Annotated in this window: 219 protein-coding genes and 2 pseudogenes (1 of these 221 cut by a window edge); 140 read left to right on the top strand and 81 right to left on the bottom strand. The window is 75.0% G+C overall.

The window, feature by feature from the left end; all coding sequences use genetic code 11:
- The 22 genes from rpsQ to truA form a co-directional block, all read left to right on the top strand.
- A protein-coding gene (gene rpsQ, locus KPL60_RS27455) for a 30S ribosomal protein S17 (RefSeq protein WP_062397834.1) crosses the window boundary here: on the top strand, window positions 1-20 show its 3' portion. 256 nt of this gene lie to the left of the window's left edge; 20 of the gene's 276 nt are visible here — the last part of the coding sequence; its start codon lies off the left edge, out of view; the stop codon is at window positions 18-20.
- An 8-nt stretch (window positions 21-28) separates the two neighbouring features.
- Window positions 29-397: a 50S ribosomal protein L14 gene (rplN, locus tag KPL60_RS27450; protein ID WP_010228481.1), complete on the top strand. Its 369-nt coding sequence runs from the start codon at window positions 29-31 to the stop codon at window positions 395-397.
- Between the two features lie 13 nt (window positions 398-410).
- On the top strand, window positions 411-737 hold the full coding sequence (gene rplX, locus KPL60_RS27445) for a 50S ribosomal protein L24 (protein WP_062403788.1): 327 nt from the start codon (window positions 411-413) through the stop codon (window positions 735-737).
- Window position 738: 1 nt separating this feature from the next.
- Window positions 739-1,302 (top strand): 50S ribosomal protein L5, encoded by a 564-nt coding sequence (gene rplE / locus KPL60_RS27440; RefSeq protein WP_226353827.1) that lies wholly within the window; start codon window positions 739-741, stop codon window positions 1,300-1,302.
- Between the two features lie 4 nt (window positions 1,303-1,306).
- Window positions 1,307-1,492: a type Z 30S ribosomal protein S14 gene (locus KPL60_RS27435; protein WP_020622927.1), complete on the top strand. Its 186-nt coding sequence runs from the start codon at window positions 1,307-1,309 to the stop codon at window positions 1,490-1,492.
- A gap of 121 nt (window positions 1,493-1,613) precedes the next feature.
- Window positions 1,614-2,012, top strand: a complete 399-nt coding sequence (rpsH, locus tag KPL60_RS27430) for a 30S ribosomal protein S8 (RefSeq protein ID WP_062397829.1) — start codon at window positions 1,614-1,616, stop codon at window positions 2,010-2,012.
- 17 nt (window positions 2,013-2,029) lie between these two features.
- Window positions 2,030-2,569 carry a 50S ribosomal protein L6 gene (rplF, locus tag KPL60_RS27425; RefSeq protein WP_226367633.1) on the top strand — a complete coding sequence of 180 codons (540 nt, stop codon included), beginning with the start codon at window positions 2,030-2,032 and terminating at the stop codon, window positions 2,567-2,569.
- Entirely contained in the window at window positions 2,569-2,982 is a 414-nt protein-coding gene (rplR, locus tag KPL60_RS27420; protein ID WP_280118285.1) for a 50S ribosomal protein L18, read from the top strand. The genes rplF and rplR overlap by 1 nt, the downstream gene beginning before the upstream one ends.
- A 34-nt stretch (window positions 2,983-3,016) precedes the next feature.
- Window positions 3,017-3,652 (top strand): 30S ribosomal protein S5, encoded by a 636-nt coding sequence (gene rpsE / locus KPL60_RS27415; RefSeq protein WP_062397823.1) that lies wholly within the window; start codon window positions 3,017-3,019, stop codon window positions 3,650-3,652.
- 5 nt (window positions 3,653-3,657) lie between these two features.
- Window positions 3,658-3,843, top strand: coding sequence for a 50S ribosomal protein L30 (gene rpmD / locus KPL60_RS27410; protein ID WP_062403786.1), 186 nt, complete (start codon window positions 3,658-3,660; stop codon window positions 3,841-3,843).
- Window positions 3,840-4,301: a 50S ribosomal protein L15 gene (gene rplO, locus KPL60_RS27405; RefSeq protein ID WP_226353824.1), complete on the top strand. Its 462-nt coding sequence runs from the start codon at window positions 3,840-3,842 to the stop codon at window positions 4,299-4,301. Before rpmD ends, rplO begins: the two co-directional genes overlap by 4 nt.
- A gap of 281 nt (window positions 4,302-4,582) precedes the next feature.
- Entirely contained in the window at window positions 4,583-5,893 is a 1,311-nt protein-coding gene (gene secY / locus KPL60_RS27400; RefSeq protein WP_073576464.1) for a preprotein translocase subunit SecY, read from the top strand.
- A gap of 130 nt (window positions 5,894-6,023) precedes the next feature.
- Window positions 6,024-6,578: an adenylate kinase gene (locus KPL60_RS27395; RefSeq protein ID WP_226367632.1), complete on the top strand. Its 555-nt coding sequence runs from the start codon at window positions 6,024-6,026 to the stop codon at window positions 6,576-6,578.
- A 56-nt stretch (window positions 6,579-6,634) separates the two neighbouring features.
- On the top strand, window positions 6,635-7,480 hold the full coding sequence (gene map, locus KPL60_RS27390) for a type I methionyl aminopeptidase (protein ID WP_226367631.1): 846 nt from the start codon (window positions 6,635-6,637) through the stop codon (window positions 7,478-7,480).
- Window positions 7,481-7,766: 286 nt separating this feature from the next.
- A complete protein-coding gene (infA, locus tag KPL60_RS27385; RefSeq protein WP_010228514.1) occupies window positions 7,767-7,988 on the top strand; it encodes a translation initiation factor IF-1 in 222 nt (73 codons plus the stop codon).
- 61 nt (window positions 7,989-8,049) lie between these two features.
- Window positions 8,050-8,163, top strand: a complete 114-nt coding sequence (gene rpmJ / locus KPL60_RS27380) for a 50S ribosomal protein L36 (protein WP_020622917.1) — start codon at window positions 8,050-8,052, stop codon at window positions 8,161-8,163.
- 174 nt (window positions 8,164-8,337) lie between these two features.
- Window positions 8,338-8,718 carry a 30S ribosomal protein S13 gene (gene rpsM / locus KPL60_RS27375; RefSeq protein ID WP_020622916.1) on the top strand — a complete coding sequence of 127 codons (381 nt, stop codon included), beginning with the start codon at window positions 8,338-8,340 and terminating at the stop codon, window positions 8,716-8,718.
- Window positions 8,718-9,125, top strand: a complete 408-nt coding sequence (gene rpsK / locus KPL60_RS27370; RefSeq protein ID WP_020622915.1) for a 30S ribosomal protein S11 — start codon at window positions 8,718-8,720, stop codon at window positions 9,123-9,125. The genes rpsM and rpsK overlap by 1 nt, the downstream gene beginning before the upstream one ends.
- A 17-nt stretch (window positions 9,126-9,142) precedes the next feature.
- The gene (rpsD, locus tag KPL60_RS27365) at window positions 9,143-9,748 is read left to right on the top strand and encodes a 30S ribosomal protein S4 (RefSeq protein ID WP_060710555.1); all 606 of its coding nucleotides are present in this window, start codon (window positions 9,143-9,145) and stop codon (window positions 9,746-9,748) included.
- A gap of 91 nt (window positions 9,749-9,839) precedes the next feature.
- Window positions 9,840-10,892, top strand: coding sequence for a DNA-directed RNA polymerase subunit alpha (locus tag KPL60_RS27360; protein WP_062397812.1), 1,053 nt, complete (start codon window positions 9,840-9,842; stop codon window positions 10,890-10,892).
- Between the two features lie 2 nt (window positions 10,893-10,894).
- Entirely contained in the window at window positions 10,895-11,563 is a 669-nt protein-coding gene (gene rplQ / locus KPL60_RS27355; protein ID WP_226367630.1) for a 50S ribosomal protein L17, read from the top strand.
- Window positions 11,564-11,655: 92 nt separating this feature from the next.
- Window positions 11,656-12,462, top strand: coding sequence for a tRNA pseudouridine(38-40) synthase TruA (gene truA, locus KPL60_RS27350; protein WP_226368249.1), 807 nt, complete (start codon window positions 11,656-11,658; stop codon window positions 12,460-12,462).
- 195 nt (window positions 12,463-12,657) lie between these two features.
- Here the strand turns inward: truA and KPL60_RS27345 are convergent, their stop codons facing one another.
- Entirely contained in the window at window positions 12,658-13,128 is a 471-nt protein-coding gene (locus KPL60_RS27345) for a hypothetical protein (protein WP_226353821.1), read from the bottom strand.
- A gap of 127 nt (window positions 13,129-13,255) precedes the next feature.
- On the opposite strand from KPL60_RS27345, the gene KPL60_RS27340 reads away from it, so the two are divergent.
- Genes KPL60_RS27340 through KPL60_RS27330 form a run of 3 tightly spaced genes read left to right on the top strand, consistent with a single transcriptional unit; the run spans window position 13,256 to window position 16,045 of the window.
- Window positions 13,256-14,665, top strand: a complete 1,410-nt coding sequence (locus KPL60_RS27340; protein WP_226367629.1) for a cytosine permease — start codon at window positions 13,256-13,258, stop codon at window positions 14,663-14,665.
- Window positions 14,662-15,591: an isopenicillin N synthase family oxygenase gene (locus KPL60_RS34915; protein ID WP_226367628.1), complete on the top strand. Its 930-nt coding sequence runs from the start codon at window positions 14,662-14,664 to the stop codon at window positions 15,589-15,591. The genes KPL60_RS27340 and KPL60_RS34915 overlap by 4 nt, the downstream gene beginning before the upstream one ends.
- Before the next feature lie 10 nt (window positions 15,592-15,601).
- Window positions 15,602-16,045 carry a nucleoside deaminase gene (locus tag KPL60_RS27330; protein WP_060710562.1) on the top strand — a complete coding sequence of 148 codons (444 nt, stop codon included), beginning with the start codon at window positions 15,602-15,604 and terminating at the stop codon, window positions 16,043-16,045.
- Window positions 16,046-16,048: 3 nt separating this feature from the next.
- On the opposite strand, the gene KPL60_RS27325 is transcribed toward KPL60_RS27330, so the two are convergent.
- Complete coding sequence (locus tag KPL60_RS27325; RefSeq protein WP_226353818.1) at window positions 16,049-16,702, bottom strand: TetR/AcrR family transcriptional regulator; 654 nt, start codon at window positions 16,700-16,702, stop codon at window positions 16,049-16,051.
- A 134-nt stretch (window positions 16,703-16,836) separates the two neighbouring features.
- On the opposite strand from KPL60_RS27325, the gene KPL60_RS27320 reads away from it, so the two are divergent.
- The gene (locus KPL60_RS27320) at window positions 16,837-17,739 is read left to right on the top strand and encodes a metal-dependent hydrolase (RefSeq protein ID WP_226367627.1); all 903 of its coding nucleotides are present in this window, start codon (window positions 16,837-16,839) and stop codon (window positions 17,737-17,739) included.
- A gap of 1 nt (window position 17,740) precedes the next feature.
- Here the strand turns inward: KPL60_RS27320 and KPL60_RS27315 are convergent, their stop codons facing one another.
- Genes KPL60_RS27315 through KPL60_RS27295 form a run of 5 tightly spaced genes read right to left on the bottom strand, consistent with a single transcriptional unit; the run spans window position 17,741 to window position 22,874 of the window.
- Window positions 17,741-18,388 (bottom strand): ABC transporter ATP-binding protein, encoded by a 648-nt coding sequence (locus KPL60_RS27315; RefSeq protein WP_226367626.1) that lies wholly within the window; start codon window positions 18,386-18,388, stop codon window positions 17,741-17,743.
- Window positions 18,385-19,389, bottom strand: coding sequence for an ABC transporter ATP-binding protein (locus tag KPL60_RS27310; protein ID WP_226367625.1), 1,005 nt, complete (start codon window positions 19,387-19,389; stop codon window positions 18,385-18,387). The genes KPL60_RS27315 and KPL60_RS27310 overlap by 4 nt, the downstream gene beginning before the upstream one ends.
- On the bottom strand, window positions 19,386-20,288 hold the full coding sequence (locus KPL60_RS27305; RefSeq protein ID WP_226367624.1) for an ABC transporter permease: 903 nt from the start codon (window positions 20,286-20,288) through the stop codon (window positions 19,386-19,388). The genes KPL60_RS27310 and KPL60_RS27305 overlap by 4 nt, the downstream gene beginning before the upstream one ends.
- A complete protein-coding gene (locus tag KPL60_RS27300; RefSeq protein ID WP_062397797.1) occupies window positions 20,281-21,282 on the bottom strand; it encodes an ABC transporter permease in 1,002 nt (333 codons plus the stop codon). Before KPL60_RS27300 ends, KPL60_RS27305 begins: the two co-directional genes overlap by 8 nt.
- Window positions 21,279-22,874, bottom strand: a complete 1,596-nt coding sequence (locus tag KPL60_RS27295; protein WP_226367623.1) for an ABC transporter substrate-binding protein — start codon at window positions 22,872-22,874, stop codon at window positions 21,279-21,281. The genes KPL60_RS27300 and KPL60_RS27295 overlap by 4 nt, the downstream gene beginning before the upstream one ends.
- Window positions 22,875-23,002: 128 nt before the next feature.
- On the opposite strand from KPL60_RS27295, the gene eccB reads away from it, so the two are divergent.
- A complete protein-coding gene (gene eccB, locus KPL60_RS27290; RefSeq protein WP_226367622.1) occupies window positions 23,003-24,424 on the top strand; it encodes a type VII secretion protein EccB in 1,422 nt (473 codons plus the stop codon).
- Between the two features lie 8 nt (window positions 24,425-24,432).
- Here eccB and mycP read toward each other — a convergent pair whose 3' ends face one another.
- Together mycP and eccD are read right to left on the bottom strand one after the other, a co-directional pair.
- A complete protein-coding gene (mycP, locus tag KPL60_RS27285; RefSeq protein WP_226367621.1) occupies window positions 24,433-25,620 on the bottom strand; it encodes a type VII secretion-associated serine protease mycosin in 1,188 nt (395 codons plus the stop codon).
- A gap of 260 nt (window positions 25,621-25,880) precedes the next feature.
- Window positions 25,881-27,275, bottom strand: coding sequence for a type VII secretion integral membrane protein EccD (eccD, locus tag KPL60_RS27280; RefSeq protein WP_226367620.1), 1,395 nt, complete (start codon window positions 27,273-27,275; stop codon window positions 25,881-25,883).
- A gap of 121 nt (window positions 27,276-27,396) precedes the next feature.
- Here eccD and eccCa point away from each other — a divergent pair, with 121 nt between their 5' ends.
- The 9 genes from eccCa to KPL60_RS27235 all read left to right on the top strand — a co-directional run bounded on the left by eccCa (window position 27,397) and on the right by KPL60_RS27235 (window position 36,850).
- Window positions 27,397-31,263 carry a type VII secretion protein EccCa gene (gene eccCa / locus KPL60_RS27275; RefSeq protein WP_226367619.1) on the top strand — a complete coding sequence of 1,289 codons (3,867 nt, stop codon included), beginning with the start codon at window positions 27,397-27,399 and terminating at the stop codon, window positions 31,261-31,263.
- Window positions 31,260-32,552 carry a type VII secretion-associated protein gene (locus KPL60_RS34910; protein WP_226367618.1) on the top strand — a complete coding sequence of 431 codons (1,293 nt, stop codon included), beginning with the start codon at window positions 31,260-31,262 and terminating at the stop codon, window positions 32,550-32,552. Before eccCa ends, KPL60_RS34910 begins: the two co-directional genes overlap by 4 nt.
- Window positions 32,553-32,709: 157 nt before the next feature.
- Complete coding sequence (locus tag KPL60_RS27265) at window positions 32,710-33,012, top strand: WXG100 family type VII secretion target (protein WP_226353807.1); 303 nt, start codon at window positions 32,710-32,712, stop codon at window positions 33,010-33,012.
- Between the two features lie 14 nt (window positions 33,013-33,026).
- On the top strand, window positions 33,027-33,317 hold the full coding sequence (locus KPL60_RS27260) for a WXG100 family type VII secretion target (protein ID WP_062397784.1): 291 nt from the start codon (window positions 33,027-33,029) through the stop codon (window positions 33,315-33,317).
- Between the two features lie 234 nt (window positions 33,318-33,551).
- Complete coding sequence (gene rplM, locus KPL60_RS27255; RefSeq protein WP_062397782.1) at window positions 33,552-33,995, top strand: 50S ribosomal protein L13; 444 nt, start codon at window positions 33,552-33,554, stop codon at window positions 33,993-33,995.
- Window positions 33,992-34,591, top strand: coding sequence for a 30S ribosomal protein S9 (gene rpsI, locus KPL60_RS27250; protein ID WP_369804852.1), 600 nt, complete (start codon window positions 33,992-33,994; stop codon window positions 34,589-34,591). Before rplM ends, rpsI begins: the two co-directional genes overlap by 4 nt.
- Before the next feature lie 11 nt (window positions 34,592-34,602).
- Window positions 34,603-35,940, top strand: a complete 1,338-nt coding sequence (gene glmM, locus KPL60_RS27245; protein ID WP_226367617.1) for a phosphoglucosamine mutase — start codon at window positions 34,603-34,605, stop codon at window positions 35,938-35,940.
- 194 nt (window positions 35,941-36,134) lie between these two features.
- Entirely contained in the window at window positions 36,135-36,419 is a 285-nt protein-coding gene (locus KPL60_RS27240; protein ID WP_226353805.1) for a hypothetical protein, read from the top strand.
- A complete protein-coding gene (locus tag KPL60_RS27235; protein WP_226367616.1) occupies window positions 36,413-36,850 on the top strand; it encodes a hypothetical protein in 438 nt (145 codons plus the stop codon). The genes KPL60_RS27240 and KPL60_RS27235 overlap by 7 nt, the downstream gene beginning before the upstream one ends.
- 371 nt (window positions 36,851-37,221) lie before the next feature.
- Here the strand turns inward: KPL60_RS27235 and KPL60_RS27230 are convergent, their stop codons facing one another.
- The gene (locus KPL60_RS27230) at window positions 37,222-38,115 is read right to left on the bottom strand and encodes a dienelactone hydrolase family protein (RefSeq protein ID WP_226367615.1); all 894 of its coding nucleotides are present in this window, start codon (window positions 38,113-38,115) and stop codon (window positions 37,222-37,224) included.
- 118 nt (window positions 38,116-38,233) lie between these two features.
- On the opposite strand from KPL60_RS27230, the gene glmS reads away from it, so the two are divergent.
- From glmS to rimI, 8 genes and pseudogenes are all read left to right on the top strand, one after another.
- Window positions 38,234-40,093 (top strand): glutamine--fructose-6-phosphate transaminase (isomerizing), encoded by a 1,860-nt coding sequence (gene glmS / locus KPL60_RS27225; RefSeq protein ID WP_226353802.1) that lies wholly within the window; start codon window positions 38,234-38,236, stop codon window positions 40,091-40,093.
- An 87-nt stretch (window positions 40,094-40,180) separates the two neighbouring features.
- Complete coding sequence (locus KPL60_RS27220; protein ID WP_226367614.1) at window positions 40,181-41,821, top strand: NAD(P)H-hydrate dehydratase; 1,641 nt, start codon at window positions 40,181-40,183, stop codon at window positions 41,819-41,821.
- Between the two features lie 58 nt (window positions 41,822-41,879).
- Window positions 41,880-43,152: pseudogene (argG, locus tag KPL60_RS27215) on the top strand (argininosuccinate synthase); the annotation flags it as partial.
- Between the two features lie 190 nt (window positions 43,153-43,342).
- A complete protein-coding gene (alr, locus tag KPL60_RS27210; RefSeq protein ID WP_374228761.1) occupies window positions 43,343-44,551 on the top strand; it encodes an alanine racemase in 1,209 nt (402 codons plus the stop codon).
- Window positions 44,548-45,801 (top strand): alpha/beta fold hydrolase, encoded by a 1,254-nt coding sequence (locus KPL60_RS27205; protein WP_226353798.1) that lies wholly within the window; start codon window positions 44,548-44,550, stop codon window positions 45,799-45,801. The genes alr and KPL60_RS27205 overlap by 4 nt, the downstream gene beginning before the upstream one ends.
- The gene (gene tsaE / locus KPL60_RS27200; protein ID WP_226353797.1) at window positions 45,798-46,274 is read left to right on the top strand and encodes a tRNA (adenosine(37)-N6)-threonylcarbamoyltransferase complex ATPase subunit type 1 TsaE; all 477 of its coding nucleotides are present in this window, start codon (window positions 45,798-45,800) and stop codon (window positions 46,272-46,274) included. The genes KPL60_RS27205 and tsaE overlap by 4 nt, the downstream gene beginning before the upstream one ends.
- Window positions 46,275-46,284: 10 nt before the next feature.
- Window positions 46,285-46,974, top strand: a complete 690-nt coding sequence (gene tsaB / locus KPL60_RS27195) for a tRNA (adenosine(37)-N6)-threonylcarbamoyltransferase complex dimerization subunit type 1 TsaB (RefSeq protein WP_226367611.1) — start codon at window positions 46,285-46,287, stop codon at window positions 46,972-46,974.
- Window positions 46,971-47,456: a ribosomal protein S18-alanine N-acetyltransferase gene (gene rimI / locus KPL60_RS27190; RefSeq protein WP_226367610.1), complete on the top strand. Its 486-nt coding sequence runs from the start codon at window positions 46,971-46,973 to the stop codon at window positions 47,454-47,456. The genes tsaB and rimI overlap by 4 nt, the downstream gene beginning before the upstream one ends.
- Here rimI and KPL60_RS27185 read toward each other — a convergent pair.
- Both KPL60_RS27185 and KPL60_RS27180 read right to left on the bottom strand, forming a co-directional pair.
- Window positions 47,435-48,346: an aldo/keto reductase gene (locus tag KPL60_RS27185; RefSeq protein ID WP_226353794.1), complete on the bottom strand. Its 912-nt coding sequence runs from the start codon at window positions 48,344-48,346 to the stop codon at window positions 47,435-47,437. The two genes, rimI and KPL60_RS27185, sit on opposite strands and share 22 nt — an antisense overlap.
- Before the next feature lie 18 nt (window positions 48,347-48,364).
- On the bottom strand, window positions 48,365-49,957 hold the full coding sequence (locus tag KPL60_RS27180) for an alkaline phosphatase (protein ID WP_226367609.1): 1,593 nt from the start codon (window positions 49,955-49,957) through the stop codon (window positions 48,365-48,367).
- Window positions 49,958-50,236: 279 nt separating this feature from the next.
- Between KPL60_RS27180 and groES the strand changes: the two genes are divergently transcribed.
- Both groES and groL read left to right on the top strand, forming a co-directional pair.
- Window positions 50,237-50,527, top strand: coding sequence for a co-chaperone GroES (gene groES, locus KPL60_RS27175; protein ID WP_020623960.1), 291 nt, complete (start codon window positions 50,237-50,239; stop codon window positions 50,525-50,527).
- Window positions 50,528-50,647: 120 nt separating this feature from the next.
- Window positions 50,648-52,270: a chaperonin GroEL gene (groL, locus tag KPL60_RS27170; protein WP_226353792.1), complete on the top strand. Its 1,623-nt coding sequence runs from the start codon at window positions 50,648-50,650 to the stop codon at window positions 52,268-52,270.
- A 117-nt stretch (window positions 52,271-52,387) separates the two neighbouring features.
- Here groL and KPL60_RS27165 read toward each other — a convergent pair whose 3' ends face one another.
- Window positions 52,388-52,723 (bottom strand): WhiB family transcriptional regulator, encoded by a 336-nt coding sequence (locus KPL60_RS27165; RefSeq protein ID WP_062403765.1) that lies wholly within the window; start codon window positions 52,721-52,723, stop codon window positions 52,388-52,390.
- Between the two features lie 84 nt (window positions 52,724-52,807).
- On the opposite strand from KPL60_RS27165, the gene KPL60_RS27160 reads away from it, so the two are divergent.
- From KPL60_RS27160 to KPL60_RS27145, 4 genes are all read left to right on the top strand, one after another.
- Window positions 52,808-53,863 carry a hypothetical protein gene (locus tag KPL60_RS27160; protein WP_226353791.1) on the top strand — a complete coding sequence of 352 codons (1,056 nt, stop codon included), beginning with the start codon at window positions 52,808-52,810 and terminating at the stop codon, window positions 53,861-53,863.
- Between the two features lie 202 nt (window positions 53,864-54,065).
- On the top strand, window positions 54,066-54,662 hold the full coding sequence (locus KPL60_RS27155; RefSeq protein ID WP_010225624.1) for a response regulator transcription factor: 597 nt from the start codon (window positions 54,066-54,068) through the stop codon (window positions 54,660-54,662).
- Window positions 54,663-55,462: 800 nt separating this feature from the next.
- Window positions 55,463-56,038, top strand: coding sequence for a sigma-70 family RNA polymerase sigma factor (locus KPL60_RS27150; RefSeq protein WP_226367608.1), 576 nt, complete (start codon window positions 55,463-55,465; stop codon window positions 56,036-56,038).
- Window positions 56,031-57,233, top strand: a complete 1,203-nt coding sequence (locus KPL60_RS27145) for an anti-sigma-D factor RsdA (RefSeq protein WP_226367607.1) — start codon at window positions 56,031-56,033, stop codon at window positions 57,231-57,233. Before KPL60_RS27150 ends, KPL60_RS27145 begins: the two co-directional genes overlap by 8 nt.
- Window positions 57,234-57,312: 79 nt before the next feature.
- Here the strand turns inward: KPL60_RS27145 and KPL60_RS27140 are convergent, their stop codons facing one another.
- Entirely contained in the window at window positions 57,313-57,720 is a 408-nt protein-coding gene (locus KPL60_RS27140) for a DUF5319 domain-containing protein (RefSeq protein WP_226353789.1), read from the bottom strand.
- Window positions 57,721-57,870: 150 nt separating this feature from the next.
- Between KPL60_RS27140 and guaB the strand changes: the two genes are divergently transcribed.
- Together guaB and KPL60_RS27130 are read left to right on the top strand one after the other, a co-directional pair.
- Window positions 57,871-59,382, top strand: coding sequence for an IMP dehydrogenase (gene guaB, locus KPL60_RS27135; protein WP_226367606.1), 1,512 nt, complete (start codon window positions 57,871-57,873; stop codon window positions 59,380-59,382).
- Between the two features lie 50 nt (window positions 59,383-59,432).
- Entirely contained in the window at window positions 59,433-60,557 is a 1,125-nt protein-coding gene (locus KPL60_RS27130; RefSeq protein ID WP_208823117.1) for a GuaB3 family IMP dehydrogenase-related protein, read from the top strand.
- Between the two features lies 1 nt (window position 60,558).
- Here the strand turns inward: KPL60_RS27130 and KPL60_RS27125 are convergent, their stop codons facing one another.
- The gene (locus tag KPL60_RS27125) at window positions 60,559-61,053 is read right to left on the bottom strand and encodes an FBP domain-containing protein (protein ID WP_226353745.1); all 495 of its coding nucleotides are present in this window, start codon (window positions 61,051-61,053) and stop codon (window positions 60,559-60,561) included.
- 98 nt (window positions 61,054-61,151) lie between these two features.
- Between KPL60_RS27125 and KPL60_RS27120 the strand changes: the two genes are divergently transcribed.
- Entirely contained in the window at window positions 61,152-61,586 is a 435-nt protein-coding gene (locus KPL60_RS27120; RefSeq protein ID WP_226353744.1) for a hypothetical protein, read from the top strand.
- 3 nt (window positions 61,587-61,589) lie between these two features.
- On the opposite strand, the gene KPL60_RS27115 is transcribed toward KPL60_RS27120, so the two are convergent.
- Window positions 61,590-62,531 carry a hypothetical protein gene (locus tag KPL60_RS27115; RefSeq protein WP_226353743.1) on the bottom strand — a complete coding sequence of 314 codons (942 nt, stop codon included), beginning with the start codon at window positions 62,529-62,531 and terminating at the stop codon, window positions 61,590-61,592.
- Window positions 62,532-62,686: 155 nt separating this feature from the next.
- Here KPL60_RS27115 and guaA point away from each other — a divergent pair, with 155 nt between their 5' ends.
- Window positions 62,687-64,237, top strand: a complete 1,551-nt coding sequence (gene guaA / locus KPL60_RS27110) for a glutamine-hydrolyzing GMP synthase (protein WP_226353742.1) — start codon at window positions 62,687-62,689, stop codon at window positions 64,235-64,237.
- Window positions 64,238-64,392: 155 nt separating this feature from the next.
- Here the strand turns inward: guaA and KPL60_RS27105 are convergent, their stop codons facing one another.
- Together KPL60_RS27105 and KPL60_RS27100 are read right to left on the bottom strand one after the other, a co-directional pair.
- A complete protein-coding gene (locus KPL60_RS27105; RefSeq protein ID WP_073576424.1) occupies window positions 64,393-64,599 on the bottom strand; it encodes a hypothetical protein in 207 nt (68 codons plus the stop codon).
- Window positions 64,592-65,833 carry a PspC domain-containing protein gene (locus KPL60_RS27100; protein WP_226367605.1) on the bottom strand — a complete coding sequence of 414 codons (1,242 nt, stop codon included), beginning with the start codon at window positions 65,831-65,833 and terminating at the stop codon, window positions 64,592-64,594. Before KPL60_RS27100 ends, KPL60_RS27105 begins: the two co-directional genes overlap by 8 nt.
- 331 nt (window positions 65,834-66,164) lie before the next feature.
- On the opposite strand from KPL60_RS27100, the gene KPL60_RS27095 reads away from it, so the two are divergent.
- Complete coding sequence (locus KPL60_RS27095) at window positions 66,165-67,478, top strand: PspC domain-containing protein (RefSeq protein ID WP_374228792.1); 1,314 nt, start codon at window positions 66,165-66,167, stop codon at window positions 67,476-67,478.
- Window positions 67,475-68,179, top strand: coding sequence for a response regulator transcription factor (locus tag KPL60_RS27090; protein WP_226367603.1), 705 nt, complete (start codon window positions 67,475-67,477; stop codon window positions 68,177-68,179). Before KPL60_RS27095 ends, KPL60_RS27090 begins: the two co-directional genes overlap by 4 nt.
- A gap of 95 nt (window positions 68,180-68,274) precedes the next feature.
- On the opposite strand, the gene KPL60_RS27085 is transcribed toward KPL60_RS27090, so the two are convergent.
- Window positions 68,275-69,684 carry a hypothetical protein gene (locus KPL60_RS27085; RefSeq protein ID WP_226353738.1) on the bottom strand — a complete coding sequence of 470 codons (1,410 nt, stop codon included), beginning with the start codon at window positions 69,682-69,684 and terminating at the stop codon, window positions 68,275-68,277.
- 302 nt (window positions 69,685-69,986) lie between these two features.
- Window positions 69,987-70,301 (bottom strand): chorismate mutase, encoded by a 315-nt coding sequence (locus tag KPL60_RS27080; RefSeq protein ID WP_226353737.1) that lies wholly within the window; start codon window positions 70,299-70,301, stop codon window positions 69,987-69,989.
- Between the two features lie 262 nt (window positions 70,302-70,563).
- Between KPL60_RS27080 and KPL60_RS27075 the strand changes: the two genes are divergently transcribed.
- Window positions 70,564-72,999: a UvrD-helicase domain-containing protein gene (locus KPL60_RS27075; protein ID WP_226353736.1), complete on the top strand. Its 2,436-nt coding sequence runs from the start codon at window positions 70,564-70,566 to the stop codon at window positions 72,997-72,999.
- A gap of 3 nt (window positions 73,000-73,002) precedes the next feature.
- Here the strand turns inward: KPL60_RS27075 and KPL60_RS27070 are convergent, their stop codons facing one another.
- From KPL60_RS27070 to KPL60_RS27060, 3 genes are all read right to left on the bottom strand, one after another.
- Window positions 73,003-73,635 (bottom strand): DUF1707 domain-containing protein, encoded by a 633-nt coding sequence (locus KPL60_RS27070; RefSeq protein ID WP_226367602.1) that lies wholly within the window; start codon window positions 73,633-73,635, stop codon window positions 73,003-73,005.
- 49 nt (window positions 73,636-73,684) lie between these two features.
- The gene (locus KPL60_RS27065) at window positions 73,685-74,473 is read right to left on the bottom strand and encodes a M23 family metallopeptidase (protein ID WP_226353734.1); all 789 of its coding nucleotides are present in this window, start codon (window positions 74,471-74,473) and stop codon (window positions 73,685-73,687) included.
- A 421-nt stretch (window positions 74,474-74,894) separates the two neighbouring features.
- The gene (locus tag KPL60_RS27060; RefSeq protein WP_226353733.1) at window positions 74,895-75,869 is read right to left on the bottom strand and encodes a triacylglycerol lipase; all 975 of its coding nucleotides are present in this window, start codon (window positions 75,867-75,869) and stop codon (window positions 74,895-74,897) included.
- A 261-nt stretch (window positions 75,870-76,130) separates the two neighbouring features.
- Here KPL60_RS27060 and sucC point away from each other — a divergent pair, with 261 nt between their 5' ends.
- From sucC to KPL60_RS27020, 8 genes are all read left to right on the top strand, one after another.
- Window positions 76,131-77,321 carry an ADP-forming succinate--CoA ligase subunit beta gene (gene sucC / locus KPL60_RS27055; protein ID WP_301549002.1) on the top strand — a complete coding sequence of 397 codons (1,191 nt, stop codon included), beginning with the start codon at window positions 76,131-76,133 and terminating at the stop codon, window positions 77,319-77,321.
- Window positions 77,322-77,324: 3 nt separating this feature from the next.
- A complete protein-coding gene (gene sucD, locus KPL60_RS27050; protein WP_226367601.1) occupies window positions 77,325-78,209 on the top strand; it encodes a succinate--CoA ligase subunit alpha in 885 nt (294 codons plus the stop codon).
- 159 nt (window positions 78,210-78,368) lie between these two features.
- The gene (locus tag KPL60_RS27045; RefSeq protein ID WP_226367600.1) at window positions 78,369-79,643 is read left to right on the top strand and encodes a DUF5336 domain-containing protein; all 1,275 of its coding nucleotides are present in this window, start codon (window positions 78,369-78,371) and stop codon (window positions 79,641-79,643) included.
- A 77-nt stretch (window positions 79,644-79,720) separates the two neighbouring features.
- Complete coding sequence (locus tag KPL60_RS27040) at window positions 79,721-81,424, top strand: DUF6350 family protein (RefSeq protein WP_226367599.1); 1,704 nt, start codon at window positions 79,721-79,723, stop codon at window positions 81,422-81,424.
- Between the two features lie 128 nt (window positions 81,425-81,552).
- Window positions 81,553-82,161: a phosphoribosylglycinamide formyltransferase gene (purN, locus tag KPL60_RS27035; RefSeq protein WP_073576416.1), complete on the top strand. Its 609-nt coding sequence runs from the start codon at window positions 81,553-81,555 to the stop codon at window positions 82,159-82,161.
- On the top strand, window positions 82,154-83,713 hold the full coding sequence (gene purH, locus KPL60_RS27030; RefSeq protein ID WP_226349885.1) for a bifunctional phosphoribosylaminoimidazolecarboxamide formyltransferase/IMP cyclohydrolase: 1,560 nt from the start codon (window positions 82,154-82,156) through the stop codon (window positions 83,711-83,713). Before purN ends, purH begins: the two co-directional genes overlap by 8 nt.
- A gap of 271 nt (window positions 83,714-83,984) precedes the next feature.
- A complete protein-coding gene (locus KPL60_RS27025) occupies window positions 83,985-85,079 on the top strand; it encodes a hypothetical protein (RefSeq protein WP_226367598.1) in 1,095 nt (364 codons plus the stop codon).
- Window positions 85,076-86,947: a DNA polymerase Y family protein gene (locus tag KPL60_RS27020; protein WP_255656566.1), complete on the top strand. Its 1,872-nt coding sequence runs from the start codon at window positions 85,076-85,078 to the stop codon at window positions 86,945-86,947. Before KPL60_RS27025 ends, KPL60_RS27020 begins: the two co-directional genes overlap by 4 nt.
- A 22-nt stretch (window positions 86,948-86,969) precedes the next feature.
- Here KPL60_RS27020 and KPL60_RS27015 read toward each other — a convergent pair whose 3' ends face one another.
- Window positions 86,970-88,481 carry a M28 family metallopeptidase gene (locus tag KPL60_RS27015; protein WP_226367597.1) on the bottom strand — a complete coding sequence of 504 codons (1,512 nt, stop codon included), beginning with the start codon at window positions 88,479-88,481 and terminating at the stop codon, window positions 86,970-86,972.
- Window positions 88,482-88,967: 486 nt separating this feature from the next.
- Here KPL60_RS27015 and KPL60_RS27010 point away from each other — a divergent pair, with 486 nt between their 5' ends.
- Window positions 88,968-92,309: an error-prone DNA polymerase gene (locus tag KPL60_RS27010; RefSeq protein ID WP_226367596.1), complete on the top strand. Its 3,342-nt coding sequence runs from the start codon at window positions 88,968-88,970 to the stop codon at window positions 92,307-92,309.
- A 154-nt stretch (window positions 92,310-92,463) separates the two neighbouring features.
- Here KPL60_RS27010 and KPL60_RS27005 read toward each other — a convergent pair whose 3' ends face one another.
- Window positions 92,464-93,132, bottom strand: coding sequence for a GPR1/FUN34/YaaH family transporter (locus tag KPL60_RS27005; protein WP_226367595.1), 669 nt, complete (start codon window positions 93,130-93,132; stop codon window positions 92,464-92,466).
- 244 nt (window positions 93,133-93,376) lie between these two features.
- Between KPL60_RS27005 and KPL60_RS27000 the strand changes: the two genes are divergently transcribed.
- From KPL60_RS27000 to KPL60_RS26990, 3 genes are all read left to right on the top strand, one after another.
- On the top strand, window positions 93,377-94,216 hold the full coding sequence (locus KPL60_RS27000) for a bifunctional methylenetetrahydrofolate dehydrogenase/methenyltetrahydrofolate cyclohydrolase (protein WP_255656803.1): 840 nt from the start codon (window positions 93,377-93,379) through the stop codon (window positions 94,214-94,216).
- Window positions 94,217-94,238: 22 nt separating this feature from the next.
- Entirely contained in the window at window positions 94,239-94,547 is a 309-nt protein-coding gene (locus tag KPL60_RS26995; protein ID WP_226349891.1) for a DUF3017 domain-containing protein, read from the top strand.
- Window positions 94,548-94,928: 381 nt separating this feature from the next.
- Entirely contained in the window at window positions 94,929-96,242 is a 1,314-nt protein-coding gene (locus KPL60_RS26990) for a DUF2252 domain-containing protein (RefSeq protein WP_226367593.1), read from the top strand.
- A gap of 54 nt (window positions 96,243-96,296) precedes the next feature.
- Here KPL60_RS26990 and KPL60_RS26985 read toward each other — a convergent pair whose 3' ends face one another.
- Window positions 96,297-98,525 (bottom strand): NADP-dependent isocitrate dehydrogenase, encoded by a 2,229-nt coding sequence (locus tag KPL60_RS26985; protein ID WP_226349893.1) that lies wholly within the window; start codon window positions 98,523-98,525, stop codon window positions 96,297-96,299.
- Between the two features lie 257 nt (window positions 98,526-98,782).
- Here KPL60_RS26985 and KPL60_RS26980 point away from each other — a divergent pair, with 257 nt between their 5' ends.
- From KPL60_RS26980 to yhjD, 9 genes are all read left to right on the top strand, one after another.
- Window positions 98,783-99,112: a hypothetical protein gene (locus KPL60_RS26980; protein ID WP_062397696.1), complete on the top strand. Its 330-nt coding sequence runs from the start codon at window positions 98,783-98,785 to the stop codon at window positions 99,110-99,112.
- Between the two features lie 43 nt (window positions 99,113-99,155).
- On the top strand, window positions 99,156-99,968 hold the full coding sequence (locus KPL60_RS26975; RefSeq protein WP_226349894.1) for an exodeoxyribonuclease III: 813 nt from the start codon (window positions 99,156-99,158) through the stop codon (window positions 99,966-99,968).
- A complete protein-coding gene (locus tag KPL60_RS26970) occupies window positions 99,965-100,777 on the top strand; it encodes a protein kinase (RefSeq protein WP_226349895.1) in 813 nt (270 codons plus the stop codon). Before KPL60_RS26975 ends, KPL60_RS26970 begins: the two co-directional genes overlap by 4 nt.
- Window positions 100,778-100,837: 60 nt before the next feature.
- Entirely contained in the window at window positions 100,838-101,341 is a 504-nt protein-coding gene (locus tag KPL60_RS26965) for a YbaK/EbsC family protein (RefSeq protein ID WP_373324028.1), read from the top strand.
- A gap of 82 nt (window positions 101,342-101,423) precedes the next feature.
- Window positions 101,424-104,063, top strand: a complete 2,640-nt coding sequence (locus KPL60_RS26960) for a bifunctional FO biosynthesis protein CofGH (RefSeq protein ID WP_226367592.1) — start codon at window positions 101,424-101,426, stop codon at window positions 104,061-104,063.
- Window positions 104,064-104,135: 72 nt separating this feature from the next.
- Window positions 104,136-104,318 (top strand): hypothetical protein, encoded by a 183-nt coding sequence (locus KPL60_RS26955; protein WP_226367591.1) that lies wholly within the window; start codon window positions 104,136-104,138, stop codon window positions 104,316-104,318.
- A gap of 195 nt (window positions 104,319-104,513) precedes the next feature.
- A complete protein-coding gene (locus KPL60_RS26950; RefSeq protein ID WP_226367590.1) occupies window positions 104,514-105,416 on the top strand; it encodes a helix-turn-helix domain-containing protein in 903 nt (300 codons plus the stop codon).
- A gap of 25 nt (window positions 105,417-105,441) precedes the next feature.
- Window positions 105,442-106,455, top strand: a complete 1,014-nt coding sequence (trpS, locus tag KPL60_RS26945; RefSeq protein WP_226367589.1) for a tryptophan--tRNA ligase — start codon at window positions 105,442-105,444, stop codon at window positions 106,453-106,455.
- Between the two features lie 43 nt (window positions 106,456-106,498).
- Window positions 106,499-107,563, top strand: a complete 1,065-nt coding sequence (yhjD, locus tag KPL60_RS26940) for an inner membrane protein YhjD (protein ID WP_226367588.1) — start codon at window positions 106,499-106,501, stop codon at window positions 107,561-107,563.
- Between the two features lie 499 nt (window positions 107,564-108,062).
- Here yhjD and KPL60_RS26935 read toward each other — a convergent pair whose 3' ends face one another.
- A complete protein-coding gene (locus KPL60_RS26935; protein ID WP_308016837.1) occupies window positions 108,063-109,382 on the bottom strand; it encodes a serine hydrolase in 1,320 nt (439 codons plus the stop codon).
- Window positions 109,383-109,455: 73 nt separating this feature from the next.
- Window positions 109,456-109,905 (bottom strand): SRPBCC family protein, encoded by a 450-nt coding sequence (locus KPL60_RS26930; protein WP_226367587.1) that lies wholly within the window; start codon window positions 109,903-109,905, stop codon window positions 109,456-109,458.
- Between the two features lie 194 nt (window positions 109,906-110,099).
- Here KPL60_RS26930 and KPL60_RS26925 point away from each other — a divergent pair, with 194 nt between their 5' ends.
- The 9 genes and pseudogenes from KPL60_RS26925 to murJ all read left to right on the top strand — a co-directional run bounded on the left by KPL60_RS26925 (window position 110,100) and on the right by murJ (window position 121,494).
- Window positions 110,100-111,248: a BMP family protein gene (locus KPL60_RS26925; protein ID WP_226367586.1), complete on the top strand. Its 1,149-nt coding sequence runs from the start codon at window positions 110,100-110,102 to the stop codon at window positions 111,246-111,248.
- Window positions 111,245-112,756, top strand: a complete 1,512-nt coding sequence (locus KPL60_RS26920) for an ABC transporter ATP-binding protein (protein ID WP_226367585.1) — start codon at window positions 111,245-111,247, stop codon at window positions 112,754-112,756. The genes KPL60_RS26925 and KPL60_RS26920 overlap by 4 nt, the downstream gene beginning before the upstream one ends.
- Window positions 112,753-113,832, top strand: a complete 1,080-nt coding sequence (locus tag KPL60_RS26915; RefSeq protein ID WP_062397669.1) for an ABC transporter permease — start codon at window positions 112,753-112,755, stop codon at window positions 113,830-113,832. Before KPL60_RS26920 ends, KPL60_RS26915 begins: the two co-directional genes overlap by 4 nt.
- On the top strand, window positions 113,829-115,064 hold the full coding sequence (locus tag KPL60_RS26910) for an ABC transporter permease (protein ID WP_226367584.1): 1,236 nt from the start codon (window positions 113,829-113,831) through the stop codon (window positions 115,062-115,064). Before KPL60_RS26915 ends, KPL60_RS26910 begins: the two co-directional genes overlap by 4 nt.
- Window positions 115,065-115,103: 39 nt before the next feature.
- A complete protein-coding gene (locus KPL60_RS26905) occupies window positions 115,104-115,505 on the top strand; it encodes a cytidine deaminase (protein WP_226368246.1) in 402 nt (133 codons plus the stop codon).
- Window positions 115,502-116,788 (top strand): thymidine phosphorylase, encoded by a 1,287-nt coding sequence (locus KPL60_RS26900; protein ID WP_226349903.1) that lies wholly within the window; start codon window positions 115,502-115,504, stop codon window positions 116,786-116,788. The genes KPL60_RS26905 and KPL60_RS26900 overlap by 4 nt, the downstream gene beginning before the upstream one ends.
- Window positions 116,789-116,967: 179 nt before the next feature.
- Window positions 116,968-117,309, top strand: a complete 342-nt coding sequence (locus tag KPL60_RS26895; protein WP_226367583.1) for a DUF485 domain-containing protein — start codon at window positions 116,968-116,970, stop codon at window positions 117,307-117,309.
- Window positions 117,306-118,910: pseudogene (locus KPL60_RS26890) on the top strand (cation acetate symporter); the annotation flags it as partial. The gene KPL60_RS26895 and the pseudogene KPL60_RS26890, both read left to right, overlap by 4 nt.
- A 748-nt stretch (window positions 118,911-119,658) precedes the next feature.
- Window positions 119,659-121,494 carry a murein biosynthesis integral membrane protein MurJ gene (gene murJ / locus KPL60_RS26885; RefSeq protein WP_226367582.1) on the top strand — a complete coding sequence of 612 codons (1,836 nt, stop codon included), beginning with the start codon at window positions 119,659-119,661 and terminating at the stop codon, window positions 121,492-121,494.
- A 7-nt stretch (window positions 121,495-121,501) separates the two neighbouring features.
- On the opposite strand, the gene KPL60_RS26880 is transcribed toward murJ, so the two are convergent.
- Both KPL60_RS26880 and KPL60_RS26875 read right to left on the bottom strand, forming a co-directional pair.
- Window positions 121,502-122,017, bottom strand: a complete 516-nt coding sequence (locus KPL60_RS26880) for a hypothetical protein (protein ID WP_226367581.1) — start codon at window positions 122,015-122,017, stop codon at window positions 121,502-121,504.
- Window positions 122,018-122,169: 152 nt separating this feature from the next.
- Complete coding sequence (locus tag KPL60_RS26875; protein ID WP_226367580.1) at window positions 122,170-123,495, bottom strand: PA containing protein; 1,326 nt, start codon at window positions 123,493-123,495, stop codon at window positions 122,170-122,172.
- A gap of 184 nt (window positions 123,496-123,679) precedes the next feature.
- Between KPL60_RS26875 and KPL60_RS26870 the strand changes: the two genes are divergently transcribed.
- Complete coding sequence (locus KPL60_RS26870) at window positions 123,680-124,780, top strand: adenosine deaminase (RefSeq protein WP_226367579.1); 1,101 nt, start codon at window positions 123,680-123,682, stop codon at window positions 124,778-124,780.
- Here KPL60_RS26870 and KPL60_RS26865 read toward each other — a convergent pair.
- On the bottom strand, window positions 124,777-126,039 hold the full coding sequence (locus KPL60_RS26865; protein WP_226367578.1) for a primosomal protein: 1,263 nt from the start codon (window positions 126,037-126,039) through the stop codon (window positions 124,777-124,779). The two genes, KPL60_RS26870 and KPL60_RS26865, sit on opposite strands and share 4 nt — an antisense overlap.
- Window positions 126,040-126,124: 85 nt before the next feature.
- On the bottom strand, window positions 126,125-126,361 hold the full coding sequence (locus KPL60_RS26860) for a hypothetical protein (RefSeq protein WP_010230125.1): 237 nt from the start codon (window positions 126,359-126,361) through the stop codon (window positions 126,125-126,127).
- A gap of 524 nt (window positions 126,362-126,885) precedes the next feature.
- On the opposite strand from KPL60_RS26860, the gene upp reads away from it, so the two are divergent.
- Window positions 126,886-127,509, top strand: coding sequence for a uracil phosphoribosyltransferase (gene upp / locus KPL60_RS26855; protein ID WP_226349910.1), 624 nt, complete (start codon window positions 126,886-126,888; stop codon window positions 127,507-127,509).
- Between the two features lie 7 nt (window positions 127,510-127,516).
- The gene (locus tag KPL60_RS26850) at window positions 127,517-128,266 is read left to right on the top strand and encodes an SGNH/GDSL hydrolase family protein (protein WP_226349911.1); all 750 of its coding nucleotides are present in this window, start codon (window positions 127,517-127,519) and stop codon (window positions 128,264-128,266) included.
- Between the two features lies 1 nt (window position 128,267).
- Here the strand turns inward: KPL60_RS26850 and KPL60_RS26845 are convergent, their stop codons facing one another.
- Genes KPL60_RS26845 through KPL60_RS26830 form a run of 4 tightly spaced genes read right to left on the bottom strand, consistent with a single transcriptional unit; the run spans window position 128,268 to window position 132,874 of the window.
- Entirely contained in the window at window positions 128,268-128,729 is a 462-nt protein-coding gene (locus KPL60_RS26845) for a flavodoxin family protein (protein WP_226367577.1), read from the bottom strand.
- Entirely contained in the window at window positions 128,726-130,345 is a 1,620-nt protein-coding gene (locus KPL60_RS26840) for a phospho-sugar mutase (RefSeq protein WP_226367576.1), read from the bottom strand. Before KPL60_RS26840 ends, KPL60_RS26845 begins: the two co-directional genes overlap by 4 nt.
- Window positions 130,345-131,148: a purine-nucleoside phosphorylase gene (locus KPL60_RS26835; RefSeq protein WP_226367575.1), complete on the bottom strand. Its 804-nt coding sequence runs from the start codon at window positions 131,146-131,148 to the stop codon at window positions 130,345-130,347. The genes KPL60_RS26840 and KPL60_RS26835 overlap by 1 nt, the downstream gene beginning before the upstream one ends.
- Before the next feature lie 37 nt (window positions 131,149-131,185).
- Entirely contained in the window at window positions 131,186-132,874 is a 1,689-nt protein-coding gene (locus tag KPL60_RS26830) for a serine/threonine-protein kinase (protein ID WP_226367574.1), read from the bottom strand.
- Window positions 132,875-133,314: 440 nt separating this feature from the next.
- On the opposite strand from KPL60_RS26830, the gene KPL60_RS26825 reads away from it, so the two are divergent.
- Window positions 133,315-134,604: an amidohydrolase gene (locus tag KPL60_RS26825; protein ID WP_226368245.1), complete on the top strand. Its 1,290-nt coding sequence runs from the start codon at window positions 133,315-133,317 to the stop codon at window positions 134,602-134,604.
- A gap of 80 nt (window positions 134,605-134,684) precedes the next feature.
- Here the strand turns inward: KPL60_RS26825 and KPL60_RS26820 are convergent, their stop codons facing one another.
- A complete protein-coding gene (locus KPL60_RS26820; protein ID WP_062397641.1) occupies window positions 134,685-135,149 on the bottom strand; it encodes a gamma-glutamylcyclotransferase in 465 nt (154 codons plus the stop codon).
- Window positions 135,150-135,292: 143 nt separating this feature from the next.
- Between KPL60_RS26820 and KPL60_RS26815 the strand changes: the two genes are divergently transcribed.
- Entirely contained in the window at window positions 135,293-136,696 is a 1,404-nt protein-coding gene (locus tag KPL60_RS26815) for an NAD(P)H-quinone dehydrogenase (protein ID WP_226349916.1), read from the top strand.
- On the opposite strand, the gene KPL60_RS26810 is transcribed toward KPL60_RS26815, so the two are convergent.
- From KPL60_RS26810 to KPL60_RS26745, 14 genes are all read right to left on the bottom strand, one after another.
- The gene (locus KPL60_RS26810) at window positions 136,671-137,444 is read right to left on the bottom strand and encodes an ESX secretion-associated protein EspG (RefSeq protein WP_226349917.1); all 774 of its coding nucleotides are present in this window, start codon (window positions 137,442-137,444) and stop codon (window positions 136,671-136,673) included. The two genes, KPL60_RS26815 and KPL60_RS26810, sit on opposite strands and share 26 nt — an antisense overlap.
- Complete coding sequence (locus KPL60_RS26805) at window positions 137,437-137,670, bottom strand: hypothetical protein (protein WP_226367573.1); 234 nt, start codon at window positions 137,668-137,670, stop codon at window positions 137,437-137,439. Before KPL60_RS26805 ends, KPL60_RS26810 begins: the two co-directional genes overlap by 8 nt.
- Window positions 137,671-138,306: 636 nt before the next feature.
- Window positions 138,307-139,524 (bottom strand): hypothetical protein, encoded by a 1,218-nt coding sequence (locus KPL60_RS26800; protein WP_226367572.1) that lies wholly within the window; start codon window positions 139,522-139,524, stop codon window positions 138,307-138,309.
- Complete coding sequence (locus KPL60_RS26795; protein WP_226367571.1) at window positions 139,521-139,886, bottom strand: hypothetical protein; 366 nt, start codon at window positions 139,884-139,886, stop codon at window positions 139,521-139,523. The genes KPL60_RS26800 and KPL60_RS26795 overlap by 4 nt, the downstream gene beginning before the upstream one ends.
- A gap of 138 nt (window positions 139,887-140,024) precedes the next feature.
- The gene (locus KPL60_RS26790) at window positions 140,025-140,531 is read right to left on the bottom strand and encodes a hypothetical protein (RefSeq protein ID WP_226367570.1); all 507 of its coding nucleotides are present in this window, start codon (window positions 140,529-140,531) and stop codon (window positions 140,025-140,027) included.
- Between the two features lie 648 nt (window positions 140,532-141,179).
- Window positions 141,180-141,752, bottom strand: coding sequence for a GNAT family N-acetyltransferase (locus tag KPL60_RS26785; RefSeq protein ID WP_226349921.1), 573 nt, complete (start codon window positions 141,750-141,752; stop codon window positions 141,180-141,182).
- Between the two features lie 5 nt (window positions 141,753-141,757).
- Complete coding sequence (locus tag KPL60_RS26780) at window positions 141,758-143,536, bottom strand: acetyl/propionyl/methylcrotonyl-CoA carboxylase subunit alpha (RefSeq protein ID WP_226367569.1); 1,779 nt, start codon at window positions 143,534-143,536, stop codon at window positions 141,758-141,760.
- A gap of 114 nt (window positions 143,537-143,650) precedes the next feature.
- Window positions 143,651-144,085, bottom strand: coding sequence for a hypothetical protein (locus KPL60_RS26775; RefSeq protein ID WP_226367568.1), 435 nt, complete (start codon window positions 144,083-144,085; stop codon window positions 143,651-143,653).
- Entirely contained in the window at window positions 144,082-144,963 is an 882-nt protein-coding gene (locus tag KPL60_RS26770; protein ID WP_226367567.1) for a DUF692 family multinuclear iron-containing protein, read from the bottom strand. The genes KPL60_RS26775 and KPL60_RS26770 overlap by 4 nt, the downstream gene beginning before the upstream one ends.
- Window positions 144,964-145,055: 92 nt before the next feature.
- The gene (locus KPL60_RS26765; protein WP_226367566.1) at window positions 145,056-145,997 is read right to left on the bottom strand and encodes a TIGR04222 domain-containing membrane protein; all 942 of its coding nucleotides are present in this window, start codon (window positions 145,995-145,997) and stop codon (window positions 145,056-145,058) included.
- A gap of 166 nt (window positions 145,998-146,163) precedes the next feature.
- A complete protein-coding gene (locus KPL60_RS26760; protein WP_226349926.1) occupies window positions 146,164-146,616 on the bottom strand; it encodes a SufE family protein in 453 nt (150 codons plus the stop codon).
- Window positions 146,613-147,503: a sulfurtransferase gene (locus KPL60_RS26755; protein ID WP_226349927.1), complete on the bottom strand. Its 891-nt coding sequence runs from the start codon at window positions 147,501-147,503 to the stop codon at window positions 146,613-146,615. The genes KPL60_RS26760 and KPL60_RS26755 overlap by 4 nt, the downstream gene beginning before the upstream one ends.
- Before the next feature lie 40 nt (window positions 147,504-147,543).
- A complete protein-coding gene (locus KPL60_RS26750) occupies window positions 147,544-148,161 on the bottom strand; it encodes a nucleoside triphosphate pyrophosphatase (protein ID WP_226367565.1) in 618 nt (205 codons plus the stop codon).
- 11 nt (window positions 148,162-148,172) lie between these two features.
- Entirely contained in the window at window positions 148,173-149,984 is a 1,812-nt protein-coding gene (locus tag KPL60_RS26745; RefSeq protein ID WP_226367564.1) for a helix-turn-helix domain-containing protein, read from the bottom strand.
- A 137-nt stretch (window positions 149,985-150,121) separates the two neighbouring features.
- Between KPL60_RS26745 and KPL60_RS26740 the strand changes: the two genes are divergently transcribed.
- The 3 genes from KPL60_RS26740 to KPL60_RS26730 are packed head-to-tail and all read left to right on the top strand — an operon-like array spanning window position 150,122 to window position 152,765.
- Window positions 150,122-150,934 carry an N-acyl homoserine lactonase family protein gene (locus tag KPL60_RS26740; RefSeq protein ID WP_073576374.1) on the top strand — a complete coding sequence of 271 codons (813 nt, stop codon included), beginning with the start codon at window positions 150,122-150,124 and terminating at the stop codon, window positions 150,932-150,934.
- Window positions 150,934-152,229 carry a hydroxyacid-oxoacid transhydrogenase gene (locus KPL60_RS26735; protein WP_226349930.1) on the top strand — a complete coding sequence of 432 codons (1,296 nt, stop codon included), beginning with the start codon at window positions 150,934-150,936 and terminating at the stop codon, window positions 152,227-152,229. Before KPL60_RS26740 ends, KPL60_RS26735 begins: the two co-directional genes overlap by 1 nt.
- A gap of 59 nt (window positions 152,230-152,288) precedes the next feature.
- Window positions 152,289-152,765 carry a zinc ribbon domain-containing protein gene (locus KPL60_RS26730; protein ID WP_226367563.1) on the top strand — a complete coding sequence of 159 codons (477 nt, stop codon included), beginning with the start codon at window positions 152,289-152,291 and terminating at the stop codon, window positions 152,763-152,765.
- A 135-nt stretch (window positions 152,766-152,900) separates the two neighbouring features.
- On the opposite strand, the gene KPL60_RS26725 is transcribed toward KPL60_RS26730, so the two are convergent.
- The 5 genes from KPL60_RS26725 to KPL60_RS26705 form a co-directional block, all read right to left on the bottom strand.
- The gene (locus tag KPL60_RS26725; protein WP_226349932.1) at window positions 152,901-153,551 is read right to left on the bottom strand and encodes a response regulator transcription factor; all 651 of its coding nucleotides are present in this window, start codon (window positions 153,549-153,551) and stop codon (window positions 152,901-152,903) included.
- Complete coding sequence (locus KPL60_RS34905; RefSeq protein WP_226349933.1) at window positions 153,548-154,729, bottom strand: histidine kinase; 1,182 nt, start codon at window positions 154,727-154,729, stop codon at window positions 153,548-153,550. The genes KPL60_RS26725 and KPL60_RS34905 overlap by 4 nt, the downstream gene beginning before the upstream one ends.
- 39 nt (window positions 154,730-154,768) lie before the next feature.
- Entirely contained in the window at window positions 154,769-155,266 is a 498-nt protein-coding gene (locus KPL60_RS26715) for a hypothetical protein (protein WP_226367562.1), read from the bottom strand.
- 177 nt (window positions 155,267-155,443) lie between these two features.
- Window positions 155,444-155,683, bottom strand: a complete 240-nt coding sequence (locus KPL60_RS26710; protein WP_226349935.1) for an acyl-CoA carboxylase epsilon subunit — start codon at window positions 155,681-155,683, stop codon at window positions 155,444-155,446.
- Entirely contained in the window at window positions 155,680-157,320 is a 1,641-nt protein-coding gene (locus tag KPL60_RS26705) for an acyl-CoA carboxylase subunit beta (RefSeq protein ID WP_226349936.1), read from the bottom strand. Before KPL60_RS26705 ends, KPL60_RS26710 begins: the two co-directional genes overlap by 4 nt.
- A gap of 146 nt (window positions 157,321-157,466) precedes the next feature.
- Between KPL60_RS26705 and KPL60_RS26700 the strand changes: the two genes are divergently transcribed.
- The 3 genes from KPL60_RS26700 to KPL60_RS26690 all read left to right on the top strand — a co-directional run bounded on the left by KPL60_RS26700 (window position 157,467) and on the right by KPL60_RS26690 (window position 159,947).
- Complete coding sequence (locus KPL60_RS26700; RefSeq protein ID WP_226367561.1) at window positions 157,467-158,315, top strand: biotin--[acetyl-CoA-carboxylase] ligase; 849 nt, start codon at window positions 157,467-157,469, stop codon at window positions 158,313-158,315.
- Between the two features lie 79 nt (window positions 158,316-158,394).
- On the top strand, window positions 158,395-159,018 hold the full coding sequence (locus KPL60_RS26695) for a PH domain-containing protein (RefSeq protein ID WP_226367560.1): 624 nt from the start codon (window positions 158,395-158,397) through the stop codon (window positions 159,016-159,018).
- A complete protein-coding gene (locus KPL60_RS26690; protein ID WP_226367559.1) occupies window positions 159,015-159,947 on the top strand; it encodes a hydroxymethylglutaryl-CoA lyase in 933 nt (310 codons plus the stop codon). Before KPL60_RS26695 ends, KPL60_RS26690 begins: the two co-directional genes overlap by 4 nt.
- Here the strand turns inward: KPL60_RS26690 and KPL60_RS26685 are convergent.
- Together KPL60_RS26685 and KPL60_RS26680 are read right to left on the bottom strand one after the other, a co-directional pair.
- Window positions 159,928-160,383 (bottom strand): MaoC/PaaZ C-terminal domain-containing protein, encoded by a 456-nt coding sequence (locus KPL60_RS26685; RefSeq protein ID WP_226367558.1) that lies wholly within the window; start codon window positions 160,381-160,383, stop codon window positions 159,928-159,930. The two genes, KPL60_RS26690 and KPL60_RS26685, sit on opposite strands and share 20 nt — an antisense overlap.
- Window positions 160,376-161,194 carry an inositol monophosphatase family protein gene (locus KPL60_RS26680; RefSeq protein WP_226367557.1) on the bottom strand — a complete coding sequence of 273 codons (819 nt, stop codon included), beginning with the start codon at window positions 161,192-161,194 and terminating at the stop codon, window positions 160,376-160,378. Before KPL60_RS26680 ends, KPL60_RS26685 begins: the two co-directional genes overlap by 8 nt.
- A gap of 65 nt (window positions 161,195-161,259) precedes the next feature.
- Between KPL60_RS26680 and KPL60_RS26675 the strand changes: the two genes are divergently transcribed.
- Complete coding sequence (locus KPL60_RS26675; RefSeq protein WP_062397592.1) at window positions 161,260-161,916, top strand: response regulator transcription factor; 657 nt, start codon at window positions 161,260-161,262, stop codon at window positions 161,914-161,916.
- 7 nt (window positions 161,917-161,923) lie between these two features.
- Window positions 161,924-163,198, top strand: coding sequence for a HAMP domain-containing sensor histidine kinase (locus KPL60_RS26670; protein ID WP_226367556.1), 1,275 nt, complete (start codon window positions 161,924-161,926; stop codon window positions 163,196-163,198).
- An 8-nt stretch (window positions 163,199-163,206) separates the two neighbouring features.
- Here the strand turns inward: KPL60_RS26670 and KPL60_RS26665 are convergent, their stop codons facing one another.
- Window positions 163,207-163,734, bottom strand: coding sequence for a GtrA family protein (locus KPL60_RS26665; protein WP_226367555.1), 528 nt, complete (start codon window positions 163,732-163,734; stop codon window positions 163,207-163,209).
- A gap of 34 nt (window positions 163,735-163,768) precedes the next feature.
- On the opposite strand from KPL60_RS26665, the gene KPL60_RS26660 reads away from it, so the two are divergent.
- Window positions 163,769-165,013 carry a 5-(carboxyamino)imidazole ribonucleotide synthase gene (locus KPL60_RS26660; protein WP_226367554.1) on the top strand — a complete coding sequence of 415 codons (1,245 nt, stop codon included), beginning with the start codon at window positions 163,769-163,771 and terminating at the stop codon, window positions 165,011-165,013.
- Window positions 165,010-165,522: a 5-(carboxyamino)imidazole ribonucleotide mutase gene (gene purE / locus KPL60_RS26655; RefSeq protein WP_073576360.1), complete on the top strand. Its 513-nt coding sequence runs from the start codon at window positions 165,010-165,012 to the stop codon at window positions 165,520-165,522. The genes KPL60_RS26660 and purE overlap by 4 nt, the downstream gene beginning before the upstream one ends.
- Window positions 165,523-165,828: 306 nt before the next feature.
- Here purE and KPL60_RS26650 read toward each other — a convergent pair whose 3' ends face one another.
- The gene (locus KPL60_RS26650) at window positions 165,829-166,536 is read right to left on the bottom strand and encodes a TetR family transcriptional regulator (RefSeq protein ID WP_226349944.1); all 708 of its coding nucleotides are present in this window, start codon (window positions 166,534-166,536) and stop codon (window positions 165,829-165,831) included.
- Between the two features lie 60 nt (window positions 166,537-166,596).
- Here KPL60_RS26650 and KPL60_RS26645 point away from each other — a divergent pair, with 60 nt between their 5' ends.
- Both KPL60_RS26645 and KPL60_RS26640 read left to right on the top strand, forming a co-directional pair.
- A complete protein-coding gene (locus KPL60_RS26645) occupies window positions 166,597-167,751 on the top strand; it encodes an acyl-CoA dehydrogenase (protein WP_226349945.1) in 1,155 nt (384 codons plus the stop codon).
- 14 nt (window positions 167,752-167,765) lie between these two features.
- Window positions 167,766-168,731, top strand: a complete 966-nt coding sequence (locus tag KPL60_RS26640; RefSeq protein WP_226367553.1) for a squalene cyclase — start codon at window positions 167,766-167,768, stop codon at window positions 168,729-168,731.
- 56 nt (window positions 168,732-168,787) lie between these two features.
- Here the strand turns inward: KPL60_RS26640 and KPL60_RS26635 are convergent, their stop codons facing one another.
- The 3 genes from KPL60_RS26635 to KPL60_RS26625 form a co-directional block, all read right to left on the bottom strand.
- The gene (locus KPL60_RS26635) at window positions 168,788-169,321 is read right to left on the bottom strand and encodes a helix-turn-helix domain-containing protein (RefSeq protein WP_226367552.1); all 534 of its coding nucleotides are present in this window, start codon (window positions 169,319-169,321) and stop codon (window positions 168,788-168,790) included.
- Window positions 169,322-169,435: 114 nt separating this feature from the next.
- Window positions 169,436-169,672 carry a MerR family DNA-binding transcriptional regulator gene (locus KPL60_RS26630; RefSeq protein WP_073576356.1) on the bottom strand — a complete coding sequence of 79 codons (237 nt, stop codon included), beginning with the start codon at window positions 169,670-169,672 and terminating at the stop codon, window positions 169,436-169,438.
- Window positions 169,673-169,697: 25 nt separating this feature from the next.
- Window positions 169,698-170,216, bottom strand: coding sequence for a DUF1097 domain-containing protein (locus KPL60_RS26625; protein ID WP_226367551.1), 519 nt, complete (start codon window positions 170,214-170,216; stop codon window positions 169,698-169,700).
- Between the two features lie 234 nt (window positions 170,217-170,450).
- On the opposite strand from KPL60_RS26625, the gene KPL60_RS26620 reads away from it, so the two are divergent.
- The gene (locus KPL60_RS26620; protein ID WP_226367550.1) at window positions 170,451-171,629 is read left to right on the top strand and encodes a benzoate/H(+) symporter BenE family transporter; all 1,179 of its coding nucleotides are present in this window, start codon (window positions 170,451-170,453) and stop codon (window positions 171,627-171,629) included.
- 37 nt (window positions 171,630-171,666) lie between these two features.
- On the opposite strand, the gene KPL60_RS26615 is transcribed toward KPL60_RS26620, so the two are convergent.
- From KPL60_RS26615 to KPL60_RS26600, 4 genes are read right to left on the bottom strand one after another with little or no spacing between them, the layout of a single operon-like run.
- Window positions 171,667-171,939: an MSMEG_0570 family nitrogen starvation response protein gene (locus KPL60_RS26615; protein ID WP_226368244.1), complete on the bottom strand. Its 273-nt coding sequence runs from the start codon at window positions 171,937-171,939 to the stop codon at window positions 171,667-171,669.
- A 58-nt stretch (window positions 171,940-171,997) separates the two neighbouring features.
- On the bottom strand, window positions 171,998-173,263 hold the full coding sequence (gene ilvA, locus KPL60_RS26610) for a threonine ammonia-lyase IlvA (RefSeq protein WP_255656543.1): 1,266 nt from the start codon (window positions 173,261-173,263) through the stop codon (window positions 171,998-172,000).
- Between the two features lie 22 nt (window positions 173,264-173,285).
- Window positions 173,286-174,032, bottom strand: a complete 747-nt coding sequence (locus tag KPL60_RS26605) for a TIGR03089 family protein (protein ID WP_226350616.1) — start codon at window positions 174,030-174,032, stop codon at window positions 173,286-173,288.
- Between the two features lie 17 nt (window positions 174,033-174,049).
- Complete coding sequence (locus KPL60_RS26600) at window positions 174,050-175,714, bottom strand: LCP family protein (RefSeq protein WP_226367549.1); 1,665 nt, start codon at window positions 175,712-175,714, stop codon at window positions 174,050-174,052.
- Window positions 175,715-176,128: 414 nt separating this feature from the next.
- Here KPL60_RS26600 and KPL60_RS26595 point away from each other — a divergent pair, with 414 nt between their 5' ends.
- From KPL60_RS26595 to KPL60_RS26570, 6 genes are read left to right on the top strand one after another with little or no spacing between them, the layout of a single operon-like run.
- Entirely contained in the window at window positions 176,129-177,007 is an 879-nt protein-coding gene (locus KPL60_RS26595) for a glycosyltransferase family 2 protein (RefSeq protein ID WP_226349950.1), read from the top strand.
- A gap of 38 nt (window positions 177,008-177,045) precedes the next feature.
- Window positions 177,046-178,116, top strand: coding sequence for a sugar phosphate nucleotidyltransferase (locus tag KPL60_RS26590; RefSeq protein ID WP_226349951.1), 1,071 nt, complete (start codon window positions 177,046-177,048; stop codon window positions 178,114-178,116).
- 11 nt (window positions 178,117-178,127) lie between these two features.
- On the top strand, window positions 178,128-179,075 hold the full coding sequence (locus tag KPL60_RS26585; protein ID WP_226367548.1) for a DNA-3-methyladenine glycosylase: 948 nt from the start codon (window positions 178,128-178,130) through the stop codon (window positions 179,073-179,075).
- Window positions 179,076-179,093: 18 nt separating this feature from the next.
- The gene (gene cofD / locus KPL60_RS26580; RefSeq protein WP_226367547.1) at window positions 179,094-180,092 is read left to right on the top strand and encodes a 2-phospho-L-lactate transferase; all 999 of its coding nucleotides are present in this window, start codon (window positions 179,094-179,096) and stop codon (window positions 180,090-180,092) included.
- Window positions 180,085-181,434, top strand: a complete 1,350-nt coding sequence (locus KPL60_RS26575; protein WP_226367546.1) for a coenzyme F420-0:L-glutamate ligase — start codon at window positions 180,085-180,087, stop codon at window positions 181,432-181,434. Before cofD ends, KPL60_RS26575 begins: the two co-directional genes overlap by 8 nt.
- Window positions 181,435-181,438: 4 nt before the next feature.
- Window positions 181,439-181,969, top strand: a complete 531-nt coding sequence (locus KPL60_RS26570) for an NUDIX hydrolase (protein WP_226367545.1) — start codon at window positions 181,439-181,441, stop codon at window positions 181,967-181,969.
- 7 nt (window positions 181,970-181,976) lie between these two features.
- Here KPL60_RS26570 and KPL60_RS26565 read toward each other — a convergent pair whose 3' ends face one another.
- Window positions 181,977-182,747 (bottom strand): site-2 protease family protein, encoded by a 771-nt coding sequence (locus KPL60_RS26565; RefSeq protein ID WP_226367544.1) that lies wholly within the window; start codon window positions 182,745-182,747, stop codon window positions 181,977-181,979.
- Window positions 182,748-182,968: 221 nt separating this feature from the next.
- On the opposite strand from KPL60_RS26565, the gene KPL60_RS26560 reads away from it, so the two are divergent.
- Window positions 182,969-183,259, top strand: coding sequence for a WhiB family transcriptional regulator (locus tag KPL60_RS26560; RefSeq protein WP_226368242.1), 291 nt, complete (start codon window positions 182,969-182,971; stop codon window positions 183,257-183,259).
- A gap of 84 nt (window positions 183,260-183,343) precedes the next feature.
- Here the strand turns inward: KPL60_RS26560 and KPL60_RS26555 are convergent, their stop codons facing one another.
- Window positions 183,344-183,829: a metallopeptidase family protein gene (locus KPL60_RS26555; RefSeq protein ID WP_208622973.1), complete on the bottom strand. Its 486-nt coding sequence runs from the start codon at window positions 183,827-183,829 to the stop codon at window positions 183,344-183,346.
- Window positions 183,830-183,964: 135 nt separating this feature from the next.
- Between KPL60_RS26555 and KPL60_RS26550 the strand changes: the two genes are divergently transcribed.
- The 5 genes from KPL60_RS26550 to manA all read left to right on the top strand — a co-directional run bounded on the left by KPL60_RS26550 (window position 183,965) and on the right by manA (window position 188,460).
- Window positions 183,965-184,315, top strand: coding sequence for a DUF3499 domain-containing protein (locus KPL60_RS26550; protein ID WP_020627719.1), 351 nt, complete (start codon window positions 183,965-183,967; stop codon window positions 184,313-184,315).
- A 64-nt stretch (window positions 184,316-184,379) separates the two neighbouring features.
- Complete coding sequence (locus KPL60_RS26545) at window positions 184,380-185,792, top strand: phosphomannomutase/phosphoglucomutase (RefSeq protein WP_226367543.1); 1,413 nt, start codon at window positions 184,380-184,382, stop codon at window positions 185,790-185,792.
- A gap of 110 nt (window positions 185,793-185,902) precedes the next feature.
- A complete protein-coding gene (locus tag KPL60_RS26540; protein ID WP_020627721.1) occupies window positions 185,903-186,106 on the top strand; it encodes a Trm112 family protein in 204 nt (67 codons plus the stop codon).
- A complete protein-coding gene (locus KPL60_RS26535) occupies window positions 186,103-187,221 on the top strand; it encodes an SIS domain-containing protein (protein WP_226367542.1) in 1,119 nt (372 codons plus the stop codon). The genes KPL60_RS26540 and KPL60_RS26535 overlap by 4 nt, the downstream gene beginning before the upstream one ends.
- A gap of 27 nt (window positions 187,222-187,248) precedes the next feature.
- On the top strand, window positions 187,249-188,460 hold the full coding sequence (gene manA / locus KPL60_RS26530; RefSeq protein WP_226367541.1) for a mannose-6-phosphate isomerase, class I: 1,212 nt from the start codon (window positions 187,249-187,251) through the stop codon (window positions 188,458-188,460).
- A gap of 76 nt (window positions 188,461-188,536) precedes the next feature.
- On the opposite strand, the gene KPL60_RS26525 is transcribed toward manA, so the two are convergent.
- Together KPL60_RS26525 and KPL60_RS26520 are read right to left on the bottom strand one after the other, a co-directional pair.
- Entirely contained in the window at window positions 188,537-189,157 is a 621-nt protein-coding gene (locus KPL60_RS26525; protein WP_226367540.1) for an NAD(P)/FAD-dependent oxidoreductase, read from the bottom strand.
- The gene (locus KPL60_RS26520; protein ID WP_226367539.1) at window positions 189,154-189,777 is read right to left on the bottom strand and encodes an NAD(P)/FAD-dependent oxidoreductase; all 624 of its coding nucleotides are present in this window, start codon (window positions 189,775-189,777) and stop codon (window positions 189,154-189,156) included. Before KPL60_RS26520 ends, KPL60_RS26525 begins: the two co-directional genes overlap by 4 nt.
- A gap of 110 nt (window positions 189,778-189,887) precedes the next feature.
- On the opposite strand from KPL60_RS26520, the gene KPL60_RS26515 reads away from it, so the two are divergent.
- Entirely contained in the window at window positions 189,888-190,478 is a 591-nt protein-coding gene (locus KPL60_RS26515) for a TetR/AcrR family transcriptional regulator (RefSeq protein WP_226367538.1), read from the top strand.
- Here the strand turns inward: KPL60_RS26515 and KPL60_RS34900 are convergent.
- Complete coding sequence (locus KPL60_RS34900) at window positions 190,472-190,975, bottom strand: Lrp/AsnC family transcriptional regulator (RefSeq protein ID WP_226367537.1); 504 nt, start codon at window positions 190,973-190,975, stop codon at window positions 190,472-190,474. The genes KPL60_RS26515 and KPL60_RS34900 overlap by 7 nt on opposite strands.
- A 95-nt stretch (window positions 190,976-191,070) precedes the next feature.
- On the opposite strand from KPL60_RS34900, the gene ald reads away from it, so the two are divergent.
- The 3 genes from ald (at window position 191,071) to KPL60_RS26495 (ending at window position 195,430) form a co-directional block, all read left to right on the top strand.
- On the top strand, window positions 191,071-192,171 hold the full coding sequence (gene ald / locus KPL60_RS26505) for an alanine dehydrogenase (protein WP_226349964.1): 1,101 nt from the start codon (window positions 191,071-191,073) through the stop codon (window positions 192,169-192,171).
- Between the two features lie 93 nt (window positions 192,172-192,264).
- On the top strand, window positions 192,265-193,800 hold the full coding sequence (locus tag KPL60_RS26500; protein WP_226349965.1) for an amino acid permease: 1,536 nt from the start codon (window positions 192,265-192,267) through the stop codon (window positions 193,798-193,800).
- An 82-nt stretch (window positions 193,801-193,882) separates the two neighbouring features.
- On the top strand, window positions 193,883-195,430 hold the full coding sequence (locus KPL60_RS26495; RefSeq protein ID WP_226367536.1) for an amino acid permease: 1,548 nt from the start codon (window positions 193,883-193,885) through the stop codon (window positions 195,428-195,430).
- Between the two features lie 57 nt (window positions 195,431-195,487).
- On the opposite strand, the gene KPL60_RS26490 is transcribed toward KPL60_RS26495, so the two are convergent.
- Window positions 195,488-197,107, bottom strand: coding sequence for a long-chain fatty acid--CoA ligase (locus tag KPL60_RS26490; RefSeq protein ID WP_226367535.1), 1,620 nt, complete (start codon window positions 197,105-197,107; stop codon window positions 195,488-195,490).
- Window positions 197,108-197,238: 131 nt separating this feature from the next.
- Between KPL60_RS26490 and KPL60_RS26485 the strand changes: the two genes are divergently transcribed.
- The 10 genes from KPL60_RS26485 (at window position 197,239) to secA (ending at window position 210,670) form a co-directional block, all read left to right on the top strand.
- Window positions 197,239-198,576, top strand: a complete 1,338-nt coding sequence (locus KPL60_RS26485) for a glutamate mutase L (RefSeq protein ID WP_226367534.1) — start codon at window positions 197,239-197,241, stop codon at window positions 198,574-198,576.
- Window positions 198,577-198,829: 253 nt separating this feature from the next.
- Entirely contained in the window at window positions 198,830-200,317 is a 1,488-nt protein-coding gene (gene ahcY, locus KPL60_RS26480; protein WP_226349969.1) for an adenosylhomocysteinase, read from the top strand.
- Window positions 200,318-200,423: 106 nt separating this feature from the next.
- Entirely contained in the window at window positions 200,424-200,903 is a 480-nt protein-coding gene (locus KPL60_RS26475; RefSeq protein ID WP_226349970.1) for an NUDIX hydrolase, read from the top strand.
- Between the two features lie 16 nt (window positions 200,904-200,919).
- Window positions 200,920-201,564: a dTMP kinase gene (locus KPL60_RS26470; protein ID WP_226349971.1), complete on the top strand. Its 645-nt coding sequence runs from the start codon at window positions 200,920-200,922 to the stop codon at window positions 201,562-201,564.
- 25 nt (window positions 201,565-201,589) lie between these two features.
- Entirely contained in the window at window positions 201,590-202,267 is a 678-nt protein-coding gene (gene mtrA, locus KPL60_RS26465; RefSeq protein ID WP_020622190.1) for an MtrAB system response regulator MtrA, read from the top strand.
- Window positions 202,268-202,295: 28 nt separating this feature from the next.
- Entirely contained in the window at window positions 202,296-204,080 is a 1,785-nt protein-coding gene (mtrB, locus tag KPL60_RS26460; protein WP_374203644.1) for an MtrAB system histidine kinase MtrB, read from the top strand.
- Window positions 204,077-205,801: an LpqB family beta-propeller domain-containing protein gene (locus KPL60_RS34895; RefSeq protein ID WP_226367533.1), complete on the top strand. Its 1,725-nt coding sequence runs from the start codon at window positions 204,077-204,079 to the stop codon at window positions 205,799-205,801. Before mtrB ends, KPL60_RS34895 begins: the two co-directional genes overlap by 4 nt.
- Before the next feature lie 117 nt (window positions 205,802-205,918).
- Window positions 205,919-206,653: a ComF family protein gene (locus KPL60_RS26450; RefSeq protein WP_226367532.1), complete on the top strand. Its 735-nt coding sequence runs from the start codon at window positions 205,919-205,921 to the stop codon at window positions 206,651-206,653.
- A 320-nt stretch (window positions 206,654-206,973) separates the two neighbouring features.
- On the top strand, window positions 206,974-207,633 hold the full coding sequence (gene hpf, locus KPL60_RS26445; protein WP_062397537.1) for a ribosome hibernation-promoting factor, HPF/YfiA family: 660 nt from the start codon (window positions 206,974-206,976) through the stop codon (window positions 207,631-207,633).
- Window positions 207,634-207,844: 211 nt separating this feature from the next.
- Window positions 207,845-210,670, top strand: coding sequence for a preprotein translocase subunit SecA (gene secA, locus KPL60_RS26440; protein ID WP_226367531.1), 2,826 nt, complete (start codon window positions 207,845-207,847; stop codon window positions 210,668-210,670).
- Window positions 210,671-210,834: 164 nt separating this feature from the next.
- Here secA and KPL60_RS26435 read toward each other — a convergent pair whose 3' ends face one another.
- Window positions 210,835-211,461 carry an Rv3235 family protein gene (locus KPL60_RS26435; RefSeq protein ID WP_226368241.1) on the bottom strand — a complete coding sequence of 209 codons (627 nt, stop codon included), beginning with the start codon at window positions 211,459-211,461 and terminating at the stop codon, window positions 210,835-210,837.
- 271 nt (window positions 211,462-211,732) lie between these two features.
- On the opposite strand from KPL60_RS26435, the gene KPL60_RS26430 reads away from it, so the two are divergent.
- The 4 genes from KPL60_RS26430 (at window position 211,733) to KPL60_RS26415 (ending at window position 214,487) form a co-directional block, all read left to right on the top strand.
- Window positions 211,733-212,236: a MarR family winged helix-turn-helix transcriptional regulator gene (locus tag KPL60_RS26430; RefSeq protein WP_178376072.1), complete on the top strand. Its 504-nt coding sequence runs from the start codon at window positions 211,733-211,735 to the stop codon at window positions 212,234-212,236.
- Window positions 212,237-212,252: 16 nt separating this feature from the next.
- Window positions 212,253-213,239 (top strand): ABC transporter ATP-binding protein, encoded by a 987-nt coding sequence (locus tag KPL60_RS26425; protein WP_226349977.1) that lies wholly within the window; start codon window positions 212,253-212,255, stop codon window positions 213,237-213,239.
- Window positions 213,236-214,000, top strand: coding sequence for an ABC transporter permease (locus KPL60_RS26420; protein WP_226367530.1), 765 nt, complete (start codon window positions 213,236-213,238; stop codon window positions 213,998-214,000). The genes KPL60_RS26425 and KPL60_RS26420 overlap by 4 nt, the downstream gene beginning before the upstream one ends.
- 82 nt (window positions 214,001-214,082) lie before the next feature.
- Window positions 214,083-214,487, top strand: coding sequence for an HAD-IA family hydrolase (locus KPL60_RS26415; protein ID WP_226367529.1), 405 nt, complete (start codon window positions 214,083-214,085; stop codon window positions 214,485-214,487).
- 118 nt (window positions 214,488-214,605) lie between these two features.
- Here KPL60_RS26415 and KPL60_RS26410 read toward each other — a convergent pair whose 3' ends face one another.
- Genes KPL60_RS26410 through KPL60_RS26400 form a run of 3 tightly spaced genes read right to left on the bottom strand, consistent with a single transcriptional unit; the run spans window position 214,606 to window position 216,947 of the window.
- On the bottom strand, window positions 214,606-214,839 hold the full coding sequence (locus KPL60_RS26410; protein WP_226367528.1) for an antitoxin: 234 nt from the start codon (window positions 214,837-214,839) through the stop codon (window positions 214,606-214,608).
- Window positions 214,840-214,858: 19 nt separating this feature from the next.
- A complete protein-coding gene (locus tag KPL60_RS26405) occupies window positions 214,859-216,130 on the bottom strand; it encodes an alpha-hydroxy acid oxidase (RefSeq protein ID WP_226367527.1) in 1,272 nt (423 codons plus the stop codon).
- Window positions 216,131-216,152: 22 nt separating this feature from the next.
- Window positions 216,153-216,947, bottom strand: a complete 795-nt coding sequence (locus KPL60_RS26400; protein WP_226349980.1) for an RNA methyltransferase — start codon at window positions 216,945-216,947, stop codon at window positions 216,153-216,155.
- On the opposite strand from KPL60_RS26400, the gene KPL60_RS26395 reads away from it, so the two are divergent.
- Together KPL60_RS26395 and KPL60_RS26390 are read left to right on the top strand one after the other, a co-directional pair.
- Window positions 216,946-218,382: a wax ester/triacylglycerol synthase family O-acyltransferase gene (locus KPL60_RS26395; RefSeq protein WP_226349981.1), complete on the top strand. Its 1,437-nt coding sequence runs from the start codon at window positions 216,946-216,948 to the stop codon at window positions 218,380-218,382. The two genes, KPL60_RS26400 and KPL60_RS26395, sit on opposite strands and share 2 nt — an antisense overlap.
- Window positions 218,383-218,404: 22 nt before the next feature.
- On the top strand, window positions 218,405-218,911 hold the full coding sequence (locus tag KPL60_RS26390) for a hypothetical protein (protein WP_073576326.1): 507 nt from the start codon (window positions 218,405-218,407) through the stop codon (window positions 218,909-218,911).
- Between the two features lie 13 nt (window positions 218,912-218,924).
- Here the strand turns inward: KPL60_RS26390 and KPL60_RS26385 are convergent, their stop codons facing one another.
- On the bottom strand, window positions 218,925-219,752 hold the full coding sequence (locus tag KPL60_RS26385; RefSeq protein WP_226367526.1) for a crotonase/enoyl-CoA hydratase family protein: 828 nt from the start codon (window positions 219,750-219,752) through the stop codon (window positions 218,925-218,927).
- Window positions 219,753-219,784: 32 nt separating this feature from the next.
- Here KPL60_RS26385 and KPL60_RS26380 point away from each other — a divergent pair, with 32 nt between their 5' ends.
- Entirely contained in the window at window positions 219,785-220,723 is a 939-nt protein-coding gene (locus tag KPL60_RS26380) for an SMP-30/gluconolactonase/LRE family protein (RefSeq protein WP_226367525.1), read from the top strand.
- Window positions 220,724-220,733: 10 nt separating this feature from the next.
- Here the strand turns inward: KPL60_RS26380 and KPL60_RS26375 are convergent, their stop codons facing one another.
- Genes KPL60_RS26375 through aroA form a run of 3 tightly spaced genes read right to left on the bottom strand, consistent with a single transcriptional unit; the run spans window position 220,734 to window position 223,911 of the window.
- Window positions 220,734-221,534: a hypothetical protein gene (locus KPL60_RS26375; protein ID WP_226349984.1), complete on the bottom strand. Its 801-nt coding sequence runs from the start codon at window positions 221,532-221,534 to the stop codon at window positions 220,734-220,736.
- A gap of 47 nt (window positions 221,535-221,581) precedes the next feature.
- On the bottom strand, window positions 221,582-222,610 hold the full coding sequence (rsgA, locus tag KPL60_RS26370) for a ribosome small subunit-dependent GTPase A (RefSeq protein WP_255656771.1): 1,029 nt from the start codon (window positions 222,608-222,610) through the stop codon (window positions 221,582-221,584).
- Window positions 222,607-223,911, bottom strand: coding sequence for a 3-phosphoshikimate 1-carboxyvinyltransferase (gene aroA, locus KPL60_RS26365; RefSeq protein WP_226349985.1), 1,305 nt, complete (start codon window positions 223,909-223,911; stop codon window positions 222,607-222,609). Before aroA ends, rsgA begins: the two co-directional genes overlap by 4 nt.
- A gap of 35 nt (window positions 223,912-223,946) precedes the next feature.
- On the opposite strand from aroA, the gene KPL60_RS26360 reads away from it, so the two are divergent.
- A complete protein-coding gene (locus tag KPL60_RS26360; RefSeq protein ID WP_226349986.1) occupies window positions 223,947-224,765 on the top strand; it encodes an SOS response-associated peptidase in 819 nt (272 codons plus the stop codon).
- Entirely contained in the window at window positions 224,762-225,364 is a 603-nt protein-coding gene (locus KPL60_RS26355; protein ID WP_226367524.1) for an alpha/beta family hydrolase, read from the top strand. Before KPL60_RS26360 ends, KPL60_RS26355 begins: the two co-directional genes overlap by 4 nt.
- Window positions 225,365-225,380: the final 16 nt, after the last annotated feature.

Here is a 225,380-nt window from a genome sequence, read left to right as displayed (position 1 = left end):
TCCTCGAGAAGGCCAAGTAGGAGTCGAAGTGATCCAGCAGGAGTCGCGGCTGCGCGTCGCCGACAACACCGGTGCCAAGGAGATCCTGTGCATCCGGGTGCTGGGCGGCTCCGCGCGGCGCTACGCCGGGATCGGCGACGTCATCGTCGCCACGGTCAAGGAGGCCATCCCCGGCGCCGGCGTGAAGCGTGGTGACGTCGTCAAGGCGGTCATCGTGCGCACCAAGAAGGAGAAGCGCCGTCCCGACGGCAGCTACATCCGTTTCGACGAGAACGCCGCCGTGCTGATCAAGGCGGACAACGGACCTCGGGGGACCCGTATCTTCGGCCCGGTCGGGCGCGAGCTGCGCGACCGCAAGTTCATGAGGATCATCTCCCTGGCCCCGGAGGTGCTCTGACATGAAGGCGAAGATGAAGGTCAAGAAGGGCGACACCGTTCTGGTGATCGCCGGCAAGGACAAGGGTGCACGGGGCAAGGTCATCGCGGCCTACCCGGAGCGCCAGCGCGTGCTGGTCGAGGGCGTGAACCGGATCAAGAAGCACACCCGGATCAGCCAGAACCAGCGCGGGGCCGAGAGCGGCGGGATCGTCACCCAGGAGGCCGCCATCCACGTCTCGAACGTGATGGTGTGCGACTCCGACGGCAAGCCGACCCGTATCGGCAAGAAGGCCGTCGAGGGCGAGGACGGCACCACCCGCCGCGTCCGGATCTCCAGGCGCAACGGGAAGGAGATCTGAGATGACCACGGCTGAGAAGACCCTGCCGAGGCTCAAGCAGCGGTACCGCGACGAGATGCTCGACAAGCTCCGCGAGGAGTTCGGCTACACCAACGTCATGCAGATCCCCGGCCTGACCAAGGTCGTGGTGAACATGGGTGTCGGTGACGCCGCCCGCGACTCGAAGCTGATCGACGGTGCGCTGCGGGACCTGGCCACCATCACCGGCCAGAAGCCGCAGCTGCGTCGCGCCACCAAGTCCATCGCGCAGTTCAAGCTGCGCGAGGGCATGCCGATCGGTGCGAAGGTGACCCTCCGCAACGACCGGATGTGGGAGTTCCTCGACCGTCTCCTGACCATCGCGCTGCCCCGTATCCGCGACTTCCGCGGCCTCGAGGGCAACCAGTTCGACGGGCGTGGCAACTACACGTTCGGCCTGAACGAGCAGTCGATGTTCCACGAGATCGACCCGGACTCCATCGACCGGCCGCGGGGCATGGACATCACGGTCGTGACCACCGCGACCACGAACGCCGAGGGCCGGGCGCTGCTGCGCCACCTGGGCTTCCCGTTCAAGGAGAGCTGAGCGAATGGCGAAGAAGGCGCTCATCAACAAGGCGAACGCGAAGCCGAAGTTCGCCGTGCGGGGTTACACCCGTTGCAACAAGTGCGGCCGGCCGCGTGCCGTGTTCCGCAAGTTCGGCCTCTGCCGCGTGTGCCTGCGAGACATGGCGCACGCCGGCGAGCTGCCGGGTGTGAGCAAGTCCAGCTGGTGATCCGACCGCCCCGCGTCCGCGGGGCAGCGGATCCGATCGCCGCAGGCCCGCACCGGTGCGGTGCCCCGCACAGGGGCGCCGCGCCGGTACGAGGAACCACGGCGGGAAAGAGACAGACACCATGACGATGACCGATCCGATCGCAGACATGTTGACCCGTCTGCGGAACGCGAACTCGGCCTACCACGACCGCGTCGTGATGCCCCACTCGAAGCTGAAGGTCGCCATTGCGGAGATCCTTCAGAAGGAGGGCTACATCGCGGCACACCACACCGAGGACGCCGAGGTCGGCAAGTCCCTGGTCGTCGAGCTGAAGTACGGCCGCAACCGCGAGCGCAGCGTCGCCGGTCTGCGCCGGGTGTCCAAGCCCGGTCTGCGTGTGTACGCGAAGTCGACGAACCTGCCGCGGGTCCTGGGTGGCCTCGGCATCGCGATCATCTCGACCTCTCAGGGTCTGATGACCGACCAGCAGGCCTACCGGAGCGGCGTGGGCGGGGAAGTCCTCGCCTACGTCTGGTGAGAGAGGGGTAACGAACGATGTCGCGCATCGGAAAGCTGCCCATCACCGTCCCGTCGGGCGTGGAGATCACCATCGACGGCCGCACGGTCACCGCGAAGGGCCCCAAGGGCACCCTGTCGCACACCGCTGTCGAGCCGATCACGATCGAGCGTGACGACGACGGCACGGTGCTGGTGAAGCGCCCGAACGAGGAGCGTGAGGTGCGGGCCTACCACGGCCTGACCTGCTCCCTCGTCAACAACATCGTGGTCGGCGTCAGCGCCGGCTACGAGAAGAAGCTGGAGATCCACGGCGTGGGTTACCGCGTGCAGCTGAAGGGGCAGAACCTCGAGTTCGCCCTGGGCTTCTCGCACCCGGTCGTCATCGAGCCGGCGGAGGGCATCACCTTCGCGGTCGAGTCGCCGACCCGGTTCTCGGTCTCCGGCATCGACAAGCAGCTGGTCGGCGAGACCGCTGCCAACATCCGGAAGCTGCGCCGCCCCGACCCGTACAAGGGCAAGGGTGTGCGGTACGCTGGCGAGCAGGTCCGCCGCAAGGTCGGAAAGACGGGTAAGTGATGGCCGAGACGAACGAGACGGTGTCGGGTTCCGCCCGCCGCCGGATGGCGTCCCAGGTGGCGCGCAAGCGCCGCGACTCGCGCATCCGCCGGCACGCCCGGCTCCGGAAGAAGATCTCCGGGACGCCGGTGCGTCCGCGGCTGGCGGTCAACCGCTCCTCGCGGCACATCACCGTCCAGCTGATCGACGACCTGGCGGGCCACACGCTGGCCTTCGCCTCCTCGCTGGACGCCGAGGTGCGTGGCGTCGAGGGCGACAAGAAGGCCAAGGCGGCCAAGGTCGGCGAGCTCATCGCCGCCCGGGCCAAGGAGGCGGGCATCTCCACGGTCGTGTTCGACCGCGGCGGGCTGGCCTACCACGGCCGCATCGCGGCCCTGGCCGACGCCGCCCGCGAGGGAGGCCTGGAGTTCTGATGAACCAGACCGAGAAGATCGAAGGGACTGTCTGATGCCGGGACGTACGCGGCGTGACGGCGGAGCCCCGGGCGGCAGCGGTGGGAACGACAACCGCAACAACCGGGACCGCCGGGACGGTGGCCGTGGCGGGGCGGCCCAGGACAAGACCCCGTACATCGAGCGGCTGGTCACGATCAACCGCGTGGCCAAGGTCGTCAAGGGCGGCCGCCGGTTCAGCTTCACCGCGCTGATGATCGTCGGCGACGGTGACGGCCTGGTGGGCGTCGGATACGGCAAGGCCAAGGAGGTGCCGGCCGCGATCGCCAAGGGCGTGGAGGAGGCGAAGAAGAACTTCTTCCGCGTCCCCCGCATCGGCGGCACGATCGTGCACCGCGTGCAGGGTGAGGCCGCCGCCGGCGTCGTCATGCTGCGCCCGGCCTCCCCGGGTACCGGTGTCATCGCCGGCGGCCCGGTCCGCGCGGTGCTGGAGTGCGCGGGGATCTCGGACATCCTGTCCAAGTCCCTCGGCTCCGACAACGCCATCAACATCGTGCACGCCACGGTGGCGGCGCTGAAGTCGGTGCAGCGTCCGGAGGAGGTCGCGGCCCGCCGCGGCCTGCCGCTGGAGGACGTCGCCCCGGCGAGCATGATGCGCCAGCGCGCCGAGGCCGACGCGGCGAAGGTGTGAGCGACATGGCCACGTGGAAGATCACCCAGGTGAAGAGCCGGATCGGCTGCAAGCAGAACCAGCGCGACACGCTGCGCTCGCTCGGCCTGCGCAAGATCCGGCAGTCGGTGGTGCGTGAGGCGGACCCGCAGACCCGCGGTTACGTCCACACCGTGCGCCACCTCGTGACCGTGGAGGAGGTGCAGTCGTGAGCGAGAACGAGAACTCCGTCATCAAGCTCCACGACCTGCGGCCGGCCCCGGGCTCGAAGAAGGCGCGGACCCGTGTGGGTCGCGGTGAGGGCTCCAAGGGCAAGACCGCCGGTCGCGGTACCAAGGGCACCAAGGCCCGCAAGACGGTGTCCCCGCGCTTCGAGGGCGGGCAGATGCCGCTGCACATGCGGCTCCCGAAGCTCAAGGGCTTCAAGAACCGCTTCAAGGTCGAGTACCAGGTCGTGAACGTCGGCGAGCTGGCCACCCTGTTCCCGAAGGGTGGCGAGGTCGGTCCGGCCGAGCTGGTCGAGGCGGGCGCGGTTCGCAAGAACCAGCTCGTGAAGGTCCTCGGCGAGGGCGAGCTCTCGGGCGTCGCCCTGACCGTGAAGGCCCACAAGTTCTCCGCGTCCGCGCGCGAGAAGATCTCGGCGGCCGGCGGCTCGGTCTCCGAGCTGTAGGCCCCACCGCACGTCCCCCGGCGCCGTCCGTGGCGCCCGCTCCACCCCAGGTGGACCGGGCCCGTGGGCGGCGCCGAGGCGTTTCCGGGCCGCTGTTACAGTCACTTCCGGACCGAGTGTCCACCGATTACCTGGCGCGCCCCGTGGGCGCGCAGCCCCCGCCGGTACACACCGGCCCGGGTGTCCCGCGAGGCGCGGAACGCGCGTCGACCAACCCGGCCGACCCCTCAGGGGCCGGCGCAGGCGGTGTCGGGCCGCCGACGTCGTAGGAGGATCACCGAGTGCTCAGCGCAGTCCGGGCGGCCCTGACCACGCCGGATCTCCGCAAGAAGATCCTCTTCACGCTGGCGATCGTGGCGGTGTACCGGCTCGGGGCGAACATCCCCTCGCCGGGGGTGTCGTACCCCAACATCCAGGAATGTGTCCGTCAGGTCGAGGGCGGCGACAACGCCAGCGTCTACTCCCTGATCAACCTGTTCTCCGGCGGGGCACTGCTCCAGCTGTCGATCTTCGCGCTGGGCATCATGCCCTACATCACCGCGAGCATCATCGTGCAGCTGCTGCAGGTCGTCATCCCGCGGTTCGAGCAGCTGAAGAAGGAAGGCCAGTCCGGCCAGGCCAAGCTCACGCAGTACACGCGGTACCTGACGATCGGTATCGCGGTGCTGCAGGCCACCGGCTTCGTGGCTCTGGCCGAGCGCGGTCAGCTGTTCCAGGGCTGTGCGCTGCCGATCATCCCGGACTCGTCGGTCTTCACCCTGATCGTCATCGTGATCGTCATGGTCGCCGGGACCACGCTGGTGATGTGGCTGGGCGAGCAGGTCACCGAGCGCGGCATCGGCAACGGCATGTCGCTGCTGATCTTCGCCTCGATCGCGCACCGCATCCCCGCCGAGGGCCGGCTGATCCTGGAGAACTCCGGCGGCCTGGTCTTCGCCGGCGTCTGCGTCTTCGGTCTCGCGATCATCGCCAGCGTCGTGTTCGTGGAGAACGGCCAGCGCCGGATCCCGGTGCAGTACGCCAAGCGCATGGTCGGCCGCCGGATGTACGGCGGCACCTCGACCTACCTGCCGCTGAAGGTCAACCAGGCCGGTGTCGTGCCGGTGATCTTCGGTAGCTCGCTGCTCTACCTGCCCGACCTGGTCGCCCGGCTCGCCGGGAACGACGGCGGCTGGTTCCAGCAGTTCGTGCAGACCTATCTCGTCGATCAGTCCAATCCCGTGCACATCGTGTTGTACGTAGCACTGATCATCTTCTTCACGTACTTCTACGTCGGCATCACGTTCAACCCCGACGAGCGCGCCGAGGACATGAAGAAGTACGGCGGCTTCATCCCGGGCATCCGCCCGGGGCGGCCCACCGCGGAGTACCTGAACTTCGTGCTCAGCCGCATCACGCTGCCGGGATCGCTCTACCTGGGCCTCATCGCGGTGCTCCCGAACTTCTTCCTCGGGATCACCGGCAGCGGCCAGAACCAGAACTTCCCGTTCGGCGGCACGGCCGTGCTGATCATGGTCACCGTGGGCCTCGACACCCTGAAGCAGATCGAGAGCCAGCTCATGCAGCGGAACTACGAGGGTTTCCTGCGTTAGGCTCGCCGGAACGTGGCCGAGCGGGAACCCCGGTGCGGGGCCCCGGCCCCGATCGTGGTGCCCTGGGGCATCGTGTGCCGGCGAGGACGCCGGCGCCATGGACGACAAGACTTCAGGAGGTCGGGTTCTCGTGCGACTCGTTCTGGTGGGACCGCCCGGTGCCGGCAAGGGGACCCAGGCTGAGCAGATGGCCAAGCGGCTCGACGTCCCGCACATCTCGACCGGGGACCTGTTCCGGGCGAACCTGCGTGACGAGACCGAGCTCGGTCGCGAGGCGAAGCGCTACATGGACGCCGGGGACCTCGTCCCCGACGAGGTGACCGTCGGGATGGTGCGCGACCGGCTCGGCGACGCCGACACGGCAGGCGGCTTCATCCTCGACGGCTTCCCGCGCAACGTGGCCCAGGCGGGCTCCCTCGAGGAGATCCTGTCCGACAAGGGCCTGGAGCTCGACGCCGTCGTCCAGTTCGACGTCGACGACGAGGTCGTCGTGCAGCGGCTGCTCGGCCGCGGCCGCAGCGACGACAACGAGGACACCATCCGCAACCGGCAGCGGGTCTACCGCGAGGAGACCGCTCCGCTGCTGGACCACTACCGTGACCGGCTGGTCACGATCGACGCCGTCGGCGAGATCGACGAGATCACCGACCGGGTCTTCTCGGCGCTGCACACCCGCAACGGCTGAGACCCGGTCGGCGCCGGCACCACCGGCGCCACGGCGGGGAACCGAGGGACGGACACATGAACGGTCGCGGCGGCATCCGCGGGGCCATCGCCCGCTACCGGGGTCGGGACATCGAGCTCAAGACCCACGGTCAGCTCGAGGCGATGCGGGTGGCGGGCGCGCTGGTCGCGGCCACGCTGGCCGCGGTCACCGAGCACGCGAAGCCCGGTGTCAGCACGGCGGAGCTCGACGCGCTCGCCGAGCAGACGATCCGCGACGGCAACGGCGTCCCCTCGTTCCTCGGCTACCACGGTTTCCCGGCGAGCATCTGCGCCTCGGTGAACGAGCAGATCGTGCACGGCATCCCGTCGCCGAAGCAGGTGCTCGCCGAGGGAGACCTGATCTCGGTGGACTGCGGCGCGATCGTCGAGGGCTGGCACGGCGACTCCGCGGTGACCATCGCCGTCGGGGACGTGTCGCCGGAGGACCTCGCCCTGTCCGCGGCCTGCCGTGGCGCGATGGAGGCGGGGATCCTCGCCGTCCGCGACGGGGCCCGGCTGACCGACGTCTCGTACGCCATCCAGGAGGCGTGCCGGTCCGCGGCGCTGGCCGACCGCGCCGACTACGGGATCGTCGCCGAGTACGGCGGCCACGGCATCGGCACCTCGATGCACATGGACCCGTTCCTGCCCAACCACGGCGAGCCGGGCAAGGGGCCGCGGCTGCGCCCGGGCATGGCCCTGGCCGTCGAGCCGATGCTCGTCGCGGGGGATCCGGACACCCTGGAGCTCGAGGACGGCTGGACGGTCGTCACCGCGGCGGGCGGCCGGGCCGTGCACTGGGAGCACACCGTCGCGGTCACCGAGGACGGGCCGTGGCTGCTGACCGCGCCCGTCGGTGCACCGGACCGCCCCGGCGCCTGAGCCCCGCGCCACCGGTACCCGACGCGCTCCGCGCGGGTACTGGTCGATGACCGGGTCGGTCCGTTACCGTCGGTCTCCCGGGCGTCTACCACGCCCGTCACCCCCGCCTGCACCGGCCTCGCACGGCCTCCGTACACTGGACCATCGGCGCGTCCTGTGACGTCCGCTCCGTGTGCTCCGTGTATCCCACAGTGTTCCCGGTCCGGCTCCGTCCGCGCGCGCCGAACCGGTCGTCGGCACCGCTGTCGACCGGGGCAACCGACACCTGTCACGGATAGCGGAGGACATGGCCAAGAAGGACGGGGCGATCGAGGTCGAGGGCCGGGTCGTCGAACCCCTGCCGAACGCGATGTTCCGGGTGGAGCTGGAGAACGGCCACCGGGTTCTCGCGCACATCAGCGGGAAGATGCGCCAGCACTACATCCGGATCCTTCCGGAGGACCGGGTGGTCGTCGAGCTGTCGCCCTACGACCTCAGCCGCGGCCGCATCGTCTACCGCTACAAGTGACGACCAGCTCCACCACGGTCGGTCGCGAGACCCACAAGAACGACACACAGAGGCAGACGACGTGAAGGTCAAGCCGAGCGTCAAGAAGATCTGCGACAAGTGCCAGGTGATCCGCCGTCACGGCCGGATCATCGTGATCTGCTCGAACCTGCGCCACAAGCAGCGCCAGGGCTGAGCAGAGCGGTACCGGTCGCGATCCTCTGATCGCGCAGCAGAAGCCCCCGATGCACCTGCCGGGCCACACGGGCCCGGTAGTACCCCCGGAACCAGGCCGGGGCCCGTTCAGCTCAGCGGCGGAACGGGACGGGCATCGGGAAGACCTGGGACGACAACAAGGAGACAACGCCGCATGGCACGTGTTGCCGGCGTCGACCTCCCCCGCGAAAAGCGGTTGGAGATCGCGCTCACCTACATCTTCGGGGTCGGACGGACCCGGTCCAAGGAGATCCTCGAGGCCACGGCGCTGAGCCCCGACCTCCGGTCGAAGGACCTGACCGACGAGGACGTCAGCAAGCTCCGCGAGTACATCGAGGCGAACCTGCAGGTCGAGGGTGACCTGCGCCGTGAGATCCAGGCGGACATCCGCCGGAAGATCGAGATCGGTTCGTACCAGGGCATCCGTCACCGTCGCGGCCTTCCGGTCCGCGGCCAGCGCACGAAGACCAACGCGCGCGGCCGCAAGGGCCCGAAGAAGACCGTCGCCGGTAAGAAGAAGGCAGGTAAGAAGTAATGCCGCCCCGCGCACGTCAGGGTGCCGGACCCAAGAAGGTCCGCCGTCGCGAGAAGAAGAACGTCGCGCACGGTCACGCCCACATCAAGTCCACGTTCAACAACACGATCGTGTCGATCACCGACCCGACCGGTGCCGTCATCGCCTGGGCCTCGTCCGGGCACGTCGGCCTCAAGGGCTCGCGCAAGTCGACGCCGTTCGCCGCGCAGCTGGCCGCCGAGAACGCCGCCCGCAAGGCGATGGACCACGGCATGAAGAAGTGCGACGTCTTCGTCAAGGGCCCGGGCTCGGGCCGCGAGACGGCGATCCGCTCGCTGCAGGCAGCCGGCCTCGAGGTCGGCACCATTTCCGACGTGACCCCGCAGCCGCACAACGGCTGCCGTCCGCCCAAGCGGCGCCGGGTCTAGGGGAAGGGAGAACCACCATGGCTCGCTACACCGGCCCCATGACCCGCAAGTCCCGCCGACTGAAGACCGACCTCGTCGGCGGCGACCAGGCGTTCGAGCGTCGTCCCTACCCGCCCGGCCAGCACGGCCGGATCCGGATCAAGGAGACCGAGTACCTCCTGCAGCTGCAGGAGAAGCAGAAGGCCCGCTTCGGCTACGGCCTGCAGGAGAAGCAGCTCCGCGCCTACTACGAGGAGGCGCACCGCCGGGAGGGCAAGACCGGCGACGAGCTGCTGCAGATCCTCGAGTCGCGCCTCGACAACGTCGTGTACCGCGCGGGCCTCGCCCGCACCCGGCGCATGGCCCGTCAGCTGGTGAACCACGGCCACTTCCTGGTCAACGGGAAGAAGGTCGACATCCCCAGCTACCGGGTGTCGCGCTACGACATCATCGACGTCAAGGACAAGTCGCGGAACACCGACCCGTTCGTCATCGCCAAGGAGACCCAGGGCGACCGCCCGGTCCCGGCGTGGCTGCAGGTCGTCCCGTCGACCCTGCGGATCCTGGTCCACCAGCTGCCCGAGCGCGCTCAGATCGACACCCAGGTCACCGAGCAGCTCATCGTCGAGTTCTACTCGAAGTAGCTCGACACGCCGTCGCGCCGCAGGGAGGGGCGGCGGTTCTCACTGCGACATCAAATAGCGGTTGTCGCAGGTGCGAAGGAGGCACACACCCATGCTGATCTCTCAGCGACCCTCACTGGCCGAGGACGTCGTCACCGAGACCCGGTCGCGGTTCGTCATCGAGCCGCTGGAGCCGGGCTTCGGTTACACCCTCGGTAACTCCCTGCGCCGGACGCTGCTGTCGTCGATCCCCGGTGCCGCCGTCACGTCCATCCGGATCGACGGCGTCCTGCACGAGTTCACCACCGTGCCGGGGGTCAAGGAGGACGTCACCGACATCATCCTCAACCTCAAGGAGCTCGTCGTGAGCTCCGAGGAGGACGAGCCGGTGACGATGTACCTGCGCAAGCAGGGCCCGGGTGCGGTCACCGCGGGGGACATCGTCCCGCCCGCCGGTGTCACCGTGCACAACCCGGACCTGCACATCGCCTCGCTCAACGACAAGGGCCGGCTCGAGGTCGAGCTCGTCGTCGAGCGCGGTCGCGGGTACGTCCCGGCGATGCAGAACAAGGCCACCGGTGCCGAGATCGGCCGTATCCCGGTCGACTCGATCTACTCGCCGGTGCTGAAGGTGACCTACAAGGTCGAGGCCACGCGAGTCGAGCAGCGCACCGACTTCGACAAGCTCATCCTCGACGTCGAGTCGAAGCCGTCCATCACCCCGCGGGACGCGCTGGCCTCGGCCGGCAAGACCCTGGTCGAGCTGTTCGGCCTGGCCCGCGAGCTGAACGTGGACGCCGAGGGCATCGAGATCGGCCCCTCCCCGCAGGAGGCGGACACCATCGCGGCGTTCGCGATGCCGATCGAGGAGCTGGACCTCACGGTCCGGTCCTACAACTGCCTCAAGCGCGAGGGCATCCACACGGTCGGCGAGCTCGTCGGCCGCAGCGAGGCGGACCTGCTCGACATCCGCAACTTCGGCGCCAAGTCGATCGACGAGGTCAAGATGAAGCTCGTCGGTCTCGGCCTGGCCCTCAAGGACAGCCCGCCCGGGTTCGACCCGTCGGCGGCGGCGAGCGACTACGGCGTCGACGGTGGGAGCGGGTTCGACCCGGACACCTTCGGTGACGACGGTCAGGACTACGCAGAAACGGAGCAGTTGTAGCCATGCCCCAGCCCACCAAGGGTGCCCGCCTCGGCGGGTCGCCCGCGCACCAGCGGCTGATCCTGGCCAACCTGGCGACCTCGCTGTTCGAACACGGCCGGATCACCACCACCGAGGCCAAGGCCCGGCGGCTGCGTCCGTACGCGGAGCGGCTGATCACCAAGGCCAAGGCCGGCGACCTGCACAACCGGCGCGAGATCATGAAGGTGATCCGCGACAAGTCGGTCGTGCACCGCCTCGTCACCGAGATCGGCCCGTTCTTCGCGGACCGCAACGGTGGCTACACCCGGATCACCAAGACGATGCCGCGCAAGGGCGACAACGCCCCGATGGCGGTCATCGAGCTGGTCCAGCAGAAGACGGTCACCGACGAGGCGAACCGTGCCCGTCGTTCGGCCGCGTCCCAGGCCGCGGCCGCCGCTCCGGCCGCCGCGGACGAGGACACCACGGTGGAGTCGACCGAGGCCACCGAGGCCGAGGTCACCGCCGCCGACCAGGCACAGGAGACCGCCGAGAAGGCGGTCGACGCCGCGGTCGAGGCCGAGGAGGTGGCCCCGGGTTCCGAGGCCGCCGACAAGGCCGTCGACGCCGCTGCCGCCGCGGAGGAGGCCGCCGACGAGGCGTCCGAGGCCGCCGAGGACTCCAAGGGCAAGAAGGAGTCCGGCTCCTGAGCCGACCGCACCACACCGACGAGCCCGCCGTCACCGACGGCGGGCTCGTCGGCGTTTCCGGTGCCCCCGACCCGGGGGCCGGCACCGTGCGGCTGCGGCTCGACGTCGCCTACGACGGCACCGACTTCTCCGGATGGGCCCAGCAGCCGACCCGGCGCACCGTGCAGGGCGTGCTCACCGAGGCCCTGTCGACCGTGCTGCGCACCCCGCTGCGGCTCACCGTCGCCGGGCGCACGGACGCCGGGGTGCACGCGTCCGGCCAGGTCTGCCACGTCGACCTCCCCGAGACGCTCGCACCGCAGGTCGACGGCCTGCTGCGGCGGCTCAACCGGCTGCTCCCGCCCGACGTGCGGGTGCACGACCTCGGGCGGGTGCCCGACGCCTTCGACGCCCGCTTCTCCGCGCTGCGCAGGCACTACCGCTACCGGGTCACCACGGCCCCGTTCGGGGCCGAGCCGCTGCGGGCGCGGGAGACCGTCGCCTGGCCGTACCCGCTGGACCCGGAGCCGATGAACGCCGCCTCGGCGCTGCTGCTGGGCGAGCACGACTTCGCCGCGTTCTGCAAGCGCCGCGAGGGCGCGACGACCGTGCGCGCGCTGCAGCGCTTCGACTGGTCGCCCGCGCCTGGCGAGCCGGACGTGCTGGTCGCGGCGGTCTCGGCGGACGCGTTCTGCCACTCGATGGTCCGCAGCCTGGTCGGCGCGGTGTTCGAGGTCGGCCGGGGGCGCAGGCCCGCCGACTGGCCCGCGGGACTGCTGCGCCGCGAGCTGCGCGCCTCCGAGGTGACCGTCGCGCCGCCGCACGGCCTGTCGCTGACCGGCGTCGACTACCCCGCCGACGACGAGCTCGCCGCCCGCGCCGAGCGGACCCGGCGGATCCGGGTACCGGGCGAGGGCTGAACGGCCCCCGGCGCGATCCGGTCCGGAACGCGGCCCGCGCAGTGCGGCCGTGTCGCTGCGCCGCGACCGTTCCGAACGCGGCTGAACCGCCCGGTACGACTGGTCCGGAGGGTGTGGGTCGCTCCGCCGCGACCGGTCCGAACGCGACTGGGTCGCCCGGTGCGACCGGTCCTGGTGCGGACGGGGCGAGCGGCCTCAGGAGACCGGCCGCACCCAGGCCGGGTGCGGCGGCCCGGGGACCCGGTGCGTCCGGCGGGTGTCGAGCGCCAGGGCCACGACCAGCCAGACCAGCGAGACCGACCAGCCCGTCAGGGCCAGCGAGCCGAGGAGGTACAGCGGCTCGGTCGGCCCGGCGGACAGCCCGGCGACCTCCAGCAGCACCGACAGCGGGGCGCGCACCGAGTCCTCGGTGTCGCCGAAGTCGGGCATCAGCAGCCCGCCGGCGAGCAGGAACCCGGCGCAGGCGACGAACGGGGCGGCCACCGCCGGGCCGAGCACACGGCGTCGCAGCACGGTCAGCGACAGCACCGTCGGGACCGCCAGGAGGGCCGGGCCGACCAGGGTCACGATCAGGATGATCAGGAACCACCCCGGCGCGGTGAACCGCAGGGCGGCGAAGGCCAGGAGGGCACCGGCCTGCAGGGCCACGTTCAGGTTCGTCCGCATGCCGACGATCGTGGCGGACCGGGCCCGTCCGCGGAATCCGCAGGACTACGGGCCGGACGGAGCAACCCGTGTCAACAGTCGGTTACCGAGGTTCCGTCCCGCCCGGTCCGCGAGTGACAGTGGCGCGGTGACCACCGAGAACACCGTCGGCGCGGCCGCGGACCGCGGGTACGGCGACCGCATCGTCGCCGTCGAGCCCGGCTCCACCGAGCCCGTGCCGGACTCCGAGCGGCACGGCAGACCCCGCCAGCTGTTCTGGACGTGGACCTCGCCGAACCTGGAGTTCGCGACGATCTTCGTCGGCGTGCTGTCGGTGACGGCGTTCGGGCAGACGGTGCCCGCGGCGGTCGCGGCGATCGTCGTCGGGAACCTGCTCGCCGCGCTCGCCCACGGGATCCTGTCCGCCCGCGGACCGGCCGCCGGGGTGCCGCAGATGGTGCTGGGGCGGCTCGCGTTCGGCCACCGCGGCAACGCGCTGCCCGCCGCGCTGATGACGATCACCTCGGGCTTCGGCTGGTTCGCGGTCAACAGCGTCAGCGCCGCCTTCGCGCTGTCGGCGATCACCGGCGGCGGGACGGTCGCGTGGCTGGTGGCGGTGGTCGTCGTCCAGGTCGCCGTCGCGTTCTTCGGGCACAACCTGGTGCAGGCGTTCGAGCGGCTCGCCTTCCCGCTGCTCGCGGTCGTGCTCGGGATCGGGGCGGTGCTGGTGCTCGCCGCGTCGGACCCGGGGGCGGCCGCGTCGCCGGACGGGGTGGGCGGGGTCGGTGGGTTCCTGCTGACCGTCGGCGCCGTCGTCGGGTACTCGGCGGGCTGGAGCCCCTACGCCGCGGACTACTCCCGCTACCTGCCCCGTTCGGTGTCGGCGCGGGCCACCGGGCTCGCCGCGGGCGGCGGCCTGTTCCTGTCCACCACGGTGCTCATGACGGTCGGTGCGGCGTCGGTCGGGGCGGCGACCGCGGCCGGGCTCGACTCGGACAACCCGGTCGCGAACTACACCGGCCTGCTGCCCGGATGGCTGGCCGTGCTGACCCTGGTCGCCATCGCGGTGGGGGCGGTCGCGGCGAACGTCCTCAACGTCTACTCCGGGGCGATGGCGTTCCTCGCGCTCGGCATCGACGTGCCGCTGGCGCGGGCGCGGGCCGTCGTCGCGCTGGCGTTCGGCGTGGTCGGGTTCCTGATCGCGCTGGTCGCCCTCGGCGACGCCGCGGCCGGGTACGAGGCGTTCCTGCTGGTCGTCGTGTACTGGGTCGGGCCGTGGCTCGGGGTGGTGCTCACCGACCAGTGGCTGCGCCCGACCGACCCCGGTCTGCTCTACGACCGCACCCACCGCAACCACGCGGGCCCGGTCGCGCTGGCCGTCGGCATCGTGGTGTCGGTGCTGCTGTTCGCGAACCAGGAGCTGTTCACCGGCCTGGTGCCGCGGCTGCTGCCCGGGATCGGGGACGTGACCTTCCTGGTGGGGCTGCTGCTCTCGGCCGGGCTCTACGCCCTGCTGCTGCGCCGCACCGCCGTCGCGACGCGTGGGGGGACCCGGTGAACGCGCTCATCCCGACCGTGGACCTGGCCGCGCCGGACCCGGCCGCGGTGGACACCGCGTTGCAGCGGGCCGGGTTCCTGCAGGTCGTCGGGCACGGGGTGCCGGACGACGCGGCGTGGGCGGTGCGGGCCGCCGCACGGGACTTCTTCGCGCTGCCCGAGCCGGTCAAGCGCGGCTACGCGGTCGGCGTCGGCGGGCGGGGGTGGCTGCCCCCCGGCGTCGAGGCCAACGACCGCGTCGAGGGTGGTGACTCGCCGCCGGACCTCAAGGAGTCCTTCGCGGTGGGGCCGTTCGCGCCGACCGGTGACGCGGACGTCGACGCGGTGTGGTTCCCGCCGAACGTCTGGCCGGCGCAGGTCCCGGCGCTGCGGGAGGCGGTGACCGCCTACTGCACGGCGATGACCCGCGTCGCGGGGGCGCTGCTGGAGCTGTGCGCGGGTGCGCTCGGGCAGACCCCGTCGACGCTCCGCGACCTCGCGACGCACCCGACGTGGACGTTCAACATCAACCGCTACCCGCCGATGACCGAGACCGGGACACCGCTGCCCGGGCAGTTCCGGATCGGCCCGCACACCGACTTCGGCACCGTCACCCTGCTCGACCGGGAGCCCGGGGCGGGCGGGCTGCAGGTCGACGTCGAGGGGCACGGCTGGACCGACGCGCCGTACACCCCGGGTGCGCTGACGGTGAACGTCGGCGACCTGCTCGCGCACTGGACCGGGCACCGCTGGCGGGCCGGACGGCACCGGGTGCTGCCGCCGCAGGCCCACGCCCCGGCCGAGGACCTGGTGTCGCTGGTGTTCTTCTTCGAGCTGGACCACGACGCCGTCGTCACGCCGCTGGCGCCGCCGCTCGGCCGGACGGCGCTGGAGCCGGTGGTGTCCGCGCCGTTCCTGCGCGAACGCCTCGACGCGATCGCGGTATAGGTTCGCGCGCATGGATCCGAGCTGGCTGGACGTCGCGGTGGAGCAGGCCCGGGCCGGGCTGGCCTCGGGCGGCATCCCGATCGGCGCCGCACTCGTCGGACCGGACGGGGAGGTCCTCGGGCGCGGCCACAACCGTCGTGTGCAGGACGGCGACCCGACGGTGCACGGCGAGACCGCGGCGTTCCGCGACGCGGGCCGCCGCCGCGACTACCGGTCCACGACGATGGTCACCACGCTCTCGCCCTGCTGGTACTGCTCGGGGCTGATCCGTCAGTTCGGGATCGGCGCGGTGCTCGTGGGGGAGGCTCGGACCTTCCACGGCGGGCACGACTGGCTGGCCGAGCACGGGGTGCGCGTGCAGGTGCTCGACGACGCGCGCTGCGTGGACATGATGACCGCGTTCGTCGCCGAGCGCCCCGACCTGTGGAACGAGGACATCGGCGTCGCGGAGTAGTGCTCAGCCCGCCGTGAGCGGGACGTCCGGGTCGAGCTCGATCGCGACCTCGCGCAGCGCCGCGTCGAGCACCGACCAGACCCACCGGGCCAGGTGCTCGGCGAGCTCGTCGAGCGGGAGCGGGTCCGCCGAGGAGAGCCAGCGCTCGGTCGCGCCGTCGACCAGCCCGACCGCGCCGGCGGCCAGCGGCGCCGCGACGGTCGCGGGCAGCCCGGGATAGCCGCCGGTCAGCAGGCCGGTCATCCGGTCGGCGATGCGGTGCCGGATGTCGGTGACCGCCGTCGTGACCCCGGCGGCGCGCAGCACGTACCGGTAGAGCTCGGTGTGCGCGGCGAGCCACCGCACGTGCGCGGCGATGGCGGCGACGAGCATCTCCCGCGGCGTCCCGCGCGGGCTCCACACCGGCGCGAGCGCCTCGGAGTAGAGCCCCAGCGCGGCCTCGGCGATCGCGCCCTGCAGGTCCTCCAGGCCGTCGAAGTGCCGGTACAGCGCGGGCCGGGGCACCCCGGCGCGACCGGCGATCTGCTCGGTCGTGGCCTCCGGTCCGTGCTCGGCGATCGCGGCCATCGCGGCCTCGACGACCTCGGCCCGCCGGGCCGCCCGCTGTCCGGCCCAGCGACGGGCGCGGCCGTCGCCGGGGGTCACGGATCCGCTCACCCGGCCATCATCCCGCGCGCGGTTGACACCGCGCCCGGTGCCACCCATGATTCGGCGATAAGGGGTACGCGCTGTACGGGATACTTTCTGTCACGGATGCGGCCCGACCGTCGACGACGACCGGAGGACCGACCGTGACCGAGACGGCGACCGACAACGGGTCCGGCCCACGCCCCCGCAGGCTGACCGGCGGCGACGTCGGCATCCCGCCGCGCCACCTGGACTTCCGGCTGCCCGAGCAGATGGCCCGCTGGGCCTACGCCGACAACGCGACCGCGACGCTGTTCCTCGCGATGCTCTCGGCGATCTTCCCGCCGGGGGAGGACTTCTTCGTCCGCTCGGTGATCCACTTCCGGGACCGGGTGACCGACCCGGAGCTGCGCGCCCGGGTCGCCGGGTTCACCGCGCAGGAGGTCATCCACAGCCGCGAGCACGACCGGCTCAACGAGGCGTTCCGCTCCCGCGGCTTCCCGGTGCACGTACCGGAGTCCGCGGTCGCGCTCGCGTTGAAGGTCCTCGACCGCACCTCGCCGCGGCAGCAGCTCGCCTGCACCGCGCTGATGGAGCACTTCACCGCGGTGATGGCCGAGGACATCCTCGGCAGCGACGAGTTCGCCGGGCGCGTGCACGCCGACATCCGCGAGCTGTGGCACTGGCACGCGCTCGAGGAGCTCGAGCACAAGTCCGTGACCTGGGACGTCTACGAGCTCATCGGCACCGACGGCCCCGAGCGCGGCCGGGCCGCCCCGCTGGTGGTCGCCACCGTGCTGCCCGCGGTCGTGTTCGGGTGGGCGTACCTGCTCGTGCAGCAGGGCGTCTGGCGGCGGCCGCAGGACCTGCGCGAGGGCTACCGGTTGCTGTTCGGGCGCGGCCAGTTCCTGCGCCGCGTGCTGGGCCGGATGCCCGTCTTCGGGCACCCGCGCTTCCACCCCGACCGGCACGACACCCGCGCGCTGGAGCAGCGCTGGCGCGACACCCTCTTCGGCGACGACGGCGCCCTGGCCGAGCAGCTGCGCCGTCCCGTCCGCGAGGCTTGACTCAGCTCCACGGCCGCAGCACCCGCCCGGCCCACGCCGCGAGCAGCGCCTCGTCGTGGCTGACGGCGAGGACGCCGAGCCCGCGGCCGTCGACCTCGGCGGCGACGACCGAGACCAGGGCCGCGGTGCTCGACGCGTCGAGCATCGCGGTCATCTCGTCGCACAGCAGGTAGTCCGGCCGGGGCGCGAGCGCACGGGCCAGGCAGGCGCGCTGGAGCTGGCCGTCGGACACCTCGTGCGGCCGGCGTCCGCGCAGCTCGGCGGTCAGCCCGACCTGCGCGCACACCTCGTCGACGCGTGCGGTGACCCCGGGCACCCGGGCGGCACACAGCGGCTCGGCCACGATCTCCTCGCAGGTCAGCCGCGGGTCGGTCGAGGCCCGCGGGGACTGGAACACCACCCCGATCCGTCGGCGCAGCGGCGCGGGCGCGTCGAAGCGGAACCGGCGGACCGGCTCGTCGTCGACGGTCACCCGGCCCGACCACGGTGCGTGCAGCAGGGCCAGCACCCGGGTCAGCGTCGACTTCCCGCACCCCGACGGCCCGGCCAGCCCGAGCACCGACCCCCGTTCCACGGCCAGGTCCACGCCGTCGACGACGGCGTGCCCGGCCCGCCACCCGGCGGTCACCCCCTCCGCGCGCAGGCTCACCGCGACCCCGCCCCGGACCGGGCCGCCGCGGGGAGCGCGGGGGTGGTCGGTGGATGGCAGGACACGCTCCGCCCGCCCCGGCGGACCGGGACGGGGTCGCCGGAGCAGTCGCCGGTGACCGGGCAGCGCGGGGCGAACGCGCAGCCGTCGGGCAGCGCGGACAGCTCCGGCGGGTGCCCGGGCACCGGGGTGAACCCGGCGTCGGGCAGCGCACCGAGCAGGCCCGCGGTGTAGGGGTGCCAGGGGGCCGCGAACACCTCGTCGGCGGGGCCGGTCTCGACCAGCCGCGAGGCGTACATGACGGCGACGTCGTCGGCGACGGCGCGGGCGGCCCGCAGGTCGTGGGTGATCAGCAGGACGGCGCGGCCCTCCGCGGCCAGCCCGGCCAGCAGCGCCGTGACGTGGTCGACCAGCGGCCGGTCGAGCCCCGCGGTCGGCTCGTCGGCGAGCAGCACCGGTGGGTCCCCGGCGAGCGCGGCGGCGAGCCCGGCGCGCTGGGCCTGCCCGCCGGACAGCTCGTGCGGGTGCAGCGCGGCGACGTGGCGGGGCAGCGCGGCGCGGTCGAGGAGGTCGGCGACGGTGGTCGTCGCGCCGAGCCGGGTCAGGGTCTCGCGCAGCTGGGCGCCGACGGTGCGGGTGGGGGTGAAGTGGGTGGCGGCGGACTGGGGGACCAGCCCGACCAGCCGACCGCGGACCCGGTCGCGCAGCACGGACTCGGGCGCGGTGAGGAGCTCCACCGGGTCGGACCGCTCCGGCGGGGTCAGGACGGCCGACCCGCGGACCGAGGCGGTGCCCGGCAGCAGCCCGGTCAGGGCCTCGGTGAGCACCGACTTGCCGCAGCCGGACTCCCCGACGAGCGCGGTCAGCCGCCCGGCACGCAGGTCCAGGTCGGCACCGGTGACCGCGCGGACCGTGCGGGCGCGCCGCCCGCGCCCGACCCGGAAGGCGACGTCGAGGCCGCGCACCGCGAGCACCGTGCCGGGTGCGGGTGTGCCGGTCACAGCGCCTGCTCCGACCGTCGGCGCGGGAGTGTCCGGTCCCGCCACCAGGCCGCGATGCCGGCGACGCACAGCGTCGTCGCGGCCAGCAGCACGCTCGGGAACACCACGATCCACCAGGAGCCGAGCAGCACGGCCTGTCTCCCCTCGCCGAGGATGGTGCCCAGGCTCGCCAGGTGTGGCGGCAGGCCGAGGCCGAGGAAGCTCAGTGCGGTCTCGTGCCACACCGCGTGCGGCAGGATCAGCACCGCCGAGAGCACCGCCTGCGGGGCGACCGCGGGCAGCAGGTGCCGGCGCAGGACCCGGCGCCGGGACGCGCCGCCGGAGATCGCGGCGTCGACGAACGGGCGGGTGCGCAGGGTCAGGATCTCCGCGCGCACGACGCGGGCCACCGTCGTCCAGTGGGTCAGCCCGATCGAGGCGATCACCGCGAGCACGCTGCCCCGGTAGAGCGCGACGATCACGATGCCGAGCAGCAGGTGCGGGACGGCGTTGACGGCGTCGACCAGGCGCATCGCGATCCGGTCCCACCAGCCGCCGAGCAGCCCGGACAGCGCCCCGAACAGGGTGCCGATCACCGTCGAGAGCACGGCGCAGGCCGCGGCGACCTGCAGCGACACCCCCAGCCCGGCGAAGCTGCGCAGCAGCACGTCACGGCCCACGGAGTCGGTGCCGAACGGGTGCGCGGGCGAGGGCGGCAGCCGGATCGCGGCGTAGTCCACGGCGCCCTCGTCGAGGCCGCCGAGCCACGGCACGAGCACCGCGGCCGCGACGAGCAGGACCAGCCCGCCGGCGCCGGTGACCAGCCGGGCCCGCCCGGACCGGCGACGACCGCGGGGCGAGCCGGGGCGGGGCCGGCCGGCCGCGAGCCACGGGCGGGGGGCGAGCGCGGTCTCAGACATCGGCGTCCACCCGCGGGTCCAGCAGCAGCACGGTCAGGTCGGCGACGAGCGACCCGGCCAGCACCGCCACCGCCGAGAGCAGGGTCAGCGCGGCGAGCAGCGGGAAGTCCACGGCCAGCGCCGCGGTGACCACCGCCGCCGCGATCCCCGGCCAGGAGAACACCGTCTCCACCAGCACGGCGCCGGTGACGAGCTCCGGCAGCCGGTTGCCCAGCACCGTGACGAACGGCAGCAGCGCGGTCGGCAGGGCGTGGCGCAGCACGACGAGGCGCTCGGGCAGCCCGCGGGCACGGGCACCGGCGACGTGGTCGTCGTCGAGGGAGGCCAGCAGCGAGGCCCGCACGTGCAGCACCAGCCACGGAGTCTGGGAGACCCCCAGCACCAGCGCCGGCAGCACCAGGTGCCTGCTCACCTGGCCGAACGTGGGCGCGGCCCCGGCGTCGGTGAGCCCGGCGACCGGCAGCACCGGCCAGGCCACGGCGAACACCGCGATCGCACCCAGGGCCAGCACGAACGGCGGCAGCCCCTCCAGGGTGTGCCCGACCGCGGTGACGGCCCGGTCGAACCAGCCGCCCTGCCGCCACGCCGCGACGGTCCCGGCGGCCAGGGCCAGCACCAGCGACACGAGCAGGGCCAGGGTGACCAGCAGCAACGTCCACGGGAGCCGCTCGGCGACGACCTGGGCCACCGGCTGACGCATCGACAGGCTCTGCCCGAGGTCGCCGGTCAGCAGCCCGCCCAGCCACCGGAGCAGCTGCTCGCCCACGCTCGCGTCCAGCCCGAGCGACCGTTCGGCGGCGGCGATGTCGGCGTCGCTCGCGGAGAAGATCCCGACCCCGAAGTACTGGTACACCGGCCGGAACGGCGACGCCGCCGCCAGCAGGAACACCCCGACCGCGACCAGCAGCACCGTCGGGACGCCGAGCAGCAGCCGCAGCCCGGCCAGCCGGGCCACCGCGCGGCCGCGGTGCCGGCCCGGGAGCACGGCCGTCACGAGCGGGGCGTCCAGTCCTGCAGGTTCCACCACGGGCCCCAGGTGGTGCCGTGCGTGTGCGGCTCGACGACGGGGGTGTAGCCGTCCCAGGCGTCGCGGGTGACGTAGCTGTGGCCGAGGAAGGCCAGGAAGACCATGCCGGGGTCGGCGACGTAGGCCCGCTGGAACTCCTTCACCGCCGCGGTGCGGGCGGCCTCGTCGGGCGCCCGCAGTGCGGTGTCCAGCGCCGCGTCGACGGCCGCGTTGCGGTAGGAGCCGGGGTTGTTGAACCCGTCGGCGGCGTTCGACGAGTGCAGCAGCTGCCACGCCTTGAACCCCGGGTCGAACGGGTCGCCGCCGCCGAGCACGAGCGCGTCGGCGCCCATCCGCGGCTCGATCGCCTCCCAGCCGAGGCCCTCCAGCCGGACGTCGATCCCGGCCGCGCGCACGTCGGAGGCGAACGCCTGGGCCAGGTCGCGGCGCACGGTGTCGGTGGCCGGGTACATCAGCGTGAAGCGCGCGGCCTGCCCGCCGCGGACGCGCACGCCGTCGGGTCCGGGGACCCAGCCGGCCCGCTCCAGGATCCGGCCCGCCTCCGCAGGGTCGAAGGCGAACGTCGCCGAGGGCTCGACCTGCTCGGGCAGCACGCCCGGGATCGGGTGGTGGGCTGGTTCGCCCTGCCCCGCGAGGAACGCGTCGATCATGCCCTGGCGGTTCACCGAGCGGTTGAGCGCGGCGCGGATCGCCGGGTCCGCGGTGACCGGGTTCGCGAACGGCAGCGCGACGGTGCGGTAGTCGGCGCTGGCGTGCTCGCGCAGCGCCAGCCCGCTCTGCTGCGCGACGGCGCGGGCCAGCGCCGGCGGCAGCACGGTCCCGTCGAACTCGCCGGCGGCGGTGCGCTGGGCACGGGTGTTGTCGTCGGTGGCGAACACGACGGTCACCCGGGTCACCGAGGGTGCACCGCCCCAGTAGCCGGGGTTCGACTCCATGACCATCGTGTCGCCGCGCCGCCACTCGGCGAGCCGGTACGGGCCGGTGCCGACGGCCCGGGTGTTCACCGGCAGGTCGGAGACGGGGCCGCCGCCGTCGAGGACCTCCGACGGCAGGATCCCGGAGGTGAGACGGGCCGGGAACGCGCCGTAGGGGTAGGACAGCCGGAACCGCACGGCGTCGTCGCCGACGGCCTCGACCCCGGCGAGCATCGGCACGCTGGACCGGATCGTGGCGGCGCGGGCCGGGTCGAGGACCGCGGCGTAGGTGGCGACGACGTCCTCGGGCCCGAGGGCCGACCCGTCGTGGAAGGTGACGCCGGGGCGCAGCGGCACCGTCCAGGACAGGCGGTCCGGTGACGGCGTCGCCGGACCGGAGGCGAGCGCGGGCTGCAGGGTGCGCTGCGCGTCGCGGGCGTAGAGACCGTCGTAGAACTTGCTCGCGCCCTCCGCCCCGTAGCCGAGCAGCGGGTTGAGGTCGTCGGGCTCGTAGCCGTCGGCGAGGGTCATGGTGGTGCCGTCCCCGGCCGGGGCCGCCTCGCCCGGGGCGGCGGTGGGTGCCGAGCACCCGGCCACGACGGCGGCGGCCACCAACGGGACGACGATGTTCCGGAGGGTGATCACGCAACGGCACATTATGGGCAACAGCGTGACGGTGGCAACGAACTGGACCGATGGGTCAGGTGGCGTACTTCTACGCAGTGCCTGCGGACCGGCTCCGCCGGGGTCGCGGCCGTCCTACCGTCCGGGCGGTGCGCACCGATCCCGCCCCCGCGCGCGTGCAGCGCGCCCCGGCGACCCGCGACCAGGTCGACGCCCACCGGTTCGGTGTGCGCCGGATGGAGGCCGCGCTGGTGCGGGCGGACCCGGTGCCGCTGCACGAGCAGATCCGCTCGCAGCGCCGCGCCGTGTTCGCCGGGGTGCTGGTCGGGCTGCTCGCGCTCGGCGTGGCGGCGCTGCTGGCCCGGGTCGACCCGGCCACCGACTGGCGCTCCCGGGCGCTGGTGCAGGGACAGCGCAGCGGCGTGCTCTACGCCGTGGTCCGCGACCCCGACCGGTCCGCGCTGCTCGTACCCGTGCCCGACCCGGTCGCGGGACGGCTGGTCCTCGCCGCGCACGGCCGCGACGACGGTGCCACCGCCGTGCCCGTCCCGGTGCCCGACGACGCGCTGGCCGCCGCGCCGCGCACCGCGCCGGCGGCCGTCCCCGGCACCGTCGGCGTCCCGCTCGACGGGGTCCCGGTCCCTCCCGCGTGGGCGGTCTGCGACACCCGCGGCGAGGGCACCGGCGCCGGGACCACGACGGTGCTCGCGGGGTCGCTCGGGCCCGTCCCGGCGGGACCGGAACCGGTGGTCCTGCTGACCGCCGAGGGCGGCGCCACCTACCTGGTCCACGACGGCGCCCGGCACCGGCTCGACCCGTCCGACCGGAACGCGCTCGACGGGCTCGGTCTGCTCGGCGCGCCCGTCCGCCGGGTCGGCGACGGCCTGCTCTCCGCGATCCCGGAGGGCGCGCCGCTGCGGGTCCCCGCCCCCGGGCCGACACCCGTCGCGGGGCTGGGGCGGAACGGGGACGTCGTGCGCAGCCAGTCGCTCGGGGCCGGGTCGACGTACTTCCTGGTCGTCGACGACGGCCTTGCCCGGATCCCGGTCACCCTCGCCGACGCCGTCCGCTCCCGGACCGGGCAGGCCGAACCGGCGACGCTGCCGCCCGGCCTGGTCGACGACGTCCCGCAGACCCGGGTGCCCGGCGCCGAGGCATGGCCCGCCGCCCGGGCCGAGGTCACCGAGGTGCCCCCGGTGCTGTGCGGGACCTGGCGCGCGGGGCGGCGCGCACTCGTCGCGGGCACCGAGGAGCCGGTCGCGCCCGGCGCGGTGCGGGTGCGCCTCGCCGGTGCCGACGACGCCGGGCCGGGTCTCGACACCGTGGTGCTACCGGGGACCGGCCCGGGGCCGCTGCGGACCGGGCCGGCCGACACCGGCGGGGGTGACGGCGGGACGCGCCGGCTGCTCGCCGCCTCCGGTGCGGTGCACGGCGTCGCGGACGCCGAGACCGCGCGGGCGCTGGGGATCGGGGAGGCGGGGGACGCACCGGCGGAGATGGTGCGGCTGCTGCCGCGGGCGGGGGTGCTGAGCGTCGCTGCGGCGCGGGAGGTGGCGGACCTGCCGGGCTGAGCCGCGGGTCAGGGCCGGCGGGGCCGGCGCCGCAGCCCCGCCAGCGCCGCGACGAGCGCCCCGCCGACCGCCGCGACCGCCCCGACCCCGGCCACCACGGGCAGGTCCGGCGGCGGGGCCGACGCGAGCGGCAGCGGAGCCCGGCCCGCCCCGGGCGCGTCGGCGCGGCCGCCGGGACCGGCGGGGTCGTCCGGGGTCAGGAGCAGCGGCTCCGCGGTCAGCGCGGCCCCCGGGTCGAGCACGCCGTGGCCGGTGCGGTCGTCGCCCGCGGTGGGGCGGGCCGTGGCGCGCAGCCGGTCGGCGACCTGGCGCGGGGTGAGCATCGGGAACCGTTCGCGCAGCAGCGCCGCGGTCCCCGCGACCAGCGGCGCCGAGTACGACGTGCCACGGACCACCGCACCGTCCGGTCCGGACGGACGGGGCAGGTCCGCCCCCGGAGCGGCGAGGTCCACCCAGGGGCCCGGCACGGAGAAGTCGCCGGGGACGTCGTCGCCGTCGACCGCACCGACGGCGAGGACCGTGTCGTAGGACGCGGGCAGCGGCCGCAGGTCCGGGTCGCCGGTGCAGGTGCCGCTCCCGTCGATGTTCCCGGCCGCGGCGACGACCAGCACCCCGGCCCGCTCGGCGCCGTCGACGGCCTCGCGCAGCGCGGCCCCCGCGGAGTCGACCTGCGCGGACGGCACGCACACCACCTCGGACACGTTGACGACGCTCGCGCCGAGCGCGACGGCCCGGTCGATCGCCGCGGCCAGGGTGCGGATCTCCCCGGCGGGTCGCTCGGCGCCGTCGGTGCCGCGGACGGCGAAGCGCCCCGAGGACTGGCGCAGCGACACGATCCGCGCACCCGGCGCCATGCCCGCGCCGAGCCCGGTGACGGGGTCGGCGGCCCCGGCGAGGAGCAGCGCGACGTCGGAGCCGTGGCCGTCGCAGTCGGTGAGACCGTCGCCGCCGGTGAGGTAGTCCCCGCCGCCGCTGAGCCGTCCGGCCAGCCGGGGCAGCGGCGCCACCCCGGTGTCGACGACGGCGACGAGCTGCCCCGCACCGGTCGCGAGATCCGGGGGCGGCTGCGGGACCGCACCGCGGGCGGCCCCCGGGCCGTCGTCGCCGGGCGGGGTGCAGGCGCGGGTCTGCCGCAACCCGTCGGCCGGTCCCGGCGGTCCGGGCTCGGCCGCCGCGACGACCGGCCACGTCCACACCCCGTCGCCTGCCCCCACACCCGGTGCGGGGGGTGTGGCGACCCCACAGGGGGTGTGGACGGCGCACGACGCGGCGGGGGTGACGGAGGGGGACGGGGGTGGTGAGGTGGGGAGGAGGGGCAGCGCGAGCAGGGTCGCGGCCAGCAGCGGGACCGCCCGCCGCGGCGATGCGGTCCGTGGGTGCACGGCCCCGGAGCGCGCGAGCCGCGGCGTCGCCGTCGGCGGGGGCGGTGGGCCTGCTGACCGGCGGGCCGGGCCGCTCACAGGGTGCGGACCAGGGCGAACAGGCCCATCGCGGCCAGCGCGGCGGGCACGGCGGCGGCGGTGAGGACGAGCTCGCACACGTCGAGCGCCCGGCGGGCCGGCGGCGACGGCATCGCCCGCGCGGCCGCGGCACCCGCGCCGACGGCGAGCAGCAGCCCGCCCGCCACGGCGAGCCGCGGCGCGGGGTCCAGTGCGAGCGCGGCCGGGACCGCGGCGGTGGCGACCGCGACCACCGCGGACCCGGTCAGGATGCGGGCCGCCGCGGGCTCGACGAGCGCACGGGCCCGCAGGAGCAGCACCGCCGCCGTCACCACCAGCAGCAGGCCACCGGTCCAGCCCCCGGTCGCGGCGACGGCAGCGGCCCCGGCGGCCGCGACCGCGGTGCCGGCCAGCGTCCCGGTGTGCAGGCCGCGGGCCAGCCCGGCCCGGGCGGTCAGCTCCGCACCGGGCAGCACCTGCTCGGCGTCCGCGACGGACCCGGCGTCGGTCGGGACGGCCGGGGCCGGGATCCCGGCCAGGCGCAGCGCCAGCCGGGGCAGCAGGGGCCCGGCGGCCAGGGCGGGCGCCGCGAGCCCGGCGGCGACGGCCGTCACCGGGGCCTCCAGCAGCAGCCGGGCCAGCGCCGCGGCGGCGGCCCCGGACGCGGCGAGGGCCACCGCGAGCAGGACCGGGGACACCGCCCGCGCGATCGCCTGACCCGCGGCGGCGGCCAGCCCGGCCCCGGCGGCGGCGAGCAGCAGCGCCCCCGCCCCGGCCGGTGCGGGCAGCGCGGTGAGCCCGGCCGTCGCCGCGGCGGGGACCGCGCAGAGTGCGGCGGCGGTCGAGAGCCGGTCGTCGTCGCGACCGCGGTGGGCGACCAGCAGCGCCCCGACGGCGCCCGCGGCGGCGAGCGCGCACCCCCACGGCCGCCACGGACCATCCACGGTGGACAGCACGGCGCCCGCGGCGGCCGTCGCCAGCACGGCTGCGGCCGTCCCGGACCAGCGCGCCGTCCCGGCGGCGTCGGCCGCACCGCGCACCGCACCGGCGACGGTCTCGGCGGCGTCGTCGAGGACGGGCGGCGCGGGCGCCGGGCGCGGCGGGCCCAGGTGCAGCAGCTCGCCCTCCCGGACGCCGAGCTCGTCGAGGGTGGCGTCGGCGGGCAGCGGGCCGCCCGCGGGGCCGGTGAACCGCCAGGCCTGCGGGGTGTCGGCGGTCGCGCGGCCCAGCAGCTCGCGCACCATCGGGACCAGCTCGGCGACGGCGACGTCGGCCGGCAGCGCCACGTCGACGCGCCCGCTCGGGGTGTGCACCCCGACCCGGGTCCAGCGGCCGAGCACCGGCCCGGACGTGGCGGCGGACACCGCGTCGCCGGGGCCGGTCACGGCCGGTGCGGGCAGGACGGAGGTCACGGGCGGCTCCCTGGCAGATCTCCCCGAACGGCCCCGGCGGGCCCGGGGCGGCTGCGAGTATCCGACGGCCCCGGCGCCGCCGTGGGCGTTCGGGAGAACCGTGAACGGGAGGCGCGTGGCGATGGCGGGGACCGTCGGGATGCGACGTCCGCGGCGCTCGGTGCCCGAGCTGCCCGGCGGCGAGCTGGTGCTCGAACCGCCGCCCGAGCCGGAGCGCCCGGTCCCCGGCGGACTCGTGCAGCGGCTGCTCCCGCTGGCGATGGTCGGCGGGGCGCTGCTGTTCGTCGTGCTGGGCCGCGGGGACACGAGCACCTGGCTGTTCGGCGGGATGTTCGCGCTGTCCGCGCTGGGCATGCTCGCCGGCGGCGGCCGCGGCGCCGGCGCGCGCACCGCGACGATGGACGAGGACCGCCGCGACTACCTGCGCTACCTCGACGTCCTGGGCGGGCGGGCCCGCGCGATCGCCGCCGAGCAGCGGCACGCGCTGGAGACCGTGCACCCCGACCCGGCCGCCTGGCCGGACGTGCTCGCCGCGGACCGGCTGTGGGAGCGCCGCCCCGGCGACGACGACTTCGGCCGACTGCGCGCCGGGCGCGGCACCCAGCGCCTCGCCACCCGGCTCACCGCCCCGCACACCGGTCCGATGGAGACACTCGAACCGCTGTCCGCGCTCGCGCTGCGCCGGTTCCTGCGCCGCTGGTCCACCGTGGACGATCTGCCGGTCGCCGTCGACACCCGCGCGTCGGCGACGATCTGGCTCGAACCGGACCCCGACGCCGCCCCGGTGCTCGACCTCGCCCGGGCACTGGTCGCCCAGTACGTCACCTGGCACGGTCCCGACGACGCGCGGCTCGCCGTCGTCGCGCCGGGAGGTGCGGCCGCGCGCTGGGAGTGGGCGAAGTGGCTGCCGCACGTCGCCCACCCGCGGCTCTCCGACGCCGTCGGGCCGGTCCGGATGATCACCGACGACCCGGACCGGGTGCGGCGCTGGTGGGTCGACGAGCCGTCCGCGGCCCAGCAGCACCTGCTCGTCGTGCTCGACGGGGCCGCCGACACCCCGGGCGCGTGGGCCGGGCTGCCCGGCGTCACCGTGCTGCGGCTGGGGCCCGCGGGCGGGCGCAGACCCGCGGCGTCGGTGCTGCGCCTGGCCGCCGGGACCGGGCCCGACGGCGTGCGCACGCTGCGCCGGGGCGGGCCCGGCGGCCGGGAGGTCGGCATCCCCGACGGGCTCGTCGTCGCCGAGGCGCTGGCACTCGCGCGCCGGCTCGCGCGCTACCGCCCGGACGGCACCGCCGACGTCGTTGCGTCCGGTGTGGATAGTGCTGCGACCGGGCTTCCGTCGTTGCTCGGACTGTCCACGACGGACGCGGGCGGGGTCGCCGCGCTGCGCGGCCGACGCGGGCCGGGGGAGCGGCTGCGGGTCCCACTGGGCACCGACGGCGGCGGCCGGCCGGTGCTGCTCGACCTCAAGGAGTCCGCGCAGGGCGGTGCGGGGCCGCACGGGCTGTGCATCGGCGCGACCGGCTCCGGCAAGAGCGAGCTGCTGCGCACACTCGTCCTCGGGCTGGTCGCGACGCACACCGCCGAGGAGCTCAACCTGGTGCTCGTCGACTTCAAGGGCGGCGCGACGTTCCTCGGCCTCGCCGGGCTGCCGCACACCTCCGCGGTGATCACCAACCTGGCCGAGGAGCTGACCCTGGTCGACCGGATGGCCGACGCGCTCGCCGGGGAGATCACCCGCCGCCAGGAGGTGCTGCGCGCCGCGGGGAACCTGTCGTCGCTGGCCGAGCACGACGCGCTGCGCCGGGACGGGGCACCGCTGGCGGCGCTGCCGTCGCTGCTGGTCGTCGTCGACGAGTTCTCCGAGCTGCTCGCCCAGCGCCCGGAGATGATCGACCTGATGGTGACCATCGGGCGGCTGGGCCGCTCGCTCGGCATCCACCTGCTGCTGGCCTCGCAGCGACTGGAGGAGGGACGGCTCCGCGGCCTGGAGTCGCACCTGTCCTACCGGATCGCGCTGCGCACCTTCTCCGCCGCGGAGTCCCGCGCGGTGCTGGGCGTGCCCGACGCGCACCTGCTCCCGCCGACGCCCGGCGCCGCGTACCTGTCCGCGGGCACCGACGAGCTGGTGCGCTTCCGGGCCGCCTACGTCTCCGGCCCGGACACCCCGCGGGCCGCCCGTCGCCGCGCACCCGGGGCGCCGCGGGTCGCGCTGCCGTTCCGCGCGGGCCCGGTCGCGCTGCCCGCCTCGGCGCAGCTCCCGGCGCCGGACCCCGGGCCCGCGCCCACCGGCACCGTTCTCGACCGCATCGCCGACGCGGTGTCCGGGCCGGGTCCGCGCGCGCACCGGGTGTGGCTGCCGCCGCTGGCGGAGCCGCCGCCGCTGCCGGTGGTGCTCGGTGACCCGTTGGTCCGGGCCGGGCGCGGGCTGTGTGCCCCGGGACCGGCCGGACGGCTCGCCGCGCCGGTCGGGCTCGTCGACCGGCCCTACGCCCAGCGGCGCGACCCGCTGGTGCTGGACCTGTCCGGCGCGGCCGGGCACCTCGCCGTCGTCGGGGGGCCGCGGTCGGGGAAGTCGACCGCGCTGCGCACCGTCGTCACCGCGCTCGCGCTCACCCACACCCCGGCCGAGCTGGGCGTGCACGTGCTCGACCTCGGCGGCGGCACGCTCGCCCCGCTGGCCGGGCTGCCGCACGTCGGGACCGTCGCCGACCGCCGGGCCGGCGACCTGGTGCGACGGGTGGTGGCCGAGACCGTCGCCGCCGTCGACGAGCGCGAGCAGCTGTTCGCCGCGCACGGCGTCGCCGGGATCGAGGAGTTCCGGGCCCGGCGCGCCGCGGGCGGGTTCGCCGAGGTGACCGCCACCGACCTGCTGCTCGTCGTCGATGGCTACGCGGCGCTGCGCGCGGGTTTCTCCGACCTCGACGAGAAGCTGACCGCGCTCGCCGCCCGCGGGCTCGCCTACGGCGTGCACCTCGCGCTGTCCGCCGCCCGCTGGGCCGAGATCCGCCCCGCGCTCAAGGACCAGCTCGGCAGCCGGGTCGAGCTGCGGCTGGGCGACCCGTCGGACTCCGAGGTGGACCGGCGTCGCGCCGCCGCGGTGCCCGCGCTGCCCGGGCACGGCCTGTCCGCCGACGGCGAGGCCACCGTCGTCGCCGCGCCCTGCCTGGTCCCCGGCACCGACCCGGCCCGGGAGATCGACGACGCCTGGGACGGCCCGTCGGTCGGCCCGGTGCGGCTGCTGCCCACCCGGATCGAGGTCGCCGAGCTCCCGCCCGGTCCGGGCCGCGGCCCCGCGCTCGGCGTCGACGAGGACCGGCTCGCCACCGTCGAGCTCGACCCGGACGAGCCGCACCTGCTCTGCTTCGCCGACTCCGGCGGCGGCAAGACGACCCTGCTGCGGACCCTCGCCCACGGCATCGCCGCGCGGTGGACGCCCGAGCAGGCGCGGATCGTCGTCGTCGACCACCGGCGGACGCTGCTCGGCGGGGTCCCGCAGAGCCACCTGCTCGCCCACACCTCGACCGCGCAGGCCACCACCGACGCCTGCGCCGAGATCGCGGGCTCGCTCGGACGGCGGCTGCCCGGCCCGGACGTCACCCCGGCCCAGCTGCGGGAACGGTCCTGGTGGAGCGGGCCGGACGTGTGGCTGCTCGTCGACGACTACGACCTCGTCGTCCCCGCGGCGGGCTCGACCGGCACGCACCCGCTGCTCGCACTCGCCGAGTACCTGCCGCAGGCCCGCGACGTCGGGCTGCACGTCGTCCTCGCACGCCGCACCGGCGGGGCCGGGCGGGCGCTGTTCGACCCGGTCCTCGGGCGGCTGCGCGAGCTCGGCGCCCCCGGCCTGGTCGGCTCCGGCAGCCCCGACGAGGGCGCGCTGCTGGAGAAGGTCCGCCCCGGGCCGATGCCACCCGGCCGCGGCGTGCTCGTCGACCGGCGGGCCGGGGCGCGACGGGTGCAGCTGGCCTGGACCGAGCCGGGGTGAGCGGCTTCGCGGTCGCCGTGCACGACCGCCGCGACGCGGTGCTGCTCGCCGCCGCGGACGCCGCCGGGCTGCGCCTGGTCGCCGCGGCCCCGCCCGGCACACCCCCGGCGACGGCCGTCGCGGACTACTTCGGCGACGAGCCGCCCGGCGTCGTCGTCCGGGTCGGGACGACGGCGGGCGGTGCCTTCCCCGGAGGCCCGCGGGTGCTGGTGGTCCCGGCCGCGGTCGCGGTGCTCGCGGCGGAACCGGAGCTGCCGGACGGGCCGGTCCTGGTCGTCGACGACGACGTGGTGCTGGTCCGCGACGGGGTGCCGGAGCGGGTGGGGGAGCGGGGCTCCGACCTCGCGTCGCTCGTGCGGGCGACCGGTGCGGAGCTGGTCGTGGTCGCCGGGACGTCCGGCCCGCTCCTCCGCGGGGAGCACACTGCCGCGGACACCCGGGCCGCCGGCTCCTGGACCGCGGGCTCCCGGACCGCGGGCACCCGAGCTGCGGATACCCGGGCCGCGGATACCCGGGCCGCGGCCCCGCCCGGCGGCCCGGTGGGGTCCGGGCTCCGGTGCCCGGTGCGCGTCGCCGGGCTGCGGCCCGACGGCGGCGAGCCCTGGGGCCCGGAGGCGGCGGCCGTGGTCGGAGCGGCCGTGCTCGGCGCCTCCGTGCTCGCCGACCTCGGCCCCGATCCGGCCGCCCCGCCGCCCGGCAGCCACGGCGCGGGCGAGGCGGCGGAGGAACCGGACTGGCCCGGTGCGCCCGACCCCGTCACCCCACCCCCCGAGGGCCCGGACCGCGCCCGGGCGGCGATCGTCGTCGCCGGGGTGCTGGGGGCGGTCCTCCTCGGTACCGGGTTGCTGCTCGGCGGCCCGCGCCCGGTGACGCCGGCCGGGCCCACGGTCGTCCAGTACGGCTACGCCGCCGCGCTGCCCACCGGCTGGGAGCACACCGGCGGCGACCCGCAGCGCCGACGCGTGCTGCTCACCCCCGCCGGCGGCCCGGACGGGGCCGACCTCCTCGTGCTGGAGCGCAGCCCGCTCGGCTACGACGCCGGCCGCGAGCCCGACCGGGCCCGCCGCGAGCTCGCCGCGCTCGTCGGTGACCCCGGGCCGGTGCCCGCGACGGTCGGCGGCCGCGCGGTCCTGCGCTGGACCGAGACACCGGGCGACGGGACCGTCGTCGACTGGCACGTCGTGTTCTCCGGCACCGACGAGCTCGTCGCCGGGTGCCGGCGGCCCGTGGGCGCCCCGGTCGCCGCGGCCTGCGCCGAGGTGGTCGCGACGCTGCACCGGGTGCCCTGAGCCGTCCGGCGTTCCCGGTCGCGAACGGTCCGGCCGGAACGGCCACGGCCACCGGCGCGCCCTGTCACTGTGCGCGGGCCGGGGGCACCGCGCCCCCGGGCCCGGGAGCCGTCGACACGGCCGCGCCGGGGTCCGATCAGGGGACGAGGTGGGACGTATGGCCGACGGGTTCGGCACGACGACCGAGGAGATGGTCCGCGCGGCGGGCCAGGTGCGGGCGGTGAGCGACGCCGTCAACGGCGAGCTCGGCCGCCTGCGCAGCCAGCTGGGACCGCTGCAGGGCCAGTGGTCCGGCACCGCGGCGACGGCGTTCGCCCAGCTGATGGCCAAGTGGGACACCGAGGCGCGGCGACTGAACGAGGCGCTGGGCGCGATCGGCGAGCAGCTCGGCGGCACGGCGACGACGTACCAGCAGCAGGAGGACCAGAACCGCACCGCCATCACGTCGGTGCTCGGGTGAGGGGGAGCCACACCATGGGATCCGAGATCAAGGTCACCTTCAGCGCGCTCGAGACGGCGTCGGCCGACACCGTCGCGACGACCGCACGCATCAACTCCCAGCTCGAGGACCTCCGGCGGCAACTGGCGCCGATGGTCGCGACCTGGACCGGCGACGCGGCGGCCACCTACCGGGCGTCGCAGCAGAAGTGGGACACCTCGGCGGCCGAGCTGACCACCACCCTGGGCACCATCGGGAAGCTCGTCGGTCAGGCCGGTCAGAACTACCGGGCCACCGAGCAGGCGAACCGGGCCCGGTTCGCCTGACACCCGGTCCGGGGGCCCGGACGACCCCCTTGCGTCCGCCCCCGGAACCGGCGGGTACCCTTGGCTCTCGTTGTGCAGCGGTGGAGACCCGCGGGCGCCGTCCTCCGGCGACAGCGGCGGGATCGAGCGTCCCTCCGGCGTCCACCAGCAGCACGCTGAGGAACCAGAGACTAGAGAGTGGGCCGGAACCCGTGCGGACGGCCCACCAGCCGAGAACGACGACGAGGTAGATCCGTGCCCACGTACAGCCCCAAGCCCGGCGACATCCAGCACGCCTGGCACGTGATCGACGCCGAGGACGTGCGCCTCGGTCGGCTCGCCACCCACGCTGCCACGCTGCTGCGCGGGAAGCACAAGCCGACCTACGCCCCGCACGTCGACAACGGCGACTTCGTGGTCATCGTGAACGCGGAGAAGATCTCGGTGTCCGGCAACAAGCGTGCCGACAAGTTCATCTACCGCCACTCCGGCTTCCCGGGTGGCCTCCGCCAGCGCTCCGTCGGCGAGATGATCGACAGCCAGCCCGACCGCCTCGTCGAGAAGGCGATCAAGGGCATGCTGCCGAAGAACCGTCTCGGCCGCGCCATGGCCAAGAAGCTGAAGGTCTACGCCGGCCCGGCGCACCCGCACGAGGCCCAGAAGCCGCAGCCGTTCGAGATCAAGCAGGTCAGCCAGTGACCACCCCGAGCAACGAAGAGGGACAGCCCGTGACCAGCCCCGAGAACGGACCCGACGAGGTCGTCGACGCGGTCGAGACCGAGGGTGCGGCCGCCGAGGCGACCGAGACCGAGGCCACCGAGACCGAGGTCGCCGACGTCGACTACACCATCGGTGACGCCGCCGACTTCGACGCCGACGAGTTCGCCGCCGAGGCCCCCGTGCTGGGCGACCGCCCGGTCCAGACCGTCGGCCGCCGCAAGGAGGCCGTCGTCCGCGTCCGGCTGCTGCCGGGCACCGGTGGGTTCACCCTCAACGGCAAGCCGCTCGAGGTGTACTTCCCGAACAAGCTGCACCAGCAGATCGTGAAGGAGCCGCTGGTCCTCGTCGAGAAGACCGAGCGCTTCGACATCTTCGCCAACCTCAAGGGTGGCGGCACCGCGGGTCAGGCCGGCGCGCTGCGCCTGGCCATCGCCCGTGCGCTGGTCGAGCTGGACTCCGAGGACCGCCCGCCGCTGAAGAAGGCCGGCTGGCTGACCCGTGACGCCCGCGCCGTCGAGCGCAAGAAGTACGGCCTCAAGAAGGCCCGCAAGGCGCCCCAGTACTCCAAGCGCTGATCGCACACCGGATGCCTCGTCTCTTCGGAACCGACGGCGTCCGGGGCCTGGCCAACGGCGAACTCCTCACTCCGGAGTTCGCCGTTGGCGTCTGTGCCTCGGCCGCCCGCACGCTCTCGAACGGCTCCGGCCGCCGGCCCCTCGCGGTCGTCGGACGCGACCCCCGCGCGAGCGGCGAGATGCTCGAGGCCGCGGTCGTCGCCGGGCTCACCTCGGCCGGTGCGGACGCGATCCGGGTCGGTGTGCTGCCGACCCCGGGCGTCGCGCACCTGGTCGCCGAGACCGGCGCCGACCTCGGCGTGATGATCTCCGCGTCGCACAACCCGATGCCCGACAACGGCATCAAGCTCTTCGCCGCGGGCGGCCACAAGCTGCCCGATGAGGTCGAGGACGCGATCGAGCAGCAGCTGGCCGCCGGGCTCGGCGCCCGCCCCACCGGGGAGGGCATCGGCCGCGTCTGGGACGCCCCGGACGCCACCGACGTCTACGTCGCGCACCTGCTCTCCGCCGCGCCCGGCTCGCTGTCCGGGCTGCGCGTGGTCGTGGACTGCGCGCACGGCGCCGCGGCGCTGGCCGCGCCGGAGGCCTACCGGCAGGCGGGCGCGGACGTGATCGCGCTGCACGCCGAGCCGGACGGTCTCAACATCAACGACGGCGTCGGGTCCACCCACCTGGGCCCGCTGCGGTCCGCGGTGCGCGAGCACGGCGCCGACCTCGGCATCGCCCACGACGGCGACGCCGACCGCTGCCTGGCCGTGGACGGGACGGGCGCCGTCGTCGACGGTGACCGGATCATGGCCGTGCTGGCGCTCGCCATGCGCGACGCCGGCGAGCTCGCCCACGACACGCTCGTCGCCACGGTGATGAGCAACCTGGGCCTGCACATCGCCATGCGCGAGGCCGGGATCACCCTGGACACCACCAAGGTCGGCGACCGCTACGTGCTGGAGCGGCTGCGCGAGGGTGGGTTCACCCTCGGCGGCGAGCAGTCCGGGCACGTGGTGCTGCCGGGCCACGCCACCACCGGCGACGGTCTGCTCACCGCCCTGCGGCTCATGTCGCGGGTCGCGCAGACCGGCACGTCGCTGGCCGAGCTCGCCTCGGTCGTCACCGTGCTGCCGCAGGTGCTGCGCAACGTGCCCGTCGCGGACAAGGACGCGGTCGCCGCGTCGGCGGACGTGGCCGAGGCCGTCGCCAAGGCCGAGGCGGAGCTGGGGGACACCGGCCGGGTGCTGCTGCGCCCGTCGGGCACCGAGCAGCTCGTCCGCGTGATGGTCGAGGCGCCCAGCGAGGGCGAGGCCGACGCCGTCGCGGGCCGGCTGGCCGAGGTCGTCGCCGCCGCGCGCTGACCCGCACACGCCGATCGGGGCCGTCACCCACACTGGGTGGCGGCCCCGACGTCGTTGTCCGGGGCCGCGGAGCCCTGCCGGGACGGCGTTCCGGGCGCGGCCCCGTCGGTCGCGGTGGGGACACGCGTTCGCGGTCGCGAACGGGATCGGCGGTTCGGGGACGGTGCGGGTGCGGGCGGGCGCAGGCTGGGCCGATGCGACCGGACGTGCGGCGGGACCCCGAGGCGCTGGACCGTGCCGCGCGCGGGCTGGACGAGCTGGCCGCCGGACTGACCGCGGCCCCCGCGACCGGGCCCGGCGACGGGGACCGCGCGGTCCGGCTGCGGCGGGTCGCGGACGAGCTGACGGCGCTGGCCGACGCGACCCGGCGCGCCGCGGCCTCGGCCCGGGCGGTGGACGCCGACGCGGCCACGGCGTTCCGGGCGGTCCCGGGTGTCGATCAGCACCGTTCCGCCCTTCACGGGGCGGAAACGTGCTGATCGACGGGACGGACGCCGGCGTCGCGGACCAGGTCAGGGCCCTGCGGGCGCTGGTGGGCCGGCTCGACGACGCCGCCGGGCTGCTCGCCGGGATCCGCGACGCCGTCGCCGACGCGTGGGACGACCCGGCCGGGCACGCGGTGACGGCCCGGCTCGACCTCGTCGGGCGCGAGGTGCACCGGCTGGCCGACGAGGCCGCGCGGGACGCGGCCCGGGCGGAGGACACCGCCCCCGCCGATCCGGCGCGGCACGGTCCTCCGGCCCACCACGACCCGGCGACGCCCGGGTGCTCGGGTGCGACGGAGTCAGACGGCGCGGGGCGCGTACCCGCGGACGTCCCCGGCATGCGCCTGCCCGGCCTCACCGGGACGCGCGTCACCGACCGCCGCGGCCCCGTGGCGCCGTCGCTCGCGGACCCGTCCGAGCGCTGAGCCGGGCCACCGCGTCCCGGCTCCCCCTCCCGGGGCACCGCCGGCAGCGCTGTCCTGCCCAGGCCCGCCCCGCTCCCGGTCGCGACCGGGGGCAGCCCTCGAGTCCGCGCGCTGATCCGCGGCCCGCGCGCGTCCGGACGCACGCGAGGAGCGGATCACCGCGCGAGGAGTGGATCACCGCGCGAGGAGTGGATCACCGTGCGAGGAGCGGGTCACCGTGCAGGCGGCGGTCTCAGTGCGAGCAGCGGATCGCTGAGCGGGTAGCGGGTCACCGTGCGGGGCGAGTCGCTGCGCGAGCGGTGGACCACCCTGCGGGCGGTGGATCGCCGCGTGGGCGGCGGATCGCCGGGGGCGGCGGTCGCCCCGCGGGGTCAGCCGCCGATGCCCAGCAGCCCCGACGACGACTGCTGGTCATGCTCGTCGTCGGGCTCCGGCGTGAGGTCCACCACCGGTGCCCCGGGCACGTTGCCCGAGGTCAGCGAGGACACCCGCTTCTCGTTCTGCAGCTCCTGCATGAGGAACGCCGTCACCAGCGCCCGGGTGATCTTCCGGGTCCGGTGCTGCGGGCGGTTCTGCAGCAGGAAGCTCGTCCAGTGCCTGCCCTCGCAGAACCCGAGGTGCCCGGCCTTCTCGATCTCGCGGAGCGTCACGTCGGTGCCGGCCTCGTGCTGGGCGGCGGCGATCCGCTGCGCGTGTCCCTCCATGGGGGCCAGCGAGTCGACGGCGGCGGCGAGGTGCAGCGTCGGGACGGTCACCGCGGGGGCCGCCTCGATCGCGGACGGCTTCACCTCCGACGCGGCGAGGGTCACCAGCGCGCCGAGGCGCTCACGCCGGGCGGCGGCGAGGACGGCGGCGCCGCCCCCGGTGCCGTGCCCGACCAGCGCGGTCTTGCGGGCGTCGACGCTGACGTGGCCGTCGCCGAGCCGGACGCCGACGCACACGTCGAGGACGGTGTTCAGGTCCGAGGCGAACCGGGCGACGCTCGGGACCGGGCCGCGCTGGGTGTTCGGCGCGGCGGCGACGAAACCCCAGGTCGCGAGGTGACGCAGCAGCTCGTGGTAGCGGTGCGCGGGCTGCAGCCACGCGTGCCCGATCACCACGGCGGGCAGCTGGTAGCCCTCCGCGGGGGTGTAGACGATGCCCGGCAGACCGATCAGGCCCAGGTCGCCGTACTTCACCGGGTTCGGCCCCGGACGCGACAGCACACCGAGGGCGTCCTTGGCCCCCTTCATCGACGGGGGGCGGGTCACGCTGGTCCGGGCCACGGTCGGCACCGTACCGGTGCAGGTCACCGCGTGCCCGCCTCGCACGGACGTCCGGCGTGGCGCCGGACCGACCCCGTCGCCGGAAGATCGGCAACCGGGCGTCGATACGCTCATCCGTATGTGTGGCATCGTCGGTTACGTCGGTCATCGGTCCGCACTCGACGTCGTCCTCGGCGGCCTGCGACGACTGGAGTACCGCGGTTACGACTCCGCCGGCGTCGCGCTGCCGGACGGCGGTGAGCTGCTGGTCGAGCGCAAGGCCGGAGCCCTGGCCAACCTGGAGGCACGTCTCGAGGAGATCGGTCGCGACCGGTTCACCGGGACCTCGGGCATCGGGCACACGCGGTGGGCCACGCACGGCCCGCCCACCGACCGCAACGCCCACCCGCACCGCAGCAGCGACGGCAAGGTCGCGGTCGTCCACAACGGCATCATCGAGAACTTCCTGGAGCTGCGCGCCGAGCTGGAGGCGCAGGGCATCTGGGCGGAGTCCGACACCGACACCGAGACCGCCGCGCACCTGGTGGCGCTCGCCCACGCCGACGGCCCGACGAAGGGCGACCTGCCGGCGTCGGTCCGCGCCGTCGCCCGCCGGCTGGAGGGTGCGTTCACCCTGGTGGTGACGCACGCCGACGAGCCGGAGCGGATCGTCGCCGCCCGTCGCAACTCCCCGCTGGTGCTCGGCATCGGCGAGGGCGAGACGTTCCTGGCCTCCGACGTCGCGGCGTTCATCGAGTTCACCCGCGACGCCGTCGAGCTCGGCCAGGACCAGGTCGTGACGATCACCCGCGACGGCTACGACGTCACCGACTTCCACGGGGAGCCGGTCGGGGTCAACCCGTTCGAGGTGACCTGGGACCTCGCCGCCGCCGAGAAGGGCGGCCACGACTACTTCATGCTCAAGGAGATCGAGGAGCAGCCGACCGCGATCGCCGACACCCTGCGCGGGCACCTCGTCGACGGCCGGATCGTCCTCGACGAGCAGCGCCTGACCGACCAGGACCTGCGCGACGTCGACAAGGTCTTCGTCGTCGCCTGCGGCACCGCGTACCACTCCGGGCTGCTCGCGAAGTACGCGATCGAGCACTGGACCCGGATCCCGGTCGAGATCGAGCTGGCCAGCGAGTTCCGCTACCGCGACCCGGTGCTGGACCGCTCGACGCTGGTCGTCGCGATCTCCCAGTCCGGCGAGACCGCCGACACCCTGGAGGCGCTGCGCCACGCGAAGGAGCAGAAGGCCCGGGTGCTGGCCATCTGCAACACCAACGGGGCGCAGATCCCGCGCGAGTCCGACGCGGTGATCTACACCCACGCGGGCCCGGAGATCGGCGTCGCCGCGACGAAGACGTTCACCGCCCAGGTCGCGGCGAACTACCTGGTCGGCCTGGCCCTGGCCCAGGCGCGCGGCACCAAGTACCCGGACGAGGTGGTCCGCGAGTTCGAGGAGCTGGAGGCCATCCCGGCCGCCGTCGCCCACGTGCTGGAGTCGCTCGGCGAGGCCCGTGCGCTCGGGCAGGAGCTGGCGCCGTCGAAGGCGGTGCTGTTCCTCGGCCGCCACGTCGGCTACCCGGTGGCCCTGGAGGGCGCGCTCAAGCTCAAGGAGCTCGCCTACATGCACGCCGAGGCCTTCGCGGCCGGCGAGCTCAAGCACGGCCCGATCGCGTTGATCGAGGACGGGCTGCCGGTCGTGGTGGTGATGCCGTCGCCGAAGGGGCGCGCGGTCCTGCACTCCAAGCTGCTGTCCAACATCCAGGAGATCAAGGCGCGCGGGGCGCGGACCGTGGTCCTCGCCGAGACCGGCGACGAGACGGTGCGCCCGTTCGCCGACCACCTCTTCGAGCTGCCCGCGGTGCCGACGCTGCTGCAGCCGCTGGTCGCGACGATCCCGCTGCAGGTGATCGCGGCCGAGATCGCCCGGGCCCGCGGCTACGACGTCGACAAGCCCCGCAACCTGGCGAAGTCGGTCACCGTCGAGTGATCACCGGTTGTGGAGCGGAGCGTTCGCGACGCGGGCGTCCCGCTCCACAACCGTCGATCATGGTCGCCCGGCGCTAGCCTCGCGGCCATGCACGGGCTCCACACCGCGGACCAGGTACGGGCGGCCGAGGCGGCCATGATGCGCACCGTCGGCGACGGGGTGCTGATGCGCCGGGCCGCGGCGGGGCTCGCGCACCACGTGCGGGAGTTCCTCGGCGCGACCTACGGCCGCCGGGTGGTGCTCCTCGTCGGGGCGGGCGCCAACGGCGGCGACGCCCTGTGGGCCGGCGCCGAGCTGCGCCGCCGGGGGGCGCACGTCACCGCGGTGCTGCTGGCGCCGGACCGCGCGCACCCGGCGGGCCTCGCCGCGCTGCGCGCCGCCCGCGGGCGGGTGCTGGTCCTGCACCCGTCCGGCCCGGCCGCCGGCCCCGGTCCCGGCGCGGGCGGCGACACCGGCAGCAGGGCCGGCACCGGCGGCAGCACCGGGACCAGCACGGGCGAAGGAGCCGGCACCGCCGGCGACCCCGGGAGCAGCGCCGGCGACAGGACCGGCACCGGCACCCCGGCCGCCGGCGGGCTCGACGCGGCGCGGGCGCTGGTGGCGGGGGCGGACGTCGTCGTCGACGGGATCGTCGGCATCTCCGGGCGCGGCGCGCTGCGCGACCCGGCCCCGGAGCTGGTCGCCGCCGCCGACGGGGCGGGTGTGCCGATCGTGGCCTGCGACCTGCCCTCGGGCGTCGACTGCGACACCGGGGCGACCGACGGGCCGCACGTCCGCGCCGCGCTGACGGTCACCTTCGGCTGCCGCAAGCCGGTGCACGCCCTCGCCGCCCCCCTCTGCGGCCCGGTACGGCTGGTGGACTTCGGGCTCGGGCCGTTCCTGGAGGGGACCGAGCCGCACGCCCGGGTGCTGTCCGACGGCGACGTCGGCGCCCGCTGGCCGGTCCCCGGCCCCGACGACGACAAGTACAGCCAGGGCGTCGTCGGGATCGCCGCCGGGTCGGCCACCTACCCCGGCGCCGCCGTCCTCGCCGCGGGGGCCGCGGCCCTCGCCACCTCCGGGATGGTCCGCTTCGCCGGGTCCGCCGCCGACGAGGTCCGCAGGCACTGGCCGGAGATCGTCGCCACCGGCGACATCACCGACGCGGGCCGCACCCAGGCCTGGGCGGTCGGGCCGGGGCTGGGCACCGGCGGGCAGGGCCAGGCGGTGCTGGAGGAGGCGCTGGACCGCGAGGTGCCGCTCTGCCTCGACGCCGACGCGATCACCCTGCTCGCACAGCACGCCCACCTCCGCGACCGCATCCACGGCGAGCCCGTCGTGCTCACCCCGCACGCGGGGGAGTTCGCCCGGATCGCGGGCGAGGTCGGGCCCGACCGGATCGGCGCCGCCCGCCGCGCCGCTGCCGACCTCGGGGTGACGGTGCTGCTGAAGGGGAACGCGACCGTCGTCGCCGCACCGGACGGACGGGTGCTGGTCGACCCGGCCGCGGACTCCTGGGCCGCGACCGCGGGCTCCGGCGACGTGCTCACCGGCATGATCGGCGCGCTGCTGGCCGCCGGGCTGGACCCGTGGTGGGCGGCGGGCTGCGCGACGCTGGTGCACGCCCGCGCCGCGACGGCGGCCGCCCGCGAGCACGGGCTACCGCCGGTCCCGGCGCCGGCGTCGGCGATGCAGGCGGCGATCCCGGTCGCGCTGCGGGCGGTGCGGGCCGCCGCCTCCCCGTACTGACCGCGGAAGCGGCACACCGGCGGACCTGCGCCGGGAGCGGGTTGTTAGCGTTCCGCGCGTGCCGAAGATCCTGACCAGCCTCCCCGTCGGCGAGCGCGTCGGCATCGCCTTCTCCGGTGGCCTCGACACCTCCGTCGCCGTCGCCTGGATGCGCGAGAACGGCGCGGTCCCCTACGCCTACACCGCCGACCTCGGACAGCCCGACGAGCCCGACCTCGTCGCCGTCCGCGAGCGCGCGCTGGAGTACGGCGCCGAGGCCGCCCGCGTCGTCGACTGCCGTCGCGCACTGGTCGACGAGGGCATCGCCGCGATCGCCTGCGGTGCCTTCCACATCCGCGCCGGCGGGATGCCCTACTTCAACACCACCCCGATCGGCCGCGCCGTCACCGGCACGCTGCTGGTCCGCGCCATGGCCGACGACGGCGTCTCCATCTGGGGCGACGGCTCGACCTTCAAGGGCAACGACATCGAGCGGTTCTACCGCTACGGCCTGCTCGCCAACCCGGCCCTGCGGATCTACAAGCCGTGGCTGGACGAGGCGTTCGTCGACCAGCTCGGCGGCCGCGCGGAGATGAGCGCCTGGCTGGGCGAGCGGGAGCTGCCCTACCGCGACTCCGCGGAGAAGGCGTACTCGACCGACGCCAACATCTGGGGCGCCACCCACGAGGCCAAGAGGCTCGAGCACCTCGACACCTCGATCGAGATCGTCGAGCCGATCATGGGCGTGCGGTTCTGGGACCCGGCCGTCACGGTCGAGACCGAGGACGTCACCGTCGAGTGGGAGTCCGGTCGCCCCGTCGCGATCAACGGCACCCGCTACGACGACCCGGTCGCGCTGGTCGAGGAGGCCAACCGGATCGGTGGCCGGCACGGCCTGGGCATGACCGACCAGATCGAGAACCGGATCATCGAGGCCAAGAGCCGCGGCATCTACGAGGCCCCGGCGATGGCGCTGCTGTTCGTCACCTACGAGCGGCTCGTGTCGGCGATCCACAACCACGACTCGCTGTCGGCCTACGAGGAGCAGGGCCGCCGGCTCGGCAGGCTCCTCTACGAGGGCCGCTGGCTGGAGCCGCAGTCGCTGATGCTGCGCGAGTCCCTGACCCGCTGGGTCGGCAACGCGGTCACCGGGTCGGTCACGCTGCGGCTGCGCCGCGGCAACGACTGGTCGGTGCTCGACACCCGCGGCCCCGCCCTGGCCTACGCCGAGGACCGGCTGTCGATGGAGCGCGTCGAGGACGCCCCCTTCACCCCGGGCGACCGCATCGGCCAGCTCACCCTGCGCAACCTGGACCTGGCCGACTCCCGCGCGAAGCTGGAGCAGTACTCGGCCACCGGGATGCTCGGCGGCGAGTTCGGCACCTTCGTCGGCGAGATCGAGGCCGGGCGTGCGGCGGAGATCACCGCGACGCCGTCGGACCCCGACGCCGAGCAGGCCGAGGAGTCCCTCGACCGCGCCGCGATGGAGGCCGGGACCGACTGAGCCGGGCTCGGGACCGGGCCGCGCCGGGCCGGGATGCGATGATCGGGGCCGTGCTACCCACGACCGACCCCGCACCCGGTCCGCGGCCCCGGCCCGGACCGGGCGCACCGGCGGCCGAGGCGGTGGTCGACCTCGACGCCGTCCGGCACAACACCCGGTACCTGTCGGGTCTCGCGTCCGGGGCCGAGACGATGGTCGTGGTCAAGGCCGACGGCTACGGCCACGGCGCCGCCGCCGTCGCGCGGGCGGCGCTGTCGGCCGAGGCGACCCGGCTCGGCGTCGCCACCCTGGACGAGGCACTCGCGCTGCGGGCCGACGGCGTCGACGCGCCGCTGCTGTCCTGGCTGCACCTGCCCGACTCCGACTTCGCCGCCGCCGTCGCCGCGGGGGTGGAGCTGTCGGTGTCCGGCCGCGAGCACCTCGCCGCGGTGCTGGCCGGTGCCCGCGCCGCGGGCCGCCCGGTCCGGCTGCACCTCAAGGCCGACACCGGGCTGTCGCGCAACGGCTGCCCGCCCGGCGAGTGGCCCGCCCTGCTCGACGACGTCTCCGACGGCGTCGCCGACGGCACCTGCGAGGTCGTGGCCGTGTGGTCGCACCTGGCCGCCGCCGACGAGCCGGGCCAGCCCGCCGTCGACAGCCAGGCCGCGCGGCTGCACGCCGCCGCCGCGCTCGCCCGGGACCGCGGGTTCGCCCCGCAGCTGCACCTGTGCAACTCGGCGGGTCTGATGACCCGCCCCGACCTGCACCTCGACGTCGTCCGGCCGGGGATCGCCGTCTACGGGCTCGACCCGATCGCCCGCCCCGCCGACAGCCCGCTGCGCCCGGCGATGACGCTGCGCGGCCGGGTCGCGCTCACCAAGACCGTCGAGGCGGGCGAGGGCGTGTCCTACGGCCACGAGTGGGTCGCCCGCGAACCGCGCACGCTGGCGCTGGTGCCGCTGGGCTACGCCGACGGCGTCCCGCGCCGGCTCAACGACGGCGGCCGGATGCGCGTGCGGATCGGCGGCACCGTCCGGCCGGTCGCCGGGCGGGTCTGCATGGACCAGTTCGTCGTCGACTGCGGGCGGCCGGGGGCGCTGCCGGTCGCGATCGGCGACCCGGTCGAGCTGTTCGGCACCGGCGCCGACGGCGGACCGACGGCCCGCGAGTGGGCCGACGAGCTGGGCACCATCCACTACGAGATCGTCACGGGCGTCCGGGGGCGGGTGCGCCGCACGCTGACCGACGGGCGCGGGGGAGTCGCATGAGCCGCAGGGGATGGACCGTCGCCGGGATCGCGGGCGGTGTGGTCGGCGCGGCGGGCGCCGCGGCCGGGGTCGGTGTCGCCGCGCAGCGACGCAAGATCGCCGCCACCCGTCGCAGCCTGGCCACCGAGATGTCCGCGCACGCCGGGACGCCGCCGGGCACCGTCGGCGAGGAGATGTCGGTGATGGCCGACGACGGCGTCCGCATCGCCTGCGAGGTGGTCGCGCCGGCCGACGGTTCGGAGCCCGCGCTGACGGTGGTGCTGGTGCACGGCTTCGCCCTGGACCGGCGCACCTGGCAGGAGCAGCGACCGCACCTGGCCGGGCTGACCGGCCCGTCGGTGCGGATGGTGCTCTACGACCAGCGCAGCCACGGCCGCTCCGAGCGGGCGCCCGCGGACTCCTGCACGATCGACCAGCTCGGCCGCGACCTCGACGCCGTCATCCGCGCGCTGGCCCCCGAGGGTCCGCTGGTGCTGGTGTCGCACTCGATGGGCGGCATGACCGTGATGGCGCTGGCCGAGCAGCACCCGGAGCTGTTCCACGAGCGCGTCGCCGGGGTGGCGTTGGTGTCGACCTCGGCGGGGGAGATGGCGTCCTCGGGGCTGCCGGGCACGTTCCTGTCCCGGCGCAACCCGATCATCCGCACCCTCGGTGGGCTCGCCGCGTGGCAGCCCGGCCTGGTCGAGACGGGCCGCCGCGCGCTGGGCGACATCATCTGGGTGTTCACCAAGCGCTTCGCCTACGGCGACCGCCAGGTCGACCCGCGGATGGTCGACCTCGTCGACACGATGATCGACTCGAACGCCGTCGGCGCGCTCACCGACTTCGTCGACACCCTCGGCACCCACGACCGGCTCGCGGCGCTGCCCGGCCTGTCCGGCTGCGAGGTGCTCGTCCTGGCCGGCGACGGCGACCGGATCATCCCGTGGCGGCACAGCGAGGTCATCGCCGAGGCGATCCCGACCGCCCGGCTGGTGCGCCTGCCCGGGGTCGGGCACATGCCGATGCTGGAGCAGCCCGAGGTCGTCGACGCCGAGCTCGACGCGCTGATCGCCCGCACCACCGAGCGCACCGCGGGCGGCGGGCTGCGGGCCAAGCGCCCGCCGCAGCTCACCGACACGACCGACGACGAGCAGGCCGAGGCGGGCGGCGGCGCGCTGCAGGGGCTGCTGCGCAGCGCGGGCCGCGTCCGCCGGGGCAGCCGCACCCCGGCCCGGGCCGGCCGGTCCCGGAAGAAGGACCGGCCGTGATCCCCGCCCCCGGCGCGGACGCCGTCGTCACGGAGCTGCCGACCGTCGCCGACACCGAGTCCTTCGGCGAGACGGTCGGCCGCGAGCTGGTCGCCGGTGACGTCGTGCTCCTGGCCGGGCCGCTCGGCGCGGGCAAGACCGCCCTGGTCCGCGGCCTGGCCCGCGGGCTCGGGGTGACCGGCACGGTGGCCTCGCCGACGTTCGTGATCGCCCGCGAGCACCCCTCCGCGGGCGACGGCCCGGCTCTGGTGCACGTCGACGCCTACCGGCTGGGCGGGCCCGACGGGAACGTGGACGTCGCGGCCGAGCTGGACGACCTCGACCTCGACACCGAGCTGGACCGGGCGGTCGTCGCCGTCGAGTGGGGGGTCGGGGTCGCGGAGCGGCTCGCCGGGTCCGCGGTGACGATCGCGCTGGAGCGCCGCGACGACGACACCCGGGTCGCGACGCTGCGCCGCACCGCGCGTCCGTAGGCTCGCGGGCGTGCTGGTACTGGCCCTCGACACCGCGACGACCGTCGTCACCGCCGGTCTCGTCGACCTCGGCCCCGACGGCGGGCTGCGGACCCTCGCCGCCCGCGCGCACGACGGCCGCCGCCACGGCGAGCTGCTGATGCCCGCGGTCCGGGCGCTGTGCGCCGAGGCGGGCCATGCGCTCGCCGAGGTCGGGGCGGTGGTCGTCGGCGCCGGTCCGGGCCCGTTCACCGGGCTGCGGGTCGGGATCGCCTCGGCGGCCGCGCTCGGCCACGCCCTCGACGTGCCGGTGCACGGCGTCGTCACCCACGACGCCCTCGCCTGGGGGCTGCACACCGGCGGGAACCTGCTGGTCGTCACCGACGCCCGGCGCAAGGAGGTCTACTGGGCCGCCTACGACGCCTCCGACCCCGCCGACGCCCACTCGGTCCGCAGGCTGACCGGCCCGGCCGTCGAGGCCCCGGAGGCGCTGGCCGCGCGCCTGGACGAGCTGGCGATCGGCACCGTGGTCGGCGATCCGGCGTTCGCGCAGCGGCTCGGCCGCGAGATCGGCGGCCCCGGCGCCCCGACCGTCGACGGGCTGGTCGGCGTCGCCGCGGCGGACCTGCTCTCCGGCCGGGCCCCCGACCCGGTCGAGCCGCTCTACCTGCGCCGCCCCGACGCCGTCGAACCGACCGGCCGCAAGCGCGTCACCGCGTGAACGCCACCGTCTCGCTGGGCCCGCTGTACCGGGCCGACGCGGTGCGCTGCGCGGAGCTGGAGGAGATCCTGTTCCCCGGGGACGACCCGTGGAGCGCGCGGGCCTTCCGCGACGCCGTCTCCTCCGGCCAGCTCTACCTCGCCGCCCGCGCCGGTGACGAGCTGGTCGGCTACGCCGGACTGGCCGTCGTCGCCGGGCCGCCGATGGCCGAGGCGGAGGTGCACACGATCGGCGTCGACCCGGCCTGGCAGGGCCACGGGATCGGCCGGGCGCTGCTGGCGGGGCTGCTCGCCGCCGCCGACGAGCTGCGCGCCACCGTGTTCCTGGAGGTCCGCACCGACAACGAGCCGGCCCGCACGCTCTACGAGAGCACCGGGTTCGCCGTCGTCGGGGTGCGCAAGCGCTACTACCGGCCCTCGATGGCCGACGCCTACACGATGCGCCGCGAGCGGGCCGCGCGTCAGGACGTGGCGGACAGGTAGGACAGCAGGCGCAGCTCGTCGTCGGTCAGCTCCAGGGTGAGCATCGGCAGCAGCTGCTCCAGCTGCTCGACGGTGCGTGCGCTCGCGATCGGCGCGGTCACCGCGGGCTGCGCGGCCAGCCAGGTCAGGGCGATCGCCGGGACCGGGACGCCGTAGCCGGCGGAGATCTCGTCGAGCCCGGCGAGCACGGCGCGGCCGCGGGAGTCCAGGTACGCCGCCGCGCCCTGCGCCCGCGGGCTCTCCGGGGCGGGGGAGTCGGGCCGGTACTTGCCGGTCAGGAAGCCCTTGGCCAGCCCGTAGTACGGGTGGACGGCCAGCTTCTCCGACTCGGCGAGCGGGGCCAGACCCGCCTCGAAGTCGTCGCGCTCCATGAGGTTGTAGTGCGGCTGGATCGTGCTGAACGCGGTCAGCCCGTCGCGCGCGGAGATCTCCAGCGCCGACCGCAGCCGCTCCGGGGAGAAGTTCGACGCGCCGACCTCGCGGACGAGGCCCTCGCGCACCAGGGCGTCGAACGCGTCGAGGGTCTCCTCCTGCGCGGTCGCCTCGTCGTCGCGGTGGGCGTAGTAGAGGTCGATCCGGTCGGTGCCCAGGCGGCGCAGCGAGTCCCGCGCCGCGGCCGCGACGTTCTCCGCCGACAGGCCCTCGCGGCCGGGCAGGGCGCCGACCTTCGTCGCGAGGTGCAGCGCGTCGCGGTTGCCGCGGGCGGCCATCCACTCGCCGAGGATCGTCTCGGACTCGCCGCCGGAGTTCCCCGGTGCGCGCCACATGTAGGAGTCCGCGGTGTCGATCATCCGTCCGCCGGCGGCGACGAACGCGTCGAGGACGGCGAACGAGGTCTCCCTGTCCGCCGTCCAGCCGAAGACGTTCGCGCCGAGAACCAGGTCAGCCACGCGTCCGAACCTACTCCGCTACAGCGGTCGCAGGCCCGGCCGACGGTCCTCGGTCACGAACCGTCCGCGGGTCTGCACCGGGGCGCCCGGCTGCCGCACGAACGGCACCACCTTGAACTCGGCCTCCATCCGGTCCGCGGTGAACCGGGTGCTGACGTAGCCGCGGCGGTTGTTGTGGAACCGGATGTGCGGGTTCTCGGCGAGGACGGCGTCGGAGCCGTTCTGCTTCTCCGAGCCGTCGCCGCCCGAGGTGATCGAGCTGGACACCAGCTCGGTGCCGACGACCGGCGAGGCGGGGTCGTCGAAGCGGCGCTTCACGTCGGCGCCCCAGTGCGCGTGCACGTCGCCGGTGAGCACGACGAGGTTGCGGGCGCGCCCGCGCTGCGTGGCCGCGGTCCAGGAGTCGACGACGCGGTCGCGCGAGCCGGGGTAGCCGTCCCACGCGTCGGGGTTGAAGCCGCGCCCGGCGCCCGGGGTGAAGTCGACCTGGGAGAAGAACACCTGCTGGCCCAGCACGTCCCAGCGGGCGCGGGAGCGGGCGAAGCCGTCGGCGATCCAGCGTTCCTGCGCGGAGCCGGGCAGCGACCGCGCCGGGTCGGTGCGCTCCGCGCAGTCGCTGCGGAACTCGTCGCCGCAGGGCTGGTCGCCGCGGTACTGGCGGGTGTCGAGCATGTGGAAGGTGACCAGCCCGCCCCAGCCGACGCGGCGGTACAGCCGCATGGCGGCGCCACGGGGGCGCTGGGCGGCGCGCAGCGGCATGTTCTCCCAGTAGGCGCGGAACGCGGCCGCCTTGCGGGCGGTGAAGTCGCCGGGCGGGTCGAGCGGGAGCTCCCGGACGTCGCCGGCCCAGTTGTTCTCGACCTCGTGGTCGTCGAACACGACGAGCCACGGCGCGGCCGCGTGCGCGGCCTGCAGGTCGGCGTCGGCGTGGTACTGGGCCAGGCGCTGCCGGTAGCCGGCCAGCGTCGTCGTCTCCGGGCCGGCGTGGTCGCGCACGTTCCCGCCGGGCGCGACGTAGTCCTTCGCCGGGTACTCGTAGATGTAGTCGCCCAGGTGCAGCAGCACGTCCGGGCGCTCCTCGGCCATCCGCCGGTAGGCGGTGAACCACCCGTGCTCGAACTGGGAGCAGGAGGTGAAGGCCATGTGCACCGGCGTCATCGACGCCGGCGGGGGCGCGGTGCGGGTGCGGCCGGCGTCGGAGACGGTGCGGCCCACGCGGAAGCGGTAGTGGTAGTCGCGGCCGGGACGCAGGCCCGGCACCTCGACGTGCACGCTGTGGCCCGCGTCCGGCCCGGTGCGGACCCGGCCACGACGCACGACGCGGGTGAAGCGCTCGTCGTCGGCGACCTCCCACTCGACGTCGGTGGCGCGGTTCCCGAGCCCGCCCAGGCCGTCCTCGGCGACGGGGTCGGTGGCGAGCCGGGTCCAGAGCACGACCGAGGTCGGATCGGGTTCCCCGGAGGCGACGCCGAGCCCGAACGGGTCCCCCGGCGGCCGGGCCGGGACGGGTCCGGGAGCCGCGGCGGCCGCGCCCGGCAGCAAGGGTGCGGCGGCGGTGACGGCGGCGGCGGTGAGTCCGGCGCGCAGCAGCGAACGGCGGGAGGTGACCACGATGTGCAGTGCAACGGTCCCGATCGAGTGACACCGGGCCGTCGGCCGACGAGTACGTGAACAACGGGCGACGACCGGGATCTCCCGACACGCCCGAACGGCGCGGTTGAGCCCCCGCTCGGCTTCTGGCACTCTCATGGATAGAGTGCCAACGCGCGCGGCGGACGACCTCCGCCCCGGCACCCGCGACGGCGGGGCGGGAGTCGCCACGTGCGCGCTGCTGACACCGCTAGAGAACCCGTGACACCGGATTCACCCCAGGAAGGGGAGGTCATCGTCGTGGCGAACATCAAGCCGCTCGAGGACAAGCTCGTCGTCCAGGCCAGCGAGGCGGAGACCACCACCGCCTCCGGCATCGTCATCCCGGACACCGCCAAGGAGAAGCCCCAGGAGGGCAAGGTCCTGGCCGTCGGCCCGGGCCGGGTGGACGACAACGGCAACCGCGTCCCGCTCGACGTGGCCGTGGGCGACGTCGTCATCTACTCGAAGTACGGCGGCACCGAGGTCAAGTACAACGGCGAGGAGTACCTGATCCTCTCCGCGCGCGACGTGCTGGCCGTCGTCAACTGACGCGAGGCATCGCCTGACGTACCGCCCCGGGTGGTCCACCCCCAACGGTGGCCCGCACCGGGGCGGTCGCGTCTCTCCCCCCGAGAACCCGAGTATCCCGAGAGGCAGCGAGAACAAGACATGGCGAAGCAGATCAGCTTCGACGAGGAGACCCGTCGCGCGCTCGAGCGTGGCGTGAACCAGCTCGCCGACGCGGTGAAGGTGACGCTCGGCCCGCGCGGCCGGCACGTCGTCATCGACAAGAAGTTCGGCGGCCCGACCGTCACCAACGACGGCGTCACCATCGCCCGTGAGGTCGACCTCGAGGACCCGTTCGAGAACCTCGGCGCGCAGCTGGCGAAGACCGTCGCCACCAAGACCAACGACGTCGCGGGCGACGGCACCACCACCGCCACCGTGCTCGCCCAGGCGCTGGTGAAGGAGGGCCTGCGCAACGTCGCCGCGGGCGCCGCGCCGTTCGCGCTGGGCCAGGGCATCGCCGCGGCCTCGGCGAAGGTCTCCGAGGTGCTGCTGGCGAAGGCCACCCCGGTCGACGCCAAGAGCCACATCGCGCAGGTCGGCGCCATCGCCTCGCGCGAGCAGGAGATCGGCGACCTGATCGCCCAGGCGATCAACACCGTCGGCAAGGACGGCGTGATCACCGTCGAGGAGGGCTCCACCCTCTCGACCGAGCTGGAGATCACCGAGGGTCTGCAGTTCGACAAGGGCTACCTGTCGCCGTACTTCGTCACCGACTCCGAGTCCATGGAGGCGGCGCTCGACGACCCGTACATCCTGCTGCACCGCGACAAGATCGGGTCCATCCAGGACCTGCTGCCGCTGCTGGAGAAGGTGCTCGGCGAGGGCAAGCCGCTCCTGATCATCGCCGAGGACGTCGAGGGCGAGGCGCTGTCCACGCTGGTCGTCAACTCGATCCGCAAGACCGTCAAGGTCGCCGCGGTCAAGTCGCCGTTCTTCGGTGACCGCCGCAAGGCGTTCATGGACGACCTCGCGGTCGCCACCGGCGGTCAGGTCATCAACCCCGAGGTCGGCCTGAAGCTGAACGAGGCCGGGCTCGAGCTGCTGGGCCGCGCGCGTCGCGTCGTCGTCACCAAGGACGCCACCACGATCGTCGAGGGCGCCGGCTCCAAGGCCGACGTCGAGGGTCGTGTCGCGCAGCTCAAGCGCGAGATCGAGGAGTCCGACTCCGACTGGGACAAGGAGAAGCTCCAGGAGCGCCTGGCCAAGCTCTCCGGCGGTGTCGCGGTCATCAAGGCCGGTGCCGCCACCGAGACCGCGCTCAAGGAGCGCAAGCACCGCATCGAGGACGCCGTCGCGGCGACCCGTGCGGCGGTCGAGGAGGGCATCGTCCCCGGCGGCGGTTCCGCGCTGGTGCACGCCGCGGCCGAGCTCGAGGGCGGGCTGGGCCTGACCGGTGACGCCGCGACCGGTGTCGCGATCGTCCGCAAGGCGCTCTCGGCGCCGCTGTACTGGATCGCCGAGAACGGCGGCGACGAGGGCGCGATCGTCGTGTCCCGCGTCGCCGAGGGCGGCTGGGGGACCGGGTACAACTCGGCCACCCGCTCCTACGGCGACCTGATCGCCGACGGCGTCATCGACCCGGTCAAGGTGACCCGGTCGGCGGTGGAGAACGCCGCCTCCATCGCGCGCATGGTGCTGACCACCGAGAGCGCCGTGGTGGACAAGCCGGAGAAGGCCGACCCGGCCCCGGCCGGTGGCCACGGGCACGGTCACGGTCACTGATCCGGTCCGAGCACGACGACGGCGGGCGACCCTCGGGTCGCCCGCCGTTGTGCGTTGCGGGGCAGGAAGTGTGTGCCGTCCGACGGGAGATGGGAGCCCCCGCCGGTCGGGGCTCTCTCAGGCGGTGTGGATCTCCACCGGCTGGACGGTCGCCTCGGCGGCGACCTTGAGCGTGCGGCGCGGACCGCGGATGATCGCGTCCCGCTCGGACTCGGACAGGCCGCCCCAGATGCCGTAGGGCTCGTGCACCTTCAGTGCGTGCTCGCGGCACTGCTGCACCACGGGGCACTCGGAACAGACCTGCTTCGCTCGGGTCTCACGACGGGCCCGGGCGGGACCGCGCTCACCCTCGGGATGGAAGAAGAACGCGCTGTCCATCCCCCGGCAGGCTCCCTCCATCTGCCAGTCGTAGATGTCGGCGACCGGGCCGGGAAGCCTCCGGATGTCCGCCATGTTCGTCACCTGCCTTCGCTATCGAACCTGACGACGCTCAGATTCCCTGGCCATGGCGGCCGCAAACCTGATTCGAGGTGAACGATGGTGCACGTCCGACAGGGTGGTGCATGGCGAGCGCCGTCGGCGGAGGTCCGGGCCCTGCTCGCCGGGGTGGCGACGGACCGGGAGGTGGCCGCGGCGGCGCGCCCGGACGGGCCGGCGGAGCTGCGGTGGGCGGCCGCCGTCGCCCGGGGCGGCTCCGGGCACTACGCGGCCGCGGCCGCGCTGCTCGACGGGGTGCGCCGCGACCCGGCGGCCGGGGTCGTGCCGCGGGCGCACGCCACCGTCACCCGGGCCTCGCACCTGCGCCAGCTCGGCGGGCACCGCGCCGCGGCCGCCCTCGACGGCGCCGCGCTCCGGCTGGTGCTGCCGGGCGCGGGGACCCCGGGCGACCCCGGGCCGTGGGGCCTCGACCGCGCCGCGGCCGTCGCCGACGCGCTGACCGGGCTCGCCGCCGACGCCCTCGGCCGCCTCGACGCCGCGACCGCCGCCGTGCTGCTGCGCCGGGCCGGGCCGTGGTGCGGCCCGCACGGTCACCGCACCCGGGTCCGCCATGGCTGGGTGACCGCGGAGACGGCACTGGTCGCGGGCGACCCGGCCGCGGCGCTCGCCGCCGCCGACGAGGCGCTGGCCGGGGCACGGGCGCTCGGGTCCGCGCGGCACGTGCTCAAGAGCCGCCTGGTCCGGGCGGTCGCCGCCGGGGTGGCGGGGCGGGACCGGGCGGGCGTCGTCGCCGAGCTGGACGCGGTGGCCGCGGACGCGCTCGTACACGGACTGCTACCGCTGCACCGCCCCGCGCTGCTCGCCCGGGCCGACCTCACCGGGCCGGGACCGGGGCCGGACGGGGCACCGGACCCGGCCGGAGGTGGTCCGGATGCCGTACCCGCTCGGCCGTACCGCGGGCGCCGCGGGGCCGATCGGGCGACGCCGGAGGCCGGTTCCGGACCGGTCGTCGGAGCGCGACACGCCGGAGCGTCACCATTCGATACGCGCAGTCGCCGAGCGGATGCGGAGGGTCGCCGACATGCGGTGTTGCACACGGTGAGCGTCCTCTATACGCGAAGTGACCGTAGCGGGCGAGACCTGCTGCGGGAGTAGTGCCCGGAGTCCGGCCCGGACGATGTACCGTACGGACTACTCCATTCGGCGACACTTCACCCACATGACGCTGATGCACGTGGGTCAGAGCGCCGAACGGAGGGCACAAAATCGCCCCGACCGTGTCAAGGTGAGAGTGTCACCCGCCGATTCGGAGGGTGAAGAATCACCCGGCTGCAGGAAGCTGCAGGAAGGAATCGTCGTGACGACGGTACTCATCTGCGACGATCGTCGCAGCGTCCGCGAGGGACTGACTCGCGTCATGTCCGCGGTCCCGGGGGTCCAGCGCATCGACTGCGTCGCCCACGGGGACGAGCTCCTCGCCCGCTACGCCCGCCAGTCCGTCGACGTCGTCCTGGTCGGGACGCAGCGTGCTGTGCCCACCGGGGTGGAGGCCACCCGACGACTGGTGGCCGCCCACCCGCAGGCCAACGTCATCGTCTTCGGAGCCCCGGACGACGCCGGCAGCATCGCCGCCGCCATCGCCGGTGGGGCACGCGGTTACCTGCGCTGGGACGCCTCGCGTCCCGAGCTGGTCGCCGCGCTGGCACACACCCTGGCCAGCACCTCGGTGCCGACCCCGCGCGTCCCCACCGACCCGGGGGTCCAGCTCACCGAGCGCGAGCTCCAGGTGCTGCGCGGGATGAGCCAGGGCAAGAGCAACGGCCAGATCGGCCGCGAGCTCTACCTGTCCGAGGACACCGTGAAGACCCACGCACGCCGGCTGTTCCGCAAGCTCGGCGTCCGTGACCGCGCACAGGCCGTGGCCCACGGCTTCCGGCGCGGCCTGGTGTCCTGACCGGGTCCCCACCCGGAACGGCACGAGAACGCACCACCGAGCGACCGACCCCGAACCGGCCGCTCCACCCCACCCGTCCGCGGGTGGGCATCGTGAGCCGGACCGACCCCCGCGGTCCGGCTCCACGCCCCGGACGTCCCCGTGTCCGGCCCACGCACCCGGGCCGCTGCAGACCCCGCGGCCCGCACCCGGGACACCACGCCCGGGAGATCCGCCCCGACCGGCTCCGGCCGGTCCGGCGCCCCGGTGACGGGACGCCGGTCGTGCTCCCCGCGACCGGACCCCGCCGGGGCCCGCGGCCGCCCCGGCCGAGGCCGACGACGGATCCGCCGGACGCCGTAACCGTCCGCCTCCGATCGGCCCTCGTCCGACGAGCGGTCGGCGGGACGCCGGGAATCGTCACCCGGCGTCCCCCGCGTCCCCGGGGTCACATGCGTCACCGCAGCCCCGCGGCCCCGACGACGACCCGTCCGGATTCCGCGCCGAACCGGGCGCGACCCGCGCCGGGCGGTCCACGGCCGGTGATCGGGCGCGGACGATCTTCACCTCGTCCGGTGACCGCATTCTGCGGTGGGTGACGAACCGCTCGCCGACCGTGGCCGCCCCGTGGACGTGTTCCGGCGCGGCCCCGCGCAACCCGGAACTGTGCACGATCGTCTGATCTGACATGGAGCGACTCCCGTCGGCGAGCCCCGCTCGGATACGGTGGATCCGAGCCGATCTCACCTGCGCGAACGCGGGTTGCCTCCACGATCGGATGACACTGCTGGAAGCTCGTAACGCCTGGGCGGTTCCCCACGATGAGTGAATCAAGAGACGTTCCCGACGAGTGGATCGAAGCGGCCATGGCCGGCGATCGGTCCGCGGTCGAGCGCGTTCTCGCCATGATTCGGCCCCTCGTCGTGCGCTACTGCCGCGCCCGTCTGGGGACCGACCGAGGGTCCGTCTCGGCGGACGATGTCGCCCAGGAGGTCTGCGTGGCCGTGCTCACGGCGTTGCCGGGGTACCGGGTGCAGGGTCGCCCGTTCCTCGCCTTCGTCTACGGCATCGCGTCCCACAAGGTCATCGACGCGCACCGGGCTGCGTCCCGGAACCGCTCCGAACCGATGGCCGACGTGCCGGACCGCATGGAGTCGTCCGACGGCCCGGAGTCCCGGGCCCTGCAGGTGGAACTGTCGGAGGAGATGTCCAAGCTCCTGGAGATCCTTCCGGACAAGCATCGGGAGATCATCGTGTTGCGCGTGGTCGTGGGTCTGTCCGCGGAAGGGACCGCGGCAGCCGTCGGCTCCACCCCGGGCGCCGTCCGCGTCGCCCAGCACCGGGCGCTGGCCCGGCTGAGGAAGATGATGAGTGAGGAGGTGGTCCGGGATGCGTGACCAGGGTCCGCACGGTCCGGGCTTCCCCCCACCGCCCGGTGAGGGCTGGGAGCGCCCGCCCGCACCGGTGACGCGTGGCCGCTTCGGCGAGCCCCGCCCTCCCCGTGCCAACGGCCACACCAACGGCCACTCGCACCCGCTCGGTCACCAGGGCCACCCGGTGCCGTTCGACGGGCGCACCGTCCCGCAGCCGGTCGTGCAGCGGCACGCCGCCCGCGCCGACGAGTGGGACGACCTCGACGGCTTCGAGGACGACGGCCCGATCGACCTCGTCGAGCTCCAGGCCGACGACGAGCTGATCAACGCCCTGTCCTCCGGGCTCGGCGTGTCCGGCCCCGGCCGGCGCGGCTACGACGTCGACGACCACCTGGCCGCGATGCTCTCGTCCTGGAAGGACGAGGTCGACCGCGACCCGATCCCGCAGCTGCTCGACGCCGACGAGGCCGTCCAGATCCTGCAGCCGGCGAAGCCGTCGCGGAAGGTCTCCTTCCTGCGCCCGCTCGTCGCCGCCGCGGCGGTCGCGGCGTGTGCGCTGGCCGTCGTCTCGATCAGCGCGCACGAGGCCCAGCCGGGCGACGCCCTGTGGGGTGTCTCCCGGGTGCTCTACAGCGAGCGCGCCGACCAGGTGCAGGCCGCGACCACGCTGCGCGAGGGCATCGAGCGGGTCAACGCCAAGCTCGCCGCCGGGGACACCGTCGGTGCGCAGCAGGAGCTCGCCGCGCTCGGCCCGCTGGTGGACCGCACCGCCCCGGACCTGCGCAACGACTTCGAGCAGCAGAACCGCTTCCTGAACCAGAAGGTCGCCGAGACCCCGCCGGGCACGCCGACCGACCCGCGGTCGCCGCTGCGCGACGGGACCCCGGCCCCGCCGCCCCCGGTCTCCGAGGGCAACGAGGACACCCCGACGCCGGACCCGCGTCCGTCGCAGGGGACGACCACCCCGGGTGGCACGACCTCGCCGGAGGGCACCACCGACCCGTCCGTGCTGAACGGGCCGGGTGAGACCTCGCCCACGACGTCGCCGTCGCCGTCGGAGACCTCGCCGACGACGGAGGGCCAGGCGGACCCGACGACCCCGACGACGGCGCCCACGACCCGGCCCACCGCGGCCGGGGAGGGGCAGAGCGACCCGACGGACGACACCACCCCGCCGTCGTCGACGACGACCGGCGCGGTGAGCAGCACGCCGAACTGACGCCGTCCGGCACGCAGTACGACGAAGGGCCCCGGAGGATCTCCTCCGGGGCCCTTCGCGTGTGTCGGGGGTGTCGCGCTCAGTCGGCGAGGGTCGCGTCGGCGTACCCGCGGCAGTACTCCCACGTGACGTAGTGCGCCGGGTCCGGGTCGTAGGCCGGCTCGTGCGGCCGCATCCGGCCCTCGTCGAGCAGCTGCTGCAGGCTCGCGCGCAGCAGGTTCCACTCGTGGAAGTGCTGCTCGCCGCAGTCCGCGCAGTCGACGACGATCCCGCGGACGCCACGGCCCGCCAGCAGCGCCTGGTACACGGCCAGGTCCGCCAGGTCGGCCAGGATCTCGCCGCGGTCGGTCTCGTTCAACGGGGGTACCTCGGAGTCACCGGAACCCGGCCACGGGCCGTCACCACGGTCGTCGTAGGCCTGCATCGAGAGCGCAGGGTCATCCGGGTCTCCGGCGAACGGGTCCGGTGGCAGCGCCTCTGGTGACACGGCGTACACGGTACCGGTGCAGGGGGGTCGGGCCCCGGCCCACCCCGGGGTGGTGGACGTACGATGGCGGCCTGCGGCGGGAGCCCGCCGTCAGCGTCGACCGCACCGCCTCGACAACACTGCTTCGACCGCAAGAGGAGCCCCGGAGAGATGACGAGCGAGATGGGCGGCCTGCCGGACAAGTTCGCGATGCTCGGACTGACCTTCGACGACGTGCTGCTGCTGCCCGCCGAGTCGGACGTGATCCCCAGCTCGGCCGACACGTCGAGCCAGGTGACCCGCCGGGTGCGGGTCCAGGTGCCGCTGGTGTCGTCCCCGATGGACACCGTCACCGAGTCCCGGATGGCCATCGCGATGGCCCGCGCCGGCGGTCTCGGCGTGCTGCACCGCAACCTCTCCCCGGACGCCCAGGCGGCCCAGGCCGAGGTCGTGAAGCGGTCCGAGGCCGGGATGGTGACCGACCCGGTGACCTGCAGCCCCGACGCGACGCTGGCCGACGTCGACGCCCTGTGCGCCAAGTTCCGGATCTCCGGCGTGCCGGTGACCGACGAGACCGGCCACCTGGTGGGGATCATCACCAACCGCGACATGCGCTACGAGGTCGACACCGACCGGCCCGTGTCGGAGGTCATGACCCGCGCGCCCCTGGTGACGGCCAAGGTCGGCGTCACCGCGGAGGCCGCGCTGGGCCTGCTGCGCCGGCACAAGCTGGAGAAGCTGCCGATCGTCGACGGCGACGACATGCTGCGCGGCCTCATCACGATCAAGGACTTCAACAAGACCGAGCAGTACCCGCTGGCGACCAAGGACCCGGACGGGCGGCTCGTCGTCGCCGCCGCGGTCGGGGTCGGCGACGACGCCTACGCCCGCTCGATGCAGCTCGTCGAGGCCGGTGTGGACGTCCTGATGGTCGACACCGCGCACGGCCACTCCCGCCGGGTGCTGGAGACCGTCGCGAAGCTGCGCGCCGAGGTCGGCGACCACGTCGACGTCGTCGGCGGCAACGTCGCCACCTTCGAGGGCGCCAAGGCGCTCGTCGAGGCGGGTGCGGACGCGGTGAAGGTCGGCGTCGGGCCGGGCTCGATCTGCACCACCCGCGTCGTCGCCGGGGTCGGCGCCCCGCAGATCACCGCGATCTACGAGGCCACCCGGGCGTGCGCCCCGGCCGGCGTCCCGGTCATCGGCGACGGCGGCATCCAGTACTCCGGCGACGTCGCCAAGGCCATCGCGGCCGGCGCGTCGACGGTCATGCTGGGCTCGCTGCTGGCCGGCACCGCGGAGTCGCCCGGCGAGGTCGTGCTCGTCGGGGGCAAGCAGTTCAAGACCTACCGCGGGATGGGCTCGCTCGGCGCCATGCAGGGCCGTGCCGGTGCCGCGGGCCGGTCCTACTCCAAGGACCGCTACGCCCAGGACGACGTGCTCAGCGAGGACAAGCTCGTCCCCGAGGGCATCGAGGGCCGGATCCCGTTCCGCGGGCCGCTGTCCTCGGTCGTGCACCAGCTCGGCGGCGGGCTGCGCTCGGGCATGGGCTACGTCGGCGCGCAGACCATCCCGGACCTGCAGCAGGCGCGCCTGGTGCGGATCACCGCGGCCGGTCTCAAGGAGAGCCACCCGCACGACATCACGATGACCGTCGAGGCCCCGAACTACGCCGCCCGGTAGTCACGGGGGCCCCAGCACCACCCTGAGCAGCGCCGCTTAGGGTGGTGCTCGTGCGTGACCTCGTGGAGATCGGGATGGGCCGGGAGGCCCGTCGTGCCTACGACCTCGACCAGATCGAGATCGTCCCGTCGCGGCGGACCCGCAGCTCGAAGGCCGTCTCGACGGCCTGGCAGCTCGACGCCTACCGCTTCGACATCCCGCTGATGACCCACCCCACCGACGCGGTGGTGTCGCCGGACTCGGCGGTGCGGATCAGCGAGCTGGGCGGGCTGGGGGTGCTGAACGCGGAGGGCCTCTGGGCCCGGCACGCCGACCCGAAGGGCGCGCTGGAGCGTGTCGTCGCAGCGGCGACCGGCGACGAGCCGGACTCCGCGGTGGCGCTGCTGCAGGAGCTGCACCAGGCCCCCATCCAGCAGGACCTGATCACCGAGGCGCTGCGCCCGCTGCGCGACGGCTCGCACACTGTGGCGGCGCGGGTCAGCCCGCAGCGCGCCCGTGAGCTCACCCCGGCGCTGCTCGCCGCCGGCGTCGAGATCCTCATCGTGCAGGGCACGATCATCTCGGCCGAGCACGTCTCGGACGACGAGCCGCTCAACCTCAAGGACTTCATCGCCGAGCTGGACGTCCCGGTCGTCGCCGGCGGGGTGGGGGACTACCGCACCGCGCTGCACCTGATGCGCACCGGCGCCGCCGGCGTCATCGTCGGGTACGGGCAGTCCACCTCCACCACCACCGACGAGGTGCTGGGGGTCGGGGTCCCGATGGCGACCGCGATCGTCGACGCCGCGGCGGCCCGCCGCGACTACCTCGACGAGACCGGCGGCCGGTACGTGCACGTGATCGCCGACGGCGGCATCGGCACCTCCGGTGACATCGCCCGCGCCGTGGCGTGCGGCGCCGACGCGGTCATGCTCGGCGAGCAGCTCGCCGAGGCCGCGGAGGCCCCCGCGGGCGGGCTGTACTGGACGTCGTCGGCGGCGCACCCGTCGCTGCCGCGCTCGGAGGTCACCGGCCTCGCGCGGTCGGGGCGGACCCTGGAGCAGGTGCTGTTCGGGCCGACCGACAGCCCGTACGGCACGACGAACCTGTTCGGTGCGCTGCGCCGGGCGATGGCGAAGACCGGCTACTCCGACCTCAAGGAGTTCCAGCGGGTCGGGCTGAACCTGCGTACCTGAGTCACCCCTCGGCGGTCACGGCCGCCAGGAACTCCGCGGCCCGCTCCCGCAGCCCGGCCCGTCGCTCGTCGACGGTCGTGCCGGGGGCGGGCTTGAGCGCGGCCGTCGCCGTCTCGACGCGCACGTGCTCGGCGCAGGCCAGGTCGGCGCAGATGTAGGTGCCGACGGTGTCGCCCTGGCGGCCCTTCGCGCCGCGGCGCGGGGCGGCGAACAGCGCGACCCCGCCGACGGTGTGGGTGGTCCGGCACAGCGCGCACATCGCCGCCGCGCGGGCGGCACCGGTGGCGGCGCGCAGCACGACACCGGCCGGGCCGTCGTCGGTGGGGACCAGCAGCACCCCGCGGTCGGGGGCCTTCGGGTCACGCCAGCCGCGGACGTCGTCGAGCAGGTCGAGGTCCAGGTCGCGGACCCACGCGGGCAGGACCATCCGCGTCGCCTCCCCCTTGGAGCAGTTGGTGAGGGCGCGGCGGATCCGGGTCTCGGTCGGGCTGGTCACGGCGGGCCACGCTAGGCGCCCGTCGCGGCGGGGGTCGAGCGGGTTTCGGCGCGGTAGGTTCGACGGCGACGCCGTCGTCAGCCAGGAGGAGCCCGCCGATGAGCCGCCCCACCGCCGGAGCCGCCATGGGCGGTGGACGAGCCTTCGTCGACGCGACCGGGACCCCGGTGCCGCTGCGCGGACCGGTCGTGCGGGTGGTGGCGACCGACCCCCGGGTGGGGGAGCTGCTGCTGGAGCTGGGCGCGCAGCTGGTCGGCTGCGCGGGGACGCTCGACGGCGTCGACCCGGTCGGTGACGACCGCAGCCCGGACCCGCAGGCGGTGCGGGCGCTGCGCCCGGACGCGATCGTCACCGGGACCGCCGACGGCCGGTACGACCTGGCCGACCCGGCCCTGCTCGGACGGCTGCGCGACATCGCGCCGACGGTCGCCGTCGACCTGGGTCGCCGCGCCGCGAGCGCCGCGGACCTGCGGGCGCTGCTCGGGTCGGTGCAGCCGCCGCCGCTGCGCTCGCGCGGGCGACACGAGGACTGAGGCTCAGCCCGCCAGGACGGCGCGGACCCGGTCGGTGACGGCCGTCAGGTCGTCGCGCACCAGGTTCGACTGCGCGGTGAAGACCGACAGCTGCGACGGGTCCAGCGCGAGCGCCCCGGAGGTCCCCGCGGTGGCGGCGGCGGTGCCGTGGTCGAGCAGCGCGGTCCAGGAGGTCTGCGCGACGGCGTCGGGCACGGCGTCGTAGGCCCGCGCGGCGTCGATGGCGGCCTGCAGCCGCCCGCAGGCGACGGCGAGCGACACCGCGTCCTGACGGCCCGCGGCGTCGGCGACGCGGGTGAAGCCGTCGCCGATCGCGGTGAGGTGGGTGAGCCCGCCGTTGTCGCGCCAGGCGGTCATCGCGACGACCGGGTCCCCGGCCCACAGCCCGGTCCCGGCGGCGGACCCGACCAGCGACGCCGCGACGGCCTGCGGCAGCGGCGGGCCCTGCGGCACCGTCGCGCCGGAGGCGGTCACGCTCTGCGGAGTGGGCAGCGGGGAGGTCGCCGACGGGGTCATGATCAGGCCCGCGGCGGCGATCGCCGCGGTGCCGGTGGCGGCGGCGCACAGGAACACCGGCAGGATCCGGGCCCGGAACGCGCGGGCCCGGGGGACGACCGCGGCCCCGGGAACCGGCTCCGCGGACTCCCGGACCGGCTCCGCGACCGCGGGACCGTCGACGGGGGGCGCGGCGGGTGCCTGCGCCGGGGCGACCGGGGCCGGGGTCCCGCCGAGCAGCCCGGTGGTGCCGAGCGCCCCGAGGCCCAGCGCGTCCACCCCGAGCGCGCCGGTGCCGAGCGTGCCGGCGGCCGGGCGGGTCTCCTGCTCCGGCGCGGACCGCTGGGCGGGGACGAGCGGCGCGGCGGTCGTGGTGGTGGCGCCGTCGACGGCCGGGTCGGCGGGGGTGTCGCCGGTGCCGGTGGTGTGGCCGGTCGGGGTGGTGGCCATCGGGGTGCCTCCAGGTCGTACGGTGCCGTCATCCCCCCATCGGAGCAACCGGGCCTCGCCGTTACGCCGCACCACCTGCGGCCGGTGGGGATCATCAGGATCGACGAGACGGTACGGACGGCGGGTGACCTGGATCGCCCGTTTACCCTGGTCGTGTGCAGACCCCGACCGTCCTCGTCGTGGACTACGGCGCCCAGTACGCGCAGCTCATCGCCCGTCGCGTACGCGAGGCGGACGTCTACTCCGAGATCGTGCCCGCCTCCCTGCCCGTCGCCGAGATCGTGGCCCGCGAGCCCGCCGCGGTGATCCTCTCCGGCGGCCCCGCGAGCGTGTACGCCGACGGCGCCCCCGCGGTCGACCCGGCGCTGTTCGAGGCCGGCATCCCGGTGTTCGGCATGTGCTACGGCTTCCAGGCGATGGCCCGCGCGCTGGGCGGCGAGGTCGCCCACGACGGCACCCGCGAGTACGGCCGCACCGAGGTCGCGCTGACCGGCACCCCCGGCACGCTGCACGAGGGCCTGCCCCGTACGCACCCGGTGTGGATGAGCCACGGCGACTCGGTGACCGCGGCGCCGGCGGGCTTCACCGTCACCGCGTCGACCGACCGGGTCGCCGTCGCCGCGTTCGAGGACACCGACCGGCGGCTCGCCGGCGTGCAGTACCACCCCGAGGTCGGGCACTCGCCGCACGGCCAGGAGGTGCTGCGCCGGTTCCTGCACGACATCGCGGGCATCCGCCCGTCCTGGACGACGGCGTCGATCATCGACGACACCGTCGAGGCGATCCGCGCCCAGGTCGGCGACGGCCGCGCGATCTGCGGGCTGTCCGGCGGGGTCGACTCCGCCGTCGCCGCCGCGCTCGTCCAGCGCGCCATCGGTGACCGGCTGACCTGCGTGTTCGTCGACCATGGGCTGATGCGGTCGGGGGAGCGCGAGCAGGTCGAGAAGGACTTCGTCGCCGCCACCGGTGCGACGCTGCACGTCGCCGAGGCCGCCGACCGGTTCCTCGACGCGCTCGCCGGGGTCACCGAGCCCGAGCAGAAGCGCAAGATCATCGGCCGGGAGTTCATCCGGGTCTTCGAGACGGCCACGGCGGAGGTCGTCGCCGACCACCACGTCGGGTTCCTGGTCCAGGGGACGCTCTACCCGGACGTCGTCGAGTCCGGCGGTGGCGACGGCACCGCGGTGATCAAGAGCCACCACAACGTCGGCGGTCTGCCCGACGACATCGAGTTCGACCTGGTCGAGCCGCTGCGCGCGCTGTTCAAGGACGAGGTCCGGATGGTCGGCGCCGAGCTGGGGCTGCCCGAGGTCATCGTCGCCCGCCAGCCGTTCCCCGGCCCCGGCCTGGGCATCCGCATCATCGGCGAGGTCACCCGCGACCGGCTGGAGACGCTGCGGGCCGCGGACGCGATCGCCCGCGAGGAGCTGACCGCCGCCGGGCTGGACCGCGAGATCTGGCAGTGCCCGGTGGTGCTGCTGGCCGACGTCCGCAGCGTCGGCGTGCAGGGCGACGGCCGCACCTACGGCCACCCGATCGTCCTGCGCCCGGTGTCCAGCGAGGACGCGATGACCGCGGACTGGACCCGGCTGCCCTACGACGTCGTCGAGCGGATCTCCACCCGGATCACCAACGAGGTGTCCGAGGTCAACCGGGTCGTCATCGACGTCACGAGCAAGCCCCCGGGCACCATCGAGTGGGAGTGACCGGGGCCTGACGTAACAGGGGCGGGGCCGATGTCTCGGCCCCGCCCCGGCCAGCCCGGGCCTCGCGGTGTCCGACCCCCGTCGGACACCGCTGCCACGCGGGCGGCGGCGGGTCCGGCGGTGCTCCCCAGCCCGCCGGCTCCCGTGATGACCCTTTAGTCGTCCGATGTGGCCCGGGAGTTACGCACACTCGCCATCAGGAATGCGATCCCCGCCACAACGGCGGTCCCGGCGAGCACCCAGCGCAGGTCGACGACCTCCCACGGGGCGATCCCGAGGACCCCGCAGACCGCCACCAGCAGCGACAGGACCCCGGCGACGAGGGCGAACGGGTCGGCGCGACGGGCGAGCGAGCTATCCACGGGTGACCTCCACGGTTCCCAGCTCGGCCCGCAGGTCGAGCTCCAGCACCCGGCCACCGGGTCCGTCCGGGCCGGGGTCGTTCACGGTCAGGTCCACGTCCTGCCCGGTGCGGGTCTGCCCGTCGACGGTCAGGTCGCCGGTGCCCACCGAGCCGCGGACGAGCAGGTCGGCGTCCCGCGGGACCCGGATCTCCACCGCCCCCGCGCCGACCTCGGCCCGGGTGCGGACGGGCCCGGTCGCGCCGGGCGTCGCGGCGAGGTCGAGGCGGGTCAGGTCGAGCTGGACCGTGCCGGTGCCGCGCCGGTACTCCGGGGCGAGCTCGGCGACGGTCGCGGGGGCCGCGACGGTCTCCCCGATGCCATCGCGCACGGCCCATCCGTCGGGGCCGACGGCGTCGTTGAGCGGGATGGTGGCCGCCGTGACGAGCGCGAGCAGCACCGCGAACGGCACCAGCCAGCGTCCGGCGCGCCGCAGCGCACCGACGACCAGCCCGATCCCGACGACGGCGAGCGCGGCCCCCGGGACGGCCGAGGCCGGCACCGCACCCGGCGCGGCCAGGGCGAGCACCCCCACCATCCCGGCGACGACGAGCGACACGGCCAGCGTGATCGGTGTGAGCTTCGAGCGGGGCGCCGGGGGCGGACCCGGCTCCGGGCCCGGTTCGGGCAGGTCCCAGGCGAACGGCGCGGCGCCGAGCGGGTCCCAGGCCGGTGGCGTCACCTGCGCCACGGTGGGGGCGTGCGGGTCCGCGACCCACGGCACCACGGGTGTCGGCGACGCGGCGGCCTCCCGGGCCCCGGGCCGGTTCCCCCGGGTCACGTGCAGCGCGACGAGCAGCGCGACGGTGACGACGGCGGGGATGACGCGGTCGGCGGACAGCACCAGCGGGACCGCCAGCAGAGCGGCCAGGACCAGCAGCGTCACCGACAGCACGGAGGACGGTCCGCTGCGCGGCGGGACCGGGCTGCCGGGCGGGCCGGCGTCCGGCAGGACCGCGCAGCCCGCCAGGTAGAGCGGGATGCCGGGGCCGACGATCGCGGCGACGACGAACCCCACCCGGACCAGCGTCGGGTCGATCTCGTAGCGGCGCGCGATCGCGGCGGAGACCCCGGCGAGCTTGCGGTCGTCGCGCGGACGCAGGGGCCGGGAGTCCCACATGTCGCGCATGGTGTTCCGGGCCGTCGCCGTCGCCGACGGTGGTCGGCCGCTCCCGGGCAGCTGCGTCTGGTTCATGGCGTCGAGCCTGCCGTCCGGGCGGGCCCCGGCGTCTCGGGGACAACCCCGAGACGACCCCGGTCCCGATCCGGAGGGGATCCGGCGCGGGTCGTGTGACGATGGGGTCGTGAACAGCTCGGACCCCTCGACCGGTACCGCACCGGGGTCGGCGGACGCGCCGACGCGGCCCACCGCCGCTCCGTGGGCGGCCCCGTCGCACGGTGTCGCGCTGCCCGGCACCGCGCTGCCCGGCGCCGCCGCACCCGGGGGGGGGGCGACCGGGCCCGGGGCGGCCGTGTCCGGAGCTGCCGAGCCCGGGGCCGACGGGGGACCGGGGCCGACGGTGCCCGTGCCCGCCGGCCCGGTGCCCCCGCCGCCAGGCGGCACCGTCCCCCCGCGGCCGGCCGGCCCGGTACCGCCGCGCCCCGGTGCGCGCGTCCCGCTGACCCGGCGCCGCTCCGGCCGGATGGTCGGCGGCGTCGCGGGCGGGGTGGCCGACCACCTCGGCGTCGACGTCCGGTGGATCCGGGCGGCCTTCGTCGCGCTGACCCTGCTCGGCTGGGCGGGGGTGCTGGCCTACGGCCTGCTGTGGGTGTTCCTGCGGCAGGAGGCCGCCGTCGTCGAGCGGACCGTCACCCGGTCCGAACGGCTGCAGGCCGCCGGGCTGGTGACGCTGGGGCTGGGGTTGTCGCTGGTCGCGGCGACCTCGGGCTCGGCCGTGCTCGGCTGGATCGCCGGCCCGCTGGGGCTGGCGACGGTCGGTGCGGCCGTCGTGTGGCGGGAGGCCGACGAGGCGCAGCGACGGCGGTGGGCGCGCGACGCCCGCAGCCGCGTCACGGGCGGTCGTGCGGCGCTGGCCCGCACCGTGCTCGGCGCCGCGCTCGTCCTGACCGGGCTGGCGGTGTTCCTGCTCGGCAACCTGGACCTGAGCCAGGTGCGGTTCGGGATCCTCGCGGCGTTGGCGACGCTGCTGGGCGTCGCGGTGCTCACCGTCCCCTGGTGGGTACGGCTGGTGCGCGACCTCGGCGAGGAGCGCCGGGCCCGCGCGGTCGCCGCCGAGCGCGCCGAGATCGCCGCGCACCTGCACGACTCGGTGCTGCAGACCCTCGCGCTGATCCAGCGCCAGTCCGGCGACCCGCGCGAGGTGCAGCGGCTGGCCCGCGGCCAGGAGCGGGAGCTGCGTGCCTGGCTCTACGGGCCGGGCGGGCGCGCCCGGGGCGGCAGCGGCACCCCGGACGCGGTGGAGACGCTGCTGTCGGCGGCGATCACGCGCGTCGCGGGCGAGGTGGAGGACACCTACGCGGTGGCCGTCGGCCCGGTGCTGGTCGGTGACGCCGAGCTCGACGACGACCTGCGCGCCCTGGTGCTGGCGGCGCGCGAGGCGATGGTGAACGCGGCGAAGCACTCGGGGACGTCCGAGGTCGACGTCTACGTGGAGGTCGAGCCGGCCTCGGACGAGGGTCCGGGCGCGGCGGAGGTGTTCGTGCGTGACCGCGGCACCGGTTTCGACCCGGACGCGGTGTCCGACGACCGGCACGGCCTCGCGGACTCGGTGCACGCCCGGATGCGCCGCCACGGCGGCACGGTCCGGATCCGCACCGGGGCCGGCGAGGGTACGGAGGTGCGGCTGTCGATGCCGCTGACGGAGAAGGAGACGGCATGACCACCGCCGACGTGCCGGGGACCCCGACCGGTCCGGACGACACCGGTATCCGGGTCTACCTGGTCGACGACCACGCGTTGTTCCGGTCCGGCGTGCGCGCCGAGCTGGACCGCGGCGACGGGCGCAGCCCCGTGCTGGAGGTCGTCGGTGAGGCGGGCTCCGTCGACGAGGCGGTGGCCGGCGTCGGGCACCTCGCGCCGGACGTGGTGCTGCTCGACGTGCACATGCCCGGCGGCGGGGGCGCGGAGATCCTGCGCCGGGCGCGCGCGGCGGGCACGGAGGCGGTGTTCCTGGCGCTGTCGGTGTCCGACGCCGCCGAGGACGTCATCTCGGTGATCCGGTCCGGCGCCCGCGGCTACGTCACGAAGACGATCTCGGGCCGGGACCTCGCCGACGCCGTGCGACGCGTGCGGGCCGGCGACGCGGTCTTCTCACCACGCCTGGCCGGGTTCGTGCTGGACGCGTTCTCCGACCGGCCGGGTGCGGCACCGCCGGTGGACCCGGAGATCGACCAGCTGACCAAGCGGGAGCGGGACGTGCTGCGGCTGCTGGCCCGCGGCTACGCCTACAAGGAGATCGCGAAGGAGCTGTTCATCTCGGTGAAGACGGTGGAGACCCACGTGTCGAGCGTGCTGCGCAAGACGCAGACGTCGAACCGGCACGAGCTGTCCCGCTGGGCTTCCGACAGGAGGCTCGTGTAGGTCGCGCAGCAACCGGGGCGTGCCGGAAGGACGCCGACACGGCCCCGGTCCCCGCGTGTGCAGGGACCGGGGCCGTCGTCGTCGTGGGTGGGGCGTCAGCCGCCCAGCAGCCCGCCCGCGCCCTTCGTGACGCCGCCGAGCACCCCGCCGACCGGCTCGGTCACGCCGGACAGGGCGCCCCCGACCGGCTCGGTCACCGTGCCGACCACCTGCCCCACGGGCTTCGTGACGGCCTGCAGCGGCTGAGTGGCCTCCGAGGACGAGGAGCCGGTGTCCTCGGTGGCCTTCTTCGCGGAGGTGTCGAGGAGCCCGGTGACGGGCTCGGCGGCCTTCAGGACCGGGCCGGTGAGCGGCTCGGTGCTCTTGAGGACGGGCTCGGTGACCGGCGACAGCGCGCCGAGCACCGGCGTCGTCACCGGCTCGAGGGTGTCGGTGAGGGGCCGGGTGACGGGCTTGAGCGCGTTCGTCACCGGGCGGACGGCCTCGGTCACGGGGGACACGGCACCGCCGAGGGTCTTCCCGACCGGTGCCGCGGCCTGCGCGACCGGGGCGACGACGCCGCCGACGGCGTCCCCGACCGGGCGGACGTTCTCGGTGACGTCCTGGATCGGGCCGGTGCTGGTCCCGCCGCGCGACGGCGGCGTGCCGGTCACGGGCTCGAGGATGTTGCCCGCGGACGGCCGGTCCGGGTTGTTGATGGGGGCGACGATCGGGGCGAGCGGCGAGCCCGTCCCGCCGGAGCCGCGCGGCGCCGGGACCGTCGGCGACGACGGGGACCCGGTGCCCGGGTTCCCGGTCGAGGGCGAGGTGGGCGTGCGGGGCGCGGGGACCGCGACGGCGGGCCCGGCGGCGGTGCCCGGGGTGCGGCCCGCCGCGACGGCCTGCGCCGGCTGCTGCGGACCGAAGGCGACGGCCATCCAGTCGGTGGCGCCGGGGGCGGTGGCGGGCGCGTCCGGCAGCGGCGTGCTCAGTGCCACGTTCGCCGGGAGGTACTGGGCGGGCAGCGTGTCCGGGGTGTCGCCCGCGGTGGGCAGGCCGAAGCCGGGGAACAGCCCGTCGGCGGCGGCGCGCGCGTCGGAGTTCTCGGTGCCGACGCCGTTGTAGAGGGCCGCGCCGAGCACGGAGCCCGCGGCGAGCAGCGCGCCGGCGACCACACCGGCGCGACGACGCCCGGACACCTGGCGGCCGGTCCAGCCGTCGGCGCCGGCCGCGGCGCGGGGCTGCGGGAGGTCGATGTCCGGCCAGCCGCCCGGGGCACCCGCGGCGGCGATGTCTCCGGCCGAGGCGGCGTCGGCGGACGCACCCTCGGCCACCGGGGGACGCCCCTCGCGGCGCAGCAGGTCACCGACGGACAGGACGGGCCCGGTGAGCGGACCCGCACCGTCGGAGGAGGCGTGGGACGCACGCGAGTGACGCGCCAGCAGTTCGGCGACGCTCACCACGTCGCGGGGCCCGGTGGCGCCGGGGGCGCCGGGGAGCGGGGCTCCGGCAGGTGTGTCGGTCACGGCCGCACGTCCTCCTTCGGGTCATTTCGACCCGGGAAGATGTACCGGAAAGAGCCCTTGAACCCCAAGTGATCACACTCCGCTCGTCGCAGGTCACCCGATCGGGTGGTTCCCGTTCATCGGCCGTATCCGACCGCTCGACCTGCTCGTTGCCTCGCAAGGCAACCACTGCGCAAGGGTGCCCCGACCTGAACCCCAGGTGGGGCCCGTGCGGGTGTGTCGCCCTGTGTACTGCGCGTGAATCGCCGAACGGTCGTCACCTCGACGCCGGTCGCGGGATGCGACCGGGTATCGCACGAGGATCAGCGGCCGCCGAGACGCCCGCGGCCCAGCCGCAGCAGCATCATCGCCAGCTCGCGGCCCTCGGGGCCGAGGTCGGCGAACCGGTCCAGCACCGCCATCTCGCGGCTGTAGACGATGCGCGGCCCGCCCGCGGCCATGCGGGCGGCGCCGATGCGCTTCGAGACCTCGGTGCGGCGGAGGATCGCGTCGAGGATCTCGGCGTCGAGCCGGTCGATCTCCCGGCGCAGCTGGTCGATCTCGGGATCGGCTCCGGTGCGCACCTCGGTGCTCGTGCCGGAGCTCGGCTGCGGGGCTGCGGGGTCGGTCACGGTCATGGTCTCCTCGTCTCGGTCACGGGCCGTCGGGACCGAGGACATGCGAACGCCCCGGGTCCGTCGGACTCCGGGGCGTGCGGGTGGCGTCTGGGCTCAGACGGGCGGCGCAGCGGGAACCGGGGTCCGGTACCCGTAGCGAAATCGCCTGTCGTGTGCCACGCCGCGAGTGTAGACCACCCGGCGCACCGGGCCGCCGTGGTTTCCGGGGACCGGCGACGCCGGAGCGGGGTTGTCGGACCCCCGGCGTACCGTGTTCGACACGATGAGTGCGCTGTTCGAACTCCCCGGAACGGGCCCCGCCGCCGCCGCCGAGCCGACGACGGCCCAGGGCCGCCGCCTGCTCGAAGGCCTCAACGACCGCCAGCGCGAGGCCGTGACGCATGCGGGTTCGCCGCTGCTGATCGTCGCCGGCGCGGGGTCGGGGAAGACCCGGGTGCTCACCCACCGGATCGGCTGGCTGCTCGCCGAGCGCGGGGTGCACCCCGGCGAGGTCATGGCGATCACCTTCACCAACAAGGCCGCGGCCGAGATGAAGGAGCGCGTCGACGCCCTCGTCGGGCGCCGCTCCGGGCCGATGTGGGTGTCCACCTTCCACTCCATGTGCGTACGGATCCTCCGGCGCGAGGCCAAGCACCTCGGCGTGCGCAGCGCCTTCTCCGTCTACGACGCCGACGACACCCGCCGCCTCGTCGGCATCGTCGGCCGCGACCTGGAGCTGGACCCGAAGAAGTTCGCCCCGCGCGCCCTGGCCGCCCAGATCTCCAACCTGAAGAACGAGCTGGTCTCGCCGGACGAGGCCGCCGAGCGCGCCGCCACCGACCACGAGCGGCGCATCGCCGAGGTCTACGGCGTCTACCAGTCGCGGCTGCGCCAGGCGAACGCGTTCGACTTCGACGACCTGATCATGGAGACGGTCTCGCTGCTGGACCGGCTGCCGGCCGTCGCCGAGTACTACCGGCGCCGCTTCCGGCACGTCATGGTCGACGAGTACCAGGACACCAACCACGCCCAGTACGAGCTGGTCCGCCAGCTCGTCGCCCCGGCCACGGCGAACGGGCGCCCCGGCGAGCTGTGCGTCGTCGGTGACTCGGACCAGTCGATCTACGCCTTCCGCGGCGCGAACATCCGCAACATCATCGAGTTCGAGCAGGACTTCCCGGACGCGCGGACCATCCTGCTGGAGCAGAACTACCGCTCGACCCAGACGATCCTGTCCGCCGCGAACGCGGTGATCGCCCGCAACCCGGAGCGGCGGGACAAGCGGCTGTGGTCCGACTCGGGCGACGGCGAGCGCGTCGTCGGCTACGTCGCGGACAACGAGCACGACGAGGCGTCGTTCGTCGCCCGCGAGATCGACCGGCTCGTCGACACCGGCGAGTACCGCAACTCCGACATCGCGGTGTTCTACCGGACCAACAACCAGTCCCGCGTCTTCGAGGACGTGTTCCTGCGGGTCGGGCTGCCCTACAAGGTCGTCGGCGGGGTGCGCTTCTACGAGCGCCGCGAGATCCGCGACGCGCTGGCCTACCTGCGGGTGCTGTCCAACCCGGAGGACACGGTCAGCCTGCGCCGGATCCTCAACGTGCCCAAGCGCGGCATCGGGGACCGGGCCGAGGCCGTCGTCGCCGAGTACGCCGAGCGCGAGCGCACCTCGTTCGCCCGCGCGCTGCGCGCCGCCGCCGAGGAGCCGCAGCGGCTCCCCGCCCTGGCGACCCGCTCGCAGAAGAACATCGCCGGGTTCGTGCGGATGCTCGACGAGCTGCGCGAGCTCGTCGAGCGCGGCGACGACACCGCCGAGGTCCTCGAGGCCGTCTACGCGCGCACCGGCTACCTGGAGGAGCTGCAGGCGTCGGAGGACCCGCAGGACGGCACCCGGATGGACAACCTCGCCGAGCTCGTCACGGTGGCGCGGGAGTTCGCGGGGGACGCCGCCGTCGCGGACCTGGCGTCGGACGGCGGGGCCGCGATCGGGTCCGGCGAGGCGCCCGACGGCGCTGCCCCCGAGGGCGAGGCCGACACCTACGACGACACCCCCGCCGGTGTCCCGGAGCCCGGCTCGCTGGCCGCCTTCCTGGAGCGGGTCGCGCTCGTCGCGGATGCGGACTCCATCCCCGACGACGACTCCGGCGTGGTCACGATGATGACCCTGCACACGGCGAAGGGCCTGGAGTTCCCGGTGGTCTTCCTGACGGGCTGGGAGGACGGGATCTTCCCGCACCTGCGCACCCTCGGGGACCCGAAGGAGCTCGCCGAGGAGCGCCGGCTGGCCTACGTCGGGATCACCCGCGCGGAGAAGCGGCTCTACCTGTCCCGGGCGATCGTGCGGTCCGCGTTCGGGCAGCCCAGCACCAACCCGGCGTCGCGCTTCCTCGACGAGGTGCCCCCGTCGCTGCTCGACTGGCGGCGCACCGAGGAGCAGCTCGCCGCACAGCGGCCGTCGGCGCCGGTGGGGCGGTTCGGGTTCGGGAAGCGGCCGCAGGCGACCGACCGCGGGAGCTGGAAGGTCCCGGAGCGGTCGCTGAACAACCAGTCGCTGCACCTCGACGTCGGGGACCGGGTCAACCACGACAAGTACGGCCTGGGCACCGTCGTCGCGGCCGACGGCATCGGCCCGCGCGCGACGGTGACGATCGACTTCGGCTCGGGCGGGACGGTCCGGCTGATGCTGATCGGCGGCGTCCCGATGCAGAAGCTGTAGACCTCAGTCGTCGTCGCGGTCCTGCGCCGCGGCCTCGGCCGGGGTCAGCACCTTCACCGACCCGAACGCCCCGACGACGTGCACGTCCACCGTCCGGTCACCCGGCGCGGCGCACGCCGTCGGGCAGGTGGTCGAGCCGAACACGGTGAAGCCGGAGACGTCCGCCCGGGTGCCCTCGGGCACCACGACCTCGACCGAGCCGAACAGCAGCACCCCGCCCACCCGCGGGGCATCGGTCTGGACCCCGATCGTGCGGGACCCGAACACCGTCACGCCGTCGGTCACCGGCAGCACCTGCGACCCGCCCCAGACGGCGGCGACGACCAGCGCGGCCGTGGCGAGGAGCCCGCCGGCACGCCGCCCGGCGGCCGCGGCGAACTCGCCGGCCGGTGCCGGAGCCGGGAGGGCCGTGGTCGGCGCCTGCTCGACGGCGGCGGTGGGCGCCCCGGCGGTGTCGGCCGGGAGGTCGCGGGTCAACGGCTCCAGGTCGGCGCGGGTGCGGGCCGCCCAGGCCTTCGCCGAGCGTTCCTCGTACTCGGGCAGGGACAGCCGTCCCTCGCCGTGCGCGCGCTGCAGCCTGGCGTCGACCGCCCGTCGCTCGCCGTCCCCCACCCGGTACACCGACTCGTCCGCCACCCGGCCATTCTGGACCGTCCGGGCGGACCGGGGGAGCGGCGCCCGCCGATCAGGCGTCGCGCGAACCCGTCGCGGCGGTGACGTCGAGGCCGCGCGCAGCCAGCCACGGCAGCGGGTCGATCTTGGTGCCGTCCGGCTCCCACACCTCGAGGTGCAGGTGCGGGCCGGTGGACTGGCCGCGGTTGCCGACCTCGGCGATCTCGTCGCCGGCCTTGACCTGCTGGCCCTCCTGCACGAACGACCGGTTGATGTGGCCGTAGACGGTGCTGGTGCCGTCGGGGTGCTTGAGCACCACCCACATCCCGAAGCCGCTGGCGGGGCCGGACTTCTCCACGACACCGTCGGTCAGGGCGAAGATCGGGGTGCCGATCGGGGCGGCGAGGTCGATGCCCTTGTGCTGCACGCCCCAGCGGGCGCCGAAGCCGGAGGTGAACCGACCGGCCGTCGGCATGACCAGGGCCTCGCCGTTGTACATGACCGCCTTCGGGGCGCCGTGCGACATCGCGGTCGTCACGGCCCGCTCCAGCTTGGCGGCCTCGCGGCCCATCCGGGCGGCCTTCGTCAGGTTGGCGACGTCGACCTTCGAGGTGGAGTCCAGGTCGGGCAGCGACGCGGCCTGCGCGCTGAGCTGCTCGCCGCCGATCGCGGAGGTGTCCATCGGGGCGGTCGTGTCGGCCGGGCGGGTGTCGCTGGACACCGGCAGCATCGCCGAGGCGGCGAGCCGGGCGTAGGCCTCCTCGACCGAGGCCTCACCGCCCCAGCCGGGCACCCCGAGGGCTCCGGCGACCGTCTGACCGGCCGCGACCAGGGCACCTCCGGCCGCCGCGGCCACGGTCACACGGGTACGCGAGACCATCGGCGGGGGAGCCGGGAGCGCCGGGAGCCGGTGACCGGCCGGCGGCACAGGGGGAGCGTGCCGGGCCGGGCCTCCGGTCGCGTGGCGCCGCTGGGGAAGCGGTGGCGCGACAAGACTGCCCTTCTGGTGTTCAGGGCGCCGCGGGCCGTTCGGCGGTGATCGTCGGAGTGGGGGCTCCGTCGGGGGATGGCGTCGTTCGGGACGACACCGATCACCGTGACCGGTCCGTGACGTGGACAACGCGACGGTAACCCGGGCCCCGCCGAGCGGCAACGGCGGCCCGCCGCGCGGTTGCGGACGGTCGTGGATCATCGGCGACCGGTCGGGCGGTCGGCGACGCGACGGCGAACGGAGGATCCCGTTCCCCCGCCCGGATCGGACGCTCAGGCGCCTTCGGCTGTGTTCATGCGCCTTCGGCGGTGTGCCGGCCGACCAGCCGCAGCGACCCGCGCAGCCGCCGGTCGCGCACCCGGTCGTGCTCGCGGCGCTCCGCCTCCCCGCGGGCCAGCGTGCTCGCCACGAAGTGCACGGTGCGCCGGTCCACCGGCAGCGCGAGATGGCCCACGTCGTCGAGCTCCAGCTCGGTGACGTCGAGGTCCGGGTGGCGCAGCCGGGAGTTCCGCTGCGGGACGATGATCTCGTCCATCCGCGACCAGACCACCAGGAAGCGGGTCCGGCAGCCGGGGGCCGGTTCGTCCAGCTCGCGCAGGATCGCCGAGCCGGGGCAGAGCTGGCGGCACAGCGGCAGCGGCGCGATCCGGGCCAGGTTGCTGCCCGAGTGCGGGCTGCCGAGCGTCGCCAGGGTGTCGACGACGGCGTCGCCCCCCATCCGCTGCACGTAGTAGCGGGCGATCACCCCGCCGAGGGAGTGTCCGACGATGTGCACCCGGTCCGACCCGGTGGCCTCGCGCAGCCGTTCGACGTGGCCGCGCAGCTCGTGCGCCGCGGTGCGGACGTCGTCGGTGAACAGGCTGTAGTTGATGGCGTGCACCACCCCGAAGCCGCGCCGGCGCAGCTCGTGGGCGAACACGGTGAACACCGAGCGGTTGTCCATGATCCCGTGGACCAGCAGGATCGGCGTCCCGGCGGCGGTGGGGTCGGCGACGACCAGGCTGCGCTTGACCGGCGGCAGGCTGTCGGTGCGCCAGTGGCCCTGCGGCCGGACGGTCTCCTCGGCCAGCCCGATCGGGTACAGCGCGAGGTGCGCGGCCAGCCAGGCGCCCTCCAGCGCCAGCCCGCGCAGCCCCGCACGCGAGGTGAAGGTCCGCGCGGCGTAGCCCGCCGCCTGCCCGAGATCGGACGTCGCGGCCGTCACTGTCGACAGCGCCCCGTCGGCGATCGCGCGCAGGCGAGCGCCTCCGGGTAGCGACGTCGCCATGTCCGAAAGGTAAGGCAGGTCACAGGATTCCGCTGTGTCGCGGGACGATCGGTGGCCCCGATCACTCGGTCGGTCGATCTGAATCGAGCACTGCGCCGACGGGGTGACAGCGGTCACCGGCCCAGGTCAGGACCGGTGCGCGCGGCGTGGCTAGGCTCCCCGACGCAGCATCACCGACGTCCGCGACCGCTGCCGCCCGCCACCTGTGCGGGGCGCGCCCGGAGAACGAGCCGGGGTCGCGCCGGTCGCGGCGAGAGCGAAGTGGAGCGGGAGAGCCGAGTGGACCTCTACGAGTACCAGGCGAAGGACCTCTTCGCCGCGCACGGAGTCCCGGTGCTGCCGGGCCGGACCGTGGACAACGCCGCCGACGCGGCGGCCGCGGCGGCCGAGCTGGGCACCGCCGTCGTGGTCAAGGCACAGGTCAAGACCGGTGGTCGGGGCAAGGCCGGCGGCGTGAAGCTGGCCGAGAACGCCGACGAGGCCAAGGAGAAGGCCGAGGCCATCCTGGGCCTCGACATCAAGGGCCACACCGTGCACCAGGTCCTGGTCACCGAGGCCAGCGACATCGCCGAGGAGTACTACTTCTCCTTCCTGCTGGACCGGTCCAACCGCACCTTCCTGGCCATGTGCTCGGCCGAGGGCGGCATGGAGATCGAGCAGCTGGCCGTCGAGCGCCCGGACGCGCTGGCCCGGATCGCCATCGACCCGATCGCCGGTGTCGACAAGGCCAAGGCCGACGAGATCGTCGCCGCGGGCAAGATCCCGGCCGCCGTCGCCGACGAGGCCGCGAACGTGATCGTGAAGCTCTGGGAGACCTTCGTCTCCGAGGACGCGACGCTGGTCGAGGTCAACCCGCTGGTCCGTGACCCGCAGGACAAGGTGATCGCCCTCGACGGCAAGGTCACCCTGGACACCAACGCCGACTTCCGGCACCCGCAGCACGCGGACCTGGTCGACGAGCGCACCGAGAACCCGCTCGAGGCGAAGGCCAAGGCCAAGGGCCTCAACTACGTCAAGCTCGACGGCGGCCAGGTCGGCATCATCGGCAACGGCGCGGGGCTCGTCATGAGCACCCTCGACGTCGTCGCCTACGCCGGCGAGGCGCACGGCGGGGTCAAGCCCGCCAACTTCCTCGACATCGGCGGCGGCGCCTCGGCGCAGGTCATGGCCGACGGCCTGGACGTCATCCTGGGCGACGACGAGGTCAAGAGCGTCTTCGTCAACGTCTTCGGCGGCATCACCGCGTGCGACGCGGTCGCCAACGGCATCGTCGAGGCCCTCAAGATCCTGGGCGACGACGCGACCAAGCCGCTGGTCGTCCGCCTGGACGGCAACAACGTCGAGGAGGGTCGTCAGATCCTCGCCGACGCGAACCACCCGCTCGTCACCGTGGTGGGCACGATGGACGACGCGGCCGCCAAGGCCGCCGAGCTCGCGAACGCTGGAGCCTGAGACATGTCGATCTTCCTCAACGAGAACAGCAAGGTCATCGTCCAGGGCATCACGGGCGGCGAGGGCACCAAGCACGCCACCAAGATGCTCGCCGCCGGGACGAACATCGTGGGTGGTGTGAACGCCCGCAAGGCCGGGACCACGCACAGCATCGGCGACAAGGACGTCACCGTGTACGGCACGGTGGAGGAGGCGATCAAGGAGACCGGCGCCGACGTGTCGGTCATCTTCGTCCCGCCGAAGTTCGCCAAGGACGCCGTGATCGAGGCCATCGACGCCGAGATCCCGCTGGCCGTCGTCATCACCGAGGGCATCCCGGTGCACGACTCGGCGTACTTCTGGGCGCACGCGGTCGCCACCGGCAACAAGACCCGGATCATCGGCCCGAACTGCCCCGGCATCATCTCGCCCGGCAAGTCCAACGCGGGCATCATCCCGGCGAACATCGCCGGCGCGGGCCGGATCGGCCTGGTGTCGAAGTCCGGCACGCTGACCTACCAGATGATGTACGAGCTGCGTGAGTTCGGCTTCTCCACCGCCATCGGCATCGGCGGCGACCCGGTCATCGGCACCACCCACATCGACGCCCTCGAGGCGTTCGAGGCGGACCCCGAGACCGAGGCCATCGTGATGATCGGTGAGATCGGTGGCGACGCCGAGGAGCGCGCCGCGGACTTCATCAAGGCCAACGTCACCAAGCCGGTCGTCGGCTACGTCGCGGGCTTCACCGCCCCCGAGGGCAAGACGATGGGCCACGCCGGCGCGATCGTGTCCGGCTCGGCCGGTACCGCGCAGGCCAAGAAGGAGGCCCTCGAGGCCGCCGGTGTCAAGGTCGGCAAGACGCCGTCCGAGACCGCCGCGCTGATGAAGGAGATCCTCTCCGCCTGATCGGAGAGCGGATCGCACGTCCGACGCGCGGGCCCCGGGAACTTCCCCGGGTGCCCGCGCGTCGTGCTGTGTGCACCAGGTGCGCCTCACCCGGCCGTGTCGGGGGCATCGGCTAGCGTGCGGTGCAGCGAGTCCATCCGTCGCACGGGAGTGGTCGTCATGTCGAGCAACGAGCCCGGGGCCGTCCCGGCTCCGGAGCAGGCCGCGCCCGCTCCGACGGTGCGGATCGCCGTCCTGGCGGGGGCCGTGCTGGCCCTGCTGGCGCTGGTCCTGACCTTCTTCGACGTCACGACCGGGCTGTTCCCGGTCGCGATGGTCGTCGCCGGTGGCGTCGCGGGAGCCCTCACCCTGCTGCCCGGCACCGGGCGCACCCTGGTCGCGGGCGTGGTCCTGTCGACGACGGGGGCGCTGACGATGCTGCTGCTCCTGGCCGGCACCGGCACCGGGGCGATCGGCGGCACGCTCGGCTGGGTCGTGTTCGTGGTCGCGCTGCTCGCCGCCGCCGCACTGCTCTACGCCCAGCTCCTCCTGTCCGGCGTCGTCTCCGCCCCCGCGCCGCGGGCGCAGCGCCCGTCGCACGTCGGGCAGCCCGGCTGGGGGCCCGGCCAGGTCCCGCCGGGACAGCAGCCGCCCTGGATGCCGCAGCAGCCCTACGGCGCGGGCCAGCCGGGTGCCGCGGCCCCGTACGGCGCGGCCTCCGGTGCGACGCCCTACGGCGCGGACCCCTACGCCTCGGGCCAGTACGGCGTGAGCCCCTACGCCGCCCAGCCCGGCGCGGCCCCGTACGCCCCCGGCCAGCCCGGTGCGGGCCAGTACGGCGCGGGGCAGCCCGGTGCGGGACAGCACGGTGTCGCCCAGCCGGGCGCCGGTCAGTACGGCGCCGGTCAGTACGGAGCGGGCCAGTACGGCGCCGCCCACGGTGCGGTGCAGTCCGGTGCGGTGCAGCCCGGTGCGGACCACGCCGGTGCCGCCGCGTACGGCGCCCCCGGTGCGGTGCCCGCGGCGTCGCAGCCCGCCGCCGGGCAGTACCCGGTGCAGTCCGGGGCCCACGGCGCGCCCGAGGTGCCCGGGGCGCAGGACCGGACCGGCGACGACGCGGGCCGCCACGCGGTCGGCGGCCGCACCCCGCAGGCCGACGCGGCACCGCACACGCCGTCCGGCGCGGGCGGCGCCTTCTCCGGGGTGTCCTACGGCGACCGCGCCGCCGCGGTGACCGGCGCGCCGGGGGCCGAGCAGGTCCCGCCCGCGACCACCCCCTACACGGCGGGCGCGGGCGGTACCGGGGACGACGCGGGCGTCACCCGCCCCTCCGCGATCCCCGGCTCCGGCTCCGCCCCGGCGGCCGGCGACCAGACCGAGCGCCCCGCGTCCCCGGCATCCGGTGAGGACGAGGCCACCCGCACCTTCCGGCCCGGCGGTGACGGCTCCGCCTGACCGGCCGGAACCGTGGGCCCCGGCACGTCGCGGCGTGCCTGCCCCTCCCGGGCCGCGTTCGCTGCGACGCTGACCGGGTGAGCACCACCCCGCCCCGTCCCGCCCGCGGTCGCCCGGCCTCCCGGGCCCGGTCCACCGGGTCCGCACCGGAGCGGTCCCGCGGTGGGCGCGCGACCGCCGTCGCGGACCGGGAGCGGGGGCGCCGCCGCCCCGCCCGGACCCCGACGCGCGGTACCGGGACCGGCACCGGGCTGGACCGGCTGCGGATCCTGCTCGTGGCCACGATGGGCGCCGTCCTCGCCGGGTACACGATGCTCGTCCCGGTGGCGGCGCTGCTGACCGGCACCGGTGGCGTCGCGGTCACCGCGGACGGGGCGCTGGCCACCGCCGTCCCGCTGTGGCTGGGCGCGCACCTCATCCCGGTCGCCGTGGACGGGCACCCGTTCGGGGTGCTGCCGCTGCTGCCGACGCTGGTGGTCGTCGCGCTGGTCGCCTTCTGCTCGCGCTGGGCGGTGCTCCGCCTGGGCGGGCGGGTCCGGCACGACGCGGGCGCCGTCGTCGCGTCCCAGGCCGGGGCCGCCGCCGCGGTCGCCGTGCTCGCCGGGGCGCTGCTGCCGCGGGACATGGCCGTCACCGCCCCCTGGGCGTCGATGATCGGGGCCGGGCTGGTGGCCGGGGCGGCCGCCGGGATCGGCGTCGTCCACGCCTGCGGGGCGCCGGCGGCCTGGAAGCGGGTGCTGGCGGGGTGGCCCGGCGCGGCGCTGGCCGGGGCCCGGGTCGCGGCCGCCGCGATGCTGCTGGTGGCCGCCCTCGTCCTGACCGTGGCGCTGCTCGCGAGCGCCTCGGACGTCGCCGACACCGCCGAGCGCATCGCCCCCGGCGCCTGGGCGGGCGTCGGGGTGCTGGTGCTGAGCATCGGGTACCTGCCGAACGCCCTGGTCGGGGCGCTGTCCTGGGCGCTGGGCGCGGGGGTGTCGGTCGGCATCGCCCGGTCCGGTCCGTTCGGCGTCGAGCCGGGTCCGCTGCCGCCGTTCCCGCCCGCGGTGGTCCTGCCCGTCACCACCGTCCCGACGGCCGCGGTGCTGGTCGTGCTGCTGCCCGTCGTCGCGGGGGTGCTCGGTGGGATCGCCTGCCGGCGGGCGCTGGGGGAGGACGCGCCGGTCGTGGACCGGGTCGCGGCACCGGCGCTGGCGGCCGTGGTCGTCGCGGTCGGGGCGGCCGTCCCGGCGGCGCTCGCCGGGGGTGCGCTCGCGGGCGGGCCCTACGACCCGGTGTCGTTCCACCCGTGGGCGGTCCTCGGCTGCGCGCTGCTGCTGGTCGGGATCCCGGCCGTGCTGACCTGCGCCGGGACCGAGCTCGCCCGGCACGTCCCGATGGGCGGCACCGACCGGTCGCGGACCGCGGTCGATCGGACCCGGGCCGCCCGGGACCGCCGTCGCGCGTCGACGGTGGGGGAACTGGTCGAACGCCGTCGCACCGCCGGGGCGCCCGCCCGCCGTGCCGACGCCGCGTGGGACGACGACGGGGGCCACGGCGACTTCTACCCCTACCCCGACGCCGTCCCCGACGAGGAGCCCGACGGAGCCGGTCGCACGGCCGCCCGCCGCGCCGCCGCCGACGAGGACACCACCGACCTCGACCACGGCGACGACGTGGACGACGTGGACGACGTGGACGACCACGGGCCCGGCGACCGCCGCGCGGCCGACCCGACCGGCCGGCGTGCCGAGGACCGGACCGACCGCATCACACGCCCCCGCGACCGCTCCCGGGACGACTGACCCGACGCCCCGGGCCCCGGCCGGGCCGGGTGACCCGGGCCACCGCACCGGGCGCCGTCGTCGTCGGAGGGCGCGTCTACCCTGGCCAGGGGCCGTGGAGCGGCCCGGACCGGCGAGGAAGGGACACGGTGGGCGCGCAGGAGCGGCACGGGGCGCTGCGGGTCGTCGTCCTCGTCTCCGGGAGCGGCACCCTGCTGCAGGCACTGCTCGACACCGCGGGCGCCGGGTTCGCCGTCGTCGCCGTCGGGGCCGACCGCGCGGGTGCCACCGGGCTCGACCGGGCCCGCGCCGCGGGTGTCCCCACCTTCGTCGAGCGGGTCGCCGACCACCCCGACCGCGACGCCTGGAACACCGCGCTCGCCGCGGCCGTCCTCGCGCACCGGCCGGGCCTCGTCGTCGGCGCGGGGTTCATGAAGCTCGTCTCCCCGGCCTTCCTGGACGCGCTCGGATGCCCGATGCTGAACACGCACCCGGCGCTGCTGCCGGCGTTCCCCGGCGCGCACGCCGTCCGGGACGCGCTGGCCGCCCGGGTGCCCGTCACCGGCGCGACCGTGCACGAGGTCGACGCCGGGCTCGACACCGGACCGGTGCTCGCGCAGGCGGAGGTCCCCGTGCTCCCGGGCGACGACGAGACCTCCCTGCACGAGCGCATCAAGACCGAGGAACGACGGCTGCTGGTCGCGACCGTGCGACGGTTCGCCACCGCCGCCCAACCCCACGAGGTGAACAGTGAGTGAGCGCAGGCCGGTACGCCGGGCCCTGATCAGCGTCTACGACAAGGCCGGTCTCCTCGACCTGGCCACCGGGCTGCACGCCGCCGGGGTGGAGATCGTCTCGACCGGCTCCACCGCACAGCGGATCGCCGACGCCGGCGTCCCGGTCACCCCCGTCGAGGAGGTCACCGGGTTCCCCGAGTGCTTCGACGGCCGGGTCAAGACCCTGCACCCGCGGGTGCACGCCGGGCTGCTCGCCGACACCCGCAAGCCCGAGCACCTCGCGCAGCTCGAGCAGCTGAACATCGCGCCGTTCGACCTGCTGGTGTCCAACCTCTACCCGTTCCGCGAGACCGTCGCGTCCGGCGCGAGCCGCGACGAGGCCGTCGAGCAGATCGACATCGGCGGCCCGGCGATGGTGCGGGCCTCGGCGAAGAACCACGAGAGCGTCGCGGTCGTCGTCGACCCGTCGCGCTACGCCTGGGTGCTCGAGCAGGTCGGCGCGGGCGGGTTCGTCGTGGAGGACCGCCGCAGGCTGGCCGCCGACGCCTACCGGCACACCGCCGCCTACGACGTCTCGGTCGCGACCTGGATGGGCGAGCAGTTCCCCACGGGCGACGACGACGCCTCCGCCGAGTGGGTCGGCGCCACCTGGACCCGCGAGCGCCCGCTGCGCTACGGCGAGAACCCGCACCAGTCCGCCGCGCTCTACACCGACGGCACCGGTTCCGGCCTCGCCGGCGCCGAGCAGCTGCACGGCAAGGAGATGTCCTACAACAACTACGTCGACGCCGACGCAGCCTGGCGCGCCGCGCACGACCACGGCGACCGCCCCACGGTCGCGGTGATCAAGCACGCCAACCCGTGCGGGATCGCGGTCGGCGCCGACGTCGCCGAGGCCCACCGCAAGGCGCACGCCACCGACCCGGTGTCGGCGTTCGGCGGGGTCATCGCGGTCAACGGCGAGGTCTCGGTCGCGATGGCCGAGCAGGTCGCCGAGATCTTCACCGAGGTCGTCGTGGCCCCCGGCTACGCCGACGGCGCCCTCGAGGTGCTCCAGCGCAAGAAGAACGTCCGCGTCCTGCGCATCCCCGACGGCGCTGCCCGCACCGGCACCGAGCTCCGCCCGATCTCCGGCGGGCTGCTGGTGCAGCAGCGCGACCTCGTCGACGCCGACGGCGACGACCCGGCCGCCTGGAAGCTCGTCACCGGCGACGCCGTCGCCCCCGAGGTGCTCGACGACCTCGCGTTCGCCTGGCGCGCCTGCCGCGCGGTGAAGTCCAACGCGATCCTGCTCGCCCACGACGGCGCCGCGGTCGGTGTCGGCATGGGCCAGGTCAACCGGGTCGACGCGGCGAAGCTCGCCGTGACCCGGGCCGGGGACCGGGCCCGCGGCTCGGTCGCCGCCTCCGACGCGTTCTTCCCCTTCCCCGACGGGCTGGAGGTGCTGCTCGACGCCGGTGTCGCCGCCGTCGTGCAGCCCGGCGGCTCGGTCCGCGACGACGAGGTCGTCGCGGCCTGCGCGAAGGCGGGCGTGCCGATGTACCTGACCGGGACGCGGCACTTCGCCCACTGACCCACCGCTCACCCCGACGGCCCGGGACCGCCTCGCGCGGCCCGGGCCGTCGGCGTTCCCGCAGGTCGGGGGGTGTTCCGGCCGAGAATGTCGGGGGTGCGTGCGACGGTCCTCCCGTCGTCGTCACCACCCCCACCCGGGGGATGCGGAGCGGCGGCACAGGCCCTATGCTTCGAACGTCAGTTCGAGCACGCGTCGCCTTCCCCGCGGCGCGCCGGGCGAGGTCGCGGCCGTTCGGTCGTGGCGCGGTGTGTGGCGGGGAGGTACTGCGGTGCGCGTCGGTGCGGGCGAGGGGCCGGTCGTCGTCGGGGGAGCGGCGGCGGTCGGCCGGGTGGTCGGCGGTGTCGGTGGGGGAGCCGGCGTCGACGTCGGGGACGACACCGGTCCGGAGGGGGCCGGGCCGGTGGTCGGGGCCGGGTCACGTGCCCCCGGGGGCGGGCGGGAGCCGCTGCCCGGGGCGCGGGGCCCGGCCGGGGGGCCGGGGTCCCCGGCGGGCTCGGCCGCCGAGCGGCTCGCCCGGGCCCGGCACGTCCTGCGCCGCACGGAGACCCGGGCGGGTCTGGAGCGGACCCGGCCGGGGCCCGTGGGGCCCTGCCCGGAGCCGGAGCCCCCGGCCCGCAGCGCCGGGACGGTCGAGGCGCGTCCGGTGACCGAGGCCGACCTGCTGCCGGTGCCGGGGCCGCTGGCCGGTCTGCTGCCCGGCGGGGGCCTGCGGCGGGGGTCCACCGTGGCGGTGGGCGTGGGGTCCGGTGCGGGGTCGCTGCTGTTCGCGCTGCTGGCCGCCGCGTCCGCGGAGGGCGCGTGGGCGGGCGTGGTCGGCCGTCCCGGCCTCGGCGCGACGGCAGCGGCCGAGGCGGGCGTGCGGCTGGACCGGCTGGCGCTGGTCCCCGACCCCGGCGCGGACCTGGTCGGGGTGACCGCGGCGCTGCTGGACGGGCTGGACCTCGTGGCGGTGGCCGGGCCGGAGCGGGCCGGGCTGCGGGCCGGGGACCGGCAGCGGCTCGCCGCGCGGGCCCGGCAGCGGGGCGCGGTGCTGCTGGCGCTCGGTGGATGGCCGGGTGCCGACCTGCGGCTGCACTGCACCCGTCCGCGCTGGGAGGGCGTCGGCCGCGGGACGGGGCGGCTGCGGTCCCGGCGGGTCGAGGTCCGGGTGGAGGGGCGCGGGATCGGCCCGGCCGGGTGGGGGGTGGAGGTGCTCCTCCCGGGCCCCGGCGGGACGGTCGTCCCCGCCCCGGCGACGCCCTCGGTCCCCGCGGTGCCGTCGGTGCCCGCGATCGCCTCGGTGCCGTCGGTGCCCGCGGTCTCCGCGGCAGCGGCGGTGGGTGAGGTCCCGGTCGCGCGACCCGTGGCCCGGGCGGCGGGATGAGCACGCCCGGTACGACGGAGGCGGGCGGCGCGACGGGCACGGGCGGCGGTGGACGGGCGGAGCCCGACCCGCGGGTGCTGGCGGTCTGGTCCCCGGACTGGCCGGTCACCGCCGCCGCCCGCGCCGCGCACGCGCACGTCCCGGCGGACCGGCCGGCCGCGGTCCTGCACGCCAACCGGGTCCTGGCCTGCTCGGCGACGGCCCGCCGGCACGGGGTCCGCCGGGGGCTGTGGCGCCGGGAGGCGCAGGCCCGGTGCCCGGAGCTCGTGGTGCTCGCCCCCGACCCGGGGCGCGACGCCCGGCTGTTCGAGCCGGTCGCCGCCGCGGTGGAGGCGCTCGCCCCCGGCGTCGAGGTGGTGCGGCCGGGGCTGCTGGTGCTGCCCGCGCGCGGTCCGGTCGGCTGGTTCGGCGGGGAGCGCGCCGCGGTGGAGCGGCTGATCGACCAGGTCGCGCTGCACGCCGGGACCGAGTGCCAGATCGGCGTCGCGGACGGGATGTTCGCCGCCGCGCTCGCCGCCCGCCGGGGGCGCGGGGTGCCGCCGGGACGGTCGGCGGAGTTCCTCGCACCGCTGGAGGTCGCCGAGCTGGACCGGGACCCCGACGTCGACCGGGCCGCGCTGGTGGACCTGCTGCGCCGGCTGGGGCTGCGGTCGCTGGGGGCGTTCGCGTCGCTGTCGGAGGCCGACGTGGCCTCGCGCTTCGGCGCCGACGCGGTGGTCGCGCACCGGCTCGCCCGTGGACTCGACCCCCGCCCGCCCGCGCGCCGGGTCCCGCCGGAGGAGCTGTCCGCGGCGGTCGAGCTGGACCCGCCGGTGGACAGGGTCGACGCGGCCGCCTTCGCCGCGCGGGCACTCGCGACCCGGCTGCACACCGCGCTCGCCGGGCACGGCCTGGCCTGCACCCGGCTGGGGGTGCACGCACGCACGGAGAGCGGGGAGGAGCTGCTGAGGGTCTGGCGGTGCGCCGAGCCGCTGACACCGTCCGGGACGGTGGACCGGGTGCGCTGGCAGCTCGACTCGTGGCTCGGGCGCGGCGGCTCCGGGACGCTGGTCGCGCTGCGGCTCACCCCGGAGGACACCGTGGTCGCCGGGGCGCTGCAGCGCGGGCTGTGGGGCGACGTCGGCGAGGGCGACGAGCGGGCCGGGCGGGCCCTGGTCCGGGTGCAGGCGCTGCTCGGGCCGGAGGCGGTGCTCACCGCGGTCCCGGCGGGCGGCCGGGACCCGGGCGAGCGGGTGCGGCTGGTGCCGTGGGGCGACGAGCGGGTGGTCGAGGACACGGCGGTCCCCGCCCGGCCGGGACCCGTGGCTCCCGCGCGGGACGGCGCCGCCGGTGCCCCCGGGCATGCGGAGCAGGCGGACCCCGAGCCGCCCGGACCGGCCCCCGGGCGGCCGGCGGTGGCACGTCCCGGCGACGCCGTGCCCGACGAGGCCGCGGAGAAGGAGCCGGGAGAGGCCGGGCCCGCGGGACGGCCCCGGGACGGGGAGCGGAACGGGACCGCACACCCCCGCCGCGCTCCCGGGCGTCGGCCACCCGCCGACCCCCCGGCGACCTGGCCCGGCCGGCTCCCGGCACCGTCCCCGGCGACGGTGCCCCCGGACCCGCTCCCGGTCCGGTTGCTCGCCGCGGACGGCGCCGAGGTGTGCCCGGCCGCGCCGGACCTGCTCGACGGCGTCCCGCGCCGGGTCGCGGGCGGCGGCCCGGACCGGGAGGTCACCGGCTGGGCCGGACCCTGGCCGGTGCACACCCGCTGGTGGGCCCCCGACGGCCCCGGGCCCGCGGTCCGGCTGCAGGTCGTGCTCGCCGACGGCACGGCTCTGCTGCTCGTGCACCGCGGCGGCCGCTGGGAGGTGACCGGTGTCTACGACTGAGCCACCGGCCGCCGCGGGCGGGTCAGCGCTGCGGGATCCCGGTGAGGTCGACGGCGAACCGGCCGATCGCCGAGGCCATCGCCGTCACGTTCCGGTCCAGTGCCGTCCGGTCGATGTTGGTCAGCCGGTCGCAGGCCGTGTGGTAGCAGGGGTCGTAGGACTGTCCCGCCGTGCCGCCCCACTTCTGCGCCTGCTCCGGGGTCTTCTGCTCCTCGGCGCCGGTGAACAGGCCACCGGCCGGGATGCCGGCCTCGATGAACGGGCCGTAGTCCGAGCGCCCGTCGAACGCGGTGCCCTCGGGGCCGTTCACGCCCGCCCCGACCAGCGCCTCGGTCAGGACGCGCTCCGCGGTGTCGGAGCCGGGCGGGCCCGCCTCGCCGCCGAGGCCGTCGGAGTTGTCGCCGTCGTAGACGAGGTAGCCGGGGTTCGGCGAGCCGACCATGTCGAAGTTGAGGTAGAGCGCGATCCGCGCGCGGTCGGCCTCGGACAGGCCCTCGACGTACTTCGTCGAGCCGACCAGGCCGATCTCCTCGGCGCCCCACCACGCGAAGCGCACCTTCTGGCCGACCGGCGGGGAGCCGCCGAGCTTCTGCGCGATCTCGAGCAGGGCGGCGCTGCCGCTGCCGTTGTCGTTGATGCCGGCGCCCTCGGGCACGCTGTCGAGGTGGGCCCCGGCGACCACGACCCGGCCCGGGTCGCCGGTGGTGGTCTCGGCGATCACGTTCCGCGAGGTCTGCTGCCGGATCGTGGTGTCGAGCACCAGCGACGCCTGCTGGCCGTCGCGCAGGGCGGCTCCGGCGGTCTTCGTCACGGCCGCCGTCGGGACGACCCCCGGGGTGTCGCCGAGGGTGGCGGGCAGGGCCGCGTCCTCGGTGTTGACCACGATCACCGCCGCCGCGCCCGCCGCCCCCGCGAGCCGGGACTTCTGGCCGAACTCGCAGGTCCCGCGCTCGACGACGGCGATGGCCCCGGCGGGCATCCCGGTGTAGTCGGCGGCGTCGCAGCCCGGTGTCGGGTCCTGCGGGGTGCGCGGGCGCAGCGACAGCGGCGCGGTCAGCCCGCCGGGCGGGGTGGCGGGGGAGAAGCCGAGCACCTCGGTCGTCACGGGTGCGCCGGCCACGGTCAGCCGTGCGTCGCCCGCGGAGAAGGTGCGCACCTCGAACGACGGGGTCGACACCTCGAACCCGCTCGCGCGCAGGGTCCCGACGACGTGGTCGACGGCCGCGTCGTACCCGGGGGTGCCCACCGCGCGGTTGCCGTCGTTCGCGTCGGCGAGCTTCTCGAACTGCTGCAGGTGGGCGTAGGCGCCGTCGCCGCCGACCGCGGCCGCGAGCCGCTGCGGCAGGCCGGGGTCGCCCTGCGCGGCCCCCTGGCTCCCGCCGCCGGTGGTGCCGATCGTCGCGGTGCCCGGCGCCGCGGGGACGTCCGCGCAGGCCGCGAGCGCGACGACGGCCACCCCGGCCGCCGCGACCCTGACCAGCCGGTTCCCGAGGCGTGGCCGGTGCCGGCCACCCGTCGTGCTCGCCCGTCCCATGGAGCCACCCCTGCCGTCCGGCCCGGTGCCGGGCCTCGTCCGCGCCGGGTGTCCGGCGCTCCTCGTGCGTGCGCGGTACCGGTCGGGCGCCGCGGCGTCGGACCAGCATCCGCCATCGGGCATGGCCGTGCGGTGAACCGACGATCACGACACGGCGTCACGAACACGACGGTACGACCCGGCGCGACCCGGGGCCGCGGTGATCCTCGGTCGATCCACACCGGGGTCTCAGTCGTTCCACAGGTTCGGCTGGTGAACTCGGAGATGTCGGCGGGGCGGTCCACGAACCACCTGCCGGCACCGGATGGGTACGTCCGGGTGGCCCGCGGGCCGGCGCTGGGGAGCGGCCGGTGTGCCGCGCCGGAGCCCGGACCCGCCGTGCGGGGCCGACCGGCGCTGGGGAGCAGCCGGCCGGCCCGCACGGCGACGCCCGTCCGCGGAACCCGGCGCTCGACGTTCGAACTTGTGTTCGAGTACGCTGCACGGGTGGGCTGGCAGAACCCGGACGTCCCCTGGGCGGAGCTGGAGAGTGCGCTGTCGGGTCGTTCCGTGCGCGACGGCGCGAGCCTGCGCGGCGGCCCGGAGGCCGACGGCGGTGACGCACCGGCCTGGTCCGTCCACCGCGGCCCCTACGAGCCGCCCGAGGACCTGCACCCGGCGGGGCCGGGCGTCGTGCCGTACGCGGAGCTGCACTGCCACTCGCACTTCAGCTTCCTCGACGGCGCGAGCGCCCCGGAGGAGCTGGTCGAGCGTGCTGCCGAGCTGGGGCTGGAGGCGGTCGCGCTCACCGACCACGACGGCATGTACGGGGTCGTTCGGTTCGCCGAGGCGGCCCGCGCGCTCGGGGTGCGCACGGTGTTCGGCGCCGAGCTGAGCACCGGGCTGACCGCCCCGCAGAACGGCGTCGCCGACCCCGAGGGCGAGCACCTGCTGCTGCTGGCCCGCGGCCCCGACGGGTACCGCGCGCTGTGCCGCACCATCTCCACCGCGCAGATGCGGGGCGGGGAGAAGGGGCGGCCGGTCTACGACCCGGACGAGGTCGTCGCCGACACCGCGGGGAAGGTCGTCGTGCTCACCGGCTGCCGCAAGGGCGCGGTGCGCCGCGCCCTGGACCGCTCGGGCCCGGTGGCCGCCGCGGCGGAGCTGGACCGGCTGGTCGCGCGCTTCGGCGCGGAGAACGTGCGGGTCGAGCTGACCGTGTACGGCGAGCCCGGCGACACCGAGCGCAACGACGCACTGGCCGCGCTGGCCGAGCGGGCCGGCGTCGCGACGGTGGCGACGACCGGCGCGCACTACGCCACCCCCGACCGGGCCCCGCTGGCCGCGACCGTCGCCGCGGTCCGGGCCCGCCGCAGCCTCGACGAGATCGACCCCTGGCTGCCCGCGGCGGGCACCGCGCACCTGCGGTCCGGGCGGGAGATGGCCCTGCGGTTCGACGAGCGCCACCCCGGCGCGGTGGAGCGCGCGGCGGAGCTGGGCCGGGAGCTGGCGTTCGAGCTGCACCTGGTGGCGCCGGACCTGCCGCCGTTCGACGTCCCGCCCGGGCACACCGAGACGACCTGGCTGCGGGTGCTGACCGAACGCGGCCGGATGGAGCGTTATGGCAGCTGTGACGAGAACCCGTTCGCGGCGCACACCGTGCAGCGCGAGCTGGAGATCATCGAGGCGAAGAACTTCCCCGGCTACTTCCTGATCGTCCACGACATCGTCGACTTCTGCCGCCGGTCGAACATCTTCTGCCAGGGCCGGGGATCGGCCGCGAACTCGGCGGTCTGCTACGCGCTGGGCATCACCAACGTCGACGCCGTCCGGCACGGGCTGCTGTTCGAACGGTTCCTGTCCCCGGACCGCGACGGCTACCCCGACATCGACCTCGACATCGAGTCCGGCCGCCGCGAGGAGGCGATCCAGTACGTCTACCGCCGCTACGGCAGGCTGTTCGCCGCGCAGGTCGCGAACGTCATCACCTACCGGCCGCGGTCGGCGATCCGCGACACCGCCCGCGCGCTCGGGTTCTCACCCGGCCAGCAGGACGCCTGGAGCAGGCGCGTCGAACGCTGGCACGCCCTGGAGGCGAGCGAGCTCCCGCAGGAGATGCCGCCGCTGCTGCTGGACCTCGCGGGGCAGCTGATGGGTGCGCCCCGGCACCTGGGCATCCACTCCGGCGGCATGGTCATCTGCGACCGGCCGGTGTCCGAGGTCGTGCCGGTGGAGTGGGCGCGGATGGCCGACCGGACCGTCGTGCAGTGGGACAAGGAGGACTGCGCCGCGGCCGGGCTGGTGAAGTTCGACCTGCTCGGGCTGGGCATGCTCACCGCGCTGCACCTGATGGTGGACCTGGTCACGACCGTCACCGGTGAGCGGATCGAGCTGCACGCGATCGGCGAGTCCGACCCGGAGGTCTACGCGATGCTGTCGCGCGCGGACTCGGTCGGGGTGTTCCAGGTGGAGTCCCGCGCCCAGATGGCCACCCTGCCGCGGCTGCGCCCGCGCGAGTTCTACGACCTCGTCGTCGAGGTCGCGCTGATCCGGCCCGGCCCGATCCAGGGCGGCTCGGTGCACCCCTACATCCGGCGGCGCAACGAGCTCGAGACCTGGGACCACGACCATCCGCTGCTCAAGCCCGCGTTGCACAAGACGCTGGGCATCCCGCTGTTCCAGGAACAGATGATGCAGATCGCCGTCGACGTCGCGGGGTTCACCGCGGCCGAGGCCGACGAGCTGCGCCGGGCGATGGGCTCCAAGCGGTCCACCGAGCGGATGGAACGGCTGCGCGGGCGCTTCTACGACGGGATGGCCGCGAACGGGATCACCGGCGAGCTCGCCGAACGGATCTTCGCCAAGATGCTGGCCTTCGCGAACTTCGGGTTCCCGGAGAGCCACTCGATCAGCTTCGCCGCGCTCGTCTACTACTCGGCGTGGTTCAAGCTCTACCACCCGGCGGCGTTCTGCGCGGGCCTGCTCAACGCCCAGCCGATGGGCTTCTACTCGCCGCAGTCGCTGGTGGCCGACGCCCGCAGGCACGGCGTGCGGGTGCACCGGCCGGACGTCAACGCCGGGCGGGCCGACGCCGTCCTCGAACCCGACGACGACAGCACCGGCGGCCGGGCGGTCCGGCTCGGCCTGGCGGGTGTCCGCACCGTCGGCGCGGACCTCGCCGGGGTCATCGACGCCGAGCGCGACGCGGGCGGGCCGTTCGCGGACCTGCCCGACCTGGCGCGCCGGGTCCGGCTGACCGGCCCGCAGGCCGAGGCGCTGGCGACGGCCGGGGCGTTCGGCTGCTTCGGGGTGGAGCGGCGGGAGGCGCTGTGGGCGGCGGGCGTCGTCGCGGGGGTGCGCCCCGAGCACCTGCCGGGCACCGCCGTCGGGTTCGACGCGCCGGCCCTGCCGGGGATGACCGAGGCGGAGCTGACCGTCTCCGACGTCTGGGCCACCGGCGTCTCCCCGGACAGCCACCCGGTGCAGCACCTGCGCGCGGACCTCGACGCGCTCGGTGCGGTCCGGATCGACCGGCTCGACGAGGTGGGCCGCCACGCCGGCCCGGACACCCCGGCCCGGGTGCTGGTCGGGGGACTGGTCACCCACCGCCAGCGCCCGGCGACCGCGCGCGGGGTGACGTTCGTGAACCTCGAGGACGAGTCCGGGATGCTGAACGTGACCTGCTCGGAGGGCCTGTGGGCGCGCTACCGGTCGGTGGCGCTGGGGAGCGCCGGGCTGCTGGTCCGGGGCCGGCTCGAACGCAGCCCGGAGGGCGTGCTGAACCTGCTGGCCGACCGGCTGCAGCGGATGCCGCTGGCGGTGAAGGTGGTGTCCCGGGACTTCCGCTGACCGTCCCGCCCGCGCCCGGCGCCGGGCCCCCGCGACCGCCGGGCCCCGCGGTCCCCGACCACCGGGACCACCGGGACACGCGGACCACCGGAACCGGGCACGCCGCGGGCCCCGCCGGAGGAACCGGCGGGGCCCGCGGGCGGTCGCGACGGGGTCAGGACTTGACGAGCGGCCCGCCCATCGACATCGCGCGTCCGCCCAGGGTCTGGCCGAACGCGTCGAACAGGATGTAGGCGAAAACGATGCAGAACGCGAACGTCGTGATCCCGGCGATCGGGAACAGGCCCGCGTTGCCCGCGGTCACACCGATGTAGGCCAGCACGAAGGTGATGTCGACGAGCACGAAGCCGATCGTGAACATCAGCGGCAGCCGCAGCGTCGCCAGCGTCAGCAGGACGAACACCAGGGTGAAGGAGAGCAGGTAGGTCGACTGGATCGACCCGACCTGCTCGGTGGACAGGGCCTGTCCGGTGCCGGCGTCGATGATCCAGCCGTTGTTCAGCGCCATGAGCAGCACGCCGAAGCTGGTCCAGAACGCGGAGAAGACACCGAAGATCGCGGCGGTGACGCTGTCCCCGACGCGCAGCGCGACCATGGCCGACAGCAGCAGGAACAGGCCCGCCGAGAAGGTCACGATCGGGATCATGCCGCCGGGCAGTGCGGTGGTGTCCAGGTAGCCCACGAACCACAGGCCCAGCGTGATGCCGGACGGCAGGAAGCAGATGAGGCCCATCAGGGCCGGGTTGGCAGCCGGGGCGGCTGCTGCCGGGGCGGGCGGGGCAGCAGCGGCCTGCGCCCCCGCGGTGTCGCTCTCCACGCTCATGGAAAACTCCTCGTCGAGTTCGTGACCGGTCGTGCACCGGCGGTGTGATTCTGCTCTCGTGGAGATCGTTTTTCGCCCCTCCGTACGACCAGACCCCGACCTGTACCCCGGTCGCACGCAACCGGACCGTCGTCGCAGGTCGCGGGGGCGGCGTCCCCTACTTGCGCGGCACGTACGCGTCCTTCGGTCAGGTTCGACCGGCCCGGGCGTCACCTGAGAGGATGCCCGGGTGACCGCACGCGTGATGGACGGCAAGGCGACGTTGGCGGAGCTGCTCGAGGACCTGCGGGGCCGAGTCGAGAAGCTGACCGCCGCCGGGGTGACCCCCGGGCTGGGCACGGTGCTGGTCGGTGACGACCCCGGATCGCACGCCTACGTGCGCGGCAAGCACCGCGACTGCGCCAAGGTCGGCATGACCTCGCTGCAGCGCGAGCTCCCCGCCGACGCGAGCCAGGCCCAGGTCGAGGACACGATCGACGAGCTGAACGCCGACCCGACCTGCACGGGCTTCATCGTGCAGCTCCCGCTGCCGGACGGCCTCGACGCCGGCGCCGCGCTGGAGCGGGTCGACCCGGGCAAGGACGCCGACGGCCTGCACCCGACCAACCTGGGCCGCCTGGTCCTCGGCGAGCCGGGACCGCTGCCGTGCACCCCGCGCGGCATCGTCGAGCTGTGCCGCCGGTTCGGTGTCGAGCTGAACGGAGCGCGGGTCGTCGTCGTGGGTCGTGGCGTGACCGTCGGCCGCCCGCTGGGGCTGCTGCTGACCCGCCGCTCGGAGAACGCGACCGTCACCCTGTGCCACACCGGCACCCGGGACCTGACGGCGCACCTGCGGGAGGCCGACGTCGTCGTCGCGGCGGCGGGGCGGGCCGGGCTCATCACGGCCGACCAGATCAGGCCGGGCGCCGCGGTGCTGGACGTCGGCGTCACCCGTACCGACCTGGGCCTGGTCGGCGACGTGGCGCCCGAGGTCGCCGAGGTCGCCGGGCTGCTGGCGCCGATGCCGGGTGGCGTGGGACCGATGACCCGCGGGATGCTGCTGACGAACGTCGTCGAGGCAGCCGAGCGCAGCCTGTCGGCGTGACGGGCGGCGGCAGGGGGCGGTGATGGTGACGACCCGCTCCGGGCACGGCCTGCGGGCCCGGCTGCGGGCGCACTGGCCGCTGCTCGTCGTCCTCGGTGTGTCGCTGGTCGGGCTGCAGCGGGTGGTCACCGAGCACTGGCGCGAGGGGTCCGCGGCGCTGGCGGTGGCGATGCTGGTCGCCGCGGGCCTGCGGGTGGCGCTGCCGCCGGACCGGGTCGGGCTGCTCGCGATCCGCGGCCGCTACGCCGACGCGCTGGTGTACGGCGGGTTCGGCGTCGTCGTCCTGCTGCTGGCGCTGACGATCACCCAGGGCTCGCTGACCATCAGCTGAGTGGTCAGCTGCGGGAGCCGCCGGTCGTCTCCGGGCCCGCCGGGCGCCGGGTCGGGGGCCTGCGCGGGCCGGCGGGACGCTTGCTCCCCGGACGCCCGGGGCCGGTGCTGGTCGCGCGCACGACCCGGCCCGGCCGGGCGGGGAGATCCCCGGTCGGTGCGCTGCAGGACGGCCTGATAATGATCATCGCTAACGAGATTCTACCGGTGGGTACACCCGCTCCGGGACGGGGGTTGCTCCGGACGAGTTGCGTGATGTCGCCCACGGTGGCCCCGCTGATCACCCGTTGATCGCAACGAAGATCGATCCGCCACCCGGTCGGCGGCGCCCGGTCCGGCGGCACCCCACGGACGGAGGTGGTCCCCGCCACCGTCCGCGAGCATGATCGCCGCCATGACCGACCGCAGCGGCCACATCGTCGACACCCTCGTGACCGCCTTCGACGACCTGATGGCGGCCGACCCGTCGGCGTTCCGGACCAAGTTCCGGAAGATGGCCGCCGACCCGTTCGCGTTCTACCGGGGCAGCGCCTGCCTGTTCTACGACGACGTCGCCCGCCGCGAGGACCCCTGGGTCGACGACCGCACCGGCCGGGTCTGGATCCAGGGCGACCTGCACGCCGAGAACTTCGGCACCTACATGGACGGCGACGGCGTGCTCGTCTTCGACGTCAACGACTTCGACGAGGCCTACCTCGGCCACTGGACCTGGGACGTCACCCGGTTCGCGGCCAGCCTGTGCCTGCTCGGCTGGCGCAAGGCGCTGTCGGACCGGTCGCTGTCCGAGCTCGTCGAGCGCTACTGCCGCAGCTACCTGGCCCAGGTGCGGCACTTCGCCGACCGCGACGACGACGCGTTCTCCCTGCGCCTGGACACCACCGACGGCCCGGTGCACCAGGTCCTGCAGACCGCGCGCACCCGGACCCGGGTCGGGCTGCTCGACGCGATCACCGAGACCGAGGGCTTCGACCGGATCCTGCGTGCCGGCCCCGGTGTCCGCACCCTCGACGACGACGAGAAGGCCGCGGTCACCGCCGCGTTCGAGGCCTACGTGGCCACGATCCCGGAGTCCCGGCGTCACCGCGGCGTCGCCTACACCGTCAAGGACGTCGCCGGGCGTTCCGGTGTGGGCATCGGCAGCGCCGGGCTGCCGACGTACACGGTGCTGGTCGAGGGGCTGAACCAGGCGCTGGACAACGACATCGTCGTGTCGATGAAGCAGGGCAACGTGGCCGCGCCGTCGCGGGTGGTCACCGACGAGCGGGTGGCCGCGGCGTTCCGCCACCACGGGCACCGGACGGCGGTGTCGCAGCGCGCGCTGCAGGCGCACGCCGACCCGATGCTGGGCTGGACCGAGCTCGGTGGCGTCGGGTTCGTCGTCGCCGAGGTCTCGCCCTACGAGGCGGACCTGGACTGGTCGGAGCTGACCGAGCCCGACGAGATCGCGCCGGTCGTCGCGGACCTGGGCCGGGCCACGGCGAAGATCCACTGCGTGGCCGACGCCGACGCCGACCACGCACTCGTCGACTTCCGGGTCGAGGAGGCGGTCGCGGCGCGCACCGCGGGCGCGGAGGACGCGTTCGTCGAGTGGGTCGTGGAGTTCGCCCACGACTACGCCCGGACCGTGCGCGCGGACCACGCACTGTTCGTGGAGGCGTTCCGCTCCGGGCGCATCCCCGGCGTCAGCTCGGCCTGACACGACGACGGCCCGCCCTCCCGGCAGCGGGAGGACGGGCCGTCGGCGGTGGGGCTACTTGCCGGCGAAGGCGTCGATCGCCGCGTTGAACGTGGCGCTCGGCCGCATGACCGCGTCGGTCTTCGCGCGGTCGACGTAGTAGTAGCCGCCCAGGTCGACCGGGTCGCCCTGGACCGCGTTCAGCTCACCGACGACCGTGTCCTCGGCGGCGGCGAGCTTCTCGGCGAGCGGGGCGAAGATCGCGGCCAGCTCGGTGTCCTCGGTCTGCGCGGCGAGGGCCTGCGCCCAGTACAGCGCGATGTAGAAGTGGCTGCCGCGGTTGTCGAGCTCCCCGACCTTGCGCGACGGCGACTTCCCGTTCTCCAGCAGCTTGCCGGTGGCCTCGTCGAGGGTCTGGCCGAGCAGCTTGGCCCGCAGCGGCTCCTCGGTCTTCGACGCCAGCATCTCCAGCGAGACGGCCAGCGCGAGGAACTCGCCGAGGGAGTCCCACCGCAGGTGGTTCTCCTTCTGCAGCTGCTGCACGTGCTTCGGCGCGGACCCGCCGGCGCCGGTCTCGAACAGGCCGCCGCCGTTCATCAGCGGGACGATCGACAGCATCTTCGCCGACGTGCCCAGCTCCATGATCGGGAACAGGTCGGTGAGGTAGTCGCGCAGCACGTTGCCGGTGACCGAGATGGTGTCCTCGCCCTTGCGGGCCCGCTCCAGGGTGTAGCGGGTGGCCTCGGCGACCGCGAGGATCTCGATGGTCAGGCCGTCGGTGTCGTGCTCGCCCAGGTACTTCTCGACCTTCGCGATCAGCTGCGCGTCGTGGGCGCGCGCCGAGTCCAGCCAGAAGACGGCGGGGGAGCCGGTGGCCCGGGCCCGCTCGACGGCCAGTCCGACCCAGTTGCGGATCGGGGCGTCCTTGGTCTGGCAGCCGCGCCAGATGTCGCCCTCGCCGACCTCGTGCGAGAGCTTCTCCTCGCCCGACGCCGCGTCGACGACGCGCACGGTGCCCGCGGAGGCGATCTCGAAGGTCTTGTCGTGGCTGCCGTACTCCTCGGCCTTCTGCGCCATCAGGCCGACGTTCGGGACGGTGCCCATCGTCGTCGGGTCGAAGGCGCCGTTGGCCTGGCAGTGCTTGACGGTCTCGTCGTAGAGCGGGGCGTAGGACGAGTCCGGGATGACGAACTTGGTGTCCTGCAGCGCGTCGTCGGCGTTCCACATCTGGCCGGAGGTGCGGATCGCGGCCGGCATCGAGGCGTCGATGATGACGTCGCTCGGGACGTGCAGGTTGGTGATCCCGCGCGCGGAGTCGACCTGGGCCAGCGCCGGGCCGGTCTCGTAGGCGGCGGTGATGGCCTTCTCGACGGCGTCGCGCTTGTCGGCGGGCAGCTTCTCCAGCGCGGTCAGGATCGAGGCGAGACCGTCGTCGGGGTCGGCGCCCACGGAGGCGAGGTCGTCGGCGAAGGAGGCGAACACGTCGGCGAAGTAGGCGCGGACGGCGTGGCCGAAGATGATCGGGTCGGAGACCTTCATCATCGTGGCCTTGAGGTGCACCGAGAACAGGACGCCCTTGGCCTTGGCGTCGGCGACCTGCTCGGCGAGGAAGGCCTGCAGCGGCTCGCGACGCATGACGGCGCCGTCGAACACCTCGCCGTCCAGCAGCGCGACCTTCTCCTTCAGCACCGTGACGGTGCCGTCGGCGGCGACGTGCTCGATGCGGACCGCGCCGTCACCGGCGGCGGTGAACGAGGTCTCGGAGTGGCGGAAGTCGCCGTCGTCCATGGTGGCGACGTGGCTGGTGGAGTCGGAGCTCCACGCGCCCATCGAGTGCGGGTGCTTGCGGGCGAAGTTCTTCACCGACAGCGGGGCGCGGCGGTCGGAGTTGCCCTCGCGCAGCACCGGGTTGACCGCGGAGCCCTTGACCGAGTCGTAGGCGGCGCGGGCGGCCTTCTCCTCGTCGCTCTGCGGGTTCTCCGGGTAGTCCGGTACGTCGTAGCCGGCGCCCTGGAGCTCGGTGATCGCCGCCTTGAGCTGCGGGATCGACGCCGAGATGTTCGGCAGCTTGATGATGTTGGCGTCCGGGGTCTTCGCCAGCTCGCCCAGCTCGGACAGCGAGTCCGGGACGCGCTGGGCGTCGGTCAGCCGGTCCGGGAACTTCGCCAGGATGCGGGCGGCCAGGGAGATGTCGCGGGTCTCCACGTCGACCCCGGCCTGGCCGGCGAAGGCCTCGATGACCGGCAGGAAGGAGTGGGTCGCCAGTGCCGGCGCCTCGTCGGTGTACGTGTAGATGAGCTTCATCGCGTCCTCAGGCCTGCCTCGGCTCGTCGTGTGTGCTGCCGTGTCCAGCGAGCGGGCCGCGACGGCGCCGGCGGACGGGCCCGGGACGACCGGGCGGGTCCCCGGCGCGGCGACCCGCTGACTGGGCCACACGCTATCTGTTCACCGCCCCCGCACGCCCGCAGGAGTAACCGGCCCGACACCCCCGTGATGGTCGAGCCCACGGCCGCGGACCGGCTACCGTGGTCGCGGCAGCGCTCGGCGGGAGGGGAACGACGGTGGCGAAGGTCTTCGGGCTCACCCGGAAGTCGCTCCTGAGGGGCTGGCCGCTGGTCGGGCTCATCGGTGTCGGCCTGACGGTCGTCGCACTCGCCTACGGCGGTGTCACCGGGAACCTGGAGACCACCGGGTGCCGTGTCGTCGTGCAGGGCGAGCAGGTGACGGTGCGCTCGGCGCCCGGCAACTCGGCGGCGCCGGTCCGCACGCTCCCGGTCGGGACCGAGGTCGCGGCCGAGACGATCGTCGACGGCGGCTTCCGCAAGCTCACCGAGCAGAACCAGTGGGTGCCGGTGGACTCGGTCGCCGCGACCTCGGGCAGCCGGTGCTGAACCCGTCGCGCAGCGTGATCAGGGGTGCGGCACAGTAGGCGGTGTGAACGCGCTCGCCACGGTCAACGTCAACGGGGTCCGTGCCGCCGCCACCAAGGGGCTGCTGGAGTGGCTGGCCGCGACCGACGCGCGGGCGGTCTGCCTGCAGGAGGTCCGGGCCCGGCCCGACGAGCTGCCGGCCGCCTTCCTGGCCGCGCTCGACGAGGGCGGCTGGCACCTGCGCCTGGCCCCGTCGCTGACGGCGAAGGGCCGCAACGGCGTCGCCGTGCTGAGCCGCGACGAGCCCGAGGCGGTCCGGATCGGCTTCGGCGACCCCACCACCGACCTCGACGGCCGCTACCTCGAGGTGGACCTGCCCGGCGGGCTCACCGTCGCCTCGCTGTACCTGCCCAAGGGCATGGCGGGCACCGAGAAGCAGGACCACAAGGACGCGTTCTGCGCAGCCTTCGGTGACCACCTGCGCACCGCGTTCGACCGGTGCGCCGCGACCGGGCGGCAGATGGTCGTCGGCGGGGACTGGAACATCGCCCCCACCGAGCTGGACCTGCGCAACTGGCGCGGGAACCGGCGCAACTCCGGGTTCCTGCCGCACGAGCGGGAGTGGTTCGCGAAGCTGCTCGAGCACGGCTGGCGCGACGTGGTGCGCGAGCGGCACCCGGGCGTCGACGGGCCGTACTCGTGGTGGAGCTACCGCGGGCGGGCCTTCGACAACGACACCGGGTGGCGGATCGACCACCTGCTCACCACGCCCGGGCTCGCCGACGCCGCGCACGAGGCCGTGGTGGACCGGGCGCCCGCGCACGACCGGCGCTTCTCCGACCACGCCCCCGTCGTCGTCCGGCTGGGGGCCGTGTGATCGCCGGCCGGATGGTCGGCGGCCGCTACCTGCTGCTCGACGAGCTGGGCCGGCGCGGTTTCGGGCCCACCCACCGTGCCGAGGACCGCATCACCGGCCGCACGGTCGCCGTCACCGAGATCGCGCTGCCCGCGGTCGCGGGGGTCCGGGAGCGGCTGCTCACCGAGGTCCGGGCGGCCGGACGGCTGCGTCACCCGTCGGTCGTCGGGGTGCTGGACCTGGTCACCGACCGCTCCTCGGCCGGGGACATGCGCGAGTACCTGGTCACCGAGCACCCGGAGGCGCGACCGCTGGGTGCGGTCGTCGAGACGGCGCCGCCCTCTCCCCGGCAGGTCGCGCTCGTCGGCCGGGACGTGCTGGCCGCACTGCGCGCGGTGCACGCCGACGGCGGCACCCACGGCGGCCTCGACGCCGACGCGGTGCTGGTCACCGCCGACGGCCGCGCCCTGCTCACCGACGTCGGCCTCGCCCGCGCGGTCGGTCCGCGCCCCGGCGGGAACGGTGCGCCCGCCGCCCCCGAGGGCGCCGACACCCCGGCCGCGGACCTGTGGTGCCTGGGTGCCGTCCTGCGCGAGGCGGCGGACCCGCGCCTGTCGGCGGGCAGCGCGCTCGCGACGGTCCTGGACGGCCTCACCGCCGACGACCCGGCCGAGCGCCCGACCCACGACCGGGCCGCCGAGCTGTTCGAACGCGGCGCCCGGCCCCGGTCCCCGGGCGGGGACCTCGGCCGCAACCGCTGGATCCTGCTGGGCGTGGCCGGGGTGCTGGCCGTGGTCGTCGTCGTGCTGCTGGTCCTCGCCGTCCTCTGAGCACTCCCGGCGGCGGAAACCCGGCGGCGCCCGCGACGCGGCGGGGGCAGGATGGGCCGGGTGAGCCGGAGCGTCGAACACCCCGCCGACCACCCCCGCGTCGCCGCCGTGAAGGAGGCGCTGCGCCGGGCCGGTGCCGATCCCGCGTCGATCGCGGGCCTGGTGCTGCTGCCCGACGCGGTGACCACCGCGGCCGCGGCGGCCGCCGCACTGGAGGTGGAGGTCGGCCAGATCGCGAACTCGCTGGTCTTCGACGCCGACGGCGCCCCGCTGCTCGTGCTCACCTCCGGCGCGCACCGGGTCGACACCGACAGGGTCGCCGCCCTGGTCGGCGCGCAGCGGGTCGGGCGGGCGTCCAAGGAGCTCGTGCTGGAGGCGACCGGGCAGGTCATCGGCGGGGTCGCCCCGGTCGGGCATCCGGCGCCGGTGCGCACCCTGGTCGACGTCGCCCTGGGGGAGTTCGACCGGGTCTGGGCGGCCGGCGGGGTGGCCCGCTCGGTGTTCCCGACGACCTTCGACGAGCTCGTCGCCGTCACCGGCGGGACGCCCGCCGAGGTCGCCTGAGCCGTATTCCCGCACCGGCCGTGATCCATCGCCGGGAAACGGACGGTCGCTGCGATGATCCGCGAAACCTAGTGTGGGTGGCATGGCCGATACTCCTGCCGCACCCGTCCCGGCCGAGGCCGTACCGCCGGTCCCTCTCCCGACCCCCGCACCCGCCGAACCGGTGCCCTCGGACTCGGCGTTCCGCCGGGCCCTGCGCCGGGTCCGGGACGGGTCCACCCTCGACGTGACCGAGGCCGCCGTCCTGCTCGCCGCCCGCGGTGAGCACCTCGACGAGCTGCTCGGCCACGCCGGCCGGGTCCGCGACGCCGGACTCGTCGAGGAGGGCCGCCCGGGCGTCGTCACCTACTCCCGCAACGTCTTCATCCCGCTGACCCGGCTCTGCCGCGACCGCTGCCACTACTGCACGTTCGCGACCGTCCCGCACAAGCTCGACGACATGTTCCTGGAGCGCGACGAGGTCGTCGAGATCGCCCGCCAGGGCGCCGCGCAGGGCTGCAAGGAGGCCCTGTTCACCCTCGGCGACCGCCCCGAGGACCGCTGGCCGCAGGCCCGCGAGTGGCTCGAGGCGCGCGGCTACGACTCCACCCTCGACTACGTCCGGGCCTGCGCGATCGCCGTCCTGGAGGAGACCGGGCTGCTGCCGCACCTCAACCCGGGCGTCATGAGCTGGGAGGAGCTGACCCGGCTCAAGCCGGTCGCGGCCAGCATGGGGATGATGCTGGAGACGACGTCGCAGCGGCTGTTCGAGAAGGGCGGCCCGCACTTCGGCAGCCCCGACAAGGAGCCCGCGGTCCGGCTGCGCGCCCTCACCGACGCCGGCCGCGTCGGCGTCCCGTTCACCACCGGCATCCTGATCGGCATCGGCGAGAACCGCACCGAGCGGGCCGAGTCGCTGTTCGCGATCCGCTCCGCCGCCCGCGCGCACGGGCACGTGCAGGAGGTGATCGTCCAGAACTTCCGGGCGAAGCCGGACACCGCGATGGCAGGCGACCCCGACGCCGACCTGCACGACCTGGCCGCGGCGATCGCCGTCGCCCGGCTGGTGCTGGGCCCGAAGGTGCGGCTGCAGGCGCCGCCGAACCTCGTCGGCGACGAGCAGGCGCTGATGCTGCGCGCCGGGATCGACGACTGGGGCGGTGTCTCCCCGGTGACGGTGGACCACGTGTCCCCGGAGATGCCGTGGCCCGCCGTCGACGAGCTGGCCGCGATCACCGAGGCCGAGGGCTTCACGTTGCAGGAGCGCCTCACCGCCTACCCGAAGTACGTGCGGGCCGGGTCGCCGTGGATCGACGCGCGGCTGCACGGCCACGTCGCCGCGCTGTCCGGGCCCGACGGGCTCGCCCGGCCCGACGCCGTCGTGGAGGGGCGGGCGTGGCAGGAGCCCGACGGCGGGTTCGCCTCGACCGGGCGCACCGACCTGAACTCCACGATCGACACGACCGGGCGCACCGAGGACCGGCGCAGCGACTTCGGCGACGTCTACGGCGACTGGGACGAGGTGGCCGCCGAGCTGGAGCACCAGCGCGCCGGGCACGGGGCGGCCCCCGAGCGGCTCGACTCCGACGTCCGGGCCGGGCTGGACCTGGCCGCGTCCGACCCGGCGGCGCTGCTCGACCCGGCGCACGCCGACGCCGCGATGGCCGTGCTGACCGCCGACGGGCCCGCGCTGCGCACCCTGCTCGACCTCGCCGACGACGTGCGCAGGCAGGTCAACGGGGACGACGTCACCTACGTGGTCAACCGGAACATCAACTTCTCGAACGTCTGCTACGTCGGCTGCCGGTTCTGCGCCTTCGCCCAGCGCGAGCGCGACGCCGACGCCTTCCGGCTCTCGCTCGACGAGGTCGCCCAGCGCGCCGCGGAGGCCGCCCGCGACGGCGCCACCGAGGTCTGCGTGCAGGGCGGCATCGACCCGCAGCTGCCGGTGTCGTTCTACGCCGACCTGGTCCGCGCGGTCACCGCCGCCGTGCCGGGGATGCACGTGCACGCGTTCTCCCCGATGGAGATCGTCTCCGCGGCGGCCAAGGCCGGGGTGTCGATCCGGGAGTGGCTGACCGAGCTGAAGGCTGCCGGGCTCGGCTCGATCCCGGGCACCGCCGCCGAGATCCTCGACGACGAGGTCCGCTGGGTGCTGACCAAGGGCAAGCTGCCGGCGTCGCAGTGGATCGAGGTCGTCTCGACCGCGCACGAGTTGGGGATCCCCAGCAGCTCGACGATGATGTACGGCCACGTCGACGAGCCCCGGCACTGGCTCGGCCACCTGCGCACGCTGGCGTCGATCCAGGACCGCACCGGTGGGTTCACGGAGTTCGTGCCGCTGCCGTTCGTGCACCACAACGCCCCGATCTACCTGGCCGGGATCGCCCGGCCGGGGCCGACCGAGCGCGACAACCGGGCGGTGCACGCGTTCGCCCGGCTCGCGCTGCACGGGCGGATCGACCACGTCCAGTGCTCCTGGGTGAAGCTCGGCGACGACCTCGCCGCGGACATCCTGGCCGGGGGCGCCGACGACATGGGCGGCACGCTGATGGAGGAGACGATCTCCCGGATGGCCGGCTCGGAGAACGGCTCCGAGCGCTCGGTCGCCGAGCTCACCGCGATCGCCGCGGCCGCCGGTCGCCCGGTCCGGCAGCGGACGACGACCTACCGCGGCGAGCCCCGCGTGCTCACCCCGGCATCGGGCACCGGGCCGCGGATGCTGCCGCTGACCCCGGCCTGATCCCGGCCGGTCCCGCGCCGCCCCCGGGCCGCGCGGGACCGGCCCGGCCGCCGATCGTCGTACGGTGGCGGTATGGGTGTGCTCGGAGAGATGTTCCCGCGGAAGCGGATGCACGAGGACTCGGACGCCGCGCAGGGCGGGCAGCAGTGGCGGCTGGGCCCGATCGACCTCGACAAGGGCGTGGTGACGGTCGAGGCCGCCCCGCAGCCCGAGGACCCGGAGCAGGAGAAGGAGAAGGACCGGGAGAACGGGTGAGGTGCTGACCGGGACGACGCCCCGCGGCTGCCGCAGCCCCCTCACCGCGCTGTCGCAGGACGTCCGCCCCGGCCGGTGGACCGACCCCCCGATCCGGCCCACCCCGCCGCCGGCCACGCGCAGGCGCGGCTTCGATCGGCAGAGTGAGGCCAACGGTACGATCTTGAGCAGTCCGGGGTCAAGGGAGGCGAGCGGGTGCGGCCGCAGGAGCTGGGCGCCGTCGGGCGCGGTCTCGGCCTGCTCGCCGACACCTGGACGCTGCTGATCCTGCAGCGCGCGTTCCTCGGCGTCAGCCGGTACGCGGGGTGGCGGGAGACCCTCAACATCTCCGACGCGACGTTGTCGGCGCGGCTGCGCGGGCTCGTCGACGCGGGTCTGCTCGAGCCCCGCAGCTACGCCGACGGTGGCCGCGAGCGCCGCGGCTACGCCCTCACCGAGCGCGGTGGCGACATCTGGAAGCTGCTGATCTGCACCTGGGACTGGGAGAAGACCTGGGTCCCGCGGGAGGTCCCGCTCCCCGAGATCGTGCACCGCGACTGCGGCCGCCCCACCCGGGTGCGGGTGTGCTGCGCGGCCTGCGGCGGCGCGGTCGGTCCGCGGGACACCGAGGTCGAGCGCGAGCCCGGGGCGCCGGGGCTGGACCTGCTGGCCCGCAGGCACCCGCGGCGTACCCGCGGCACGCTGCCCGTCGACCCGCTCTCGTTCCTGCCCGGTGCGATGGAGATCATCGGCGACCGGTGGGGTGCCACCGTCCTCGGCGCCGCGCTCGCCGGGATCCGGGCGTTCAACTGCTTCGCCCACGAGCTGGGGATCTCCCCGGAGGTGCTGTCGGACCGGCTGCGCCGCTTCGTCGCGCTCGGGGTGCTCAGCCGCAGCGGCGACGGCGAGTACCGCCTCACCGACAAGGGGCGGGCCAGCTTCCCGATCCACGCCTGCCTGGTCGAGTGGTCGCACCGCTGGTGCGGCGGGGACGGCGCCCCGATCGACCTCACGATCCGCCACCGGGCCTGCGGGCAGCCGCTCTGCGTGCGGCTGGACTGCGAGCAGTGCGGGCGGGCGTTCGCCCGGGACTCGGTGTCCCCGGTGCGCCCGAGATGACGGACGGTAGGGAACGATGGCGGGCATGAACGACGCCCACCGTCCCCGCGTGCTGTCCGGGATCCAGCCCACGGCCGACTCGTTCCACCTCGGCAACTACCTGGGTGCGCTGCGGCAGTGGGTGGCCCTGCAGGACGACCACGAGGCGTTCTACTGCGTCGTGGACCTGCACGCGATCACGGTGGAGCACGACCCGGCCGAGCTGGCCCGGCGTACCCGGGTCGCGGCCGCGCAGCTGCTCGGGCTGGGGCTCGACCCGGACCGCTGCACGCTGTTCGTGCAGTCGCACGTCCCGGAGCACGCGCGGCTGTCCTGGATCCTGGAGTGCATCACCGGCTTCGGCGAGGCCGGCCGGATGACCCAGTTCAAGGACAAGTCCGCCAAGCAGGGCACCGACCGGGCGACGGTCGGGCTGTTCACGTACCCGATCCTGCAGGCCGCGGACATCCTGCTCTACCAGGCCGACCGCGTCCCGGTCGGCGAGGACCAGCGCCAGCACCTGGAGCTGACCCGCAACCTCGCGCAGCGGTTCAACCACCGCTTCGGTGAGACGTTCCGGGTGCCCGAGCCGCACATCCCGCAGGCCACGGCGAAGATCTACGACCTGCAGGACCCGACGGCGAAGATGAGCAAGTCGGCGTCGTCGCCCAGCGGGATCGTGGAGCTCCTCGACCCGCCGCGGACCTCGGCCAAGAAGATCCGCTCCGCGGTGACCGACAACGAGCGCGAGATCCGCTTCGACCCGGAGAACAAGCCGGGCATCGCGAACCTGCTCACCATCAACGCGGCGATGACCGACCGGAAGGTCGCCGAGGTCGAGGCCGAGTACGTCGGCCGCGGCTACGGCGACCTGAAGAAGGACCTGGGCGAGATCGTCGCCGCGTTCGCGGAGCCGTTCGCGGAGAAGGTGAACGGCTACCTGGCCGATCCGGCCGAACTCGACCGGGTGCTCGGGCGCGGTGCCACCCGTGCGCGTGAGGTCTCCGGCGCGACACTGGCCGCGGTTCACGAGAGGATCGGGTTCCTCCCGCCCGCCTGAGCCGCGCGCCCGGGGCGGGGAGTACCACCGAACCGGGGGAATGATGGCCGAGAACCGCGCCGCCACGATCGCGCACCGGCTGGAGACCGACGAGGAGGAGACGGAGACCTTCCTCGACCGCCAGCGGGAGAAGCATCCGTGGCTGGACCACCTGGTCCGGGCGGGGGAGCGCTACACCGAGAACCACGGCGACCACTACGCCGCGGCGATCACCTACTTCTCCATCCTGGCGCTGGTGCCGCTGCTGATGGTCGGGTTCGCGGCGGCCGGGTTCGTGCTGCGCGGCAACCCGGAGCTTCTCGACTCCCTGCGCCAGGCGATCCAGTCGGCCGCGCCGGGCCAGATCGGCGAACTGCTCGGCGGGATCGTGCAGACCGCGATCGACCGTGCCGGGGCGATCGGTCTGATCGGTCTGGTCGGCGCGCTGTACTCGGGCATCGGCTGGATGAGCAACCTGCGCGAGGCACTGACCGAGCAGTGGGGCCAGCGGGACGAGGCCCCACCGATGATCAAGCGACTGGCGTTCGACCTGCTCGCCCTGGTCGGGCTCGGGCTGGCCCTGGTGCTGTCGTTCGCGATCTCCTCGATCGGTGGCGCGGCGGGGAGGTTCCTGCTCGACCTGGTCGGCCTCGGCGAGGCGACGTGGGCACGCGTGCTGCTGAGCATCGCCTCGTTCCTGCTCGTGCTCGCCGGCAACTGGCTGGTGTTCCTCTGGGTGATCGCCCGGCTGCCGCGCGAGCCGGTGTCCCTGCGCAGCGCGGCCAAGGCCGCGCTGATCGGCGCGATCGGGTTCGCGATCCTGCAGCGGGTGATGGTGATCTACCTCGGCTCGGTCACGAACTCCGCGGCCGGTGCGGCTTTCGGCTCGATCCTCGGTCTGCTGGTCTTCATCTTCTTCACCTCGCGGTTCCTGCTGTTCGTGACGGCCTGGGCCGCCAGCGCCGAGGAGAACGACCTGGGCTACCGCGACCTGCCCGCCCCGGCGATCATCCGTCCGCAGTACGTCGTCCGGGACGGGCCGGGCGCGCTCGCGTCGGCGGGCCTGGTCACCGCGGGTCTGATCGGCGGGGCACTCGGCCTGCGGGCCCTGGGGCGCCGGCGGCGCTGACCGTCCGGTCCCTGGCGTACGCGTTCGGACAGGTGTGCGCGCGGTCCGGGGCTGCCGCGCTGCGGCGAGGTGCCGGCGGCTCGTGGGCACCGGGGGTACCCGCGACGCCGTCCCGCCCCGATCTCGAAGGACCTGATCCCGACGAGTTCGCTTACCCGGTAAGCGGATTCGCAGGAGGGTGTGGCCCGGCCTGCGGGCGCGGGGGTGAGCCGGTGCCGTCCCGGCCGGTTCTCCGGGGAGCGGCCCCGACGAACTCGTTCGCCCGATGAACGGTCTCGCGGACCCGAGCTCCGGGGACGTGATCCCGGCGAATTCGCTTACCCGGTAAGCGGATTCGTAGAAGGGTGCACCCCGGCCCTCGGGCACCGGGGCGAGCCGGCGCCGATTCGGCCGGGTCCCGGGAGAGGTTCCCGACGACTCGTTCACCCGGTGGACGGTTCCGCGGTAGGAGAGTTCCGGGGTGCGGTGCGCCGGGACGGTCCCGGACGTCTGCCGCGGGTCAACGACGCCGGCGCAGCCGCGCGGCCACCAGGGCCCCGACGCCGGCGAGCGCGGCGACCCCGCCGACCAGCACCGCGGCGGGGACCGGCGGAGCACCCGCGGGATCCGGGGTGCCGGTCGCCGTCGCCCCGTCGGTGCTCCCCGTCGCCCCGTCCGCGTCTCCGGACGCCGCCGCGCCGCCTGCGTTGTCCGCGCCGCCTGCTCCGCCCGCGGGGGCCGCGGCGCCCGGGGGAGTGTCCGAGCCGTCGGCGGACCCGGTGGTGCCCGGCTCGACCAGCGTCCCGATCCCGGTGGCCGGGGCGCCGAAGCCCCAGTCCAGCAGGGCGCGGGCCTGGTCGACCATCAGCACCGGCCGGGGCTCGCCGCGCACGATGGCGACGACCAGCCGTCGCCCGTCGCGCTCCATCGCGCCGACGAAGGTGTGCCGGGCGGCGTCGGTGAACCCGTTCTTGCCGCCGAGGAAGCCGGGGGCGCCGAGGAGCCGGTCGTCGTTGCCGAGCAGGAAGCCGGGCTTGTCGGCGAACCCGGGGAACGGGATGCTCCGGGTGGTCAGCGCGGCCGCGATCCGCGGGCGCTCCAGTGCGGCGCGCAGCAGCAGGCCCAGGTCGTAGGCCGAGGCGGACATCCCCGGGCCGTCGAGGCCGGCGGGCGTCGCGGGGCGGGTGTCCAGGGCACCGAGGCGGCGGGCCTCGTCGCGCATGGCGGCCAGCGTCGCGGGGACCCCGCCGAGCTCGCGGGCCAGGGCGTTCGCGGCGTCGTTGCCCGAGGACAGCAGCAGCCCGTGCAGCAGCTGGTCGACCGTGTAGCGCCCACCGGGACCGATCCCGGCCCGGCTGCCGTCGACGTTCGCGTCCTCGGCGGTGCCCACGACCACCCGGTCCATCGGCAGCCGCTCGTCGACGACCAGCGCGAGCAACAGCTTGATCGTCGACGCCGGACGCTGCCGCGCGTGCGGGGCCCGGGCGGCGAGGACCGCACCCGAGTCGAGGTCGGCGACGACGTACGACGCGACCCCGACCGGCGGGGGCGGCACCGGCCCGGCGTGGGTGTCACCGCAGCCGCCGAGCCCGCCGACCGGTGGCGACGGCACCGGCAGCGGGGCGACCGGCACCGTCTCCTCCCGCGCGGGCGGGCCGGGCGGGACCTCCTGCCCCGGGCACCCCGCGGCGGCCGCGACCGGAGCGGCGGGGGCGGCCGGAGCGGCGGAGGCGACCGGTGCGGTACCCGCCGCCCCGGCCAGCGCGAGCGCCACGACGACGGGAACGAGCAGCCGGGCGGCGGGTCGGCGCGGGGAGCCCGGGCCGGCGGGGGTCGTCACCGTTGCAGCATGACCCACCGCCCGGCGGAACGGGCCGCCCGCTCCGGCCCCGGCACCACGGACCGCGGCACGGTCAGCGCTCGACGATCTCCTTGACCCGGTCCAGGCTGCGCTCCAGCCCGTCGCGCATCAGGGTCTCGCGGTCCCGGCCCAGGATCCCGCTGCGCTGCAGCAGCCGTACCGGCAGCGCCGCCTCGCCGGTCTTCTCCCGCCAGGCGACGACGGTCGTCGCCCCGTCGCCGGCCGGCTCCAGGATCCAGCCCCAGGCGGTGCGCGACTCGGTCACGACGAAGGTGAACCGGCGGGCCGGCTCGCACTCGGTGACCCGGCAGTGCGTCGACCAGCGGATCCGGCCGTGCCGGTTGCCGCCGGTGAATTTCGCGCCGACGGCGGGCCCGGTCGCGTCGCCGCGCCACCGTCCCCCGGTGGCCTCCGGGCTCCACTCACCGGCCCGGGTGATGCCCGAGACCAGCTCCCACACCCGCTCCGGTGGGGCCTGCACCGTACGTTCCGCGCGATCCATCGATCCTCCTCCGACGACTGCCGTCACCTCCCGGTACAAGATCGTCCGGGTGCGCGGACGGTACCGTCCGTCAACCGCTCGACGATTCCGCGTCACGGCCCTGTTTCGACTTCTGCCAAAACCGTTGTCCAGCGGTTACCGTCCCGTCCGGACACGCGCCGCCGAGCGGTGGCGCCGGAGGGGGAGGTCACCTCGTGCGGATCAACCAGCGCATCGGAGGCAGGGGCCGGTACGCGACCGCGATCGCGCTCGTGGCCGCGGCGGCACTCACGCTCGCGGGCTGTGCCCGCGACACCGGCGGGGGCGGCGGCGCCCAGGCCGGGGAGTGCGAGCGCGTCGCGCCGCCGTCGGTCCCGGCCGCGTCGGCCCAGCCGGCGCCGGAGGCCCCGAAGGCGGACGCGAGCCGGCTCAAGGTCGGGCTGGCCTACGACATCGGCGGCCGTGGCGACGCCTCGTTCAACGATGCGGCGGCCGCCGGCCTCGACCGCGCCGTCGCCGAGCTGGGGCTGCAGAAGGCCAACACGCGCGAGGCGACCGCCCAGGCGGGGGAGAGCGAGGACGCGGGCACCAACCGCCTGCGCCAGCTCGCCCAGGGCGGGTTCAACCCGATCGTCGCGGTCGGCTTCAACTACGCCACCGGCGTGAAGACCGTCGCGACCGAGTTCCCGAACATCCAGTTCGCCATCGTCGACGACGACACGGTCGACCTGCCCAACGTCAAGCCGCTGGTCTTCGCCGAGGAGCAGGGCTCGTTCCTGGTCGGCGCCGCGGCCGCGCTGAAGACCTCGACCTGCAAGGTCGGGTTCATCGGCGGCGTCGACAACCCGCTGATCCAGAAGTTCGACGCCGGCTACGAGCAGGGCGCCAAGGCCGTCGCGCCGCAGATCGACGTCGAGTCGGCCTACATCTCCCCGGCCGGCGACTTCACCGGCTTCAACGACGCCACCCGCGCCACCGAGATCGCGTCCGGCCAGTACGACGGCGGCGCCGACATCGCCTTCGCCGCGGCGGGCCAGTCGAACCAGGGTGTCTTCGCGGCCGCGCAGACCGCGCAGAAGAAGGCCATCGGCGTCGACTCCGACCAGTACAACTCGCCGCAGCTGACCCAGGTCCGCGACACGATCATGACGTCGATGATCAAGCGGGTCGACGTGGCGGTCTACGAGTACATCAACGCGGTCGCGGGCAACACCGTCGCGAAGCTCCCGGCGCGGTTCGACCTCGCCAACAACGGTGTCGGCTACTCCACCTCCGGTGGCCAGGTCGACGACATCGTCCCGCAGCTCGAGGCGTACAAGGCCGCGATCATCGCCGGACAGATCGACGTCAAGTCCACGAAGTGACCGACGAGCGCCACGCGGTCGAACTGCGCGGGATCACCAAGCGGTTCCCCGGCGTCGTCGCGAACGACGGCGTGGACCTCACCGTCACCCACGGTGAGGTCCACGCCCTCTGCGGCGAGAACGGGGCCGGCAAGTCGACCCTGATGAAGATCCTCTACGGGATGCAGACGCCCGACGAGGGCGCGATCGTCGTCGACGGGGCGGACACGCACTTCCGCAGCCCCGCCGACGCCATCGCCGCGGGGATCGGGATGGTCCACCAGCACTTCATGCTGGCCGACAACCTGACGGTCGCGGAGAACGTGCTGCTCGGCGCCGAGCGCCTGCACGGCATCGGGAAGGCGGCCCGGGCGCGGATCACCGAGCTGTCCGCGACCGTCGGGCTCGCCGCCCGGCAGGACGCGCTCGTCGAGCACCTCGGCGTCGCCGACCGGCAGCGCATCGAGATCCTCAAGGTGCTCTACCGCGGCGCCCGCACGGTGATCCTCGACGAGCCGACCGCGGTGCTGGTCCCGCAGGAGGTCGACGAGCTGTTCGCGACCGTGCGCACGATGCAGGGCGACGGCTACACGTTCCTGTTCATCTCGCACAAGCTCGACGAGGTCCGCGCCGTCGCCGACCGGATCACCGTGATCCGCCGCGGCCGCACGGTCGGCACCGCGGACCCGCGGACCGTCACCAACCGCGAGCTGGCGGAGATGATGGTCGGCTCGGAGCTGCCCTCGCCGGAGACCCGCGAGTCGACCGTGACCGACCGCGAGGTGCTGCGCGTCGAGGGCCTCGGGCTGGCGAGCCCGGACGGCGGCCGCGACCTGCTCGACGGCGTCGACCTCGTCGTGCACGCCGGTGAGGTGCTGGGCATCGCCGGCGTCGAGGGCAACGGCCAGACCGAGCTCGTCGAGACGGTCATGGGGATGCGCAGGCACGCCCGTGGCCGGGTGCTGCTGAACGGCACCGACATCTCGGCGACGTCGACGATGGCCCGCCGCGAGGCCGGCATCGGCTACGTCCCCGAGGACCGGTCCCGCCACGCCCTGCTCGGCGAGCAGCCGCTGTGGGCGAACCGGATCCTCGGGTTCCAGTCCCGGCCGCCGATCGCCCGGCGCGGGCTGCTGGACACCGCCGCGGCGCGCACCGACACCGAGCGGATCGTGCGCGACTTCGACGTCCGCACCCCCGGCATCGACGTCATGGCCGCCGCGCTGTCCGGCGGCAACCAGCAGAAGCTCGTCGTCGGGCGGGAGCTGTCCGGCGACCCGGTGCTGCTCATCGCGGCCCACCCGACCCGCGGCGTCGACGTCGGCGCGCAGGCCGGCATCTGGGCCGAGCTGCGCCGCGCCCGCGCCGCCGGGCTCGCGGTGCTGCTGGTCTCGGCCGACCTCGACGAGCTGATCGGCCTGTCCGACACCCTCGCCGTCATCTCCGGCGGGCGGCTGGTCGGCACCGCCGATCCCGCGACCGTGACCCCCGAGGAGCTGGGTACCAAGATGACCGGAGCCGCCACGTGAGCCGGCTGCGGGGCGCCGTCGTCGCGCCCGTCCTGGCGATCGCGGTCGCCGCCCTGCTCTGCGGGGTCGCGCTGGTGATCAGCGGGGCGTCGCCGTGGACGGCGGTCACCACGATCCTCGCGCAGGTCGGGTCGGGCACGGTCGTCGTGGACACCGTGAACTCCGCCGCCGTCTACTACCTCGCCGCGCTGGCCGTCGCGATCGGCTTCCAGATGCGGCTGTTCAACATCGGCGTCGAGGGCCAGTTCCGGGTCGCCGCCTGCGTCGCCGCGATCGTCGGCGGGACGGTGGCGCTCCCGCCGGTCCTGCACACCGTGCTGATCATGGTGGTGGCGCTGCTGACCGGCGCCGCCTGGGTCGCGATCCCGGCGCTGCTCAAGGCCTACCGCGGTGTCTCCGAGGTCATCTCGACGATCATGCTGAACGCGATCGCCACCGGGCTGATCGCCTACCTGATCCGCGCCGAGACCTTCGGCGAGCTGCGCGGCAACAACATCACCACCCCGCCGATCCCCGAGTCGGGCTGGTTCCCCGGGATCCCGGTGGGCAACGGCGCGATCTTCGGGATGGTGTTCGTCGCGGCCGCGCTGGGCATCGGCTACTGGTTCCTGCTCGGACGCACCCGGTTCGGCTTCGAGCTGCGCGCCTCCGGCGAGTCGGCGACGGCCGCCGCGACCGGCGGGGTGAACGCGCGCCGCACGATCGTCGTCGCGCTGCTGCTCTCCGGTGCGGTCGCCGGGCTGGTCGGGCTGCCCGAGCTGCTCGGGCGCGACCACGCCTACACGCTGTCCTCGCCGCAGGGCTATGGCTTCACCGGCATCGCGATCGCGCTGCTGGGCCGCAACCACCCCGTCGGCATCGCGCTGGGCGCGCTGCTGTGGGCGTTCCTGGACAAGTCCGCGGTGGCGCTCGACGTCGTCGGCATCCCGCGGGAGATCGTGCTGATCATGCAGGGCCTGATCGTGCTGTCGGTGGTCGTCGCCTACGAGGTCGTCCGCCGGGTCGAGCGCCGGGCCGAGCAACGGCGGGTCGCCGCGGCGGCCCCCGCACCGCAACCCGCGGAGGTGTCGTCGTGACCGCGGTGCTGGACCGTGCGCGGACCCTGCCCGGCTGGGCCCGGTCGGCGCTGATCGCAGCCGCGCTCGTCGCCGTCCTGTCGGTCACGGTGACGCTGACCGGCCAGACCCAGCTGACCTCCGGCGGCACCGCGTCCGCCGCGGTGCGGCTGGGGCTGCCGATCCTGCTCGCCGGCCTGGGCGGCCTCTGGGCCGAACGCGCCGGGATCATCAACATCGGCCTCGAGGGCATGATGGTGCTCGGCACCTGGGGCGCGGCCTGGGCCGGCTACCAGTGGGGGCCGTGGGCGGCGATGCTCGGCGGGCTGGTGTTCGGCGCGCTCGGCGGGCTGCTGCACGCCGTCGCGACGGTGACGTTCAACGTCAACCACATCGTCTCCGGCGTCGCGATCACCCTGCTCGGGACGGGACTGACGAAGTACCTGGCGACGCTGGTGTTCACCCCGGTCTCGCAGAACCCGCGCCAGTCCCCGCGGCTGGAGGGCTTCACCGAGTTCTCGATCCCCGGGGTCTCCGAGGGCCTCGCGGCGCTGGAGGCCCAGCAACGCGTGTTCGTCTCCGACCTCGCCGGGCTGCTGTCCGGGCTGGTCACCGGCCTGGCGCCGATCCTGGTCATCGGGGTCGCGCTGGTCCCGGTGAGCTACCTCGTGCTGTGGCGGACGGCGTTCGGGCTGCGGCTGCGCAGCGCGGGCGAGTCGCCGGTCGCGGCGGAGTCGCTCGGCGTGAACGTGGTGCTGCACAAGTACGTCGCGGTCACGATCTCCGGCGCGCTGGCCGGGCTCGGCGGCGCGGCCCTGGTGCTCAACCCCGGCCAGCTCGGCTACCTGGAGAACCAGGTCGGCGGCCGCGGGTACATCGGCCTCGCCGCGATGATCTTCGGCAACTGGCGGCCCGCCGGGCTGCTCGTCGGCTCGGCGCTGTTCGGCTACGTCGACGGCCTGCAGCTGCGCGCCGGCGGTGAGGCGGTGCACGCGCTGCTCTACGGCGCGACGCTGGTCGCGGTCGTCGTCGCGGTGCTGTGGGCGATCCGCCGGATGTGGACCGCCGCCGCCGTCGCGCTCGTCGCGGGGCTGCTGGTGTACGCGGTCTACTGGTCGGTCGACACCGTGCCCAGCGAGTTCGCCTCCTACGCCCCGCAGCTGGTCACGCTGATCGTGCTCGCGGCGGCCTCGCAACGACTACGACCACCGGCCCGGCTCGGCGAGCCGTACCGGCGCGGGGAGGGACGCTAGATGGCAGGCGGGGGACCGTCCGGAGCGGGCGCGGACATGATGCGGCCCGACGCACCCGTCCCGGACTGGGACGCCCTGCGGGCCGCCGCGGTGCAGGCCGCGGCCTGGGCGTACGCGCCGTACTCCCGGCTGCACGTCGGCGCCGCCGCGCTCGTCGACGACGGGCGGGTGGTCACCGGCTGCAACGTCGAGAACGCCTCCTACGGCCTCGGCGTCTGCGCCGAGGTGACCCTCGCCGGCCAGCTGCGCCTCTCCGGCGGCGGACGGCTGCTCGCGGTCGCCTGCCGCTCCGACGACGGCGACCTGCTCATGCCGTGCGGACGCTGCCGCCAGGTGCTCCACGAGTTCGGCGGCGCCGCCCTGCTCTGCGACACCCCGCGCGGGGTGCTGCCGTTCACCGAGGTGCTGCCCGACGCGTTCGGCCCGGAGGACCTCCCGTGAGCTTCTCCGCGGTCGAGGTCATCGCGGCCAAGCGCGACTGCCGCACGCTGTCGAAGGCCCAGATCGACTGGGTGGTCGACGCCTACACCCGCGGCGAGGTCGCCGACGAGCAGATGGCCGCGCTGGCCATGGCGATCCTGCTCAACGGCATGGAGCCCGGCGAGATCGCGCACTGGACCCAGGCGATGATCGACTCCGGCGAGGTCCTCGACTTCGGCGACGTCGGACGCCCGCTGGTCGACAAGCACTCCACCGGCGGCGTCGGGGACAAGATCACGCTGCCGCTGGCGCCGCTCGTCGCGGCCTGCGGGGCGGCGGTGCCGCAGCTGTCCGGGCGCGGGCTCGGCCACACCGGCGGCACCCTGGACAAGCTGGAGGCCATCCCCGGCTGGCGCGCCTCGCTGACCACCGAGGAGATCACCGCGCAGCTGCGCGAGGTCGGCGCGGTCGTCTGCGCGACGACGCCCACGCTCGCCCCCGCCGACAAGCGGCTCTACGCGCTGCGCGACGTCACCGGCACCGTCGAGTCCGTCCCGCTGATCGCCAGCTCGATCATGAGCAAGAAGCTCGCCGAGGGCACCGGCGGGTTGGTCCTCGACGTGAAGGTCGGGTCCGGCGCGTTCATGAAGACCCTGCCGCGCGCCGGGGAGCTCGCCGACGCGATGACCGCGATCGGTGCCGCCCACGGCCTCCCGACCACCGCGCTGCTCACCGACATGTCCCGCCCGCTGGGCCGCTGCGTCGGCAACGCCCTGGAGGTCGCCGAGTCGGTCGAGGTGCTGCGTGGCGGGGGACCGGCCGACCTGGTGTCGCTCACCGTCGCGCTGGCCACGGAGATGCTCGCCCTCGCCGGTCTGCCCGACGCCGACCCGGCGGCGGTGCTCGCCTCCGGCGCCGCGTACGACGTGTGGGAGCGGATGATCGCCGCGCAGGGCGGGGACCCGTCCGCGCCGCTGCCGGTGGCCACGCACGTCGAGACGGTCGTCGCCGAGCGGTCCGGGATCTTCGCCGGGGCCGACGCGCTCGCCGTCGGTACCGCGGCCTGGAAGCTCGGAGCCGGGCGCGCCCGCAAGGAGGACCCGGTGCAGGCCGGGGCCGGGGTCCGGCTGCTGGCCGCCCCGGGCGACGAGGTCCGCGCCGGTGCGCCGCTGGCCGAGCTGCACACCGACGACGCCGACCGGCTCCCCGCGGCCCGGCGGCTGCTCGCCGGGGCGGCGCTGCTGATCACCGCGGACCCGCCGCCCGAGCGGGACCTCGTCCTCGACGTCCGCCGGGGCGGCTGACCGCCCCCGGCCGGGGCAGCGCGCGGCCCCGAACGGCGGCAGGTGCCCGACGGGACGTGACGGATCTTCCTGCGTCCGCGTGTCGCATTCGCGACGAAACGTAACTCTCGGTGTATCCGTCCGTTACGCACAGTGTGAACCGTTCGCCGGCGACGATGCCGTCCCCCAGCCACGTCCCCGTGTCACCGGACCCCGCGGGGGTGACGGCGGGCCCCGACGTCTGGACCGCGGCCGAGGCGAGCGAGGACTTCCGCGAGCTCCGCGCGCGCCTGCTGCGCTTCGTGCTGCTGGCGACCGCGGGCTTCCTGGGCTGGCTGTTCCTGTTCGTGGGGCTCAGCGCCTGGGCGCCCGGGCTGCTCGGCACCCGGGTGCTCGGCGACCTCACGCTGGTGCTGGTGCTGGCCATCGGGCAGTTCGTCTCGACGTTCGCGATCACCGCGCTGTACGTCCGGTACGCAGGCCGCCGCCTCGACCCGCTCGCCGACGAGATCCGTGAGCGTCTCGAGCGGGGCCACCGGTGACCGCCGCCGTCGCGGCCGCGTCCCCGGCCCCCGGGGACCCGCTGCTCAACATCCTGGTGTTCTCGTCGTTCATCCTCCTGGCCTTCGTCCTGGTGCTGCGGGTGCGGCGGCGCTCGTCGGCGGCCCGGGACTACTACACCGCGGGCAGCGGCTTCACCGGTCCGGAGAACGGCCTGGCCCTGTCCGGGGACTTCCTGTCGGCCGCGACGTTCCTCGGCATCGTCGGCGCGGTCGCCGTCGCCGGTCCCGACGGGTTCCTCTACGCCGTCGTCGCCTTCGTCGCCTGGCTGGTGGCGCTGTTCTTCGTCGCCGAGATGCTGCGCAACACCGGTCGCTACACGATGGCCGACGTCCTCAGCTACCGGTTGCGGCAGCGCCCGGTGCGCGCGGCCGCCGCGACCTCGGCGGTGGCGATCTCCACGCTCTACCTGCTCGGTCAGCTCGCGGGCGCGGGCGGCCTGCTCGCGCTGCTGCTCAACATCACCGACCGTGCCGGGCAGTCCGCGGTGATCGCCGGGGTCGGGGCCGTGGTCGTCGGGTACGTGCTGATCGGCGGGATGAGCGGCGCGACCTGGATCCAGATCGTGAAGGCGGTCCTGCTGCTGGCGACCGGGATGATCATGGCCGCCTTCGTGCTCGGCACGACCGGTCTGAGCCTGCCCGCGCTGCTGACCGCGGCCGTCGCGAACCACCCGCGCGGCGAGGCGGTCCTGTCCCCGGGGCTGCTGTACGGCGGTGGCCTGACGGCCAACCTCGACCTGCTGTCACTGGCCGTCGGCGGTGTCCTCGGTGTGGCCGGGCTGCCGCACATCCTCATGCGCTTCTACACCGTCCCCGACGCCCGGCAGGCCCGGAAGTCGGTCGTGTGGGCGATCTGGCTGATCGGCGCGTTCTTCCTGCTGGTGCTGGCGCTCGGGTACGGCGCCACGGCGCTGGTCGGGCCGGAGGCGATCCTCGCCGCGCCCGGCGGGGTGAACTCGGCGGCGCCGCTGCTGGCACTGCAGATCGGCGGGCCGGTGATGCTGGCGCTGGTCTCGGCGGTGGCCTTCGCGACGATCCTCGCAGTCGTCGCCGGTCTGATGATCACCGCCGCGGCCGCGTTCGCCCACGACGTGTACGCCCAGCTGCTGCGCCGCGGCCAGGCCACCGCGGCCGAGGAGGTCCGGGTCGCCCGGCTGACCACCGTCGTCATCGGGCTCGTCGGCATCGCCGGGGGAATCCTGGCCAACGGCCAGAACATCGCGTTCCTGGCCGCGCTGACCTTCGCGATGGCCGCCTCGGCGAACCTGCCGACGCTGCTGTACTCGCTGTTCTGGAAGGGGTTCACCACGACCGGTGCCCTGTGGAGCATGTACGGCGGCCTCACCGTCACGCTGACGCTCATCGTGTTCTCGCCCGCGGTGTCCGGTGCGCCGACGGCGATGCTGCCCGACCTCGACTTCGCGTGGTTCCCGCTGGCGAACCCGGGCCTGGTGTCGGTCCCGGCGGGCTTCCTGCTCGGCTACCTCGGCTCGGTGCTGGGCCGCGAACGCCCCGACGCCGCCGGGCACGCGCAGATGTCGGTCCGGGCGCTGACCGGGGCAGGACTGCAGCGTGCGGTTCCCGAGGACCCGCCGGCGCCGCTCCCCGCCGGCCACAGCGCCCACCCGGCTCCCGCCGGTCACGGCGTCGCCCCGGTCCCCGCCGGCCACGGCGTCCACCCGGCCTCCGCCGGTCACGGTGCCCACCCGCGCCCCGACGGTCCTGCGGGCCACCCCGGCCCGGCCGGTCCCGCGGCGTACCGGGGCCCGGCCGGTCCCGCGCCGCACCGGCGTCCGGACGGTGGGGTGGCCCGTACCGCCCGGCCGGACGGTGCCGCCGCACCTCTCCGCACGGGACGGCCCCACGGCGGGCCGTCGCGCGACGCCCGGCCCGGCGGCCACCCGGCGGGCCCGTACCGGCCGCCGGCCGCCCCGGCGCGGGACCCGCAGCTGCGCCCGGGACGGGAGCGGCCCGGGCCCGGCACCGGCACGCCGTCCCACTGAGCCGCGTCCCCGGACCCCGGCCGGCGCCCGCCGGCCGGGGCCGGGCCGTGCTCGGCGGGGCGCCGGAACGGGCGGATCCGCGACACGCCCGCCGCTGCGCCGTGACGCCGGGCCGGTGCGCCCACCGGTGGGTGACGGCGCGGTGCCGGGCGGGCGTCGGCACGACGATTCCGATCCGGCACGATGGACCACGATGCGTGAGGACCGACGAGCGGCGGAGCGGGCGCCCCACCCCGCGGTGGTGCGGCACCAGCCGCTCCCCCGACCGGTGATGGGCACCGACCCCCGGCGGACCCCGCGGACGCCCCCGGAGGGAGCCGCCGAGGTGACCCGTCCGCTCGGGTCCGGGCGGATCCCCGACCCGGGGGAGCCGACCACCCCGCTGGGACCGGTGGCCGACCCGTCGCCCGGCCGTCCCGCACTCCCGGACGGCGCCGCCGCGGGCCCGGGGACGCCGTCGAACGGCACCGCGCCGGCGGGGGAGACGCCCGGGGACGGCGGAGCACCGGCCCCGGGGACGTCCGGGGACGACCCCACCGGGACGACCCCGTCCGGCGGCGCGGAGCGCACCGGCTCGCTCGTCCGCTCCTCCAGCATGATCGCGATCGCCAGCCTGGTCAGCAGGCTCACCGGCTTCGTCCGGAACCTCGCGCTGGTCGCGGTGCTGGGCTTCGCGGTCGTCAACGACTCCTACACCGTCTCGAACACGCTGCCGAACATCGTCTACGAGCTGCTGCTCGGCGGGGTCCTGACCAGCGTGATGATCCCGGTGCTGGTCCGCGCCCAGGCCGAGGACGCCGACGGCGGCGAACGCTTCACCCGCCGTCTGCTCACCGTCGTCGGGGCCGCGTTGCTGGTCGCGACCCTGATCGCGATGGCCGCCGCCCCACTGCTGACGAGGCTCTACCTCGGCTCGGGGGACACCGGACAGGCCAACCCGGCCCTGGCCACGGCGTTCGCCTGGCTGCTGCTGCCGCAGATCTTCTTCTACGGCATCGGTGCGCTGCTCGGCGCGGTCCTGAACTCGAAACAGGTGTTCGGACCGTTCGCCTGGGCACCGGTGCTCAACAACCTGGTCCTGCTGGGTGTGCTCGTCGTCTACGTGCTCGTGCCGGGGGAGATCTCGGTCGACCCGGTCCGGATGGGCGACCCGAAGCTGCTGGTGCTGGGGGTCGGGACGACGCTCGGCATCGTCGTCCAGGCACTGGTGCTGATCCCGTTCATGCGCAGCATCGGGTTCCGCTACCGCCCGGTGTGGGGCTGGGACCCGCGGCTGTCGCTGGCCGGCGGGATGGCGCTGTGGATCGTGGCCTACGTCCTCGTCGGGCAGGCCGGCTACATCGTCACCACCCGGGTCGCCGCGTCGGCGTCCGAGGGGTCGGTCGCGACCTACACCTACGCCTGGCTGCTGCTCCAGGTCCCGTACGGGGTGCTCGGGGTGTCGCTGCTGACCGCGCTGATGCCACGGATGAGCCGGGCCGCGGCGAAGGGCGACGTCGACCAGGTCGTCACCGACCTCTCGCTCGGCGCGCGCCTGTCCACCGTCGGACTCGTGCCGATCGCGGCCGTGATGACGGCGTTCGGCCCGTCCCTGGGCACCGCGCTGTTCTCCGTCGGCGCGGGCAGCGGGACCGGGGCCGAGCGCCTCGGCCAGGCCGTCGCGTGGTCGGCGTTCGGGCTCCTGCCCTACGCGGTCACGATGCTGCAGATGCGCGTGTTCTACGCGATGACCGACTCCCGCACCCCGACGCTGATCCAGGTCGGCATGGTGGGGGTCAAGATCCCGCTGCTGCTGGCGTGCCCGCTGCTGCTCCCGCCGGAGCAGGTCGTGCTCGGCCTCGCCGCGGCGAACGGGGTCTCGTTCGTCGGGGGCGCGGTGCTCGGGCAGTGGCTGCTGCGTCGCCGTCTCGGCCGGGCCCGCTCCGGTGAGGTGCTCGCCTGCCTGGCCCGGGTGGCGCTCGCCTCGGCCGCCGCGGCCGCCGTCGCCTGGGGGATCACCCGGCTCGTGGACCCGGCGCTCGCGGACTGGCCGGACGTCGCCCGGGCCTGGACGCTGCTGGTCGGGGGCTCGCTGATCGCGCTGCCGCTGGCCGTGGTCGCGATGCGCGTGCTGCGGGTCCGCGAGCTCGACGCCGTGTTCCGGCGCTTCGCCCGCCGCTGACCCCGGCTCACACGACGGGCGGCGCCCCGTCCGGCACCGGCGTCGGGGCGGCACGCTGGGAGAACGCGAACCAGAGGTAGCACAGCCCCACGACGAACAGCAGTCCCGTGGCCGTGCCCTCGATCTGCAGCGGCGCGGCGCCGCCGACCGGGCCGGGGACGAACACCGCGGCGACGATCGCGGCGTAGAGCAGCGGGTCGAGGGTGCGCAGGGACCGCACCGTCCGCGCCACGGGCGCCCCGCGGTGACGCAGGAACAGCAGTGACTCGACCAGGCCGACCAGGCCCAGCACCCCGAACGTGACCCGCCACGCGACGCTGCTCCCGGCGGCCAGCACCGCGCCCAGCCCCAGCCCCATCACGCCGGGCAGGAAGAAGTGCAGGGCCACGTGCAGCGTGCTGCGGTGCAGGGCCGGATCGCGACGCCACCCGCCGTGCGAGAGACCCAGCACGGTGAACCACAGCCCGAGCAGCGTGAAGCTGACCGAGCTGAGGCTCTGGTAGAAGCTCAGGGCCGGATCCACGGACACCTCCACCGGTCGGCCGACGGGTGCAGCGATGATGGCCGCGGCGGAATCGGTTGTCTGCGGCCGATCAGCCCAATCGGGTCCCGGAACGCACGAACGCCGCGCCCCCGGCGTGCGGGGCGCGGCGTCCGTCAGGAGAACCGGGGGACTCAGTCGTCCGGGTCGTCGCCGACCAGGTCGGCGGCGGAGGCACCGTTCTGGCTCTTCACCGCGACCTTGGCCCGCCCGCGGCGCTGGGCCGGGCGGGGCGGGGGCGGCGGGGCCTGCTGGGCGTACTGCCCACCCCGGCCCATGATCAGCTCCGCGAACGTCGCCATGGCCTCGTCGAGCTGGCTGGCGTTGCGGCGCTCGGACTCGGCGTTGGCCTTGGTGACCAGGTCGGTGACCGAGTCGGTGTCCGGACGGTCGCGCAGCACGGTGTCGAGGCCGGCGAGCCGGTCGTCGACGCCGGCGGAGAGCGTCGAGACGTCGCCGGACAGCTTCTCCAGGCGGGTGTCGACCTCCCCGGTCAGCTTGTCGAGGCGGCCGTCGACGTCGCCGGTGAGCTTGTCGAGCTTCCCGTCGACGCTCTCGCCGAGCGCGTCGAACCGGCCGTCCACGGCCTCCGACAGCGACGACAGCCGCTCGGTGACCGAGCCGTCGAGCTCGCCCAGGCGGTCCTTCAGGGACCCGCCGAGCTTGCCGACCCGCTCCTTGACCGACCCGTCCAGGTCGGTCAGCTTGCCGTCGAGACCGGACTCGACCGAGTCGAGCCGGGTGCCGACCTCCTCCAGACGGGCGGAGAGGGCCTCCAGCCGCTCGGTGAGGGCGTCGAACGCCGGGGCCGGGTCGACGGCCGGGCGCTGGGCCAGGTCCTCCAGGCGGCGGTGCAGGCCCACCGAGGTGTCGCCCAGCAGGTTGCGCAGGCCCTCGCCGGTCTCCTCGAAGGAGTGCACGGCCGCGTCGAGCTGCTCGCGCACCTGACGCTCGACGCCGTCGACGCGCTCCTTGATCGGGGAGGCGACGGCGTTCGGCATCGCGTCGAGCCGCATCTCGTGCCGGTCGAGGCGGTTGTCGAGGTCGTCGAGGCGCTTGTGCAGGCCGCCCAGGCGGTCGTCCAGGCCGTCCATCCGGCCCGAGACGCCCTCGAGGCGCCCGCCCATGCCGTCGAGCCGCCCGTCGAGCTGGGCGATCGGCTTGGCCAGCTTGTCCGGCAGGGACTCGATGGCCCGGGTGATCGCGCCGAGCACGATCTCGGTGTTGTCCAGCTTGGACACGGTCTCGTCGAGGCGCTCGGCCAGGACGTTCAGCTCGGTCCGGTCGGGGAGTTCGGTGAGCTTCTTGCGCACGGTGCCGATGGCGTCCAGGGCCGCCAGCCGGGCGTGGATCTCGTCGAGGGAGTCGAAGATCTGCTGCTGTTCGCTGTCACGGATCTCGGCCGCTCGCATGAGCATGCCGCGCATCCGGTCGAACGAGAGGTTCGAAGTGTCGCTCATGGCACCTGCTGCGCTTCCTCTGAGCCAAGTGGGGAGTGCCCAGAGGGTAGCGACCGCCGTACGAGGGTCGACGGACGGTGTTGCGTTGAGCCGTCCGGGGCATGTCTCCGCACCCGGATCGGGTCGATCATGGCAGGTCCGGGCGCCGGTCGTCGCGCGCCACGCCGCTCGGTACCGTGCCCGAGTGGCAGATCCCACCGCTCCCGTCCCGGTCACCCGCGACACCGTCCGCCGCGCTCCCAAGGTGCTCCTGCACGACCACCTCGACGGCGGCCTGCGGGTCGGGACCGTCGTCGACCTGGCCCGCGAGTACGGCTACGACAAGCTCCCCACCACCGACCCCGGCGAGCTCGCGGCCTGGTTCCTCGGCGCCGCCCACTCCGGCTCGCTGGTCCGCTACCTCGAGACCTTCGGGCACACCGTCGCCGTGCTGCAGACCCGGGAGGCGCTGACCCGGGTGGCGGCCGAGGCCGCCGAGGACCTGGCCGCCGACGGCGTCGTCTACGCCGAGGTGCGCTTCGCCCCCGAGCTGCACGTCGAGGGCGGGCTGGACCTCGACGCCGTCATCGCCGCCGTCCTCGACGGGTTCCGGATCGGCTCCGACCGCGCCGCGGCGGCCGGCAACACCATCCGGGTCGGCACCCTGCTCACCGCGATGCGGCACGCCGCCCGGTCCCGGGAGATCGCCGAGCTGGCCGTGCGCCACCGCGACTCCGGCGTGGTCGGGTTCGACATCGCCGGCGCCGAGAAGGGGTTCCCGCCCACCCGCCACCTCGACGCGTTCGAGTACGTCCGTCAGCGGTGCGCGCACGTCACCATCCACGCCGGTGAGGCGTTCGGGCTGCCCTCGATCCGGGAGGCGCTCCAGTGGTGCGGGGCCGAGCGGCTCGGGCACGGCGTCCGGATCGTCGACGACATCACCGTCACCGACGACGGCCCGCAGCTGGGCCGCCTCGCCGCCTGGGTCCGCGACAGCCGCATCCCGCTGGAGATGTGCCCGACGTCGAACGTGCACACCGGCGCCGCGTCGTCGCTGGCCGAGCACCCCATCGGGCTGCTCACCGAGCTGCGGTTCCGGGTCACGGTCAACACCGACAACCGGCTGATGTCCGGCTGCACGATGACCAGCGAGATGTACGACCTGGCCGAGACCTTCGGCTACGGCTGGGACACCCTGCGCTGGTTCACCGTCAACGCGATGAAGTCGGCGTTCATCGGGTTCGACGAGCGTCTGGCGCTCATCGAGGACGTCATCAAGCCCGGGTACGAGGCCCTGTCGCGCTAGTGCTCCCGCAGCCGGGCCTCGAGCCCGGCGACGAGCTCGCCCCAGGACTGCGCCTCCTGGGTGAACGGCGGGCTGGGTGCCATCCGCGTCGGGTCCGGCCGTACGACGAACGACACGAGCCAGCCGAGGCTGTTGGACTCGGCGAGGACCTCGGCGGGCTCGGGGTCCCCGGCCCACTCGCCGACGTCGGTCAGCAGCTCCGAGGCCAGGTCGAGCTGGACCGGGTCCAGGTCGAGCACGCCCTCGGCGAGGTCGGGGCCGATCCCGGTCAGCACGTAGGTGTTCATGTCCTCGACGCCGCCGTCGAGCTCGCCGACGGCGGCCGCGTCGAGCACCTCGGCGAAGGTGACGGCCGCGGTCAGGTCGGTCCCGGCGACGGCGGGGTGCTCCCGGTCGGCCAGCGCCCGGAACAGCGCACGCTCGGAGCCGAACACGTCGATCCGGCCGTCGGAGCCGAGGAAGACCGGCTTGTCGTCGAGGTAGCAGCGCAGGCTGACCACGGAGCGGTCGCCGACCTCGATGCGGATCGGGTCGATGCCGACCTCGGCCCAGAAGCCGGTCGGCTCCTCCTCGGCGGTGTCGGCGTCCTCGGTGCCCGCGGCGAGCGCGGCGGCCTCGAGGGCCTCGTCGTCGTCGAGGGGCTGCTCGGCGAGACGGTCGCGGAGCTCCTGCTCCTCGGCGCGTGCCTTGTCCAGCGCCCCGGCGTCGACGTCCGGGGTGGCGACGAGGTCGTCGACGGTGTCGACGACCCCGTCCCAGTGCGTCGCGATCGCCTCGGACAGCGCGGTCCAGCGCTTGGCGCCGTCACGGCCGGCGAAGGCCTGCTCGCCCTCGCGCAGCAGCGCGAACGTGGGCTCGCCGTCGAGCGCGGCGATCACGTCGGTGAGGTCGCAGACGTCGGCCAGCGACCGGACGATCGAGACGGTCTCGTGCAGCTCCTGCACGGTCAGCGCGTCCGGGTCGGCGGCGGCCAGCTCCGGCAGACCGACCAGGTCGTACCGGTGGACGGCGTCGGGGGTCAGCTCGGCGACCGCGAGCCCGGGGACCGCCGACCACGCGGGGTGGTCGGTCAGGTCGTGCTCGGGTGCGGTCCGCACGAACGCGGCGAGACCGGCCACCTCGTCGAAGACGAACACGTGCTCGTCGTCGCCGAGGAAGGCTTCCCACTCCTCGCCGTCTTCGCGCCAGGGGGGAGCCCACAGGGTGACCACGTCGCCCCGGGTGAGAGCGAGCCGGATCGGGACGATGTCGCTTGCCACGGGGCGAGCCTATCGTCGCGTCCTTCCGCCGGCCGGTCCCACCACCTCGGGTGTCGCCGGCCCGGCGGATCACGGTCGTGCGGGGTCAGGCCTGGGAGTGCAGTCGGACCACTCCGATGGACACGTCCTCGAGTCCACCCCGGTCGAAGTCGCGTCGCAGCTGGTCGGCCTTGATGGTCGCCGTCATCCCGTCGAACGGGCCGTGCGCGTCCACCTCCCCGGTCTGCGGGTCCACCGCCAGAACAACGTATCCGTCGCACTGCGTGAGCTTTTCCGCAGCAGCGATCAACGTCTGCTCCTCGGAAGTCGTGTTCTCCGGCATCGGATCACCTCCTTGTTGTCTAGTACAGCGTCGGCGGTGCCCTCGATGTGACACCGTTTCGGCCATACCACCCGTTCGGGTCAGGTGAATCGCGAGATCGGCGACCGCGCGTGCTGATCGTGGCACTCCACGCGGTCGGTCACGCGATCCGGGGAACCGGACGTGTCCGACCGGACACCGTTGGTGATCACGGTTCCGCTCGGGGATCGGCTGTCACGCAAGGTCTGCGAGGGTGTCCGCGGCCTCACCCGGGAGGACGAGGAGGTGCATCCGGCCGGTCCCGGCGTCACTCGTCGGTGAGCGCGTGCTTCTCACGCTTCGTGAACCGTGACACGCATCCGTGTCAACGTCCGGGGATGACGTCCCGGTGTCCGTCCGGTCACGGGACGGCATCGTCGCAGGACACGGGGCGCGTCCGGCCGTCGGGTCCCACCGGCCCGCGGGGCGACGGCACCGGATCGGTGGGCCGGGCGCCTCCTCACGGGGGATCTCCTCGCGGCCCGGCCGCCGTAGGCTGTGCGCCCGTGGACACGATCGTCGTCGACCACCCGCTCGCGCGGGCCCGGCTCAGCACCATGCGGGACGCCCGCACCGACAACGCGACCTTCCGGGCGGCGTTGCGCGAGCTCACCCTGATGCTGGTCTACGAGGCCACCCGCTCGGCGCCGCTGGCCGAGGACCGGATCCACACCCCGGTCTCGCGGACGGTCGGGTACCGGCTCGCGAACCCGCCGGTGCTCGTCCCCGTGCTGCGGGCCGGGCTGGGGATGGCCGAGGCCGCGCTGAACCTGATCCCGGACTCGCAGATGGGCTTCGTCGGCATGGCCCGCGACGAGACGACCCACGAGCCGGTGCCGTACATGGAGTCGCTGCCCGACAGCCTCGTCGGGCGGCCGGTGTTCGTGCTCGACCCGATGCTGGCCACCGGCGGCTCGATGGTGCACACCGTGGAGCTGCTGACCCGCCGCGGCGCCGACGACGTGACGGTCCTCTGCGCGCTGTCCGCGCCGGAGGGCGTGGAGCGGCTGCGCGCGTCCGGGCTGCCGGTCCGGATGGTGACCGCCAGCATCGACGAGCGGCTCAACGACTCCGCGTTCATCGTCCCCGGCCTCGGCGACGCCGGGGACCGTCAGTTCGGCGCGGTCTGAGCCCGCCGTGAGGCCCTCCCGCCGCATCCTCACCGGGGTCGTGGCGACGGTGGTCGCGGTCGCGCTGTCGGCGCTGCCCGCGGCGGACCGGCCGGAGGACGCCGAGGTGCCCGCCGCCGTCGACGAGCCCGGGGTGGTGCGGGTGATGCCGCTGGGCGCGTCGTCGACGGTCGGGGTGGGGAGCCCGGGGACGGCGGGCTACCGCCTCCCGCTGTGGCAGCGCCTGGCCGCCGACGGCGTCCGCATCGACTACGTCGGCTCCCGCAGCTCCGGGCCGGAGGCGCTGCCCGACACCGACCACGAGGGCCGCTCCGGCTGGACGGCGGCCCGGATGGTGCCGATGACGGGCGGCTGGGTGCTGGCCGCGCAGCCGGACGTCGTGCTGCTGCACGCCGGGACCAACGACCTGCTGCAGGGCGCGAGCGCGCGGGCGACGGCGGCGAGCCTGGACCGCCTGCTGGACCGCGTGTTCGCGGCCGCACCGCACACCCACGTGATCATGGCCGGGGTGTGGGCGCCGCTGCCGAAGCAGCGGGCCGAGCGGGCGCGGCTGGCCGAGTACCTGCCCCGGGTCGCCGCGGCGCACCGGGCGGCCGGGCACTCGGTGGAGTTCGTCGACACCTCCACCCTGTTCCCCGCCGGGCGGACCGCGGACGGCCTGCACGCCGGACCGGGCGCCTACCGCACGATCGCGTCGGTGTGGGCCGACCGGATCGAGGCGCACCTCGGGGTCCGGCCCGCCACCGGGCGCCGGTAGCTCAGTCCTCCGGCATGACGGTCGCGGCCACGACCGCGCCCAGCTCGCGGCACGCGGCCCGGGCGGCGGCGTCCGGGGGACCCGCCACCTCGACCGGCGCGGCCGCCGCGGTCCAGCCCATCGCCTCGGCGACCGTCGTCACCGAGCGGGTCGCGCCGGAGGTGTCCGAGCCGCCGTGCACCCACAGCCCGTAGGGCAGGCCGCGGGTGTCGTCGGCGCAGACGTAGAAGACCTGGTCGAGGAAGTGCTTGAGCGCGCCGGACATGTAGCCGATGTTCGCCGGCGTCCCGAGGACGACGGCGTCCGCGGCAAGCAGGTCGCTCGCCGTCGCGGCCAGGGCGGCGCGGGCGACGACCTCCACCCCGGTGATGTCCGGGTCGGCCGCGCCCGCGCGGACCTCGGCGAGCAGCTCCGCGGTCGCGGGGGACGGCGTGTGGTGGACCAGGAGCAGGCGCGCGCTCATCCGGCGAGCATCCCGTCGACCTCGGTGCGCAGCGCGTCCAGGCGCTCCGCGGCGACGGCCCGCGACGCCGGCACCGCGGCCACGTCGCCGGTGGGGTCCTCCACGACCTCCAGGTAGGCCTTGAGCTTCGGCTCGGTCCCCGACGGGCGGATCACCACGCGGGTCCCGGGGCGCCGCAGCCGCAGCACGTCGGGGGCCGGGCGGTCGGCCTCCCAGCCGGCCGGGGGCGCGTCGCGCAGCCGGGCGACGGCGGCGTCGCGCTCGGCGGGGGCCATCCGGATCGAGACGCCCCGGGTGGCGTGCACGCCGAACTCCGCGGCCAGCTCGTCGAGCCGGCGCGGCACCGACGACCCGGCCGCGGCGAGACCGCGCACCAGGTCCGCGGCGACGACGGCGGCGGAGACGCCGTCCTTGTCCCGGACGCCGTCGGGGTCGACGCAGAGCCCGATCGCCTCCTCGTAGCCGAAGACGAGCCCGTCGCCGGCCCGCACGATCCACTTGAACCCGGTGAGGGTCTCGGCGGAGCGGGCCCCGCGGGTGGCCGCCACCCGGGCGAGCATCGACGACGACACCACGGTCGTCGCGACCAGCGGGTCCGCCGCGGTCGCGGTCCGCAGGACGTGGTCGCCGAGCAGCACGCCGGTCTCGTCGCCGGACAGCATCCGCCAGCCGTCGGGGAAGGCGACGCCGAGCGCGCACCGGTCGGCGTCCGGGTCCAGCGCGACGGCGAGGTCCGCGCCGCTCTCCGCGGCCAGCGCGAGCAGTGCGTCGGTCGCGCCGGGCTCCTCCGGGTTCGGGAACGCGACCGTCGGGAAGTCGGGGTCGGGCACGGCCTGGCTCGCGACGACGGCGACGTCGTGCACCCCGGCCCGGGCGAGCGCGGCGACCACGGTCGCGCCGCCGACGCCGTGCATCGGGGTGAGCGCGATCCGCGGCGCGGGCGCCCCGGTGTTCCCCGACAGCGTCGCGACCCGGTCCAGGTAGGCGCCGGTGACCTCCGCCGGGTCCGGCAGCGGCCCGAGCGGCACCGACACCGCGGGCGGGGCGGCGGTGATCGCGTCCTCGATGGCGGCGTCGTCGGGACCCACGAGCTGCGCGCCGTCGGCGAGGTAGACCTTGTAGCCGTTGTCGGCGGGCGGGTTGTGCGAGGCGGTGACGGCGATCCCGGCGACCGCGCCGAGGTGCCGCACGGCGAAGGCCACCAGCGGGGTGGGGACGGGGCCGTCGAGCAGGGTCACGGTGAACCCGGCGCCGGTCAGCACCCGGGCGGTGGCCTCGGCGAACGCCGCCGACCCGTGCCGGGCGTCCCGGCCCACGACGACCCGGCCGGTGCCCGCGGTCCGGGCCAGGTGGGCGGCCAGCCCGGCGGTCGCCCGGGTCACGACGGCGACGTTCATCCCCGACGGCCCGGCCCGCACCGGCCCGCGCAGCCCGGCGGTGCCGAAGCGCAGCGGCCCGGACAGCCGGTCGGCCAGCTCGTCGCCGGCCGCCGCGGCGCCGTCGCCGCCGGCCATCGCGGTGGCCAGCACGCGCTGCAGCTCGGCCCGGGTGCCCGGGTCGGGGTCGTCGGCGATCCAGCGCAGCGCCGCGTCGCGCAGCGGCCCCGGGAGCACCATCAGATGCGGCCGACGAGGTCGCGCAGCAGCGAGCCCATCCGGGTCGCCGCGGCGGCGCCGGCGTCGAGGACCTCCTGGTGGTTCAGCGGCTGCCCGGACAGGCCCGCGGCCAGGTTGGTGACCAGCGAGATGCCGGCGACCTCCAGCCCGGCGGCGCGGGCGGCGATCGTCTCGGCGACGGTGGACATCCCGACCAGGTCCGCGCCCAGCGTGCGCAGCATCCGGATCTCGGCCGGGGTCTCGAAGTGGGGGCCGGGCAGCCCGGCGTAGACGCCGTCGACCAGCGACGGGTCCAGCTCGCGGGCGGCGGCGCGCAGCCGCGGGGAGTAGGCGTCGGTGAGGTCGACGAAGTGCGCGCCGTGCAGCGGCGAGCGCGCCAGCAGGTTGAGGTGGTCGGAGATCAGCACCGGCTGCCCGACCGACAGGCCCTCGGTGATGCCGCCCGCCGCGTTGGTCAGCACGACCGTGCGGACACCGGCCGCCGCGGCGGTGCGGACGCCGTGCACGACCGGGTCCATCCCGTGGCCCTCGTAGAGGTGGGTGCGCCCGAGCAGGACCAGCACCCGGGTGTCGCCGATGCGCAGCGAGCGGGCGGTGCCGCCGTGGCCGACCGCGGACGGCGCGACGAACCCGGGCAGCTCGGCCATCGGGACCTCGGTGTCCGGGGTGCCGAGGACGTCGGCGGCCGGACGCCAGCCGGAGCCCAGGACCACCGCCACGTCGTGGGTGTCGGTGCCGGTGCGGCGGGCGAGCTCGGCGGCGGCGTCGTGGGCGCGAGCGGTGGGGTCGGCGGTGTCGGCCATGGGCGCCAGCCTAGGGGGCGCCTGCGCCGTGGCCGGCTCAGCCCGGGGTGGCGCGGAAGCCGGAGGCGACGGCGTCGAACAGGCCCGCGACGGCGTCCTCGGCGCGGCCGGCGGGGGAGGTCAGCTGCAGTACCCAGACCCCGCCGAGCTGGTCGCGGCCGGGGATGATGCGCATCAGCGTGCTGCGCTGCGCGCTGCCGCTGCCGGTGGTGAGCGCGATCTGGCTGGAGCCGTCGGGCAGCTGCTCGACCGGCCCGGCCTCGACCGGGTCGACACCCAGCGCCTCCGGGGTGAGGGCCTCGGTGACGGCCTGCAGCGAGGTCGCCGCCCGGACCGACAGCTCCTGACGGCCGTCCGGGCTGACGAAGCGGACGACGACCGAGCCGTCGGGGGCGGGCGAGCGGAACTGCGTCCAGCCGTCGGGCACCGGCACGGTGAAGCCGAGCGGGTCCGGGTAGGTGGTGCGCAGCGACCGGTCGGTGGCGACCGTGACCGTCGACAGCGGTTCCTGGCCGGCCAGCGCGCGGACCCCGGCGAACCCGGCGAGCGCGCCGAGCAGCACGATCAGGGCGCCGCCGAGGACCAGCGGGACGGCGCCGAGCACGGTGGTCGGGCCGGCCGCCGCGGTGCGGGCGGGCGCCGCCCCCCGCGACGACGGCCGGGCCTGCCGCGGGCGCGGCGGCTCGGCGGGCGGCGGTGCCGGTGCGGGCACGGGGTCGGCGACCGGGACGCGGCCGTAGGTGCCGGTGCCGGTGGGGCCGACCGAACCGGGCGGGGGCGGTGCGGCGACCCGCGGCGGTGCCGGTGCCGGGGCCGCGCCGGTCGGTGCGGGCACCCGCGCCATCACGGTCGGCACGTCCGGCGAGCCGGGGAAGATCGGGTCGTCCGGGTCGGCGAGCAGCGGGCGCAGCCGGGCCCGGACCTCGTCGAGCGGCATCCGGCCCGACGGCTCCTTGACCATCAGCCCGGCGATGACCTCGGCGAGCGGGCCGGTGACCGTCGGCGCGGGGACGGGGCCGTCGACGACCTCGGTGATGGTGCGGACCGGGTCGCCGTCGACGTCGTAGGGCGGGCGGCCCTCGACGGCGGCCCAGAGCGTCGCGCCGAGGCCCCACAGGTCCGCGGCGGGGGTGACCGGCTGGCCCGCGGCGACCTCGGGGGCGATGTAGGCGGGCGAGCCGAGCACGAGGCCCGCGGAGGTCATCGGCGCGTCGGACTCGTTGCGGGCGATGCCGAAGTCGGTGAGCTTGATCCGGCCGTCGTCGGAGATCAGGACGTTGCCGGGCTTCACGTCGCGGTGGGTGATCCCGGCCCGGTGCGCGGCCCGCAGCGCCGCCGCCGTGCCGTGCCCGACGACGCCGGCCTGCGCGGCGTCGAGCCTGCCCAGCTCGGTGATCGCCGCGGCCAGGTTCTTCGACGGCACCAGCTCCATGACCACCAGCGGCTCGTCGCCGCCGGAGTCGAGCACGTCGAAGACGGTCACGACGTTGGGGTGCGACAGCCCGGCCAGCGCCCGGGCCTCCCGCATGATGCGTTCCCGCAGCTCCAGCTTCTCCCCGGCCGGGATGCCGTCGGGGATCTTCAGCTCCTTGAGCGCGACGCGGCGGTGCAGGACCTCGTCGAAACCCGACCAGACGGTGCCCATCGCGCCGCTCCCGAGCGGACCGTCGACGCGGTACCGCCCGGCGAACTGTCGGCGCTGGACCTCGCCCTCGGGAACGGACACGCCGCCGATTGTTCCATCGTGCCCGCGCGGCCCGTCCCCGCACACCGTTCCCGGCCGAGATCGTCACCGCCGGTGCGCGGGTGTGACGGTGCGTGACGACACTGGTCGGTCCGGGACGCCGGACGGCCGCCGCGGCGGGCCGGGCGTACGGACGGTCACGGTCCGGTGGCGTTCCGGCCGCGGGCCGGTGTCGTCGTGCCGGGAGTTCCCCGTGACGGGCGTCCGAACCGCCGGTGAACGGCGAGGACGGCCGTTCGCCGACGGGAGGAGCGGTCGCACGCGGCCGTTCACCTGGAGCGGTGAACCCGCTGGCAGCAGCTCGCCGACCCCTTGCCGCCCCGAGGCGTGAACGGACGATTTCGACTGGAACACCGCCGGACGGGTGAGCACCATCATGGGTGGTGGGAGACGACCGAACGCCGTCCGCGTCGACCGCGGACATGCGGGCCGTTCCCGCCGAGGGCCAGTACGAGGAGGACAAGGTGACTGCGCTGCAGACCCGCACCGAGCTCCCGGAGATCACCGATCCCGCGGTCGACGATCTCGGCTCCGGCACGGGTCCGGCCTGGCTGGAGTCGTGGATGCGGGCGCACAAGGGCGAGATCGTCGGCTGGCGCCGCGCGATCCACGCCCAGCCCGAGCTGGCCCGTCGCGAGCACCTCACGACCGCGCGCGTCGCGGAGACCCTGCGGCGGGCCGGTCTGGAGCCGCGCACGCTGCGCGGCGGCACCGGCGTCGTCTGCGAGGTGGGGCACGGCGAGCCGCTGGTCGCCCTGCGCGCGGACATGGACGCGCTGCCCCTGCAGGAGCAGACCGGTCTCCCGTTCGCCTCCGAGGTGCCCGGCGTGATGCACGCCTGCGGGCACGACGCGCACACCGCGATGCTGCTCGGCGCGGCACTGGCGCTGCAGTCCGCGCCGTCGCTGCCCGGCCGGGTCCGGCTGGTGTTCCAGCCGGCCGAGGAGGTGCAGCCGGGCGGCGCGCTCGACGCCGTCGAGCAGGGCGTGATGGAGGGCGTGCAGCGGATCTTCGCGCTGCACTGCGACCCGCGCCTGGAGGTCGGACGGCTCGGCACCCGGGTCGGGCCGATCACCTCGGCCTGCGACCTCATCGAGGTCCGGCTGACCTCCCCGGGCGGGCACACCTCGCGCCCGCACCTGACCGCCGACCTCGTGCAGGCGCTCGGGCTGCTGGCCACCCAGGTGCCGCTGCTGCTGACCCGCCACGTCGACCCGCGGTCGGGCACCGTCCTGACCTGGGGTGCGGTGCACGCCGGGGACGCGGCGAACGCGATCCCGCAGTCCGGGCTGCTGCGCGGCACCCTGCGCACCGCCGACCACGCCACCTGGACCGAGCTCGAGGAGAAGCTGCGGGCGCTCGTCGCGTCCGTGCTGGCCCCGACCGGTGTCGGCTACGTGCTCGACCACGTCCGCGGTGTCCCGCCGGTCGTCAACGACGCGGTGTCCACCGGGATGCTGCGCGACGCCGCGGTGACCGTCGGGGGCGAGGCGGCCGACGCCTCCACCGAGCAGTCCTCCGGCGGCGAGGACTTCGCCTGGTACCTGGAGCACTCCGCGGGCGCCATGGCGCGGCTCGGGGTGTGGTCGGGCGCCGGGAAGCAGCGGGACATCCACCAGCCGACCTTCGACCTCGACGAGCGGGCCCTGCCGTTCGGCTCGCGGGTGCTGGTGCAGGCCGCATTGTCCGCCCTGGCGCAGGCGGCCTCCTGAACCACCGTCTCCCGCGGTGAACGACGACGGCCCGGTCCCCTCGCGGGGGCCGGGCCGTGGTCGTCAGCCGGTGCGGCCGGTCAGGACTGGTTGCCGGGGGAGGACTTGCGGCTGGGCCTGCTGCGCAGCTCGTTGACGTAGTCGTCCGGGGCTCCCGCGGTCTCCGCGGCGTCGGCGATCACACCCAGGTAGCGGGCCGACGGGTCCCCGCCCTCGTAGGCGTTCAGCACGTAGATGAACGCGAGGACGCTGCCGTCGAGGGTGGCGACGCGCAGCCGCAGCTTCTTGTGCATGCCCAGCTCGCCGCCCTCCCAGCGGTCGAGCTGGCGTTCGTCGTGCTCGGGGACGTCGTAGAGCACGACGAACACCTGCGAGCCCGGCTCCTCCACCACGGTGGAGAGCGCGCCCTCCCAGGTGTAGTCCTCGCCGCCGAACGTCAGCCGCCAGCCCTGGAGCCACCCGGTCCCGGCCATCGGCGAGTGCGGGGCGCGCTCCTTCATCTGCTCGGGGTCCATGTTCGACCCGTACGCGGCATACAGCGGCACGCGTGCAGGGTAATGGGAAGCCCGGCGGGGCCTCGACCCGCCCGGTCCTAAGGATGGGACACGCGTACTGTGAGCCCCGTCGACGCCGGCGGGCGGGACCGCCTGCCGGTCCACCACCACCGACTTCTCCAGGGGGATCTCCCGTGACCCGCATCGTCATCATGGGCGGCGGACCGGCCGGGTACGAGGCCGCACTCGTCGCGGCACAGCACGGCAGCGAGGTGACCGTCGTCGAGCGGGACGGGATGGGCGGCGCCTGCGTCGTCTACGACTGCGTCCCCTCGAAGACCTTCATCTCCTCCGCGGCCGTCCGGGTCGACCTGCACCGTGCCGAGGACCTCGGCGTGCTGGTCGACCGCGGCAACTCCGCGGTCGACCTGCCCGCGGTCAACGAGCGGGTCAAGTCCCTCGCTCTCGCCCAGTCCGCCGACGTGCGGGCCCGGCTGGAGAACGAGGGCGTCCGGATCATCGCCGGCACCGCGCAGTTCGCCGGGCCCGGCGCGGCCCGCGCCGCGCACGAGGTGACCGCCACCCACGCCGACGGGACGGTCGAGGAGCTCGTCGCCGACGTCGTCCTCATCGCGACCGGGGCCACCCCGCGGGTGCTGGACTCCGCCCGCCCCGACGGCGACCGGATCCTCGACTGGCGCCAGCTCTACGACCTCGACGAGCTGCCCGAGCACCTGATCGTGATCGGGTCGGGCGTGACCGGCGCGGAGTTCTGCTCCGCCTACGTCGAGCTCGGCTGCCGGGTCAGCCTGGTCTCCAGCCGTGACCGGGTCCTCCCGCACGAGGACGCCGACGCCGCCGCCGTGCTCGAGGAGGTCTTCGCCGAGCGCGGCGTCGAGATCCTCGCCCACGCCCGCGCGGACTCCGTCGAGAACACCGGCGACGGCGTCCGCGTGACGCTGTCCGACGGCCGCGTCGTCGAGGGCTCGCACGCCCTGATGACCGTCGGGTCGATCCCGAACACCGCCGACCTCGGCCTGGAGAAGATCGGCATCGAGACCGACCGCGGCGGGTTCGTCCCCGTCGACAAGGTCTCGCGCACCTCGGAGCCGGGCGTCTACGCGGCCGGCGACTGCACCGGCGTGCTCATGCTCGCCTCGGTCGCGGCCATGCAGGGCCGGATCGCGATGTGGCACGCGCTGGGCGAGGGCGTCTCCCCGATCCGGCTGCGGACCGTCGCGGCGAACGTGTTCACCCGCCCCGAGATCGCGACCGTCGGGATCAGCCAGAACGCGATCGACTCCGGCGAGGTCCCGGCCCGCACCGTGATGCTGCCGCTGTCGACCAACCCGCGCGCCAAGATGCGCGGGCTGCGCCGCGGCTTCGTGAAGCTGTTCTGCCGCCCGGCGTCCGGCGTGGTCATCGGTGGTGTCGTGGTCGCCCCGGTCGCGAGCGAGCTGATCCTGCCGATCGCGATGGCGGTCCAGAACGGGCTGGGCGTGGACGACCTGGCCCACACCTTCTCGGTGTACCCGTCGCTGTCCGGGTCGATCACCGAGGCGGGCCGTCAGCTCATGCAGCACTCCGACCTGGACTGAACAGCTCCGCGAACCGGTCGCGCAGCTCGCCGTCGCCCGCGGGGGCGAGGGTGGACCACTCGGGTCCGCCGTGCGCGCCGGTCCCGCGGGTCAGCCGGTAGCGCCCCCGCGGCGTGTCGACGACGGCGACGTGCCCCGGCAGCCGCGACGGGCTGCCCCAGCGGTCGTGCCGGACGGCACAGATCTGCGCACGGTGCGCGGGCCCGGCGAGCAGCGGTGCGAGCCGGGCCCGCTGCCCGTCGTCCGTGCCGGGGTCGGTGTGTGCGTCCGCGTCGAGGAGGCGGGCCAGCTCGGTGGTGGGCAGGGCCACGGCGGGCCCGGGCCCCGGCGCGCGCCGGGGCAGGGCCGACACCGCGGCGAACGCCGGTGAGCCCGCCGCGGTGACGGTGACGGCTCCGCCGGTGTGGACGGCGAGGACGCCGTCGCCGTCGCGCTCGGCGGCGACTGCGCGCAGCGGCCCGTCGTCGAACCGGCCGCGCACCTCCAGGTGACGGTCGGGGCGGGCGAGCAGGGCCAGCAGCCGTACCAGCGCGGGGTCGGGTCCGGCCGGACCGGCGAGGCCGCGGGCGCGCAGCCCGCCGACGCCGGCCGCCACGACCCGGCGTCGTTCCTCGCGGGTGCGCCCGGGGGAGGGCAGCCGCAGCGCCACCGGGGTGGCGCCGAGCCCCAGGTGCTCCCAGACGACGTCGAACTCGGCGCCGGTGAGCACGAACGGCACCGACGGGGTCCAGGGCGCGGGCTCAGCCACGGCCCCTCCAGCGCGCGTCGGGGCGCAGGACGCCGGGGTCGGGTCGGGCATCGGGCTGCTCCGGGGGGTCGTCGGGGGCGGCGTGCTCGTCGGCGACGAGGCGCCAGGCCGGGATGCGGGGGGCGGCGGGCGCGCCGACGGTCGCCGCGACCGGGTGCGGGGCGGCCGGGACCGCGCCCACCGGTACTCCGGCGGGGGTGACGGCCGGGTCGCCCGGTGCCGGCATCGGCGGCGGGGTGGGGCGGGCGTGTGTGACGGCGCCGGGGGGCGCCGGGCCGTCGGTGTGGGGGACGGCGAGGTCGCCGGTGGTGACGCCGTAGTGGACCGGGCTGCGGGGACCGTCGGGGTCTCCGGGATCGCCGGGGGCGGGGCAGTGCGGGGCGGTGCCGCCGCCGGTCGGTCCGCTGCCGGTCGGCCCGTGGTCGGTCGGCCCGTGGTCGGTGGGGTCGGCGCCCGTCGCGCCCCCGGCGGCCGGCCCGCCGGTCGTGGGCTGACCGGGCGCGCCGCCGCCGGTCGTGGAGTGGCCGGGGCCTGCGGACGTGGAGCTGTGCGGCGTGGGGTCGCCGGGGGCGGTACCGCCGGTGGTTCCGCCGCCGGTTCCCCCGGGGACGGTCGGTCGCTCGGGAATGCACCGGGAGCGGGGCCTCCGGGCGAGGCGCCGTCCGGGTGGGGGCCACCGGGCGTCCACGGCACTCCACCGTCGGCGGCCGGGGCGCCGCTGGGGGCGCGGGTGCCGCTGGTCGTCGCGTCGCCGGAGGGCGGTCGGTGCTCGGCCCCGCTCGGCGGTCCGTCACCCGGCGGGTCCTGGGCGGCACCGCCGGACGGTGTCCCGTGGCCGACCGCGTCGCCGGGCCGCGGGGCCTCACCGGGGGTGGTGTCGCTGCCGGGCCCCTCCGGCCCCGGTGCGGCGTCGTCGCCGGCCCGTGCGCCGTGCTCCGACGGCAGGTCGCCGGAGGGGTGTGCGTCGCGCTCCGGGGGCAGGTCGCCGGAGGGGTGTGCGTCGCGCCCCGGGGTCAGGTCGCCGCCGGGGCGCGGGTGGCCGGGCGGTGTGCCGTCCTCGGCGGGCCTGCGTCCGTCCCGGCTCTGCCGCTCCCGGCGGATCGTGGCGCCGATCAGGATCCCGGCCCCGCCGAGCGCCCCGCCCGCGAGCACCGTGGCGGTCACCGCGGTGCTGCCGCCGCCGTGGTCCGCGCCGCCGACACCGCCCGGGATGCCGGCGTCCGCGGGGGAGGCCGGACCGGCCCCGAGGCCGACGGTTCCGGGCCCGGTGTCCGTGCCGGGCGTGCCGGGCGTGCCGGTGCGGGGGGGTGTCGGTCGCGGAGGCGTCCGCGGGGTCGGGCCCGGAGGAGGGCCCGCCGACGTCGATCGGCCGCGCCCCGGGCACCCCGGCCCGTCCGTTCCCGGTCAGCACCGCCGCGGTGATCCCGCCGAGGCCGATTCCCGCGAACACCGTCGTCCTTGACGCAGCGCCGCCCGCCGGGGCCGGGTCCGCGTCGCCGCCGGGACCGGGCGGGGGCCCGCCGGGCGACGGGGCCGGGACGGCGGGGGAGGCGGGGGCGGTGCCGTCGTGGGCGACGACCGGGGACGCACCCCAGCCGGTCCACGGGGCGCCGGTGACGCGGGTGTCGTCGTCGTAGCGGACCATCAGCTCCGCGGCCCGGCCGGCCGAGTTGCCCGCGGCGAGGTCGGCGGCCGCCCAGTCGTCGAGCAGGGCCGGGCCGGTGGGTGCGGTCTCGGGCGGCGTCGGGGCCGCGGCGGCCGGCATCCGGGCCCGGAGGTCCGCGGCGAGCCCGGCCTGGGCGGCGAGTGCGTCGGCGGTGCGGCCCGCGTCGACGGCGGCGGAGACGACCCAGCCGTCCAGCGACCCGAACGCCGCGGTGACGCCGTCCGCGGTGCCGCCGGACCACCCTCCGGGCAGGTCACGGACCTGGCCGGACAGCTCGCGGTGGACGTCGGTGAGCGCGGCGGCGGCGTCGCGCCACGCCCGCTCCGCCCCGGCCGACGCCGAGGGGCCCGGACCGGCCGCGACCATCGCGACGATCTCGGCGTGGCTCAGTCCCGCCCAGCGCGGAGCGGTCACCGGGCACCCCCGTTCAGCGCGTCCGTCGTCGACTCCTCGGCGCGGGTGTAGGCACGCCCGGTGGCACCGGCGGCGTCGCGGGCCCGCAGCAGCTCCGCGTGCAGCGTGCGCAGCCGGCCGATCGCGGCGTCCGGGCCGTCCGCGGCGTGGACGGCGTAGCGGGCGGCGGCCTCGGCGCTGGCCGGGTCCCCCAGCCACGGCTCGACCCGGCGGGCGTCGGCGTCGAGGGTGCGCAGCGCGACGGCCAGCCGGGACGCGGCCCGGTCGAGCGCCTCCGCCGCCGCGGCCGGGGCGGCCGGGTCGACACGCAGGTCCGGGTGGATGTCGGGCACGTCGGCCTCCGGTGCGGACGGGCGGATCACGGACGGGCGCACGCTAGGCCCGCATCGGCCGTCGCCGCGGGGGTTCGCCGTGGAACGGTCGCGATCGCGAAGCCCGCACACGACGACACCCCCGTCCGCGCCGGTGGTCACCGGCGCGGACGGGGGTGTGTGTCGCGGTCAGGCCGCCGTCACCTCGGTCGGCTCCGGGACCTCGACCGGGGCGCACCCGCGCAGCGGGCACGGCGGTGGGGCCCAGGGCCGGGGCGTCCCGCCGAGGGCGGGAACGGTCCCCGCGAACGGCCACCGGCCTGCGAAACGCTGCAGGTACCAGTAGACGAACAGGTGGTCCGGTTCCTCCGGGTCGGAGACGAACAGCGCACGCTCGCCCAGGTCGGTGACCCAGGCTGCGTAGTCGTTCGCCACCTGCCCCGGTGGGCGCGAGGCCCGCCGGGGCAGGAGCCAGTCCTCCGCCCGGGTGCGCCAGGTCGCCAGCGCGGTCGGGTGCAGGGTGGCCCCCGGGAGCTCCCGGAGGTTGGCGGTGAAGGTGCCGATCAGGACCCCGTCCGCGCCGTACGCGGAGGAGGTCAGGGTGAGCAGGGAGTGCGGGCCCGGGATCGGGCCGTCGGTGTGGACGTGCGTCGTGACGTGGAACGTCGTCGGCGCGATGTCGAACTCTGGGGGCATGACGGATCCTGTGACGTCTCGGTCGAACTGGGACGGCTCACGGCGCGGCAGGGCCTGCGTGGTGAGCGGATCCGCGGCGCGGTACTCCGCGTGGCGGTAGTTCCGGGCCCCGTGGATCGGGCACACGGGTCGGCTGTGGAGTTGTGACGTGCGTGTCGCGGGCGCCGGACGGCGTGCGCGACACGTCGGGAACGCTAGAACGGCGCGACGGGCCGGTCAACGGGCGGTGACCCGCTCGGCACAGCGCGTTCCGCGGAACGCGGGCGGGCTCCGGCGAGCCCGGGGCGTGCTCGGCGCCGGTGGGGTGGCGTCCGGGTCGGGCGGCGTGCGTTCCGCGGAACGCACGTGTCCGGGCGACCGGAGCCGCAGCGCGTTCCGCGGAACGCGGACTGCACCCTCGGGACGGGCATCCGGCCCCCGGGAACCGCGTTCCGCGGAACGCGGTCGCACACGCGACGGTGCAGGTCACCGGGTGCGTTCCGCAGAACGTGGGTGCGTGCGCTCGCGCGAGGTGACAGGGGTTCCGCGGCACCGTGGCGCGCGTCCCTCGCGTTCCGCGGAACGCGGCGACGGGCTGTCCGGCCGGACGGACCGCGTCCCGCGGAACGCGGCTGCCGGCGCGCGGGCGACGGGGCCGGGCCGACCGCCTCAGCCCTCGCCCACCAACCGCCCCAGCACGACGACGTCGACCCGCTCGCCGTCGACGGTCCACGCCTCCCGCAGCCGGCCCTCCGGCACGAACCCCAGCGTCGCGGCGACGGCGGCGGAGGCCCGGTTCGGCTCGGCGTGCATCCAGGTGACGCGGTGCAGCCCGAGCCCGCCGAAGGCGAAGCGCACGACCGCCCCGGCCGCGGTGCGGACCAGGCCGCGTCCGCGGGCGCCGGGCAGCGTCCAGCAGCGCAGCTCGGCGGTGCCGTGGGCGAGGTCCAGGTGCTCCAGGGTGATCTCGCCGAGCATCTCCCCGGTCGTCGGCTCGGCGACGGCCCAGGCACAGCGGGTGCCGCGGGCCCAGCCGTCGATCCGGTCCGCGACGTGCGCGGTCACCTGCTCGTCGAAGTCCGGGGCGGCCGGGTCCGGACGGTTGCGCCAGCGCCGGATCTCCGGATCCCGGCAGGACGCGGCGACGGCCGGGCGGTCGTCCACCCGGCCGTCGTGCCGCAGCCCGCGCAGGTACCACGCCCCGGCGTTGATCTCGACCGGGTCGAGCACCGGGGCGGGCACCCGGGTCAGTCCTTGATCTCGCAGATGACGGTGCCCTGGGTGACCGAGGCGCCCTGCTCCGCGTCCAGACCGGTCACGGTGCCGGCCTTGGTCGCGGTGACCGGGTTCTCCATCTTCATCGCCTCGAGGACGACGATCAGGTCACCCACCTCGACGGTGTCGCCCTCGGAGACCGCGACCTTGATGATCGTGCCCTGCATCGGCGCGGTGACGGCGTCGCCGGAGGCCTTCGCCCCGCCGCCGCCCTTGCCGCCACGCTTGCGCGGGGCCGCCTTGGCCGCGCCGCCGCCGTTGCCGCCCCCGCCGAGGGCGAGGTCACCGGGCAGCGAGACCTCCAGGCGTCGCCCGCCGACCTCGACCACGACGGTCTGCCGCTCGCCGGACTCGTCGTCGGCACCCGCGCCGCCCTCGAACGGCGGGACGGTGTTGTCCCACTCGGTCTCGATCCAGCGGGTGTGCACGGTGAAGTCCTCGAGGGTCTCGGCGGCGTAGGCCGGGTCCTCGACGACGAGACGGTGGAACTCGAGCACGGTCGCCATGCCCTCGACCTTGAACTCGCCGAGCGCGCGACGGGCCCGCTGCAGCGCCTGCTGCCGGTCGCTGCCCCACACGATCAGCTTCGCCAGCAGCGAGTCGAACTGGCCGCCGATGACCGAGCCGTCCTCGACGCCCGCGTCCATCCGGACGCCCGGCCCGGCCGGGTACCAGATCCGCTCGACGGTGCCCGGCGCCGGCAGGAAGTTGCGCCCGGCGTCCTCGCCGTTGATGCGGAACTCGATGGCGTGCCCGCGCGGCTGCGGGTCGTCGTCGAAGTCCAGCTCCTGACCCTCGGCGATCCGGAACATCTGGCGGACCAGGTCGATCCCGGTGGTCTCCTCCGAGACCGGGTGCTCGACCTGCAGACGGGTGTTCACCTCGAGGAAGGTGATCATGCCGTCCTGGCCGATCAGGAACTCGACGGTGCCGGCGCCGTAGTAGCCGGCCTCCTTGCAGATCGCCTTCGAGGCGTCGTACAGGGTCTTCTTCTGCTCGTCGCTCAGGAACGGCGCGGGCGCCTCCTCGACGAGCTTCTGGAAGCGGCGCTGCAGCGAGCAGTCCCGCGTCCCCACGACGACGACGTTCCCGTGCTGGTCGGCCAGCACCTGGGTCTCGACGTGGCGCGGCTTGTCCAGGTAGCGCTCGACGAAGCACTCGCCGCGGCCGAACGCCGCGGTGGCCTCACGGACCGCGGACTCGTACAGCTCGGCGATCTCGGAGCGCTCGCGGGCGACCTTCATGCCGCGCCCGCCACCGCCGAAGGCGGCCTTGATCGCGACCGGCAGGCCGTGCTCGTCGGCGAAGGCGATGACCTCGTCCGCGTCCTTCACCGGGTCCTTGGTGCCGGGCACCAGCGGGGCGCCGGCCTTCAGGGCGATGTGACGCGCGGTCACCTTGTCGCCGAGGTCGCGGATCGACTGCGGCGACGGGCCGATCCAGGTCAGGTCGGCGTCGATCACGGCCTGGGCGAAGTCGGCGTTCTCCGACAGGAAGCCGTAGCCGGGGTGGATCGCGTCGGCACCGGCCTGCTTCGCGGCACCGATGACCTTCTCGATGTCGAGGTAGGACTCGGCGGCGGTGGAGCCACCCAGCGCGAAGGCCTCGTCGGCGAGCCGCACGAACATCGCGTCCCGGTCCGGGTCGGCGTAGACGGCGACGCTCTGAAGCCCCGCGTCCTTCGCTGCTCGGATCACGCGGACGGCGATCTCTCCCCGGTTGGCGACGAGCACTTTGCGCAGTGCGGGCACGGTCGAACTCCTCCGGTCACGGCGCCGGCCCGATGCTCCGGCGCAGGGTTAGGCGGAGTGTAAGAGCAGAGCAGCCGGAAGTTACCGGTGGGGAATGTGGCGATGGCAACGTCGTCACCCGTCCGAGGGCCCCGACCTCGACCCTGATCGTTCCAGTCGTGACCGGTGCCACCATCGGGACAGGCGGTTCCGGGGTCGCGGGGCGGTGCGGCCGTCGTAGTGCAGCGCCGCTTCGCGCGCGGCCAGCTCGCGCCGCGCGCCCGCACCGAGCCGCCCGGCGGCCGCGAGCTCGCGGGCCAGGTCCCAGCCCTCCCGCTCCGGGCCGTAGGGGGCGACGCCGTCGAAGCGGGCGTCGAACCGGGCCTGCCAGCCCGCCCCGGCGTCGACGGCGAGCAGCGGCCACGCCGCGGCGACGAGCCCGGCGCGCTTGCGCAGCAGCGCCGCCCGGGCCGCCGCCAGGCGCGCCGCGTCGAACCCGGCCGGGTCCGTCCCGCCCGCGACGAGCGCCGCCACCAGCTCGGCCTGCCGCCGCGCGAGCCCGTCGCTCACGTCCGGCCCGGCCCGTCCGCGGCGGGCGCGGCCACCGGTCCGGCGCCCGCACCCGCCCGGCACGGCGCCGCGTGCCCGGCCGCGGCCGCGATGGCGTCCAGCTCCGCGCGCAGCACCGCGGCGGGCGGGTAGCGGCCGTCGCGTTCCAGCATCACCGGCGGCGGCACCGGCAGCTGCGCGACGGTGTGGGTCAGCAGCGCCAGCACCGCGTCCGGGACGGGGTCGGTGTGGGTGTCGTGCAGCAGCCCCGCCGCGTCGGCGGCGTGCCCGGCGACGTGGCAGTAGGCCACCGCCCCGGGCGGCAGCCCGGCGAGCAGCGCGTCGACGTCCGCCCGCGGGTCACGGCCCCGGTTGCGGGCGTTGACGAAGGTGTTCGCGACGTCGAGCAGCAGCGGCGCCCCGGTCCGGTCGTGCAGCCGATGCAGGAAGCCCGCCTCGTCGAACTCGTCGTCGGGCCAGTCGAACAGGGCCGCGATCGGCTCCAGCGCCAGCGGGACGTCGAGCTCCTCGCGGGTCGCCGTCACGTTGGCGACGAGCACGTCGAGCGCCTCGCGGGTCCGGGGGAGCGGCAGCAGGTGCCCCGCCTCGACCCCGCCGGCCCGGGTGAACGCGATGTGCTCGCTGACCAGCGCCGCACCCGTCGCCGCGGCGCAGGCCGCGAGGTGGGCGACCCGCCCCGGGTCGACGCCCTCGGGCGAGCCCGGCGACAGCCGCACCCCGTGCACGACGACCGGCCTGCGCAGCAGCGACGCCGGCACCGCGTCCGGGCGCAGCGACTCGGCGATGACCTCGTGGAACGTGAGACCGTCGACGTCGTCGAGGACGGCGGCGATGCCGCTGCGCCAGCCGACCCCGGTCCCGCCCGGGACACCCGTCATGTCGCCACCTCCGCCGTACGAGCCGTCCCCGCAGCTTCACACCCCCCACGGTGCAGCTGCGGGGACGGCAGATCCGGTTCCCCCACGCGGGCTCAGCCGCCGCAGCCGCCTCCGCCACAGCCTCCGCCGCCTCCGCCGCAGCTGCTCCCGCCGCCGTCACCGCCGGACCAGCCGACGCCACCGCCGTCGGAGGAGCCGCCCCCGGTCGCGGCGGGCGCCCCGCCGAGCGTGGCGAGCTTCTGCGCGGCGAGCTCCTCGGCGAAGGCGGGCTCGGCGGCCAGCATCGCGCCGACCCCGAACGCCCCGACCGACAGCGCGGCCGCCGCGGGCCCGACGGCCGTCCAGTCCGGGCGCATCGACGGCGACAGCGCGTCGTTCCGGGACCGGACGACGGTGAGCGCGGCGTCCCCGGCCCGGGTCCGGTCGGGCACCCGCGTCGCGAGCACCGTGGCGAACACCGCGGTGGCGGCGACGAGCGCGAACAGGAACCCGACCGGGCGCCCACCGCCCAGACCGGCGGCGATCCGCACCGCACCGGCGAGGGCGAGCACCCCGACCGGCCAGGCGGTCGCCCGGTAGCGGACCCGGTCGGCCGGGGACAGCAGCAGCCCCGCGGTCTCCAGCCGCTGCGCGGCCCGGGCCAGCTCGGTGCGGACCGGCTCGTGGGTGCCCAGCATCCGGCCCGGGGTCAGACGCTGCGCGGAGCGGTGGATCGCCCGCTGCAGCGCCGACGCGCCGTGCCCGGGGACCCTGCCCGCCCGCACCTGGCCCGTGGTGCGGCCGGAGGTGACCAGGCTGCCGTCGACGTGCATGGCCGACAGGGCCGCGTACACGGCCAGCTCGGGGCCGCCGTTGAGGTACGCGACGTCCTCGGGCCTGCTGTCGAGGGTGCGGGCGCCGCGCGGATCCCCCTGCGCGATCGTCCGCCGCCGGCGCAGCACGATCCCGGAGACCAGGACCAGCGCGACGACGTAGAGGACCAGGAAGGTCTGACCCGGGATGCCCCAGGTGTCCCCGGTGAGGTTCGTGCCCATCTCCACCACCCCCTGCGGTGAGCGACACTTCGTCGTTCGAAGCAGTGTGCGCCCGCTCACCCCGGCCGGGTGACCGATTTGAGGTGGACTTGAGGAAGGAGCGCGGACGACGGCAGCCGGGATCACCGACGGTGACCCCGGCTGTCGCGGGAGTGAGCGGGCGGGCTCAGGCGGTCGCGGCCCGCACCTGGTTCTTGATGCGCGCCAGCATCGCCGCGATGCCGCGCAGCCGCAGCGGGCTGACGGCCTCGGCGAGGCCGAGGTCGGTGTAGAAGTCGTCCGGCACGGCCAGCACCGTCGCGGCGGGCTGCCCGTCGAGCCCGGTCACCATGATCGAGGCGAACCCGCGGGTGGTCGGCGCCTCCTTCGGCGCGGAGAAGAACAGGTGCACCGGCCGCTCACCGCCGTCCTCCACCTCGACGGCGAGGAACAGCGGCGACTGGCACTCGTGGACCTGCTCCATCGTGTCCGCGGTGTCGGCGTACCGCTCGGGCAGGTCCGGCAGCTCCTGGGACAGCTCCAGCAGCAGCTGGAGACGGTCCTTCGGGCCGACCGCGGCGAAGTCGTCGACCAGCTCGGCGAGATCGGGGGGCAGGGTGCCCGGGTCGGTGGAGCTCACGCGGACCCGCGCTCCTCGCCCTGCACGATCGGCACGCGCACGGCGTTGCCCCACTCGGTCCAGCTGCCGTCGTAGTTGCGGACCCGGTCGAAGCCCAGCAGGTACGTCAGCACGAACCAGGTGTGGCTGGAGCGCTCGCCGATCCGGCAGTAGGCGACGACGTCGTCCGAGGCCGACAGCCCCTGCTCCTGCTCGTAGATCGCGGACAGCTCGGCACGGCTCTTGAAGGACCCGTCCTCGGCGGCGGCGCGGGCCCACGGGACGCTCGCGGCGCCCGGGATGTGCCCGCCGCGGACCGCGCCCTCCTGCGGGTAGTCGGGCATGTGCAGCTTCTCGCCGGTGTACTCCTGCGGGGACCGCACGTCGACCAGCGGCCTGCCCAGGTGGGCGAGGACGTCGTCCTTGAAGGCGCGGATGCCGGAGTCGTCGCGCTCGACGACCGGGTAGTCGACCTGGGCCGGGGTGGGGGCGTCGGTGACCATCTCGCGGCCCTCGGCGACCCACTTGGACCGGCCGCCGTCGAGCAGCCGCACGTCGGCGTGGCCGAACAGGGAGAACACCCACAGCGCGTAGGCGGCCCACCAGTTGTTCCGGTCCCCGTAGACGACGATCGTGGTGTCCCGGCCGATGCCGCGCTCGGACATGATCTCGGCGAAGCGGGTGCCGTCGACGTAGTCACGGGTGACGGGGTCGTTCAGCTCGGTGTGCCAGTCGACCTTCACCGCGCCGGGGATGTGCCCGGTCTCGTAGAGCAGCACGTCCTCGTCGGACTCCACGACGACGAGGCCGGGGTCGGTGAGGTGCTCGGCCAGCCACTCGGTGGTGACCAGGCGCTCGGGGTGCGCGTACTCGGCGAGCTTCGGGTCGGGGTCGTGTCCGACAGTCATGGCCGCAGGGTAACCGCGTGCCCCGACACCCACACGGCGGTCAGGACCGTGGCGTCCACAGATCGACCACCGACACCCCGACCGCGCCCAGCAGACGGCGCAGCAGCGGCAGGCTGATCCCGATCACGTTGGACGGGTCGCCGTCGATGCCCTCGACGAACCAGCCGCCCAGCCCGTCCAGGGTGAACGCGCCCGCGACCTTCAGCGGCTCGCCGGTGGCGAGGTAGGCGTCCAGCTCGGCGTCGGTCGGCTCGGCGAAGCGCACCCCGGTCCCGGCGTGCCCCTCGGCCTCCTGCACGACCGCCCCGCCGGCCAGGCGCAGCACGGCGTGCCCGGTCAGCAGCTCGCCGGTGCGCCCGGCCATGGCCTTCCAGCGGCGCCGCGCGGTCTCCGCGTCGTGCGGCTTGCCGACCAGCTCGCCGTCGACGAGCAGCATGGAGTCGCAGCCCACGACCACGCAGTCACCGGTCAGCCGGTCGGCGACGGCGGCGGCCTTGGCCGCGGCCAGCAGCGTCACCTTGCGCGCGGGGTCGGCGTCGGGGTGCGCGGCGAGCAGGGCGTCCTCGTCGACGTCGGAGACCTCCACGGCGGGGTCGGCCCCGGCGGCGCGCAGGACCGACAGGCGGGCGGGGGAGGCGGAGGCCAGAACCAGACGCACGACGGCAGACGCTACCGGCCCGCCACCGCGGAGCCGTGGTCCGCCGCCGGGTCGGCGGTCCGGTCCGGCCCGGCGACGCGGTGCAGGCGCAGCGCCAGGTGCAGGTGGAAGCGGCCCTCGGGGGTGCGCCAGTCCGGTCCGAGCAGGTCGTCGACGCGTTCGAGGCGCTGGCGCACGGTGTTCGGGTGCACCGACAGCGCGTCGGCGGCCGGGGCGAGCAGCTCGCCCGCCGCGAACCAGTGCCACAGCGTCTCGGCCAGCCGGGTGCGCCGGCGCCGGTCGTAGTCGAGGACCGGGCCGAGGTGGCGCCCGACGATCTCCCGCGACGTGGTGCCGGTCCGGTCCCGGATCACCGCGCCGACCGCGCCGAGCGAGGCGAAGTCCGCGTGCCCGGTGGTGCGGCCCAGGGCGCGGGCCGCCGCGGCGACGTCGGCGGCCTCGGTGTGCGCGCGGCGCAGGTCCGACGGCCCGCCCGAGGGGCTGTGCGCGGCGCCGACGAGCGACGGCGTCCCGGCCGCGGCGAGCCCCTCGGCGACGAGCGGTGCCGCCCCGGCCCCCGCACAGCCGGGGCCGGTCGTCCCGGCGGCGATCACGCACACGTGCCCGTCGTGCACCGACACCAGCCAGCGGCCCGCCCCGTCGAGCCCCCGCACCGCCCGCGCCGCGGTCACCGCACCGGCCGGGTCGACGTCGACGACCAGCACCGTCGCCGGGGCGTCGGGGGAGAGGCCGTACTGCGCGAGCCGGGTCCCCAGCGTCGGCCGCGGCGGGACCCGGCTGTCGACGAGCTCCTCGACCAGGGTGGTCTGGGCGGTCTCGTCGGCCTGGGCCAGTGCCCGCTCGACCAGCAGCGCGACCGTCATGAACGCCGAGGCGTGCGCCAGCCGGGCGACGGCGTCGTCGTCGGCGCCCTCCATGACCAGGGTCGCCAGGTGCTCGCCCGCGGTGGTGATCGCGAGCAGCGCGTAGGTCCCGCCGCCGGGCAGGTGCGCGATCGCGACCCCACCGGCCTGCTGGGAGGTGCGGACCGCCGACCGCAGCCGCCACCCGGCCAGCTCCTCGGGGGTGAGCAGCCGTCGTCCCGTGCGCAGCGCCCCGGACGGGTCGTGCAGCGAGAGCGGGTGCCCGACGGACTCGGCGAGCACGGCGAACACCCCGGCCGCCTCGGCGGTGGAGCCGGCCATCGCCCCCATGAGGCGTTCGTCGAGGTGCAGGAGGTGTTCCAGGCGCAGCCGGGCGCCGGGGTCGGAGCCGTCGTCGCGGGTGGTGCGCAGGCGCCGGATCTCCTCGCCGCGCCGGGTCTGCTCCAGCGCGACGGCGGCCTGCACGGCCATGTGCTCCAGTGCGGTCCGGGCGGCCGGGCCGAGGGTGCGGGGCCCGCGGTGGGCCACCAGCAGCGCCCCCACGACCCGCCCGCCCAGGCGCATCGGGGCGCCCGCGATGGCGCGCACCCCCTCGCCGCGCACGATCGTGTCGATCCCCGACAGGTGGTTGAGCGCCCGGTCGGCCAGGTAGTCCGCGGTCGCGACCGTGCCCGCGCCGGCCGCCGCGCGCCCGAGCACGCCGGTGCCGAACGGCATCCGGATCGCGCGGTACTCCGGGGTGCGGACGCCGTCGGTCAGCTCGATGTAGGTCGTACCGGAGTGCAGGTCGTTGAGGCTGAAGTAGGCCATGTCCGCGCCGAGCAGCGCCCGGGTGCGGCGCAGGACGGCGCCGAGCATGACGTCGCGGTCGCCGACGTTCGCGAGGTCCAGCGCTGTCTGCCCGACGGCCTGCAGGATCGCGTCCTGGCTGGGCTCGGGGAACGGCGGAGCCGGCTTCATGCGCCCGACCCTATGTCTGTCCGCGCCATGTCCTGCGATCAAGACAGGCGCATACGACCATGGACGCCCGCCCCGGGCTTCCCGAGACTGGCCCGGCGACGAACTGCCAGAACCCTCCAGCGACGAAGGGAATCCTCATGGCCACGGCGAACAAGCTCAGCGTCATCCCCTGCGGGGCGATGCACGCCAACCTCCCGTTCCTGCTCCTCAAGCCCGGTGTCAGCATCAAGCCACGGTCCGAGAAGGACGCCCCGATCGACTGGGTGGAGGTGCCGACGCACTGCGTCCTCGTCGAGACCGACGAGGGCAAGCTGCTGTGGGACACCAGCTGTCCGTCGGACTGGGAGACGCGCTGGGCGCCGACCGGTCTGCAGGAGTTCTTCCCCTACGACCAGGTCGCCGACGACGAGTACCTGGACAAGCAGCTGCACAAGATGGGCGTCGGGCTCGACGAGATCGACTACGTCGTCCTCTCGCACCTGCACTTCGACCACGCGGGCAACGCCCAGATGTTCAAGAACACCAACGCGAAGATGATCTGCTCGGACAAGGAGAAGGAGTTCGCGCTCGGCTTCGAGGGCCCGTTCAACGGCGCCCACCTCAAGGCCGACTACGAGGGCATCGACTGGGAGATCGTCTCCGGTGATGTCGAGCTGCTCCCCGGCGTCAGCATGATCCAGACCCCGGGGCACACCCCGGGCTGCATGTCGATGCGCGTCGACCTCCCCGACACCGGCACGATGATCTTCACCTCGGACGCGGTCTACATGGGAGCGAGCTACGGCCCGCCCGCCGCGCCGGCCGCGATCGTCAACAACCTCGAGGACTGGTTCTCCTCGGTGGAGAAGCTGCGCGGCATCCAGGAGCAGACGAACGCGCAGATGGTGTTCGGTCACGACGCCGAGCAGATCCACCAGCTGCGCAAGGCACCGGAGGGGTCGTACACCTGATGACGTTCGAGGTTCCGGAGTACACCGAGGAGACGATCTTCACCTGGGGCGCGCCGCCGCTGAAGTTCGGCGCGGGCGCGATCGACGAGGTCGGCTTCGAGCTGTCGGCCTACGACGTGTCGCGGGTCCTGATCGTCACCGACCCCGGTGTCAACGCGCTCGGCGCGCCGCAGCGCCTGGCCGACAACCTGGCCCGCTACGGCATCGAGTCCGAGATCTTCGACGGCGTGCACGTCGAGCCGACCGACGACTCGATGAACAAGGCGACCGAGTACGCCCGCGCGCAGGGTCCCTGGGACGGCTTCGTCGCCGTCGGGGGCGGGTCGGCGATCGACACCGCCAAGGCCATCAACCTGCTCACCAGCCACCCCGGCGAGCTGATGGACTACATCAACAAGCCGATCGGCGGCGCGAAGGTGCCGCCCGGGCAGCTCAAGCCGCTGATCGCCGTCCCGACGACGGCGGGCACCGGCTCGGAGTCCACCGCGATGTGCGTGCTGGACATCCTGTCGATGAAGGTCAAGACCGGGATCAGCCACTGGCGTCTGCGCCCGACCCTGGCCGTCATCGACCCGCTGCTGACGATGACGCTGCCGCCGCAGGTCACCGCCGCGGCCGGGATGGACATCACCTGTCACGCGGTGGAGAGCTACACGGCGCGGTACTACACCACCTTCGACCGCAAGAAGCCCGAGGAGCGGGTCACCTACTGCGGCTCCAACCCGGTCTCGGACCTGTGGTGCGAGAAGGCGATGTCGCTGCTGGCGAAGTCGTTCCGGACGGCCGTCGAACGCGGCGCCGAGGACGTCGAGGCCCGCTCGGACATGATGATGGCTGCGACGTTCGCGGGCATGGGCTTCGGTAACTCCGGGGTGCACATCCCGCACGCCAACGCCTACCCGATCGCGGGCATGGTCAAGGACTACCGGCCGCAGGGCTACCCGCAGGACGAGGCGATGGTGCCGCACGGGGAGTCGGTGTCGCTGACGGCGCCGGAGGCGTTCCGGTTCTCCTTCGACTCCGCGCCGGAGCGGCACCTGCGGGCCGCGGAGCTGATGGACCCGCGGGCGGACAAGGTGAACGACCCGCGCGAGCAGCTGCCCGGGGTCCTGACCCGGCTGATGCGCGACATCGGCATCCCCAACGGCATCGGCGGCGTCGGCTACACCGAGGCCGACGTGCCGGACCTGGTCCCCGGGACGATGAAGCAGCAGCGGCTGCTCGCGACCTGCCCGCGGACCCCGACCGAGGACGACATCGCCGACATCCTCACGAAGTCCGTGCAGAACTGGTGACGCCCGTCCGCCGGCGGCCCGCTCCGGGCCGCCGGCGGACGCCGAGGAGAGAGCAGCAGATGCCGATCTACGTCTTCCGGTGCGGGTGCGGAGCCCGTTTCGAACACCTCGCCTCCATGTCGGACCCGAGCACCCCGCCCTGCCCGGTCTGCGGCGACGGCGCGACGAGCAAGGTCCCGGCCGGGTTCGCGCTCGGCGGCCAGGCGAGCCCCGGCCTGTCCAAGGACGAGATGCCCCAGACCTGGCGGGGTGTCTACAACGGGAACTCCGAGTACATCGACTCGATGCGCCGGACCTGGGACCAGCGACGCAGGCTGGAGGAGAAGTACCCGGAGATCGCCGGGGACCAGCGGCCGATCCTGGCGCACGAGGGCAAGTACCACGACGCCCCGCTGCGGGCCGGTGACATCCAGCTGGGCGGCACCGCCCCCATGCCCGGCGCGGGCGTGGCGGCCAAACAGGGCCACGGGCACGGCCATGGGCACGGCCACACCCCCGCACCGGCGCCTCCCGCCACCGACACCACCACCGACTGACCCGCCGGGTGGACGCCGCGCCGGGTGCTCGTGGCGACCGGTGACGGTGCGCGGCGACCCGCGCGGCGGGTGCCGGGCGACGGCACGGGTCGCCACGGCGCTCGCCGGCCGTTGCGGGGCCGCTGCGGGACGGTGTCAGCGGCCGGCCAGGCCGTGGCGGTAGGCGTAGCCGACGGCCTGGGCGCGGTCGCGCAGCCCGGTCTTGGCGAACAGGTGGTTGACGTGGGTCTTCACCGTCGCCTCGCCGACCACGAGTCGTCGCGCGATCTCGGTGTTGGACAACCCCTCGGCGATCAGCCCGAGCACTTCGACCTCGCGCGGGGTCAGCCCGTCCGGCGGGTCGACCGGTGCCGCCGGGGCGGTCGACGCGCGGGCGGCGACCAGCCGGGACAGCACCCCGGCGTCCACGGTGGACACACCGTCGGCGGCCGAGCGCAGGGCCCGGCCGATGGCCTCGGCGTCGGCGTCCTTGGACAGCCAGCCCGAGGCGCCCGCGGCGATCGCGTCGACCACGGCGTCGTCGTCGACGTAGGTGGTGAGCACGACGACGGCGGTGCCGGGGTGCCCGTCGCGGACCCGGCGGGTCGCCGAGACGCCGTCGCCCGCGGGCATCCGCAGGTCGGTGAGCAGCACGTCCGGGGCCAGCTCGGCGACCCGGGCGACCGCCTCGTCGCCGCCGGACGCGGTGCCGACGACCTCGATGCCGTCGAGCAGGCCCAGGACGGTGGCGAGTCCGTCGCGCACGATCCGCTGGTCGTCGGCCAGTACCACCCGCAGGTCGCTCACGTCGTGATCCTCTCGCGGTCCGGGGAACGGGCGGGGAGCCTGAGCCGGACCCGCCAGCCGTCGGGGGTGGGGCCGGTCTGCAGCTCGGCGCCGACGAGTGCCGCCCGCTCGGCCATCCCGATCAGGCCGGAGCCCTCGCCGTCGCCGGGCGGCGGCGGTGTCCCGGCGACGTCGACGACCTCCAGCTCGGCGCCGTCGCCGTCGCGGCGCAGGTGCACCGTCACGGGGGCGCCGGGGGCGTGCTTGCGGGCGTTGGACAGCGCCTCCTGCGCGGTGCGCAGCACGGTCTCGCCCTCCCGCGCGCCGAGGTGCAGCCCGTCGGCGACCTCGACGGTCGCGTCCGGGTGGGCCCGGCCGAGCTCGCGCAGCTCCTCGGCGACGTCGACCGGTGCCGGTCCCTCGCGCAGCGCACGCACGGCGCGGCGGGCCTCGGTGATCCCGTCGGAGGCGAGCCGCTGGGCCCGCTCGATCTGGGCGATGGTGTCCGGCGCGGCCCCGTCGCGCAGTGCCATCAGCCGGGCACCCTGGAGCTGGACGGCCAGCGCGGACAGCGAGTGGGCCAGCACGTCGTGCACGTCGCGGGCGACCCGGGCGCGGTCGGCGATGGCCTCGGCGCGGGCGTGCTCCTCGCGGGCCCTGGCGTCGGCGACGAGTGTCCGCTCGTGCTCCTCGGTCCGGCGGGCGGAGTCGCGGCGGCCGATCCCGAACAGCACCATCGCGGTCAGCGCGGCGATCACCAGCAGCGCGTCCCACAGCGAGGTGTAGGGCCCGACGACGATCGTGGTGGCCGCGATGACCGGCACGTCGACGAACAGCGCGGTCCGGTACGGCAGCCGCAGCGCGGCCACGAACACCGCCATCATCGGGAAGGCCGCCGAGGTGGTCCAGCCGTCGGACCCGGCCAGCAGGGCGATCCCGCCCCCGGCGAGCGCGACGCTGGTCAGCACCGTCGCGACCGGCGGCATGTTCCGGTAGAGGGCGAAGACCACCCACCCGGCGACGGCCGGGACGAGCCCGGCGTAGAGCCAGGTCGGCGAGACCTGCTGGGCCGGCGACCAGAACAGCAGGAACAGCACGATCGGCAGCCACAGCAGCGACACCAGCCGCCGGGGCACCCCGAGCAGCGGCGACCGGTCGGGCTCGACGCGGCGGGCCGTGCGGGCGGCGGGCGTGCTCACCGTTTCACTCTGACACAGCGGCCGGGTCGGGCGGGACGCTCAGGCCGCCGCGCGGACACGGCGTGCCTCGTCCGGCCGGACCGGCAGCCCGGCCGCGGCCACCCGGCGTCGCAGTACCAGGCTCTGGACCAGCAGGCTGCCGCCGAAGACCAGTGCCGACGACGTCGACAGCAGCAGCCCGGCACCGACGGCCCCGCCGACGACCCCGGCGCCGACCCGCACACCGATGGTCAGCACCCAGGCGACCAGCAGCGCGGCCGAGCCGCTGCGGTACGCCCACCCGTCGCGGGTGCCGAGGCGGAAGGCGTAGCCGCGCAGCACCCCGAGCCCGGCCGCCAGCACCAGCTCGGCGGCGAGCAGCGCCACCCCGGCCGCGGTGACCTCCGGGCGGGCCTGGGCGAGGGTGAGCACCCCGATGCCGATCACGACGAACGGGAGCGTCACGTCGCGTCGCCCGCCGACGTACTGCCCGCGGAACTGCTTGTAGAGGACCAGGCCGACGATCGCGACCGTGATGACGAGTGAGGTGGCGTCCATGGGGAGAACGATCTCCCCGCGGGCCCGGTCGTCGCGTCGGCGCCGGGGTCGATCCCGGGTGGACCCGCCCCCTCCACCCCCGGGTGGACCGCCGCCCCCGGGCCGGACGCGACGACGCCCGGTCCCCGGGCACGTGGTGTGCCGGGGACCGGGCGTCGGTCGGTGGTGCCTACGGGGTCAGCGGGGGAGGCCGGAGGCGCGCCAGGCGCCCGGGCCCGCGTGCAGCGGGGCGCGGAGCCGGGCCGCGGGGTGCGACCACAGGTCCGGCGTCCGCGGCGGGGCGGGCGGCCCGCCGGCGCTCGCCGCCGCGGCGACCACGGCGGTCAGCGCGGCGAGCTCGTGGTCGTCCGGGGTGCCCCGCACGACCCGGAACAGCGCACGGCGCTCCTCGGGGGTGGCCTCGGCGTCGGTGGTCACAGCGGGATGTTCCCGTGCTTGCGGGTCGGTCCCTGCTCCCGCTTGGTGGACAGCATCCGCAGCGCCCGGCCGACGTAGCCGCGGGTGTGCGACGGCGGCACGACCGCGTCGATGTAGCCCCGGTCGGCGGCGATGTAGGGGTTGCAGAGGGTGTCCTCGTAGTCCTGCTGCAGCTCCGCGCGCTTGGCGGCGAGCTCGTCGCCCTCCAGTCCCTTGAGCTCCTTGCGGTAGAGGATCGACACCGCGCCCTGCGCGCCGGTGACCGCGATCTGCGCGGTCGGCCAGGCGATGTTGACGTCGGCGCCGAGGTGCTTGGAGCCCATGACGTCGTAGGCGCCGCCGTAGGCCTTGCGGGTGATGACGGTGACCTTCGGGACGGTCGCCTCGGCGTAGGCGTAGATCAGCTTCGCGCCGCGGCGGATGATGCCGTTCCACTCCTGCTCGGTGCCGGGCAGGAAGCCCGGGACGTCGACGAAGGTCAGCACCGGGATGTTGAACGCGTCGCAGGTCCGCACGAAGCGGGCGGCCTTCTCGGAAGCGTCGATGTCCAGGCAGCCGGCGAACTGGGTCGGCTGGTTCGCGACGATGCCGACGCTGCGGCCCTCGACGCGGGCGTAGCCGATCACGATGTTCGGCGCCCAGAGCTCCTGGACCTCGAGGAAGTCCTCGTCGTCGACGACCCGGTTGATGACCTCGCGGATGTCGTAGGGCGTGTTCGCCGAGTCCGGGATCAGGGTGTCGAGCTCGCGGTCGGAGTCGATGATCCCGTCCTCGATCGACCCCTCGACGGGCTCGGTGGCCGGGAACGACGGCGCCTCGGACAGGTTGTTCGACGGCAGGAAGCTCAGCAGCTGCTTGACGTAGTCGAGCGCGTCGGCCTCGTCGCCCGCCAGGTAGTGCGCCACACCGGACTTGGTGTTGTGGGCCCGGCCGCCGCCGAGCTCCTCCATGTCGACGTCCTCGCCGGTGACGGTCTTGATGACGTCCGGGCCGGTGATGAACATGTGGCTGGTCTCGTCGACCATCACGGTGAAGTCGGTGATCGCGGGGGAGTAGACCGCGCCGCCCGCGCACGGGCCCATGATCAGCGAGATCTGCGGGATCACGCCGGAGCTCTGCACGTTGCGGGTGAAGATCTCGCCGTAGAGGCCGAGGGCGACCACGCCCTCCTGGATGCGGGCGCCGCCGCCGTCGTTGATGCCGACGACCGGGCAGCCGATCTTCGCGGCCACGTCCATGACCTTGACGATCTTCTCGCCGTAGACCTCGCCGAGCGCGCCGCCGAAGACGGTCGCGTCCTGGGAGAACACGGCGACCGGGCGGCCGTCGATCGTGCCGGTGCCGGTCACGACGCCGTCGCCGAACGGGCGCTTGGCGTCCATCCCGAAGTTCGTGGACCGGTGCCGGGTCAGCGCGTCCAGCTCGACGAACGAGCCCGGGTCGAGCAGCTGGTCGATCCGCTCACGGGCGGTCTGCCGCCCCTTCGCGTGCTGCTTCTCGACCGCGGACGCCGAACCGGCGTGGACCGCGTCCTCGAAACGCTGGTAGAGATCGGCGAGCTTGCCCGCCGTGGTGTGGATGTCCGGCTCTGCCCCACCACTGTCCGGGGTCGCCATCGGCTCCGTTGCGGCGCTCATGAGGTCGGAGCTTAACCCGCAAGTAGGTTCGGCTCGGGCGTGACGTCCGACGCAGCCGACCGGGTGGCCGCCCCGGCGACACCGTTACCGATCCGTTCACCCTCCGCGGTCCCCGGCGCGTCGCGGGGCCGTTACGGTGCGCGGTGATGACGACCGGGACGAATCACGGCGACGGGACCCCGCTGGACCCGTACGCCCTGCGGACGGCCGTGCTCCGTCCCGCGGGGGGCTGGACGGCGCTCGACGTCGTCGCCTCCACCGGATCCACGAACGCCGACCTGCTGGCCGAGGCCGGGCGCGGTGCGCCGGACCGCTCGGTGCTGATCGCCGAGGACCAGGTGCGCGGCCGCGGCCGCCTCGACCGGACCTGGATCTCGCGGCCCGGGGCGGCCCTGACGATGTCGGTGCTGTGGCGCCCCGAGGGCGTGCCCGCCGACCGGCTGGGCTGGCTGCCGATGCTCGCGGGCGTCGCGCTCGCCGACGCGATCACCGAGCTCGCCCCGGACGTGCCGGTGGCCCTGAAGTGGCCCAACGACCTGCTCGTCGGGCCGGCGCGGGGCAAGGCCGCGGGGATCCTCGCCGAGATGACCGCGGTCTCCGGCGGCGGACCGGGGATCGTCCTGGGCATCGGGCTCAACATCTCCACCCCGGCCACCGACCTGCCGTGGGGCGCGACCTCGCTGGCCGCGCACGGGTTCACCGCGACCCGCGCCGAGACCGCGATCGTGCTGCTGGGGCACCTGTACCGGCGCGAGGCGCAGTGGCGCGACGCCCACGGCGACGCCGACGCCTGCGGCCTGCGCCGCGACTACCGCTCGGCCTGCGCCAGCCTCGGCTCGCGGGTGCGGGTGGAGCGCCCGGCGGGGGACCACCTCGTCGGGACGGCCGAGGACGTCGACCCGCAGGGCCGGCTGCTGGTCCACCCGGACGACGGGGCCCGCGTCGCGGTGGCGGCCGGGGACATCGTCCATCTGCGCCCGGCCGACCAGTCCTGAGTCACCCACTGCGCTGACCTGCGACGCAGCCCCCGCGCGTCGCGTGGGCGGAGGGCGCCCGGCGCCCTACCGTGGGGGTATGGCGTTCCCCGACAGCGCTCTGGACCGGGCTCTGGACCGGGTTCTCGACGAGGGCGAGCACGTCGTGCTGCTCGGGCACCCGCACTGGCGGCTGGGTCTGCGCCCGGCCGCGGTGCTCGTCGCGGTCAGCGCCGTCGCCGGGTTCGGGGCCGCCGTCGTCCGGCTGCAGCCGTGGGCGCCGTGGGCCTGGCTCGTGCTCGGGGTGCTCGCCGCGCTCGTCGCGGTGCGGTTCACGCTGCTGCCGATCGCGCGCTGGCGCGCCACCCTGCTGGTCGTCACCGACCGGCGGTTCCTCGTCCGGGAGGGCCTGCTCGTCCGCGACGGCCTCGACGTGCCGATCGACCGCATCGACTCGGTCCGCGTCCGGACCGGCGCCGGGGGACGGCTGTTCGGCTGCGGCACCCTGCTGCTCGACGTCGCCGGGGAGCGGCTGCGGTTCACCGACGTCGCGGGCGTGGAACGGGTCCAGGCCCGGCTGCACCGGCAGATCGGGCTGCTCGCCGAGCGGCGCCGCAGCCACGAGAAGGAGAGCGAGCACACGGCCCGCCGTGGTCACGCCGACGCGGCCGTGCGGGGCAGGATGGAGGCTCCCGCACCGCAGCGAGAGAGGGCGTCCCTGTGAGCAACGGTCTTCCCACGACGGTGCGCGACCCCGCGCTCCCGGAGCGCGTCGAGATCTACGAGGTCGGCCCCCGCGACGGGTTGCAGAACGAGAAGACCGTCGTCCCGGTCGCGGTGAAGGCCGAGTTCCTCGACCGCCTCGCCGACGCCGGTCTGCGCACGCTGGAGGCGACCAGCTTCGTGCACCCGAGGTGGGTGCCCCAGCTCGCCGACGCCGCCGATCTGCTGGCCGTGCTCGACCGCCGTGCCGGGCTCGACTACCCGGTACTGACGCCGAACGAGCGCGGCCTGGACCGGGCGATCGAGGCGGGCTGCGACCACGTCGCGGTGTTCGCCTCGGCCACCGAGACGTTCGCGAAGCGCAACCTCAACCGCACGCTCGACGAGCAGTTCGCGATGTTCGAGCCCACAGTGACCCGCGCGGTGTCCGAGGGACTGCGGGTGCGGGCCTACGTGTCGATGGTCTTCGGCGACCCGTGGGAGGGCGGGGTCGACCCGGACCAGGCCGCCGCCGTCGGGGCGCGGCTGATGGAGATGGGCTGCGACCAGCTCTCCCTCGGCGACACGATCGGCGTCGCCACCCCGGCGCACGTCGGCGCGGTGCTCGACGCCTGCGTCGCCCGCGGGGTCGGGGTCGACCGGCTCGCGGTGCACTTCCACGACACCTACGGCCAGGCGCTGTCCAACACCCTGGCCGCGCTGCGCCACGGCGTCGCCACCGTCGACGCCAGCGCGGGCGGCCTGGGCGGCTGCCCCTACGCCGGGTCGGCGACCGGCAACCTCGCCACCGAGGACCTGGTGTGGATGCTCGACGGGCTCGGCATCGACCACGGCGCCGATCTGCGGAAGCTGGTCGACACCAGTGTGTGGATGGCCGGGCACCTGGGACGGCCGTCGCCGTCGCGGGTGGTCACGGCGCTGTCGGCCTGACCCCGAACATGCCGGTGAACCGGGACCGGTAGACGACCGCGCCGTCGCCGCTGCGGGTCAGCGTCCCGCGCAGCGTGATCAGACCCATCGACGGGCGGCTGCGCGAGACGCGGGCCTCGAGCACCTCCATCTCCGCGTGCAGCTCGTCGCCCGCGAACACCGGTGCCGGCCAGGCGATCTCGTCGCCGCCGGGGGAGCCGAGCGACGCCGCGCGGGACAGCACGGCGTCGACGTAGGCGCGCATCCACAGCCCCGCGGTGAACCAGCCGGACGCGGCCAGGCCGCCGAACACCCGCTCGCCCTCGGCCTCGTGCAGGTGGAACGGCTGCGGGTCGAACCGGGCCGAGAACGCGACCATCTCGTCGCGGTCGACCACGGTCGTGCCGAGGTCGACGACGGTGCCCGGGGTCAGGTCGTCGAAGTACAGCTCAGCCACGCAGCACCCCCAGCACGGCGTCGTGCAGCAGCCCGTTGCTGGTCAGGCCGTGCCCGCCGGACCAGGTCGGGTTCCCGGCCAGGTCGGTCAGCCGCCCGCCCGCCTCGGCGACGACGGCGGCCGGCGCGGCCAGGTCCCACGGGTTCGCGGCGGGCTCCACCGCGACGTCGACGACCCCCTCGGCGACGAGCACGTGCTGCCAGAAGTCGCCGAACGCGCGGGACTCCCAGCAGGCCTCGGTCAGCGCGATCCAGCCCTCCCGTGACGCCGGGGACGGGTCGGTGCGGAAGGTCTCGGTGTTGGTGGTCGAGACGTAGGCGTCGGCGACGTCGGCCACCCCCGACACCGCGATCCGCTTGGGCGTCCCCGACGGCAGGTCCCGCGCCCAGGCCCCGGCCCCCGCCGAGCCCCACCAGCGGCGGTGCAGCGCCGGCGCGCTCACCACCCCCACCGTCGGCACGCCGTCGACGACGAGCGCGATCAGCGTCGCCCACGCGGGCACCCCGCGGGAGAAGCTCTTCGTCCCGTCGATCGGGTCGATCACCCAGCCGCGGCCGTGCGCGGTGTCGGTGGACCCGCCGCGCTCCTCCCCGAGGATCGCGTCGCCGGGACGCTCGTGGCCCAGCGCGGCACGGATGGCGTCCTCGGCGGCGGTGTCGGCGTCGGTCACCGGGGTGCGGTCCGGCTTGCGCTCCACCCTCAGGTCGGCGGCCCGGAAACGGGGCAGCGTGATCGCGTCGGCGAGGTCCGCCAGGCGCAGGGCGAGATCCAGATCACCGGGTTCGGCGGGCACGCATCGCTCGGGGTTCACGTTGGGCGAGCATGCCAGCTCGCACCGCCACCGTGCCCGGGGCCCGGAGCCCTATGCTCGGTGAAATGACCACCGTGGTTCTGGCCGAGGACGACGCGGCCATCGCCGAGCCGCTGTCGCGGGCCCTGCAGCGCGAGGGGTACGACGTCGACGTCGTCGCCGACGGCGTCGGCGCCGTCGACCGGGTCACCCGTGCCCAGGTCGACCTGCTCGTGCTCGACCTGGGGCTGCCCGGCATGGACGGCCTGGAGGTCTGCCGGCGGGTCCGCGCGACCCTGCCGGACCTGCCCGTCCTCATGCTCACCGCCCGCACCGACGAGGTCGACTTCGTCGTGGGGCTCGACGCCGGCGCCGACGACTACGTGTCCAAGCCGTTCCGGCTGGCCGAGCTGCTGGCCCGGGTGCGGGCGCTGCTGCGCCGCCGCACCCAGGACGTCGTCGAGGTGGACGGCCTGCGGATGGAGCTGTCCGGCCGCCGCGTCCTGCTCGACGGCGACGAGATCTCCCTGGCCAACAAGGAGTTCGAGCTGCTGCGGGTGCTGATGATCCACGCCGGCCAGGTCGTGACGCGCGAGGAGATCCTGCACGCGGTCTGGGGCGACGCGGACATGAAGTCGTCGAAGACGCTGGACATGCACATGTCGTGGCTGCGCCGCAAGATCGGCGGCGAGAAGCGGATCGCCACCGTCCGCGGCGTCGGCTTCCGGTACAACTCGGACTGAGGTCGCCGTGCGCCGCCGGATCCTGATCTCCACCCTGCTGACGGTGGCGCTGACCGCGCTGTTCCTGGGCGGCCCGCTCGCGCTCGCGACCTGGCAGCTCGTCGAGGACTTCACCCGTGCCGAGCTGACCCAGCGCCTCGAGCAGGTCACCGAGACCGTCGAGGAGTACGGCACCGGGCCGCAGTCGCAACGGCTGGTGGAGGCGGCGATCCCGCCGAACTCCCGGCTGGTCGTCGTGCCGCCGGACTCCGACCCGATCGTCTACGGCGTGGACCGGGTCGACGACCCGGTCACCGAGTCGCTGCCGTTCGGGCCCGGCGGGATCATGGAGCTGTCCCAGCCGACCTCGGTGATGCGTTCCCAGCAGACCCAGGTGGTGGCCGTCGTCGTGCTGCTGGTGGGGTTCTCCGTCACCGTCGGCACCGGGGTCGCGGTGTACACCGCGCGCCGGCTGTCGGACCCGCTGCGCGACCTCGCGGCCCGCGCCGCCCGCCTCGGCGCGGGCGACTTCCGCCGGTCCCCGGCCCGCTACGACATCGCCGAGCTCGACCGCGTCTCGGAGGTCCTGGACTCCTCGGCGACGGCGCTGTCCCAGCTGCTGCACCGCGAGCGGTCGCTGGTCGGGGACGTGTCCCACCAGCTGCGCAGCCGGATCACCGCGCTGCAGCTGCGCCTGGACGAGCTGGCCTGCCACCCCGACCCGGACGCCCGCCGCGAGGCCAACGCGGCGCTGGAGCAGACCGAGCGGCTCACCGCCGTCCTCGACGACCTGCTGGAGTCCGCGCGCGCCGCCCGGGCGGTCGGGGCCGAACCGGTCGACCTGGCCGAGGCCGTCGCCGACGCCGAGCGGGAGTGGCGCGGCCCGCTCACCGCTGCCGGCCGGTCGCTCAAGGTGCGGGTGCCCGAGGGACTGCTCGCCCGGGTGACCGCGGCGCGGCTGCGCGAGGCGATCGGGGTGCTCGTCGACAACGCGCTGCAGCACGGCGACGGCCCGGTCACGATCTCCGCGCGCACCGGGGAGAACGCGCTGCTGGTGGAGGTGTCCGACACCGGGCCCGGCGTGCCGGAGGACCTGGTGCCGCACGTGTTCGACCGGGGCATCTCGGCGCAGTCCTCGACCGGGCTGGGGCTGGCGCTGGCCCGGACGCTGGTCGAGGCCGACGGCGGCAGGCTGGAGCTGTCCCGGGCCCGGCCGCCGGTGTTCCGGCTGTACCTGCCCGCGGCCCGCACCGACGACGTCGCCGCGACGGCCCCGATGCCCGACCGCACCGGCCCGCGGTAGCCGGTCGCTCAGTCCTTCGGGGCGGGGGCGACCGGTGGGGGCTGGCGTCGCACGAACTGGTCCGGCCACACGAACCGGCGGAACGCCCACCAGCGGAAGGCCATCCCGACCAGGGTGCCGACGATCTGCCCGGCCACGAAGTCCGCGGACTCCTGGGCGACCAGCGAGACGAACGGCACCTGCAGCTCGAAGACGTAGCGCGACACCCACAGCGGCGCCGAGTACACGGCGACCCCGACCCCGCTGATCACGAAGAACAGGAGGGCCTCGTGGTGCCGCTCGCGCCCGCCGCGGGTCCGGAAGGACCACTCGCGATTCAGCACGTAGGACACCATCGTCGCCACCAGTACCGCGATCACCTTGGCGGTCACCGGCTTGTCGGCCAGCACCGTGGCCTTCAGCACCAGGAACACCACCGTGTCGATGACCCAGGTGCTGCCACCGACCATCAGGAACTTGATCAGCTCGCGGTGTTTGATCGCCTTGTCGCGGTACGGCTGGGGGATCCTGGCGAGCGTCGCCTCCACCACCGTCACGGGATCGATCGTGCCAGATTAGGCTCCCGGTCTCGTGGAGAGGGTTGACGCGCAGAAGGCCGCCTTGCCCGTCGTCGGCATGGTCGGCGGTGGCCAGCTGGCCCGGATGACCGCCCAGGCCGCCGTCGCGCTGGGGCAGACCCTGCGGGTGCTGGCCGCGTCGCCGGACGACCCGGCGGCCCGGGTGACGCCGGACGTCGTCATCGGCGACCCCGACGACGCCGCCGCGCTGCGGGAGCTCGCGACGGGCTGCTCGGCCGTCACGTTCGACCACGAGGGTGTCCCGCAGGAGGTGCTGGTCCCGCTCGCCGAGGCCGGGCTGCCGCTGCGGCCGCCGCCCTCGGCGCTCGTGCACGCGCAGGACAAGCTGGTGATGCGACGACGGCTGTCGGAGATGGGGCTGCCGGTGCCCGCGTTCGCCGAGGTGGCGGCGCCCGGCGACGTCGCCGCGTTCGGGGCCGGGCACGGCTGGCCGGTCGTGCTCAAGGCCACCCGCGGCGGCTACGACGGCCGCGGTGTCTGGTTCCTGCGCGCCGGCGGCGACGACACCGACCGGCTGGTCGCCGACCTGCTCGACGCCGGTACCCCGCTGCTCGTCGAGTCCGCGGTCCCGATGACCCGGGAGCTGGCCGCGAGCGTCGCCCGCTCGCCCTTCGGCCAGGCCGCCGCGTGGCCGGTCGTCGAGACCCTGCAGGTCGACGGCCAGTGCGCCCGGGTCACCTCGCCCGCCCCCGGGCTCGACCCGGACCACGCCGCCCGGATCCAGGAACTGGCGCTGCGGATCGCGGCCGAGCTCGGCGTCGTCGGGCTGATGACGGTCGAGCTGTTCGAGACCGCGCCCGGCGAGGTCGTCGTGAACGAGCTGGCGATGCGCCCGCACAACTCCGGGCACTGGACGATCGAGGGCTCGGTCACCTCGCAGTTCGAGCAGCACCTGCGCGCGGTGCTGGACTACCCGCTCGGCTCCACCGCCCCGGTCGCCCCGGTCGCGGTGATGGCGAACGTGCTCGGTGCGGCGCAGGAGCCCGCGATGGGCATGGACGAGCGGCTGCACCACTGCTTCGCGCGCTTCCCCGAGGCGAAGGTGCACCTCTACGCCAAGGACGGCCGTCCGGCCCGCAAGATCGGCCACGTGACGGTCCTCGGCCGCGACGAGGCCGACGTGCGCACCCGCGCGGAGCTCGCCGCGGGCTGGCTGGCCACCGCGACCTGGGCGGACGGCTGGTCCGCCCACACCGGCGATCCCCGCTCCCCGCACTCCCCGGAAGGACCTCGATGACGCAGACCGGCTCCCCGCGCGTGGGAGTGATCATGGGCAGCGACTCCGACTGGCCGGTGATGGGCGCCGCGGGCGCCGCGCTCGACGAGTTCGGCGTGCCGTGGGAGGTGGGCGTCTACTCCGCCCACCGCACCCCGCAGCGGATGCTCGACTACGCCGCCTCGGCCGCCGACCGCGGCCTGCAGGCGATCGTCGCCGGGGCCGGTGGTGCCGCGCACCTGCCCGGGATGGTCGCCGCCGCGACGCCGCTGCCGGTCATCGGCGTGCCCGTGCCGCTGAAGTACCTCGACGGCCTGGACTCGCTGCTGTCGATCGTGCAGATGCCCGCCGGCGTGCCGGTGGCGACCGTCGCGGTCGGCAACGCCCGCAACGCCGGACTGCTCGCGGTGCGCATCCTCGGCGCCGGCGACGAGCGGCTCCGGCAGGCCATGGTGGAGTTCCAGGCCGACCTCGAGCGCAGCGTGCTGGACAAGGACGCGGCGCTGCGCGTGGCCGCCCGCGAGGGCTGAGGACCGGGCCGCGATTTTCTGGTGGCGCGCCGCTCGATCCCGTGCGTACGGTGTCGGTACACGGGAGAGGAGGTGGTCCAGCAGATGAGCTACAGCAGGACACGTGAGGTGGCCGTCAGCTAGCACCACGTTCTGCTCCGGCGGGGAGAACCCGTCGGAGAGGCGGTCGTGGAAGCCGGTGTGGTGCCGGCGAGTTCCCGACGGTCACCCGTGATCCCCGGGTCCGAACTCTGTCCGGTTCGGTGACGCACCCCGGTGCGGCCCGGGGATCACGCATGTCCGGGGCCGGACGCCCCGGGGCCGGGCTCAGCCCGTGCGTCGGGTCGACTCCCGTTCCAGCGTCCGGGCCGCGCGCTCCAGGCGCCGGGTCACGTCCTCCAGGTCGGGCGCCGCGGCCGGCTCGCCCGCGTCCTCCAGCGGCAGCATCGGCGCGACCCGGCGGAAGTGGTCGACGGCGCCGGGCAGGTCGGCGTCGCGCGCGCCGTCGACCAGCCAGCGGCGCAGCGCCTGGTTGTGCGCGGCGACCAGTGCCGCCGCCGTCACCGCGGCGCGCAGCTCGCCGTCGGGGCGGCCGCCGAGCCGGGCCGTGAGCTCGCGGGTGAACAGCCGCCGGTAGTGGTGCACCGACGCCGCCTCGCGGTCGCGCAGCGCGGGCACCGAGCCGACCAGCGCGAAGCGCAGCCGGGCGACCTCGGGGTCCTCGGTGTAGAGCTCGAACACCGTCTCCGCGGCACGCAGTGCCAGTGACGGCAGCGGCTCGTCGGGGTGCGCGCCGGCGAACACCTCGCCGATCCGGGCCAGTCCGCGCTCGTGGTCGGGGGACAGCGCGTCCTCCTTGCCGCGGAAGTAGCGGAAGAAGGTCCGGCGGCCGACGCCCGCGGCGGCGGCGATGTCGTCGACGGTGGTGTCGTCGTAGCCGCGTTCGGTGAACAGCCGCGCGGCCGCCGCGACCAGCTCCCGCCGCACCTCGGCCCGCCCCTCGGGGGAACGCCCGCGCCGCGTGCTGGTCGTCATGGCACGGAGGGTAGCAAGGTCCCGTGACATGTGGCACGGAGTGCCGTTAGCATGGTCGGCATGAACAGCGAGTTCGACAGCTACCGGCTCAGCGACGAGCACACGGCCCTCCGCGAGGCGGTCCGGGACCTGGCGGAGAAGGAGATCGCCCCGCACGCCGCCGACGTCGACGAGCAGGGCCGGTACCCCGTCGAGGCACGCGACGCGCTGGTCAAGGCCGGCTTCCAGGCCGTGATCATCCCCGAGGAGTACGGCGGCCAGGGCGCCGACGAGCTCGCCGGCTGCATCGTGATCGAGGAGGTCGCGCGGGTCTGCGCGTCGTCGTCGCTGATCCCCGGGGTGAACGGCCTCGGGCTCACCCCGATCCTGCTGTCCGCCTCGGACGAGCTGAAGAAGCAGGTCCTGCCGTCGGTCGCCGCGGGCGAGGCGATGGTCAGCTACGCCCTGTCCGAGCGCGAGGCGGGCTCCGACGCCGCGTCGATGAAGACCCGCGCCCGCCGCGACGGCGACGAGTGGGTCCTCAACGGCACCAAGTGCTGGATCACCAACGCCGGCGAGTCGACCTGGTACACGGTCATGGCCGTCACGGACCCGGAGAAGAAGGCCAACGGGATCTCGGCGTTCGTCGTCCACAAGGACGACCCGGGCTTCGTCGTCGGGACCAAGGAGCGCAAGCTCGGCATCCACGGCTCGCCCACCCGCGAGATCCACTTCGAGGACGCCCGCATCCCGGCCGACCGGATCATCGGCGCCGAGGGCACCGGCTTCAAGACCGCGCTGCGCACCCTGGACCACACGCGTCCGACCATCGGCTCGCAGGCTGTCGGCATCGCCCAGGGCGCGCTCGACGTCGCGACGCAGTACCTGAAGGAGCGCAAGCAGTTCGGCAAGCACCTGGCCGAGTTCCAGGGCCTGCAGTTCATGCTCGCCGACATGGCGATGAAGGTCGAGGCCGCCCGCCAGCTCTGCTACGTCGCCGCCTCGCGCGCCGAGCGCAACGAGCCCGACCTCGGCTTCATCTCCTCGGCCGCCAAGTGCTTCGCCTCCGACACCGCGATGCAGGTGACCACCGACGCCGTCCAGCTGCTCGGCGGCGCGGGCTACACCCGTGACTTCCCGGCCGAGCGCATGATGCGCGACGCGAAGATCACCCAGATCTACGAGGGCACCAACCAGATCCAGCGCATGGTGATGGCGCGTTCGCTGCTCAAGTGACACGCTGACGCCCCATGGACGGGGCCGTCGTGGACCGCGCACTGCTCGACCGGCTGCTCGACACCGACCCGGCGTTGCGCTGGCAGGTCGAGCGCGACCTGGCGGGTGCGCCTCCCGAGGTGTGGGAGGCCACCCGCGCGCGGGTCGCGACCGAGGGGATGGGCGCGCGGCTGCTCGCCCACCAGGACCCCGACGGCACCTGGGCGGGCGGTGCGTACTTCCCGGCCGGACCGTCCACGGTGGAGGGGCAGCCGTGGACGGCGACGACCTGGTCGCTGAACGCGCTGCGCGAGTGGGGCCTGGACCCGGCGGCGCTGGCGGGCACCGCGGAGAAGCTCGAGTCGTGCCGCTGGGAGTACGACGACCTGCCCTACTGGGACGGTGAGGTCGACGCCTGCATCAACGCGTTCACCGTCGCCAACGGACTGTGGCTCGGCCGTGACATGGACGCCCTCGCCGCCTGGTTCGCCGAGCACCGGCTCGCCGACGGCGGCTGGAACTGCTTCTGGGTGGACGGCGCGCGGCGGTCGTCGTTCCACTCCACACTGAACGCGCTGTACGGGCTGCTCACCCACGAGCGGGCCACCGGCGGGACCGCCGCGACGCGGGCCGCCCGCCGGTCGGGTGAGGAGTACCTGCTGACCCGCGGGCTGCTGTACCGGCTCTCGACCGGCGAGCCGGTGGAGCTCGAACGGGACCCGGCCGAGCTCGCCTACCCGTTGCGCTGGCGGCACGACGTGCTGCGCGGCACGGAGTACTTCCGCCTCGCCGCCGCGCTCGACGGGGTCCCGCCCGACCCGCGGCTCGCCGACGCCGTCACGGCGCTGCGCGCGTCGCGGCGGCCGGACGGGCGCTGGGTCCAGGGCGTCCGCGACCCGGGGGAGATGTGGTTCGAGGTGGACGTGCCGCCGGGGGAGCCGTCGCCGTGGCTGACCCTGTACGCCACCCGGGTGCTCGCCTGGTGGGACGCGGCGGCCTGACGATCAGTACCTGGGCGCGGTCCGGGGCCGGGCGCGCAGCACTGAGGTGCTGATGATCATGGACCCGGCGGGGTGCGGATGACGAGCACGGCCGCGGCCGGTTCCCCGGCGAGGGCGGTGTAGGTGTGCTCGCCGTCCGCGGGCCAGCGGGTGGCCTCGCCGGTGCCGAGGTCGGCCTCGCGTCCGCTGCGTCCGGCCCGGACGGCACCGCGGGTGACGAGCAGGTGCTCCACCACCCCCGGGCCGTGCCCGGGGGACACGTGCACCGCCTCCGGGACGAGGGTCAGGGCGTACACCTCGACGGTGCCGTGGTCGTCGGTGGCCGTCTCCAGCAGGCGCGCGGTGATGCCGGGGCCGGCGACCTCGGCCCCGGGGTGCTCGGCGAGCAGCCGCGACAGCGGTACGCCCAGGGTGTCCGCGAGCGCGTAGAGGGTGGAGAGGGTGGGGTTGCGGCTGCCGTTCTCGATCTCCGACAGCGAGCCCTTGCCGATCCCCGCCCGCTCCGCGAGGGCTCCGAGGGAGAGACCGTGTGCGGTCCGGGCCGTCCGCAGCCGTGCGCCGACGGCCGTGCGCAGCGCCCCGTCGTCCACCGGGCGACTGTAGCCGGGGCGGGTCGGCCGGAGGGTCCCGCGCCCGCGCCACCCCGGCCGCATCACCGGGCCGTGCCACCCGGCTGCGTCACCGGGCCGCGGCACTCGGCCGCGCTACCCGGACGGGGTGCCCGGGCGACGTGGGGGACCGGGTGTCCCGGGGTCGCGTACCGCGGTGGCCGCGGAGAAGCGTGCCGGGAGCGCCGTGACCTGGTCCCGGAGGTCGTCGAGGTCCCAGAGGTCGCGGCCGTCCGGCTCACGGAAGGCCGGCGTCACCAGGCCGGCCCTGGCCCAGCGGTGCAGTGCCCGCGGGCTCAGGGCCAGTCTGGTCGCGGCCTCGCCGGTGGTCACCAGTCGCACCGGGCGCCGCCGCCGGTCAGGCCGCGGCGGGTGCCGCGGTGCGGGCGGTCAGGCGGCCGACGACCAGGCTGCAGCCGTAGCCCAGCACGACCGAGCCGACCACGAACGACAGCAGCATCACCGTGAGGGGGCCGGTGGGCAGCGAGAAGTCGGTGCCCGACGCCCCGCTGAGCAGGCCGAACGCCGCGGTCGTGGCGAACCCGACGACCGCGCCGGGCACGAACCCGAGCACCGGTACGAGCGCACCGAGGATGAACACCGCGGTCATCCCGCCGATGATCAGGCCCAGCAGGGCGGGGTTCGTGGTGAGGCCGGCCAGGACCAGCATGACGGTGCCGGTGACGATGCCCCAGACGTTCGTGGCCAGAGCGGTGACCAGCGCGGGCCGGTCACCGCCCGCCGCGAAGAACGTCGCGGCACCCAGGAACGTCGCCGGTACGAACAGACCGAGCCCGGAGAGCGGACCGAGGTAGAGGTACGCGATCACCGCCCCGGCGACGCCGATCACCAGGGCCAGAGCGACGGGCAGCTTCATGAGACGGGCCTTCCGGTAGAGCCGCGCCCGACGGGTGCGGCGGCCCACGCAGGATGGGCCGCGGCAGGTGGCCGTACCAAGATCGGCGGACCGGACGTCACCGCCTGTTTTCCGGACGACACGGTTCGGTCATCTTTGGTCGGGTCGACGGGGTCCCGTGTATCGGCCGCAGAACATCCTGCTTACCGCCCGGGGCGGGTTCTGTTTACAGAACGACGCGGTTAGGGTGGGCCCGTGGATCGTTCCTGGGCGCAACCGGTGTCGGTCGGTGTCGTCTCCGCGGTGATCGGGGTGACCAGCTCGTTCGCCGTCGTCCTCGCCGGGCTGACGGCGGCCGGTGCCGACCCGGCGCAGGCCGCGTCCGGGCTGGTGGTGCTCACCGCGCTGATGGGGGTGGCGACGATCTGGCTGTCCCGCCGGTTCCGCCGCCCGCTGATGATCGCCTGGTCCACCCCCGGCGCCGCGTTGCTGGCCTCCACCGGGGCCGTCGCGGGTGGGTGGCCCGCCGTGGTCGGCGCGTTCGTCGTCGCCGGTCTGCTGATCGTCGCGACCGGGCTCGTGCGCCCGCTCGGGCGGCTCGTCGGCGCGATCCCGGCGCCGATCGCGCAGGCGATGCTGGCCGGTGTGCTCCTGCCGCTGTGCCTGGCGCCGGTCCGGGCGCTGGTCGAGCGGCCGCTGCTGGTGGCGCCGATCGTGGTGCTGTGGGTCGTGCTGTCGCGGTTCGCGCCGCGCTGGGCGTCCCCGGCCGCGTTCGGGCTGGCGCTGGTGATCGTCGTCGTCCTCGCCGACGGCTGGTCGTGGCTGCGCCCGCCGGAGATCACCCTCACCGTCCCGGCCTTCTCGGTCGCGGCCCTGGTGGGGGTCGCGCTGCCGCTCTGGGTGGTCACGATGGCCTCGCAGAACGTGCCCGGAGTCGCGGTGCTCGCCGCGGCGGGCTACCCCGTCCCCTGGCGCCACGCGATGGTGCTCACCGGCGCCGGGACGGTGCTCGGGGCCCCGGCCGGTGCGCACGCGATCAACCTGGCCGCGATCACCGCGGCGCTGCCCGCCTCGCCCGAGTCCCACCCGGACCCGGCGCGACGCTGGGTCGCCTGCCAGGCCAACGGCGTCGCCTGCCTGCTGCTGGCCCCGCTCGCGACGACGATGGCCGCCCTGGTCGCGGCCGCGCCGCCCGGGGTCGTGGAGTCCGTCGCGGGGCTCGCGCTGCTCGGGACGTTCGGTGCCGCGCTCGCCGGTGCCCTCGCCGTCGCCGACGGGACGCCGGACCCGGCCGTCGCGCGGGTGCCCGCGGCCGCCGCGTTCCTGGTCTCGGCGGCCGGGGTCACGATCGCCGGGATCGGCGGGGCGTTCTGGGGTCTGCTCGCCGGGGTGGCGCTGCACCTGGTGCTGCGCCGACGCCCGGCCGCCGCGTGACGCGGCGGCCGTCACAGCACCGCGGGACCCGGCGGCGTCAGCGGCGGAAGCCCTCCACCCGTACCACGTCGGTCGGGGCGAACCGCCCCGCCGCGGCGTCGATGAGCGCGATCGTCCGGGCCGACTGCGCGCAGCCGAACCCGTACTTCGCCCACACCCGCGCGTCGGCGATCTCCATGCAGGTACGGCTGCGCGTGACGAACTCGGCCACCGGGTAGGTCGTGCCGGTGTCCAGGTGCTCGGTCACCACCAGCGACGGCGAGTAGTAGCTGACCTCGGTGCCGTCCGGCCAGCGGACGTCGAACATCATCTCGGGCACGGTCGTGCACGGTAGGCGGCCCGGATTGCCGCCGTGTTGCGCGCGGCGTCTACAGGATGAAGCCGAACAGCGGGCTGTCCGGCGGGATCGGCTCGATGTGCGGGGGAGCCTCCTGCATCCGCTTGAGCAGCGCGGGCAGGTCGTCCGGCGAGCCCAGCTCGATGCCGACCAGCGCCGGGCCGGTCTCCCGGTTGGAGCGCTTGGTGTACTCGAACAGGGTGATGTCGTCGTCCGGGCCGAGGACGTCGTCGAGGAAGCGGCGCAGCGCGCCCGGCTCCTGCGGGAACTCGACGAGGAAGTAGTGCTTGCGGCCCTCGAAGACCAGGGCGCGCTCGACGATGTCGGCGTAGCGGGAGACGTCGTTGTTGCCGCCCGAGAGCAGACAGACCGTCGTCGAGTCGCGGGGGATGTCGAGCCGGTCCAGCGCCGCGGGGGACAGCGCGCCCGCGGGCTCGGCGATGATCCCGTCGGACTGGTAGAGCGCGAGCATCTCGACGCAGATCCGGCCCTCGGGCACCGCGAGCAGCTCCACGCCCGCGTCGCGCACCACGTCGAAGGTGGCCGCGCCGACCTTGCGCACGGCGGCGCCGTCGACGAACGGGTCCAGCGACCCCAGGTCGACCGGCTCGCCCGCGGCGACCGCGGCCGCCATGCTCGCCGCCCCGGCGGGCTCGACGCCCACGATCCGGGTCGACGGCGCGTGCTCGCGCAGGTAGGTGATGGCCCCGGCGAGCAGTCCGCCGCCACCGACCGGCACGACCAGCACGTCCGGCGGGTCGGCCAGCTGGGCGAGGATCTCGCGGGCGATCGTGCCCTGGCCCGCGACGGTGCGCGGGTCGTCGAAGGCGGGCACCTGGGTGGCACCGGTGGACTCGGCGTCGGCGCGGGCGGCCGCGGCGGCCTCGTCGTAGGTGTTGCCGACCACCCGCACCTCGACGGCGTCACGACCCAGCCGCGCGACCCGGTCCCGCTTCTGGCGCGGGGTCGTGCCGGGCAGGTAGACCCGCCCGGTCACGCCGAGGCGCTGGCAGGCGAACGCGACGCCCTGGGCGTGGTTGCCGGCGCTGGCGCAGACGACGCCGGCGAGGCGGTCGGCCTCGGGCAGCTGCGCGATGAGGTTGTAGGCGCCGCGGATCTTGTACGAACGGACCGGCTGCAGGTCCTCGCGCTTGACCCAGACCTCGCCGCCGAGCGCGTCGGACAGGCGGGGGTTGAGCTGCAGCGGGGTCGGGCCGATGACGGCGCGGAGCCGGGCCGCCGCGTCGTCGACGTCCCGGGCGCTCACAGAGGGGGTCACGGTCGACCAGGGTGTCATGACCCCCGGCCGGGCCCGCCGCTCACCCCAGGCGCAGGGTGACCCGCTCGGACTCCGCGCGGCGGTCGAGGGTCGCCGGGTCCCCGGCGGCGTTCACGGTCTGGACCAGCGAGGCCCCCGCCGCGAGGACGGCGAGCAACCCGTCGCGCAGGCCGTCCGCGCTGTCCCAGCCGGTGCTCGACAGCACCCGGGCGCCCGCGGTGATGCCGAGCGCGTCCGCACGCTCCCGGGCCGTGGCCAGCACCTGCTCGCCGCTCGCGCCGTCCCAGGCCGGGGCCGCGCCGTCCACCGGGTCCCACGGGACGAACTCGTCGCCGTGCACCCGCACCTCGGTCGCGAAGTCGACGGTCCCGCCGGGGAGGTCGCCCAGGCCGCGGCCGAAGAAGTCCAGCGAGAACGCGACGACCGTGCCCGCCCCGGCAGCGAGGGCCACGTCGAGCCGCGCCGCGTCGGCGAGCACGACGTCCGCGCCCGCCGGGTCGCCGACGAGCTCCGCGCCGCAGGACCACACGGCCAGCAGCGCGGCGACGGTCTGCCAGTGCGCGGGCAGCAGCGCCGCGACCCGGGTGCCCGGCTCGACGTCGACCTCGTCGCGCAGCAGGTTCGCCGCCTTCGCGGTCCAGTTCGCGGTGGTCGTGCCGGACAGCTCGGTCCGCTCGCCGGTCGCGTCGTCGTAGTGGGTGACCAGCGGTCGCGGGGCGGCGGCGCCGAGCGCCGGGCCGAGCAGCGCGTCGGTGAGGAACAGGCCGGAGCCGAAGACGGTGTCCATCACGCCGGAACGCTACGTCAGTCGATGCAGGGGACCCCGCCCGCGGTGATCGGCGGGGTGGAGGGCGCCGGGGCGGCGGCGGGCGCGGCCGCCGCGGAGGTCGACCGGCCGCCGTTCGCGCGGTCGGTGCCGAGCAGCACCTGCACCCGGCCCTGGGCGACGGCGTCGGACTGCTCGACGCCGATCCCGCCCAGCGCCTCGGCGACCCGGCGGGCGGCGGCGTCGCCGTCGGCCTGGCTGTAGCGGACCACCGAGGTGGTGCGGTCCGGGGCGTTGCCGACCTCGCCGGGGGTGAACCCGTTGCGGCCCAGGGTGTCGGCGACCTGCGCGGCCAGCCCGGTCATCCCGGACCCGTTCGCCACGTCGGCCACGACCGGCGCCGCGGCCTCCGGGGAGGTCACGGCCGCCTCCTCGGGCTCGGGGTCGGTGTGGTGGGCGACGAAGTCGCGGACCTCGGCGGGGTCGACGAGCAGCACGTCCTTGCCGCGGGTGGTCTCCGGGCCGCCGGTGGGGATGGTCAGGAAGTCCATCTTCCCGGCCGCGATCGACGACGCCTCGCGGGCGAAGCCGAGCAGGTCCCAGCCGCTGTCGATGACGACCGACTGCTGGATCACCTCGACCAGCGCGCCGAGCTTGGTCGGGTCGGTGAGCGTGCCCGAGGAGAGGACCTTGTTGGCGACCGCGGCGAGGAACACCTGCTGGCGGTTGATCCGCGACAGGTCCCCGCCGGCCAACCCGTGCCGCTGCCGGACGAACGCGAGCGCGTCGGCACCGGAGATCGTCTGCGGGCCCGCGGGGAAGTCGGCGCCGGAGAAGGCGTCCTTCGCCGGGGCCTTGAGGCAGACGTCGACGCCGCCGACGGCGTTGGTGAGGTTGTAGAAGCCGAGCAGGTTGACCTCGGCGAAGTGGTCGATGGCCAGCCCGGTGAGGTCCTGGACGGTGTCGATCAGCGCCTGACGGCCTGCCTGCGACGAGTCCTGGTCGATCTGCCGGGGGTCGCGCACGCCCTCGGCGACCAGCCGGGACGCGGTCTGCGCCTTCGTCTGCGGGTACGCCGCGTTGATCTTGTTGCGGCCGATCCCGGGGATCGACACCTCGGAGTCGCGCGGGATGGAGAACGCGGTCGCGCTGCCGCCGTCGGCGGGCAGGTGCACGACGATGATCGTGTCGGAGTTGAGGACGCCGGACTCGGCGCCGCTGCGCAGCTGGGCCAGGACGTCGGCCGGCAGCGGGTTGCCCTGCGCGTCGGTACGGCTGTCCACGCCGACCAGCAGGATGTTCTGCTCGCCGCCCGCGGAGCCGCCGAACAGCAGGTTCGTCGTGGTGATGCCGCCGGTGACGTCGCGGTAGAGGGTCCACACGGCGCCGGTGAGCAGCACCGTCAGCGCCGACAGCACGGCGACGGCGAGCCGCAGCCGGGCCAGCAGCCCGCGGCCACGGGGCGGTCGTCCGCCGGTGCGCCTGCCCCGCGCCGGGTACGGCGGGTGCTCGTCGGGGCCGGTCGCGGTCCCGGCCCGGCTCCACCCCGCGGAGCCCGCGGGGCGTCCGCGTGCGGCGCCGGTGTCGGGGCGGACCCGGGGCGAGCGGTACCGGTCGTCGGGGGCGGCGTCGCGGCCGCACCGCCGCGCGGCGGCGCGCTCGGCGGCCGACGGGCGGGAGCGGTCCCGGTAGCCCTCGCCCATGCTCGCTCCCCTCGGGGTCCGTCTCGTCCGCGCCGCCGCGTCTCACCCGGACGGGGGAGTCCGGTGAACCCGGGCGCGGCCCGTGCGTCTCTGGGACCGGACACCCCGGTCGGGGACCAGGGTGCAGCATCCGGGCCCGCGCCGTGGGTCGTGCAGGCCTGCGTGTCGGGTTGCTCGCCCGGTCGTCGTAGGGGGCCGGGACTTGAGGGTGACGCACGGGTACGACGTGTCGTCGCTGCTCGGGGGCGGTCCGGCTGTTGGGGTGACGGTATCGCGATCTCGGTCGCGGTGACGGAGTGTGATCTTCGCGGGCGCGAACGGGCGGTGCCGGACGGTGCCGCCGGGCGCGGGCGCGCCGGTGCTGACTAGGTTGCGGGACATGCGCGGGGTGGACGAAAAGGACGGGGAGGCCACGTGACCGACGACGCACGGTCCTACGGCGACGGGGTCGCCGTCGTCACGGTGACCTACTCGCCGGGCGCGCTGCTGGACGTCTTCCTCGACTCGCTGCGCGGCGCGACGACCCGCACGGACGTGCCGGTCGTCCTGGCCGACAACGGATCCGTCGACGGCGCCCCCGAGCGCGCGGCCCGCGAGCGCGACCACGTGACGTTCCTGCCGATCGGGGAGAACGTCGGCTACGGCGCCGCCGCCAACCGCGGGGTGGCCTCGCTGCCCGACGGGTACGGCTGGGTCGTCGTCGCCAACCCGGACCTGGAGTGGGGCGCCGGGTCGCTGGACACCCTGCTCGACGCCGGCCGTCGCCACCCCCGGGCCGGGTCGCTCGGCCCGCTGATCCGCGAGCCGTCCGGCGAGGTCTACCCCTCGGCGCGCGAGGTGCCGTCGCTGGTGGCGGGCGCCGGGCACGCCGCGCTGGCGCCGGTCTGGCCCGCGAACCCGTGGACCGCGGCCTACCGGCGCAGCCGCGAGGACCTGACCGAGCGGGCGGCCGGCTGGCTGTCCGGGTCGTGCCTGCTCCTGCGGCGCACCGCGTTCGACTCCGTCGACGGTTTCGACCCGCGCTACTTCATGTACTTCGAGGACGTCGACCTGGGCGAACGGCTGGGTCTCGCCGGATGGCGAAACGTGTACGTCCCCGGCGCCGATGTCGTACACGTGGGCGGAGCGTCCACGGGCAAGCCGGAGGTGTCGGCACGGATGCTCGCCGAGCACCACCGCAGCGCCTACCGGTACCTGGCCGACCGCCACCGCGGTCCGGTGCACGCGCCGCTGCGTGCGGCCCTGCGCGCCGGCCTGGCCGTGCGCTCGGGTCTGCTGCGGCGGACCGGCTGAGCGCGAACGAGAAGAAAGAACCTGAGGGGGAACCTGCGTTGCAGGACGTCGAGGCGGTCGTGCTGGTCGGGGGCAAGGGCACCCGGCTGCGGCCACTGACCCTGTCGGCGCCCAAGCCGATGCTGCCGACGGCGGGGGTGCCGTTCCTGGCGCACCTGCTGTCGCGGATCCGCGAGGCGGGCATCCGGCGGGCGGTGCTGGGCACGAGCTACCTGGCCGAGACCTTCGAGGAGCACTTCGGCGACGGGTCGTCGCTGGGGCTGGACCTCACCTACGTCACCGAGGCCGAGCCGCTGGGCACCGGCGGGGGCATCCGCAACGTGGCCGGCAAGCTCTCCGCCGAGCACGTCATGATCTTCAACGGCGACGTGCTGGCGGGCACCGACCTAACCGCCGTCGCCGACACCCACCGCAGCACCGGTGCCGACGTCACGCTGCACCTGGTGCGGGTGCAGAACCCGCGGGCCTTCGGCTGCGTCCCCACCGACGCGACCGGCCGGGTGCTGGAGTTCCTCGAGAAGACCGAGGACCCGCCGACCGACCAGATCAACGCCGGTTGCTACGTCTTCCGCCGCGAGGTCATCGACACCATCCCCGAGGGCAGGCCGGTGTCGGTGGAGCGCGAGACGTTCCCCGACCTGCTCGCCTCCGGTGCGCACGTGCAGGGCCACGTCGACGTCGCCTACTGGCGCGACATGGGCACCCCCGGTGACCTGGTGCACGGCTCGGCGGACCTGGTCCGCGGGGTCGCGCCCTCGGCGGCGCTGCCCGGGCCGACCGGCGAGTCGATGGTGCTGGAGGGGGCCGAGGTGGCCTCCGACGCGTTCGTGTTCGGCGGGACGACCGTCGGCCGCGGCGCCCGGATCGGCTCCGGGGCCCGGGTCGAGGGCTCCATGCTGTTCGACGGCGCGGTGGTGCAGGCGGGCGCGGTCGTGGAGAACTCGGTGATCGGGGCCGGTGCGGTCGTCGAGGAGGGCGCGAGCGTCCGCGACACCGTGGTCGGCGACCGGGCCGTGATCGGCGCGCACTGCGAGCTGCGGCACAACATGCGGGTGTGGCCGGACGTCACGCTGCCGCCCCACGGGGTCCGGTTCTCGCCCGACGTGTGACCATCGGGGGCGTGGACGCGGTCGCCGTGGTGGTGGACCGGGAATGGCGGCCGCCGTTCCCGCTCGACCTGTACGGCGTGCTCGCCCCGCTGCGCCGCGGCCGGGGCGACCCCACCTGGCGCACCGCCGTCGACGGCGCCGTGATCTGGCGGGTCTCGACGACTCCGGCAGGTCCCGCCACCGTCGCGATCCGCCGTCGCGCCGACGGCGGCCCCCACGGCACCGTGCGGGCGACCGGCTGGGGGCCGGGAGCGGCCTGGGAGGTCGACCGGCTGCCGTCGCTGCTGGGGGCCGACGACGACCCGTCGGCGTTCGTGGCGCACCACCCGCTCGTCGCCGACGCGCACCGGCGCCGTCCCGGGCTGCGGCTGGGCTCCACCGGCCGGGTGTGGGACGCGCTGCTGCCCGCGGTGCTGGAGCAGAAGGTCACCGGCACCGAGGCGCACCGCTCCTTCCGCGAGCTCGCGTGGCGCTTCGGGGCGCCCGCGCCGGGCCCGGCCGGGGTGGTGCCCGCCGGGATGCGGGTCCCGCCGACGCCCGAGCAGATCCGCGCGGTGCCGGAGTGGGAGTGGCACCGGGCCGGCGTCGACCACGCGCGGCGGACGGCGATCCTGCACGCCGCCGTCGTCGCGCACCGGCTGGAACGGGCCGCCGAGCTGGGCGGGGAGCAGGGCCGGGTGCTGCTGCGCCGGGTCCGCGGCATCGGGGTCTGGACGGCCGCGGAGATCGCCCAGCGCGCCTGGGGCGACCCGGACGCGGTCAGCTTCGGCGACTTCCACGTGCCCAACACCGTCGGCTGGGCGCTGCTCGGCCACGACCTCGACGACGCGGGGATGCTCGAGGTGCTCGCCCCCTACGTGCCGCAGCGCCAGCGCGCGGTCCGCTACATCGAGGCGTCCGGGTTCCGCCGTCCCCGGTTCGGGCCCCGGTTCTCCCCGCGCGACTACCGCTCGTTCTGACCGACGTAGGGTCGCCGTGTGAAGGTCACCGTTCTGGTCGGCGGCGTCGGCGGAGCCCGCTTCCTGCAAGGCGTGAAGCACGCGCTCGGACTGCCCCCCGTGGGGTCGGGCGAGTCCGCGCACGAGGTCACGGCCGTGGTCAACGTCGGCGACGACATCTGGCTGCACGGGCTGCGGGTCTGTCCGGACCTCGACACCGTCATGTACACCCTCGGCGGCGGCATCGACGTCGAGAAGGGCTGGGGCCGCTCGGACGAGACGTGGTCGGTCAAGGCCGAGCTGGAGGCCTACGGCGCCGAGGCGACCTGGTTCGGGCTGGGTGACCGCGACGTCGCCACCCACCTCGTCCGGACCCGGATGCTGCGTGCCGGCTACCCGCTGTCCCAGGTCACCGAGGCGCTCTGCCACCGCTGGCAGCCCGGGGTGCGGCTGCTGCCCGCCTCCGACGACCGCGTCGAGACCCACGTCGTGATCGACAACCCGGACCCGGCCGCGGTCGAGGAGACCCCGCAGGTCGCGATCCACTTCCAGGAGTGGTGGATCCGGCACCGGGCCGCCCCGAAGGCGTACCGCTTCGCCTCGGTCGGCGCCGACCAGGCCGCGATCCTGCCCGACGCCCGGGCCGCGATCGCCGGGGCCGACGTCGTGCTCGTCGCCCCGTCCAACCCGGTGGTGTCGATCGGCACGATCGTCTCGGTCCCCGGGATGGCCCAGGCCCTCGCGGCGACGCCCGCGAAGGTCGTGGGGCTGTCCCCGATCGTCGGCGGGGCGCCGGTGCGGGGCATGGCCGACGCCTGCCTGAGCGCGATCGGCGTCGAGACCAGCGCCGAGGGCGTGGGCCGGCACTACGGCGGCCGCGGCGAGGGCGGCCTGCTCGACGGCTACCTGGTGCACACCGGCGACGCCGCGACCGTGCCCGGCGCGACCGTGCGCGAGGTGCCGCTGCTGATGACCGACCACGACGCGACCGCCGCCATGGTCCGCGCCGCGTTCGAGCTGGCGGGCGTCGGTGTCTGAGGGTTTCCCCGACCACGCGTCGCAGAAGCTGGAGATCATCGGAGTCCCGGGGCTGCCGGAGTTCCGCCCCGGCGACGACCTCACCGCCGCGCTGGCCGAGCGGATGACCTGGCTGCGCGACGGCGACGTCGTGGTGGTCACCAGCAAGGTGTTCTCCAAGGTCGAGGGCAGGCTGGTGCCGGCCCCCGCCGACGAGGAGGAGCGCGACGCGCTGCGCCGCAGGCTGGTCGACCAGGAGACCGAGCGGGTGGTGGCCCGCAAGGGCCGGACGCTGATCGTGGCCGGGAAGCTCGGCATCGTGCAGGCCGCCGCGGGCATCGACGGCTCCAACGTCCGCCGCGACGAGCTCGCCCTGCTGCCCGCCGACCCGGACGCCAGCGCGGCCGGGCTGCGCGCCGGGCTGCGGGAGCGGCTCGGGGTCGAGGTCGCCGTCGTCGTCACCGACACCCTGGGGCGCAGCTGGCGGGTCGGCCAGACCGACATCGCGATCGGCTCGGCCGGGCTGCCGGTGCTGCACGGCTACTCCGGCGCCGTCGACGGCCAGGGCAACGACCTGGTCGTCACCGAGATCGCCGTCGCCGACGAGATCGCCGCGGCCGCGGACCTGGTGAAGGGCAAGCTCGGCGGGCTGCCGGTCGCGGTGCTGCGCGGCGCGGCCCTGTCCGACGACGGCTCGACCGCCCGTGACCTCATCCGGCCGATCTCCGAGGACCTGTTCTGGCTGGGCACCGAGGAGGCGATCGCCCGCGGGCGCGGCGAGGCGGTCCTGCTGCGTCGCAGCACCCGGGACTTCGCCGACGAGCCGGTCGACGCCGACGCCGTGCGCCGCGCCGTGGGCGTCGCGCTGACCGCGCCCGCGCCGCACCACAGCACCCCGTTCCGGTTCGTGTGGCTGCGTGACGCGGCGCGGCGCACCGCGGTGCTCGACGCGCTGCGCGAGCGCTGGCGCGCCGACCTGGTCGCCGACGGGCGCCCGGCCGACGAGGTGGAGCGCCGTCTCGCCCGCGGGGACCTGCTGCGCCGCGCGCCGGAGCTGGTGCTGGCGTTCCGGTCCACCGCGGGGATGCACGGCTACCCGGACGCGGCCCGGGGTGCCGCCGAGCGGGACATGTTCACCGTCGCCGGCGGGGCTGCGGTGCAGTCCCTGCTGGTCGCGCTGGCCGCGGAGGGGCTGGCGTCCTGCTGGGTCGGCTCGACGATCTTCGCCGCGGACGTCGCCCGCCGGGTCCTGGACCTGCCCGACGACTGGGCGGCGCTCGGTGCGGTCGCCGTCGGCGTGCCGGTCGAGCCGATCGCCCCGCGTGCGCCCCGGCCGGCCGGCGACGGCCTGCTGGAGCTGTGAGCCCGTGGTAGCCCCGGCGACGGCCGCCCGCGAGCTGGGCGCCTGGATCCCGCGCGACGCCGGCCAGCGGGCCCTGCAGCACGCGCTGCTGGCCTTCCTCGACGCGCGCCCCGACGACGCCTGCGACCGCTCCTGCGTGCCCGGGCACCTCACCGCGTCGGCGGTGCTGCTCGACGCGGGCGGGGACCACACGCTGCTGACCCTGCACCCGCGGGTGGGCCGCTGGATCCAGCTGGGCGGGCACTGCGAGCCGGGCGACGACTCGCTGCGCGCCGCGGCGCTGCGCGAGGCCACCGAGGAGTCCGGGATCGACGGCCTGGAGATCGACGAGCACCCGCTGCACGTCGACGTCCACCCCGTCACCTGCTCGCTCGGGGTCCCGACCCGCCACCTGGACGTGCGCTACCTGGTGCGCGCCCCCGCGGGCGCGACGCCGCGGATCAGCGACGAGTCGCTGGACCTGCGGTGGTGGCCGGTGGACGCGCTGCCCGCCGACGACGACACCGTCGCGACGATGGTCGCCGCCGCCCGCTGAGCCGGGCTCAGAAGTTGCGCCAGAAGAACATCGCGGAGTAGCCGAGCCGGAACAGCTCCTGGTCCCCGCCGGCGGCGCCGAACAGCAGCTGGGTGGCGGCGAAGAACAGCGCGCTCACCCCGGGCACGAACAGCAGCAGGGCGAGCAGCACGAACGGTGCCCAGGGCCGGACCCGCTCGCCGAGGCGCCGCGCCGGCGCGGACAGGTACGGCTCCAGCGCGCCCCAGCCGTCGAGGCCGGGCACGGGCAGCATGTTCAGCACGAACGCGATGATCTGGAAGTACGCGAGCGCGGACAGCCCGGCCGCCACCGGCAGCGGCATCCCCGGGAACACGGCCACCGTGATGATCAACACGATGCCGAGGGCCAGGTTCGCCGCGGGGCCCGCCAGCGAGACCGCGCTGCGCCGGGCCCGCGACCGCAGCGCCCACTGGTTGATCCACACCGCGCCGCCGGGCAGCGGCAGCCCGCCGATCAGCAGGATGATCAGCGGCAGCACCAGGGACAGGCCGGGGTCGGCGTAGCGCCGCACGTCGAGGGTCAGGTAGCCCTTCGCCGCGACCGAGGTGTCCCCGCCGCGGTAGGCGGTGATGGCGTGCCCGTACTCGTGCAGGCACAGCGACACCACCCAGCCGCCGAGCACCATGACGAAGATCCCGGAGGTCGCCAGTGCCCCCGATCGGGTGGGGACGGCGGCGGCGGCGAGAACACCACCGAGAAGGGTGACGCCGAGGATCAGCAGGAACCAGGGGCTGATGCGGCGTGTCAGGGACGGCACATACCCATACTCCATGTCGGAGGAAACGCCCGCGCGCGACCCTTCACTCAATCGGCAGAGCCGGCTTGCACAGAGCGAGTGTCAGCGCTGTACTTACAGCGGTGTCATTCGCCAGTGCGTTGCGGGGAGGTGGGCGAGTGGACGACGTCGAGGGGTTCATGCGGATGCTGCGGCCGGTGGAGGCCGAGCCGGTGGGCACGGTCGAACGGCCCGATCACGAGATGGCCGACTACGACCAGGTCGCCCAGATCCTGGACCTGAAGGGCCTGCTGGACGACGGTTCCTCCGACGAGGTGCCGGACTGGCAGGAGCGCGCGCTCTGCGCGCAGACCGACCCGGAGGCGTTCTTCCCCGAGAAGGGCGGCTCCACCCGTGAGGCCAAGCGCATCTGCTCCGGCTGCGAGGTCCGGGCCGAGTGCCTGGAGTACGCGCTGGCCCAGGACGAGCGCTTCGGCATCTGGGGCGGGCTGAGCGAGCGGGAACGGCGCCGCCTGCGCCGCGCCGCCGTCTGACCTGTTCCGGGGGGAACACACGAGGGCCGGTCGCCGTCACGGTGACCGGCCCGTCGTCGTCCCCGGGTCGTGCCGCGGGGGCGCTCAGCCGCCGTCGACGGCGTCGGGCTCGATGTTGAGGTACTCCGCGACCTGCTCGACGAGCACCTCGTGCACGAGGTCGGCGAGGTCCTCGCCGTTGCGCGCCCTGGCCTCGAGCGGGCGGCGGTACAGCACGATCCGCGCCCGGGTCGGCATCCCGGCGGAGTCGACCCCGGCCGGCACGAGGTGCGCCAGCGGGACGCCGACGTCGGCCAGCACCCCGGTGCCCCACACGATCTCGTCGGGCGAGGTGCGGTCGACCGACGGCACGTCGTCGACGGCGAGGTCGAGGTCGACCAGCTCCGGGCCCCAGCGCGCCTCGATCGGTTCGAGCGCCTCCAGCACCTTCGCGTCGAAGCGTTCGGCGCGGGTGCGGAAGGCCGGCGTCGACACCGGGTACATCAGGCCGCGCAGGCCGCGTCCTCGCCGGTCCCGCCGGCGCGGGCTGCGCGGCGACCGGCGGTCGTTCTCGGGACGAGCGGTGGGCACCAGGGCATTCTAGGACCCCCGCGCCCCACCCGGGGGTGACCCGCGACCGCGGCGGGCGGACCGTCCGCCGAGCGGGGTGCGCGTCGCAGTGCGGCGGCGGGCCCGCGACGGGCTATCGTCGGCGACGTGTTGAGTGTGCGGAGATGTTCACGGACGGGCTGCACCGAGCTCGCCGTCGCCACGCTCACCTACGTCTACGCCGACTCGACCGCCGTCGTCGGCCCGCTGGCCACGCAGGCCGAGCCGCACTCCTACGACCTGTGCACCGGGCACGCGCACAACCTCACCGCCCCCCGCGGGTGGGAGGTCGTCCGGTTCGAGGGCGAGTTCGCCCAGCCCCAGCACAGCGGCGAGGACCTCACCGCGCTCGCCGACGCCGTCCGCGAGGCGGGCCGGGTGGACCGGCCGGTCGAGGTGGTCGCACGGCCCGGCGGCACGGGGCGGCGCGGGCACCTGCGGGTGCTCCCGAAGCCCGAGGACGGCTGAGCCGCCCCACGGGGTGAGGAGACCTGCGCGGACGGGTGACACGGCTGCGCTAGGGTCGTGCGTCGTGCCCGACCTCTCGGCGATCGTGAAGGCCTACGACATCCGCGGTGTCGTCGGCGACCAACTGGACGAGCCCACCGCGCGCGCACTGGGTGCGGCGACGGCGCGGCTCGTGGCGGGTGACGACCCGGCGCCGTCGGCGGTGGTCGTCGGGCGGGACATGCGGGACAGCTCGCCCGCGCTCGCGGCGGCGTTCGCCGACGGGGTGAGCGGGCAGGGGCTCGACGTCGTCGACATCGGGCTCGCGAGCACCGACATGCTCTACTACGCCTCCGGCACGCTGGACCTGCCCGGCGCGATGTTCACCGCGAGCCACAACCCGGCCGCCTACAACGGCATCAAGCTGTGCCGCGCCGGCGCCGTCCCGGTCGGCCAGGACTCCGGCCTCGCGACGATCCGCGACGAGGCGGGCCGCTTCCTCGACTCCGGGGTCCCCGAGGTCCCGACGCCGGGTGCCGTGCGCACCGAGGACATGCTCACCGGCTACGCGCGCTACCTGCGCGGCCTGGTCGACCTGACCTCGCTGGACGCCTCCCCGGAGCTGACCGTCGTCGTCGACGCCGGGAACGGGATGGGCGGGCACACCGTCCCGACGGTGTTCGACGGCCTGAACGTGCGCGTCGTGCCGCTGTACTTCGAGCTCGACGGGAACTTCCCGAACCACGAGGCGAACCCGCTGGACCCGGCGAACCTGGTCGACCTGCAGAAGCGGGTCGTCGCCGAGGGCGCGGACCTCGGCCTGGCCTTCGACGGCGACGCCGACCGCTGCTTCGCCGTCGACGAGCGGGGCGAGGCGGTGAGCCCCAGCGCCATCACCGGGCTGGTCGCGGCCCGTGAGCTCGCCCGGGCGCACGCGGCGGGGGAGTCCGACGTCGCCGTCATCCACAACCTGATCACCTCGCGGGCGGTCCCGGAGCTGGTCGCCGAGCACGGCGGCCGCGCGGTCCGCACCCGGGTGGGTCACTCGTTCATCAAGCAGACGATGGCCGAGACCGGCGCGGTGTTCGGCGGCGAGCACTCCGCGCACTACTACTTCCGCGACTTCTGGAAGGCCGACTCCGGCATGCTCGCGGCGCTGCACCTGCTGGCCGCGCTCGGCGAGCACCGGGCGGCCGCCGCCGGCGCGACGGTGTCCGGGCTGATGGCGGGCTACGACCGCTACGCCGCCTCCGGGGAGATCAACTCGACGGTCGACGACCAGGCCGCGCGGGTCGCCGAGATCGAGGGCGTCTTCGGCCCGCGCGACGGCGTCGAGCTCGACCGGCTCGACGGCCTGACCGTCTCGCTGCCGGACGGGTCGTGGTTCAACCTGCGGGCCTCGAACACCGAGCCGCTGCTGCGGCTCAACGTCGAGGCGGCCGACGACGCGGCCGTCCGTGCCCTGGTGGACGAGGTGCTGGCGGTCGTGCGCGCCTGATCGCGCGGCCCCGCACACCTGCGGTGATGGCGTCCGTACCCGGTCGGCTGCCGCGGAGTGTCGGTACCGGGTGGCAGCATCGAGAGCGCGACATGACGACGAGGAGAACCGTGGCCCTACAGCTCGACCCCCAGCTGCTGGAGATCCTGGCCTGCCCGTGCGACGCGCACGCGGTACTGACCCCGGGTGAGGACCGGCTGACCTGCACGGCGTGCGGTCGCGCGTTCCCGGTGACCGACGGGATCCCGGTGCTGCTCCTCGACGAGGCGCTGCCCGGGACCGGGCCGGCGGGGGACGGACGGGACGACGGGTGAACGGGGTGCTCGACGACACGCTGCTGGCCGATCCCGAGGGGCTGGCGGCGCGGGACACCACGGGCGTCCTGCGGGCCGCCGCGACCGCGGGCGCCCAGGTCCGCTCCGCGCTGTACACCGCGGGCCAGGCCGGGCTGGACCGGCTGCGCGGGCACCGTCCGCGCGCGCTGGTGCTGCTGCACCGGCCCGGTGTCTCCGGGGTGGTGGCCGACCTCGTCACGGCCCTGCTCGGGGACCGCTGTCCGGTGCCGGTCGTGGCCGCCGAGCGGCTGCCGGGCTGGATCGGGCTGCTGGACGTCGTCGTCGCGCACTCCGCGGACCCCACCGACCCGGAGCTGGCCGAGTCCGTCGCCGTCGCGGTGCACCGCGGCGCCGAGGTCGTGCTGTCCGCGCCGGACTCCGGGCCGGTCGCCCAGGCCGGCGCCGGGCGCGCCCGGCTGGTCGAGCCGCGCATCCCGCTACCCGAGGGGCTCGGGTTCGCCCAGGCGCTGACGGTCGCGCTGGTCGCCGTCGCCGAGCTGGACCTGCTGCCCGGGATGCGCAGCGAGGAGGTCCCGGCCCGGCTCGAGGCGCTGGCCGACGCGCTGGACGCCGAGGCCGAGCGCTGCCAGCCCGCGCACGAGCCGTTCGTGAACCCGGCGAAGGCACTCGCGCTGCGGCTGGCCGAGCGGACGCCGCTGCTGTGGGGCGTGGACCCGGCCGCCGCCGCGGTGGCCCGGCACGGCGCGCTGGCGCTGGCCACCCACGCCGGCGTCGTCGCGCACGCCGACGGGCTCGCGCAGGCGGGCACCCTGGCCGGGCTGCGCGTCGCCGTCGACCTGTCCGAGCGGGGCGGGGGCGACATCTTCCACGACCCGTTCGACGACCCGGCCCCCGGCGGCGACGCGCCGCCGCCGCGGCTGGTGCTGCTCGGCACGGGGGAGGAGGACCCGCAGTCGGTGAGCCGCCGGGTGCTCGGCCGGGAGTGGCCGAACGCCGACCTGGCGCACCCGGTCGACGAGATCCCGCGCGGCACCCGCGACGCGGCGCTGCTGCGGGCCGGTGTGCTCGCCCTGCGCGCCGACATCGCCGCCGTGTACCTCGGCCTGGCGACCGGCGCCACCCTGATCACCTGACCCCGCGCACCTGACACCGGGAGACCCGTGGAACTGCTGGAGAACCCGATCCGCACCTACGCCTGGGGCTCGCGGACGGTCATCGCCGAGCTGCTCGGCGAGCCCGTCCCGTCACCGCACCCGCAGGCGGAGCTGTGGCTGGGCGCGCACCCGGCCGCCCCGTCGACGGTCGCCGGGGGCACCCGCCCGCTGCACGAGCTCATCGCCGCCGACCCGGTCGCCGCGCTGGGCCCGGGCCGCGACCGCTGGGAGGGACGGCTGCCGTTCCTGCTGAAGGTGCTGGCCGCCGAGGAGCCGCTGAGCCTGCAGGCCCACCCGAGCCTGGAGCAGGCCCGCGAGGGCTGGGAGCGGGAGAACGCCGCGGGGATCGCGGTGGACGCGCCGGACCGCAACTACCGCGACGCCCACCACAAGCCGGAGCTGATCTGCGCGCTGACCGAGTTCGTCGCGCTGGTCGGGTTCCGCGAGCCGGCCCGCACGGTGGAGCTGCTGCGCGCCCTGGACGTCCCCGAGCTCGCCGCCTACACCGAGCTGCTCGCGGGCCAGCCGTGCCCGGACGGGCTGCGCGCGCTGTTCACCACCTGGATCACGCTGCCCCAGTCGGTGCTCGACGGCCTCGTCCCGGCCCTGCAGGACGGTGCGGTCCGGCTGCTGGAGCGCGGCACCGCCAAGGAGTGGACCGGCGAGGCGAAGACCGCGCTCGACCTGTCCGAGCGCTACCCCGACGACGCGGGCGTGCTCGCCGCGCTGCTGCTCAACCGGATCACCCTGGCCCCCGGCGAGGCGCTGTACCTGCCGGCCGGGAACCTGCACGCGTACCTGTCCGGGGCGGGCATCGAGGTGATGGCCAACTCCGACAACGTGCTGCGCGGCGGGCTGACGCCCAAGCACGTCGACGTGCCGGAGCTGCTGCGCGTCCTCGACTTCACCGCCCCGCCGCCGCCGGTCCGCGCCCCGGTCCCCGACCCCGGCGCCGACGGCTGGCACCGCTACGACGTGCCGGTCGAGGAGTTCCTGCTCCGCCGTGCGGTCACCGACGGCCGGGACAAGCTGGACGTCCCCGGCACCGGCGCCCGCATCCTGCTGTGCGTCGACGGTGACGCCGCGGTCGACACCGGGGGTGTCACCGTCGAGCTGCCCCGCGGCCGCGCGGTGTTCCTCTCCGCGGCCGACAGCGGCGCCGTCCTGACCACCGGCGAGGACGGGGCCACCGTCTTCCTGTCCGGCGACGCGCTGTAGCCCACCGCGCTCTCGCCCGTCGCGCTGCGGGTCTCCTGGTGGTGGCCCGCCGCGCCGCGGGCCACCGCGTCCCGGCTCACCCGGTGCGGCGGGCCGCGGCGGGGTCGGTCCCGTCGGCGTCGCCGTGCGCCCCGGCCGCACCGACCTCGGCCATCACCTCGGCGAACACCGCGACCGGGTCGGCGGCCGCCTCCGCCGAGAAGAAGCGCTCCAGCCCCTGCGCCGCGCCGGCGGCGTTGTGCTCCGCCCGCGGGAACATCGTCGCCTCGTAGCGGGCGACCGCGCCGGTGAGGTCGTGCGGGGTCGCGGCGACCTCGCGGGCCAGGTCGGCGGCGTCGAGCATGGCCGAGTTGGCACCCTGCCCGGAGAACGGCGACATCAGGTGCGCCGCGTCGCCGATGAGCGTGACCCCCGGGACCGGGTCCCAGCGGTGCCCGACGGGCAGCATCTCCAGCGGCCGCTCGACGATCCGGTCGTCGCACCGGACGATCAGCTCGCGCAGCTCGGGGGCGAAGCCCGCGAACGCGGTGAGCAGCACGGCGCGGGCCGCGGCCGGGTCGGCGAGCACCCCGGCGGTGGTGGTGAGGCCGTGCTCGGAGGCCCAGCCGGGCGGACGGTGGAACCCGGCGTAGACGCGGGCCGAGCCGTCGCCGAGCCGCTGGCAGAACAGGGCCCGTCCGGCGGCGCGGGTGGTCATCCCCCCAGCGCCTCCAGGCCCGGGAACGACGCGGGCGTGACCCGCAGCTCGACGAAGGTCACCCCGGTGTAGGACGGCGTCGCCGCCGACAGCAGCGGTCGCACCCGCGAGCGTGCCCCGTCCGCCCCGACGACGAGGTCGGCCGTGACCCGCTCCCGCGTGCCGGGGCCGGTGCCGTCGGGCGGTCCGGCGAGCACGGCGTCGAGCCTGCCGTCGTCGCGGTGCTCGACACGGTCCAGCCGCGTGCCCCAGCGCACGGTTCCGGGGGCCAGGGACCCGAGCAGCAGCGCACGCAGGTCGCCGCGGTCGATCTCGGGGTTGAACAGCTCGCCGGGGGCGGCCCGCTCGTCGAGCAGGACCGCGCCGTCCGGGGCCAGCATCCGCATGTCCTGGCCCTCGGGCCGGGACACGCGCAGGAACTCCTCCAGCAGACCGGCGGCGGACAGCGCGACCTGCCCGCTGTCGCGCTGCATGTCCAGGGTGCCGCCCTGGTCGCGGGTGGTGATGTCGGCCTCGCGTTCGAGCACGGTGACAGCGACGCCGTGGCGCTGCAGGACGCGGGCGAGGGTCAGGCCGCCGGGTCCGGCTCCGGTGACGAGGACGTGCGGTGGGGTGGTCATGGTGGCCTCCGGGGTGGGGGGAGTGCGAGTGGGTCGGCCACGACTGTAGGTGAAGTCGATTGAAAAGTGTAGTGACTTCACTTTCAGAGTGACTGCGCTAACCTGTCGCCGTGACCGCACCCGGACGCCGCGAACGCAAGAAGGCCACCACCCGCCAGGGCATCGCGGACGCCGCACTGCGCCTGTTCCTCGACCGGGGCTTCGACGAGGTGACCGTCGCCGAGATCGCCGAGGCCGCGGACGTCTCGGTCACCACGCTGTTCAAGCACTTCGGCAGCAAGGAGGCGCTGCTGTTCGACGAGGACACCGAGCAGGAGTCCGAGCTGGTGGCCGCGGTGCGCGACCGCGCGCCGGGCACCGACGTCGTCGACGGGCTGTACGCCTGGCTGCTCGCGCGGGTCGACGGCCCGCCCGCCGCGCGACGGCCGTCGGCGGCCGAGATGGAGCGGTTCCGCGCGCTGACCGACGCGGCGCCGAGCCTGCGCGACCACGCGCGCCGGATGTGGGCCCGGCACGAGGCGGCGCTGGCCGCGGCACTCGCGGCGGACGCCGGGCGCGCCGAGCCGGCACCGGCGGACCGGGTGCTCGCACACGTCGTCGTCGGGATCCCGCCGCTGCTGCGCGAGCAGTCGGGCCGGGCCCGCGAGCACCTCGACGCGGCGTTCGCCCTGCTCCGCCACGGCTACGACGGGGCTCAGTAGGTGTCGGGCGCCCGGTGGTGCTCGAAGATCAGCGACGTCCGGGTGCCCGCGACCTCGGCCCAGGCGTTGAGCGTGCCGACCAGGTCGCGCAGGGCCACGGTGTCGGCGGTCGCGACCCGGATCATGTAGTCGTCGTCGCCGGCGAGGAAGTACACGTCGCGGACCTCGGGGCGGCGGGACACCCGGGTCACGAACTCGGCGAGCCGGTCGCGGGCGTCGGACTGCAGGCGGACCGAGATCATGGCCTGCAGCGGGTGGCCGGTCGCCGCCGGGTCGACATCGGCGTGGTAGCCGCGGATCACCCCGCGCTCGCGCAGCGCCCGGATCCGGCCGAGGCAGGTCGACGGGGCGATCCCCGCGCCCGCCGCGAGTGAGTTGTTCGGTGTCCGGGCATCCCGCTCCAGCTGGCGCAGCAGGGCGCGGTCGACCCCGTCGAGCCGAACAGGGTTCGACGGTGACGGCCTGATCCGCCGCGTATTCGAGGAATCATCGTTCACAGAAGGCCTCCGAGAATCTTGTTCAGTTCTGTTGGCAGCTTATCGATGTTTCTTCACCATTGACGCAGATAGCGGGCCGAGTGGAGGAGAGGGACATGCGCGTCGCGGTGCCGAAGGAGACCAAGGACAACGAGTTCCGGGTGGCGCTCACGCCCGCCGGGGTGCACGAGCTCGTCGGGCGGGGGCACGAGGTCGTCGTCGAGCACGACGCCGGCGCCGGGTCCGCGATCTCCGACGCCGACTTCAAGGAGGCCGGGGCGCAGATCGTGTCCGACACCGCCGAGGTGTGGGGCTCGGCCGAGCTGCTGCTCAAGGTGAAGGAGCCGATCTCCTCGGAGTACGGCCACCTGCGCCCGGACCTGACGCTGTTCACCTACCTGCACCTGGCCGCGTCGCGCGCCTGCACCGACGCGCTGCTGTCGGCGGGGACGACCTCCATCGCCTACGAGACCGTCACCGACTCCCGTGGCCGGCTGCCGCTGCTCGCCCCGATGAGCGAGGTCGCGGGCCGGCTCGCCCCGCAGGCCGGCGGCTACCACCTCATGCGCTCGGCGGGCGGGCGCGGCATGCTCCTGGGCGGCGTCCCGGGCGCGCCGGGTGCCGACGTCGTCGTGCTCGGTGCCGGTGTCGCGGGGGCGAACGCCATCGCCATCGCCGCCGGCATGCGCGCGAAGCTGACCGTGCTCGACGTCGACGTGGACAAGCTCCGCGCGATCGACGAGCAGTACGCCGGTGCCGTGCGCACCCAGTACTCCACCGCGCTGTCCGTGCGCGAGGCGGTGACCAGCGCCGACCTCGTGATCGGCGCGGTCCTGCTGCCCGGGGCCAAGGCGCCCACCCTGGTGTCGAACGAGCTCGTCTCCCAGATGCGGCCCGGCGCCGTGCTCGTCGACATCGCGATCGACCAGGGCGGATGCTTCGAGGACTCGCGGCCCACCACCCACGCCGACCCGACCTACCGGGTGCACGACACCGTCTTCTACTGCGTCGCGAACATGCCCGGCGCGGTGCCGCACACCTCGACCCGCGCGCTCACCAACGCGACGCTGCCGCACGTGCTGCGCCTGGCCGACCAGGGCTGGCGGGCCGCGACCGAGGCCGACCCGCACCTCGCCGCGGGCCTGTCCACCCACGCCGGGACGCTGCTGTCGCACGAGGTCGCGCAGGCGCACGGCCTGCCGCACGACACCCTCTGACCGGCCGGGTTCGACGGCGCAACAGCATCGTGACCTCAAATCTGTGCACGGAGACGTGACGCAGGACGCAACGACGTCGTAGCTTCACCGCCCATGACGGTCACGAGCCGTGGTGGCGGCATGTTCCGCACCAAGACGGTCGAGCAATCCATCCGGGACACCGACGAACCGGACACCCGGCTGAAGAAGGACCTGGGGACGATCGACCTGATCGTCTTCGGGGTCGCGGTGGTCATCGGCGCCGGCATCTTCACCCTGGCCGCCAGCACGGCCGGCAACATCGCGGGACCCGCGGTGTCGCTGTCGTTCGTGCTGGCCGCGGTGGCCTGCGGCCTGGCCGCGCTCTGCTACGCAGAGTTCGCCTCGACGGTGCCGGTCGCCGGCAGCGCCTACACCTTCTCCTACGCCACCCTGGGCGAGTTCATCGCCTGGATCATCGGCTGGGACCTGGTCCTGGAGTTCGCGGTCGGCTCGGCCTACGTGTCGAAGGGCTGGTCGGAGTACCTCGCCCAGACCCTCGGCCTGATCGGCATCGAGGTCTCGACCTCGTTCGAGCTGGGGAGCTTCTTCTCCTTCGACTGGGGCGCGCTGCTGCTCGTCGTCGTCCTGGCGTTCCTGCTCTACCGCGGCACGAAGCTGTCCAGCCGGGTCAGCCTGGTGATCACCACGATCAAGGTCGCGATCGTGCTGTTCGTGATCATCCTGGGCGCCTTCTTCATCAACGCGGCGAACTACACCCCGTTCGTCCCGGAGCCCACGCCCGGCACGGTCGAGACCGGCACCGGCATCCAGCAGTCGCTGCTGTCGTTCTTCGGGGGCGCCTCGTCGAGCGTCTTCGGGGTCTACGGCGTGTTCGCCGCCGCCGCGATCGTGTTCTTCGCCTTCATCGGCTTCGATGCCGTCGCCACGACGGCGGAGGAGACCAAGAACCCGTCGAAGGCGCTGCCGCGCGGCATCCTCGGCTCGCTCGCGATCGTCACCGTGCTCTACGTCGCCGTCGCGCTCGTGATCACCGGCATGGTGCCCTACACCGACCTGGCCACGAAGCCCGACGGCACCCGCGCCACGCTGGCCACGGCGTTCGCCTCGCTCGGCATCAACTGGGCGGCGACGATCATCGCCGTCGGCGCGCTGCTCGGCCTCACCACGGTCGTCATGGTGCTGATGCTCGGCCAGATCCGCGTCATCTTCGCGATGTCGCGCGACGGGCTGCTGCCGACCGCGCTGGCCAAGACCAACCGCTTCGGCACCCCGGGGCGCGCCACCTGGCTGATCGGCGTCGTCATCGCCCTGGTCGCGACGTTCTTCCCGGCCCAGGACCTCGAGCAGATGGTCAACATCGGCACGCTCTTCGCGTTCGTGCTGGTCTCGATCGGCGTGGTGATCCTGCGCCGGACCCGGCCGGACCTGCCGCGCGGCTTCCGTACCCCGCTGGTGCCGCTCGTGCCGATCCTGGCCGTGCTCGCCTGCGTCTGGCTGATGCTGAACCTGTCGGTGGAGACCTGGCTGCGGTTCGTCATCTGGATGGTCATCGGCGTGATCGTGTACTTCTCCTACTCGCGGAAGAACTCGATCCTCGGCCGTCGCGAGCGGGGTGACCTGCCCGCCCAGGCGACGTCCTCCGACTGATCCCCCCCGGCGACGGCGGCGTACCCGATTCCCGGGTGCGCCGCCGTTCCGTATCAAACGGACAGAACGTATCTTTTCGGCCATGACGGCCAGAAGCCCCAATGGCGGGATCTTCCGCACCAAGACGGTCGAGCAGGCGATCCGGGACACCGAGGAACCGGAGTTCCAGCTCAAGAAGGCACTCGGACCGGTCCAGCTCACGATCATGGGTATCGGTGTCCTGATCGGCACCGGCGTGTTCGTGCTGGCGGGCGAGGCCGCGGCGCTCTACTCGGGCCCCGCGGTGTCGCTCTCGTTCCTCATCAGCGGGATCGTGTGCGCGCTCGCGGCGCTCTGCTACGCCGAGTTCGCCTCCACCGTCCCGGTGGCGGGCAGCGCGTACACGTTCTCCTACGCCTCGATGGGCGAGTTCATCGCCTGGATGATCGGCTGGGACCTGGTCCTGGAGTTCACCCTCGGCGCGGCCACGGTGTCGAAGGGCTGGGGTGGCTACTTCGACACGGTGATGGCGAGCATCGGGCTCCCGGTGCCGGAGGCCGTCTCCGCCGGGCCCGGCGGCGGCGGGATCATCGACCTGCCCGCGGTGTTCATCGCGCTGCTGATGATGACCGTCCTGATCGTCGGCATCAAGCTGTCGGCCTGGGTCAACGCCACGGTCACCACGCTCAAGCTGGTGATCGTCGCCGGGATCATCGGGATCGGCGTCTTCTTCGTCTCGGGCGAGAACTGGATCCCGTTCGTCCCCGAGTCCCGGCCCGCCGACTACTCCACCGCGGCGGGCACCCCGCTGATCATGGACCTGTTCGGCATCGACACGGCGTTCGGCCTGACCGGCGTCTTCACCGCGGCCGCGCTGGTCTTCTTCGCCTACCTGGGCTTCGACATCGTCGCGACGCTGTCGGAGGAGGTGAAGGAGCCGCAGCGCACGATGCCGATCGGCATCATCGCGTCGCTGACCATCGCCACCCTGCTCTACATCATCGTGTCGCTGGTCTACACCGGGATCCTGCCCTACGAGCAGCTCGGGGTGGAGGCACCGGCCGCGGCGGCGATGGCGGCGACCGGGCTGCCCGCGGCGGAGTTCATCATCTCCTTCGGCATCCTGATCGGCCTCACCGTCGTGATCATGACGCTGATGCTGGGGCAGACCCGCGTCGCGTTCGCGATGAGCCGCGACCGGCTGCTGCCGCCGTGGCTGGCCCGGGTGCACCCGACCTTCCGGACCCCGTACCGGCTGACGATCATCACCGGTGTCTCGGCGGCCCTGATGGGCGGCTTCCTGGAGCTCACCGAGCTCGGGCAGCTGGTCAACATCGGCACCCTGGCCGCGTTCGTGCTGGTCTCGATCGGCGTGATCGTGCTCCGGAAGCGCCGCCCGGACCTGCCGCGCACGTTCAAGGTGCCGTTCATGCCGGTGCTGCCGATCGTGTCGGCGGTGGCCTGCTTCGGTGTGGCGCTGTTCCTGCCGGCCGACACCTGGATCCGGTTCTTCGGCTGGATGGCGCTGGGTGCGGTGATCTACTTCGTCTACGGCCGGACGCGCTCCCGGCTGGCGACGGGCCAGACCCTGGCCGAGATCGCCGCCGAGTCCCGCGGCCGCAGGGCCCCGCAGCGGGGCGAGGAGCAGTAGTCGACCGGTACCTGAGCGCTGTCACGGCCCGGCCGGGCAGCGCTCAGGTACCGATGATCATGCGTTCGGCAGGGTGTAGCCGGCGAACCGCTCGCGCAGGGTCTTCTTGGAGAACTTGCCGACGCTGGTCTTCGGCACCTCGTCGACCAGCTCCAGGGCATCGGGGAGCCACCACTTCGCGACCCGGTCGGCGAGGAAGTCCCGCAGCTCGTCGAGGGTCAGCGTCGCGCCCGGCTCGACGACGACGCAGGCCAGCGGCCGTTCCACCCACTGCGGGTGCGCGACGCCGATCACCGCGGCCTCGGCCACCTTCGGGTGCGCCATGATCTCGTTCTCCAGCTCGACCGTGCCGATCCACTCGCCACCGGACTTGATCAGGTCCTTGGTGCGGTCGACCAGGCGGAACGAGCCGTACGGATCGACGGTGGCGACGTCGCCGGTCCGCAGCCTGCCGTCGTCGGTGAACTGAGCACCGCCGCCCTCGCCCTTGTGGTACTCCTTCGCGATCCACGGCCCGGACGCCTGCACCTCGCCCGTGGCGTGGTCGTCCCAGGGCATCTCCTCGCCGGTCTCGGGGTCGGCGATCCGCATCTCCACCAGCGGCATCGGCCTGCCCTGGCGGACGCGCGCGGCGGCGAGCTCGTCGTCGGAGGCGCCGTCGAGGTGCGAGCCGAGCACGGCCATCGTGCCGATCGGCGAGGTCTCGGTCATGCCCCAGATCTGCAGCAGCGGTACGCCGAGCCGGACGCGGTACTCCTCGCACAGCGCCTTCGGGACCGCCGAGCCGCCGCAGAAGATCGTGCGCAGCGACGACAGGTCGCGCTCGCCGAGCAGCGGCAGCACGTTCATCCAGATCGTCGGGACCCCGCCGGTGACGGTGACCCGGTGCCGTTCGACGAGGTCGACGATCGCGCCGGGGGACAGGTCCGGGCCGGGGAACACCAGGTCGGTGCCGGCGAGCAGGCAGCCGTAGGGCAGGCCCCAGGCGTTCGCGTGGAACATCGGCACGACCGGCATGACGACGTCGCGCTCGGACAGTGCCGGGCCGTCGGCGATCAGCGTGACGAGCGAGTGCAGCATCGTCGAGCGGTGGCTGTAGACCACGCCCTTCGGGTTCCCGGTGGTCCCGGACGTGTAGCACATCGCGGCGGCGCTGTTCTCGTCGTCGACGACGAACCGGCCCGCGAACGGCTCGGCCGCGGCCAGGAGCTCCTCGTAGGACCGGATCCGCGGGTCGTCGGGGACCGCGACGTCGGCGCCGTCGTCGAGCACCACCACGTGCGCGACGCCGGGAAGCCGGTCGACGTGCGGCCAGAACAGTGGCAGCAGGGAGCGGTCGACGAAGACGACCTCGTCGCCGGCGTGCTCGGCGACGTAGACGAGCTGGTCGGGGTGCAGCCGGATGTTGAGCGTGTGCAGCACCCGGCCGGTGCACGGGGCGGCGAGGTAGAGCTCCAGGTGCCGGGAGGTGTTCCAGCAGAACGTGCCGACGCGGCCGTCCGCGGAGACGCCCAGGGTGTCCAGGACGGTCGCGAGCCGCCGCACCCGTTCGGCCCACTGTGCCACCGTGACGACGTCCTCGGTGTCGTCCGGCCGAGCGGTCACCATCCGTTTGCGTCCGAACAGCTGCTCCGCGCGGTGGAACACGTGCGGCAGGGTCAGCGGGCGGTCCTGCATCAGTCCGAGCACATCGATCAACCTACCGGCGGAGGTGACCGCGATCACCCACCTCTCGGGCAGGTGCGGGTCGCAACGGATCTGCCGCGGACACTCCCTGTGACCGCCCGACCGCAGTACGCTCGCCGTCCATGACCGACGCGTCGCCGGACGACCCGCACTCGCCTGCGGTCTGCCTCGACGTCGGCTCCTGCTGGACCAAGGCCGTGCTGGTGCTGCCCGACGGGACCCCGGCGGGGTTCGCCGAGCACCCCACCACGGCCGACGTGCTCACCGGGGTCGACGCGGCCGTCGCCGCCGCGGCGGCCGCCGCGGGCCGGGGCAGGCGGGCCGCGCCGCGGGTGCTGGCCTGCTCCTCGGCGGGCGGGGCACTGCGCCTGGCCGTGGTCGGGGCCGAGACGTTGATCGCCACCGAGGCCGGGCACCGGGTCTGCCGTTCCGCGGGGGCCCGGGTGGTCGGGGTGCACCCCGGGCCGCTGGAGCCCGACGCGGTGCTGGAGCTGTCGAGCCGCCGCCCCGGGGCGGTGCTGCTGCTCGGCGGTGCCGACGGTGCCGACCCGGCGGTGCTGCTGCACAACGCGGGCAGGCTGGCCCGCACCCGCGGGCACTGGCCGGTGCTGCTCTCGGTCGACGACGGCGCCCGCGCCGACGCGCTCGGCCTGCTGCTGGCCGGCGGGCGGGCCGTCACGACCTGCCCCAACGTCACGCCGCAGCCGGGCCGGATCGTCGCCGGGCCCGCGCGGGACGCCGTCGCCGCGCTCTACGCCCGGCACGTCCTCGGGGCGGGCACCGGCCGGTTCGGCGCACTGGTCCACTCCGCCACGCACGCCGCGGTCGGCGACGGGGCCGGGGTGCTGGCCCGGCTGACCGGGACCGGGGTGCTCGTCGTCGACGTCGGGTCGGCGACCACCGACGTGCACCGCAGCGGCCCCGGGCCCGGCCCGGCGGCCGCCACCGTGGAGGGCGACCTCGGGGTGCGCGACGGCGCCGTCGGCGTCCTGACGGAGGCCCAGACCGAGGGCATCGTCGACCCGGTGGAGGCCGACCTGCTCGGCCCGGCCGTCGCCGCGCTGCAGGAGTCGCGGGCCACCGTGCCCGCCGACCGGGGCGCGGCCGCCGAGGACCGCAGGCTGGCCGCGATCGCGGCGGTGGTCGCGCTGCGCAGGCACTTGCGCCACACCGGCGTCCTGGCCGACCCAGCGCACCCCGGGACCGGCCCGGACACCCCCGTCGACGCGGGTGAGATCGGTCTCGTCGTGCTCACCGGGGGCGTGTTCCGCCAGCGCGACGCGGCCGGGCTGGCCGCGGCGGCCCGCACGGTGCGCCACGACGCCGTCCTGGCCCCGCTGCTGGCCCGGGCGGAGGTGCGGGTCGACAGCGAGTCCGTGCTGGCCCCGGCCGGGCTGCTGGCCGCGCACGGCCGCGAGGTCGCGGCGGGCGGGCTGCTCGCCGAGCACCTGACGGGCTGATCACGCCTGAGTTGACACCCCCGCGGTGGCTCGGAACCATGGAGGTCGCGACATCGCCGGGCGCCGAGAGGCGCTGCAGCGGCCGTCACCGGCCGCCACGCTCGGGCCCGGCCGGCACGGACGAGGAAGGGCGCCTGTCTCCGACGAGGAGGGAGGACGCCGTGAACCGTGTACGCCGCTCCTCCTCCCGGTCGGACCGCACCCGTCGTGCCGACGAGTACGACTCTTACGCCTGAGGAGGCGCACCCACCCCATGACCGATCACCCGAAGCTGCAGCACGCCGGCGGCCTGGACTTCGCGATCGCCGACATCTCCGAGGCGGAGTACGGCCGCAAGGACATCCGGCTCGCCGAGAACGAGATGCCGGGCCTGATCGACCTGCGCCGTGAGTACGGGGAGTCCAAGCCGCTGACCGGCGCGCGGATCGCCGGCTCGCTGCACATGACCACCCAGACCGCGGTCCTCATCGAGACCCTCGTCGCGCTCGGCGCCGACGTCCGCTGGGTGTCCTGCAACATCTTCTCCACCCAGGACTACGCGGCCGCCGCGACCGTCGTGGGTCCGCACGGCACCGAGGAGAACCCCCAGGGCGTCCCGGTCTTCGCCTGGAAGGGCGAGTCGCTGGAGGACTACTGGTGGTGCACCGAGCAGCTGTTCAAGTTCCGTGACGCCGACGGCAACGTCGTCGGCCCGAACATGATCCTCGACGACGGCGGCGACGCCACCCTGCTCGTGCACAAGGGCGTCGAGTTCGAGAAGACCGGCGTCGTGCCGAGCTTCGACGACGACGATCTGTCCGTCTCCGACGAGGAGCGGGTCGTGTTCGACACCCTGCGCCGCAGCCTCGCCGAGGACCCGCAGCGCTGGACGACGATCAACTCCGACATCCGCGGCGTCACCGAGGAGACCACCACCGGCGTCAACCGGCTGTACCAGCTGGCCGAGCGCGGCGAGCTGCTCTTCCCGGCGATCAACGTCAACGACTCGGTCACCAAGTCGAAGTTCGACAACAAGTACGGCATCCGCCACTCGCTGGTCGACGGCCTCAACCGGGCCACCGACGTGCTGCTGGGCGGCAAGGTGGCCGTCGTGGCCGCCTACGGCGACACCGGCAAGGGCTCGGTCGAGGCCCTCGCGGGCCAGGGCGCGCGCGTCATCGTCGCCGAGGTCGACCCGATCTGCGCGCTGCAGGCGCTGCTGGAGGGCCACCAGGTCGCGACCCTGGACCAGGTCATCGAGCAGGCCGACATCATCGTCACGGCGACCGGCAACAAGGACATCCTGACGGTCGACCTGCTCAAGCGGGCCAAGCACCAGGCGATCGTCGCCAACGTCGGTCACTTCGACAACGAGATCGACATGGCGGGCCTGTCCCGCGTCGAGGGCATCAAGAAGATCAACATCAAGCCCCAGGTCGACGAGTGGATCTTCCCGGACGGGCACTCGGTCATCGTGCTGTCCGAGGGCCGCCTGATGAACCTGGGCAACGCGACCGGCCACCCGTCGTTCGTGATGTCCAACAGCTTCTCGAACCAGGTGATCGCCCAGATCGAGCTGTTCACCAAGCACGAGGAGTACAACAAGGACGTCTACCGGCTGCCGAAGCACCTGGACGAGAAGGTCGCGCGGATCCACGTGCAGGCCCTCGGTGGCGAGCTGACCAAGCTCACCAAGGACCAGGCCGAGTACATCGGCGTGGACGTCGAGGGTCCGTACAAGCCGGAGCACTACCGCTACTGAGCGAGTAGCCCGCGGATCGCGCATCGGTACCGCGTTCTCCGTCCGACGGCGCGGGGGTCCCATCCGGGGCGCCGCGCCGTCGGCGTACCAGGGGGTCACCGTCGGGATGACGATCGAGATCGGGTCGGGTGACGGCTGGGTGCACTGCGCCCGGGGTCACCGGCACTGGGGCCTGTTCGGCGCGGCCGGGCTGCTCGTGCGCCACCGTGACGACGCCGACCCGGCGGGCGTCGACCGGGTGCTGCTGCAGCACCGGGCGTCCTGGAGCCACCACGGCGGCACCTGGGGGATCCCCGGCGGTGCCCGGGACCGGGGGGAGTCCGCGGTGCGGGCGGCGCTGCGCGAGGCGGCCGAGGAGAGCACCCTCGCCGTCGCCGGGCTGGCGCCGGTGGAGGAGTTCGTCGACGACCACGGCGGCTGGAGCTACACCACCGTCGTCGTGCGGACGCCGGACGCGCCGCCGGTCCGGGTGCGCGGCGCGGAGAGCACCGAGCTGCGCTGGGTGCGCACCGACCGGCTCGGTGAGCTGGACCTGCACCCGGGCTTCGCGACGACCTGGCCCACCGTCTCGGCGCTGGGCGCCTGACCTACGCTCGACCGCCGTGGGGGAACTGGTGGTCGTCGAGGGACTGGACGGTGCGGGCAAGCACACGTTCACCACGGGGCTCGTCGCCGAGCTGCGCGCACACGGCGCCTCGGTCACCACGACGGCCTTCCCCCGCTACGACGACGACGTGCACGCCGAGCTGGCCCGCGACGCGCTCTACGGCCGGATGGGCGACCTCGCCTCCTCGGTGCACGCGATGGCGGTGCTGTTCGCGCTCGACCGCCGGGCCGCCGCGGCCGGGCTGCGCGCGGCGCTCGCCGCGCACGACGTCGTGCTCGTGGACCGCTACGTCGCCTCCAACGCCGCCTACAGCGCCGCCCGGCTCGGCCAGGACGCCGACGGCGAGGTCGTCGGCTGGGTCCGGGCGCTGGAGATCGACCGGTTCGGCATCCCGGTGCCCGGCCACCAGCTGCTGCTGGCACCGCCCCGGGAGGTCGCCGCGGAGCGGGCGAGGTCGCGCGCGGCCACCGAGCCCGGCCGCGCCCGCGACGCCTACGAGAGCGACGACGGCCTGCAGGCCCGCACCGACGCCGTCTACCGGGAGCTGGCGGCGCGGTCCTGGCTGAGCCGCTGGACGGTGCTCGACGACCCCGCCGCGGCACCGTCGGCCCTCGTGCCCGCCCTGCTGCACCGGTGCTGATCACGGGGCTGGGATAGTGACGTCCATGAAGTCGCGCGTACTGGTGGTCGACGACGACCCGGCCCTGGCCGAGATGCTCACCATCGTGCTGCGGGGCGAGGGCTTCGAGACAGCGGTCGTGTCCGACGGGACGCGGGCACTGCCCGCCGTCCGGGACACCCAGCCGGACGTGGTGCTGCTCGACCTGATGCTGCCCGGCATGAACGGCATCGACGTGTGCCGGGCGATCCGGGCGGAGTCCGGCGTCCCGATCGTCATGCTGACGGCCAAGAGCGACACCGTCGACGTCGTGCTCGGGCTGGAGTCCGGCGCCGACGACTACGTCGTGAAGCCGTTCAAGCCCAAGGAGCTCGTCGCGCGGATCCGGGCCCGGGTCCGCCGCAACGACGCCGAGCCCGCCGAGCAGCTGTCCATCGGCGAGATCGACATCGACGTGCCCGCGCACCAGGTCACCCGGGAGGGCCGGCCGATCGCGCTGACCCCGCTCGAGTTCGACCTGCTCGTCGCGCTGGCCCGCAAGCCGCGCCAGGTGTTCACCCGCGAGGTCCTGCTCGAGCAGGTGTGGGGCTACCGGCACGCCGCGGACACCCGTCTGGTGAACGTGCACGTGCAGCGTCTCCGGTCGAAGGTCGAGCGCGACCCGGAGCGCCCCGAGGTGGTCCTGACCGTCCGCGGGGTGGGGTACAAGGCCGGTCCTCCGTGACCGGCGCGCCGCGGGTGGTGCACCGGCCGTGGTGACGCGGCGCCGCGGACTCCGCACCCGGCTGGCCCGGCTGCCCGGCGCCCGGCGGGTCGCCCGCGCGCTGGGCCCGCTGCGGGTGCAGGCCCACGAGCTGGGCGTGCTCATCGCCGCGGCGTGGCGGCGGTCGCTGCAGCTGCGGGTGGTCACCTCGACGCTGGCGCTGTCGTCGGCGGTCGTGCTGGTGCTCGGTCTGGTGCTGCAGAGCGAGATCGCCGAACGGCTGCTGCAGAGCAAGCTCGACGCCGCGATCTCCCAGTCGGACGCGAACCGGCAGGTCCTGGAGGGGCAGCTGGCGAGCGTCGACCCGGACCGCGAGGGCGTGCAGGAGACCCTGGACACCGCCCTGGAGCGGCTGACCGACACCACCGGCCCCGGCCGGGCCGGGACGGCCGGGGAGTTCAGCGCCGCGCTGACCACCGGGTCGGCGAACGGGCCCGAGGTGTCCGCCGGCGACGTCGGCCAGATCACCGCGCGCCAGCAGGACATCACCGCCCGCGGGTCGCTGGACAGCCTGAACCGCCAGTACACGACCGTCGACGGCGTCCCGAACCTCGTCATCGGGCAGAAGATCGCCACTGCGGGCCGGGAGCTGCAGTTCTACCTGCTGTTCCCGCTCAACGGCGAGCAGCTGACCCTCGGGCTGGTGCAGAGCACGCTGATCGTCGGCGGGCTGGTGCTGCTGGTGCTGCTGGCCGCGATCGCCAGCCTCGTCACCCGGCAGGTGGTCCGCCCGATCCGGCACGCCGCCGACGTCGCCGAACGCTTCGCCGGGGGACACCTCGACGAGCGGATGGCCGTGCGCGGCGAGGACGAGGTCGCCCGGCTCGCCGAGTCCTACAACGAGATGGCGGGCAGCCTCGCCGCGCAGATCGCCCAGCTCGAGGAGTTCGGGGCGCTGCAGCGGCGGTTCACCTCCGACGTCAGCCACGAGCTGCGCACGCCGCTGACCACCGTGCGGATGGCCGCCGACGTCCTCTACGCCTCCCGTGACGAGCTGCTCCCGGCGCTGCGCCGCAGCTCCGAGCTGCTGGTCACCGAGCTCGACCGGTTCGAGGAGCTGCTCGCCGACCTGCTGGAGATCTCCCGTCTCGACGCCGGCGTGGCCGAGCTGGGTGCCGAACGGGTTGACCTGTCCGCGGTGGTGCGGCGGGCGTCCGACGCGGTGCGCGGCATCGCCGCCGACGCCGGCACCGACCTCGTCCTGGATCTGCCGGCGGGCGAGCTGATCGAGGCCGACCCGCGCCGGGTGGAGCGCATCGTGCGCAACCTCGTCGCGAACGCGATCGACCACGGCGAGGGCCGCCCGGTGGAGGTGACGGTGGCCGGCGACGACGCCGCGGTCGCCGTCGTCGTGCGCGACCACGGCGTCGGGCTGCGGCCCGGCGAGGCCGACCTGGTGTTCAACCGGTTCTGGCGGGCCGAGGAGTCGCGGGCCCGGCGCAGCGGCGGCACCGGGCTCGGGCTGTCGATCAGCATCGAGGACGCCCGGCTGCACGGCGGCTGGCTGCAGGCCTGGGGCGAGCCGGGCAATGGCTCGGCGTTCCGGCTGACCCTGCCGCGCGAGGTGGGCGGGCACATCACCGCCTCGCCGCTACCGCTCGGCCCGCCCGCCGCCGCGGCCGGGGACCGGCGCAACGGCAGCTCGGTGCCGACCCCGCCGCAGGGGATCGGCCGCGACCTGCGCGAGGAGGACCTGTGGCGGCTGCGCCCCGAGGAGCACGCGCCGATGCAGCCCGCCGAGCGCGCCATCATCGACCCGGGCGGCGACCGGTGACCGCCCGGCGTGCGCTGGCGGCGCTGGTCGTGACGGTCGCCGCCGCCGTCGTCGCCGGGTGCGCGACGGTGCCCCAGCAGTCCGACGTGCAGGTGCTGCGCCAGGGCGAGCAGGCGGCCGAGCAGAACCTGAGCGGCCCGATCGAGGACGACGAGCCGCTCGGCCTGGTCCGCGGGTTCGTCTACCGTTCCGGCTCGCCCGACGACCGGCACGCGCAGGCCCGCCGCTACCTGTCGGCGTCGGCGTCGGACTGGGACGACGCGGCGTCGCTGACGGTCCTGGACGAGCGGTTCGACACCGTCGTGTCCCCGGACAACGGCACACCGGGCCCGGACCGGGTGACGGTGCGGGTGCGGGGCACCCGGCTGGGCACGGTCGGGCCGGGCGGGGCGTTCGAGTCCTCCCCGCAGCGGGTCGAGGTCGACGTCGGCGTCGTCCGGGAGGGCGAGCACTGGCGGATCGACCGGCCACCGCCCGGGGTGATGGTCCGGCTGTCGGACTTCCGCTCGCACTACCGCGACCTGCAGGCCTGGTTCGTCGACCCGGTCCGCCGGATGCTGCTGCCCGACGGGCACTACATCCGCAGCGGGCGTCCCGGTGAGCTCGCGATGGACGCCGTCGACGTGCTGCTGCGCGGGCCGTCCACCGGCCTGGCCGGGGCCGCGGTGACGATGTTCCCGGCGACCGCGCGGATCCGCTCGGCCACCACCGATCCCGCGGCGGGCACCGCGTCGATCGAGCTGACCGGGGTGTCGGGGCTGTCCCCGCAGGACCGGGGGCTGCTCGCCGCGCAGGTCGCGCAGACCCTCGGCGGGGTGGGCGTGCCGCGGGTGGAGCTGCTGGCCGACGGCGGACCGCTGGTCCCCGGCACGCCGACGGTGTCGGCCGCGGACCAGGCCGACCTCGTCGCCGGCCCCGGCCGGGCCCCCGCGTTCCCCTACGTCGTCGACGGCGGCCGGGTCCGCCAGCTCAGCGCGACCGGTGTGGCGGCACCGGTCGCCGGGCAGGCCGGGAACGGCTCGTTCGACATCACCGAGGCCGCCGCGTCCGCGCGCAGCGGGCGGATCGCCGTCGTGTCCCGGGAGTCGACGGGCACCCAGCGGCTGCTCACCGGCCCGCTGGGCGGGGAGCTCACCGCCACCCCGGTGTCCGGCGCCGACGTCCGCTCGCTGAGCTGGAACGGGGCGGGCGACGAGATCTGGGCGGTCGTGAACGGCAGGCTGCGCCGGGTCCTCGTCCCGCCGTCCGGGCCGCCGGTCGAGGGCGCGGTGGACGCGGGCAGGCTGACGCCGCTCGGCCGGATCGGGGACATCGCGCTGGCGCGCGAGGGCGGCCGGATCGCCGTCGTCGCCGACGGTGCGCTGCTCGTCGGCCCGATCGTCCCGCTCGACGACGGCGAGGTCGCCGTCGGGCCGCTGCGGCGGCTGCGCCCCGGGGACCTCGACGACGTGGTGTCGATCGACTGGCACTCCGCGGACCGCATCGTGGTCGCGTCGGACTCAGACCGCCCCATGTCCGAGGTGAGCGCCGACGGTCTGCGGCTGGACCAGATACCCGGCACGAACCTGACCGCGCCGCTGGGGGCGCTGGCCGCCGCCGAGGGGCGCCCGCTGTACGTGACCGACCGGACCGGCCTGTGGAGCTACTCCGGCGGCGAGTTCGACGCCTGGCAGCAGGCGGGCGGGACCGGAGCGGCCGCACAGCCGTTCTACCCCGGCTGAGCGCGTCCCGGTGGCCGGATCCCCGGCCTGTGGACAACTCCGGCGGTTGTGGACAACCCGGCCCGGGCGGGCTCCGGCGGGGCCGCGGCGACGGTGCCGGGGGCGAGTATCGGAGCCGTGACCCCGACCCGAGCCCCGTCCCCGGCCGCCGCCCTGCTGGACCTCCTCCTGCCCCGGACCTGCGGGGGCTGTGGTGCCGGGCCGCCCGGTAGCGGGGGCTGGTGCCCGGCCTGCGCGCAGGACACGGCGGGCCCGGTGCCGGTCCGGGTGGCAGGAGCCGGCCGGGTCGCGGCGGCCGGGCGCTACCGCGGGCCGCTGCGCCGGGCCGTGCTGGCGTACAAGGAGCGCGGCCGGCGGGACCTGGCGCCGGACCTGGCCGGGCTGCTGGTCGGCCCGGTGTCGGCGGTGCTCGCGCCGCGGGCCGACGGGACGCCGGACCCGGCCGCGGTGCGCCTGGTGCCCGCCCCGTCCCGGCCGTCGGCGGCCCGGGTGCGCGGCGGTGACCACGTGCTGCGGCTGTGCCGGGCGCTGGCGCCGTTGCTGACCGTGGCCGGGCTGCCGGCCCGCACCGACGCGGTCCTGGCCCTGCACCGCCGCGCCCGGGACTCGGTGGGGCTCGACGGCGCGGGACGGGCGGCGAACCTGGCCTCGGCGCTGCACCCGGCCCGCGGCCGCGAGCCGGTGCCTGCGGCCCCGGGGGAGGCGGTACTGCTGGTCGACGACGTCGTGACCTCCGGGGCGACCCTGCGGGCCTGCGGGGCGGTGCTCGCCGCATCCGGACTGCCCGCCGTGGGCGCCGTGGTGCTCGCCGACGCCTCGGCCCGACGGCGCCGACCGGACGGTCGGCTGTGATGGCGGTCACACGATCGGGCGGGTCCGCCGGTGTCCCGGTCCGTCGTCCACAGTGGTAGCCGGGAGCGCGATCCGGAGGTGAGCGCGCCGCCCCGGCGGCGTTGGGTCACCCGGGTGCCGCAGGGCCGTCGCACACCGCGTCCGATGGCGCCAGGGTGTCCGCCCGACGGGTCGGCGAACGACCTGTCCCGGAGGCGGATTTCCCGATAACGTCGGCTGAACTCCGACCGCTACCACATCAGGAGGAACGACCGCGAGCCCACCCCCCGGGGCCGTCGTCGGGTCCCGGGTTCAGCACGACTGAAGCGAGGGATGTTCGAGTGGAGATCGTCGTCACCGGCCGGAACGTCGAGGTGCCGGAGCACTTCCGTGGCCTGGTCCAGGACAAGCTCAGCCGCCTGGAACGCCACGACCACAAGATCGTCGGAATGGAGGTGGAGCTCTTCCACGAGCCGAACCGCCGTCAGCAGAAGTCCTGCCAGCGCGTCGAGATCACCGGGCGCGGCGGCTGCGGAGCCGTCGCCCGCGCCGAGGCCTCCGCCGCCGACTTCTACGCCGCACTCGACATGGCCGTCGGCAAGCTCGCCGAACGGCTGCGCCGCTCCCACGACCGCCGCAAGCCCAGCCGCCGCGACCGCGTGGCCGCCTCCCGCGCCGCCGCCGACGCCTCCGCCGTCGCGCTGATGGAAGCGGCCCCTCCCGTCACCGACACCATCCCCGCACCGCGCAGCCACGACGAGTCCCTGACCGACGACGAGCTGGTCCGCCTCGAGCAGCAGTGGGAGGCCGAGTACCGGCCCGGGCGCATCGTCCGCGAGAAGTCCCACCCGGCCACACCCATGAGCGTCGACGAGGCGCTGTCACGGATGGAGCTCGTCGGCCACGACTTCTACATGTTCGCCTGCAGCGAGACCGGCCGTGCCTCGGTCGTCTACCGCCGCCGCGGCTACGACTACGGCGTGATCCGGCTCGACGGCTGACCACCCGCGCCCGACGGTGCCCGGGCCGCGGCGGGGAACGCCTCCCCGCCGCGGCGCGGGCCACCGTCGCCGGTGCCCGTACCATGGACGACGGGGTCGGCCCGCCGTGCGGCGGCGGTGCCGTGCCGGTGCCGCCCGCGGCACCGGGTCGCGGCGCGGAGACCGTGGTGGGAGGCCCCGTGTCCTGACCGCGACGTGAATGAGGTCGGCAGTGCCCTTCCTGAGTCGACTCCTCCGGGCCGGCGAGACCAAGCTGGTGAAGCGGCTCGCGAGGATCGCCGCGCACATCGACGGACTGGAGCCCGATTTCGAGGGCCTCACCGACACGCAGCTGCGCGCCAAGACCGACGAGTTCCGCCGTCGCCACGCCGACGGCGAGTCCCTCGACGACCTGCTGCCCGAGGCCTTCGCCACGGTGCGCGAGGCCGCCCAGCGCACGCTGGGCCAGCGCCCGTTCACCGTGCAGCTGATGGGCGCCGGCTCCCTGCACATGGGCAACGTGTCGGAGATGGGCACCGGTGAGGGCAAGACCCTGACCTCGACGCTGGCCGTCTACCTCAACGCGCTGCCCGGCGACGGCGTGCACGTGGTCACCACGAACGACTACCTCGCCAAGCGCGACTCCGAGACCATGGGCCGCATCCACCGCTGGCTCGGTCTCACCGTCGGCGTGATCCTGTCGGAGATGACCCCGGCGCAGCGCCGCGAGCAGTACGCCTGCGATGTCACCTACGGCACGAACAACGAGTTCGGCTTCGACTACCTGCGCGACAACATGGCGTGGAACACCGCCGACATGGTCCAGCGCGGGCACAACTTCGCCATCGTCGACGAGGCGGACTCGATCCTCATCGACGAGGCCCGCACGCCGCTGATCATCTCCGGCCCGGCCGAGCAGAGCGCCCGCTGGTACCAGGAGTTCGCGCGGCTCGCGCCGATGCTGTCCAAGGACATCCACTACGAGGTCGACGAGCGCAAGCGCACCGTCGGCATCACCGAGGAGGGTGTCGCGCTGATCGAGGACCAGCTCGGCATCGACAACCTCTACGAGTCCGCGAACACCCCGCTGGTCGGCTACCTGAACAACGCGGTCAAGGCCAAGGAGCTGTTCAAGAAGGACAAGGACTACATCGTCAACGACGGTGAGGTCCTGATCGTCGACGAGTTCACCGGCCGTGTGCTCGCCGGTCGTCGCTACAACGAGGGCATGCACCAGGCGATCGAGGCCAAGGAAGGCGTCGAGATCAAGCCGGAGAACCAGACCCTGGCGACGATCACGCTGCAGAACTTCTTCCGGCTCTACGACAAGCTCGCCGGCATGACCGGTACGGCCCAGACCGAGGCCGCCGAGCTCCACGAGATCTACAAGATGTCGGTCGTCTCGATCCCGCCGAACCGGCCGCGGGTGCGCGCCGACCAGGCCGACCTGATCTACAAGACCGAGCCCGCGAAGTTCGAGGCGGTCGCCGACGACATCGCCGAGAAGCACGAGAAGGGCCAGCCGGTCCTGATCGGCACGACGAGCGTCGAGAAGTCCGAGTACCTGGCGAAGCTGCTGCTGCGCCGCGGTGTGCCGCACGAGGTGCTCAACGCGAAGAACCACGCGCGTGAGGCGCAGATCATCGCCCAGGCCGGGCACGCGGGCGCCGTCACCGTCGCCACGAACATGGCCGGTCGCGGTACCGACATCATGCTCGGCGGCAACCCCGAGTTCCTCGCCGACCTGGAGCTGCGCAGCCAGGGCCTCGACCCGGTCGAGACCCGTGAGCAGTACGAGGCCGCGTGGGACGCGGTGCTCGACCGCATGCGCAAGCAGGTCAAGGCCGAGGCCGACGAGGTCCGCGCCGCGGGCGGGCTCTACGTGCTCGGCACCGAGCGCCACGAGTCCCGCCGCATCGACAACCAGCTGCGCGGCCGGTCCGGCCGTCAGGGCGACCCGGGCGAGTCCCGCTTCTACCTGTCCCTCGGCGACGAGCTGATGCGCCGCTTCAACGGCCAGGTCGTCGAGTCGATCATGAACCGGTTCAACCTGCCGGACGACGTGCCGATCGAGGCCGGGATGGTCACCCGCGCGATCCGCAGCGCGCAGACCCAGGTCGAGCAGCAGAACTTCGAGATCCGCAAGAACGTCCTCAAGTACGACGAGGTGCTCAACCAGCAGCGCAAGGTCATCTACGACGAGCGCCGCCGGGTCCTCGACGGCGAGGACGTGCAGCGTCAGACCCGCAACATGCTCGAGGACGTGATCCACGCCTACGTCGTCGGCGCCACCGCCGAGGGCTACTCCGAGGACTGGGACCTCGAGAAGCTGTGGACGGCGGTCAAGGGTCTGTACCCGATCCAGCTCGACTGGCGCACCGTCGCCGACGACATCGACGACCTGTCGGCCGAGGAGCTCGAGCGGGTCATCCTCGCCGACGCCGAGACCGCCTACGCCCGGCGCGAGGCCGAGATCGACGCGCTCATCGGCCCGCAGGGCGGCATGCGCGAGCTCGAGCGCCAGGTCCTGATGCAGGTCATCGACCGCAAGTGGCGCGAGCACCTCTACGAGATGGACTACCTCAAGGAGGGCATCGGGCTGCGGGCCATGGCCCAGCGCGACCCGGTGATCGAGTACCAGCGCGAGGGCTTCGACATGTTCGCCGCGATGCTCGAGGGCATCAAGGAGGAGACGATCGGGCACCTGTTCAACGTCGTCGTCCAGGTGCAGCAGCCGGCCGCCCCCGTCCAGGAGGCCGAGCCGGAGACGACCGAGATCCCGGTCGTGCGCCGGGTCCCGGCCGAGGACCCCGCCGAGTCCACCGTGGTCCTGCCGAACCTGTTCCGCACCAGCCCGCCGCAGAACCTGCAGTACAGCGGCCCGGGCGAGGACGGCGGGGTCGCGCGTCGCGGCGAGGGCGGGGCGGCGGCCCCGGGCACCGGGCGTACCGGTCGCCACCAGGTCCCGGCCCGCGGCAACGGGGCGTCCCCGAACGGCGACGACGGCGTCAACCGCGCCGAGCGGCGCCGTGCGGAGAAGGCCCGCCGGCGGCGCTGAGCTCCGGGCGCCGCCCGGCGGGGGTCTCCCGCCGGGCGGCGCCGGTTCCCGCGGTCGCGGTCGTGCCGGTTCCCGTGGTCGCGACGCCCCGCACGAGCCGGGGCACGCAGCAGGTCCCGCTGCGACGGGGATCCGCACCCGGCCGGGCTCGGCCGCGTCGCGCCTCACACGAGCCGGACGGCGGTGGCGAGCCACCGGCCGTCCGGTGCCCGGTCCAGCCGCAGCGCCAGGGCCCGCACCCGCCCGGCGACGGTGACGGTCGCGCAGACCTCGGCCACGTCCGGCCGGGGCAGGCCGATGTGCACCCGCGGCGCCCGGCGCGCGGTCGAGCCGTTCGGGCTCCCGCAGCCGGGGGCACCGACCCGTCCTCCGGGGCCCGACCGGCCACGGGACGGGCGCGCCGGGTGCACGATCCGGGCCGCGGTCAGGTAGCGGCGCACCGCCGGGGTGGTGACGGCGGCGACCCCGTCCGGCGGGCGGCGCCCCGCGAGCACCTCGGTCACCAGCCGGACGATCCCGGCGGCCGGGACCCGGACCCGCTCGACGTCGGCCGGGGAGACGTCCTCGGGCACCGTCGGCACCGGGACGGGGCGGACCGCCTCCCGCGGTGCGGGCGCCGGTCCGGAGGACATCCGGAACCCACCGGGCAGGACGACGACGACCCCCGGTGCGAGCGGTTCGGGCACGTCGGCGGGGGCCTGGACCCGGAGCGGCCCGGAGCCGCTCCCGGGGGCCGTGTCGGTCCGCGGGCCGGAGGCACCCTCCGCCGGGGCGGTGTCGGTCGTCGTCATGGTCACCGCGCCAGACTGCGACGGCCCCGGTGGCCGCGACGGGGGCCGGCCCGGATCCGCCACCGGATCGTCCGGTGCCGCACGATCCGGTGCCGCACGATCCGAGGGCGCACGTCCGGCCGGCGTGCTCCGGTGCCCCGACGGAGCCGCGGATACGAGCGGTACGGCGCCGCGCTCGTGACCCGCCGCCCGGTGGGAGCCGGTGTTCACGAACGCGACCGGCCCCGCCCGACCGCCCCCGCCGGGCCCCGCCGCGTCCTACCCTCCCGCGATGCCCGCACCCCACCCACCGGGACGCATCGACCTCACCCCGCCCCGTCTCGTCGCCGCTCCCGACCCGGTGGACGGGCCCGCGGAGTCGCTGGCCGACCTCGTCGTCCGGGCCGGGGCGGCGGTGCTCGCCGAACGCCGGCGGCGGACCGGGGGCCACGGCCTCGGTGTCACCGGGTTCGCCGTCCTCGACGTGCTGGAGCGGTGCGGCGGGCTGGCCCAGCGCGAGCTCGCCGCCCGGGTCCGGGTCGCCCCGACCAGCCTGACCCCGGTCGTCGACGCGCTGGAGGCGGCGGGGCTGGTGGCCCGCCGCGGGGACCCGGCGGACCGGCGGGTCCGGCTCGTCGCGCTCACCGACGCCGGGCGGGAGCGGTGGCGCGCCGCCCGCCCCGACGGGCGCGGACCGTGGCTGCGGGAGCCGGGGGACGGGCTCGACGACGCCGTCCGCGCTTACCTGCTCGCGGTGATCGCCGACCTGGAGCAGGATCGGTCCGACGTGACGTGATCGGCGGGGGAGTGCGATGGGACGGACCGCGGTCGAGGTGGTCGACCTGGTGAAGCGGTACCCGAAGGCGAAGGGCAACGCCGTCGACGGCCTGTCGTTCTCGGTGGCCGAGGGCGAGGTGTTCGGGTTGCTCGGGCCCAACGGCGCCGGGAAGACCACGACCGTCGGCGTGCTCACGACCCGCGTGGTGCCGACCTCGGGCACGGCCCGGGTCGCCGGGCTCGACGTGCGCGCCGACGCCGTCGCCGTCTGCGCGAAGCTGGCCGTCGTCCCGCAGCGCCAGAACCTGGACCGGTCCCTCGGCGTCCGCGACAACCTGGTCTTCCACGCCGCCTACCACGGCGTCGGGCGGGCGGAGCGCAACCGCCGCGCCGACGAGCTGCTGGAGCGGATGGGGCTGACCGACAAGGCGAAGGCCGTCGCCGACGACCTGTCCGGCGGCCAGGCGCAGCGCGTCATGATCGCCCGCGGGCTCATGCACTCCCCGGAGGTGCTGTTCCTCGACGAGCCCTCGACCGGCCTGGACCCGCAGGCCCGGCTGTTCGTCCACGACCAGATCAGCGGGCTGCGCGACGAGGGCGTGACCGTCGTGCTCACCACCCACGACATGGACGAGGCGCACAAGCTGTCGGACCGGATCGGGATCGTCGACCACGGGCGGCTGCTCGCGCTGGACACCCCGGATGCGCTGGTCCGGTCGCTGCCGGGCAGCGCGACCGTGGAGATCGTCGCCGACCACGGGCCCGGTGCGGCGGAGACGCTGCGCGCGGCGCTGGCCGGGCTGGGCGGTGTCGCGCGTGCCGAGACCCCGCCGGGCCGCGGCCCGGGGGAGAACGGCACCGTGTCGGCGTTCCGGCTGTCGGTCACCGCGGAGCCAGCGGCGCTGCTGGCACCGGCCGTCGACCTGCTGGGGCGGCACGGCGCCACGGTGCGCGACGTCAGCCTGGGGCAGGCGACGCTGGAGGACGTGTTCATCGACCTGACGGGCAGGGACCTGCGATGACCGGGCGTGCCTTCCTGGCGGTGCTGCGCCGCGACCTGTTCGTCACCGGCCGGGAGCTGCCCTCGTTCCTCGCCCAGACGCTGGTGCAGCCGTTCTTCTTCCTGCTGGTGTTCGTCGTGGTCCTCGGCCGCGGCGGCTTCGTGTCACCCGAGTACGGGCAGATCATGCTGCCCGGCCTGATCGCGCTGAACGCGATGTTCGGCGCCCTGCAGGCGGTGACGCTGCCGCTGGTGTTCGAGCTGTCCTGGACCCGGGAGATCGACGACCGGCTGCTCGCGCCGATGCCGGTGTGGGCCGTCGCCGTCGAGAAGATCGCCTTCGCGGGGCTGCGCGGCCTGCTCGCCAGCCTGCTGATGGTGCCCATCGGTTTCGCGATGATCGACATCCGGTGGCCTGCCGAGGGGCTGGCCCCCGCGCTGCTGATGGTGGTGCTCGGGAGCCTGCTCGGTGCGGCGATGGGGCTCACCATCGGCACCGCGGTGCCGCCGCGGCGGATCAACATCCTGTTCGCGGTGATCTTCACGCCGCTGCTGTTCACCGGCTCGGTGCAGTACCCGTGGCTCACCCTGGCCGACCTGCGCTGGTTCCAGGTGCTGTCGGCGGTGAACCCGCTGACCTACGTCAGCGAGGGGATCCGCGCGTCGCTGGTGCCGCAGGTCCCGCACATCCCGCTGTGGGTGTGCGTGCTCGTCCCGGTGGCGGCGATCGTGCTGTTCACCCTGCTGGGGATCCGCGGCTTCCTGCGCCGGGCCATCGACTGAGCCGCGGCGGTCGAGCGGCGAAGCAGCAGCACCCAGCCGCGGCGCGCCCCGGGAGGCGGCGACACTCGGTACCGTCGGCCGGGTGGCGGACACCCGGACCCTGCGTGGCCTGATCGTCGACTACGGCGGGGTGCTCGACGACCCCGCCGACGGGGCCCTGCTGCTCGCCTACGCCCGTCGCGCCGCGGCCGCGGGGATCCGCACCGCGCTGTTCTCCGGCGCGCACGCGGTGCCCGACGAGGTCGCCGCGGCGTTCGGCACGGTGCTGCTCGGTGCGGTCCGCGGGGCCCGCAAGCCGAGCCCGGACTCCTTCGCCGCCGCCGCGGCGGAGCTGGGCCTGCCCGCGGGGGACTGCGTCGTCGTCGACGACATGGGGGCGTGCGTGCGCGGCGCCGCCGCGGCCGGGGCGGTCGGGGTGCACCACACCGGTGCCGCGACCACCCTCGGCGAGCTGGAGGTCCTGCTCGGGGTGCCCGCCCGCGGCTGAGCCCCGGGGCGGTCTGTGGCGCAGCCGGCACACCCCCGGACATGCGGAGGCGCCGCCCGCAACGTGCGGACGGCGCCTCGTGGGCAGCCCGGCGGTGGCCGGACCGGTCGTGCCCTGCTTACTGCTGCGGGGGCGGCGGCGGGGCCTGGCCGTCCGGACCCGGCTGACCGGGGGGCGGCGGCGCGGCGGTGTCACCGGCACCGGTCCGCTCGCGGGCGAACTTGGTCGCGGTGTCGATCTGACCGTCGTGACCGTACTTCTGCTTGGCCGCGTCGCCGACCTTGTTCAGGGCCTGGTCGACCTTGTCGTCGTGCTTGCCGAGCAGTTCCTTGGCCTTGTCCAGGAAACTCATGCGCCCCATGCTGGCCCCGTCAGCGCCGGGGCGCAGTGCCGGGCCGTCGCTCGTTCGGGTGATGGTGGCCGCCGGTCGCCGAGCGGAGCCGGGCGTGCTCCGGGCGGAGCTCGTCCACCCGGGTGACGCCGAGCAGCTGCATCGTCCGCTCCACCTCGGCGCGCAGGATCTCCACCGCGCGGGACACCCCGGCCTCGCCACCGGCCATCAGCCCGTACAGGTAGGCGCGGCCCACCAGCGCCGCGCGGGCGCCGAGCGCGACGGCCGCGACGACGTCGCCGCCGTGGGTGATCCCGGTGTCCACCAGGACCTCCGCGTCGTCGCCGAGCTCCTGCACCACCGGCTCGATCAGCTCGGCGGGCACCGGGGCCCGGTCCAGCTGCCGTCCGCCGTGGTTGGACAGCAGCACGCCGTCGGCGCCCGCGTCGGCGACACGGCGGGCATCGGTGACCGACTGGACGCCCTTGACCACCAGCTTCCCGGGCCAGGCCCCGCGCAGCCAGGTGACGTCGTCGAGGGTCAGCGCCGGGTCGAACACCCGGTTGATCACCTCGTAGGGGCTGCCGCCGCCCGCGGCGAGCGACTCGAACGTCAGCGGCTCGGTGGTGAGCAGGTCGAACCACCAGCGGGGGTGGCGGGCGCCGTCGACGAAGGTCCGCAGCGACAGCGCGGGCGGGATGGACAGGCCGTTGCGGGCGTCGCGGCGCCGGTTGCCGCCGACCGGGGTGTCCACGGTGAGCAGCAGCGTGTCGTAGCCGGCCTCCCGCGCCCGGGAGACGAGCTCGTGGGCGACCGAGCGGTCGCGCCACAGGTAGAGCTGGAACCAGTGCCGCCCGCCGCGCCCGGCCTCGGCGACGCCCTCGATCGTCGTCGAGCCCATCGTCGAGAGCGCGTAGGGGATGCCGGCCCGCGCGGCGACGGCGGCGACCGCGCGCTCGCCCTCGGTGTGCATCATCCGCGTGAAGCCGGTCGGGGCCAGTGCGAACGGCAGCGACGAGCGCCCGCCCAGGATCTCCCGGCCGGTGTCCACCCGCGAGACGTCGGTGAGCACGGTCGGCGAGAACTCCACCGAGGCCCACACCTCGCGGGCCCGGCGCAGGCTCACCTCGTCCTCGGCGGCCCCGTCGGTGTAGTCGAACACCGCCCGCGGCGCGCGTCGCCGGGCTAGCTCGCGCAGATCACCGATGCTCGACGCGCGGGCGAGCCGGGCCGCCGTGCGGTCCAGGGTGAACGGGGCCGGCCGCAGCAGCGGCGCCAGCTCGGACGGGCGGGGAATGCGACGGCGCACCATCGCCCCGACACTAGGTGACCGGTCAGCGTCGGCGCAGCAGCTCGTAGGCGGCGACGGCTCCGGCGGAGGCGACGTTGAGCGACTCCACCCCGCCGTACATCGGCAGCGAGAGGATCCCGTCGAGCCGGGAACGGACGTCCTCGGTCAGGCCGTCGGTCTCGTTGCCCAGCACCAGCGCGACCCGGGGCGGGAGCGACGCCTCCAGCAGCGAGTCGCCGCCGGCGTCGAGCCCGAACACCCCGAACCCGGCCGCGTGCATGAGGTCGACGCCCTCGGCGGCGGTGGCGCAGCGCAGCACCGGCGCGGCGAACGCCACCCCGGCCGACGCCTTGATCACCAGCGGGTCGATGGCGGGCACCCCGCGGCGGGGCAGCAGCACGCCGTCCAGACCGGCGGCCGTCGCGCTGCGCAGGATCATCCCGACGTTCGACGGGTTGGTGACGGCGTCGAGCACCAGCACCGACGCCGGCCGCCGGGTGCCCAGGTCGGACAGGAAGTGCTCCAGCGGCGACATCCGCGGGGCGACGACGTCGGCCAGCACGCCCTGGTCGTGGCGCCCGTTGCCGGCCAGCACCTTCACTCGCTGCGCGGTCGCGCGCTGCACCGGCACGCCGCGGCCGCGGGCGGCCGCGGTGATCTCGCGCTCGCCGCCCCCGCGCACCGTGTCGGCCAGCACGACCTTGTCGACCTCCAGGTCGGGGTCGGCCAGCGCCTCCAGGACGGGCTTGCGGCCGTAGACCGTGATGAACCGGTCCTTCGGGGAGACCGCACCTGCATCGCTCACGGGGAGAAGCGTCGCACGTAGGATCGCGGCCATGCCGTCCCGGCTCTCCGCACTCGACGCGTCCTTCCTGTACCTGGAGGAGGCGACCACACCGATGCACGTCGGCGGGGTCGCCGTGTTCGACCGCCCCGACGACGGCTTCGACTACGACCGGCTGGTCGAGCTCATCGAGCAGCGCATCGCGCTGGTGCCGCGCTACCGGCAGAAGGTCCGCCACGTCCCGGGCAACCTCGCGCGCCCGGTGTGGGTCGACGACCCCGAGTTCGACATCGCCTACCACGTGCGCCGCTCCGCACTGCCCCGTCCGGGCAGCGAGGAGCAGCTGACCGAGCTGGTCGGGCGCCTGATGTCGCGCCCGCTGGACCACACCCGTCCGCTGTGGGAGATGTACCTCATCGAGGGCCTCGCCCCGGCCGGGTCCGCTGACGGCGGACGCGTCGCGATCCTCACCAAGACCCACCAGGCCATGGTCGACGGCATCTCCGCCATCGACATCGGCCAGGTCATCCTGGACGTGTCCGCCGAGCCGCGGGACACCCCGGACGAGCTGTGGATGCCGCGCCCGGAGCCGACCGACGGCCAGCTCGTGCTCGACGCGATCTCCGAGGCCGTCACCCGCCCCACCGAGATCGTGGACAACGTCCGGGTCGCCGCGGGCGACGCGCTGGCCACCGTCGGCAAGCTCGCCGGGGCCGCGGGCAAGGTCCTGAACATGGCCCGCACCGCGGGCCGCCGCGCGCCCGGGCTGCCGCTGAACGCCGAGATCTCCACCCAGCGCCGGTTCGCGATGGCCCGCACCGACCTGGAGGACTACCGCAAGGTCCGCGCCGCCTACGGCTGCGACGTCAACGACGTGGTGCTCGCCGTCATCGCCGGTGCCCTGCGCACGTGGCTGATGTCGCGCGGCGAGCCGGTCGCCGGGTCGTCGTCGGTGCGGGCGCTGGTGCCGCTGTCGGTGCGTGGCGAGGGCGACGTACCCAGCTCGGCCACCGGCGGGTCGCTCGGGAACCGGGTCGCGTCGTTCCTGGTGGACCTGCCCGTCGGCGAGCCGAGCCCGCTGGTGCGGCTGCACCAGGTCACCCACCAGATGCGCGAGCACACCGACACCGGCGACGCCGTCGGTGCCGACACGCTGGTCCGGATCGGCGGGTTCGCCCCGCCGACCCTGCACGCCGTCGGCGCGCGCGCCGCGAACGGCATGGCCCGGCACTTCTTCAACCTGGTCGTGACCAACGTGCCCGGCCCGCAGTTCCCGCTCTACGCGGCCGGGGCGCGGATGCTGGAGATGTTCCCGGTGGTGCCGCTGGCGAAGGGGCAGGCCGTCTCCATCGGCCTGACCAGTTACGACGGTGGTGTGTACTACGGGCTGAACGGGGACAGGGACGCCATGGGCGACCTGGACGTGCTCGCCGGGATGGTGGACGAGTCACTCGAGGAGCTCCTCGAGACACTGCGACAGACGGGATGACCCCCGTCAGAGGAGAGGACCGTTGAGGATCTACCTCCCCGCGACCTGGCCGATGCTGGCCCGCACGGTGAAGACCGGGAACTTCGAGCCGCTGGGCGGCACCGCGTTCGCTCTCACCCCGAAGCTGCGCGAGTCCTACACCGCGGGCGACGACGAGGAGCTCGAGTACGCCGCGATGAACGAGGCGGCGCGGGCGTCGCTGCGGCTGCTGTCGGTCGAGTTCGGGCTGGGCGAGGACGACACCCCCGCCCGCCGGGTCGTGGTGTCCGCCGACACCGACGACGTCACCCTGCGCCCCGACCTCGACGACGGCGCGGTCCGGGTGACCGGCCCGGTGCCGGTGTCGAAGATCGCCGCCGTGCACGTGGACCTGCCGGAGGCCGAGCACGCCGTCCGGGAGGCGGCCGGTGCGGTCGACAAGGCCGACCTGGGCGACATGGACGCCGAGTTCCTCGTCGGCGAGGCCGAGGACCACGAGCTGGCCTGGTACGACGGCACCGAGCTGCCGTTCCTCGTCGAGCTGGGCTGAGCCCCGCGGGCGGTCAGCCCGTCCCGGCCGGCCCCGGTGCGGGGTCGGCGAACACCGGGTCCCGCCCCTCCAGCCGCGCGGTCACCGCCTCGCGCTGGTTCGGGCTCGCGATCAGCGCACCGATCTCGGCCTGCTCGGCGGCGAGCTGCTCGGCAGGTGGGCGGGGCGCCGCGAGCAGCCGCTTCGCCGCACGCACGGCGTGCGGGTTGCGGGCGGCGATCTCGCGGGCGGTCGCCAGCGCGGCCGCCCGCGGGTCCTCGGCGGTGCGGGTCGCGAGCCCCAGCGCGACGGCCTCCGTGCCGGACACCGTGCGCCCGGTGAAGGTCAGGTCGCGGGCGACGTCCCGCCCGACCAGCTGCGGCAGCAGCAGCGTGCCGCCCATGTCGGGCACCAGGCCCCACACGATCTCCAGCACCGACAGCGTCGCGGTGGGGGCGACGATCCGCAGGTCCGCCCCCAGCGCGATCTGCAGCCCGCCGCCCAGCGCGTGCCCCTGCACGGCGGCGACCACCGGCACGTCCAGCTCCGCCCAGACGTACGCGGCGCGCTGCCCGGTCGCGTGCGCCGGGGAGCCGTCGCGCGGCGGGGGCAGCTCGGCGGTGGCCGAGAGCCGCTCACCGGAGCGCATGGCGCGGAACATGTCGCGGTCCAGCCCGGCGCAGAAGTCCGGCCCGTCCGCCGAGAGGACCACCGCGCGGACGTCCGTGCGGTCGCGCAGCGCCTCCGCGGCGTGCACGATCGCGGTGAACTGGGCGACGTCGAGGGCATTGCGGCGCTCCGGGCGGGTGAGCCGCACCTCGGCGACGCCGTCGTCCACGGTGGTCCGGACACGCTCGCTCATGCACCGGACCGTAACCCGGATCGGAGGCCGGTATGGCGTTCGTCGCGCCGCAGCTGCACGAGGTGACCCGGGGGCTCGCGTTCCCGGAGGGCCCGGTGGCGCTGTCCGACGGGTCGGTGCTCGTCGTCGAGATCGCGGCCGGGCGGCTGACCCGGGTGCTGCCCGACGGCGGCCACGTCACCGTCGCCGAGACCGGGGGCGGCCCGAACGGCGCCGCGATCGGCCCGGACGGCGCCGTGTACGTCTGCGACAACGGCGGCTTCACCTGGCACACCCGCCCCGACGGCACCGTGTACCCGGGCAACCAGCCCGAGGACTACCGCGGCGGCGCGATCCTGCGTGTCGACCCCGACACCGGCGGCTCCTCGGTGCTCTACGACGGGCTGCGCGGCCCCAACGACATCGTCTTCGCCGCCGACGGCACGTTCTGGTTCACCGACCTCGGCAAGCGCCGCCCCCGCGAGGTCGACCTCGGCGGGCTGTACCACGCCCGTCCCGACGGCTCGGCGCTCACCGAGGTCGTGCACCCGCTCATGACCCCGAACGGCGTGGGCCTGTCCCCGGACGGGTCACGGCTCTACGGCGCCGAGACCGCCACCGGCCGCGTCTGGTGCTGGGCGGTGACCGGCCCCGGCGAGCTCGGCGCGCCCCCGGAGCTGCCCGGCCCGCCCGGCCCCGGCGACGCCCGGCTGCTGCACGGCTTCGCCGGGTTCCGCAACCTCGACTCGCTCGCCGTCGACGGCGACGGGAACGTCTGCGTCGCCACCCTGGTCTCCGGCGAGGTCAGCGTGCTGTCCCCGGCCGGGGAGCTGCTCGGCACCGTCGCGCCGCCCGAGCACGACCCGCACGTCACGAACATCTGCTTCGCCGGCGCCGGGTCGCGCGAGGCCTGGGTCACCTCGTCGGGGTGGGGGCGGCTCTACCGCTGCACCTGGCCGGTCGACGGCCTCGACCTGGCGTTCCGCCGCTGAGGGCCCCGGGTCAGCCGCGGACCGGCGGCTCGATGGTGATCGGGGCGCCCCAGCCGTCGTAGCGGACGAGGACGTCGAGCGCCGCGCCGTCGGGGAGCTGCTGGCGGACCCGGCTGCGCAGCGGCCTGCGCTCGGCGTCGACCCAGATCTCCGCGCTCAGCCGGGTCAGCCCGGCCCGCTGCTGGGCCTGCAGCGCCGTGCGGCGCGCCGGGTCGGTCTCGGTCGCCGCAGCCCGGACCAGGTCGACGACCAGCGTGTAGTGCACGGTCGGGATGCCGTCGACGGCGTCGTCGGCGGCGTCGGCGACGAGCACCGCGTCCGGGTAGCGGGCCACCGCCCCCAGCGGGTCGACGCCGGCGGCGACGTTCGCGGCGAGCGTCGCGTGCGTCATCTGCTCCGGGGGCAGCGGGACGCGCCCGGCCTCGCCCCAGCCGCCGTCGCCGGGGCGCAGCCAGGTGCGCCCGCCGATCCGGATGATCTCGGTGCTCTGCGCGACCGTGCCGGACGGCCCCGAGCGCAGCAGCAGCCGCACCGCGGGGGCGTCCCCGGCCCGGTCGACCCGCAGGGCGCCGTCGCCGGTCACCGGGACGGTCGTGCCGTCGTGGGTCAGGGTGCCCGCCACCGACAGCGTCGAGCCGCCGTCGAGCCGGGTACGGGCCCGGACGTCGGTGATCAGCGGCGCCGGGTCGTAGTACTTCGGCAGGGCGGCGGGTGCGGCGGCGGGCGGTGCGGGGGTGTCACCGAAGGAGCCGGGCCAGGCGCAGCCGGTCAGCCCGGGCACCAGCACCGCCCCGCACAGCAGCAGCGTCATCGCGCGCCGTCCCGGCACTACCCGCTCCCCGGCCGTCGTCGTGATGGTCAGAACCTGTCGCTCGCCAGCGCCACCAGCACGCGGCGCAACGCCTCGAGTCTGCCCCCTCCGAGTGCACCGGAGGCGACCAGGTCGTCCAGTGCGCACTCCGGGTCGGCGGGCGGCCCGAGGTGCCCGCAGCCGCGCGGGCAGTCCTCGATCGCGGTCGCCAGGTCGCCGAACGCGGCGACGACGTCGTCCGCGCCGACGTGGGCGAGCCCGAACGAGCGCACCCCGGGGGTGTCGACGACCCAGCCCTCGGCGTGCGGGAACGCCAGCGCCGCGGTGGTCGTGTGCCGTCCCTTCCCCACACCCGACACCCGTCCGATGGCCTGGGTCGCGGCCGGGACGATCGCGTTGACCAGGGTGGACTTGCCGACCCCGGAGTGCCCGACCAGCGCGCACAGCCGCCCGGACAGCTCCTCGCGCAGCGCGTCCAGCCCGGACGGCGGCCCGGACTCCGAGCGCCCGGTCACCAGCACCGGCACGCCGAGCTCGCGGTACTGCGCCGCGAACGGCTCCGGGTCGGCGAGGTCGGACTTGGTCAGGCACAGCACCGGCTGCAGCCCACCGGCGAAGGCCGCGACCAGGCAGCGGTCGACGAACCCGCTGCGCGGCACCGGGTCGGCGACGGCGGTGACCACGATCAGCCGCTGCGCGTTCGCGACGACGATCCGCTCGTAGGGGTCGGTGTCGTCGGCGGTGCGGCGCAGCACGGTGTCGCGCTCGGCGACCCGCACGATCCGGGCGAGGGTGTCCGGCTCACCGGACAGGTCCCCGACGAGGTCCACCCGGTCCCCGACGACGACCGGCGTCCGGCCCAGCTCGCGGGCCCGCATGGCGACGACCTGGGGCAGGCCCGGGTCGGCGTCGACCGCGCAGGTCCACCGTCCCCGGTCGACGGCGGTGACCATCGCGCGGGTCGCGTCGGCGTGCGCGGGCCTGCGCTTGCTGCGCGGCCGGCTCCCGCGCCGTCCGGGGCGGACACGGACGTCGGACTCGTCGAGCCTGCTGATGTCGCGGGGCACCCTGCTCAGCCGTCCACACGGGTCCCGAGCAGCGCGGCCCAGCGTCCGGGGAAGTCCGGGATGGTCTTGTCGGTGCTCGCGACGTCGTCGATCTCGACGCCGGGCACCACCAGCCCGATGATCGCGCCGGCGGTGGCCATCCGGTGGTCGGCGTAGGCGCCCCAGGGCCGGTCGGAGCGCCCGGTGAGCGGCTTCGGCTCGATCACCAGGCCGTCGTCGGTCTCGGTGACGGCGCCGCCGAGCGCGGTGATCTCGGTGGCGAGGGCGGCGAGCCGGTCGGTCTCGTGGCCCCGCAGGTGCCCGATCCCGCGCAGCCGCGAGGTGCCCGACGCCAGCGCGGCGACGGCGGCGACGGTGGGGGCGAGCTCGCCCGCGTCGTGCAGGTCGACGTCGACGCCGGTGAGCCGGTCCGGCCCGGTCACGGTGAGGCCGTCGGCGGTGTGCGTGACCGTGGCGCCGAACTGCTCCAGCACCGGCAGGACGTCGACGCCGGGCTGGGTGGTCTCGTCCGGCCAGCCGCGCACGGTGACCCGCCCGCCGGTCACGACGGCCGCGGCGAGGAACACCGAGGCGTTCGACAGGTCGGGCTCGACCGACCAGTCCCGCGCCGCGACCGGGCCGGGCTCGACCCGCCAGGTGTTCGGCTCGGCGTCGTCGACGACCACCCCGGCCGCGCGCAGCATCTCCACGGTCATCGCGATGTGCGGCAGCGACGGCAGCGGCTTCCCGTCGTGGAACACGGTCACGCCGCGCTCGAACAGCGACCCGGACAGCAGCAGCCCGGACACGAACTGCGACGACGCCGACGCGTCGATCGTCACCTCGCCACCCCGGATCGGGCCGCCGTCGAGCACGAACGGCAGCGCGTCGGCGGCGCCGTCGTAGGACACGGTGGCACCGAGTGCGCGCAGCGCGTCCAGCACGGTGCCCATCGGGCGCTCCCGGGCGCGCGGGTCGCCGTCGAAGCGGACCGCCCCGGACGCCGTCGCCGCGGCCGGGGGGACGAACCGCATGACCGTGCCGGCGAGCCCGCAGTCGACCTCGGCGGGCGCCTCGGGAGTGCCGCCGCGCAGCCCGGGGTGCGCGCCGATCCGCACGGTGTCGCCGTCGGTGGCGACCGGGACGCCGAGCGCGGCGAGCGCCCCGGTCATCAGCGCGGTGTCGCGGGTGGGCGGGGCGCCGTCGACCCGGACGTCGCCGCCGGACAGGCCGGCGAGCAGCAGCGCACGGTTGGTCACCGACTTCGACCCGGGGACGGTGACGGTGCCGGTCACCGGCGACCCGGGCGTGGGGGCGGTCCAGTTGCTCACGCCTCCATCCTTCCCCACGTGGGAGGATGGGGCGCATGTGCGGCCGTTACGCCTCCACCAAGGCCCCCGCGGACCTGGCCGACGAGTTCCACGCTGTCGACGCGACGCAGGAGACCTCGCAGCGTCCGGACTACAACGTGGCGCCGACCAAGGACATCACCGTGGTGGTCGAGCGCCACCCCCGCGACGGGAGCGGCGAGCCCGACCGGGACACCACCGAGCGGTCGCTGCGCACCGTGCGCTGGGGGCTGGTGCCGTTCTGGGCGAAGGACCCGTCGGCGGGCGCGCGGATGGTGAACGCCCGGTCGGAGACGATCACCGAGAAGCCCGCGTTCCGGCGCGCGGCCGCGTCGCGGCGCTGCCTGTTCCCGATGGACGGCTGGTACGAGTGGCAGCGCCACGACGCCGTCCCGAAGTCCCAGGGAGGGACCGGCAAGCCGACCAAGCAGCCGTACTTCACCCACTACGCCGACGGCGCCACGATGGCGATGGCGGGCATCTGGGAGTTCTGGCGCCCGAAGGGCGACGAGCTGACCGAGAAGTACCCGGACGGGCTGGTCACCGCCTGCGTGCTCACCACCGGGGCGGTCGGCCCGCTGGCCCAGGTGCACGATCGGATGCCGCTGGTGCTGCGCCCCGACGACTGGTCGGACTGGCTGGACCCGGACCGCGGCACCGGCGACGAGGGGGTGACCCGGCTGCTCGTCCCGCCGTCGCCGGAGCTGGTCGCGACCCTGGACATCCGGCCGGTCTCGCCGCAGGTCAACAACGTCCGCAACAACGCGCCCGAGCTGCTCGACCGGCTCCCCGACGACCAGGTGACCGAGCCGATCCAGCTCGACCTGCTCTCGTGACCGCGGCGCGCGAGGTCGACACCCCGCGCGGCCCGGCCCGGGTGACCCTGCACCGGGCGGGGTCCCCGCGCGGGCTGCTGCTGCTCGGGCACGGCGCGGGCGGCGGCGTCGACGCCCCCGACCTGGTCACCGCGACCGCGGCGGCCACCGCCGCCGGGTTCGACGTCGGCCTGGTCGAGCAGCCCTACCGGGTCGCGGGCCGGCGGGCCCCCGCCCCGGCCGGGCACCTCGACGAGGCGTGGCTCGCCGTCGTCGCGGCGGTGCGGCCCGGCCACGACGGCCCGCTGGTCGTCGGCGGCCGCAGCTCCGGCGCACGCGTCGCCTGCCGCACGGCGACGACGGCCGGTGCGGCCGCGGTCCTGTGCCTGGCCTTCCCGCTGCACCCGCCGGGCCGCCCGGAGCGGACCCGGGCCCCGGAGCTCGACGGCGCCGGGGTGCCGGTGCTCGTGGTGCAGGGCCGCGGCGACCGCTTCGGCGTCCCGGCCGAGGAGGCCGACCGGCAGGTGGTGCTGCTGGACGGCGACCACGGCCTGAAGAAGCAGCACGACCGGCTGCACGAGGTCGTGACCGGGTGGGCGGCGGCACAGCTCGACCAGTAACCAAGGTTTGCCTACC

The sequence above is a fragment of the Pseudonocardia sp. ICBG162 genome (genome assembly GCF_020496225.1).
Lineage (GTDB): Bacteria > Actinomycetota > Actinomycetes > Mycobacteriales > Pseudonocardiaceae > Pseudonocardia > Pseudonocardia alni.
This window is presented reverse-complemented; position numbering and strand designations above follow the sequence as displayed.

What these genes read in the sequence shown, in the direction of transcription:
- rplX (WP_062403788.1), top strand. Translation starts at nt 411, where the DNA reads ATGAAGGTCAAGAAGGGCGACACCGTTCTGGTGATCGCCGGCAAGGAC.
- rplE (WP_226353827.1), top strand. Translation starts at nt 739, where the DNA reads ATGACCACGGCTGAGAAGACCCTGCCGAGGCTCAAGCAGCGGTACCGC.
- KPL60_RS27435 (WP_020622927.1), top strand. Translation starts at nt 1,307, where the DNA reads ATGGCGAAGAAGGCGCTCATCAACAAGGCGAACGCGAAGCCGAAGTTC.
- rpsH (WP_062397829.1), top strand. Translation starts at nt 1,614, where the DNA reads ATGACGATGACCGATCCGATCGCAGACATGTTGACCCGTCTGCGGAAC.
- rplF (WP_226367633.1), top strand. Translation starts at nt 2,030, where the DNA reads ATGTCGCGCATCGGAAAGCTGCCCATCACCGTCCCGTCGGGCGTGGAG.
- rplR (WP_280118285.1), top strand. Translation starts at nt 2,569, where the DNA reads ATGGCCGAGACGAACGAGACGGTGTCGGGTTCCGCCCGCCGCCGGATG.
- rpsE (WP_062397823.1), top strand. Translation starts at nt 3,017, where the DNA reads ATGCCGGGACGTACGCGGCGTGACGGCGGAGCCCCGGGCGGCAGCGGT.
- rpmD (WP_062403786.1), top strand. Translation starts at nt 3,658, where the DNA reads ATGGCCACGTGGAAGATCACCCAGGTGAAGAGCCGGATCGGCTGCAAG.
- map (WP_226367631.1), top strand. Translation starts at nt 6,635, where the DNA reads ATGAACGGTCGCGGCGGCATCCGCGGGGCCATCGCCCGCTACCGGGGT.
- infA (WP_010228514.1), top strand. Translation starts at nt 7,767, where the DNA reads ATGGCCAAGAAGGACGGGGCGATCGAGGTCGAGGGCCGGGTCGTCGAA.
- rpsM (WP_020622916.1), top strand. Translation starts at nt 8,338, where the DNA reads ATGGCACGTGTTGCCGGCGTCGACCTCCCCCGCGAAAAGCGGTTGGAG.
- rpsK (WP_020622915.1), top strand. Translation starts at nt 8,718, where the DNA reads ATGCCGCCCCGCGCACGTCAGGGTGCCGGACCCAAGAAGGTCCGCCGT.
- rpsD (WP_060710555.1), top strand. Translation starts at nt 9,143, where the DNA reads ATGGCTCGCTACACCGGCCCCATGACCCGCAAGTCCCGCCGACTGAAG.
- KPL60_RS27360 (WP_062397812.1), top strand. Translation starts at nt 9,840, where the DNA reads ATGCTGATCTCTCAGCGACCCTCACTGGCCGAGGACGTCGTCACCGAG.
- rplQ (WP_226367630.1), top strand. Translation starts at nt 10,895, where the DNA reads ATGCCCCAGCCCACCAAGGGTGCCCGCCTCGGCGGGTCGCCCGCGCAC.
- KPL60_RS27345 (WP_226353821.1), bottom strand. Translation starts at nt 13,128, where the DNA reads ATGCGGACGAACCTGAACGTGGCCCTGCAGGCCGGTGCCCTCCTGGCC.
- KPL60_RS27330 (WP_060710562.1), top strand. Translation starts at nt 15,602, where the DNA reads ATGGATCCGAGCTGGCTGGACGTCGCGGTGGAGCAGGCCCGGGCCGGG.
- KPL60_RS27305 (WP_226367624.1), bottom strand. Translation starts at nt 20,288, where the DNA reads ATGTCTGAGACCGCGCTCGCCCCCCGCCCGTGGCTCGCGGCCGGCCGG.
- eccCa (WP_226367619.1), top strand. Translation starts at nt 27,397, where the DNA reads ATGGCGGGGACCGTCGGGATGCGACGTCCGCGGCGCTCGGTGCCCGAG.
- KPL60_RS27265 (WP_226353807.1), top strand. Translation starts at nt 32,710, where the DNA reads ATGGCCGACGGGTTCGGCACGACGACCGAGGAGATGGTCCGCGCGGCG.
- KPL60_RS27260 (WP_062397784.1), top strand. Translation starts at nt 33,027, where the DNA reads ATGGGATCCGAGATCAAGGTCACCTTCAGCGCGCTCGAGACGGCGTCG.
- glmM (WP_226367617.1), top strand. Translation starts at nt 34,603, where the DNA reads ATGCCTCGTCTCTTCGGAACCGACGGCGTCCGGGGCCTGGCCAACGGC.
- KPL60_RS27240 (WP_226353805.1), top strand. Translation starts at nt 36,135, where the DNA reads ATGCGACCGGACGTGCGGCGGGACCCCGAGGCGCTGGACCGTGCCGCG.
- glmS (WP_226353802.1), top strand. Translation starts at nt 38,234, where the DNA reads ATGTGTGGCATCGTCGGTTACGTCGGTCATCGGTCCGCACTCGACGTC.
- KPL60_RS27220 (WP_226367614.1), top strand. Translation starts at nt 40,181, where the DNA reads ATGCACGGGCTCCACACCGCGGACCAGGTACGGGCGGCCGAGGCGGCC.
- alr (WP_374228761.1), top strand. Translation starts at nt 43,343, where the DNA reads ATGATCGGGGCCGTGCTACCCACGACCGACCCCGCACCCGGTCCGCGG.
- KPL60_RS27205 (WP_226353798.1), top strand. Translation starts at nt 44,548, where the DNA reads ATGAGCCGCAGGGGATGGACCGTCGCCGGGATCGCGGGCGGTGTGGTC.
- groL (WP_226353792.1), top strand. Translation starts at nt 50,648, where the DNA reads ATGGCGAAGCAGATCAGCTTCGACGAGGAGACCCGTCGCGCGCTCGAG.
- KPL60_RS27165 (WP_062403765.1), bottom strand. Translation starts at nt 52,723, where the DNA reads ATGGCGGACATCCGGAGGCTTCCCGGCCCGGTCGCCGACATCTACGAC.
- KPL60_RS27160 (WP_226353791.1), top strand. Translation starts at nt 52,808, where the DNA reads ATGGTGCACGTCCGACAGGGTGGTGCATGGCGAGCGCCGTCGGCGGAG.
- KPL60_RS27150 (WP_226367608.1), top strand. Translation starts at nt 55,463, where the DNA reads ATGAGTGAATCAAGAGACGTTCCCGACGAGTGGATCGAAGCGGCCATG.
- KPL60_RS27145 (WP_226367607.1), top strand. Translation starts at nt 56,031, where the DNA reads ATGCGTGACCAGGGTCCGCACGGTCCGGGCTTCCCCCCACCGCCCGGT.
- guaB (WP_226367606.1), top strand. Translation starts at nt 57,871, where the DNA reads ATGACGAGCGAGATGGGCGGCCTGCCGGACAAGTTCGCGATGCTCGGA.
- KPL60_RS27120 (WP_226353744.1), top strand. Translation starts at nt 61,152, where the DNA reads ATGAGCCGCCCCACCGCCGGAGCCGCCATGGGCGGTGGACGAGCCTTC.
- KPL60_RS27115 (WP_226353743.1), bottom strand. Translation starts at nt 62,531, where the DNA reads ATGGCCACCACCCCGACCGGCCACACCACCGGCACCGGCGACACCCCC.
- KPL60_RS27100 (WP_226367605.1), bottom strand. Translation starts at nt 65,833, where the DNA reads ATGAACCAGACGCAGCTGCCCGGGAGCGGCCGACCACCGTCGGCGACG.
- KPL60_RS27090 (WP_226367603.1), top strand. Translation starts at nt 67,475, where the DNA reads ATGACCACCGCCGACGTGCCGGGGACCCCGACCGGTCCGGACGACACC.
- KPL60_RS27080 (WP_226353737.1), bottom strand. Translation starts at nt 70,301, where the DNA reads ATGACCGTGACCGACCCCGCAGCCCCGCAGCCGAGCTCCGGCACGAGC.
- KPL60_RS27075 (WP_226353736.1), top strand. Translation starts at nt 70,564, where the DNA reads ATGAGTGCGCTGTTCGAACTCCCCGGAACGGGCCCCGCCGCCGCCGCC.
- KPL60_RS27060 (WP_226353733.1), bottom strand. Translation starts at nt 75,869, where the DNA reads ATGGCGACGTCGCTACCCGGAGGCGCTCGCCTGCGCGCGATCGCCGAC.
- sucD (WP_226367601.1), top strand. Translation starts at nt 77,325, where the DNA reads ATGTCGATCTTCCTCAACGAGAACAGCAAGGTCATCGTCCAGGGCATC.
- KPL60_RS27045 (WP_226367600.1), top strand. Translation starts at nt 78,369, where the DNA reads ATGTCGAGCAACGAGCCCGGGGCCGTCCCGGCTCCGGAGCAGGCCGCG.
- KPL60_RS27020 (WP_255656566.1), top strand. Translation starts at nt 85,076, where the DNA reads ATGAGCACGCCCGGTACGACGGAGGCGGGCGGCGCGACGGGCACGGGC.
- KPL60_RS27015 (WP_226367597.1), bottom strand. Translation starts at nt 88,481, where the DNA reads ATGGGACGGGCGAGCACGACGGGTGGCCGGCACCGGCCACGCCTCGGG.
- KPL60_RS27005 (WP_226367595.1), bottom strand. Translation starts at nt 93,132, where the DNA reads ATGAGCGTGGAGAGCGACACCGCGGGGGCGCAGGCCGCTGCTGCCCCG.
- KPL60_RS27000 (WP_255656803.1), top strand. Translation starts at nt 93,377, where the DNA reads ATGGACGGCAAGGCGACGTTGGCGGAGCTGCTCGAGGACCTGCGGGGC.
- KPL60_RS26995 (WP_226349891.1), top strand. Translation starts at nt 94,239, where the DNA reads ATGGTGACGACCCGCTCCGGGCACGGCCTGCGGGCCCGGCTGCGGGCG.
- KPL60_RS26990 (WP_226367593.1), top strand. Translation starts at nt 94,929, where the DNA reads ATGATCGCCGCCATGACCGACCGCAGCGGCCACATCGTCGACACCCTC.
- KPL60_RS26985 (WP_226349893.1), bottom strand. Translation starts at nt 98,525, where the DNA reads ATGAAGCTCATCTACACGTACACCGACGAGGCGCCGGCACTGGCGACC.
- KPL60_RS26960 (WP_226367592.1), top strand. Translation starts at nt 101,424, where the DNA reads ATGGCCGATACTCCTGCCGCACCCGTCCCGGCCGAGGCCGTACCGCCG.
- KPL60_RS26955 (WP_226367591.1), top strand. Translation starts at nt 104,136, where the DNA reads ATGGGTGTGCTCGGAGAGATGTTCCCGCGGAAGCGGATGCACGAGGAC.
- trpS (WP_226367589.1), top strand. Translation starts at nt 105,442, where the DNA reads ATGAACGACGCCCACCGTCCCCGCGTGCTGTCCGGGATCCAGCCCACG.
- yhjD (WP_226367588.1), top strand. Translation starts at nt 106,499, where the DNA reads ATGGCCGAGAACCGCGCCGCCACGATCGCGCACCGGCTGGAGACCGAC.
- KPL60_RS26930 (WP_226367587.1), bottom strand. Translation starts at nt 109,905, where the DNA reads ATGGATCGCGCGGAACGTACGGTGCAGGCCCCACCGGAGCGGGTGTGG.
- KPL60_RS26905 (WP_226368246.1), top strand. Translation starts at nt 115,104, where the DNA reads ATGCGGCCCGACGCACCCGTCCCGGACTGGGACGCCCTGCGGGCCGCC.
- KPL60_RS26875 (WP_226367580.1), bottom strand. Translation starts at nt 123,495, where the DNA reads ATGAGCGACACTTCGAACCTCTCGTTCGACCGGATGCGCGGCATGCTC.
- KPL60_RS26860 (WP_010230125.1), bottom strand. Translation starts at nt 126,361, where the DNA reads ATGCCGGAGAACACGACTTCCGAGGAGCAGACGTTGATCGCTGCTGCG.
- KPL60_RS26845 (WP_226367577.1), bottom strand. Translation starts at nt 128,729, where the DNA reads ATGAGCGCGCGCCTGCTCCTGGTCCACCACACGCCGTCCCCCGCGACC.
- KPL60_RS26840 (WP_226367576.1), bottom strand. Translation starts at nt 130,345, where the DNA reads ATGGTGCTCCCGGGGCCGCTGCGCGACGCGGCGCTGCGCTGGATCGCC.
- KPL60_RS26835 (WP_226367575.1), bottom strand. Translation starts at nt 131,148, where the DNA reads ATGGCCGACACCGCCGACCCCACCGCTCGCGCCCACGACGCCGCCGCC.
- KPL60_RS26825 (WP_226368245.1), top strand. Translation starts at nt 133,315, where the DNA reads ATGCGGGCCGTTCCCGCCGAGGGCCAGTACGAGGAGGACAAGGTGACT.
- KPL60_RS26805 (WP_226367573.1), bottom strand. Translation starts at nt 137,670, where the DNA reads ATGCCGGCACCGGGCGACCCGGCCGTCACCCCCGCCGGAGTACCGGTG.
- KPL60_RS26790 (WP_226367570.1), bottom strand. Translation starts at nt 140,531, where the DNA reads ATGCCCCCAGAGTTCGACATCGCGCCGACGACGTTCCACGTCACGACG.
- KPL60_RS26770 (WP_226367567.1), bottom strand. Translation starts at nt 144,963, where the DNA reads ATGACGGGTGTCCCGGGCGGGACCGGGGTCGGCTGGCGCAGCGGCATC.
- KPL60_RS26765 (WP_226367566.1), bottom strand. Translation starts at nt 145,997, where the DNA reads ATGGGCACGAACCTCACCGGGGACACCTGGGGCATCCCGGGTCAGACC.
- KPL60_RS26755 (WP_226349927.1), bottom strand. Translation starts at nt 147,503, where the DNA reads ATGACTGTCGGACACGACCCCGACCCGAAGCTCGCCGAGTACGCGCAC.
- KPL60_RS26745 (WP_226367564.1), bottom strand. Translation starts at nt 149,984, where the DNA reads ATGAAGCCGGCTCCGCCGTTCCCCGAGCCCAGCCAGGACGCGATCCTG.
- KPL60_RS26740 (WP_073576374.1), top strand. Translation starts at nt 150,122, where the DNA reads ATGGCCACGGCGAACAAGCTCAGCGTCATCCCCTGCGGGGCGATGCAC.
- KPL60_RS26735 (WP_226349930.1), top strand. Translation starts at nt 150,934, where the DNA reads ATGACGTTCGAGGTTCCGGAGTACACCGAGGAGACGATCTTCACCTGG.
- KPL60_RS26730 (WP_226367563.1), top strand. Translation starts at nt 152,289, where the DNA reads ATGCCGATCTACGTCTTCCGGTGCGGGTGCGGAGCCCGTTTCGAACAC.
- KPL60_RS26715 (WP_226367562.1), bottom strand. Translation starts at nt 155,266, where the DNA reads ATGGACGCCACCTCACTCGTCATCACGGTCGCGATCGTCGGCCTGGTC.
- KPL60_RS26705 (WP_226349936.1), bottom strand. Translation starts at nt 157,320, where the DNA reads ATGAGCGCCGCAACGGAGCCGATGGCGACCCCGGACAGTGGTGGGGCA.
- KPL60_RS26700 (WP_226367561.1), top strand. Translation starts at nt 157,467, where the DNA reads ATGACGACCGGGACGAATCACGGCGACGGGACCCCGCTGGACCCGTAC.
- KPL60_RS26695 (WP_226367560.1), top strand. Translation starts at nt 158,395, where the DNA reads ATGGCGTTCCCCGACAGCGCTCTGGACCGGGCTCTGGACCGGGTTCTC.
- KPL60_RS26675 (WP_062397592.1), top strand. Translation starts at nt 161,260, where the DNA reads ATGACCACCGTGGTTCTGGCCGAGGACGACGCGGCCATCGCCGAGCCG.
- purE (WP_073576360.1), top strand. Translation starts at nt 165,010, where the DNA reads ATGACGCAGACCGGCTCCCCGCGCGTGGGAGTGATCATGGGCAGCGAC.
- KPL60_RS26650 (WP_226349944.1), bottom strand. Translation starts at nt 166,536, where the DNA reads ATGACGACCAGCACGCGGCGCGGGCGTTCCCCCGAGGGGCGGGCCGAG.
- KPL60_RS26645 (WP_226349945.1), top strand. Translation starts at nt 166,597, where the DNA reads ATGAACAGCGAGTTCGACAGCTACCGGCTCAGCGACGAGCACACGGCC.
- KPL60_RS26640 (WP_226367553.1), top strand. Translation starts at nt 167,766, where the DNA reads ATGGACGGGGCCGTCGTGGACCGCGCACTGCTCGACCGGCTGCTCGAC.
- KPL60_RS26625 (WP_226367551.1), bottom strand. Translation starts at nt 170,216, where the DNA reads ATGAAGCTGCCCGTCGCTCTGGCCCTGGTGATCGGCGTCGCCGGGGCG.
- KPL60_RS26615 (WP_226368244.1), bottom strand. Translation starts at nt 171,939, where the DNA reads ATGATGTTCGACGTCCGCTGGCCGGACGGCACCGAGGTCAGCTACTAC.
- ilvA (WP_255656543.1), bottom strand. Translation starts at nt 173,263, where the DNA reads ATGACACCCTGGTCGACCGTGACCCCCTCTGTGAGCGCCCGGGACGTC.
- KPL60_RS26605 (WP_226350616.1), bottom strand. Translation starts at nt 174,032, where the DNA reads ATGGACACCGTCTTCGGCTCCGGCCTGTTCCTCACCGACGCGCTGCTC.
- KPL60_RS26600 (WP_226367549.1), bottom strand. Translation starts at nt 175,714, where the DNA reads ATGGGCGAGGGCTACCGGGACCGCTCCCGCCCGTCGGCCGCCGAGCGC.
- KPL60_RS26560 (WP_226368242.1), top strand. Translation starts at nt 182,969, where the DNA reads ATGGCCGACTACGACCAGGTCGCCCAGATCCTGGACCTGAAGGGCCTG.
- KPL60_RS26525 (WP_226367540.1), bottom strand. Translation starts at nt 189,157, where the DNA reads ATGACCACCCGCGCCGCCGGACGGGCCCTGTTCTGCCAGCGGCTCGGC.
- KPL60_RS26520 (WP_226367539.1), bottom strand. Translation starts at nt 189,777, where the DNA reads ATGACCACCCCACCGCACGTCCTCGTCACCGGAGCCGGACCCGGCGGC.
- ald (WP_226349964.1), top strand. Translation starts at nt 191,071, where the DNA reads ATGCGCGTCGCGGTGCCGAAGGAGACCAAGGACAACGAGTTCCGGGTG.
- KPL60_RS26500 (WP_226349965.1), top strand. Translation starts at nt 192,265, where the DNA reads ATGACGGTCACGAGCCGTGGTGGCGGCATGTTCCGCACCAAGACGGTC.
- KPL60_RS26495 (WP_226367536.1), top strand. Translation starts at nt 193,883, where the DNA reads ATGACGGCCAGAAGCCCCAATGGCGGGATCTTCCGCACCAAGACGGTC.
- KPL60_RS26490 (WP_226367535.1), bottom strand. Translation starts at nt 197,107, where the DNA reads ATGCAGGACCGCCCGCTGACCCTGCCGCACGTGTTCCACCGCGCGGAG.
- KPL60_RS26485 (WP_226367534.1), top strand. Translation starts at nt 197,239, where the DNA reads ATGACCGACGCGTCGCCGGACGACCCGCACTCGCCTGCGGTCTGCCTC.
- ahcY (WP_226349969.1), top strand. Translation starts at nt 198,830, where the DNA reads ATGACCGATCACCCGAAGCTGCAGCACGCCGGCGGCCTGGACTTCGCG.
- KPL60_RS26475 (WP_226349970.1), top strand. Translation starts at nt 200,424, where the DNA reads ATGACGATCGAGATCGGGTCGGGTGACGGCTGGGTGCACTGCGCCCGG.
- mtrA (WP_020622190.1), top strand. Translation starts at nt 201,590, where the DNA reads ATGAAGTCGCGCGTACTGGTGGTCGACGACGACCCGGCCCTGGCCGAG.
- KPL60_RS26435 (WP_226368241.1), bottom strand. Translation starts at nt 211,461, where the DNA reads ATGACGACGACCGACACCGCCCCGGCGGAGGGTGCCTCCGGCCCGCGG.
- KPL60_RS26430 (WP_178376072.1), top strand. Translation starts at nt 211,733, where the DNA reads ATGCCCGCACCCCACCCACCGGGACGCATCGACCTCACCCCGCCCCGT.
- KPL60_RS26425 (WP_226349977.1), top strand. Translation starts at nt 212,253, where the DNA reads ATGGGACGGACCGCGGTCGAGGTGGTCGACCTGGTGAAGCGGTACCCG.
- KPL60_RS26420 (WP_226367530.1), top strand. Translation starts at nt 213,236, where the DNA reads ATGACCGGGCGTGCCTTCCTGGCGGTGCTGCGCCGCGACCTGTTCGTC.
- KPL60_RS26410 (WP_226367528.1), bottom strand. Translation starts at nt 214,839, where the DNA reads ATGAGTTTCCTGGACAAGGCCAAGGAACTGCTCGGCAAGCACGACGAC.
- KPL60_RS26405 (WP_226367527.1), bottom strand. Translation starts at nt 216,130, where the DNA reads ATGGTGCGCCGTCGCATTCCCCGCCCGTCCGAGCTGGCGCCGCTGCTG.
- KPL60_RS26395 (WP_226349981.1), top strand. Translation starts at nt 216,946, where the DNA reads ATGCCGTCCCGGCTCTCCGCACTCGACGCGTCCTTCCTGTACCTGGAG.
- KPL60_RS26400 (WP_226349980.1), bottom strand. Translation starts at nt 216,947, where the DNA reads ATGGCCGCGATCCTACGTGCGACGCTTCTCCCCGTGAGCGATGCAGGT.
- KPL60_RS26385 (WP_226367526.1), bottom strand. Translation starts at nt 219,752, where the DNA reads ATGAGCGAGCGTGTCCGGACCACCGTGGACGACGGCGTCGCCGAGGTG.
- KPL60_RS26380 (WP_226367525.1), top strand. Translation starts at nt 219,785, where the DNA reads ATGGCGTTCGTCGCGCCGCAGCTGCACGAGGTGACCCGGGGGCTCGCG.
- KPL60_RS26375 (WP_226349984.1), bottom strand. Translation starts at nt 221,534, where the DNA reads ATGACGCTGCTGCTGTGCGGGGCGGTGCTGGTGCCCGGGCTGACCGGC.
- KPL60_RS26360 (WP_226349986.1), top strand. Translation starts at nt 223,947, where the DNA reads ATGTGCGGCCGTTACGCCTCCACCAAGGCCCCCGCGGACCTGGCCGAC.